Annotated in this window: 195 protein-coding genes, 4 tRNA genes and 1 riboswitch; of the genes, 81 read left to right on the top strand and 118 right to left on the bottom strand. The window is 67.8% G+C overall.

Annotation, left to right across the window (positions count from 1 at the left end; all coding sequences use genetic code 11):
- The first annotated feature begins 402 nt into the window (after window positions 1-402).
- On the top strand, window positions 403-1,737 hold the full coding sequence (gene tgt / locus WFH23_RS13625) for a tRNA guanosine(34) transglycosylase Tgt (protein ID WP_336662931.1): 1,335 nt from the start codon (window positions 403-405) through the stop codon (window positions 1,735-1,737).
- Between the two features lie 39 nt (window positions 1,738-1,776).
- On the opposite strand, the gene WFH23_RS13620 is transcribed toward tgt, so the two are convergent.
- The 4 genes from WFH23_RS13620 to WFH23_RS13605 are packed head-to-tail and all read right to left on the bottom strand — an operon-like array spanning window position 1,777 to window position 6,584.
- Window positions 1,777-2,763 (bottom strand): NAD(P)/FAD-dependent oxidoreductase, encoded by a 987-nt coding sequence (locus tag WFH23_RS13620; RefSeq protein ID WP_336662930.1) that lies wholly within the window; start codon window positions 2,761-2,763, stop codon window positions 1,777-1,779.
- 20 nt (window positions 2,764-2,783) lie between these two features.
- Window positions 2,784-4,304, bottom strand: coding sequence for a glutamate--tRNA ligase (gltX, locus tag WFH23_RS13615; protein ID WP_336662929.1), 1,521 nt, complete (start codon window positions 4,302-4,304; stop codon window positions 2,784-2,786).
- Window positions 4,305-4,314: 10 nt separating this feature from the next.
- Window positions 4,315-5,616 (bottom strand): MFS transporter, encoded by a 1,302-nt coding sequence (locus tag WFH23_RS13610; RefSeq protein WP_336662928.1) that lies wholly within the window; start codon window positions 5,614-5,616, stop codon window positions 4,315-4,317.
- An 8-nt stretch (window positions 5,617-5,624) separates the two neighbouring features.
- On the bottom strand, window positions 5,625-6,584 hold the full coding sequence (locus WFH23_RS13605; RefSeq protein ID WP_090150148.1) for a LysR family transcriptional regulator: 960 nt from the start codon (window positions 6,582-6,584) through the stop codon (window positions 5,625-5,627).
- Window positions 6,585-6,677: 93 nt separating this feature from the next.
- Here WFH23_RS13605 and WFH23_RS13600 point away from each other — a divergent pair, with 93 nt between their 5' ends.
- A complete protein-coding gene (locus tag WFH23_RS13600; RefSeq protein ID WP_211648540.1) occupies window positions 6,678-7,730 on the top strand; it encodes an aminotransferase class V-fold PLP-dependent enzyme in 1,053 nt (350 codons plus the stop codon).
- Window positions 7,731-7,763: 33 nt separating this feature from the next.
- Here the strand turns inward: WFH23_RS13600 and rlmN are convergent, their stop codons facing one another.
- The 12 genes from rlmN to WFH23_RS13540 all read right to left on the bottom strand — a co-directional run bounded on the left by rlmN (window position 7,764) and on the right by WFH23_RS13540 (window position 21,537).
- On the bottom strand, window positions 7,764-9,071 hold the full coding sequence (gene rlmN, locus WFH23_RS13595) for a 23S rRNA (adenine(2503)-C(2))-methyltransferase RlmN (protein ID WP_200331848.1): 1,308 nt from the start codon (window positions 9,069-9,071) through the stop codon (window positions 7,764-7,766).
- A gap of 48 nt (window positions 9,072-9,119) precedes the next feature.
- Window positions 9,120-9,557 carry a DUF779 domain-containing protein gene (locus tag WFH23_RS13590; protein ID WP_336662927.1) on the bottom strand — a complete coding sequence of 146 codons (438 nt, stop codon included), beginning with the start codon at window positions 9,555-9,557 and terminating at the stop codon, window positions 9,120-9,122.
- Window positions 9,558-9,583: 26 nt separating this feature from the next.
- Window positions 9,584-11,107, bottom strand: a complete 1,524-nt coding sequence (gene exaC, locus WFH23_RS13585; protein WP_090150152.1) for an acetaldehyde dehydrogenase ExaC — start codon at window positions 11,105-11,107, stop codon at window positions 9,584-9,586.
- 135 nt (window positions 11,108-11,242) lie between these two features.
- Window positions 11,243-12,637, bottom strand: a complete 1,395-nt coding sequence (locus tag WFH23_RS13580) for a transcriptional regulator (protein ID WP_336662926.1) — start codon at window positions 12,635-12,637, stop codon at window positions 11,243-11,245.
- A gap of 85 nt (window positions 12,638-12,722) precedes the next feature.
- On the bottom strand, window positions 12,723-13,823 hold the full coding sequence (locus tag WFH23_RS13575) for a carboxylate-amine ligase (protein ID WP_200331842.1): 1,101 nt from the start codon (window positions 13,821-13,823) through the stop codon (window positions 12,723-12,725).
- Between the two features lie 57 nt (window positions 13,824-13,880).
- Window positions 13,881-14,675: a fumarylacetoacetate hydrolase family protein gene (locus WFH23_RS13570; RefSeq protein ID WP_090149904.1), complete on the bottom strand. Its 795-nt coding sequence runs from the start codon at window positions 14,673-14,675 to the stop codon at window positions 13,881-13,883.
- A complete protein-coding gene (locus tag WFH23_RS13565; protein WP_090150155.1) occupies window positions 14,672-15,781 on the bottom strand; it encodes a branched-chain amino acid aminotransferase in 1,110 nt (369 codons plus the stop codon). Before WFH23_RS13565 ends, WFH23_RS13570 begins: the two co-directional genes overlap by 4 nt.
- A gap of 32 nt (window positions 15,782-15,813) precedes the next feature.
- Window positions 15,814-16,878 (bottom strand): 3-isopropylmalate dehydrogenase, encoded by a 1,065-nt coding sequence (locus tag WFH23_RS13560; RefSeq protein ID WP_336662925.1) that lies wholly within the window; start codon window positions 16,876-16,878, stop codon window positions 15,814-15,816.
- A gap of 126 nt (window positions 16,879-17,004) precedes the next feature.
- Window positions 17,005-17,077, bottom strand: a tRNA-Glu gene (locus tag WFH23_RS13555).
- Window positions 17,078-17,242: 165 nt separating this feature from the next.
- Window positions 17,243-18,409, bottom strand: a complete 1,167-nt coding sequence (locus WFH23_RS13550; protein ID WP_336662934.1) for an AI-2E family transporter — start codon at window positions 18,407-18,409, stop codon at window positions 17,243-17,245.
- A 67-nt stretch (window positions 18,410-18,476) separates the two neighbouring features.
- A complete protein-coding gene (thrC, locus tag WFH23_RS13545; protein WP_336662924.1) occupies window positions 18,477-19,907 on the bottom strand; it encodes a threonine synthase in 1,431 nt (476 codons plus the stop codon).
- 109 nt (window positions 19,908-20,016) lie between these two features.
- Window positions 20,017-21,537, bottom strand: coding sequence for a GuaB1 family IMP dehydrogenase-related protein (locus WFH23_RS13540; protein ID WP_336662923.1), 1,521 nt, complete (start codon window positions 21,535-21,537; stop codon window positions 20,017-20,019).
- Between the two features lie 198 nt (window positions 21,538-21,735).
- Between WFH23_RS13540 and WFH23_RS13535 the strand changes: the two genes are divergently transcribed.
- The gene (locus WFH23_RS13535; RefSeq protein WP_336662922.1) at window positions 21,736-22,728 is read left to right on the top strand and encodes a DUF4190 domain-containing protein; all 993 of its coding nucleotides are present in this window, start codon (window positions 21,736-21,738) and stop codon (window positions 22,726-22,728) included.
- A gap of 107 nt (window positions 22,729-22,835) precedes the next feature.
- Window positions 22,836-23,324: a large conductance mechanosensitive channel protein MscL gene (mscL, locus tag WFH23_RS13530; protein ID WP_336662921.1), complete on the top strand. Its 489-nt coding sequence runs from the start codon at window positions 22,836-22,838 to the stop codon at window positions 23,322-23,324.
- 46 nt (window positions 23,325-23,370) lie between these two features.
- Here the strand turns inward: mscL and WFH23_RS13525 are convergent, their stop codons facing one another.
- Both WFH23_RS13525 and WFH23_RS13520 read right to left on the bottom strand, forming a co-directional pair.
- Window positions 23,371-24,777: a dipeptidase gene (locus WFH23_RS13525; RefSeq protein WP_336662920.1), complete on the bottom strand. Its 1,407-nt coding sequence runs from the start codon at window positions 24,775-24,777 to the stop codon at window positions 23,371-23,373.
- 92 nt (window positions 24,778-24,869) lie between these two features.
- Entirely contained in the window at window positions 24,870-25,979 is a 1,110-nt protein-coding gene (locus WFH23_RS13520; RefSeq protein WP_090149923.1) for a YihY/virulence factor BrkB family protein, read from the bottom strand.
- A 162-nt stretch (window positions 25,980-26,141) separates the two neighbouring features.
- Here WFH23_RS13520 and WFH23_RS13515 point away from each other — a divergent pair, with 162 nt between their 5' ends.
- Entirely contained in the window at window positions 26,142-27,281 is a 1,140-nt protein-coding gene (locus tag WFH23_RS13515) for a DNA alkylation repair protein (RefSeq protein ID WP_176698342.1), read from the top strand.
- On the opposite strand, the gene WFH23_RS13510 is transcribed toward WFH23_RS13515, so the two are convergent.
- The 4 genes from WFH23_RS13510 to WFH23_RS13495 form a co-directional block, all read right to left on the bottom strand.
- Complete coding sequence (locus WFH23_RS13510; RefSeq protein WP_090149926.1) at window positions 27,245-27,757, bottom strand: mycothiol transferase; 513 nt, start codon at window positions 27,755-27,757, stop codon at window positions 27,245-27,247. The genes WFH23_RS13515 and WFH23_RS13510 overlap by 37 nt on opposite strands.
- 74 nt (window positions 27,758-27,831) lie before the next feature.
- Entirely contained in the window at window positions 27,832-28,029 is a 198-nt protein-coding gene (locus WFH23_RS13505; protein WP_336662917.1) for a hypothetical protein, read from the bottom strand.
- A gap of 93 nt (window positions 28,030-28,122) precedes the next feature.
- Window positions 28,123-28,626: a hypothetical protein gene (locus tag WFH23_RS13500; RefSeq protein ID WP_336662916.1), complete on the bottom strand. Its 504-nt coding sequence runs from the start codon at window positions 28,624-28,626 to the stop codon at window positions 28,123-28,125.
- 15 nt (window positions 28,627-28,641) lie between these two features.
- Complete coding sequence (locus WFH23_RS13495; protein ID WP_090149936.1) at window positions 28,642-29,058, bottom strand: DUF4383 domain-containing protein; 417 nt, start codon at window positions 29,056-29,058, stop codon at window positions 28,642-28,644.
- Between the two features lie 231 nt (window positions 29,059-29,289).
- Between WFH23_RS13495 and WFH23_RS13490 the strand changes: the two genes are divergently transcribed.
- The 3 genes from WFH23_RS13490 to WFH23_RS13480 are packed head-to-tail and all read left to right on the top strand — an operon-like array spanning window position 29,290 to window position 32,547.
- Complete coding sequence (locus WFH23_RS13490) at window positions 29,290-30,531, top strand: type III polyketide synthase (RefSeq protein WP_336662915.1); 1,242 nt, start codon at window positions 29,290-29,292, stop codon at window positions 30,529-30,531.
- 7 nt (window positions 30,532-30,538) lie between these two features.
- Window positions 30,539-31,312: a methyltransferase domain-containing protein gene (locus WFH23_RS13485; RefSeq protein WP_336662914.1), complete on the top strand. Its 774-nt coding sequence runs from the start codon at window positions 30,539-30,541 to the stop codon at window positions 31,310-31,312.
- Window positions 31,309-32,547 (top strand): FAD-dependent oxidoreductase, encoded by a 1,239-nt coding sequence (locus tag WFH23_RS13480; protein ID WP_336662913.1) that lies wholly within the window; start codon window positions 31,309-31,311, stop codon window positions 32,545-32,547. The genes WFH23_RS13485 and WFH23_RS13480 overlap by 4 nt, the downstream gene beginning before the upstream one ends.
- Here WFH23_RS13480 and WFH23_RS13475 read toward each other — a convergent pair.
- Genes WFH23_RS13475 through WFH23_RS13465 form a run of 3 tightly spaced genes read right to left on the bottom strand, consistent with a single transcriptional unit; the run spans window position 32,544 to window position 35,190 of the window.
- Window positions 32,544-33,290, bottom strand: coding sequence for an ABC transporter ATP-binding protein (locus tag WFH23_RS13475; protein WP_336662912.1), 747 nt, complete (start codon window positions 33,288-33,290; stop codon window positions 32,544-32,546). The genes WFH23_RS13480 and WFH23_RS13475 overlap by 4 nt on opposite strands.
- The gene (locus WFH23_RS13470) at window positions 33,287-34,123 is read right to left on the bottom strand and encodes an ABC transporter permease (protein WP_336662911.1); all 837 of its coding nucleotides are present in this window, start codon (window positions 34,121-34,123) and stop codon (window positions 33,287-33,289) included. The genes WFH23_RS13475 and WFH23_RS13470 overlap by 4 nt, the downstream gene beginning before the upstream one ends.
- An 8-nt stretch (window positions 34,124-34,131) precedes the next feature.
- The gene (locus WFH23_RS13465) at window positions 34,132-35,190 is read right to left on the bottom strand and encodes an ABC transporter substrate-binding protein (RefSeq protein WP_336662910.1); all 1,059 of its coding nucleotides are present in this window, start codon (window positions 35,188-35,190) and stop codon (window positions 34,132-34,134) included.
- A 30-nt stretch (window positions 35,191-35,220) separates the two neighbouring features.
- Window positions 35,221-35,330, bottom strand: a riboswitch (TPP riboswitch).
- Window positions 35,331-35,390: 60 nt separating this feature from the next.
- Between WFH23_RS13465 and WFH23_RS13460 the strand changes: the two genes are divergently transcribed.
- On the top strand, window positions 35,391-36,092 hold the full coding sequence (locus WFH23_RS13460) for a YkoF family thiamine/hydroxymethylpyrimidine-binding protein (protein WP_336662908.1): 702 nt from the start codon (window positions 35,391-35,393) through the stop codon (window positions 36,090-36,092).
- Window positions 36,089-37,396 (top strand): NtaA/DmoA family FMN-dependent monooxygenase, encoded by a 1,308-nt coding sequence (locus WFH23_RS13455; RefSeq protein ID WP_336662907.1) that lies wholly within the window; start codon window positions 36,089-36,091, stop codon window positions 37,394-37,396. Before WFH23_RS13460 ends, WFH23_RS13455 begins: the two co-directional genes overlap by 4 nt.
- A gap of 41 nt (window positions 37,397-37,437) precedes the next feature.
- On the opposite strand, the gene WFH23_RS13450 is transcribed toward WFH23_RS13455, so the two are convergent.
- The 9 genes from WFH23_RS13450 to WFH23_RS13410 form a co-directional block, all read right to left on the bottom strand.
- Complete coding sequence (locus WFH23_RS13450; RefSeq protein WP_336662906.1) at window positions 37,438-38,397, bottom strand: MurR/RpiR family transcriptional regulator; 960 nt, start codon at window positions 38,395-38,397, stop codon at window positions 37,438-37,440.
- Window positions 38,394-39,239: a phosphonate ABC transporter, permease protein PhnE gene (phnE, locus tag WFH23_RS13445; RefSeq protein ID WP_336662905.1), complete on the bottom strand. Its 846-nt coding sequence runs from the start codon at window positions 39,237-39,239 to the stop codon at window positions 38,394-38,396. The genes WFH23_RS13450 and phnE (WFH23_RS13445) overlap by 4 nt, the downstream gene beginning before the upstream one ends.
- The gene (gene phnE, locus WFH23_RS13440; protein WP_336662904.1) at window positions 39,236-40,045 is read right to left on the bottom strand and encodes a phosphonate ABC transporter, permease protein PhnE; all 810 of its coding nucleotides are present in this window, start codon (window positions 40,043-40,045) and stop codon (window positions 39,236-39,238) included. The genes phnE (WFH23_RS13445) and phnE (WFH23_RS13440) overlap by 4 nt, the downstream gene beginning before the upstream one ends.
- Window positions 40,042-40,878 (bottom strand): phosphonate ABC transporter ATP-binding protein, encoded by an 837-nt coding sequence (gene phnC, locus WFH23_RS13435; RefSeq protein WP_336662903.1) that lies wholly within the window; start codon window positions 40,876-40,878, stop codon window positions 40,042-40,044. Before phnC ends, phnE (WFH23_RS13440) begins: the two co-directional genes overlap by 4 nt.
- A 14-nt stretch (window positions 40,879-40,892) precedes the next feature.
- Window positions 40,893-41,906, bottom strand: coding sequence for a phosphate/phosphite/phosphonate ABC transporter substrate-binding protein (phnD, locus tag WFH23_RS13430; protein WP_336662902.1), 1,014 nt, complete (start codon window positions 41,904-41,906; stop codon window positions 40,893-40,895).
- 8 nt (window positions 41,907-41,914) lie between these two features.
- The gene (locus tag WFH23_RS13425) at window positions 41,915-42,622 is read right to left on the bottom strand and encodes an HAD family hydrolase (RefSeq protein ID WP_336662901.1); all 708 of its coding nucleotides are present in this window, start codon (window positions 42,620-42,622) and stop codon (window positions 41,915-41,917) included.
- Window positions 42,623-42,705: 83 nt separating this feature from the next.
- On the bottom strand, window positions 42,706-43,362 hold the full coding sequence (locus WFH23_RS13420) for an amino acid deaminase (RefSeq protein WP_336662899.1): 657 nt from the start codon (window positions 43,360-43,362) through the stop codon (window positions 42,706-42,708).
- A gap of 73 nt (window positions 43,363-43,435) precedes the next feature.
- Window positions 43,436-44,236 (bottom strand): glycerophosphodiester phosphodiesterase family protein, encoded by an 801-nt coding sequence (locus WFH23_RS13415; protein ID WP_336662898.1) that lies wholly within the window; start codon window positions 44,234-44,236, stop codon window positions 43,436-43,438.
- 37 nt (window positions 44,237-44,273) lie between these two features.
- Window positions 44,274-45,635: a cytochrome P450 gene (locus tag WFH23_RS13410; RefSeq protein ID WP_336662897.1), complete on the bottom strand. Its 1,362-nt coding sequence runs from the start codon at window positions 45,633-45,635 to the stop codon at window positions 44,274-44,276.
- A 134-nt stretch (window positions 45,636-45,769) separates the two neighbouring features.
- Here WFH23_RS13410 and WFH23_RS13405 point away from each other — a divergent pair, with 134 nt between their 5' ends.
- Window positions 45,770-46,744 carry a DUF4031 domain-containing protein gene (locus WFH23_RS13405; protein WP_336662896.1) on the top strand — a complete coding sequence of 325 codons (975 nt, stop codon included), beginning with the start codon at window positions 45,770-45,772 and terminating at the stop codon, window positions 46,742-46,744.
- Between the two features lie 99 nt (window positions 46,745-46,843).
- On the opposite strand, the gene WFH23_RS13400 is transcribed toward WFH23_RS13405, so the two are convergent.
- The 4 genes from WFH23_RS13400 to WFH23_RS13385 all read right to left on the bottom strand — a co-directional run bounded on the left by WFH23_RS13400 (window position 46,844) and on the right by WFH23_RS13385 (window position 51,992).
- A tRNA-Gln gene (locus WFH23_RS13400) sits at window positions 46,844-46,918 on the bottom strand.
- 139 nt (window positions 46,919-47,057) lie between these two features.
- Window positions 47,058-48,392, bottom strand: coding sequence for a diaminopimelate decarboxylase (gene lysA / locus WFH23_RS13395; protein WP_336662895.1), 1,335 nt, complete (start codon window positions 48,390-48,392; stop codon window positions 47,058-47,060).
- A 285-nt stretch (window positions 48,393-48,677) separates the two neighbouring features.
- The gene (locus tag WFH23_RS13390; protein ID WP_090149984.1) at window positions 48,678-50,198 is read right to left on the bottom strand and encodes an APC family permease; all 1,521 of its coding nucleotides are present in this window, start codon (window positions 50,196-50,198) and stop codon (window positions 48,678-48,680) included.
- Window positions 50,199-50,366: 168 nt separating this feature from the next.
- A complete protein-coding gene (locus tag WFH23_RS13385; protein ID WP_442918755.1) occupies window positions 50,367-51,992 on the bottom strand; it encodes an aminotransferase class I/II-fold pyridoxal phosphate-dependent enzyme in 1,626 nt (541 codons plus the stop codon).
- A 134-nt stretch (window positions 51,993-52,126) separates the two neighbouring features.
- Between WFH23_RS13385 and WFH23_RS13380 the strand changes: the two genes are divergently transcribed.
- The gene (locus tag WFH23_RS13380) at window positions 52,127-53,062 is read left to right on the top strand and encodes a LysR family transcriptional regulator (protein ID WP_090149987.1); all 936 of its coding nucleotides are present in this window, start codon (window positions 52,127-52,129) and stop codon (window positions 53,060-53,062) included.
- Window positions 53,063-53,310: 248 nt separating this feature from the next.
- Here WFH23_RS13380 and WFH23_RS13375 read toward each other — a convergent pair whose 3' ends face one another.
- Complete coding sequence (locus WFH23_RS13375; protein WP_336662894.1) at window positions 53,311-54,378, bottom strand: TerC family protein; 1,068 nt, start codon at window positions 54,376-54,378, stop codon at window positions 53,311-53,313.
- A 262-nt stretch (window positions 54,379-54,640) separates the two neighbouring features.
- Between WFH23_RS13375 and WFH23_RS13370 the strand changes: the two genes are divergently transcribed.
- Together WFH23_RS13370 and WFH23_RS13365 are read left to right on the top strand one after the other, a co-directional pair.
- A complete protein-coding gene (locus WFH23_RS13370; protein WP_336662893.1) occupies window positions 54,641-55,129 on the top strand; it encodes a MarR family winged helix-turn-helix transcriptional regulator in 489 nt (162 codons plus the stop codon).
- A complete protein-coding gene (locus tag WFH23_RS13365) occupies window positions 55,126-55,836 on the top strand; it encodes a hypothetical protein (protein WP_336662892.1) in 711 nt (236 codons plus the stop codon). Before WFH23_RS13370 ends, WFH23_RS13365 begins: the two co-directional genes overlap by 4 nt.
- A gap of 60 nt (window positions 55,837-55,896) precedes the next feature.
- Here the strand turns inward: WFH23_RS13365 and WFH23_RS13360 are convergent, their stop codons facing one another.
- The 5 genes from WFH23_RS13360 to WFH23_RS13340 all read right to left on the bottom strand — a co-directional run bounded on the left by WFH23_RS13360 (window position 55,897) and on the right by WFH23_RS13340 (window position 60,869).
- Window positions 55,897-57,477: a hypothetical protein gene (locus WFH23_RS13360; RefSeq protein WP_336662891.1), complete on the bottom strand. Its 1,581-nt coding sequence runs from the start codon at window positions 57,475-57,477 to the stop codon at window positions 55,897-55,899.
- On the bottom strand, window positions 57,474-58,103 hold the full coding sequence (locus WFH23_RS13355) for an ABC transporter ATP-binding protein (protein ID WP_336662890.1): 630 nt from the start codon (window positions 58,101-58,103) through the stop codon (window positions 57,474-57,476). The genes WFH23_RS13360 and WFH23_RS13355 overlap by 4 nt, the downstream gene beginning before the upstream one ends.
- Before the next feature lie 174 nt (window positions 58,104-58,277).
- The gene (locus tag WFH23_RS13350; protein ID WP_336662889.1) at window positions 58,278-59,237 is read right to left on the bottom strand and encodes a Ppx/GppA phosphatase family protein; all 960 of its coding nucleotides are present in this window, start codon (window positions 59,235-59,237) and stop codon (window positions 58,278-58,280) included.
- 22 nt (window positions 59,238-59,259) lie between these two features.
- A complete protein-coding gene (locus WFH23_RS13345; protein WP_211648589.1) occupies window positions 59,260-59,469 on the bottom strand; it encodes a hypothetical protein in 210 nt (69 codons plus the stop codon).
- Window positions 59,466-60,869 carry a glycosyltransferase family 2 protein gene (locus WFH23_RS13340; RefSeq protein ID WP_336662932.1) on the bottom strand — a complete coding sequence of 468 codons (1,404 nt, stop codon included), beginning with the start codon at window positions 60,867-60,869 and terminating at the stop codon, window positions 59,466-59,468. The genes WFH23_RS13345 and WFH23_RS13340 overlap by 4 nt, the downstream gene beginning before the upstream one ends.
- 178 nt (window positions 60,870-61,047) lie before the next feature.
- Between WFH23_RS13340 and WFH23_RS13335 the strand changes: the two genes are divergently transcribed.
- Window positions 61,048-61,437 carry a GntR family transcriptional regulator gene (locus tag WFH23_RS13335; RefSeq protein WP_090150013.1) on the top strand — a complete coding sequence of 130 codons (390 nt, stop codon included), beginning with the start codon at window positions 61,048-61,050 and terminating at the stop codon, window positions 61,435-61,437.
- Between the two features lie 39 nt (window positions 61,438-61,476).
- Here the strand turns inward: WFH23_RS13335 and WFH23_RS13330 are convergent, their stop codons facing one another.
- Window positions 61,477-63,846 carry a glycosyltransferase family 2 protein gene (locus tag WFH23_RS13330; protein WP_336662888.1) on the bottom strand — a complete coding sequence of 790 codons (2,370 nt, stop codon included), beginning with the start codon at window positions 63,844-63,846 and terminating at the stop codon, window positions 61,477-61,479.
- 289 nt (window positions 63,847-64,135) lie between these two features.
- Between WFH23_RS13330 and WFH23_RS13325 the strand changes: the two genes are divergently transcribed.
- Window positions 64,136-65,764 (top strand): chitinase, encoded by a 1,629-nt coding sequence (locus tag WFH23_RS13325; RefSeq protein ID WP_336662887.1) that lies wholly within the window; start codon window positions 64,136-64,138, stop codon window positions 65,762-65,764.
- 60 nt (window positions 65,765-65,824) lie between these two features.
- Here the strand turns inward: WFH23_RS13325 and WFH23_RS13320 are convergent, their stop codons facing one another.
- The 3 genes from WFH23_RS13320 to WFH23_RS13310 all read right to left on the bottom strand — a co-directional run bounded on the left by WFH23_RS13320 (window position 65,825) and on the right by WFH23_RS13310 (window position 71,818).
- A complete protein-coding gene (locus tag WFH23_RS13320; RefSeq protein ID WP_336662886.1) occupies window positions 65,825-68,416 on the bottom strand; it encodes a DEAD/DEAH box helicase in 2,592 nt (863 codons plus the stop codon).
- Window positions 68,413-69,846 (bottom strand): DUF2130 domain-containing protein, encoded by a 1,434-nt coding sequence (locus WFH23_RS13315; RefSeq protein ID WP_336662885.1) that lies wholly within the window; start codon window positions 69,844-69,846, stop codon window positions 68,413-68,415. Before WFH23_RS13315 ends, WFH23_RS13320 begins: the two co-directional genes overlap by 4 nt.
- 106 nt (window positions 69,847-69,952) lie before the next feature.
- Window positions 69,953-71,818, bottom strand: a complete 1,866-nt coding sequence (locus tag WFH23_RS13310) for an ABC transporter ATP-binding protein (protein ID WP_336662884.1) — start codon at window positions 71,816-71,818, stop codon at window positions 69,953-69,955.
- Between the two features lie 104 nt (window positions 71,819-71,922).
- On the opposite strand from WFH23_RS13310, the gene WFH23_RS13305 reads away from it, so the two are divergent.
- Window positions 71,923-73,008, top strand: a complete 1,086-nt coding sequence (locus tag WFH23_RS13305; protein WP_200331767.1) for an NADH:flavin oxidoreductase/NADH oxidase — start codon at window positions 71,923-71,925, stop codon at window positions 73,006-73,008.
- Between the two features lie 99 nt (window positions 73,009-73,107).
- On the opposite strand, the gene WFH23_RS13300 is transcribed toward WFH23_RS13305, so the two are convergent.
- Window positions 73,108-73,929, bottom strand: a complete 822-nt coding sequence (locus WFH23_RS13300) for an SDR family NAD(P)-dependent oxidoreductase (protein ID WP_336662883.1) — start codon at window positions 73,927-73,929, stop codon at window positions 73,108-73,110.
- Window positions 73,930-74,036: 107 nt separating this feature from the next.
- On the opposite strand from WFH23_RS13300, the gene WFH23_RS13295 reads away from it, so the two are divergent.
- From WFH23_RS13295 to WFH23_RS13285, 3 genes are read left to right on the top strand one after another with little or no spacing between them, the layout of a single operon-like run.
- Window positions 74,037-74,891 (top strand): hypothetical protein, encoded by an 855-nt coding sequence (locus WFH23_RS13295; protein ID WP_336662882.1) that lies wholly within the window; start codon window positions 74,037-74,039, stop codon window positions 74,889-74,891.
- On the top strand, window positions 74,888-76,081 hold the full coding sequence (locus WFH23_RS13290) for a winged helix DNA-binding domain-containing protein (RefSeq protein WP_336662881.1): 1,194 nt from the start codon (window positions 74,888-74,890) through the stop codon (window positions 76,079-76,081). The genes WFH23_RS13295 and WFH23_RS13290 overlap by 4 nt, the downstream gene beginning before the upstream one ends.
- A gap of 28 nt (window positions 76,082-76,109) precedes the next feature.
- Window positions 76,110-77,840: a cation:proton antiporter gene (locus WFH23_RS13285; protein ID WP_211648600.1), complete on the top strand. Its 1,731-nt coding sequence runs from the start codon at window positions 76,110-76,112 to the stop codon at window positions 77,838-77,840.
- 50 nt (window positions 77,841-77,890) lie between these two features.
- On the opposite strand, the gene WFH23_RS13280 is transcribed toward WFH23_RS13285, so the two are convergent.
- On the bottom strand, window positions 77,891-78,382 hold the full coding sequence (locus tag WFH23_RS13280; protein ID WP_336662880.1) for an Lrp/AsnC family transcriptional regulator: 492 nt from the start codon (window positions 78,380-78,382) through the stop codon (window positions 77,891-77,893).
- Window positions 78,383-78,569: 187 nt separating this feature from the next.
- Here WFH23_RS13280 and ald point away from each other — a divergent pair, with 187 nt between their 5' ends.
- Both ald and WFH23_RS13270 read left to right on the top strand, forming a co-directional pair.
- Entirely contained in the window at window positions 78,570-79,694 is a 1,125-nt protein-coding gene (gene ald / locus WFH23_RS13275; protein ID WP_336662879.1) for an alanine dehydrogenase, read from the top strand.
- Window positions 79,695-79,753: 59 nt separating this feature from the next.
- Window positions 79,754-80,212, top strand: coding sequence for a hypothetical protein (locus WFH23_RS13270; RefSeq protein WP_090150044.1), 459 nt, complete (start codon window positions 79,754-79,756; stop codon window positions 80,210-80,212).
- Window positions 80,213-80,236: 24 nt separating this feature from the next.
- Here the strand turns inward: WFH23_RS13270 and WFH23_RS13265 are convergent, their stop codons facing one another.
- The 3 genes from WFH23_RS13265 to WFH23_RS13255 form a co-directional block, all read right to left on the bottom strand.
- The gene (locus tag WFH23_RS13265; RefSeq protein WP_336662878.1) at window positions 80,237-81,499 is read right to left on the bottom strand and encodes a pyridoxal phosphate-dependent aminotransferase; all 1,263 of its coding nucleotides are present in this window, start codon (window positions 81,497-81,499) and stop codon (window positions 80,237-80,239) included.
- Window positions 81,493-85,176, bottom strand: a complete 3,684-nt coding sequence (locus tag WFH23_RS13260; RefSeq protein ID WP_336662877.1) for a TM0106 family RecB-like putative nuclease — start codon at window positions 85,174-85,176, stop codon at window positions 81,493-81,495. The genes WFH23_RS13265 and WFH23_RS13260 overlap by 7 nt, the downstream gene beginning before the upstream one ends.
- Window positions 85,177-85,301: 125 nt before the next feature.
- Window positions 85,302-86,603 carry an ATP-binding protein gene (locus WFH23_RS13255; RefSeq protein WP_090150052.1) on the bottom strand — a complete coding sequence of 434 codons (1,302 nt, stop codon included), beginning with the start codon at window positions 86,601-86,603 and terminating at the stop codon, window positions 85,302-85,304.
- Between the two features lie 343 nt (window positions 86,604-86,946).
- On the opposite strand from WFH23_RS13255, the gene WFH23_RS13250 reads away from it, so the two are divergent.
- From WFH23_RS13250 to WFH23_RS13240, 3 genes are all read left to right on the top strand, one after another.
- Window positions 86,947-88,563, top strand: a complete 1,617-nt coding sequence (locus tag WFH23_RS13250) for a DEAD/DEAH box helicase (RefSeq protein WP_336662875.1) — start codon at window positions 86,947-86,949, stop codon at window positions 88,561-88,563.
- Window positions 88,564-88,776: 213 nt separating this feature from the next.
- A complete protein-coding gene (locus WFH23_RS13245; protein ID WP_090150058.1) occupies window positions 88,777-90,000 on the top strand; it encodes an MFS transporter in 1,224 nt (407 codons plus the stop codon).
- 118 nt (window positions 90,001-90,118) lie between these two features.
- Window positions 90,119-91,066 carry a DUF4349 domain-containing protein gene (locus tag WFH23_RS13240; RefSeq protein ID WP_336662874.1) on the top strand — a complete coding sequence of 316 codons (948 nt, stop codon included), beginning with the start codon at window positions 90,119-90,121 and terminating at the stop codon, window positions 91,064-91,066.
- Here the strand turns inward: WFH23_RS13240 and WFH23_RS13235 are convergent.
- The 3 genes from WFH23_RS13235 to WFH23_RS13225 form a co-directional block, all read right to left on the bottom strand.
- Window positions 91,023-92,387 (bottom strand): flavin monoamine oxidase family protein, encoded by a 1,365-nt coding sequence (locus WFH23_RS13235; protein WP_336662873.1) that lies wholly within the window; start codon window positions 92,385-92,387, stop codon window positions 91,023-91,025. The genes WFH23_RS13240 and WFH23_RS13235 overlap by 44 nt on opposite strands.
- Window positions 92,339-92,773 carry a hypothetical protein gene (locus WFH23_RS13230; protein WP_336662872.1) on the bottom strand — a complete coding sequence of 145 codons (435 nt, stop codon included), beginning with the start codon at window positions 92,771-92,773 and terminating at the stop codon, window positions 92,339-92,341. The genes WFH23_RS13235 and WFH23_RS13230 overlap by 49 nt, the downstream gene beginning before the upstream one ends.
- An 81-nt stretch (window positions 92,774-92,854) precedes the next feature.
- Window positions 92,855-94,375, bottom strand: a complete 1,521-nt coding sequence (locus WFH23_RS13225; protein WP_090150070.1) for an APC family permease — start codon at window positions 94,373-94,375, stop codon at window positions 92,855-92,857.
- A 255-nt stretch (window positions 94,376-94,630) separates the two neighbouring features.
- Between WFH23_RS13225 and WFH23_RS13220 the strand changes: the two genes are divergently transcribed.
- Complete coding sequence (locus WFH23_RS13220; protein ID WP_090150074.1) at window positions 94,631-95,989, top strand: NAD-dependent succinate-semialdehyde dehydrogenase; 1,359 nt, start codon at window positions 94,631-94,633, stop codon at window positions 95,987-95,989.
- 202 nt (window positions 95,990-96,191) lie between these two features.
- The gene (locus tag WFH23_RS13215) at window positions 96,192-97,646 is read left to right on the top strand and encodes an APC family permease (protein ID WP_336662871.1); all 1,455 of its coding nucleotides are present in this window, start codon (window positions 96,192-96,194) and stop codon (window positions 97,644-97,646) included.
- On the opposite strand, the gene WFH23_RS13210 is transcribed toward WFH23_RS13215, so the two are convergent.
- Entirely contained in the window at window positions 97,637-99,544 is a 1,908-nt protein-coding gene (locus WFH23_RS13210) for an FAD-dependent monooxygenase (RefSeq protein ID WP_336662870.1), read from the bottom strand. The genes WFH23_RS13215 and WFH23_RS13210 overlap by 10 nt on opposite strands.
- Window positions 99,545-99,687: 143 nt before the next feature.
- Here WFH23_RS13210 and WFH23_RS13205 point away from each other — a divergent pair, with 143 nt between their 5' ends.
- Window positions 99,688-100,404: an IclR family transcriptional regulator gene (locus WFH23_RS13205; RefSeq protein ID WP_090150084.1), complete on the top strand. Its 717-nt coding sequence runs from the start codon at window positions 99,688-99,690 to the stop codon at window positions 100,402-100,404.
- Window positions 100,405-100,564: 160 nt separating this feature from the next.
- On the top strand, window positions 100,565-102,406 hold the full coding sequence (locus WFH23_RS13200; RefSeq protein WP_336662869.1) for a thiamine pyrophosphate-binding protein: 1,842 nt from the start codon (window positions 100,565-100,567) through the stop codon (window positions 102,404-102,406).
- Between the two features lie 47 nt (window positions 102,407-102,453).
- Here the strand turns inward: WFH23_RS13200 and WFH23_RS13195 are convergent, their stop codons facing one another.
- From WFH23_RS13195 to WFH23_RS13160, 8 genes are all read right to left on the bottom strand, one after another.
- Window positions 102,454-104,127, bottom strand: coding sequence for an amidohydrolase (locus WFH23_RS13195; RefSeq protein ID WP_336662868.1), 1,674 nt, complete (start codon window positions 104,125-104,127; stop codon window positions 102,454-102,456).
- A gap of 58 nt (window positions 104,128-104,185) precedes the next feature.
- Window positions 104,186-104,668 carry a DUF3237 domain-containing protein gene (locus tag WFH23_RS13190; protein WP_090150093.1) on the bottom strand — a complete coding sequence of 161 codons (483 nt, stop codon included), beginning with the start codon at window positions 104,666-104,668 and terminating at the stop codon, window positions 104,186-104,188.
- Window positions 104,665-106,422: an ABC transporter ATP-binding protein gene (locus WFH23_RS13185; RefSeq protein ID WP_336662867.1), complete on the bottom strand. Its 1,758-nt coding sequence runs from the start codon at window positions 106,420-106,422 to the stop codon at window positions 104,665-104,667. Before WFH23_RS13185 ends, WFH23_RS13190 begins: the two co-directional genes overlap by 4 nt.
- Entirely contained in the window at window positions 106,419-107,282 is an 864-nt protein-coding gene (locus WFH23_RS13180; protein ID WP_336662866.1) for an ABC transporter permease, read from the bottom strand. Before WFH23_RS13180 ends, WFH23_RS13185 begins: the two co-directional genes overlap by 4 nt.
- Complete coding sequence (locus WFH23_RS13175; protein ID WP_090150101.1) at window positions 107,279-108,238, bottom strand: ABC transporter permease subunit; 960 nt, start codon at window positions 108,236-108,238, stop codon at window positions 107,279-107,281. Before WFH23_RS13175 ends, WFH23_RS13180 begins: the two co-directional genes overlap by 4 nt.
- A 27-nt stretch (window positions 108,239-108,265) precedes the next feature.
- A complete protein-coding gene (locus WFH23_RS13170; protein ID WP_336662865.1) occupies window positions 108,266-109,909 on the bottom strand; it encodes an ABC transporter substrate-binding protein in 1,644 nt (547 codons plus the stop codon).
- Window positions 109,910-109,983: 74 nt separating this feature from the next.
- Window positions 109,984-110,499, bottom strand: coding sequence for a DUF3237 domain-containing protein (locus WFH23_RS13165; RefSeq protein ID WP_200331719.1), 516 nt, complete (start codon window positions 110,497-110,499; stop codon window positions 109,984-109,986).
- A complete protein-coding gene (locus WFH23_RS13160; protein WP_336662864.1) occupies window positions 110,496-112,169 on the bottom strand; it encodes a CocE/NonD family hydrolase in 1,674 nt (557 codons plus the stop codon). Before WFH23_RS13160 ends, WFH23_RS13165 begins: the two co-directional genes overlap by 4 nt.
- Before the next feature lie 191 nt (window positions 112,170-112,360).
- On the opposite strand from WFH23_RS13160, the gene WFH23_RS13155 reads away from it, so the two are divergent.
- Entirely contained in the window at window positions 112,361-112,924 is a 564-nt protein-coding gene (locus WFH23_RS13155) for a TetR family transcriptional regulator (RefSeq protein WP_090150114.1), read from the top strand.
- A gap of 14 nt (window positions 112,925-112,938) precedes the next feature.
- Here WFH23_RS13155 and WFH23_RS13150 read toward each other — a convergent pair whose 3' ends face one another.
- The gene (locus WFH23_RS13150) at window positions 112,939-113,574 is read right to left on the bottom strand and encodes a TetR/AcrR family transcriptional regulator (RefSeq protein WP_336662863.1); all 636 of its coding nucleotides are present in this window, start codon (window positions 113,572-113,574) and stop codon (window positions 112,939-112,941) included.
- Window positions 113,575-113,691: 117 nt separating this feature from the next.
- Here WFH23_RS13150 and WFH23_RS13145 point away from each other — a divergent pair, with 117 nt between their 5' ends.
- From WFH23_RS13145 to WFH23_RS13110, 8 genes are all read left to right on the top strand, one after another.
- Window positions 113,692-114,693 (top strand): phosphotransferase enzyme family protein, encoded by a 1,002-nt coding sequence (locus WFH23_RS13145; RefSeq protein WP_336662862.1) that lies wholly within the window; start codon window positions 113,692-113,694, stop codon window positions 114,691-114,693.
- Between the two features lie 47 nt (window positions 114,694-114,740).
- Window positions 114,741-116,015: an aspartate aminotransferase family protein gene (locus tag WFH23_RS13140; RefSeq protein WP_336662861.1), complete on the top strand. Its 1,275-nt coding sequence runs from the start codon at window positions 114,741-114,743 to the stop codon at window positions 116,013-116,015.
- Between the two features lie 112 nt (window positions 116,016-116,127).
- Complete coding sequence (locus tag WFH23_RS13135) at window positions 116,128-117,090, top strand: helix-turn-helix domain-containing protein (protein WP_336662860.1); 963 nt, start codon at window positions 116,128-116,130, stop codon at window positions 117,088-117,090.
- Window positions 117,091-117,311: 221 nt separating this feature from the next.
- On the top strand, window positions 117,312-118,118 hold the full coding sequence (locus WFH23_RS13130; protein ID WP_090150195.1) for a MoaF C-terminal domain-containing protein: 807 nt from the start codon (window positions 117,312-117,314) through the stop codon (window positions 118,116-118,118).
- Window positions 118,119-118,193: 75 nt separating this feature from the next.
- Window positions 118,194-119,375, top strand: coding sequence for an ABC transporter substrate-binding protein (locus WFH23_RS13125; RefSeq protein ID WP_336662859.1), 1,182 nt, complete (start codon window positions 118,194-118,196; stop codon window positions 119,373-119,375).
- A 164-nt stretch (window positions 119,376-119,539) separates the two neighbouring features.
- Window positions 119,540-120,415 carry a branched-chain amino acid ABC transporter permease gene (locus WFH23_RS13120; protein WP_200331702.1) on the top strand — a complete coding sequence of 292 codons (876 nt, stop codon included), beginning with the start codon at window positions 119,540-119,542 and terminating at the stop codon, window positions 120,413-120,415.
- Window positions 120,402-122,171: a branched-chain amino acid ABC transporter ATP-binding protein/permease gene (locus WFH23_RS13115; protein ID WP_336662858.1), complete on the top strand. Its 1,770-nt coding sequence runs from the start codon at window positions 120,402-120,404 to the stop codon at window positions 122,169-122,171. The genes WFH23_RS13120 and WFH23_RS13115 overlap by 14 nt, the downstream gene beginning before the upstream one ends.
- Window positions 122,168-122,863 carry an ABC transporter ATP-binding protein gene (locus WFH23_RS13110; RefSeq protein ID WP_336662857.1) on the top strand — a complete coding sequence of 232 codons (696 nt, stop codon included), beginning with the start codon at window positions 122,168-122,170 and terminating at the stop codon, window positions 122,861-122,863. The genes WFH23_RS13115 and WFH23_RS13110 overlap by 4 nt, the downstream gene beginning before the upstream one ends.
- Window positions 122,864-122,926: 63 nt before the next feature.
- Here the strand turns inward: WFH23_RS13110 and WFH23_RS13105 are convergent, their stop codons facing one another.
- Complete coding sequence (locus WFH23_RS13105; protein WP_090150137.1) at window positions 122,927-123,754, bottom strand: SDR family oxidoreductase; 828 nt, start codon at window positions 123,752-123,754, stop codon at window positions 122,927-122,929.
- A 223-nt stretch (window positions 123,755-123,977) separates the two neighbouring features.
- On the opposite strand from WFH23_RS13105, the gene WFH23_RS13100 reads away from it, so the two are divergent.
- Window positions 123,978-125,636, top strand: a complete 1,659-nt coding sequence (locus WFH23_RS13100) for an amidohydrolase (protein ID WP_336662856.1) — start codon at window positions 123,978-123,980, stop codon at window positions 125,634-125,636.
- Window positions 125,637-125,655: 19 nt separating this feature from the next.
- Entirely contained in the window at window positions 125,656-125,961 is a 306-nt protein-coding gene (locus WFH23_RS13095; RefSeq protein ID WP_090150200.1) for an EthD family reductase, read from the top strand.
- A 57-nt stretch (window positions 125,962-126,018) separates the two neighbouring features.
- Here the strand turns inward: WFH23_RS13095 and WFH23_RS13090 are convergent, their stop codons facing one another.
- On the bottom strand, window positions 126,019-127,605 hold the full coding sequence (locus WFH23_RS13090) for a GMC family oxidoreductase (protein ID WP_336662855.1): 1,587 nt from the start codon (window positions 127,603-127,605) through the stop codon (window positions 126,019-126,021).
- A 189-nt stretch (window positions 127,606-127,794) separates the two neighbouring features.
- Between WFH23_RS13090 and WFH23_RS13085 the strand changes: the two genes are divergently transcribed.
- A complete protein-coding gene (locus WFH23_RS13085; protein ID WP_211648627.1) occupies window positions 127,795-129,207 on the top strand; it encodes an aldehyde dehydrogenase family protein in 1,413 nt (470 codons plus the stop codon).
- A gap of 105 nt (window positions 129,208-129,312) precedes the next feature.
- On the opposite strand, the gene WFH23_RS13080 is transcribed toward WFH23_RS13085, so the two are convergent.
- A complete protein-coding gene (locus tag WFH23_RS13080; protein WP_336662854.1) occupies window positions 129,313-131,439 on the bottom strand; it encodes a DEAD/DEAH box helicase in 2,127 nt (708 codons plus the stop codon).
- A 206-nt stretch (window positions 131,440-131,645) separates the two neighbouring features.
- Between WFH23_RS13080 and WFH23_RS13075 the strand changes: the two genes are divergently transcribed.
- From WFH23_RS13075 to WFH23_RS13045, 7 genes are all read left to right on the top strand, one after another.
- Window positions 131,646-132,431, top strand: a complete 786-nt coding sequence (locus WFH23_RS13075; protein WP_090150230.1) for a fumarylacetoacetate hydrolase family protein — start codon at window positions 131,646-131,648, stop codon at window positions 132,429-132,431.
- Window positions 132,416-133,222, top strand: coding sequence for an HpcH/HpaI aldolase family protein (locus WFH23_RS13070; protein WP_336662853.1), 807 nt, complete (start codon window positions 132,416-132,418; stop codon window positions 133,220-133,222). The genes WFH23_RS13075 and WFH23_RS13070 overlap by 16 nt, the downstream gene beginning before the upstream one ends.
- Before the next feature lie 100 nt (window positions 133,223-133,322).
- A complete protein-coding gene (locus WFH23_RS13065; RefSeq protein ID WP_336662852.1) occupies window positions 133,323-134,858 on the top strand; it encodes a fumarylacetoacetate hydrolase family protein in 1,536 nt (511 codons plus the stop codon).
- Between the two features lie 3 nt (window positions 134,859-134,861).
- The gene (locus WFH23_RS13060; RefSeq protein ID WP_336662851.1) at window positions 134,862-135,539 is read left to right on the top strand and encodes a GntR family transcriptional regulator; all 678 of its coding nucleotides are present in this window, start codon (window positions 134,862-134,864) and stop codon (window positions 135,537-135,539) included.
- A 25-nt stretch (window positions 135,540-135,564) separates the two neighbouring features.
- On the top strand, window positions 135,565-137,064 hold the full coding sequence (gene hpaE / locus WFH23_RS13055; RefSeq protein ID WP_090150241.1) for a 5-carboxymethyl-2-hydroxymuconate semialdehyde dehydrogenase: 1,500 nt from the start codon (window positions 135,565-135,567) through the stop codon (window positions 137,062-137,064).
- Between the two features lie 36 nt (window positions 137,065-137,100).
- Entirely contained in the window at window positions 137,101-138,243 is a 1,143-nt protein-coding gene (gene hpaD, locus WFH23_RS13050; protein WP_336662850.1) for a 3,4-dihydroxyphenylacetate 2,3-dioxygenase, read from the top strand.
- 230 nt (window positions 138,244-138,473) lie between these two features.
- Entirely contained in the window at window positions 138,474-140,021 is a 1,548-nt protein-coding gene (locus WFH23_RS13045; RefSeq protein WP_336662849.1) for an APC family permease, read from the top strand.
- Between the two features lie 73 nt (window positions 140,022-140,094).
- On the opposite strand, the gene WFH23_RS13040 is transcribed toward WFH23_RS13045, so the two are convergent.
- From WFH23_RS13040 to WFH23_RS13025, 4 genes are all read right to left on the bottom strand, one after another.
- Window positions 140,095-140,436 carry a YciI family protein gene (locus tag WFH23_RS13040; protein WP_336662848.1) on the bottom strand — a complete coding sequence of 114 codons (342 nt, stop codon included), beginning with the start codon at window positions 140,434-140,436 and terminating at the stop codon, window positions 140,095-140,097.
- A 224-nt stretch (window positions 140,437-140,660) separates the two neighbouring features.
- Window positions 140,661-141,638: a ribose-phosphate diphosphokinase gene (locus WFH23_RS13035; RefSeq protein WP_200331679.1), complete on the bottom strand. Its 978-nt coding sequence runs from the start codon at window positions 141,636-141,638 to the stop codon at window positions 140,661-140,663.
- A 45-nt stretch (window positions 141,639-141,683) separates the two neighbouring features.
- A complete protein-coding gene (gene glmU, locus WFH23_RS13030; protein ID WP_336662847.1) occupies window positions 141,684-143,114 on the bottom strand; it encodes a bifunctional UDP-N-acetylglucosamine diphosphorylase/glucosamine-1-phosphate N-acetyltransferase GlmU in 1,431 nt (476 codons plus the stop codon).
- A gap of 142 nt (window positions 143,115-143,256) precedes the next feature.
- Window positions 143,257-143,328: transfer RNA gene (locus WFH23_RS13025), tRNA-Gln, on the bottom strand.
- A gap of 100 nt (window positions 143,329-143,428) precedes the next feature.
- Between WFH23_RS13025 and WFH23_RS13020 the strand changes: the two genes are divergently transcribed.
- Window positions 143,429-143,971, top strand: coding sequence for a MarR family winged helix-turn-helix transcriptional regulator (locus WFH23_RS13020; protein WP_200331675.1), 543 nt, complete (start codon window positions 143,429-143,431; stop codon window positions 143,969-143,971).
- Window positions 143,972-143,994: 23 nt separating this feature from the next.
- Here the strand turns inward: WFH23_RS13020 and WFH23_RS13015 are convergent, their stop codons facing one another.
- Window positions 143,995-145,692, bottom strand: coding sequence for an amidase (locus WFH23_RS13015; RefSeq protein ID WP_336662846.1), 1,698 nt, complete (start codon window positions 145,690-145,692; stop codon window positions 143,995-143,997).
- 129 nt (window positions 145,693-145,821) lie between these two features.
- Here WFH23_RS13015 and WFH23_RS13010 point away from each other — a divergent pair, with 129 nt between their 5' ends.
- A complete protein-coding gene (locus tag WFH23_RS13010; protein WP_336662845.1) occupies window positions 145,822-146,385 on the top strand; it encodes a TetR/AcrR family transcriptional regulator in 564 nt (187 codons plus the stop codon).
- A 33-nt stretch (window positions 146,386-146,418) separates the two neighbouring features.
- On the opposite strand, the gene WFH23_RS13005 is transcribed toward WFH23_RS13010, so the two are convergent.
- Window positions 146,419-147,318 carry a LysR family transcriptional regulator gene (locus WFH23_RS13005; RefSeq protein ID WP_336662844.1) on the bottom strand — a complete coding sequence of 300 codons (900 nt, stop codon included), beginning with the start codon at window positions 147,316-147,318 and terminating at the stop codon, window positions 146,419-146,421.
- A 74-nt stretch (window positions 147,319-147,392) separates the two neighbouring features.
- Here WFH23_RS13005 and WFH23_RS13000 point away from each other — a divergent pair, with 74 nt between their 5' ends.
- From WFH23_RS13000 to WFH23_RS12985, 4 genes are all read left to right on the top strand, one after another.
- A complete protein-coding gene (locus WFH23_RS13000; protein ID WP_336662843.1) occupies window positions 147,393-148,907 on the top strand; it encodes an aminotransferase class I/II-fold pyridoxal phosphate-dependent enzyme in 1,515 nt (504 codons plus the stop codon).
- A gap of 67 nt (window positions 148,908-148,974) precedes the next feature.
- Window positions 148,975-150,447, top strand: a complete 1,473-nt coding sequence (locus tag WFH23_RS12995; RefSeq protein ID WP_336662842.1) for an amino acid permease — start codon at window positions 148,975-148,977, stop codon at window positions 150,445-150,447.
- Between the two features lie 130 nt (window positions 150,448-150,577).
- A complete protein-coding gene (locus WFH23_RS12990) occupies window positions 150,578-151,225 on the top strand; it encodes a GTP cyclohydrolase II (RefSeq protein ID WP_336662841.1) in 648 nt (215 codons plus the stop codon).
- The gene (locus tag WFH23_RS12985; RefSeq protein WP_336662840.1) at window positions 151,225-151,776 is read left to right on the top strand and encodes a MarR family winged helix-turn-helix transcriptional regulator; all 552 of its coding nucleotides are present in this window, start codon (window positions 151,225-151,227) and stop codon (window positions 151,774-151,776) included. The genes WFH23_RS12990 and WFH23_RS12985 overlap by 1 nt, the downstream gene beginning before the upstream one ends.
- A 43-nt stretch (window positions 151,777-151,819) precedes the next feature.
- On the opposite strand, the gene WFH23_RS12980 is transcribed toward WFH23_RS12985, so the two are convergent.
- Entirely contained in the window at window positions 151,820-153,043 is a 1,224-nt protein-coding gene (locus WFH23_RS12980; RefSeq protein WP_211648649.1) for an acyl-CoA dehydrogenase family protein, read from the bottom strand.
- Between the two features lie 171 nt (window positions 153,044-153,214).
- Between WFH23_RS12980 and WFH23_RS12975 the strand changes: the two genes are divergently transcribed.
- On the top strand, window positions 153,215-153,889 hold the full coding sequence (locus WFH23_RS12975) for a TetR/AcrR family transcriptional regulator (RefSeq protein WP_336662839.1): 675 nt from the start codon (window positions 153,215-153,217) through the stop codon (window positions 153,887-153,889).
- Between the two features lie 61 nt (window positions 153,890-153,950).
- Here WFH23_RS12975 and WFH23_RS12970 read toward each other — a convergent pair whose 3' ends face one another.
- From WFH23_RS12970 to WFH23_RS12945, 6 genes are all read right to left on the bottom strand, one after another.
- Window positions 153,951-155,285 (bottom strand): amidohydrolase, encoded by a 1,335-nt coding sequence (locus WFH23_RS12970; RefSeq protein WP_336662838.1) that lies wholly within the window; start codon window positions 155,283-155,285, stop codon window positions 153,951-153,953.
- A 1-nt stretch (window position 155,286) separates the two neighbouring features.
- On the bottom strand, window positions 155,287-155,934 hold the full coding sequence (locus tag WFH23_RS12965) for a VOC family protein (RefSeq protein WP_336662837.1): 648 nt from the start codon (window positions 155,932-155,934) through the stop codon (window positions 155,287-155,289).
- A 99-nt stretch (window positions 155,935-156,033) separates the two neighbouring features.
- On the bottom strand, window positions 156,034-156,660 hold the full coding sequence (locus WFH23_RS12960) for an MBL fold metallo-hydrolase (RefSeq protein WP_336662836.1): 627 nt from the start codon (window positions 156,658-156,660) through the stop codon (window positions 156,034-156,036).
- Window positions 156,660-157,745 carry an S-(hydroxymethyl)mycothiol dehydrogenase gene (locus tag WFH23_RS12955; RefSeq protein WP_336662835.1) on the bottom strand — a complete coding sequence of 362 codons (1,086 nt, stop codon included), beginning with the start codon at window positions 157,743-157,745 and terminating at the stop codon, window positions 156,660-156,662. The genes WFH23_RS12960 and WFH23_RS12955 overlap by 1 nt, the downstream gene beginning before the upstream one ends.
- Before the next feature lie 106 nt (window positions 157,746-157,851).
- Complete coding sequence (locus tag WFH23_RS12950) at window positions 157,852-159,135, bottom strand: ArgE/DapE family deacylase (RefSeq protein ID WP_336662834.1); 1,284 nt, start codon at window positions 159,133-159,135, stop codon at window positions 157,852-157,854.
- Between the two features lie 159 nt (window positions 159,136-159,294).
- Entirely contained in the window at window positions 159,295-160,392 is a 1,098-nt protein-coding gene (locus tag WFH23_RS12945) for a helix-turn-helix domain-containing protein (protein WP_336662833.1), read from the bottom strand.
- Between the two features lie 108 nt (window positions 160,393-160,500).
- Between WFH23_RS12945 and WFH23_RS12940 the strand changes: the two genes are divergently transcribed.
- Window positions 160,501-161,823 carry an aspartate aminotransferase family protein gene (locus tag WFH23_RS12940; RefSeq protein WP_336662831.1) on the top strand — a complete coding sequence of 441 codons (1,323 nt, stop codon included), beginning with the start codon at window positions 160,501-160,503 and terminating at the stop codon, window positions 161,821-161,823.
- A 15-nt stretch (window positions 161,824-161,838) separates the two neighbouring features.
- Here the strand turns inward: WFH23_RS12940 and WFH23_RS12935 are convergent, their stop codons facing one another.
- Together WFH23_RS12935 and WFH23_RS12930 are read right to left on the bottom strand one after the other, a co-directional pair.
- Window positions 161,839-162,879: a phosphotransferase gene (locus WFH23_RS12935; RefSeq protein ID WP_336662830.1), complete on the bottom strand. Its 1,041-nt coding sequence runs from the start codon at window positions 162,877-162,879 to the stop codon at window positions 161,839-161,841.
- 11 nt (window positions 162,880-162,890) lie between these two features.
- Entirely contained in the window at window positions 162,891-164,723 is a 1,833-nt protein-coding gene (locus WFH23_RS12930; protein ID WP_336662829.1) for an ABC-F family ATP-binding cassette domain-containing protein, read from the bottom strand.
- 113 nt (window positions 164,724-164,836) lie between these two features.
- Here WFH23_RS12930 and WFH23_RS12925 point away from each other — a divergent pair, with 113 nt between their 5' ends.
- Complete coding sequence (locus WFH23_RS12925) at window positions 164,837-166,702, top strand: lipase family protein (RefSeq protein ID WP_336662828.1); 1,866 nt, start codon at window positions 164,837-164,839, stop codon at window positions 166,700-166,702.
- 29 nt (window positions 166,703-166,731) lie between these two features.
- Here WFH23_RS12925 and WFH23_RS12920 read toward each other — a convergent pair whose 3' ends face one another.
- From WFH23_RS12920 to WFH23_RS12910, 3 genes are all read right to left on the bottom strand, one after another.
- Window positions 166,732-166,908 (bottom strand): hypothetical protein, encoded by a 177-nt coding sequence (locus tag WFH23_RS12920; protein ID WP_200331644.1) that lies wholly within the window; start codon window positions 166,906-166,908, stop codon window positions 166,732-166,734.
- A 28-nt stretch (window positions 166,909-166,936) separates the two neighbouring features.
- A complete protein-coding gene (locus WFH23_RS12915) occupies window positions 166,937-167,638 on the bottom strand; it encodes a DsbA family oxidoreductase (protein WP_090150346.1) in 702 nt (233 codons plus the stop codon).
- A gap of 77 nt (window positions 167,639-167,715) precedes the next feature.
- Window positions 167,716-168,642, bottom strand: coding sequence for a 4-(cytidine 5'-diphospho)-2-C-methyl-D-erythritol kinase (locus tag WFH23_RS12910; RefSeq protein ID WP_211648663.1), 927 nt, complete (start codon window positions 168,640-168,642; stop codon window positions 167,716-167,718).
- Window positions 168,643-168,811: 169 nt separating this feature from the next.
- On the opposite strand from WFH23_RS12910, the gene WFH23_RS12905 reads away from it, so the two are divergent.
- A complete protein-coding gene (locus WFH23_RS12905) occupies window positions 168,812-170,509 on the top strand; it encodes a DHA2 family efflux MFS transporter permease subunit (RefSeq protein WP_090150352.1) in 1,698 nt (565 codons plus the stop codon).
- Window positions 170,510-170,513: 4 nt separating this feature from the next.
- Complete coding sequence (locus WFH23_RS12900; RefSeq protein ID WP_211648666.1) at window positions 170,514-171,050, top strand: MarR family winged helix-turn-helix transcriptional regulator; 537 nt, start codon at window positions 170,514-170,516, stop codon at window positions 171,048-171,050.
- On the opposite strand, the gene rsmA is transcribed toward WFH23_RS12900, so the two are convergent.
- Genes rsmA through WFH23_RS12880 form a run of 4 tightly spaced genes read right to left on the bottom strand, consistent with a single transcriptional unit; the run spans window position 171,031 to window position 174,972 of the window.
- Window positions 171,031-171,942: a 16S rRNA (adenine(1518)-N(6)/adenine(1519)-N(6))-dimethyltransferase RsmA gene (gene rsmA / locus WFH23_RS12895; RefSeq protein WP_336662827.1), complete on the bottom strand. Its 912-nt coding sequence runs from the start codon at window positions 171,940-171,942 to the stop codon at window positions 171,031-171,033. The two genes, WFH23_RS12900 and rsmA, sit on opposite strands and share 20 nt — an antisense overlap.
- The gene (locus WFH23_RS12890) at window positions 171,939-172,856 is read right to left on the bottom strand and encodes a TatD family hydrolase (RefSeq protein WP_200331635.1); all 918 of its coding nucleotides are present in this window, start codon (window positions 172,854-172,856) and stop codon (window positions 171,939-171,941) included. Before WFH23_RS12890 ends, rsmA begins: the two co-directional genes overlap by 4 nt.
- Window positions 172,853-174,439, bottom strand: a complete 1,587-nt coding sequence (gene metG / locus WFH23_RS12885) for a methionine--tRNA ligase (protein WP_336662826.1) — start codon at window positions 174,437-174,439, stop codon at window positions 172,853-172,855. Before metG ends, WFH23_RS12890 begins: the two co-directional genes overlap by 4 nt.
- A gap of 56 nt (window positions 174,440-174,495) precedes the next feature.
- The gene (locus WFH23_RS12880; RefSeq protein WP_090150366.1) at window positions 174,496-174,972 is read right to left on the bottom strand and encodes an OsmC family protein; all 477 of its coding nucleotides are present in this window, start codon (window positions 174,970-174,972) and stop codon (window positions 174,496-174,498) included.
- Between the two features lie 49 nt (window positions 174,973-175,021).
- On the opposite strand from WFH23_RS12880, the gene WFH23_RS12875 reads away from it, so the two are divergent.
- Window positions 175,022-176,392: an aminotransferase class III-fold pyridoxal phosphate-dependent enzyme gene (locus WFH23_RS12875; RefSeq protein ID WP_336662825.1), complete on the top strand. Its 1,371-nt coding sequence runs from the start codon at window positions 175,022-175,024 to the stop codon at window positions 176,390-176,392.
- A 43-nt stretch (window positions 176,393-176,435) separates the two neighbouring features.
- On the opposite strand, the gene WFH23_RS12870 is transcribed toward WFH23_RS12875, so the two are convergent.
- From WFH23_RS12870 to prmC, 14 genes are all read right to left on the bottom strand, one after another.
- Window positions 176,436-177,437 carry a protein phosphatase 2C domain-containing protein gene (locus tag WFH23_RS12870; protein ID WP_090150372.1) on the bottom strand — a complete coding sequence of 334 codons (1,002 nt, stop codon included), beginning with the start codon at window positions 177,435-177,437 and terminating at the stop codon, window positions 176,436-176,438.
- A 30-nt stretch (window positions 177,438-177,467) separates the two neighbouring features.
- Complete coding sequence (locus WFH23_RS12865) at window positions 177,468-178,268, bottom strand: YaaA family protein (RefSeq protein WP_336662824.1); 801 nt, start codon at window positions 178,266-178,268, stop codon at window positions 177,468-177,470.
- Window positions 178,269-178,351: 83 nt separating this feature from the next.
- Window positions 178,352-178,609 (bottom strand): F0F1 ATP synthase subunit epsilon, encoded by a 258-nt coding sequence (locus tag WFH23_RS12860; protein ID WP_090150378.1) that lies wholly within the window; start codon window positions 178,607-178,609, stop codon window positions 178,352-178,354.
- A gap of 3 nt (window positions 178,610-178,612) precedes the next feature.
- Window positions 178,613-180,073, bottom strand: a complete 1,461-nt coding sequence (gene atpD / locus WFH23_RS12855; protein WP_090150382.1) for a F0F1 ATP synthase subunit beta — start codon at window positions 180,071-180,073, stop codon at window positions 178,613-178,615.
- 22 nt (window positions 180,074-180,095) lie between these two features.
- Window positions 180,096-180,986, bottom strand: a complete 891-nt coding sequence (locus tag WFH23_RS12850) for a F0F1 ATP synthase subunit gamma (protein ID WP_090150385.1) — start codon at window positions 180,984-180,986, stop codon at window positions 180,096-180,098.
- 79 nt (window positions 180,987-181,065) lie between these two features.
- Window positions 181,066-182,694 (bottom strand): F0F1 ATP synthase subunit alpha, encoded by a 1,629-nt coding sequence (gene atpA / locus WFH23_RS12845; protein WP_090150388.1) that lies wholly within the window; start codon window positions 182,692-182,694, stop codon window positions 181,066-181,068.
- A gap of 54 nt (window positions 182,695-182,748) precedes the next feature.
- The gene (locus tag WFH23_RS12840) at window positions 182,749-183,525 is read right to left on the bottom strand and encodes a F0F1 ATP synthase subunit delta (protein ID WP_336662823.1); all 777 of its coding nucleotides are present in this window, start codon (window positions 183,523-183,525) and stop codon (window positions 182,749-182,751) included.
- Complete coding sequence (locus WFH23_RS12835) at window positions 183,525-184,076, bottom strand: F0F1 ATP synthase subunit B (RefSeq protein ID WP_090150394.1); 552 nt, start codon at window positions 184,074-184,076, stop codon at window positions 183,525-183,527. Before WFH23_RS12835 ends, WFH23_RS12840 begins: the two co-directional genes overlap by 1 nt.
- Window positions 184,077-184,115: 39 nt before the next feature.
- Complete coding sequence (gene atpE, locus WFH23_RS12830; protein WP_010157574.1) at window positions 184,116-184,343, bottom strand: ATP synthase F0 subunit C; 228 nt, start codon at window positions 184,341-184,343, stop codon at window positions 184,116-184,118.
- Window positions 184,344-184,394: 51 nt separating this feature from the next.
- Entirely contained in the window at window positions 184,395-185,198 is an 804-nt protein-coding gene (gene atpB / locus WFH23_RS12825) for a F0F1 ATP synthase subunit A (RefSeq protein ID WP_090150397.1), read from the bottom strand.
- Between the two features lie 178 nt (window positions 185,199-185,376).
- The gene (locus WFH23_RS12820) at window positions 185,377-185,847 is read right to left on the bottom strand and encodes a 3-oxoacyl-ACP reductase (RefSeq protein WP_336662822.1); all 471 of its coding nucleotides are present in this window, start codon (window positions 185,845-185,847) and stop codon (window positions 185,377-185,379) included.
- Window positions 185,840-187,048 (bottom strand): MraY family glycosyltransferase, encoded by a 1,209-nt coding sequence (locus WFH23_RS12815; protein ID WP_336662821.1) that lies wholly within the window; start codon window positions 187,046-187,048, stop codon window positions 185,840-185,842. Before WFH23_RS12815 ends, WFH23_RS12820 begins: the two co-directional genes overlap by 8 nt.
- A 1-nt stretch (window position 187,049) precedes the next feature.
- Window positions 187,050-187,715, bottom strand: coding sequence for an L-threonylcarbamoyladenylate synthase (locus WFH23_RS12810; RefSeq protein ID WP_211648677.1), 666 nt, complete (start codon window positions 187,713-187,715; stop codon window positions 187,050-187,052).
- Between the two features lie 57 nt (window positions 187,716-187,772).
- Window positions 187,773-188,678, bottom strand: a complete 906-nt coding sequence (prmC, locus tag WFH23_RS12805) for a peptide chain release factor N(5)-glutamine methyltransferase (protein WP_336662820.1) — start codon at window positions 188,676-188,678, stop codon at window positions 187,773-187,775.
- Between the two features lie 189 nt (window positions 188,679-188,867).
- Here prmC and cysK point away from each other — a divergent pair, with 189 nt between their 5' ends.
- Window positions 188,868-189,803, top strand: a complete 936-nt coding sequence (gene cysK / locus WFH23_RS12800; RefSeq protein ID WP_090150411.1) for a cysteine synthase A — start codon at window positions 188,868-188,870, stop codon at window positions 189,801-189,803.
- Window positions 189,804-189,841: 38 nt separating this feature from the next.
- Entirely contained in the window at window positions 189,842-190,408 is a 567-nt protein-coding gene (gene cysE, locus WFH23_RS12795) for a serine O-acetyltransferase (RefSeq protein ID WP_090150415.1), read from the top strand.
- A gap of 16 nt (window positions 190,409-190,424) precedes the next feature.
- Here the strand turns inward: cysE and WFH23_RS12790 are convergent, their stop codons facing one another.
- The 9 genes from WFH23_RS12790 to WFH23_RS12750 form a co-directional block, all read right to left on the bottom strand.
- On the bottom strand, window positions 190,425-191,816 hold the full coding sequence (locus tag WFH23_RS12790) for an MFS transporter (protein ID WP_090150418.1): 1,392 nt from the start codon (window positions 191,814-191,816) through the stop codon (window positions 190,425-190,427).
- Between the two features lie 28 nt (window positions 191,817-191,844).
- Window positions 191,845-192,384 carry a GNAT family N-acetyltransferase gene (locus WFH23_RS12785; protein ID WP_336662819.1) on the bottom strand — a complete coding sequence of 180 codons (540 nt, stop codon included), beginning with the start codon at window positions 192,382-192,384 and terminating at the stop codon, window positions 191,845-191,847.
- 190 nt (window positions 192,385-192,574) lie between these two features.
- Window positions 192,575-193,651: a peptide chain release factor 1 gene (gene prfA, locus WFH23_RS12780; protein ID WP_090150424.1), complete on the bottom strand. Its 1,077-nt coding sequence runs from the start codon at window positions 193,649-193,651 to the stop codon at window positions 192,575-192,577.
- Between the two features lie 108 nt (window positions 193,652-193,759).
- Window positions 193,760-195,967: a hypothetical protein gene (locus WFH23_RS12775; protein WP_336662818.1), complete on the bottom strand. Its 2,208-nt coding sequence runs from the start codon at window positions 195,965-195,967 to the stop codon at window positions 193,760-193,762.
- Window positions 195,968-196,119: 152 nt separating this feature from the next.
- A complete protein-coding gene (gene thrB, locus WFH23_RS12770) occupies window positions 196,120-197,076 on the bottom strand; it encodes a homoserine kinase (protein ID WP_336662817.1) in 957 nt (318 codons plus the stop codon).
- Complete coding sequence (locus WFH23_RS12765; RefSeq protein WP_336662815.1) at window positions 197,073-198,392, bottom strand: homoserine dehydrogenase; 1,320 nt, start codon at window positions 198,390-198,392, stop codon at window positions 197,073-197,075. Before WFH23_RS12765 ends, thrB begins: the two co-directional genes overlap by 4 nt.
- A gap of 70 nt (window positions 198,393-198,462) precedes the next feature.
- A complete protein-coding gene (gene lysA / locus WFH23_RS12760; protein ID WP_336662814.1) occupies window positions 198,463-199,914 on the bottom strand; it encodes a diaminopimelate decarboxylase in 1,452 nt (483 codons plus the stop codon).
- Between the two features lie 252 nt (window positions 199,915-200,166).
- Entirely contained in the window at window positions 200,167-201,591 is a 1,425-nt protein-coding gene (locus WFH23_RS12755; protein ID WP_090150438.1) for an APC family permease, read from the bottom strand.
- Between the two features lie 44 nt (window positions 201,592-201,635).
- The gene (locus tag WFH23_RS12750; protein WP_090150441.1) at window positions 201,636-202,739 is read right to left on the bottom strand and encodes an alcohol dehydrogenase catalytic domain-containing protein; all 1,104 of its coding nucleotides are present in this window, start codon (window positions 202,737-202,739) and stop codon (window positions 201,636-201,638) included.
- A 162-nt stretch (window positions 202,740-202,901) separates the two neighbouring features.
- On the opposite strand from WFH23_RS12750, the gene WFH23_RS12745 reads away from it, so the two are divergent.
- The gene (locus WFH23_RS12745; RefSeq protein WP_336662813.1) at window positions 202,902-204,338 is read left to right on the top strand and encodes a PucR family transcriptional regulator; all 1,437 of its coding nucleotides are present in this window, start codon (window positions 202,902-202,904) and stop codon (window positions 204,336-204,338) included.
- Window position 204,339: 1 nt separating this feature from the next.
- Here WFH23_RS12745 and WFH23_RS12740 read toward each other — a convergent pair whose 3' ends face one another.
- Together WFH23_RS12740 and argS are read right to left on the bottom strand one after the other, a co-directional pair.
- On the bottom strand, window positions 204,340-205,107 hold the full coding sequence (locus WFH23_RS12740; protein ID WP_090150447.1) for an LmeA family phospholipid-binding protein: 768 nt from the start codon (window positions 205,105-205,107) through the stop codon (window positions 204,340-204,342).
- Window positions 205,108-205,120: 13 nt separating this feature from the next.
- The gene (gene argS / locus WFH23_RS12735) at window positions 205,121-206,791 is read right to left on the bottom strand and encodes an arginine--tRNA ligase (protein ID WP_336662812.1); all 1,671 of its coding nucleotides are present in this window, start codon (window positions 206,789-206,791) and stop codon (window positions 205,121-205,123) included.
- A gap of 98 nt (window positions 206,792-206,889) precedes the next feature.
- Here argS and WFH23_RS12730 point away from each other — a divergent pair.
- From WFH23_RS12730 to WFH23_RS12685, 10 genes are all read left to right on the top strand, one after another.
- A tRNA-Arg gene (locus tag WFH23_RS12730) sits at window positions 206,890-206,962 on the top strand.
- A gap of 173 nt (window positions 206,963-207,135) precedes the next feature.
- Window positions 207,136-207,999, top strand: a complete 864-nt coding sequence (locus tag WFH23_RS12725) for a type IV secretory system conjugative DNA transfer family protein (protein ID WP_336662811.1) — start codon at window positions 207,136-207,138, stop codon at window positions 207,997-207,999.
- 755 nt (window positions 208,000-208,754) lie between these two features.
- The gene (locus tag WFH23_RS12720) at window positions 208,755-210,854 is read left to right on the top strand and encodes an MMPL family transporter (protein WP_336662810.1); all 2,100 of its coding nucleotides are present in this window, start codon (window positions 208,755-208,757) and stop codon (window positions 210,852-210,854) included.
- Window positions 210,820-212,109 carry a sensor histidine kinase gene (locus tag WFH23_RS12715; protein WP_336662809.1) on the top strand — a complete coding sequence of 430 codons (1,290 nt, stop codon included), beginning with the start codon at window positions 210,820-210,822 and terminating at the stop codon, window positions 212,107-212,109. Before WFH23_RS12720 ends, WFH23_RS12715 begins: the two co-directional genes overlap by 35 nt.
- The gene (locus WFH23_RS12710) at window positions 212,106-212,723 is read left to right on the top strand and encodes a response regulator transcription factor (protein WP_336662808.1); all 618 of its coding nucleotides are present in this window, start codon (window positions 212,106-212,108) and stop codon (window positions 212,721-212,723) included. The genes WFH23_RS12715 and WFH23_RS12710 overlap by 4 nt, the downstream gene beginning before the upstream one ends.
- 41 nt (window positions 212,724-212,764) lie before the next feature.
- The gene (locus WFH23_RS12705; RefSeq protein ID WP_336662807.1) at window positions 212,765-213,208 is read left to right on the top strand and encodes a DUF2871 domain-containing protein; all 444 of its coding nucleotides are present in this window, start codon (window positions 212,765-212,767) and stop codon (window positions 213,206-213,208) included.
- Between the two features lie 2 nt (window positions 213,209-213,210).
- Window positions 213,211-213,396, top strand: a complete 186-nt coding sequence (locus WFH23_RS14130) for a hypothetical protein (protein WP_442918752.1) — start codon at window positions 213,211-213,213, stop codon at window positions 213,394-213,396.
- Between the two features lie 224 nt (window positions 213,397-213,620).
- Window positions 213,621-214,034, top strand: a complete 414-nt coding sequence (locus WFH23_RS12695; RefSeq protein WP_336662806.1) for a DUF3817 domain-containing protein — start codon at window positions 213,621-213,623, stop codon at window positions 214,032-214,034.
- A gap of 896 nt (window positions 214,035-214,930) precedes the next feature.
- Window positions 214,931-215,731, top strand: a complete 801-nt coding sequence (locus tag WFH23_RS12690) for a hypothetical protein (protein WP_336662805.1) — start codon at window positions 214,931-214,933, stop codon at window positions 215,729-215,731.
- Between the two features lie 375 nt (window positions 215,732-216,106).
- Window positions 216,107-217,504, top strand: coding sequence for a hypothetical protein (locus WFH23_RS12685; protein WP_336662804.1), 1,398 nt, complete (start codon window positions 216,107-216,109; stop codon window positions 217,502-217,504).
- Between the two features lie 114 nt (window positions 217,505-217,618).
- On the opposite strand, the gene WFH23_RS12680 is transcribed toward WFH23_RS12685, so the two are convergent.
- Complete coding sequence (locus WFH23_RS12680; protein ID WP_336662803.1) at window positions 217,619-219,142, bottom strand: P-loop ATPase, Sll1717 family; 1,524 nt, start codon at window positions 219,140-219,142, stop codon at window positions 217,619-217,621.
- 243 nt (window positions 219,143-219,385) lie between these two features.
- Between WFH23_RS12680 and WFH23_RS12675 the strand changes: the two genes are divergently transcribed.
- Window positions 219,386-220,732: a Fic family protein gene (locus tag WFH23_RS12675; protein ID WP_336662802.1), complete on the top strand. Its 1,347-nt coding sequence runs from the start codon at window positions 219,386-219,388 to the stop codon at window positions 220,730-220,732.
- A gap of 3 nt (window positions 220,733-220,735) precedes the next feature.
- On the opposite strand, the gene WFH23_RS12670 is transcribed toward WFH23_RS12675, so the two are convergent.
- Window positions 220,736-221,086, bottom strand: a complete 351-nt coding sequence (locus WFH23_RS12670) for a hypothetical protein (protein WP_336662801.1) — start codon at window positions 221,084-221,086, stop codon at window positions 220,736-220,738.
- A 448-nt stretch (window positions 221,087-221,534) separates the two neighbouring features.
- On the opposite strand from WFH23_RS12670, the gene WFH23_RS12665 reads away from it, so the two are divergent.
- The 7 genes from WFH23_RS12665 (at window position 221,535) to WFH23_RS12635 (ending at window position 228,837) form a co-directional block, all read left to right on the top strand.
- Window positions 221,535-222,887, top strand: coding sequence for a hypothetical protein (locus tag WFH23_RS12665; RefSeq protein WP_336662800.1), 1,353 nt, complete (start codon window positions 221,535-221,537; stop codon window positions 222,885-222,887).
- A 37-nt stretch (window positions 222,888-222,924) separates the two neighbouring features.
- The gene (locus WFH23_RS12660; protein WP_336662799.1) at window positions 222,925-223,554 is read left to right on the top strand and encodes an alternate-type signal peptide domain-containing protein; all 630 of its coding nucleotides are present in this window, start codon (window positions 222,925-222,927) and stop codon (window positions 223,552-223,554) included.
- Window positions 223,555-223,686: 132 nt separating this feature from the next.
- Window positions 223,687-224,199: a signal peptidase I gene (locus WFH23_RS12655; RefSeq protein WP_336662798.1), complete on the top strand. Its 513-nt coding sequence runs from the start codon at window positions 223,687-223,689 to the stop codon at window positions 224,197-224,199.
- A complete protein-coding gene (locus WFH23_RS12650; RefSeq protein WP_336662797.1) occupies window positions 224,196-224,789 on the top strand; it encodes a hypothetical protein in 594 nt (197 codons plus the stop codon). The genes WFH23_RS12655 and WFH23_RS12650 overlap by 4 nt, the downstream gene beginning before the upstream one ends.
- Window positions 224,786-225,502, top strand: coding sequence for a hypothetical protein (locus WFH23_RS12645; RefSeq protein WP_336662796.1), 717 nt, complete (start codon window positions 224,786-224,788; stop codon window positions 225,500-225,502). The genes WFH23_RS12650 and WFH23_RS12645 overlap by 4 nt, the downstream gene beginning before the upstream one ends.
- Window positions 225,499-226,197: a hypothetical protein gene (locus tag WFH23_RS12640; RefSeq protein ID WP_336662794.1), complete on the top strand. Its 699-nt coding sequence runs from the start codon at window positions 225,499-225,501 to the stop codon at window positions 226,195-226,197. Before WFH23_RS12645 ends, WFH23_RS12640 begins: the two co-directional genes overlap by 4 nt.
- A 60-nt stretch (window positions 226,198-226,257) precedes the next feature.
- Window positions 226,258-228,837, top strand: a complete 2,580-nt coding sequence (locus tag WFH23_RS12635) for a LuxR C-terminal-related transcriptional regulator (RefSeq protein ID WP_336662793.1) — start codon at window positions 226,258-226,260, stop codon at window positions 228,835-228,837.
- Window positions 228,838-229,363 lie beyond the last annotated feature (526 nt).

The raw sequence follows: 229,363 nt of genomic DNA, 5'->3' as shown, positions 1-229,363 counted from the left end.
GATTATAAATTAAATTGGCATATGACAATTTAAGTGCACACTATTGAGTTCTCAAAGACCAGACACCACCCGTCACACCCAACCAAGGGAAGCTCCGAACAGCAACCTGTCTAACTTACCACAAGAACGTGGCGAGAAGCGCATGTAAATGAGCCGGACCGTTTCAGTCCGGCTGCGTCGCGCTGACAAGGGAATACATTACGGCCCCCGACCCCCGACCAGCAACACCACGCAGCATCCCGGGCGTGTCCCCGCATGAATCCGCCAATTCACCCACACGACACCCCACCGACATCCCAGCCGGCACCGGGTCGACCCACGTCAGAGATGGCCGAAACGCGCCCGTTTTCGCCTCGCAGCCCACGATCCCGGGCGCGTCGCGGGAGGTGCTTAGATGGACGGGTGAACGCACCCACCGCATCAGCGACTCCCCCCTCTCCCGCAGACTTCGGCTTCACCGTCGATCAGCAGCTCGAATCCGGCGGGGCGGTCGGTTCCGGAGGCGAACCGCTCGGACGGAGCGGGACGATCCGCACCCCGCACGGGGAGATCCAGACCCCCGCATTCATCCCCGTCGGCACCAAGGCCACAGTGAAGTCGCTGCTGCCAGCGACCGTGAGCGAACTCGGCGGCCAGGCCGTTCTTGCGAACGCGTACCACCTCTTCTTGCAGCCGGGAAGCGACCTCGTCGACGAAGCGGGCGGCCTCGGCCGATTCATGAACTGGGACGGGCCGACCTTCACCGACTCCGGAGGATTCCAGGTGATGTCGCTCGGCGTCGGATTCAAGAAGGTGATATCGATGGCGGAGTCCGCCCACTCCGGCGCCGAGGTGATTGCGAAGAACAAGGAGCGTCTCGCGCACGTCGACGAGGACGGTGTCACCTTCAAGTCGTTCTTGAACGGCGACAAGCATCGCTTCACGCCGGAGGTCTCGATGCGCATCCAACACGAACTCGGCGCCGACATCATGTTCGCGTTCGACGAGTGCACCACACTGCTGAACACCCGGGAGTACCAGGAGGACTCGGTGGAGCGCACGGAGCGGTGGGCCGTGCGGTGCCTCGACGAGCACGCGCGCCAGACCGCATCGCGAACGCACCGCCCCTACCAGGCTCTCTTCGGAGTCGTGCAGGGGGCGCAGTACGAGGACCTGCGACGGCGCGCGGCGAACGGGTTGGCTCATCTTCGCGGGTCGGAGGCCACCGAGCAGGAGTTCGACGGATTCGGCATCGGCGGAGCTCTGGAGAAGCGGGATCTCGGCACCATCGTCGGCTGGGTCTCCGATGAACTTCCCGATTCCAAGCCGCGGCATCTGCTCGGCATCTCAGAACCCGATGACCTGTTCGCCGCCATCGCTGCGGGCGCTGACACCTTCGACTGCGTCGCCCCCTCCCGGCAGGCGCGAGGCGGTTCCATGTACTCGCCGACGGGACGCATCAACGCCAAGTCCGCAGGCCAGCGACGCAGGTTCGAGCCGCTCGACGCGGAATGCGACTGCTACACCTGCCAGAACTACACGGCGGCGTACCTGCATCATCTCTTCAAGGCGAAGGAGATGCTCGGTTCGACGCTCGCGACGATCCACAACGAGCGTTACATCGTGCGCCTGGTCGATCGCATTCGTAGGAGCATCGTCGACGGCACGTTCGCGGAATTGCGCGAAGAAGTGCTCGGCCGCCAGTACGGCATGGAGTTCGCTCGCGACGCCGCAGCCCGCGTCGCTGCGGCGGGGTGATATCACCCGCTGCACCCAAGCCTGAGACCGCCGCCCGGGCTAGTCGTCGACGAGCCCCACTCCGAGAGCACCGCGAATCATATCGAGATTCAGCTTTGCGGCGACGCGTGCGCCATTGCCCGCCGCGATGACGAGTTGCTGCGGCCCGGGCGGCACGATGTCGCCGACGCCGTACACGCCGCGGATCGAGGTCTCACCGCGTTCATCGACCTCCACGAGACCCCAGTGATCACGAGCGATGGGCAGATCGCCGAGGAACTCCACCGGCGCGTGCCAGCGCGGCCGCACGAAGCCGCCGACTCGCGCGATCACCTCTCCATCCGCGAGGCGCACCCCGGTCATCTCAGCACGCTCGCCGACGATGTCATCGATCGGACGCCGTTCCACACGGATGCCGATGCGCTCGAGCTGCGCTTCCTGCTCGGGACGCACGGTGTCGGCGCCGTTCGTGAAGACGATGAGATCCGAGCTGAAGCGGCTGATGAGCAGGGCCCGCGAGAAGACGTCGCTGGTCTCGCCGATCAGCACCAGCGGCTTATCGGTCTTCTCGAACCCGTCGCACTCGACGCAGCTGTGCAACGCGGTGCCGTAGTACGCGCGGATCATCGGCAGTGCCGGCAGCTCTTCGGTCAACCCGGCGGCGATGAGGACGCGACGAGCCGTGTACTCGACATCCGCCGCGCCGCGAATGCCGGTCCCCCGCACCGAGAAGCCGATGCCGTCGGGAAACCCCGCCGCGCGCGCCTCGTCGGGAGCGAGCGGGATCACCTCGCGAGTGATCGCCTGGGCGTACATCGCTGACGGGTAGCGTTCGAACTCCTCGCGGCCGAGGCGCCGGAGCTCGAGTGGAGACACTCCGTCGCGCGTCAGGAACCCGTGGGATTGCAGGGTCGCGGAGTGGCGCGGACGGTTGCTATCGAGGATCGCGATGCGTCGGTTCGCACGCACGAGCTGCAGTCCGGCGGACAACCCGGCCGGTCCGCCGCCGATGATCGCAACGCCGATCGGCGCCTCGCTGCTCCTCATGCGCTGCCACCCCCTCGACGTCAGCCCGCGAGGTGCTGTTCCAGGCGCCGCAGACGCGCGAGCGACTCCTCGCGGCCGAGCAGCTCGAAGGACTCGAAGAGAGGAGGCGACACGCGTCGGCCGGAGGCAGCCACGCGGAGCGGTCCGAAGGCGAGGCGGGGCTTGATCCCGAGCCCATCGACGAGCGCGGATTGCAGCGCCTCCTGAATGCCTGCCGTCTCCCACGCGTCGGCGGGGAGCGCATCGAGCGCCGCAATGCCCGCGGCGAGCACCTGCGGTGCGTCGTCCTTCAACGAGGCGAGCGCGTCGTCTTCGTAGTGCAGCTGCTCAGACGTGGTGAAGAGGAAGCCGAGCATGCCGACGACCTCGGAGAGCACGGTGACGCGGCTCTGCACCAGCGGCACCGCGCGGGCAATCACCGCGAGCTGCTCCTCCGTTGGTTCGATCTGCAGGGCTCCCCCCGCGATGAGGTACGGCAGGATCCGCTTCCCGAAATCCTCTTCCGACAGCAGCCGGATGTGATCGGCGTTGATCGCGTCGGCCTTCTTCTGATCGAAGCGGGCCGGGTTCGGGTTCACGTTCGCGACGTCGAACGCCGCGACCATCTCGTCGCTCGAGAACACGTCGCGATCCGGAGCAAGCGACCATCCGAGGAGCGACAGATAGTTGAGCAGGCCCTCCGGAATGAACCCGCGCGACCGGTGGTGCAGCAGGTTGGATTCGGGGTCGCGCTTCGACAGCTTCTTGTTCCCCTCGCCCAGCACGTACGGCAGATGACCGAACTGCGGGATCGCCTGCGCGATACCGAGCTCGACGAGCGCGTGGTACAGCGCGATCTGGCGAGGCGTGGACGACAGGAGGTCTTCTCCTCGCAGTACGTGCGTGATCCCCATCAGCGCGTCGTCGACGGGGTTCACGAGCGTGTACAGCGGCGCGCCGTTCGGCCGAACCACCACGAAGTCGATCGTCGATCCGGCGGGGAACGTGATATCGCCGCGCACGAGGTCCGTGAACGACAGGTCGGTGTCGGGCACTCGGAATCGCAGCGCCGGCTCGCGACCCTCCGCCCGGAACGCGGCGCGCTGCTCATCGCTGAGGTCGCGATCGAAATTGTCATAGCCCAGCTGCTTCGGCCGCCCGGCCGCGATGTTGCGCGCATCGATCTCTTCAGCGGTCGAGAAGCTCTCGTAGAGGTACCCGCCCTCGATCAGCTGCGCGATGACGCGCTGATAGATCTCGCCGCGCTCGGACTGGCGGTACGGACCGTGCGGGCCGCCGACATCGATGCCTTCGTCCCAGTCGAGCCCGAGCCACCGCAGCGAATCGATGATCTGGCTGTAGCTCTCCTCGCTGTCGCGGGCCGCGTCCGTGTCCTCGATGCGGAAGATGAACGTGCCCCCGGTGTGCCGGGCGTACGCCCAGTTGAACAGTGCGGTGCGCACCATTCCGACGTGGGGGGTGCCGGTGGGCGACGGGCAGAACCGAACGCGAACGTCGGCTCCGGTCGCGGTGGAAAACTGGGGGCTCTCGGTGTGTGACATCACCGTCATTCTAGCGTCGAGCGAGCACCCGAAGTCGAAGGCTCACGGCGATCCCGAGCACGATGAGCACTCCCGCAACGCTCGACAGCATCGGAAATCCGCCGACCGCGAAGAGCACCCCTGAGGCCGCACCGAAGACGGCTCCCGCCGCGTTCATCGCGGTATCCGACTGCCCCTGCCGCGCCGGCCGCTCCACTTCGGGAGTCAGCGCGGTGACCAGTGTCGCACCGGCGACCGTGACCATGCACCAGCCGAGCCCGAGCAGCACCAGCGAGGTCTGCACGACCACGACCGAACCGCCTCCGAACGCCGTCCCTGCGGCGGCCGCTGCGAGCACCGCGTAGCCCGTGAGCACCACCGGGATCGGGCCGAAGCGGCCCGCCGCGATTCCCGCGAGCGGGGAGAGCGCGTACATGCCGGCGATGTGGATGCTGATCGTGATGCCGACGAGCTCGATGCTGCCGCCGTGGTGCGTGAGGTGCAGCGGGGTCATCGCCATGATGCCGACCATGACCGCGTGGCCGAGGGCGACGAGCGCGATCGCGAGGAACTGCGGAGCGCGACCGACACGCATCGCCGTCGTCGGGGCCGGCGATGCCGAGGCTGGCTCGTCCGGTTCGCCGCCGAGCGCCGCAGTGGCGTGGTCGCCTGCGGTCTTCGCGATCCCGCGCGCCTCCAGCAGCGGATCCGGCCGCAGGCCGAACCAGACGACCAGGCCGGCGCACAGCTGAGCCGCGATCGTGAACACGAAGATGCCGGAGAGCGCGTGCAGACCGAGCGCGTCGCCGAGGGTCTCTCCCGGTCCGATGAGATTCGGTCCGATCACCGCCCCGATGGTGATCGACCACACGACGAGCGAGAGATCGCGCGCACGATGCGCGGGAGTCGCGAGGTCGGTCGCCGCGAAGCGGGCCTGCAGCTGCACGGCGGCGGCGATGCCGAGTGCGGCGAGACCGACGAAGAGCAGGATAGGAATCTCGACGAGTGCTGCTCCGATGACGAGGAGGGCTCCCCCGACGGCGAGCAGATTGCCGGTCGTCAGAGCGACTCGTCGTCCCCGACGAGCGGCGAGCCGTGCGAGCGGAATCCCTGCGACCGCGGCCCCCACCGCGTTCATCGTCGAACCGAATCCCGACAGCGCGGGGTTTCCGGTGACATCGGCGATGAGCAGGGCGCCGGCCGACAACGACGCTCCGATGCCGAGGCCCCCGAGCACCGTCGCGAGCGCGAGCACCGCGACCGAACGGCGCTGCAGAGCGCGCACGCCGTCTCCGGTCCGCGAATCCGGGGTCACCGGCTGTGCGTGAGGCATCTCGATCCCTACGCCGCGTGCGGGACGGTCTCGAGGTGCCACGCACTGCCGTCGACCGAGGCGAGGAGGCGCTTCGCGAGTCGCACCTGGGGGCTCTCGTTCGCCGTCGCCATCGATACCAGTCCGATGGTGCGATAGCGGGGCGGGTCGAGAGGCAGTGCGCAGGCGTCGTCGGGGAGGCTCCGCGCAGCTGCGAGCGCGAGTCCCGGTACAAGTGCGACGGCTCCGCCGGCCGCCGCCATCGCCAGCATGGCTGGCACGTTGTCGGTCTCCTGGATGATGTCGGGTTCGAAGCCGGCGTCGCCAGCCGCCGCGAGCAGATGTCCGCGGCATTTCTCGCATCCCGCGATCCAGTGCTCGGTCGAGAAGTCGCCGAGTTTCGCCGTGCGCTCCCCTGCGGCCCGCTCGTCCGAGACGACGAGGTGCACCTCTTCTCGCCACAGCGGCAGGAACGCGCTTCCGGCGGGCAGCTCGGCCGCGCCCTCGTAATCGAAGATGAGCGCGCAGTCGACCTCCCCGTCGCGCAGCATCGCCGTTGCGGCGGGCGGCTCGGCCTCGCGGTACTGGAGTGCGACGTCCGGCGCTTCCATCGCGAGCCGCCGCATCAGCATCGGGACCAGCGTGGCGCTGGCGCTCGGGAAGCCGACGAGCCGCAGGGTTCCGGCGCGCTCACCGCGCAGGTCATCGATCGCGGCCAGCGCGGCATCGATCTCGCTGACGACGGTGCGCCCGTGATCGGCGAGGATCTGCCCGGCCGTCGTCAGCCGGATGCCTCGCCCGCTGCGCTCGATGAGCGGAACGGCGAGCCGGGTCTCGACTCGCTTGATGCGCTGACTCACGGCCGGTTGGCTCAGCCCCAGTGACGCGGCAGCAGCAGTGAGCGAACCGGTCGTGGCGAGCGCGTGCAGGATGCGGAGCTCGGTCGAATCAATCGAGGCGAGCGGATCGGCGGTGCGCATCGAAGTCATGGTGGCAGTGTACACCCACACATAACCAGACGCGAGGCAAAGCATAAGAATGATTCTGTTTCATTATGACTCACGGGCTCCTACGCTGGCAGCATGAACGCACAGACCACGCTTCTCGAGCTGCAGCGGCAGTACCCCTCGGTGCCCGGCTATCTCTCGGCCTGCACGGCGGGGCTGCCTGCGACCACCACCACCGCCGCGCTGCAGACCTTCATCGACGAGTGGTCGACGGGTCGCATGGACGCGCATCGGATCAGCGCTCAGGTCGAGCAGTGCCGAAGCCTCTACGCGGGGCTCGTCGGCGTCGCGCCCGAGCGCGTCGCTGTCGGCACCCAGATCTCCCAGTTCGCGTCGGTCGTGGCGACCGCGGTTCCTGACGGGGGCGAGGTGCTCTGCGTGGCCGGCGATTTCTCCTCGCTGACCCACCCGTTCGAACAGGCCGGCCGCAACGTGCGCGTGAGGTACGTCGAGCTCGAGCACCTCGCCGATGCGGTTCGCCCTGGCACGTCCCTCGTCGCCTGGTCGCACGTGCAGTCGGCATCGGGCGCAGTATCGGATCATCGAGCGATCCTCGCCGCGGCGGAGGCTGCCGGGGCGCTCACCTGCGTCGACCTGACGCAGGCCGTCGGCTGGCTCCCGGTGGATGCTGGCGACTTCGACATCACCATCTGCCACGCCTACAAGTGGCTCAGCGCGCCCAGAGGCTCAGCGTTCATGACCGTTCGCGCGGGTCTCGACGATGCCCTCGTGCCGATCGCGGCCGGGTGGTATTCGGCCGATGACCCCTGGAGTTCCTGCTACGCCGGGCACACTCCGCTCGCAGCGGGTGCCGGGCGCTTCGACCTCTCCCCCGCCTGGCCCGTCATTCCCGGTACCGTCGCCGCGCTCGAGACCATCGCGAGCATCGACACGGGTGCCCTGCACGAGCACGCGCTCGGTCTTGCGAACGCCGCCCGATCGGGTCTCGGGCTCGAACCGGGAGATTCGGCCATCGTCACCTGGAGCGACATCGAGGGCGTCGACCTGGCGTCGCTGACGCGCGCCGGAATCGTCGCCTCGGGACGCGCTGGCAACGCGCGCGTCGCGTTCCACGTGTGGAACACCCCTGACGACGTGGCCGGACTCATCGAGGCGCTCAGGCGCTGAACCGGAGCGGTGGACCGTCGCTCGAGCTGCGGGTCAGCCCGCTGCGGCGAAGGCCTCGGCCTCGGCCACGTCTTGCTCGGTGGCCACCAGCTGCCCGCATGCGCCGTCGATCTCTTTGCCACGGGTATCGCGGAGCGTCGTGGGGATGCCGGCGGCGTTCAGGCGGTCGACGAATTCGCGGGTCACCTCCCGCGTCGATGAGGTCCAGATCGAGCCCGGTGTCGGGTTCAGCGGAATCGGGTTCACGTGCACCCACCCGCGACCGCGCTCGTTGAGCTTGTCGGCGAGCAGATCGGCGCGCCAGCCGTGATCGTTCATGTCCTTGATGAGGGCGTACTCGATGGAGACGCGGCGACCCGTCGTCTCGTAGTAGTGGTAGGCCGCGTCGAGCACCTCTTCGACCTTCCACCGGCTGTTGACCGGGATGAGCTCGTCGCGCAGCTGATCGTCGGGCGCGTGCAGCGACAGCGCGAAGGTGATCGGAATGTTCTCGGCGGCCAGCTTGCGGATCGCCGGGGCGAGCCCCACGGTCGAGACGGTGATACCTCGCGCCGACATGCCAAGGCCCTCCGGCGACGGTGCGATCATGCGATGCACCGCGTTCATCACGCGCTTGTAGTTCGCGAGGGGCTCGCCCATGCCCATGAAGACGATGTTGTTCACGCGCTCCGGCTCCGCGCCCTGAGCGACGCGACGGGCGCCCCCCAGGCCGCCTTCGGCGATGACGCGATTGGCCTGCACGATCTGGTCGAGGATCTCGGCGGTCGACATGTTCCGGGTCAGCCCCGCCTGCCCCGTGGCGCAGAAGGGGCAGTTCATGCCGCACCCGCATTGGCTCGAGACGCAGAGCGTGATTCGGCCGGGGTATCGCATGAGCACGGACTCGACGAGCGCGCCGTCGAACAGCCGCCACAAGAACTTGATGGTGTCGCCGTCGTCGGTCACCAGGCGCTTCACCTCGGTGAGCAACGGCGGGAAGAACGCCGCGGCGAGTTCCTCGCGGCGGTCTTTCGGAAGATCCGTCATCTGCTCCGGATCGGTCGTCCGGTGCTCGAAGTAGTGCTTGGAGAGCTGCTTCGCGCGGAACTTCGGCACGCCCAGCTCGACGACCTTCGCCTCCCGCTCCTCGAGCGTGAGGTCAGCCAGGTGGGTGGCCGGCTGCTTCACGCGCGGCGACGCGAACTGCAGTGTCGGGCGACCGTCGGGATCCGCGATCTGCTTCCAGCCCTCGGCCTTCGGGCGCACCTGCGGGCGAGCCGCAGCGTCGGCCGAGCGAGGCCGGGTTTTGCGCAGCGGCGTGCTCTCGGGAGCGCGGTCATGGTTGAGCTTGTTGGGATCCACACGTCTATTGTCGCAGGTCGCAGGCGCGACCCCCTCCGAGAGCGCCGATCAGAGCAACCGCGACCGGATGAGAAAGCGCAGACCCTCCGGAGCTTCGAGCGAGAAGCCGCTGCCGCGGCCGGCGACCGCGTCGACCGTGAGATGGGTGTGCGCCCACACCCCGAACTGCTCCCGCGACATCCAGAAGCCGATCTCCCTGGTCGCCCCCGCGGGGCCGGGCGCCGAGCCGCTCTCACCGAGCGACGGCAGCTCGAGGGTGCCGAGCAGGACGTCTTGTCCGCCGGTGCGGAACTCGCCCAGCGGATAGCACATCGGCGCGCTGCCGTCGCAGCAGCCACCCGATTGATGGAACATGAGCGGGCCGTGCATCGCCCACAACCGCTCGATGAGCTCGATCGCCACCGGCGTGAATGCCAGACGGCTCTCGGTCTCTCCGGCCACCTCTGGTCTCGCCGCCCGAGGCGCGACTGCGTCCGACCCGCTCATGATCCTGTCTCCTTGCCTTCGTCGGGTTAGAAGAATCCGTCGGCGCTCTCGCGGTAGCTCACGAGCAGGTTCTTCGTCTGCTGGTAGTGGTCGAGCATCATCAGGTGATTCTCCCGCCCGATGCCGCTCGATTTGTACCCGCCGAACGCCGCGTGCGCGGGGTACGCGTGATAGTTGTTCACCCATACCCGGCCCGCTTCGATCGCCCGCCCAGCCCGGTACGCGGTTGCGCCGTCGCGACTCCACACCCCCGCGCCCAACCCGTAGAGGGTGTCGTTCGCGATGCGAATCGCGTCGTCGAAGTCGGTGAAGGTCGTGGCCGAGACGACCGGGCCGAAGATCTCCTCCTGGAAGATGCGCATGGAGTTGTCGCCCCGGAAGATGGTGGGCTGAATGTAGAACCCGTCCGCGAACTCGCCCCCGAGGTCTTCGACGCCACCGCCGGTGAGCACCTGCGCGCCTTCCTGCCGCCCGATGTCGAGATACGACTTGATCTTCTCGAACTGGTCGTTCGACGCCTGCGCGCCGACCATGGTGTCGGTGTCGAGCGGGTTCCCGCGGGTGATGCGCTCGGTGCGCTCCACGACTGCGTCGAGGAAGTCCCCCGCGATGGACTCCTGGATCAGTGCGCGCGATGGGCAGGTGCATACCTCTCCCTGGTTGAGCGCGAACATCGCGAACCCCTCCTGCGCCTTGTCCCAGTAGCCGTCGTCCGCGCGCATGACGTCGTCGAAGAAGATGTTGGGGCTCTTCCCCCCGAGCTCCAGCGTCACGGGAATGATGTTCTCGGAGGCGTACTGCATGATCAGTCGGCCCGTCGTCGTCTCGCCCGTGAATGCGATCTTCCTGATCCGGGGATTGGAGGCGAGAGGCTTGCCCGCTTCCGCGCCGAACCCGTTGACGATGTTGACGACGCCGGGCGGGAGCAGGTCTCCGATGAGTTCGAAGAGGAACAGAATGGAGGCCGGCGTCTGCTCCGCGGGCTTCAGCACGACCGCGTTGCCGGCTGCGAGCGCCGGTGCGAGCTTCCAGGTCGCCATCAGGATCGGGAAGTTCCAGGGGATGATCTGTCCGACGACGCCGAGCGGCTCGTGGAAATGGTAGGCGACGAGGTCTGCATCGATCTGGGAGAGTCCGCCTTCCTGGGCACGGATGGCGCCGGCGAAGTACCGGAAGTGATCGATCGCCAGAGGAATATCGGCGTTCAGCGTCTCGCGCACGGCTTTGCCGTTGTCCCACGTCTCGGCGACGGCGATGGCCTCGAGATTCTCCTCGATTCGATCGGCGATCTTGTTCAGGATCACTGCGCGTTCCGCCGGACTGGTCAGCCCCCACGCGGGTGCGGCGGCATGGGCGGCGTCGAGCGCTGCCTCGATGTCTTCCGCGGTGCCGCGCGCGACTTCGCAGAATGCTCGGCCCGTGATCGGTGTGACGTTCTCGAAGTACTGCCCCCGCACCGGGGCGACCCATTCTCCGCCGATGTAGTGCTCGTATCGCGGTGCGAAGGTCACCAGTGCGTCGGGGTGGCCGGGTGCTGCATAGACGGTCATGTGCATCTCCTCTGACATCGTTGTCCGGGTCGGTCCGCTAGTGCAGTGCGGATGCTCGACGGTAGAACGGTCGAGGTTGCACGGAGGTTGCACCTCCCGCGTCGCGGGTGCGCGCCGCGGATGCTGGTGCCCCGGTCAGCTCGTGTCGCGGGCGAGATGCTCCAGTCTCGCCACCACGCGTGCCCGCTTCGGAGACAGCGCCGGCAGCACTTGCAGCAGCGTCTCCCAGACCTGCACGTCGTCGCTCGCCCAGCTCTGCGCGTAGGCGAACAGCGGGTCCGGGCCCGCCCACTGGAGCATCGCCTCGCGCAGCGTCGCGTCGACGGACGCCCGGAGCTGCTCGGCGATCGGCGCTCTGGAGGTCGGCAGCACCGGCCCCTCGTACGCCGCGAGCGCGAGGCGGTGGGCGCCCCGCCCAATTGCCTCGAGCGTCTCGTGCGCGTCGATCCGGATCCCGGGTACGAGCCGATACGGCTTCGAGCTGAGGTCGAGCTCCACGCAGTGCCGTTCCAACCACCTGCGCAGCCGCACCATCTCGGGGCGCAGCGTCCGCTCAGACCCCTGAGCTCCGTAGACCGCCTCCGCCAGCGCCCGCGCCGAGAGCCCCTGCGGGGCCGCGGCGAGGGCGAGGAGGATCTCGGCGTGCCTCCCGCTCACGGGCTCCGCGCCTCCGAGATGCTCGAGCAACGCGGGCTCACGACCGAGCACGACAAGACGTGGCAGGGACTGCGGTGCGCCGCGCGTCGCGCCAGTTGCCGCACGTGAGCGGGAAGGCGCCGCTGACGAGCGATTCCGAGCACCGCGATCCAGCTCGATTCGCCGGCGGAGCGCCACGAGCTGCAATTCTGCTTCGACCGCGGCGAGTGTCGCTTCCATGAGTGGCATGAGATGCGGCGACGCGGCGCCATCGCCGCCGGAGACGTCGATCACACCGATGATGGCGCCGCTTCCCGGGTCGTGCACCGGCGCTGCCGTGCAGCTCCACGGATGCACTGCTCGAGAGTAGTGCTCGGCGCCGAGCACCTGTATCGCGTGGTCCAGCGCGAGCGCGCTGCCGGGAGCGCTCGTGCCCACGGCCTGCTCCGACCAGTCCATTCCAGCACGGAACCCCATCTCCTCCGCCTGGCTGCGCAAGGTCCGATCACCGTCGACCCACAGCAGGCGCCCGGACGCATCCCCCACGGCGACGATGAAGCCCGATTCGCTCGCCTCATCGAGCAGCAACCGGCTCACCACGGGGAGCACACTCCCGATCGGATGCGTCGCACGCATCTCCGTCAGCTGCGCCTCAGACAGGGACGGACGTTGCGGGATACCGTCGGGGTCGATGGTCAACCGGCGGGATCGCAGCCAGGATTCGAGCACTACCGTGCGCACGGCAGACGCTTGGGCGAAGCGATCACGGAGCTCCGGATCACCGACGGGCTGCGGCGAGCGGTCGTCCACGAACCGCTCGTGCGCCCGCTCCAGCAGCTTTCGTCGCTCGAGCACGGATTCGCCCCGTCGGAGCGCATGCCATCCGTTCGTCATCCCGACCCCTTCCTCGCGGTCTCGGATGCCTTGAGCGTACCCGACCGACGTCGGAGGCCGCACGGCCGTGGGCTGCCCCGGTGCGCTACCGTTCCCGGTGTCCGGCCCGGTAGAGCTCGAGCAGACCGGGCATGCCAGCAGCCCGCCAGCGATCCACCTGCACCTGCGCCGGCCCACCATCGGCTCTCCGGCGGTCGAGGAACGCTCGCACAGTATCGAGGTCTCCCGCGTGGGTCAGCTCATCCGACACGTATTCCAGGAGTCGATCGATGGCGTCGAAGGCAGGCGTCGGATTCCCCGTCACGGGATCCACGAGTTCGCTCCTCAGGCCGTTCCGGGCCGCGAGCCAATGCGCGCCCCGCACGACATCCCGCTGCCACCGCGGCGACTCGACCCCCATGGCGGAGTCGCGCAGCGCCCGAGCGACGAGTGCGCGGAAGAGCACGCCGTAGGCGACCGCATCGCGCGGGTCGAGCTGCGCGTCGGCGAGACGCGCTTCGATGGTCGGATACTTCTCGGAGAGTCGGATCGACCAGTTCACGAGTCCGCCGTCGAGCAGGGCGCCCGAACGCACCAGGTCGGCCACGACGCCGTCGTACTCTGCGGCATTCTCGAACCGCGGCGGGTATCCAGCTGTCGCCCACTGCTGCATCGACATGTACCGCCAGTCGGCGTAACCTGTTTCCTCACCCACCCACAGCGGGGAGTTCGCCGTCAGAGCGACGAGCAGCGGGGACCACGGCGCGATGCTGGCGATGGCCGCGACGCCCGCCTCTCGCGACGGCACCTCGACGTGCACGTGGGTTCCCGTGGAGTAGTAGCGCGTGACCATGCCTCGCATGGCCTCCTCGATGTCGGCGTAGCGCTGCTTCGCAACCCGGCTGCCCAGGCGATCGCCGCCGAGCGGCGGCAATCCGGTCCCGGCGAGCACCACTCCCAGTTGGTCCCCTGCTCCGGCCGCGGCGGACCGGAATGCGCTGAGAGCCTCATACGCCTCGTCGGCGCGCACGCAGATGGGAGTCGCCGTCTCCAGCTGACTGTGGAAGTACTCGTGCTCCGCCAGGTGCCCCGGGATCGCCGCGATGATCTCGTCCACGCGGTCGGAGGGCAGGCCGGTCGCCGAGTCGAGCAGCAGGTACTCTTCCTCGATGCCGAAGCGCGGCGAGGCGGGGAGGGAATCGGGCATATCAGCACCTGCTCCTTCGTCGGGAAACACCAGTGTGGCACAGCCCTCAGCCGGGACTCACACGACCCGGTTGCGCAGGATCCCGATGCCCTCGATCTCGACCTCGACGACATCGCCGGCTTCGAGTCGCCCGACCCCGGCCGGCGTGCCGGTGAGGATCACGTCTCCGGGCAGCAGCGTGAACGCCTCCGATGCGTAGGAGACGATGCGGGCGAGCGAATGGATGAGCTGAGCCGTACTGCCGTCCTGCCGCACCTCGCCGTTCACCCGGGTCATGACGCGCGCGTCGGCGAGATCAGGATCGGTCTCGATCACCGGTCCCAGCGGGCAGAAGGTGTCGAAGCCCTTCCCTCGTGCCCATTGCCCGTCCTTGATCTGGATATCGCGCGCCGTGACATCGTTCGCGCAGGTGAATCCGAAGACGTACTGCAACGCCTCGTCCTCCGGCACGTTCTTCGCCATCGCACCGATCACGACCGCGAGCTCTCCCTCGTGCTCGACGCGGTCGGAGACCGCGGGCCGCACGATCGCGTCGCCGGGGCCGATGATCGAGGTGTTGGGCTTCAAGAACAGCAGGGGCTCCGCTGGCGCGCCGCCATCGATGCCCGTCACGCCCTGCATCTCTGCGACGTGATCGGCGTAGTTCTTGCCGACGCAGACGATCTTCGAACGCGGAATGACGGGGGCGAGCAGCTGCACGTCTGCGAACGCGAAGCGTCGCCCGGTCGTCGCGTAGCCCGCCACCATCGGGTCGCCGGTGAGCTCGACGAGCTCGATGTCCGCCCCCGCCTCCGCCTGATCGAGCACGCCGAAGGCGATCTCGCCGTCGACCTGGAAACGCGCGACCTTCATCGAGCCACCTCCGAACCCGCCGGAACCATCACGTGCAACCAGCCGTGCCGATCCTCGCCCGCGCCGAACTGGATGCCGGTGAGCTCCTCCCGCAACGACATCGTCAGCGGGCCGGGCGCGCTGCTGCCGAAGTCGATCTCGAGATCGGTTCCCTTGAGGCGCTGGATCGGCGTGATGACAGCGGCGGTGCCGCACGCGAACGCCTCCGTGATCGTGCCCTGCGAGACGCCTTCGCGCCACTCGGACACGGTCACCTCGCGCTCCTCGACCGCGTGCCCCCGATCCCTCGCCAGCTGGATCAGGCTCCGCCGGGTGATGCCGTCGAGAATGTTGCCGTTCAGCTGCGGCGTCACGAGCGTGCCGTCGGAGCGCACCAGGAAGAGGTTCATGCCGCCGAGCTCGTCGATCGTGTCGTCCGTCGAAGAATCGGTGAAGAGCACCTGCTGGCAGCCGTTCTCGGCCGCCACCTGCTGCGGCAGGAGCGAAGCCGCGTAATTGCCGCCGCACTTCGCAGCACCCGTGCCGCCCCGACCGGCTCGCGAGTGCTCCTCGGAGAGCCAGATGGACACCGGCTTGACGCCTCCGGTGAAATAGGGGCCAGCGGGGCTCGCGATGATCAGGAAGCGCGCGCGCTCGGCGGCGCGCACCCCCAGGAAGCTCTCGTCGGCGATCAGGAACGGTCGCAAGTACAGGCTCTGATCATCGCCACTCGGCACCCAGTCGGCGTCGGCGGCGACGAGCTCCTGAATCGCGGCGACGAACAGGTCCTCGGGGATCTCGGGCAGCGCGAGGCGGCGTGCGGATTCATTGAGCCGGCGCGCGTTCGCGTCCGGACGGAACGTGACGATCGAGCCGTCGGGGCGGCGGTACGCCTTCAGGCCCTCGAAGATCTCCTGCCCGTAGTGGAGTACCGAAGACGCCGGGTCCATCGGGATCGGCCCGTACGGCACGACTTCCGCGTCGTGCCAGCCGGCTTCCTTCGTCCACACGATGGAGATCATGTGATCGGTGAAGTGGTTGCCGAAGCCGGGATCGCGGAGGATCGCGTCGCGCTCGGTGTCGGAGAGGCGCTCTGCCTCGGTGTGGGTGAACTGCAAGTCGGTCATCAACATTCTCTCTCGCGTGGTGGAGTGCGCGGTCAGGCTCCGCGCGGCATCAGCTGGGCGATCACGGCGTCGCCGATCGCACCCGTGCTCCTCGTCGCGGCGCCGCGCGAGGCGAGGTCGGCTCGGACAGCGGAACGCAGGCGTTCGCCGTCGGAGACGAGTCCCAGGTGATCGAGCATGAGACCGGCGGAGAGGATCGCCGCGGTCGGATCGGCCACATGCTTCCCCGCGATGTCGGGAGCGGAGCCGTGCACGGGTTCGAACATGCTCGGGAACGTGCCGTCGGGATTGATGTTGCCTGAGGCCGCGAGCCCGATGCCGCCTCCGATCGCGCCGGCCAGGTCGGTGAGGATGTCTCCGAACAGGTTGTCGGTGACGATCACATCGAAGCGCGACGGATCCTGCACCATGAAGATGGTGGCGGCGTCGACGTGCATGTAGTCGACGGCGATCTCCGGGTACTCCGCGGCGACCGTCTGCACGATGCGCTGCCAGGTCGCGCCCGCGTGCACGAGCACATTCGTCTTGTGCACCCAGGTGAGCTTCTTGCGTTGACGGGTGAGTGCGGTCTCAAAGGCGTAGCGGACCACGCGTTCGATGCCGTACGCCGTGTTCACCGACACCTCGGTGGCGACCTCGGCGTGCGTGCCGGGCCGGAGGCGCCCGCCGTTGCCCGCGTACGGCCCCTCGGTGCCCTCGCGCACCACGACGAAGTCGACGTCGCCCGGCTCGGCGAGCGAGGAGACGACCCCGGGAAACAGGGTGCACGGGCGCACGTTGGCGTAGTGCTCGAAGTCGAAGCGGAGCTTCAGCAGGAGACCTCGCTCGATGTTCGCGTGCTGCAGTCGCGGGTCGCCGGGCACTCCGCCTACGGCGCCGAAGAGAATCGCGTCGTGCCCGGCGATCGCCGCCTGCTCGGACTCTGGAAACGTCTCCCCCGTCTCGAGGAAACGCTGCGCGCCGAGGGCGAACTCGGTGCGGTCGAGCACCACATCGCCGCCTTCCAGCACGGCGTCGAGCACACGATTCGCCTGCTCGATGACCTCGGGTCCGATCCCGTCGCCCGGAATGACGGCGAGCTTGATGATACGGGTCACGTGACGCTCCTTCGTATGCTGGACAACCCTTCCAGCATACTGCGGCCGATACTCGCCTCGTCGCGCGTCGGGAGCGGGCCCGAAAACGCCAGAAGCCCCACCCGAAGGTGAGGCTTCTGCATTCGGTGACCCCAGCGGGATTCGAACCCGCGTTACCGCCGTGAGAGGGCAGCGTACTAGGCCGCTATACGATGGGGCCGAATGGCGTTACCCGCTTCCCGGGCTTCCCCGGCTGCGCTGGCAACTCATATATATAAACACATCAGCGCACCGCAAGCCAAATCGGGCCGCGCAGCCCGGGTGTGTCCCGCGTGATTCTGCGCTCCTGGGCAGCCATCGCGCGGGACCCTCCCGGGCGGGCGACTCAGAAGTCCGCGGTTCGGTGGGGCCGCGCCCACTTCGCAGGAGTGTTCGCGCCGTCCCATACCTGGATGACTCCCCAGGCCACAGCGGCGATCGGCACAGCGAGCACCGCGCCGAGGATGCCGCTCAGAACGGTACCGATCGTCAATGCGAGCAGGATCACGAGCGAGTGCAGCTTGAGCGCGCGCCCCATGAGCACCGGCTGCAAGAAGTTGCCCTCGAGTTGGTTGACGAGGATCACCACGCCGACGACGATGAGCGCGTTGACGAGTCCGTTGGACACGAGCGCGACGAGCGCGGCGAGAATGCCGGCTACCGTCGCGCCGACGATCGGGATGAACGCGAGCACGAACACGAGCACGGCGAGGGGCAGGGCGAGCGGCACCTGCAGGATCACGAGGCCGAGACCGATGCCGATGGCGTCCACCGCTGCGACGCCAGCGGTGCCGCGAACGTACGAGCCGAGCGTCGCCACGGTCTTCGCTCCGGCGCGCTCCGCCCGGCGGAGCGACTCGCCCTGGAACGGACGCAACAGGAAGCGCCAGATGGTCGGGCCGTCCTTGAGGAAGAAGAAGAGCACGACGACCATGAGCACGAGCCCCGTGATGAAGCTCGTCAGCGCACCGACGCCGGCGAGCGCCCCCGACCCGAACTGCGCGCTCGTGATGAAGTCGAGGATCTGATCGCCCCACTCGTGCAGCTGCGAGTCATCGGCCAGGAACGGCAGGGTGCGAGACCACTCGACCACCTGCTCGAACCCGTCCTGCGCCTGGGACGAGAGATCATCCCACTGGTCCCGCACGGCCCAGACGATCAACCAACCGATTCCGGAGAGGATCACGACGATGCCGAGGAGCACGATGACTGCAGAGAGCGCGGCCGGCACATTGCGGCGACGCAGCCAACTCGTGACGGGAGAGAACGTGCTCGCGAAGATCAGCGCCAGCAGGATCGGGATCACGACGGTGGTGAGGGAGCGCATGCCCCAGATGATCGCGGCGGTCAGGATCAGGACGATGATCACCTGGAGCGACCGCGTGGCGGTCAGCCCGAAGCCGTCGCTCCACGCTGAGCGCGTGCTTCTCGGCCGCTCCGATCTTCCATCGATGCCGAGCTCGATCCGCGTGAGTCGCTCATCGATCTCGCGCTTGGCGCCCCATCCGAACATTCGCACTCCCCTATCGTTCGATCACCACTCTTCGGGCCGCCGCGGCGGCGGCGGCTGCTTCTGCTGCCTACCGATGCACGGCGTGAGCCGAGATGAACGCTCGCAGCTCATCGGCGTCGTCCGCCATCTCGGTGACGCGCTGCGCCCGCTCCAGCAGGCCGGCGAGCTGCTCGGGAATCCCGAGCTGGACGCCCGTCGCTTCGAACACGATGTCCGGGAACTTCTCGGGCTTCGCGGTCTCCAGCACGAGCATCGGCACTCCGGGCTCCACGTACTCGCGGGCGACCTTCACGCCATCCGCGGTGTGCGGGTCGATCAGGATGCCGCTGCGCTCGTGCACGGAACGGATGGTCGCCACGCGATCCGCGTGCGTGCTCGAGCCGCTGCGCAGACCGTACTCCGCCTCGAAGCGCACCAGTTCGGCGGTGAGATCGATGCGCCCGGTCTCATCGAGCTCGCGCCAGGCCTCGCCGAGTCGCTCGGAGTCGCATCCGACGAGGTCGTAGACGAACCGCTCGAGGTTGGACGCCTTCGAGATGTCCATGGACGGGCTGGACGTCGCATGCGTCTCGGCCGCAGTGCGCGGCGCGTAGACGCCGGTGCGGAAGAAATGATCGAGCACATTGTTCTCGTTCGCGGCCAGCACCAGTTTGCGCAGCGGCAGCCCCATCGTCTTCGCGAGATGTCCGGAGAGAATGTTGCCGAAGTTGCCCGACGGAACGGTCACCGACACCTCGTAGCCGGCGCGCTCGTCCGCTGGCACGCCGTCGCTCGCGCGGAGCCACGCCCAGAAGTAGTAGACGATCTGAGCGCTGATGCGGCCCAGGTTGATCGAGTTCACGGTGCCGAGGTGATGGGCGCGTTTGAACTCGAGATCGCTCGAGAGGGACTTCACGAGGTTCTGGCAGTCGTCGAAGACGCCTGCGACCGCGATGTTGTGGATGTTCTCGTCTTCGAGTGAGTACATCTGCGCGCGCTGGAACGCGCTCATCCGACCCTGCGGGGAGAGCATGAACACCGCGATGCCGTCTTTGCCGCGCAACGCGTACTCGGCCGCAGAACCCGTGTCTCCCGAGGTCGCTCCGAGAATGTTGAGCGCGCGATCGCTGCGGGCGAGCACGTACTCGAGCGCCTGCCCGAGGAACTGCATGGCCATGTCTTTGAAGGCGAGGGTCGGCCCCTCCGACAGCCCGACGAGCGTGATCTCATCGTCGATCGGGGTGAGCGGAACGATCTCCGCCGTGACGAAGAGTTCCGAACTGTACGCGTCCCGGCACATGCGATCCAGGTCGTCACGGGGAATATCCGTGGCGAACCGGCTCAGCACCTCCGCGGCGAGCTCGGGATAGCTGAACGACCGCCACGACTCGATCTCATCGGCCGTCACCCGGGGCAGCGTCTCCGGCACCACGAGTCCGCCGTCGGTCGCGAGCCCTTCGAGCAGGATCGCGCTGTAGGGGGCCGGCTCCATGCCGCCACGGGTCGAGATGTACTTCACCGATGCTCCTTACGGTCGTAGATGCACCAGTCTATGGGGAGCACCCTCTCGCGAAGCGGCCGATGGACGGAATCGAGGATGAAATCGACTGCCGCTCGAACGCGCTCGGCTACCAGGAGACGGGCAGCGCCTTGCCCTCCTCGTATCCCGCGGCCGACTGCAGTCCGACGCGCGCCCGGTCGTGGAAGGCGGCAACGCTCTCCGCTCCCGCGTAGGTGAACGACGACCGCACCCCCGACGTGATCATGTCGATCAGATCCTCGACACCCGGTCGCTGCGGATCGAGATAGATCTTCGACGACGAGATGCCCTCGGCGAAGAGCTGCTTGCGAGCGAGATCGAACGCGTCGAGCCCCCCGAACCGACCCTGCACGGCTTTCGCGGAGGCCATGCCCCACGACTCCTTGTACTGCCGCCCATCGGCATCCGCCAGGAGTTCTCCCGGCGACTCCGCGGTGCCCGCGAACCAGGAGCCGATCATCACCGACGACGCTCCCGCCGCGAGCGCGAGGGCGACGTCCCGCGGATACCGCACGCCGCCGTCTGCCCAGACATGTGCGCCGAGTTCGCGCGCCGCATGCGCGGTTTCGAGCACCGCCGAGAACTGCGGGCGCCCCACTGCGGTCATCATGCGGGTCGTGCACATCGCCCCGGGCCCGACTCCCACCTTCAGGATCGAGGCGCCCGCCGAGACGAGATCCTGCACCCCCTCCGCAGTCACGACGTTTCCCGCGACGATCGGCACTCCGAGATCGAGCCGGGCCACCGACTCGAGCGCGCGGAGCATCCCGCCCTGATGGCCGTGCGCGGTATCGACCACGAGCACATCGGCACCCGACTCGGCGAGGGCGCGCGCCTTCGCGGCGACGTCCCCGTTGATGCCGACGGCTGCCGCCACGGCGAGCCGTCCCTGCACGTCGAGCGCCGGCCGGTAGATCGACGCGCGAAGCGCGGAGCGCCGCGAGAGCGTCCCGAGCAGCATGCCGTCGCGGACGACGCACACGGCGTCGGCCGAGCCGCCGGGGTTGGCTCGCAGCGCGGCGTCGACCGCGTCGAACGCGGCGCGAGCATCTCCGAGATCGGATTCCTCGATCACGACGGTCTGCGCGTGGAGGAGATCGCCGAGCCGCGCATCCGACGGGACCGATGAGAGCCGATGCGCCCCGAGCGTTCCGCGCACCGCGGCGATCGGCACCAGCGAAGGGGGCGCATCGGAGTTCGTCGCCGTCGCGCGCGAACTCGACCGCTCATCATCGGCCACCACCACGAGTTGACCGTCGGCGTTCGGAATCCAGCGGAGCGCGTCGGCGGCCGTGGCATCGGGTGGAAGCACGATCGCGCCGTCGACCGCGACGGGTTCGTGCTTCACGCGCCGAATGGCCTCTGAGGTCGCCTCCGGCGACAGGTCCTGCGGGAGCACCGCCAATCCCCCGCGGCGCGCGAGCACTGCCGCCAACCGCGGGCCGGTCACCGAGTTCATGTTCGCCGCGACGAGCGGGATCGTCGCCGGCGTGCCATCGTCGGGCGCAAGAGCCACGTCGAGCCGGCTGCGCACCTCCGAATGCCGCGGCACCAGGAAGACATCTGAATACGTGAGATCGACTGTGGGGGTCGCGCCGAGGAACTCCATGCGTCCAACGCTAAGCCATCCAGCCTCCTGGACGCTGGTGATTGCAGACACCGAGCGAAATCGGACGGCGTACGCGGTTCGCGCATAGGATGGCATGGTGCGACGGGGACCCGTGTCGCACCACCGGGGTCGCGCTCGTCGTCGGGCGACGCGAATCGGCCCGGGGAAGCCGATCCAGCTGAAGGAGCCAGACCGCTCATGTCCGACCCGAATCTTCCGAACGGCGAGCAGCCGAAGCAGCCCACCACGCCGCTGCAGCCGCCGTCCGTGTCCGAGCCGGAGCTCACCTCTCAGCTCCCCTCCGATTTCCAGCCAGGGCCCGCGGTGCCTCCGCCTGCGACGACGCCGCTGCCCGCGGGCGCATCGGTGCCTCCCCCGCCGGGTGCGACGCCTCCGCCTCCCGGCGTGACGCCGCCAGCTCCGCAGCAGCCCGGCGCTTCGCAGCCCGGCGCTTCCCAGCCGGGCCAAGCGCCCTACGGCGGCGTCCCACCGCAGGGCCCGCAGTCGCCCCAGGGCGGGTACGGCTCAGGCGGCTTCCCTCCGGCGGCGCCGAAGGGCCTCGCCATCGCGTCGCTCATCATCGGTATCGCCAGCCTCGTCTTCTTCTGGGCGTGGTTCATCGGAATCCTCGGCGGCATCGCCGCCGTGATCCTCGGTATTCTCGCGCTGAGGAAGCGCCAGTCGAAGGGCATGTCGCTCACGGGCGTCATCACCGGCGGCGTCGCCGTCCTCGCGGGCATCGGGGCACTGATCTTCTCCCTGTTCATTCTCGGTTCCGTGATGAACGCCACCGGTGCGGCCGTCGACGACTACGAGCAGATGACGGAAGAGCTCGAGACCGCTTCTCCCGCTCCGAGCGAGAGCGAGCTCGACGGCGCAGCGGAAGGTGCCGCCGAGGGCGCCGCCGATGCAGCGGCTGATAGCTCGAGCGGCACCGGTGAGGACGTCGGTGAACGCTCCGCAGAATTCTGCGATGCGCTGACCGCGTTCTCGACGCTCGGCGCCTCCGGAGAGCTGACGCCGGAGGTGCTCGACTCCCTGAAGCCGCTCGCCGATATCTCGAGCCCGAATCAGTCGGTCTACGAGCGCTTCTACGAGTACGCCAAGGACCCGACGAGCGTGGACGACAGCAGCACCCTGATCAGCGACTACTTCGACGCCGTCACCGACGACGCGATGGCCTGCGTCTGACACGTCTCGACCTTCGGGGCCCGGTGCGGATTGTTTCGCACCGGGCCCCGACTCGTGTGCGGGAACCGCTAACGTGGAACCGCAGTCGTGACTAGGGAGGGGAACACATGTTGAGTGGATTCAAAGCGTTCATTCTGCGAGGAAACGTGATCGAGCTCGCGGTCGCCGTCGTCATCGGCGCCGCGTTCAACACCGTCGTGCAGCGAGTCGTCGATTCGCTGATCAACCCGATCATCGGGCAGGCGTTCGATGCCGACTCGCTCGACGGCGCGTTGATCGTCGGGTTGCCGCGGGGCGGAGAGATCGCGTTCGGCGCCGTCATCGGAGCGATCATCAACTTCGTGATCGTCGCCGCGGTCGTCTACTTCGTGTTCGTCCTGCCGATGAACAAGCTCCGCCCGAAGGTCGCCGAGGCCCCGACCGGACCGAGCGACGTCGACCTGCTCGGTGAGATCCGCGATCTCCTCAAAGCTCAAGCAACACAGGAGCCCGGCTCATCGCAGACCGCTCCGGAGGGACCAGCGGCTCAGCCGGTCTCTCGCGCGGCGGATATCACTGCGGCCGACGATACGAACGGCCCCGCGCACAAGCATTGACGCAGCGTCGCGCGACGGCTGACGCCCATCGCGCGACGCCGATGGGTCAGGCGATGCGCTGATCGAGACGAGCGAGGAACAGCGCCTCCGACAGCAGCGATTTGCGGAACGATTCGAGGTGCAGCGACTCGTTCGGACTGTGCGCGCGCCCGTCGGGGTCCTCGACGCCCGTGACCAGGATCTGCGCTTCCGGAAACTCGTCCACGAGCTCCGCGATGAACGGGATCGATCCGCCGACGCCGATATCCACCGGGTCGCGCTCCCAGGCGTCGGCCATCGCCCGACGCACCTCGGAAACGGCCCAGCCGCTCGTGTCGACCTGGAACGCCTGCCCCAGGCCAGGGTCTTCGAAGGTCAGATGCGCGCCGAACGGCGCGCGATCCTGCAAGTGCTGCACGAGGGCCGCATACGCGGCATTCGGGTCCTGCCCCGGAGAGATGCGCGCGCTGATGCGCACACGAACGCTGGGTATGAGCGTGTTCGAAGCGTTCGCGACGTCGGGAGCATCGAGGCCCGTGATCGAGATCGACGGCTGAGCCCAGAGCCGCGAGAGGATCGCGCCGCGACCCACCGGACTCACCCCGTCGAGCAGTCCCGTCTCGGACCGCAGCCGCGCCTCATCGTAGTCGGGCACGTCGAGGTCCGCCGCCCCGAGCCCGTCGACGGCGACGGCGCCGTCCGCGTCCCACAGTGTGTCCAGCAGGCGCACGGCCGCGAGCATGGCGTCGGGTACCGCCCCTCCGAACATGCCGGAGTGGGAGGCGCGGTCGAGCGTCTGGATGCGCACGTTGAACGCCACAGCGCCGCGCAGCGCCACCGTCAACGCCGGCGTCTCCTCATCCCAATTGCTCGAATCGGCGACGATGATGGCGTCCGCCGCGAGCATGTCGCGGTTCTCCCGGAGGAAGTTGCCGAAGGACTGCGACGCCCACTCCTCCTCACCCTCGATGAAGAGCGCGATGCCCAGGTCGAGAACGCGCTTCTCCGATTCGGCCGCCGCGGCCAGCGCACGAATGGCCCCGATGTGCGCCATGACGCCCGCCTTGTCGTCGGCGGCCCCGCGTCCGTACAGCCGCCCGTCGCGCAACGTCGGCTCGAAGGGCGGCGACAGCCAGTCTTCGTCCTTCCCGGGAGGCTGCACGTCGTGGTGGGCGTACAGCAGCACCGTCGGTCGCCCGTTGCGTGCCGCACGACGAGCCACCACGGCGGGCTGCCCCAGATCGGTCCCGCCCTCGACGGGGGCGCGACGCACATCGACGACATCGAAGACGCCGGTCTCGCGGAGCAGTTCCGCGATCTCCTCGGCGCTCGCGGCGACGTGCGCCGGGTCGAAGGCGGGCCACGACACCGACGGAATGCGCACGAGCCGTTGCAGGTCGTCGAGCGTGCGCTCGTGCCCCGTCCGTGCCGAGGCGCGAACGGCCTCCTCGAAGTGGTGCTGCTGGTCGGTCACGTGCGCCTGCCTTCCGTCATCGCGAAGCCTCATGCGCCCGTCGGTGCGGGCGATCACTTCACCCTATCTCTCGAGCCGCGGACGGCGACCTGCTACTGCCCCGGCCGCGACGCTCGCTCCGCCGTTGCTCCTGCGTGCGGCTCCCCCGTCGCATCGACAACCCCTTTCGCGCGTTCGCTCCGCTCAGCCTCCTGCGCGGCGCGCAACTCGCGCGTCGCAGCGTGGACGAGTTCCTCGGCCCGAAGTCGCCGGCGCTGCACCAGCGTTTCGGCGCCGAACTTCTCGCGCAGTCGGTCTTTGGATTCCGCTGTTGCAGTGATGATGACGCTGCAGGCGATGAGAATCACCTGGGACGAGAGGTTGATCCAGAGCAGCAGCGCGATCAGCGTCGCGAACGACGCGAGCAACGGGTTCGCGGTGGCTCCCCGCACGAAGAGGCCCGAGAGCTCCTGCAGCACGACGAGCCCGACGCCGCCGACGACGGCTCCGCCCCACAGCGCCTTCGCCGGCGCTCGCACGCCGGAGAGCACGCGGAACACCAGTGCGATGGCGACGGTATCGATCACGAAGACGACGAGGATGCCGAAGACGCGGGTCGCCCACTCCGTGAACGACCCGTTTCCCATTCCCAGCCATGTGAGCAGTGACGAGATGCCGAAGGAGCCCACCACGCTCACGACGGCGGCCGCGGCGAGCAGCCCTCCGAACAGCACGGCTACCAGCAGGTTGCGCAGGATCACCCACAGCACGAACACGTCGTCGTGCACTTCGTCTGCGAGCGTCCGCAACGCGATGCGAAGACTCCCGATCGCGCTGATCGCCGCACCGAGCAGGCCGAGCAGGGAGATCACTCCGACGATGGAGAATCCGGGAGCGGCGAACGTGCTCGGATCGACGATGTCGCCGATGCCGGGGATCACTCGATCGAGTGTCTCGGTGAGCGTCGCCATCGCCTCCGGGTTGGAGCTCAACCAGAGCGCTGCCACGGAGAACCCGAGCGAAATGCCGGCGAAGACGCTGAACAGCGCCCGGTATGTGAGGCTGTCGGCGAGCATGGAGCCGCGATGCTCGCCGTACCTCAGGAATGCGCGAACCAGTCTCATGCGCAGGGCCCCGGCGATCAATCGGGGCACCAACCCTCGGTCGGCCGCCGGCGCTGCGACCGCAGCGCTCTGGGACGGGTCTCGGTCGTGCGCGCTCATGGTGCTCCTCTCGGCGCCCCGCTCGAGGCAACATCTCGACGCTAATGGGCTGACGGGCGCCACGGCAACTGGCTTACTCCGGTCCTGCGGGGTGCCGTACACTCCATGCGGAGCGCGATTCCTTCTGCGCGCCCCTGCAGCCTGGACGAGCGGAGCGCCTCGATGTCGATGACCGATGAGCTGCTCGGTCGGGATCGCGCGGAAGCGCTCGCCAGATTGCTGCTCAATGCGAACCCGGCTGCCGACGGCGACGCACTGCGGGGCGCAGCAGCCTCGCTCGCCGGCCGCGGCCTCAGCGAGCGAGCGCGTCTGCTCGCCGGCGCCGTGCGCGAGGACCACGGCACCGCTCCGGCTCGACTGAACGCGATCGTCCGCGCGGCGCAGCAGGACCCCGAGTTCTCGGGCTGGATGCTCTGGCCAGTCGGCCTCGCCGTCGCCTGGAGCGCACTCGAGGCGGGGGCGCCTGAGGCGTTCGACGACGCCCTCGCCCTGCTGCGTGAGCTGACACCCCGCATGACGTCGGAGTTCGCGATTCGCCCGCTGCTCCGGCACGATCTCCCCCGGGCGCTCGCGCAGATGCAGGGATGGACCGGCGACCCCGACTGGCACGTCCGCCGTCTCGCCTCCGAGGGCAGCCGACCGCTCCTGCCCTGGGCAGAGCGCATCCCGGCACTCATCGCCGATCCCCTTCCCACACGAGGCGTCATCGATGCGCTCTCCGACGACCCAGAGGAAGCGGTGCGCCGATCGGTGGCGAACCATGTGAATGACCACAGCCGGCACCATCCCGGATTCGTCGTGGAGTGCGTCGCCGGGTGGCGGGCCGCCGGCGGTGCACATGTCGACCGCACCTCGCGACACGCGCTCCGCACGCTCGTGAAGCGAGGTGACGCGGATGCGCTCGCACTGCTCGGATACGGGCTCGCGCGGCTCGACGTCACCCCGCTCGCGCTCTCCCGCCCGCGCGTGATGATCGGCGACGAGGTGCAGTTCTCGGCGACGATCACCAACCGCGGCTCCGACGCCGCGCGCATCATGATCGACTATGTGCTCGCGTTTCCCGATGCCCGCGGACGCGAGCGCACGAAGGTGTTCAAGCTCGCCCGCCGCGAACTGGCGCCCGGCGAGGCGGCGCGCGTGTCAGCCGCGCAGTCCTTCCGCCCGATCTCGACGCGCAGATACTACCCGGGACCCGCCTCCCTCGCCCTGCAGATCAACGGCGTCGTGCACCGTCGCACCGAGTTCGCGCTGGGCGAGCCGGCGCCTCACTCGAACGCGCCGCTCCCGAGGCCGACGACGTAGGATGCCTGCCCCACGTGTTCCAGGGCGTCTGCCGAGATGCTCACGAGTCGTGAAGCACGGGTCACCGGCGGATCCCAGGCTTCATCGATGACGTCGTCGAGCGCGGGGTCATCGAGCGACATCAGATAGGCCACCTGCGCCTCCACCGCGGCGCGCAGGTGCTCGAGCAGCAGCGCCGCATCTCCGGAGACGATGCTCCTCGCCTCCTCCGCGCTGTGGCCGTATCCGATGCTCGACGCAGCTGGGCCCAGGTCGAATCGCCGGTCGAACCCCTGAGCCGTCCAGATCGGCTCCTCGCCCGAGAGGCTCGCGACTTGCTCGTCGATCTCGCGCGCCGCATGCCACAGCAACCACGCAACGGAGTTGTCGTGGTGCGGGTGCGCGTTCAGCAGTTCTGGTACGAGCTGTGGACGCAGCGCCTCGGCGGCGTCCAGCGGGCGCCGAGCCAGGTCGACGAGAGCTTCCGTTGCGCGCATGGTGAATCCTCCGTGATCGTTCTTCCGCAGTCCGGCAGGGATGGGCGAGGCCTCTGAGGCCTCGGCTCAGCCAGTCAGAGGCGCGTCGGGTCGCCGGGGTCGCCCGGCTCGGGCGCGGCACTCGGGTTCGGGTTCGCCGCGGCGCGGCGCTTGCGCACCGCCGCGAAGATCATGAGCGCGGCCGCGATGACGATGATGATCGCGGCTCCGATCACCCACGGGAGCACGCTCTGCCCGCCGGTGTTCGCGAGTGCATCCAGGTTGAGCAGCATCAGACTCTCCTTCCGACCTCGTGGAGCACGAGGCTCTCCGCTTCCACCCTACGACGTGCAGCGATCGCTCGGGGCGATCCGAGCGGCGCCCGTTCAGTGGCCGGCGTGGGATGTGCCGTGCGGGACGGCGAATTCGCCGGCCTCGCTCGCAGCGAGCGCGGGCGTCGCGATCGCAGCGACGAGCATCGCCTCGACCACCAGCACGAGTGCGAAGACCCCCGCCCGACGCTGCCGAGACTCCGGCGCCGGCTCCCCCGCAGCAGCTCCGCGCTGAGCGCGCTGGCCGCGCAACTCGATCACGGCGGCAATGGCGATCGACCAGTGGAACACGAACAGCGCGAGAAACGGAATCAACGCGAGCGGTCCCGTCAGCAGCAGGAATCCCGCCCCCACGAGGCCGATCGCGCCGCCCGCCACCGCGGTGCGAGGCAGCACGAGCCGCCCCGCTCGCAGAACGGCGAACGACCATGCGAGTTCGAGGGCCCCGATGATACCGACGGGAACGGCGACGCCCGGTGACGCCCCGGCGGCCGTCGCGAACAGCACGAGGCCGGCCCCGAGCGAAGCCAGGGCCGGCCACATTGCTCTGATCATCATCAGAACGCGCGCATGTTAGATCGCCGGACGCGTCGCGGGCTCGACGTGCTTGTCGGCCGCGATGGCGACGACGAGCAGCACGAGCGCGCTGCCGAGGTGGAGGATGTGGTCGGCGGTGTTCAGCGCCAGGATGTTCGCAGCGGTATCGGCGATGAAGAAGCCGACGATGCCGAGCAGGAGGTACACGGCACCCACGGTGCCGTTGACGCCCTTCGCAGCGCGAACGTTCGCGAGGCCGGCGAGCAGCAGGGCCGCACCGATCAAGAGGTGGGCGATGTTGTGCAGCGGGTTCACCTCGAAGATACCGAGGAGCAGACCGCCCTCGGTCGCGACAAAGCCCACTCCACCGGTGACGGCGAAGCCGAGCAGGCCGACCAGGACGTAGACCGCGCCGAAGATCACTCCGAGAATGCGATTAGGTGAGTTCTTCACGACGTTCTCCTTCTATATTCATTGGAGGTGACGATGTCGGCACAGCGCATGTCACCGGGTTGTCTTAGTGTGAGTGCTTCGGAGCCCTCCCACTAGGTGGTTGCGCCTGGGAGACGATATGCAGTAAGTTCCCAGCTTTCTGAGTCGGGGCGTGCGACCACGCGGTCTCGGAATGCCGCGATCCCTGTCAAGCCCCGAGTGCCGCGCTGGCAGCACCACTAGGTTTGCCTCATGGTCACGCAGATCCTCGCCATCGGTACCGCAGTCCCGTCCGCGCGCTTGGCACAGGCGCGCACCCGAGATTTCTTCGCCGCCCAGCCCGGAGTCGACCGGCTCACCGCCAGACTCATCGGAGCGGCGTTCGATCAGTCGGCGATCGACACCCGATATTCCGTCATCGGCAGTCTCGACTCCGACAACGGCCCGTCTGCGAACTCGGACGTGTTCATGGAGGATCACGAGCTTCTCCGCTCCCCCTCGACCGGCGAACGGAATCTGGTGTACCGGCGAGAAGCGCCGCCCCTCTCCGCAGCCGCGGCCCGGGACGCCCTCGAACGAGCCGGTCTCTCGGCGGCCGACGTGACGCACGTCGTCACCGCGTCGTGCACCGGATTCTTCGCGCCGGGCCCCGATTACCTGCTCGTGCGCGAGCTCGGCATCCCGACGAGCGCCGAGCGCACCAATATCGGATTCATGGGATGCGCCGCAGCGTTCCCCGCGCTGCGCGCCGCCACGCGGATCGCCGACGCGCAGCCGGGATCCGTCGTCCTCGTCGTCTGCACCGAACTCTGCTCGCTCCACATCCGCTCCTCCAACGATCCCGAGCAGATCGTCGCCTCCGCGGTGTTCGGCGATGGATCGGGGGCGGCGATCGTGGCCTCCGATCCGATGGCGGCACGACGCTCGACGCCCGTGCTCGACGTCGGGGCATTCTCGACCGCGCTCACCTCTGAGGGCGAGGAGGACATGGACTGGACGATCGGAGACCAGGGATTCGAAATGCGATTGACCGCCAACGTCCCGCGCATCATCGGGCGGGAGATTGCGTCTGTGGTGGGACCGATGCTCGGTCGCGACGCCACGGGAGCCGTCTCCGGCATCGACGCGTGGGCCGTGCATCCCGGAGGGCGGAGCGTGCTCGACCGGGTGCAGAGCGGCCTCGATCTCCCGGACGACGCGATGCTCCCGTCCCGCGAGGTGCTCCGGGAGTACGGCAATATGTCGAGCGCGACGATCCTGTTCATTCTGCAGCGCATCCTCGCCGACGATTCGCTCGCCGACGGTGCGACCGTGGCGGGGCTGTGCTTCGGCCCGGGCTTGACCGTGGAAACGGCGCGGTTCACCCGCGTCGCCGCGCGCACTGAGCAGGCCCAGACCATCCCTGAAGCCGATGTGACGGGTGCCACGGGAATCCCCGTCGGCGCTGCGGCGAGCGCCCCGGCGACCAATACGGCATCGCGCAACGCGGTCTGATCCGGCCGTGGCTGTCACGATGGAGCGCAGGACGTTCGTTTCGCTCGCCGAGCGAGACACCCGGCTGACGGAGATCATGGACGATCCCTCGTGCGACGCGGGCCGGCTGCGCCGCACGCTGCAGGGGTTCGACGCGGTCAATCGCGCTGTCTCGTCATGGGGCCGGGTCTACCGCACCCACATCCGTCCCGCGCTCGAGGCTGCGTCGCGCTCGACGAGCGGATCCGCGCCTCATCTGCGGATACTGGACGTGGGATGCGGCGGCGGAGATGTGCTGCGGCGGATCGTTCGGATGGCCGCCCGCGACGGGTACGCAGTGCAGGGAGTCGGGATCGACCCCGATCCGCGCGCCATCGCGGTGGCGAGAAACGCGCGGCGTGTTCCCGGGGTCGAATACCGCGAGTGCTTCTCTTCGGAACTGGTGGCCGCGGGTGAGGGATTCGACGTCGTGGTCTCGAACCATCTCCTCCATCACCTGTCCGAACCCGAGTTCCGCGGGCTGCTCGCCGATTCCGAGGCTCTCGCTTCAAGGCTCGCCGTGCATTCCGATATCGCTCGCGGTCGACTCGCCTACGCTGCATTCGCCGTGGGCGCGGTGCCGGTGAGCGCCGGCACCCTCCTGCGCGTCGACGGGCTTCGGAGTATCCGTCGCAGCTACACCAGAAGCGAGCTGTCGCACGTGCTGCCGCCGCGGTGGCGGGCGGAGCAGGTCAACCGGTTCCGGCTCCTCGCGGTGCACCGCCCCGATCAGGAGGGCGTCGAGCTGCGGGGCGAGCGGTGAGCGTCACCGCCTGCGATGTCCTGGTGGTCGGTGCCGGGCCGAGTGGTTCGCTCGTCGCCTCCGAACTGCATCGTCTGGGGGTCGAGGTCGTCGTGCTCGAGCAGCGCGCCGATGCGTCGCCCGGTTCTCGCGCGATCGGCGTTCATCCTCCGGTGCTCGCCGCGCTGGAGGCGGGCGGTGCGACGGAGCGCATTCTCGCAGAGGCTGTGCGGATTCCCCGCGGTATCGCCGTCGCCGCCGGTCGCACGGTCGGCGAGGTGCGCTTCGACCGCCGCCCATCGCGCTTCCCGTTCGTCGCCTCCGTCCCCCAGGCGGTCACCGAGGCTGCGGTGGCCGCGTACGGGCCGATTCCGGTGCGTGGCGTGCGCGTCGTGGGCGTGCACCCCACGCCGGAGGGGGTGCACGTGCACGCGTTGGACGCTGACGGAGCATCGCGCACCTGGTTCGCCCGCACCCTGATCGTGGCTGCTGGTGCATCCGGGCGGCGTCTGCTGAGCGGGTTGTTCACCGGGCGTTCGCGGGCCTATCCCGACAGGTATCTCATGACCGATCTGAGCGCTGCTCCCGGGCAGCCGGAGGGCACGGCGGTGATCACCCTCGGCGCGTGCGGCGTCGCGGAGTCGTTTCCTCTGCCTGGCGGCCGACGCCGCCTGGTGGCGAGGATCGCGTCGGATCCGGAGCATCCGAACGCCGAGCGCGCGGCAGGCGACGGCGAACGACTCGCCGAGGCGATCGCGACGCGCATGCTGGCCCCCGCTCTCGCAGCGCACGTGAGCGAGGCGAGCCGTTTCAGCATCCGCCGCGTCCTGCTCGATCGCATGGTGTTCGCCGGTTCCGTCATCGCGATCGGTGATGCCGCGCATGAGGTGAGCCCGATCGGCGGCCAGGGCATGAACCTGGGGCTCCTCGATGCCGCGACGCTCGCTCCGGTGCTCGCACAGGCTCGCCGCGGCCCTCACCGCGACCGGCAACGGCGCACGGCGCCGGATGGTGACGGTTCCCACCGCGCCGCGCTCGCGCGGTGGGAGCGCGGCAGACTCGCCTCCGCGCGAACTGCGGCCCGGCTCGCCGCGTTCAACACGTCATTGGGCCGACCGTGGCCGAGGCGACTCGCATCGGTCTCCGCCGCCGCACTCGATGCAGCGCTGCGCACTCCGCTCGCCGGACTGCCCGAGCGAGCGTACGCGATGGGGTTCGATCGTGCGGCCCGCGGCGCGGCTGACCGGCTGCCCTAGCCCGCCGACCGCAGCAGTGCGTGCAGCTCCGCTTCGAGCGGCGGCACCCTCGGATCGGTCAGCATTCCGGTGGCGCGCGGAATCTCTCGGGAGACCGCCACCTCCCCGGCCAGGGCACCGGGGGTTCTGGGAAGCACGAGCACGCGATCGGCCAGGCGCACGGCTTCGCGAATATCGTGCGTGATGCACACGATCGTCCACCCGGAATCTCGCCACATCTCGAGCAGCCAGCGTTGCAGATCGTCGCGGGTGATGGCGTCGAGTGCGCCGAACGGCTCGTCGAGCAGCAGGATCGGTTGCTCCTGCACGACGGCTCGGAGGAACGAAACGCGCTGGCGCATTCCGCCGGAGAGCTGCCGCGGGTATCGGAACTCGGTACCCGCGAGACCGAACGGCTCGAGGAGCTCACGTGCGCGACGCCGCGCTTCCCGTCTGCTCACGCCCTGCACTTCGAGCCCGATGGCCGCGTTCTCGACGACTCTCCGCCACGGCAGCAGCGCATCGCGCTGCGGCATGTAGGCGAATGGCCGACGCCGCTGCGGCAGCGGCGCACCCGCGAAGCGGATCTCCCCGGAGTCGGGATGCAACGCGCCGGTGAGGAGCGACAGCAGCGTCGACTTCCCGCTCCCGCTCGCGCCGATGATCGCGACGATCTCGCCGTCGTCGACGTCGAAGGAGACGTCTTCGAGTACGACCTGATCGGCGAAGCACTTGCCGACGCCGCGGACCTCGAGCAGCGTCACGATCGCGTCCCCCGGTGCGTGCGATCCCGTCCCTGTTCGATGCGCAGCCACGGCGCCACCACGCGCTCGGCGAGTACGACGATGCCGAACAGGCACAGGGTGAGCAGCGTGCTGACGCCGACTGCGGCGAGCACCAGGTCGGTGCGGAAGACGTTCTTCGCCGACTGCATGTAGACGCCGAGGCCGGCGACGGCTCCCGCGTACTCGGCGAAGATCGCGCCGACCACCGCATAGGTGATCGAGATGCGCAACGCCGAGAAGAACGAAGCCGTCGACGCCGGGAGCCTGACCAGGCGGAACACCGTCGCCCGCGACGCACCCATCGATGCGAGCAGGCGTTCGGCCTCCGGGTCCGCCTCCGCGAACCCGCGCAGCAGCCCGACCACCATCGGGAAGAATGTGACGAAAGCGACGAGCAGGATCTTCGGGAGCAGGCCGAAGCCGAACCAGAGCACCACGAGCGGTGCGAGCGCGATGAGCGGCAGGGTCTGGCTCACGACGAGCAGTGGGAGCAGAGCGCTGCGCAGGATCCGCGAGAAGTCGAGCACGGTCGCCGTCACCCAGGCGACCGATACCGACAGGGCGAATCCCGCGACGGTCGCGATCAGCGTCGGGATCGCGTGCCGCAGGAGCGCGGTGCGCTCGGCGGCACCGGCGCTCACCACGCGCGTCGGAGCTGGCAGCATCTCCGCGGGCACGAGGCCCGCAGCGGCCACTCCCTGCCACGCGGCGAGCAGCAGCAGGAACGCGATCGTCGGCGCCGCGATGAGGGCGAGTCGTTCTGACCACGAACCGCCGGTTGCGAAGAGCCCCCGTCGGACACTGCGCATCATGCGGGTGTTCACCCCAGGTACGCGTCGGTGGCGTACTCGCTCCAGTCGGGTTGCTCCGTGAGCGGCCGCCCCTCCGCGTCGGTCAGGAATCCGCCGTCGAAGAGAAACGCGCCGAACGCGTCCCACGCCTCGGGGTCGATCGCGCCGATCTCGCGTTCGGGAGAGGTGAGGTAGTCCTCGGCGAGCAGCCGGGCGCTGGCATGGACGAGCTCGTCGGCCGCGCCGAGGGTGTCGGGGTTCGCCGCGATGAGCAGTTCGGCCGCAGCGTCGGGCTGTTCGGCCGCGTACGCGTAGCCGCGGGCGACCGCCTGCACGAACGCGCGGGACTCCTCCGGGTGCGCTTCGAGATATGCCTCGCTCGACACGATGCCGGTGGACTGCTGCTCCGGCACCCCGAAGTCCTGATACCCGAATTCGCGGTACGGGTGGCCGTCGAGCTCTGCCTGCAGATTCTCCCACGTCGCGACCGACAGCGTGAAGTCGATGCGGCCCTGCGAGAGCGCCTCGTAGGCGCCCGTGTCGAGCACCACCTCCTCGAACGACCCCTCGCCGCCGTCGCCCTCGATCGTGGCGCGCGCGAGGGCGCTGTAGAGCGGTGAGCCGAAGCCGCCGAACGTCATGCCGTCGAGATCGGCGGGGCGGTCGACGTCAGCACGATCCGCCAGAGTGACCAGACGCCCCGAGTCCCGCTGCGTGACGCGATACACCGACACGAGGTCGAGCCCGGCGGTGCGCGCCACCTGAACGGTCGACTGGCCGCCGATCCCGAAATCGGCTTCGCCGGCGGAGACCAGCTGGGTCGCCGGGGTCGAGCCGTACGGCAGTATCTCGACGTCGAGTCCCGCCTCGTCGAAGTACCCGAGCTCGTCGGCGACGTACACGCCGATGTGGTTCGTGTTCGGCGCCCAGTCGAGGGCGAAGGTGACCCGGGTGCTGCCGGCGTTCTCCCCGGCGCTCGCGCCGTTCGGCGCCGCCGCGGTGCTCGCGCAGCCGACGAGTGCGATCGCAGCCGTCGACAGCAGCGCGGCCGCGCGGGTCAGGGTGCGGGTATGGGTGTGATGGCGCATGAATGCGTGCCCTTCCGTTTCGTTCGGGCACGGGTTCGTAGAGTGTCTCCCTGCGCTGGCATGATCCAGATCAGGTTCGACGGTCGAAAGCTGTGGACTTTCCTCTCAGCCCGGCCTACCGGACTCCCGTGTGAGGTTCACCCTAGCAACATCCCGCCACCCGCTCCACGACGCACGCGATCGTCGCCTAGGGTTGGGGCGTGACTTCAGCGACGCATCCGACGCCCACTCCCGAGCAGTACGGCGTTGGAGCGCGCTTCACGCTCTCGGTCTACGACTCGGACTACGTGCGCATCATCCTGGGGGCACTCGGCTCGGCCGACACCACCGGCCTCACCATCGAGACGAATGACATCTCCACGTTCGTGACCGGCGGCGAGCAGCGCGTGCTCGCCTACGTGCAGAGCGTCGTCGCCGCGGCCGCGCGAAGCGGCGCGCATCTGTCCGCCGCGATCCTGCTCTCCCGCGGCTGCCCGGGAGAACTGCAGTGCGCGCTTCCGCCCGGCGTGCACGCGCTCGCCGCCGCTCCGATCGCGCTCCCCGAGAGCGGCGTTCGCGCTCGGGCGCACTGGTCGCTGTATCCGCTGCTCGACGCAGGATCCGCATCGCCTGCGGCGGTCGCGAGTGCCGCAGCGCCCGCCGCCCCAGTCGACCACATGACGCCGATCTATGCCGCGATCGATCAGGCGAAGGCGTCGGGGGTCTACTCGGGCTCCGATCACTACGCGACCCGGCTCGACGGAGACCTCTCCGCGGTGCTCGAGACGGCCGCGAACGCCTGGATCGGAGTCGGCGCGCAGGTGCAGCACGTGGTGACGCACCTCACCGTCTCCATCAACAGCCCGTCGGTGGTCGGCACCGCCGCGCCTCCGGCGACCGAGCCCGAGTCGCGCGCCTCATGAAGCGGGGCATGCACCTCGTCGGCATGGTGAATCCGCCCACGAGCCAGTACGCCGAGAACTGGCGCAATCCGCTCAGCCGCGCCGACTGGTTGAGCGGGTCGTTCACGGCGGATCTCGGACGCACACTCGAGCGCGGCTGCTTCGACATGATCTTCTTCGCGGACGCGCTCGCGGTGCCGGAGGACGGCGCCGGCGACTACGCCACGACCCTCCGCACCGCCGGGAAGGGGGCGATCTACCTCGACCCGATCGCCAAGGCGGCGCTCGTCGCCGGGGTGACGTCGCGCATCGGCATCGGCGCGACCGTGTCGACGAGCTTCGTGCCCGCGTACGCCATCGCCCGTCAGCTGCTCTCCGTCGACCACCTGTCTGGCGGACGAGCCGCATGGAATATCGTGACGTCGACGACCGATGCCGAGGCGCGCAATCTCGGTCATGCAGGCATCGCGGCGCCCGGCCAGCGCTACGACCACGCCGACGAAGTCGTGCAGACCGTCGTCGAGCTGTGGCAATCGTGGGAGCCCGATGCGCTCGTGCACGACCAGACGGCAGGCGTCTTCGCCGACCCGTCGCGCGTGCATCGGGTCGGCGAAGGGCTCTCGCGTGGTCCGCTCACCCTGCCGCAGAGCCAGCAGGGCCACCCGGTGCTGATGCAGGCCGGCTCCTCGACCCGCGGCAGGGCCTTCGCGGCGCGCTGGGCCGAGGTCGTCTTCGCGATCGGCGACTCCCCCGAGGCCATGCGGGAGCTGCGCACCGAGATCCGCGACCGGGCCCGCGTCGATCACGGTCGTGATCCCGATGCCATTCGCGTGCTGCAGGGCGTGCAACCGATCGTGGGGTGGACCGACGCGGAGGCTGACGCGAAGCTCGCCGCGCTGGTCGCGCAGATCGACCTGCCGAGCGCGCTCGCGAAGCTCGAGCGGCTGCTGCACGCCGAGTCCCTCGACCCCGCGGCTCCCGCGACTGAGATACTCGCCGCGCACCGCGGCGCCACCGGCAGCGCCGGGTTCGAAGACATGCTGGCAGCGGTGAGCGAGCGGCGTCGCTTGACGGTCGCCGAGCTCGCGATCGAGCAGGCCCTCAACCAGCTGCACCCGCAGCTGGTGGGGTCGCCCGCGACGATCGCCGACGAGCTGCAGCACCTCTTCGAGAGCGAGGCCGCCGACGGTTTCATCATCATGCCAGCCCTCTACCATTCGTCGTTCGAGGATTTCGTGAACGGCGTGGTTCCCGAGCTGCAGCGACGCGGCGTCTTCCGCAGCGCCTACACGGGCTCGACGCTGCGCGAGCATCTCGTCGGCTGAGAGCTGCGCGGCCGCCCTCGCCCGCCGGTCGGGCGCTTCGCCTACTCCTCCAGCGCGTCGGCGAGCACGGTGAGCACTGCGGAGCGCGCGTCGCGGCCGCGGTCGCCGCGCATCTCGACGAATGCGTCGACGAGATGCTCGGTCAGCAGCATCAGCGCCGCACGCGAGGTGTGGATGAGCTCGTCGTGGAAGCTCCCGCCCACGGGCGGCACCACCAGCGTGACATCCGACAGCTTCTCGACAGCTGATCGCGCGAATGATGTGATCGCGATGACTCGCGCGCCGCTCAAGCGCGCGGCCCCCATCACGTCAAGGGTCGCCCGGTTCGCTCCCGAGCCGGAGAACACCGCGCACACCGACCCGGCCCCGAGCTGCCGAGCGGCGATCTGCTGCGCCATCGGATCTGCGAACTGCTCCACAGAGCGCCCGGCCGAGTTGAGCCGCATGGCGAAGTCGAGGCCGATCGGGCTCGACAGGCCGTTGGCGACGACGAGCAGCCGGTCGGCCGAGTCGAGCGCCTGCACGAACGCGTCCACCGCTTCCGGCGTGAGCGCCGCCATCGAGTCATCGAGACGGGCGGCGAGCTGCGCGATCCTCACCCGCAGTGCGCCGAGGATCGTGGGGTCGATCGCATCGCCACGAGCGCCGCTTCCCGCTCTTCCTGCGGCGCCACCCGCGCCACCCGCGCCTGCCGCCCCCGTCGTGCCCCGGCCCGCCGCAGTCCCGGCGACCGCAGCGCCCTCGAGGGCGAGCTCCTGCACGAGGGCGACGCGCAGCTGCGGGTACCCGTCGTAGCCGAGGGACTGGGCCGCGCGAATCACCGTGGTGCGCCCCACCCCGACCCGCTCGGCGAGCGCCTGCGCCGTGCACTCGACCGCGCGCTCCCGGTCGGCCGCGATGGCTTCGACGACGCGGCGCTCGGTGCGCTGCAGCGCGGGAGCGAGCGAGGCGATGCGCGCACTCGGCCGGGCGTCGGGTGAACCCTGCCACGTGGTGGTCATCTGCTTCCGTTCATGATGCGGCGACGAATGGTTCCCGAGACGGCGTCCATGAGCATCGTCGCCGCGATGACGACGATGAGCAGCATGCCGACGGTGTCCCACTGCCGGTAGTTCGTGTAGTTCGACAGCATACTTCCGATACCGCCGGCGCCCACGAGTCCGAGTACCGCGGAGGTGCGGATGTTGATCTCGAATCGATACAGCGCGAACGAGAGGAGCGCGGGGGCGACGGCCGGCCAGATCGCCCACCTGGTCACGTCCGCGGTAGTGCCGCCCGCTGCGCGCACGGCCTCGACCGCACCCTCCTGCGCTGACTCGACGGTCTCGTACACCCATTTGCCCTGGGTGCCGATCCCCGCGATCGCGAGTGCGAGCGCTCCCGTCAGCGGCGTCAACCCGGTGACGGTGAGCAGCACGAGCGCGATGATCACCTCGGGAACGGCGCGCAGCACCGCGAAGATGCCGCGCAGCAGCGCTCGCACCCAAAGCGGCCCGACGCCGTTCGCGGCGAGCATCCCGAGCGGAATCGACACGGCGACGCAGAGCATGGCGCCGATCCACGCCATCGAGATCGACCGCCACGTCTCGAACAGCGCGCGCGGCAGCTTCTCCCAGTTCGGAGCCTCGAACATCAGCCGGAGATAGTGGGCGACCTGGCCGGGAACCGACGGAAGGTCGCTCCACGAGATCTGCAGCGTGCCTGCCGCCGCAAGCACGACGAGCGCCGCCGCGATCGCCCACGCCGTCGCCGCGACGCGCGAAGGCCGCGGCGGAAGGTCGCGCGAGCCCGGCAGGGGCGCAGTGGGTGCGCCTGGCACCGGGGCGTTCAGCATCACGGTCATACGAGCCTCCGGCGCAGCAGATTGGAGAGGACCTCGATGGCGATGACCACGACGAGGATCTCGAGGATGATGACGGAGACATCGGAGTAGGCGTAGAACCCCCGCCGCTCATCGAGCAGACGCCCGATGCCGCCCGCGCCAACGATGCCGAGAATCGCCGATACGCGCACGTTGAGTTCGAGCGCGTAGAGCCATTGATTCGCGAACAGCGGCCAGGCCTGCGGCAGTGCCGTCGCCCGGTTGATCTGGAACTGCGTGCCTCCAGCAGCACGCCCCGCCTCCATGTAGCGGTGATCGGCGGCATCGATCGCCTCGGAGACCAGCTTCACCACGATGCCGATGTTGAAGAGGAAGAGCGTGATGACGCCCGGCAGTGCGCCGACGCCCACCATCGCCACGAGCACGGTGGCGAACACCAGGTCGGGCACGGCGCGGTTCACATTGTTGAGCGTGCGCACGACGCCCCGAGTGACGCGATTCGGGTTCGTCGGAGCCGCTGCCCACAGCGTGAGCGGGATCGAGCACAGCGCCGCGGCGGCCGCGCCGACGAGCGCCATCTGCAGCGTCTCGAGCAGCGGCGCCAGGGTGCGCGGCACGAAGGCGAAGTTCGGTTGCGCGAGCTGCACGAGCTTCGTCACGCCGTTGCGCCAGTGCTTCGCGATCGCCGCGAGATCGAGCTCGATGCCGCCGATCGCCGGCAGGCAGGTCGCGATCGTGAACGCCGCGATGGCGGAGACGATCAGCACCGTGCGCAGGGTGTGCCGCGGTTTCGACGGCACCTCGAGTTCGCGCAGAATCGCGGTCACGCCCGTTCTCCGAGGCGATCGCGCGGCTGGATCGGACGCCCGTAGATCTGCTCGAAGTCGGCGTCGGTCGCAGCGGCGGCTGATCCGTCGTACACGACGCGGCCGTCGCGCAAACCGATCATGCGGTTCGTGTACTGCCGCGCGAGGTCCATGAGGTGGATGTTCACGAGCACGGTGAGACCGCGCTCCGCGTTGATGCGCTCCAGGTCGGCCATCACCGCGTGCGCCGTGGGCGGGTCGAGGCTCGCGACCGGCTCGTCGGCGAGCATCACGCTCGGCTCCTGCGACAGTGCGCGGGCGATCGCGACGCGTTGTTTCTGGCCGCCGGAGAGCGCACCGGCGCGGTGCCACACCTTGTCGAGGATGCCGACGGAGTCGAGCGCGCGCAGCGCGATCTCGCGATCCTCAGCGCTTGGAATGCCGAGCAGCGTGCGGTACGCCGGGGAGTGCGCGAAGCGGCCGACCAGGGTGTTGCGGTAGACGCTCGCCCGCTCCGCGAGGTTGAACGCCTGGAAGATCATTCCGATGTGCCCGCGTGCCTCCCGGAGCCCGCGACCCCGCAGCTCTGAGATGCGGTGCGGGCCGACCGTGACGCTTCCCTCGGTGGCGCCGACGAGACCGTTGATGGTGCGGATGAGGGTGGACTTACCGGATCCGGAGAGCCCGACGATCGACACCATCTCGCCGGGCTCGATGCTCAGCGAGACATCGCGCAGAGCACGTGTGCCGGTGGGATAGGTGACCGAGACGCGGTCGAGGGCGATGCGCCACGAGGCGGCGTCCGGCGTGCACCGGCCGCTCGCCCCGCGGCGCTCATCGAGTGAGTGTGACATGTACTTGGTTCTGGTCAGTTGGAGAACTCGCCCAGGATCTCGCCGTAGCGCGCGATCTCGTCTTCGGCGGTCTCGGTGGTCCATCCCGAAAGTCCGACGAGGTCGAACATCACGGCCTCGGCTTCCTCAGAGGAGTCGGCGTACTCGGCCATCAATTCGGTGAGCTGCTCGACGAGATCGGCGGGCAGCGACGGGGCGACCGCGACGCCGCCGTTCGGAATCATCTCGGTGTAGGCGAACGCCGTGACCTTCTCCGCCACATCGGGGGCCTCGGCCGTCACGGTCGTGCGAGCATCCCAGTAGCCGAAGCTCACCTCGGCGTCGCCGTTCGCGACCGCGAGCACGGCGTTGTTGTTGCCCTCCACCGGCACCTGCTCGATGTCGGCGTCGGTGTCGATGCCGGCGTCGCGCATGGCGACGACCGGGTACTGGTAGCCGGCGGGCGAGGTCGCCGCCTGCAGTGCGACCCGGGTGCCCTCGTCGATCTTCTCGAGCGCGTCGATGCCGGCCGGGCCGGCACCCATCGCGTCTGCGCCGGCCGCTTCGGTGCCGTTGCAGTACGACAGCTCGATGTCGCTCGCGGCGTAGGTCGCCATCACCGGCTCGGCGTCGCAGTACTTGTCGGGATTGTTCGTGTACGCGACCGCGGCGTACGAGGTCGCGCCGAAGCGCACGTCGCGCAGCACCAGCTCGGCGTCGTACTGCTCGATGGCGTTGTACAGGGATCCCGCATCGGTGATGACGACCTGCGCCTGGTCGGCGCCGAGCGCTTCGACGGTCGCGGCGTAATCACTCGCGACGACGCCCTCGACCTCGATGCCCAACCCGTCGGAGAGATACGTCGTCAGTGGATCGAGTGCCTCGGCGAGGTCTTCGCCCTCGACCGACGGCACCAATGAGAGCGTGATGGAGTCGGGCCAGGCCTGCGCTTCGTCGGCTGACGACGCCGCCGAGTCGGTGGCGCTGCAACCGGCGAGACCGAGCGCGGCGACGGTGAGAGCGCCTACTGCGAGAACGGATGAACGCATGAGTGGGGTTACCTTTCGATACCGGATCCCGCGCCGAGCGGCGCGGACGTGCTGGATGCCGCAGACGCGGCCCAGGTGTGAAGGTCGGGGACGAGGTCGGCGAGCGAGCGCCCGCGCATCGTCACCGAAACTGGAGCGGTCGCTGCAGTCGCACCGACGAGAGCCGTGTCGGCGCCGAGAGCGGCCGCCGGCGCGAGGTCGAACTCGAAGATGTCGCCGATCGCGAGCACCGGTCCCTCGGCGATCAGCCGCTTGATGAGCCGCGCGAGGCCGACCGGCTTGCCGACGGTGTAGTGCAGTTCGTCGAAGCGATCCCGCACCCCCCAGGCGTCGAGCACGGCGGCGACGCCGGTCTCCGGCGCGTTCGTCGCGAGCACGAGACGGGCGGTTCGGCCCAGCCGCTCGAGCGCCGAGTCGAGGTCGGCGATCGTGTCGACGACGGCGAGGCCGCTGCCGAGACGTGTGCGGCTGCGCTCGTAGGCCGCGGCGCGATCGCCGTCGCTCGCGCCCGCTGCCTCGGCGAGAGATCCGACGATGTCGTATCCATCCCGATACGAGCTCGCGCCCGCGTCATAACGCGCGAGCTCGGCGTCGACGCGCTCGATGAAGCCCGGCTCGACTGCGGCGCCATCGGCCACGCACGCCGCGTACGCGCGGACGGGCCCGTGACCGATGGCCAGGGTGCCATCGAAGTCGAAGACGATGCTCGGTGCCATGCGCACTCCCTTACGATTTGGACGATGCATCCAAAGTTAGAGTGCGAAATGGACGAAATGTCTATCGCGGGATGAACACCGGGTTACGAGTCGGCGACCGCATTCCAACGCGGTGCGGGATACGCCTCGAATTCCGCGATGAGCTCCTGCCGGTCGCCTTCGTAGGGGAACGCGGTGATGAGCCGAAGGGGCTCGTCGACGTGGGTGACCGACGCCGCCGCGATCCCGTAGACGAGCGCCGCCGGACCGTCCGCCCCCGCACGCTCCACGAGCACGACACGGCTCAGACGCTCGCCGATCAGCGCCTCGCCGACAGGAGACCCCGCGATCGGGTGCCGCAGCGGAGGGAGCGCGGCCTCAGTGACGCGTTGGAGCGGCGTCGACTCGGGGTCGCGGAGCGGTGATCCGCGCCTCAGGTGAAACGCATCGTCGGAGCGACCGAGAGCCCTGGCCAGCTCGCCGTCCTGCCACCGCGCTCGCTTGAACCCGAACGGGGTCGCCACTTCGGAGAACCAGTAGCCGTAGACGTGGACCAAGCCAGCATGCCCCACCGGGAACTCGGCGTGCAGGCCCGCCGCCGCGTGCAGGGCGTCGAAGAGCGCACGACCGAACGAGGCCGTGTTCGTGTGCTCGTCGATCACGCTCGACGATCCCCACTCGGCGAGACGCCCGGCAGCCGCATCGTCGCGGACGCAGTCGAGCACGAAGGCGAGGTCAGGGGCAGGGTGCGGAGCGTTCACCCCACGACTATCGCATGCTCCCACGACGGCGGCGATCCCGCTCCGCAGCGGCGATCCTGCTCCGCACAGGCGATCACCGCGACCGGAGTGCGGCCACCGCGACGTCCGTGCGGTCCGTGACGACGCCGTCGACCCCCATCTCGAGCAGTTCTCGCATCCGCTGACCGTCGTTGACGGTCCACACATGCACTTCGACGCCGTGCGCGCGGGCTGCGGCGATGAGGCGCGGGGTGAGCACTCGGAACCGGCCGTGACGCTCCGGAATCTGCAGAGCGTCGAGTCCCGCGAAGGCTCGCTCGATCACACGCGGGGCTCCGCTGCCGACGGCGAGCAGCACACGCACCAGCGCACGCTTCCCCGGGGAGGTCGCTGGCAGCGTCGCCCGAGGTTCAGCCGCTGCGGCGGCGAGCGCTGCCCGGCGATAGGCGTCGGAGAAGCTCGTCACCAGCACCCGCGCTCCATGCGGGGCGACAGCTCTGCCGAGCGGTGCGGCGACCGCCCTCGATTTGACGTCGATGTTCCAGTGCGCCCGCGGAAACTCGGTGAGTGCCCGCTCGAGCGTCAGCAGCCCGCCGCGCGCGGCGAAGATCGCGTCGAGCTCGGCGAGATCGACCTGGGCGATGGCCCGTGAATCGTTCGCGACTCGCGTGAGGTCAGCATCGTGAGCGAGCACCACCACGCCGTCGCGCGTCAGGCGGCAGTCCGTCTCCAAGCAGTCGGCCCCTGCGGCGAGCGCAGCCGTGAAGGCGGCACGCGTGTTCTCCGCGACGCCGATGGCCGCGAGCTCCGAAGACACGAACCCTCGGTGCGCGATGATCCGCGGCCGCGCCCGGCCTGCGAGGTACGGGTGCTGCGTTGACTCATCAGTCGACATGCGATCACAGTAGCGGCTTTCCCGCGCTCGCCTGCGCTCAGTGGAACGGGCACTTCGCAGCGGCCGCCGCCGCGCGCACCTTGCCTCCCGAGGCCGGCTTCGTCGGCAGACGGCGTCGGTTCACCTCGAGGCCCTCGTCGAGTATGCGCACACGCGGGTCGCTCAGTGCCGCGGCCGCAGCAGCGAGCCCTGCAATGGCGAGCTTCTCCCCGGGGCAGCGGTGGCCCGTCGCGACACCCGCACCGCCGTGCGGGATGAAGGTGTCGATCGCCTCGTAGTCGTCGACCCCCAGGAATCGCGAGGGATCGAAGGCACCGGCCCGCTCCCACGAGCGGTCGTCGGTGTTCGTTCCGAGGATGTCGAGGACGACGCGCCCGCCCTTCGGCACCACTTCTCCGTCGACCTCGATGTCCGTCGTCGCCCAGCCGGGCAGCACCGGCACGAAGGGAGCAGTGCGGCGCACCTCCTGCGCGAAGGCGACGGCGACCGGGTCATCGACGAGGGCGCCGCCGCGCTCCTCCACCGACGCGGCGATGCGATCGCGCCACTCGGGCCGGTCGTGGAGTTCTTTCGCGGCGAACGCGACGAAGCGGGCGACGGCGACCATTGGACGGATGCAGTTCTGCAGCTCGATGCCGGCGAGATTCGCGGGGAGCAGCAGGTCGTTCTCGTCCCGGTGCCACGCCCAGGCGCGCAGCGCCGATCCTTCCGGAGCGTCGAGCTCGCCCCCGCGCACCGCCTCGATGAGCTTGCGCGCATGACGGTCGGACCACGCGCGATTCGCGGCTGCGAGCGGAAAGCTCGGCGAGTACGGCGCCCCGAAGCCGTCCACGATCTGCGCCATCCGCGCCGACCAGCGGGTGAGCGCCTCATCGGTGCCCGGCAGCCCGGCCCAGTGCATGATGGCGCGTCCGAGAGCCCCGGCTGCCGCGTCGTACGCGGACCGATCGCCGCCCGCGATCCACTCGTCTCGCTCGGCGCGCCACTCGCGTTCGAGCAGCGGCTTCAGCGCCTCGACCGCCGCGTCTTCGTACGCGACGTCGACGAAGGTCGCTTTCCGGTGACGGTGCTCTGTGCCGTCGAGGCTGTGCACTGATCCGTGGCCGAACAGCGTCTCCTGCACGAATGCCGGCATCGCCCCGTGGCGAGCAATGCGGTCGTTGTCGTAGAACGTCGCAACGCCTTCGGCTCCGCGTACGAGCAGCGCCTGCCGCCCCAGCAGCCGCATGGGTACCGCTCGCGCTCCCGCTCGGGTGCGGTCCCAGATCGTCGCACCGAAGCCGTACCCGCGGGTCATGAGCTTCGGTGCGTCGTCCTGCACCAGTTTCGCGATCCCGACGCGCGCCTTTCGCGCCGAGCGAGAGAGGGGGTCGGTGAGTACGGAAGGTGAAGTCGCCATGGAACCCATGGTCGCAGCGCCCGGGCTGAGCGGCCAGGGGGCGGCGTGCGGAAACCCGTTGTGGTAGGCGGTGAGCGTCGCTTCTGCCGACGCGGCTCCTCCGTGCACCGGTATGGGAGCGGTACGCTGAACGAATGGCGATCCTCATCGACCCGCCGGCTTGGCCCGCGCACGGCACCCTCTGGAGCCACCTCGTCTCGGATACGAGCACCGATGAACTGCACGCGTTCGCGCGGTTGCTCGGGTTTCCGCGTCGAAGCTTCGATCTCGACCATTACGACGTCGCCGCCGCGAATTTCGATCGTGCCGTGGCGCTCGGAGCACTGCCCGTGACGGGCCGCGAGGTGGTGCTTCGACTGCGCGAGAGCGGGTTGCGAGTGCGCCAGGTGGATCGCGATGCGGTCACTCCCCTGCGCCGCCGGCAGTACCTCCACGAGCAGTGGGGCGTGCTGGGCGTGCAGCTCGGGGTCGCGAGCACCGCCGTCGATGCGTGGCGGAAACTCGGTGACGATCTGCTCGTGCGGTGGAACGAGCCGCACCGCAGGTACCACGACGAGCGCCACCTCGAAGATGTGCTGCTCGCTCTCGACCATCTGGAGACTCGCGGGGAACGCGTCTCCCCCGCGACGCTGCTGGCGGCCTGGTTCCACGACGCGGTGTACACGGGAGCCACCGGTGATGATGAGCGCGGCTCTGCATCGCTCGCCGTCTTGGCGCTTGCAGCGCTCGGTCTCGGCGCCCGCCTCATCGACGAGGTGTGCGCGAGCATCCTCGCGACCACTCCCGGCGACGGCGACCGCGAGGGCGACGGCGACGGCGACGAACGATGCGGCCAGCCGGAGACGCGGCCCGCCACCCCGGTCGCGCACCTGCTCGATGCGGATCTCTGGATCTTCGCATCGTCTCCGTCTCGCTATGCGGAGTACGCAGCGGCCGTGCGCTCGGAGTACGCGCACGTTCCCGACGCGGACTTCGCGGCAGAACGCGCCCGCATTCTCGAGGCGTACCTCGATCGGCCGTCGGTGTACGTCACCGCCGCCGCGCGCCATCTGTGGGAATCGCGTGCGCGTGCCAACGTCGCTGCAGAGGTCGCGCGCCTCCGGAGTTAGAACGGATACCGCGACTGCATCGGCTGTATCGGCGGTACCGGCGGGCGATTCGTCTCCGGGCGACACGCAAAAACCCCCGGCAGAGACCGGGGGTTGCACTGGCTGGGATACCAGGACTCGAACCTAGAATGACGGTACCAGAAACCGTAGTGTTGCCAATTACACCATATCCCAAAGCGGAAATCCGCGGCCCTGGAGGAGCGCGGCACCGAGAGTTAACTCTACCCCGGAACGCCCGCGAACTCAAAACGAGGCGGTGACGTGCGCGGCCCGCGCGCGTCGCCGCCTCGATTCGACAGCGGTTCGCCGCGGACTACCCCTCGAGCGCCGGCGCGTGCAGCGCCAGCAGTTCTTCGTACGTCTCGCGCCGAGCCACCAGGCGGGCGGCGCCGTCGCGCACGAACACGATCGCGGGCTTGAGCGCACCGTTGTAGTTGTTCGCGAGGGTGTACCCGTACGCACCGGTCGTCGCAACGACGGCGAGGTCGCCGACGCGAGCCTCGGGCAAGGGTGCACGATCGACGAGCAGGTCGCCCGATTCGCACTGGCGACCGACGAGCTGCGACGTCTCCGTCCAGGGATCGAGCGCTCGGTTGCCGAGCAGCGCTTCGAAGCGCTGGCCGGTGAGGGCGGCATCCATCTGGTCGGCGAGGCCTCCGTCGACGGCGACGAACGTGCGACCGGTGCGCTTCACCGTGGTGACGCGGTACAGCGTGACACCGGCGCGCGCCACGATGGCGCGTCCGGGTTCGATCATGATGCGGGCACCGGACGGCAGGTGCGCGCGAGCCGCCGCCACGATCGTGTCGAGGTATGCGTCGACCGACGGCGCGACCTCGTCGTAGGTGTATTTGACGCCGAGCCCGCCGCCCACATCGTAGACGTCGAACTCGCCGGCCGTCGAGATCTTCGCAACGGCCTCGCCGAACTGCTCGACGTCGAGGATCTGCGAGCCGATGTGCAGGTGCACGCCCTCGAATTCGAGGAGGGGGTGCGCGCGCATGCGTTCGATGGCCGCGAGCGCCTGGTCCATCGGGAGTCCGAACTTGGAGTCGGCCCCACCCGTCGCCTGGGAGGCGTGGGTCTTCGCCTCGACGCCCGGAATCACGCGCAGGAGGAGCTTCTGGGGCTTCGTGAGCAGGCGCTCGAGTCGATCGAGCTCGTCGGTGTTGTCGACGATGATCGTGTCGACTCCGGCGTCGATGGCCATGCGCAGCTCGGCGTCCGTCTTCGCATTGCCGTGGAAGTGCAGCTTCGACGGAGACACTCCGGCTGCGAGTGCGAGGCGCAGCTCTCCCCCGCCGGCGATGTCGACCGACAGCCCCTCTTCAGCAGCGACCCGGTACATGCCGACGGCCGGGAACGACTTCGACGCGAACAGCACCTCCGAAGCGGGCCACCGCGCATTGAGGCCGTCGATGAAGCGCCGGATCTGTCGGCGCAATCCGGCCTCGTCGTAGACGTACAGCGGCGTACCGTACTGCTCGGCGAGCTCGGTCACGGGCACTCCGCCGAGGTGCAGCACGCCAGCTTCGTCGACGGCGGATTCCTCTGGCAGGATCGACCAGAGCTCACCGAGCCGGTTCCCCTCAGGGGTGGGCTGCGAGAGGACGGGGGTCGACGTGGAAACGCGAGGTACTGCGGTCATCTGGGTACTCCAAAGATCAGGTCGGGATTCGACCGGTGGGCGCTGAGGCGCGCTGAGTCGCCTCGAAACAGTGGGATTGGGCACGGCGCTGATCGCGCTACACGTACCCCGTCCACGCCTGCAAACGGCCGACCGGCGGCGAGGCCGATCGGCCGCGCTTCGCGACTCGCATCCGCTCCTCCTGCATACGCTCCATCTTGTCTGGCGCCCCGTGCACGGTCAACTCGCGCCGAACGTCGCCCCACCGGCACGAGGCAGCGAAGCCGCGGGCCGGCCGGTGAGCGGCTACTTGTGCGGCGCCACGCGATCCTCGGACTCCTCGAGCTCCCCGCCGTCGTACAGCTCCCCTTCAGAGGAACCGAGCCGGTAGCGCCCGGGCCCGACGAGCACGATCATGCCCGTATCGATGCGACGCCCGAGCACCGAGTTCTTGCGGCCGGTGAAGTAGTACCAGACGAGCACGAGCGCGGTCCAGATGGCGAACACGATGATCGTGATCGGGCGCAGATCCTTGATGATCCAGAGGCAGCCGATGATCGACAGAATCGGGATGACGGGATACAGCGGCACCTTGAACTTGCGCTCCAGATCCGGTTCGCGATGGCGCAGCACCATGACCGCGATCGATACGACGGTGAAGGCGGCCAGTGTTCCGATCGACGTCATCTCGGCCAGGAAGTTGATCGGCAGCACACCGGCGAGGATCGCGACGATGACCGACACGATGATGGTGTTGGCGATCGGGGTACCGGTGCGCGGGTTGACCCTGCTGAAGATCTTCGGCGCCATGCCGTCGCGCGACATGGTGAAGAGGATGCGCGTCTGGCCGTAGAGCACGACCAGCGTCACGCTGAAGATCGAGATGACGGCGCCCGCGGCGACCACTGTGCCCGGCCACGAGGCTCCGACGATGTTCTCGAGGATCGCCGAGAGTCCGGCACTCTGGCCGTCGAAATCCTCGGTCGCCTGCGCACCGAGCGCGGTCACGGCGACGAGCACGTAGACGGTCGTCACCAGGATCAGTGCCGTGATCAACGCGATCGGCAGGTTGCGGCGCGGGTTCTTCGCCTCATCGCCGGCGGTGGCGACGGCGTCGAGGCCCACGAACGAGAAGAAGATGATGCCGGCGCCGGTCATGATGCCGCCGAGCCCGAACGGCGCGAAGTTGGCGAAGTGGTCGATGTTCCAGCCCGTGATGCCGACCGCGACGAAGAAGAGCAGCACTGCGATCTTGATGACGACCATCACCGTGTTGGTGACGACGGAATGGGTGGTGCCGCGAATGAGCAGCAGGCAGCAGAGCGCGATGAGGATCACCGCAGGCAGATTGATGATGCCGCCCTCTTCAGGCGCGTACAGCAGCTCGGGCGGGAACTGGAATCCGAAGAGATTGTTCACCAGCTGGTTCACGTACTGCGACCAGCCGACCGCGACAGCGGCGGTCGAGACGCCGTATTCGAGAAGCAGGCAGGCGGCGACGCCCATCGCCGGCAGCTCGCCGAGCGTGCTGTAGGCATAGGAGTAGGAGGATCCGGAGACCGGCACGGAGCTCGCGAGTTCCGCGTAGCACAGTACCGAGAGGCCCGCGACGAGCCCGGCGATGATGAACGACCAGATGACCGCCGGCCCCGCGATCGGCACGGCCTCGGAGAGAATGAAGAAGATGCCGGTGCCGATGGTGCCGCCGACGCCGATCATGGTGAGCGGAACGAGCCCGATGCTGCGCTTCAGCTGACTCCCGCTCTCACCCCCGTCGCGTGGAACGGGCTTGACTCGGAAGAGCTGCTGCCGCAGAGAGCTTGCCATACGTGTCTTCTCCAGACTTCGTTGTCACTGGGCCCCGAGGGCCCGGTCATTCGTCCCTCGGTGCTCGCGCAGTGAGGGTTCCTGGTCTTCCAGGAGATGCTCGGATCTCGAGCAATCCGCGGCGGTGGGCCGCGAAGTCAGAGCGGCGCCGTCGCAGGCGCCGCGGGGTCAGCCGCCGGCCAGTACTCGGAACCGATCGACCGCCGGGTCGATCGCGCCGCGCACGTAGCCGGTCGGAGAAGCCGCGACCGCCTGCAGAAAGGCTACCGCTTCCTCGGTGATCTCTTCGCCGGGCATCACGTTGGGGATCCCGGGCGGGTACGCGGCGAGCGTGTCAGCCGAGACACGGCCCACAGCCTCGGTCGCGCTCACCACTTCGGTCGCGCCGAAGAATCCGTCGCGCGGGCTGACGCGGTACGCGCCCGGTGCCGGCAGGCTCGGGAAGTCGTGGGCGTCGCCGGCAGCGGCCCGCTCGCGGTCGGCTTCGGGCGACTCGACGCTCGCCACGATCGCGGCGTACACGGCAGCGAAGTCATGCGACTTGCCCGCGCCGATCACGGCCACGATCGACGTTGCCGTCGACATCTCGAAGTACATGTCGTGGTGCTCGACGAGGTGCTGCCGCAACCAGTGCCCGCCGACGCCCGCTCCGCTCACGTCGATCGGCACGCGCAGCAGGTCGGTATCCACGATGTCGTCGAACCGGTCGAAGGTGTCGCTCACCACGGCGAACCGGGGGTCTTCGCGAAGGATCTCGCGGAAGCGGCGCGCTCCCGCGACCGAGCGCCCGATCGACTCCTCGCCCGTCGCGAGTGCGTGCCGGGCGATGTCGAGCGATCCGCGCAGCAGCGCGCTGGTCGACGTCGAAGCGGTCATGCTGAAGGCTCGTTCGATGAGCGGCTCGAGGCGATCCGCGAACGGACCGTCGCCCAGGTGCAGCATCGCCGACTGCGTCAATGAGCCCGCGAGCTTGTGCGTGCTCGAGATGACGACGTCGGCGCCGAGGCGTGCGGGCGATTCGGGAAGCTCTGGGTGGAATCCGAAGTGCGGGCCCCAGGCGCCGTCGACGATGAGCGGAGCGTTGTGGGCGTGCGCGACCCGCGCCAGACCCTGCACGTCTGAGACGGACCCGAAGTAGCTCGGCGAGATGACGTAGACCGCGTGGGCGGGGTTCCCAGCCTGTTCGGCTTCGACCAGCGCCGCTTCGAGCGCCGCGGGCGAGACGCCGTGCGCCATGCCGTGCTCCGCATCGACGTTGGGCATCACGTAGCTCGGCGTGATGCCGGCGAGCAGGATGCCGTCGCTGAAGCTGGAGTGCGCGCTGCGCTGCGCGAGGATGCGGTCGCCCAGACCGCGGGCCGCGAGTGCGATCGTGCGATTCGCCTGCGACGCGCCGTTCGTCAGGAACCAGGTGCGCTTCGCGCCCCAGGCGTCGGCGGCGAGCTCCAGGGCTCGGTCCAGGGGTGTCTGCTCCTGGCCGCGCGCGAGCAGGTCAACGCCGTCCATGAGCATGGGGATGTCGAGTCGGAGCGCGCGCTCGCCCAGGAAGCCGGCGAGTCGTCCGCTGAGATCGTCTTCCGTTCCTCCGTGCCCGGGCACCATGAGCTGCACCGAGCCTCGATCTGCGTACGCTTCGAGCGCGTCGGCGTAGGGCGCGGCGCTGTGATCCAGCCGGAAGCGCGGCGTCGGCTGCTGCTCAGCCGCTGCGCGCTGCTCCGACGGCATGATCGAGGCCCCGGCTCCCGAGAGCTCGGAGGGCGCGATCGTCTGTGCGGGAACATCGGTGTGCAGCATGGTTGCCATCATGACCGGGACCGGACGTGTGCGGAACCCCCGTCTCCCCTGTGATGCCACATACGTCGTATGTGAGAGGATCACTCGTGTGCCCGAGAGCACCACATGAGATAAGTGACTGGAGCAGTGCAGCGATGATCGATCTCCGACAGTTACAGGCGCTCCGCGCGGTGCAGCGCGAGGGATCCGTCACCCGCGCCGGGCGCGCGCTCGGCTGGAGCCAGCCGACGGTCGACTACCACCTGCGCAACCTGGAGCGGCTCGTCGGCTCCCCCGTGCTCGAGCGCTCCAAGCGCGGTTCGACGCCGACACCCGTCGGAGTGCTGATACTCGATCGGGGCCAGGAGATCCTCACCCTCACCGATCGCGCGCTGCGCGATGCGCGCGATCTCGCCCAGATGGGACGGGCGCGCCTGAAGTTCGGCACGTTTCCCACCGCTGCGGCGAAGCTACTGCCATCAGTCGTGTCCCAAGTCGCCGACCTCGGCATCGAGATCGACGCGGTACTCGAAGAGGTGGGTCCGCTCGTCGCGCACGTCAACGATCGCACTCTCGACGCCGCGCTGCTGTACTCGGTGCCCGGATACGAGGTGCCGCTGCGACCCGACATCGTGACCACCGAGGTGCTGCGCGATCCGCTGCTCCTCGCGCTCCCGGAGGATCATCCGCTCGCCGACCGCGCCTCGATCGACCGCGAAGCGCTCATGTCACTGCACGGTGAGCGCTGGCTGCTCGGCACGAGTCTGCACGACCCGATGGACTCGGTGCTCGTCGATGCGTTCGCCGCTGAGGGGCGCGCCCTCGAAGTCGCAATTCGAACCGATGACTTCCAGGTGATGCTCGGGATGATCGCCGCCGGCATGGTGATCGGGCTCGTCGCGAAACTCGCAGCCGGCCCCACGCACCCGGGCGTCGTGCTCCGCCCGATCGACGACCCGGCATTCGCGAGATCCGTGCTCCTGGCGGCCCCGCCTGAGGGGACCGGCGAGCAGCCGACGACGGCCGTGCGCCAGCTCGCCGTCGCGATCCGGCACGCGGTGGCGCTCAGCGAGCACCCAGCCGCCGGGTAGGGCCTGCGGCCTGCCGCGGCCCGCCCCCGCACGCTCGCGCCCCCCACCGCCTCCGTCTGCGCGAAAGCGCACTTCGGCACCCGCGCACCCTGGAAGCGAGCCGAAACCGCGCTTTCGCGGCTCGAATTCCGGCTACGCGGAGGAACAGCAGTGCCCCCTCGGTCGAAACCTCGAGGGCACTGCGCGCTTCAGGCTCAGCTTGCGTGGTCAGCGCGCGCGTTCACGCCGGCACTCAAGCACGAGCGGAGCTACTGCTCGTCAGCTGATCGCTGGCGCGCGGCGCGCGCATCGGCGATGTCGGATCCCGGGTCGGCTGCCCGGTCCCGTCGATCCTCGATGCGCTCGGCGGCCTTGCGGTCGCCTCGCGTCTTGCGAAGACTCAGGATGGTGGCGACGGCGATGGTCGCCGCGATGAAGAGCAGTGAGAACCAGATCGGAATCTCGGGCACCCAGAGCAAGGGCTCGCCGCCGTTGATGAACGGGAGCTCGTTGACGTGCAGCGCGTGGAAGACGAGCTTCACGCCGATGAAGGCGAGAATGACTGCGAGTCCCTGCGAGAGGTAGACGAGACGTTCGAGCAAGCCGCCGATCAAGAAGAACAGCTGGCGCAGCCCCATGAGCGCGAACGCGTTCGCGGTGAACACGATGTACGCCTCATTCGTGAGGCCGTAGATCGCGGGGATCGAGTCGACCGCGAAGATGAGGTCGATGAACCCGATCGCGACGATCGTGAGGAACATCGGAGTGAAGAAGCGCTTGCCGTCGATCTTGGCGGTGAGCTTGTCCTCGTGATACTCGTCGGTGACCGGGAGCACGCGGCGGACGAACTTGATGAACCGCCCGTTCGCCGGGTCGGCGTCGTGGTTCGCGAACGCCTGACGGTAGGCGAGGAAGAGCAGGAGCGCGCCGAAGACGTAGAAGATCCAGCTGAGGTTCTCGATGAGCGTCGCACCCACCGCGATGAAGGCGCCGCGCAGGATCAGCGCGATGATGATGCCGACCATCAGCACCTTCTGCTGGTACTTCTTCGGCACCGCGAACGCGCTCATCACGAGCAGGAAGACGAACAGGTTGTCGATCGACAGCGCCTTCTCCGTGAGGTAGCCCGCGAAGTACTCCGCTCCGAAGTTCCAGCCCGACGTGAAACCGATGCCGACGCCGAAGAGGAGCGCGAGGCCGATGTAGAACGCCGACCAGCGCGCAGACTCGCCGATGGTCGGCTCGTGCGGCTTGCGCACGTGCGCGAAGAACTCGTAGACGAAGAACGCGATCGTGACGAGGATCGTGATGATCCAGATCATGGGGGTGACCTGCATGGGGGCTCCTAGGGGTCGGTGGAGGACACCAAGGTCTCTTCCACCCCGATCGTGTCACGGATTCCGTGAGTTCGAGGCCAATAGCCCGAAGTACATCGATGCACTCGTATTGACGGGACTACTGCGGATGGGAATACTCCCCCTGCATCACCCACCTTACCGAACCCGCAGTGGAAATCGCACACATCGCGAACGTTGCGCAAGAGCCTGCACTGAAACAGCCTCATAGTGAAGGGAGGTAACAATGATGTAGAGTACCGATATGTCCCAGCCCGCCAGTTCACCGATGGCGACTCCGCCCCCCACTGTGCTCGATCGCGTGCTCGCCATCGGCCAGCTCCTGCAACGCGACATGGAGCGGAGTTTCGCCGGCACCGGTCTCACCACCTCGCGGACGCACCTCCTCTGGGTGCTGCACCACGCCGGCCCGTCGACGCAGCGCGACCTCGCCGCTGCGCTGGAGGTGAGCCCGAGGAACGTGACGGGCCTCGTCGACGCACTCGAATCGACCGGGTACGTCTCCAGAGAACCGCATCCCTCCGATCGCCGAGCGACCCTGGTGACGCTCACCGGCATCGGCAGAGGAGCGATGGAGCGAATGGCGGATCAGCACGCGGATCTCTCACGCGCACTCGTCGCAGATCTCGCACCCGATCATGCGGATGCGCTCCTCCGAGGGCTCGAGCACGTGGAAGGCGTCCTCGCGCGTCTCATCGCCGACGCCTCCCCCGAGGTGACGGAGGCGACGTGACACAGCCAGAAGATTCGACACCGGCGACGCCCCCACGATCCGACGCACGATCGTCCAATCGCCTGCGCACACGTCTCGCACGGCTCGCCCGGCAGGCCTGGCGCTGGGAGGTCGGAGTCTGGAGCAGCCTGTGGCGCTTCGCGGCGCGACGGCCGCGCGCCCCGAAGGGCGGGGTCGCGTTCGCGTATCACGCTCCGATTCGCTCGATCCTCGTCATCTTCATCGTGCTCTCGGCAGTGGAGATCCCGATCCTCGATCTCATCGCCCGCCCCTGGCCGGTGATTCGCATCACGCTGCTCGCAGCGGGCATCTGGGGACTCATGTGGATGATCGGCCTGCTCCTCGGGTTCATCACGCGCCCGCACACCGTCGCCCCCGGCGGGATCCGCGTGCAGGAGGGGCCGCAGCTCGGTCTCGAGCTGCGTTGGAGCGATATTCACTCCGTGGCCATCGTCGCCGATGTTGCGCACCCTCCGCCGAAGCCGCCCAGATTCACGAACAGCGACCGCGGCCGGATCCTCCATCTGCGCGTGCAGAACGAGACGAACCTCGAGATCGTGCTCAAGCACCCAGTCGAGGTGCGACTCCCGGATGCGACCGAAACGGCACGGATCGTGCGCTTCTGGGCTGACGAACCGCGCGCCATGCTCGAAGCGGCACGGCCCCACCTCGAAGGCACATCCGCATCACATGCAGCACAGTCCTAGCCGGTGCGCCAGCGCGGGCGCTCCAGCCGAGCGCTCATGCTCGTTCCCGACCCCAAGACCTCAGCCCGCGACCGTTCGCCGGCCTCTCCAGCGCGCAGCGCAGACGGCGGCCAGCAGGGAGCACGCGGCGATGCACCACGCCGGCGCGATCAACGCGAGCGGCGCCGTCGCACCGACCAGTGCGACGAGCACCACGCCGTCGATCGACCAGACGAAGCGCACCGCACCGCTCAGGTCGCCCTCCGGGGTGGGAATCGGAGCGAGCAGCCGCAGCGGCAGCGGACCTTTCAGCGCGTTGCTCGCCCGCGCAAGCACGGCGCACATTCCGACGATGGCGGAGCCGAGCACCGCGGCGAGCGGCGGCGCTCCGAGCAGGAATGCTGAGATGGAGGCCGCGATCACGCCGATCATCAGCACGGCGAGCACCGGGAAAACGGTGTGCAGTGCGAGCAGGTGGGCGTCGCCGACACCGTAGACGGGGAGATCGGTGGAGACAGCCGCGGCGTGACGAACGCCGTCGGTGAACGGACCGAGCGCGCCGAAGGCGAGCACTGCGGCGAGGGCGCTGAGTACCCCGAACCCGAACCCGGGCTCCGTCGCGCTGCTCGCGAGCGTCACTGCGACGCTGGCAGCGGCGACGCCGACCGCGCCCCCGGTCAGTCGTCCCGGCGTCCGCGCGGCACCGAGTACGTCGCGGATCAGGAATGTCCGTGCGAGTGCGACTCCGCGTCTCCCGCGTGGGCCCGCGCGCACCGCACGAACACGCCTTCCGGCCCAGGGGCTGCCGCGGTAGGTCGACAGCGCGGCGTTGAAATCCATGCCGTACGCGTGCACCGCGGAGGCCGCCCATCTCGCGGCCTGCGACTCGAGCACCTGAGTGTCCAGTCGCGCGAAGAGCGTCGGAGCGATCGACATGAGCACGAGGGCGAGCGCGCAGAGCAGGGTGAGCGGCACGAGCCAGGACGCGCCGACGGAGAGCTCCCCCGCGGAAAGCGCCGCCTCGCGCCAGAGCGCGGCGACCCATCCCCACGGCGTGAAAGGAGTCAGCGAGGGAAACGCGATCGTGATGCCCGTGAGGATCGCCAGAGCTCCGGACGAAGCTCTGGCCACCCGCGGTACCGCTTGCCCGGTGAGCCAGGCCAGCGTCGCGATGACGCCGACGCAGGCGCCGATGCACGCACCCAGAGAGGCGACCGCGAACAGGTCGAGGAGCGTCACTCCGCGCGCCACGCCGAGCAGCGTTCCGAGCGCTGCGCCGACCATCGCGGTCGTCGCAGTGAGCGCGGCACCCGCCCGCACGACGCTGCCGCCGAATGCCGAAATGCGCGACAGCTCGCTGCGCGCAAAGGTGTACGTGAGCAGAGGCGGACGCAGTGCCGGGCCGCGGAGACCGCCGAAGAGCAGCGCGAAGACCCACAGGCCGGCGACGCAGAGCCCGCCGACCAGCGGAGCCTCCGGCGCCACGAGCGCGTGCAGCACGTGCGGCTGCGAGACAGCACCCCAGAGCGCGCGCACCGCGGGGGCGACGAACGCGATCGCGACCATCACGCCGAGGTAACCGGCGTAGCGCCGGTCGCTGGGCGAACGAGCGTGCGAGGCGTTCCAGATGGCGAGGGCGGCGCGAGCCGGGCGGTATCTCATGCGGCGCCCTGCAGCCAGAGGGTACGGCCCCCGATGCCGGCTTCGAGCACGTCGCTGTGCGTCGCCACCACGACCGCAGCACCAGACTCGCGGCGCCGGTTGACGGCGCCGACAACCAGTCCGATGCGATCGACGTCCAGCCGCTGCTCGGGTTCGTCGAGCACGAGTGCATCAGACGGGCGGGCGAGCACGAGGGCGAGCCCGAAGAGCTGCGTCTGCCCCGACGAGAGTTCGTGCGGGAACCGTGTGGCGAGGGGGCTCAAGTCGAGCTCATCGAGCACGCGGCAGGTCAGCCGCTCGGCGTCCCGGCCCGACGCGGACCACGTCGTCGCGACGAGCAGCACATGATCGCGCACCGTGAGGTCGGGCGCGAGCGGCGGCATCCCGATCATGGCCGCGACGCTGCGCCGAGTGCGCGGGTCGCGGGACGCGGCGTCGCGCCCGTCGACGCTCACTGTGCCGCTCGACGGCGACCTCAGGCCTGCGACCAGTCGGAGCAGCGTCGACTTCCCCGATCCGTTCGCTCCGCGCACGACCACGGCGTCACCGCCCGCCGCTGCGAACGAGGTGGGACTCAGCAGCGTCACCTCACGCTCCCGAACCTCGGCATCCTGAACGACGATCATGCGTCCATCTTCGCAAACGCGGGCCCGAGTCGGATCTCTCGAACGGTTCTGCGCGGCACGTCGAACGAAAGCGCAGTTCGGCATGCGGGTCGGCGCACGATGGACCTCGACTGCGCTCTCGACGCACGACGGGCCGAGACTCCGGCGAGACACCTCGTCCGGCGACTCACCGGTTCAGGCCTCGGAGCGCACCGGCTCGGCGCCGCGGCCGTCGAGCGCGTCGATGTATCGCAGCACGATCCCCTCGCGCAGCGCCCACGGCGAGATCGTGAGCGTCTCGACTTCGAACACCTTCATCGCGGTGCGCAGCACCACGGCACCGGCCATGATCTGGTAGCCGCGCTCCGGAGTGATTCCAGGCAGGTACTCGCGCACCGCGCCGGGCATCTCGCGCAGGGAGGGCTCCCATTCGCGCAGGCCGACATAGTGCAACTGCGCGAGGTCTCCCGTCACCGGATCGGAGGGACCCCCGACGAGCCGGGCGAGTGAGCGGATCGTCTTCGACGTGCCGACCACGCGCTTGGGGCGAGGACGGTTGGCGAAGAGCTCGTCGCGCACCCTTGTGAACTCGGCTCGAGCGTGGGCGCGCAAGCGGGAGACCGCTTCGCGCGAGGGCGGATCCTCGGCGAGGAAGTTGATGGTGGATCGCCCGGCACCGAGCGGCAGCGACACCTGCACATCGGGGTACTCATCGGCGCCCTGAGCGATCTCGAAGGAACCGCCGCCGATGTCGAACAGCAGCACTTCTCCAGCTGACCAGCCCAGCCACCGACGCACCGCCAGCATGGTGATACGCGCCTCGTCCTCCCCCGACAGCACGTGCAGCACGATGCCCGTCTCGCGGGTGACGCGCGCCAGCACGTCCTCGCCGTTCGCCGCTTCGCGGATCGCGCTCGTCGCCGTCGAGATCAGGTCGTCGACGCCGATCTCCCGCGCGATCTCGGCGCATTCACGAATCGCTTCGACGATCCGCACCACGCCTTCCTCGGCGATGGCGCCGTCGGCGTCGAGGTAGCGCATGAGCCGCAGCACCGAGCGCTGCGAGTGGAACGGCACAGGGCTCGCGCCCGGATGGGCGTCGACGACGAGCAGGTGGACGGTGTTTGATCCGACGTCGATCACTCCAAGACGCATGGGGCGATTCTAGTGGGATCGGTCAGTCGGCCGCCTCCGGATAGATGCTGCGCGTCTCGGCCCGGCGATTGCGGCCGCTGCTCTTGCCACCGAACCTGATGATCGGAACGAGTTTCGAGACGCCGAGCACCACATAGATGAGCGTGTTGATCGCGACGACGGTGGCGAACACTCCGAACCAGTCGGAGTAGAGAATCTCCTCGGGGAACAATAGGCCTGTGCGGTGCATCAATGCGACTCCTGTTCGATCATGCTCGCCGTTCGCCCGGTGCCGTGCTCGACGTGCTTCCAGGTCGGTATCCGCCCGAGGGAGATCTCGAACACTCCCTTCAGGAAGGCGAGGTTCAAGAAGCAGTCGTAGACGAGCTCGGGGAAGATGAGTACCGCGAGCGCACGCGCGCGCCATCCGCCCCGCCAGACGGTGACCACGCGTTCGACGGCGAACACGAGGCCGATGCCGAGCCAAAACGGGAACCACACCCAGGAGTCCATCGCGGTGAGCATCAGGAACATCAATCCGAAGTAGGCGAAAAGCGCGAACACGCCGTACCCGATTGCGATCTGCTGCGCCCAGTACCTGACTGTCTGCGGCGTCACCCCGTACGCGCCCAGGTTCTCGAGCGCCCCGCGCTGCCACCGCAGCCGCTGCGCCCACAGCATGCGCCAGGTCGGCATGAGCTCCGTCGTCACCTGGCATTCGGCGGGAGAGACCATGAGGCCGCCGAGCGACTTGATGGCGATGGTGAGCTCATTGTCCTCGGTCAGCGCGAACGTATCGTACACCTCGCCGAGATTTCCAGGGATGGACGACCCGCGCGCGTTCGCGACCTCCCGCAGCGCGATCGAGCGGAACGCGGTTCCCGTTCCGGTGAGCACGAACACGCGCCCCTCGCGGCGTTCGATCTCACGCTGATATCTGAAGTACTCGTTGCGCTGGAACTGCCCCAGTACTCCGTGCCCGGCTTCGCCTTGGAAGAGTCCGCCGACGGCCATGAGGGCCCGGTCTGCGGTGAATCGCTGCACCGCAGTCGCGATGAACTGCGTGCTCAGCTGCGTATCGGCGTCCATGACGAGCACCGTGTCGTTGTCCCCCATCTGCGGGAGCTCCCGGGCGAGCACCTGGTTGAGCGCCCCGCCTTTCTTATGGACGTTCGCCGTCGTCTCGAACACTTCTGCGCCGAGACGACGGGCGACCGCCGCGGTCCCGTCCGTGCAGTTGTCGGCCACGACGATCACGCGGTCCGGCAGACGGTGCTGCTGCTGGAGGGAGGCGAGGGTCGCCGGCAGCGAGGCTTCCTCGTTATGGGCCGGGATCACGACCGTCACCGTGATCTCGCCGGCGAAGACGCCTCTCGACCGCGCCATGATAGCCTTGGGGGCGAGCGAGCGCTTCGCCACTTCGAGTGGCGTGCGGCGATAACGTCGCGACACCGCTCGCTCGGTGAAGACCACGATGAGCACGAAGGCCACCGCGGTCGCGAGGGCGATTGCCAGGACTCTCGGCGGGGGCAGCTCAGCGTTGTACATCACCGTCCACGCGCCGGCGAGCGTCAACCGCTCGGGCTGCCAGATCGATTCGGGGTGCGAAAGATCGACGCCCCACACGAGCACCGCCACCCCGGCCAGCACCATCACGATCACGAGCAGTCCGACACACCGCTGGAAAAACCCCCGCACTACGGCCCCCTTCGCCTCGCGCGACGGCCAGACCCCGCGGCCGCCGCATCGCGTCCAGTTGTACGTCCAGTCTAGGGTGCCCGAGAGAGGTTTCGTGCGGCGCGGATATGCCTGGCGCGGATACGCTGTCCGTATGAGTGATCCCGCATTCGACCTCTTCGCCATCGACGCCGGATCACCCGAACCGCCGTACCGCCAGCTGCATGACGGGGTCCTCCGAGCGATCTCCAACGGACGCCTGGCGCCCGGCGCGAAGCTCCCGACCGTTCGCGGGCTGGCGGCGCATCTCGGGCTCGCAGCGAACACCGTCGCCTCCGCGTACCGCGCCCTCGAGTCGACGGGTGTCATCGAGGGACGCGGGCGGGCGGGGACCTTCGTTTCGCTGGGCGATGACCCCGTCGATGCGGCGGCGCGCGGGGTCGCGCTCGACGCCGTCGATCGACTGCGCGGTCTCGGCATCACCGGCGACCGCGCCGTGCGGCTGCTCACCGATGCTGCGCGAGGCGACGCCGTCGCCGAGTGACGCAGCCCTTCCATCCCGGCGACCGCTGGGCGCGGGCCGCTACTGACCCGCTCGTTTCGCCGCGGAGTTCTGCTCCGCAGCCGGAGCGATCACCGCGGTGACATCGGTCTGGGTGCTCGGCGCGGCGAGGGTGACCTCGTTCACCGTGCCCCGCGATCCGCTGCCCGTGCTGAGCTCGGACACGGCCGTCACCTCCTTGCGCACGCCCCCGAGGCGACGGCGGCGGTCGCTCGTGCGCACCAGATCGCGGCGCAGGCGCCGATCGCCGTGGTACAGAATCGCCTGCCAGTTGACTTCGGCATCGGGATCGACGAGGCTCTTCCGCTTCGTCTTCGGCGGTTTCGGCGCGACATACAGCCAGCCGACCACGCCGAGCACCGCGTCCACGATCGCCGCTCGCACGCCGATGTAGGAGACGGCGGCCCAGGTCGCCATGACGGCGTTGAAGCCGGCGAAGATGAAGTTGCCCCAATTGCCGAGGTTGAAGTCGCGGTAGGCCGTGAGCACCGAGAACGCGATGATGACGAATGGCAGGATCACGTAGATCGCGGGCGATGCCGTGCGGCCGGTGACCTTCGGGGTGCGCGCGAAGGGAATCTTCTCCCCGGTGACCCCCTGCTGCATCGATTTCAGCACACCCGCGAGATTCACGGGCAACAGCACGAGGTTGAAGCCGTAGATGCGGAAGATGTCGCTGAGGCGATGCCCGCTCGCACGCAGATCGAGCGCCTGCGAGATGAAGTACGGCAGCGCCGCGGCGACCACCAGGGGGCTGAGGAGTCGCGAATCGAACGGGAAGAAGAGCAGGAAGATGAGGCCGAAGCTCGCCCACGCGAGCGATGACATGTAGTTCGTGCGCAGCAGCTTCTCCGTGAGACGCACTCGTGCCGGGGTGCCCTTGCGGATACGGATCATCTCGACCAGTTTCGGCATGATCAGCAGACCGCCGTTCGCCCAGCGACGGCGCTGCACGATGAGTGAGCCGAAGTCGGGCGGGGTCGCACTGTAGCTGAGTCGCTCCGGGTAGTTCTCGAGTGACCACCCGTGGGCGCCGAGGTCGATGCTCGACTCAGTATCCTCGATGACGGTGCGGTCTTGCACGTACGTGGTGATCTCGAAGCCGCCAACGGTCTCTGTGACCGCGATGTCGGCGAGGGCCTCCTTGCGGATCACCGCGTTGGCGCCCACCCAGAAGGTCGCATTGAAGTACGTCAGCCCCTGGTGCTGGATGTGCTGCAGGTCCGTAGTCGCACCGGCGATGCGCTCGATGCGCGTCGGGGCGCCCCGGAAGGAGGAGTACGGCGTCTGCGTCACGGCGACCCGCTCGTTCTCGGGCTGCTCCAGCAAGTACACGAGGCGCACGCAGTAGTCGCGGAGCAGTTGCGAGTCGGCATCGAGCGTGAGTAGGTAACGACTGTCGGGCACAACCAGATCGGGCGTCGACTCGTCGCGGTCCCTCAGCGGTTCGAGCAACCGCACACCCGTCTCATCGGAGACGCGGTAGCGCCCGCCCATCAGCGAGATGTACGAGTTCAGGTTCATCGCCTTGTTCGGCTCCTGAGACAGCGACGCGTACTTCTTGCGCTCGAAGGAGCTCATGTCTGCGCTGAAGATCCAGACGAGCCGCCGGTACAGCTGCTCGAGGCGCCCTCGGTCCGGCGATCCCCCCTGCTCGTGGGCGGCATTCAGCGCGAGTCGCGTGAGACGCAGATCGTTGGAGAGGCCGAGCAGCACCTGCTCCGCGAAGAACTCGGCCATGTGGTCTTCGATTTTCTCGGCTGCTGCGAATTCGTCGAGCCACGTCGCCGCGGCCGCGTACGCGTCGGCTGCGCGCTTCGCGTCCTCGGGGCCGGGAGTCTCGGGCGTCAGCTCCTGGAACACCCGCATCGCTTCCCGCGACTGCCGGAGCGGGGTCTCGAGCGCTTCGGCGATCTCGCCGAGCAACCCGCGGGTGTGATTCAGGCGATCGAGCGCCTCCCCTTCCAAGCCGGTGTCCTTATCGTCGATGAGCAGGACGACGCGCACCGAGGGGAACTCCTGCAGGGCCGCTGACCAGAGCGTGTACCGCACCACCTCCGGCTCCTCGTCGTAGCTCGGGATCAGGACCGTGACGTCGGCATCCGACTCGGCGAAGTGCTCGTCGATCAGAGCGCGTTCGACGCGGCGGTGCTCGCGGAAGCGCACGAGTGCGCCGTAGCGGGCGGTGAGGTACATGAGTGCCGAGAAGGTGAGCGCGGTGACCGTGAGGCCGTAGATCCAGGTCTGCACGTGGAAGATGAACGATTCGGTCGGGCCTTCGATGACCATCCGCACGATCGTCGTGATCATGTAGATGAACCATGCGAGCACCGTGATGACGATGGCCGCTCGCGCCCAGATGACGGCCCCGCCGCTCGGGCGCGAATGCATGATCGCCAGCGGTTCGGAGCGGCGCTCCGCGCCCCATTGCCGGCGCCGTGACGACGCCGTTGTTTCCTCAGCCACCCAAACCCCCGTTTGCCTGTGCCCGCATCTCGATCCACCCGCAGATGCGTGCTGCACTCGGGGGTCGCTTCGCGGGTGAATCCTCCCAGGGAACCCGAAATACGCGGTTCTCCACGGGACAGCGTGTTAGCGCTCGTATAGCATAGCTGATGGCAAGATTCGATTCAGGCGGTATCCCAGACCCACCGGGCGAGGGCACGGGCGAGGGGCTGTCATGGCGAAGTGGTATCCGGGCAGAAAACTGTCTCTGGCGCGTCTCAGTATTGTGCTGGTGGTGATCGCCGGACTCGTGGGCGGCGGCGTGTACGCCTGGTCTCGGGTGCAAGACGTGCAGGTCGCGTCGGAACGCACGCCGTGGTTCGACGCATATGTCGACGTCACCGCGACGCCGATGTTCCCGTTCGAGTCGCCGGGTGAAGACGGGCAGAAAAATGTCGTGCTCTCCTTCATCGTCGCAGCGCCCGACGACGAGTGCAGCCCGTCGTGGGGCGGCTACTACGACATGGATGAAGCTGAGAGCTCCCTCGACCTCGACCGCAAACTGCAGCGCCTCCGCAATCTGGGCGGGTCGGCCATGGTCTCCTTCGGCGGTCAGGCGAACCACGACATCGCCTACGCCTGCGAAGATCAGGACAAACTCGTGAATGGGTACACGAGCGTCGTCGACCGTTACGATCTCGCGAGCATCGACATGGACATCGAGGGCGCATTCCTGGCTGACGAAGCCGGGGTCGCACGGCAGGCCGAGGCGATCCGTGCGGTTCAGGATGACCGGGAGAAGGGCCTCGACGTGTGGCTGACCCTTCCGGTCGCACCCGATGGGCTCACCTTCGAGGGATTGCAGGCGATTCGAACGTATCTCAAGGCAGGCGTGGATCTCGCGGGCGTCAATGTGATGACCATGAACTACAACTCGGAGACCGAGAAGGCGTTCTACCCCGCCGTCGAGAGCAGTCTCGAGGCGACGCACTCGCAATTGCGCTCGCTCTACCAAGAGATCAACGCCCCGATCGGTGCGGCGACCGCGTGGAGCCGGGTCGCGGCGACGCCGATGATCGGGCAGAACGACACCCGGAAGGACATTTTCACGATCGCTGACGCGGAGAAGCTCTCGGCGTTCGCCGACGAACGCGGGATGGCGCGCATGTCGATGTGGTCGCTGAACCGCGATCAGGAGTGCTCCGCGAACTGGCCGGACCCGAAGCAGGTCTCCGATTCGTGCAGCGGCATCGTGCAGGAGAAGGGCGACTTCTCGAAGATTCTGCGTGAGCAGCGCGCCGGCGCGATCTCGCAGGTCGCCGAAGCCGTTGAGAGCGACGGACCGGTGGAGCCCGTCGAGGACGATCCGGATACGAGCCCGTACCCGATCTGGAGCGAGACCACCGCGTACCCGGCAGAGACGAAAGTCGTGTGGCACCGCAACGTCTACGAGGCGAAGTGGTGGACGGAGGGCGATCAGCCCGACCTGGCGGCGGAGAACGGTTCGCAGCCGTGGCGTTTGCTCGGCCCCGTGCTTCCGGGTGAGAAGCCGATCGAGCGTCCGAAGCTGCCTGCTGGTGCGTACCCGAGTTGGGATGCTGCGAAGGAGTATCGACGAGGCGAACGCGTCGTCTTCGAGGGTGACGGATTCGAGGCGAAGTGGTATTCCCGGGGCGACAGCCCCGATGCGGCGCTCGTCCAACCGCAGGATTCGCCGTGGCGCGCGCTGACGGATGCTGAGATCGCGGAGGTCACCGGCTCATCGAACGAGGCATCGACCGGGGCGAACGGTTCCGGCGCCGCCGTGCAGGCCGATGCTTCGAGCGATGCGGCGGGCGACGGAGCTGGCGACGACGGCCCGTAGACCAGTAGAACAGGAACGCGAGGCGGGGTCGGGGCATGGCGCTCCGACCCGCCTCGATCTTCATCCGGCGAACGGGCCGACGCGCTCGACGCGCACGACGGGTTCGCCCTCTGCTTCGGATTCGGCGAGGTCGACAGAGCCTTCGATGGCCCAGTCGTGGTCGCCGTTCGGGTCGAGCAGCACTTGCCTGAAGCGCCAGAACCCTTCGGGTGCGCTGCTCCGGTCGAGTTCAAGCAGGGACGCCGCGCGCGCATCGGCGTCGACGCGGATGTCGTCGTACTCGTCGTAATAGCCGGCGAGGGCGTCGCGCCATTTCTGCTCGCCGAAGCCGCGAGCCGCGTCGAGTTCGGCCAGTTCGTCGTAGCGCTCGAAGGCGGCCGCCTGGACGCGCCTGAAGAGTGCGTTGCGCAACATGACGAGGAATGCGCGCTGGTTGGTGAGCACCGATCGTGTCGGCGGAGCGAGCGCGACGGCTGCTTCCGCTCCGTCGACATCGAGGCCGAGCAGGGCCCGCGCCCTGCGGTGCGCGTCCGGGTCGGGGTTCGAGAGCGCTTCCCACTCGTCGATGAGGCTGGAGTCGACCTGTCTCACGAGTTCGCCGAGCCAGTCGATGAGTTCCTCGAGCTCGGGGCTCTTCGCCTGCTCTGGCACGGTGCGTTCGATGGCGCGGAAGGCGTCGCTCAGGTACCGCAGCACTCCGCCCTCCGCCCGGCCGAGCTGATAGAACGAGACGAGATCGCGGAACCCGAAGGCGCGCTCGATCATGTCTCGGACGACGGACTTGGGGCGGAGCGCGAAGTCGCGCGCCCACGGCACCTCCTTCAGGTACTCGGTGAAGGCTTCGTCGAGCAGTTCTTTGAGCGGTTGAGGGTGCGTGACCGCCTCGAGCAGTTCCATCCGCTCGTCGTACTCGATGCCCTCCGCCTTCATCGCCGCGACGGCCTCTCCGCGAGCCTTGTGCTCCTGCGCGCGGATGATGGCCCGAGGGTCTTCAAGAGTCGCCTCGATGATCGAGATCACATCGAGGGCGTAGGTCTCGGACTCGGGATCGAGGAGTTCGATCGCTGCGAGCGCGAACGGCGAGAGCGGCTGGTTCAACGCGAAGTTCGACTGCAGATCGACGGTGAGTCGCAGCAGGCGCTGACCCCGTTCATCGACGTGGACTTCGACGATGCCGCCTTGTCGCAGCGTACGGAAGATCGCAATCGCGGTGCGCGCATGGGCGTACTGCGCGGGGCGGGGTTCGTGGCTGTCGAAGACGAGCGTGCGCATCGTCTGGAGCGCGTCTCCCTCGCGGGCTTCTCCGCGCCCGATGACGCCGAGCACCATCGAGTGCGTCACCCGCATGCGGCTAACCAGTGGCTCCGGCTGGGAGCCGACGAGCTTCTCGAGGGTGCTTTCGCTCCAGGCGATGAACCCCTGCGGCGGTGATTTCTTCTTCGCCGGCTTGGCCTTCTTCCCGCCCGTCGCCTTCGCTGCCGCTTTCGCGGCTGATTTCGCGTTCTCGACCTCGTGCTCCGGGGCGAGCGCGACCACGTCGCCCTCGGTGTCGAATCCAGCGCGCCCGGCTCGTCCGGCGATCTGATGGAACTCTCGAGCGGAGAGTCGTCGCATCTTCTCACCGTCGAATTTGGTGAGCGCGGTGATGACGACGGTGCGAATCGGCACGTTGATGCCGACCCCGAGCGTGTCGGTACCGCAGATCACACGGAGCAGACCGCGCTGAGCGAGTTGCTCGACGAGCCTTCGGTAGCGGGGCAGCATGCCAGCGTGGTGCACGCCGATACCCGAGCGCACGAGGCGTGACAGGGTCGAGCCAAACCCCGTGGAGAAACGGAAATCTCCGATGGCGGCCGCGATCTCGTCGCGACCGGCACGATCGACGATGCGGATGCTCGACAGTGCTTGCGCCTGTTCGACGGCGTGGGACTGGTTGAAGTGCACGAGGTATGCGGGCGTCTCGCGATCCTCGATCAACTGCTCGACGACCTCGTGGGCGGGCGCGACCTCGTAGGAGAACGTGAGCGGAACCGGCCGCTCGACGCCCGTGACCAGCGCAGTGTCGCGCTGGGTACGTCGCGAGAGGTCGTCAGCGAGTTCGGAGACATCGCCGAGCGTGGCCGACATCAGGAGGAACTGGGCGTCGTTCATCAGCAACAACGGCACCTGCCATGCCCAGCCTCGTTCCGGTTCTGCGTAGAAGTGGAACTCGTCCATCACCACCTGCGTGATGCCGCCCGCACTGCGATCGCGGATGGCGAGGTTGGCGAGGATCTCTGCTGTGCAGCAGAGGATCGGTGCATCCGGGTTGATGGACGTGTCACCCGTCACCATGCCGACGCGATCCGCGCCGAACACGTCGACCAGATCGAAGAACTTCTCACTGACGAGCGCTTTGATCGGCGCCGTGTACACCGTGCGGCGCCCTTCTGCGAGCGCGATGAAGTGCGCTCCGATCGCGACCAGCGATTTTCCGGTGCCCGTCGGTGTCGCGAGAATGACGTTGCTGCCGAGGGCGATGCCGAGCACCGCTTCCTCCTGCGCCGGGTAGAGACGGAGTGCGCGCTCCTCCCACGCCCACTCCTCGAACGCGGCGAATGCCTCGTCCGACTCGTCGAAGTGCGTGGAGTCGAGAATCGTTCCCAGATTCATGTGCGTGCGCTCCTGTCGGCGTCTGCCCCCGCTGTCGCGTCTCCGCGCTCCAGCTCGGAGAACTTCGTCTGCATCGTCGGGTTGCCGCGCGTCAGCTTCTTGATGGTGACCCCCTGGGCCTTGTCGTTGGCGAGGCGCAGGTTGTTCTCGGATTTCAGTAGATTGTCTTTCACCTTCTGCATCTCGGCGATCGACGTATCGATTCGTTTGATCGCTTCCTGGAACTGGCGCGATGCCAGGTCGTAGTTGCGGCCGAAGGCGTCTTTGAAGCTGTCGAGTTCGCTCTCGAAATGCGTGATGTCGATGTTCTGCGACTTCACCTGCTCGAGCTCGGCCTTGTACTTCAGTGAATTGAGTGCCGCGTTCCGCAGCAGAGTGATCAACGGGATGAAGAACTGCGGCCGAATCACGTACATCTTGGGGTAGCGATGGGAGACGTCGACGATGCCGCCGTTGTACAGTTCGCTCTCGGGCTCGAGCAGCGACACGAGCACCGCGTACTCGCATCCCTTCTCGCGCCGGTCCTTGTCGAGCTCCTTCAAGAAATCCTCATTGCGGTGCTTGGTCGCGGTGCCATCCGATTCGTTCTTCATCTCGAACATGATCGAGACGATCTCGATGTCACTGAGATCGAGATCTCTGAAGATGTAGTCGCCCTTGCTCCCGGTGCGCGCGTCGTTGTCCTTCTCGAAGTACGCGTTGGGGAACGCCGTGGCTCTGATCTGGTTGAAGGTCACTTCGCAGTGCTGCTCGAGGGTCTCCCCCACCATCTTCGTCGAGAGCCGCGCCTTGAAGTCCTTCAGCCGTTCGATCTCGCCGTCGCGGTCCCTGAGCTGCAACTCGTGATACTCCTTCAGTGAACGCTCCGCGAGCTGCTTCTCGAGGGCAGCGCGTTCCAGGTTGTTCTTCAGCTCGTCGCGTTCTCGAGCGACGACACTCACCGCCTCGGAGAGCTCCAGCTTCTGACTGAGCTCCATCGAAGCGAGCTTCGCCCGCGCACTCTGCAGTTCCCGCTCCTGTGCGGCGATCCGCTGCTCCGCCTCAGCCGCGAGCTTCGCTTCGGCGAGCTCGATCGCGGTCCGCTGCTCGCGCTTCGCCTGGTCGAGCTCGCCGGCAAGCGCGTCGCGATCCTTCTCGACCGCGCTGAGGGCCTCGGCCACCGCGAGCTTCTGCGCCGTGGCGCTCGCCTCGATCCGCGCCTGCAGCTGCTGGATCTCCGCTGCTTTCGCCGCCTCGGCCTGCTGCAACCGACCCGCAGCCGCGGCCTCGGCCAGCTGCACCGCCTGCTGCTTGTCGTGCTCCGCCAGTGCCAGACGTTCGTGCAGCTGCGCCTCGAACTCGCTGTCTCGCACCTGCTTCACGATGTCGGCGTACCCGGCTTCGTCGACGGTGAACGCCTTGCGGCAGTGCGGGCACATGATCTCGTGCACGGGAGCCTCCTTCACGAACTCACGAGCGGTCGCCGGGCGGTCGGTGACACACGACAAGACTGTCATAGACCCCGGACATCGGCGGCGACGCGCTCTCGCTCGGGCCTCACCCCACGACGTCGAGTTCGCGGAGCCGCTTGCGGTCGGAAGACGAGGGCGACGCCTGCAGGGCGAGCAGCTCCGAATAGATGCCTCCGGAGGCTGCGAGTTCCGCCGGCGTGCCGATCTCATCGATGCGTCCGTCGCGCAGCGTGAAGATCCGATCGACCTCCGCGATCGTCGACAGTCGGTGGGCGATGACGAGGGTGGTGCGACCCACCATGAGGTCTTCGAGCCCCGCCTGCACCATCCGCTCCGATTTCGTATCGAGGGCCGAAGTCGCCTCATCGAGCACGAGGATCGGGGCGTCCTTCAGCATGGCACGCGCGACCGCGATGCGCTGTTTCTGCCCGCCGGACAGCTTCACGCCCCGCTCGCCGATCACCGTGTCGTAGCCCTGCGGGAACTTGCGCACGAACACGTCGACGGCCGCACGGCGCGCCGCTTCGTCGATCTCCTCCCGCGTCGCCTCCGGTCGACCGTACGCGATGTTCTCCGCGATGGTGCCAGAGAACAGCGCCGGCTCCTGGAACACGACTCCGATGTTCCGTCGCAACGACTCGAGATCTGCTCCGGATCCCTCGACCGAGATCGACCCGGAGCGCACGCCGTAGAGTCCCATGATCAGGTTCGTCAGTGTGGTCTTCCCGCCGCCCGATTCCCCGACGAACGCCACCCGCTCCCCCGGGGCCACATCGAACGTCACATCCGAGAGCACGTTCGCATCGTCGTCGTAGCCGAAGTGCACACCGCGGAACGAGATCGCAGCGGCCGGTGCCTGCTCCGGCTCGGCGCCCGGCGCTACCGCCGAGCGGGAGCCGCTGGCGTCGCGATCGGCGTTCACGGGCCGGGTCCCCCCGCCGTCGACGTCGCGAGGGTCGAGATCCATGACCTCGAAGTACGACTTCGATCCCGCGATCGCCCGCTGCGCGGTGTCGACGACCCAGCTGAGACTCGTGACGGGCTGCCGCGCCATCGACATGAGCTGCACCAGCATCACCATCTCGCCGAGTGTGAAGAAGCCGAGCACCGTGCGCACGAAGATGATCGTGTACAACCCGAAGAAGATCGCGTGCAGCACGCCTTGACGGAGTGCGTCCATGCGATGCCAGTGCTTCGACTGCTCGGCGGTGAGCGACTCGGTCGACCGGAAGCGGCTGCTGAACGCGTTGAGCTCGCGGCGCTCGCTCACGAACGACTTGACCACGCGCATCTGGCCGACGACCTCGGCGAAACGACCGGAAGCGACATCGACATGATCGTTCTTGTCGCCCTCGAGACGCTGCCAGCGGCGGCTCGTGAGCGCGGTGAGCCACAGGTAGACCGGGTAGGCGATCGCCAGCAGCACGGCCAGCGGCCAGTAGTACCACGCACTGATTGCGAGCACCGCGATGGTGGTGAGGATGAGCGTCACGAACATGTTCGAGAACGACTTCATGAAGTTCGTGATCTCGGAGATCGACCGGTTCAGGCGCGCCACGATCGTGCCGGTCAGCTCATTGTCGTAGTAGCGCTGCGGCAGCGAGAGCAACTGCTCGAAATACCGCGTCGACAGAATCGTTCGCATCTTCGCGCTCATCACGTCGCCCCAGTAGCCGCCGACGTTGCCCACTCCCGCTTCGATCAGGCTGACCGTGAGCAAGGCCACCGCGAGAAGGATCACCGTGATGATCGTCGACCGCGTCGCGCCGGGGGCCGCACCGCCATCGCTCGCCCCCGCGCTGAGCGCCTCCGAGATGACGTCCGTCGCCCGGCCCGTGATGAACGGGACCGCCAGGCCCGCCGCGGTCACGATCGCGGCGGCGATCATGATGCCGGCGTAGTACGGCGCGAGTGATCGCGTGAATTTCAGTATGCGGATCAGCACGGTCACGTCGTGAGCGCCTCCTTCAATGGTGTCGGAAGGTGCAACGTACCATCCGCCGTTCTTCTTCCCCGCATCGCGATTGTCGGAGGCCGGGAGTAGGCTCACTGGCTATGGCAGATCCCCTCCTCTTCCGCTCGTTCACCCTCCGCAATCTTGAGATCCGCAATCGACTCTGGGTGGCGCCGATGTGCCAGTACTCGGTCGAGTCCGAAGACGGGATCGTCGGCGATTGGCATCTGCAGCATCTCGGCAGTTTCGCTCGCGGCGGAGCCGGTCTCGTGTTCATGGAGGCGACCGCGGTGACGCCTGAGGGACGCATCAGTCCGCGCTGCCCGGGCATCTGGGACGACGCGCAGCTCCCGCCCCTCTCCCGCATCGTCGACGCAGTGCACGCCCATGGGGCGAAGATCGGCATCCAGCTCGCGCATGCTGGCCGCAAGGGATCGACGTATCCATCGCTCCCCGGCTTCGCCGATGGCTCGGTTCCGATCGCGGAGGGCGGCTGGGAGACCGTCGCGCCTTCGGCGCTCGCGTTCGGTGACTTCGCTGAGCCTCGCGCACTCGACACGGCCGACATCGCAGATCTGGTGCAGTCGTTCGTCGATGCAGCGCGCCGCGCAGTCCAGGCCGGCTTCGACGTGGTCGAGATCCATGCCGCTCACGGCTATCTCATCCACGAGTTCCTCTCGCCCTTCTCCAACGAACGCGCCGATGAGTACGGCGGTGATCTTGCAGGGCGTGCGCGGTTGCTCCGTGAGATCGTGCGCGCGGTTCGCGCAGCGCACCCCGAGCTGCCGATGGTGGTGCGCGTCTCGGCCACCGAGTGGCTCGACGGCGGGTTCGACGGCGCAGAGGCGGCCCGCGTGACGGGGTGGCTCGCGGAAGACGGTGCCGATCTGGTCGACACCTCGACGGCCGGCAATACACCAGGCGCCCCGATTCCGGTCGGCCCGTCCTACCAGGTGCCGCTCGCAGCGCAGCTGCGGGAGACCGGAGCGCTCCCCATCAGCGCGGTCGGGCTCATCACGAGCGCCGAGCAGGCGGAGGGCATCCTCGCCACCGGTCAGGCCGACATCATCTCCCTCGGTCGTCCGCTGCTCGCCAACCCGCATCTGCCGATCAGCTGGGCGCACGAACTGCGCGCCCCCGTTGCGGAGGAGCTCGTACCACCGCAGTACGCTCGGGCTCGCTTCTGAGCGTTGCGGCGCGGCGCGCGGGTCAGAATCGCGATCGGTTGCCTGACCCCCGCTGCGGCGTCGGCACGTGCGTTGCGTGCGGCCGGAGAACTGGTCGCCCTACACGAGCGCTGCGGACTGCTCCCACAACTCGCGCGCGAGCTCGGGATCGTGCACCTCCGGGCTCACCTTCGCGGCGATCGCGCGAGACTCGTAATAGGCCCCTGGCTCGAACGTTGAACGCGGCTCGCCTTCAGCGAGCCACACGAGCTGATCGGCGCCCTTCTCCGCGCTGATCGTGAACAGCCGCTTCAAGGGGCTGTGATAGATAAGCCGCATGATGTGCGTCGTGTCGCTCGCGAAGCTGCTCGCGACCACGCCGGGATGAAATGCGACGGCAGAGATTCCCTGACCGCCGTACCTGCGCTGCAATTCGATGGTGAAAAGGATGTTGGCGAGCTTGCCATTGCCGTAGGCGCGCTGCGGCGCATACTGCTTCGCGTTCTGCAGATCGGTGATGTCGAAACGACTGAAGGCGCGGGCGGCGAGGCTTGCCGTCTGAATCACCGTCGCGCCCCCCGCGACCAGGGCGGGCATCAGCAGATTCGTCAGCAGGAACGGCGCGAGATGATTGACCTGAAACGTCTGCTCGTACCCGTCGACCGTGAGCGCGCGCTCCCCCATGATGCCTCCCGCGTTGTTCGCCAGGACGTCGATGCTGCGGTACTCCGCGAGCAGGTCCGCCGCGAGCGCGCGCACCTGCGAGAGATCGGCGAAGTCGGCCAGGAAATACCGTGCAGCGAGTTCTTCGGCAATCGCACGGGTCTTCTCGGCCGAGCGCCCGACGAGCACGATCGTGTGCCCGTCACGGTGCAGCTGACGCGCCGCAGCCGCCCCGATACCATCGCTCGCACCGGTGATGATGATGGTCTTGGTGGCCATGGATGCTCCGCTCAGTCGCACCGGGCGGCGGGCCGTCGCACGGGTGACTCCAGGCTAGCGAGCGAAGATATGCCTTCGCTCTCGATTGGAACTGGGAGCATATGGACGTGCATCCGAACCTTCCGGCGGCCCGCGTGCACCGAGATGCACCGGCCCACCTCGTCGATCCTCGCCTCGTCGCGCTCCTCTGCCTCGCGCATCTGATCTGCCTCACGGGGTTCTTTGCGATGAAGACGGCAGCCGAAAGCTGGGGGACGTACCCCGACCTGCTGTTCGCTGGAATTCGCGTCGTTCTCGTCGCTGGAGCGGGATGGTCAGCAGCAGTTCTTGCTCATCGCTTGCCGCCGCCCGCCCGTGACGGACTGCTGGTCGTGACCGTCAGCCTTTTCGGACTGACCGGGTTTTCGGAGCTCGGTCCCCTCTTCTCCATCTCTCCGCTCGACTCGATATGGTTGCTCGTCATGCCAGCGGCCTACGTCGCCGTCCTGGTGTTCCCCGCCGTGTTCGCTGCAATGGCCGCGTTCTTGATCGGGCCCGACGAAACGGGGTCGAGTACCGCGCGACGGATCATGACAGCGGTTGCCGCCGGCGTGCTGTGCGTCGCTGCTGTATTCGCCGGAATTACGAGGATCCTGGGCTCCGCTGCCCAGCCCGATGACGACACATGGCTGCTCGCGAGCGCCGCGGTGGGGTGTGTCGCTGCACTCGTACTCCTATCCGGTCTCCTCGGAGGTCGGCAGCCTTACTCTCTCACAGTCGCGATGCGGCTGTGCGCCGCGGTTGTTTGTGCATCGGCATTGCACATCTCCGTCTTCACCGCGGCGCAGCTCGTCTATGCGGATGCGGTCGGTATCGGTGGCGCACTGATCGGGCTGCTTTCGGTGCGTGTCTTCGCAGTCAGTACCTTCGTGTTGCTCGTCCTCGCGCTCATGTCGGCGGTGCGACCTACACTGAGGCCATGACCGAGACCCTCTCCCCGACCGATGTGCTTCGCGTGCGCGTGCATGCGCTCGGTCTGACAGCGACGAGCTGGACCCGCGGCGAACCAGAAGCGCCGGGTGCGGAGCGCATCGCCGGTGTGGCGCGGCGCATGCTCGCCGTGCAGGGGCAGGACTGGCGGTCAGCTCGGTGGGCGCTCGGGGTGCGGGCGCCCGGCTCGGCGATCGCCGATGTCGAGGCGGCCTTCGCCGAACGACGCATCGTGCGGTCGTGGCCGATGCGCGGCACCGTGCACGTCGTCGCGGCCGAAGACATCGGGTGGATGCAGGGAGCCACCAACCACCGAGTGCTCGCCGGCGCCCCGAAACGCCGCGCCTTCCTCGGCATGAGCGACGCCGTGCTCGAGCGGCTCGTCGAGGTCTCCCTCGTCGCCCTCGACGCCGCTGGCACCGCTGGTCTTGAGCGCGACGCACTCGCAGAAGCGTGGACCGAAGCGGGTATCGACTGGCAGAGCAATTGGCGCTATCACGTGATCTGGTGGATCTGCCAGAACGGAATGGCGACGTTCGGCCCGATCGGCCCGTCTGGTGAACCGCTTCTCGTGAGAGCAGAGCACTGGATCACCGCGCCGCGACAGTACTCGGGCGATGATGCACTGCGCGAGCTCGCGGTGCGCTACGCCAGGTGCCGGGGCCCGTTCCGCGTCAACGACTTCGCCTGGTGGACGGGGCTCACCGTCGCGGAGGCCCGCGTGGGCCTGGCCGCAGCACGCGATGCCGGGGAGCTGGCAGAGGCTCGCGCACGTGATGCGTCGGGAGACCCGGTGTCGGGTGCCGCCGGCAGACTCTGGGTCGATCCTGAATCGCTCGGCTCTGCCGTCTCGGAAGCGCGGCTGCCCGAGTGGACGCTGCTCGCGGCGTTCGACGAGCATCTGCTCGGGTACACGGATCGCACCGCTCAGCTCGATCAGCAGCACTTCGACCGCATCGTTCCGGGGCGCAACGGCATGTTCCTCCCTACCGTGCTGCGAAAGGGCCGGGTGGTGGCCACCTGGAAGCGCCTTCGGACGAAAACCGGAGGGCTCGAGATCGCGTCGTTTCCCGATACGGACATCGATGCGCTCGCGCTCGCGCCGCTCAGTCGAGACTGGGCCGACTTCCACGGCGTCGAGACCGGCGGCATCTCCGTCGTGCAGCCCGCCGACGCAGGGTGATGCGAAGCGCCCTCGGTAGAATCGGTCCATGGAAATCGGCCTGATCGCAGTCGCCGCAGTGGTCGTGCTCGTCGGGACGTCGATCCTCGGCAGCAAGATCGGCGTCGCGGCGCCGCTCCTCCTCGTCATCGTCGGCATCGGAGCGGGGTACCTCCCGTTCATCCCGAGAATCGAGATCGACCCGGAGATCATTCTCATCGGGGTGCTCCCCCCGCTGCTCTACTCGGCGGCCGTGAATGTTCCCCTCATCGATTTCCGAAGAAACCTCCGCCCCGTCATCGGACTCTCGGTGCTCCTCGTCATCATCTCCGCGGTGACGATCGGATTCGCGCTCCACTGGTTCGTTCCCGCCATCCCCCTGCCGGCTGCGGTGGCTCTCGGAGCGGTGATCAGCCCGACGGATGCGGTTGCGGCGACGTCGATCGGCAAGCGCCTCGGCATGCCGGAGCGCCTGGTGTCGATTCTCGAGGGCGAGAGCCTCGTGAACGACGCCACTTCTCTCGTACTCCTGAAGACGGCGCTCGCGGCCGTGGCGGGCAGCTTCGTCTTCTGGGACGCGGCCGGCTCCTTCGGGTTCTCGGTCGTCGCGGCCATCGTGATCGGCATCGTGATCGGCATGGTCACGGTGTGGATCCGCGCACGGCTGCGGAACCCCGTCTACGACACGATCATCTCATTCGTCGTTCCCTTCGTCGCGTTCATGCCCGCGGAGGCGCTCGGAGCCTCCGGTGTGCTGGCCGTGGTCGTCACCGGCCTGTACACCGGGCATCACGCGGCGAAACGGTTCTCCGCGACCGCCCGGATGAACGAGCGCCTCAACTGGCGCACGGTGCAATTCGGCTTGGAGAACGGTGTCTTCCTCATCATGGGTCTGCAACTGCACACCCTGCTCGACGAGGTCAATGAGACGGAGCTGCAACTCGAGCACATCGCGCTCGTCGCACTCGGCCTCGTCGCGATCCTCATCCTGCTTCGCGGGCTGTTCATGGTGCCGCTCATCTGGACGATGCGCGGCGACAAAGGGCGGTATCAGCAGCGAAGCGACGGGTTCTCGCGCATTCTCACGCGGGCTCGTCGCGCCGACACGACGGAGCGGCGCCTCCGCAAACTCGAATTGCTCGAACAACGATCGCGCGCCGACCTCGCTCACGAGCAAGAGCAGCAGCTTGGCTGGCGGGACGGCGTACTCCTGTCGTGGAGCGGTATGCGCGGCGTCGTCACCCTCGCAGCCGCCCAGTCGATCTCGACCGATGTGCCGTATCGCCCGCAGCTCATTCTGATCGCGTTCGCCGTCGCCGTCGTGACGCTCCTCCTGCACGGGCTCACGCTGCCGCTCTTCATCTCGAAGCTCTGGCCGGACGGAGCGAACGGCTCGCGCACCGCCGAGCTGCAGTCGCTCGGCCGCGATCTGCTCGACGCCGCCAACGCGGCGCTCGCGGATGAGATCGAGATCGATGCGGAAGCCGATGATGGAAGGATCGTGCCCGACGACGACCTCGTGAGGCGTGTGCGCGCGACCGCGAAGAGCACGATCGCTCCCCTCGCATTTCCCCTCGCCGCCACCGGGTCGACGCCGGCCCAAGCCCAGGAGTCGCAGGCCGCCTGCTACCGTCGGCTCGCACGCACCGTGCTCGATGCGCAGCGCGACGCGCTGCTCGAGGAGCGCGCGATCGGCCGCTACAGTTCGCAGGCGCTTCGGGCGGCGGAACTCGCGCTCGACGCGCAGGAGACGAGAACCAGTCCACCTCCAGCCCACTGACGAGCGCCCCGCTGACGTGCCGTACGGCCCAGGATGGCCCGGCGCCCGCGTTATCCCTGCATGCGCACCGGGTTCTGATGATGGCTGAAGACGATGCTCGTACGCGTCGAGGAGATCGCCGGATGCGCCGAGAGATGCTCGACCACGAAGTCGCGCACGTGATCGGAGTCCCGCACGGCGAGATGGATGATGAAGTCTTCGACACCGCCGAGGAAGAACAGCTGCATCACCTCGGGCAGCCCGCGCAGTTCCTCGCTGAGCTCGGTGATGCGTTGGCGCGCCCCAGAACGCACCGTGACACTCACGAGCACCTCGAGGTCGAGGCCGATCGCGCGCGGATCGACCGAGGCGGTGAAACCGGTGATGATCTTTCGGCCCACCAGGCTGCGCACGCGAGCGATGCAGGTCGAAGCGGCGACGCCCACGCGATCCGCCAGCTCGGCGTTCGTGATTCGCCCGTTGGCCTGCAGTTCCTCGACGATCTTGCGATCCACATCGTCGAGATCTGCACTTTCGCGCAGAATCTTCGAACTCTCGACCATCTCACGCCGCCTTTCACTCATTTCCCGACCACTTCTCCGACGTGAGCCGAAGAGTATTCAGAGCAACTGCATCTCTGACGAATATACTGCACACTGTAGTGGTTCGACCGCAACGGATCGCGCCGCACGAGGCCGGTCAGCGAGTCGGCATCGCATCAGTACATCGCAGATCCCATTGGAGCTTCTCATGCGCGTCGGTATTCCCACCGAAATCAAGAACAACGAGAACCGCGTCGCTATCACGCAGGCCGGCGTCGTCGAGCTCACCCGCCGCGGGCACGAGGTGCTCGTACAGGCCGGTGCAGGCATCGGCTCGGCCATCACCGACGACGAGTACGCCGCCGCCGGCGCGCAGATCGTCGAAGGCGCCGAGGACGTGTGGGCGAAGTCCGACATGATCCTCAAGGTCAAGGAGCCCATCGCTGCCGAGTACGACAAGCTGCGCAAGGGCCAGGTGCTCTTCACCTACCTGCACCTCGCCGCTGACAAGACGCTGACCGAGAAGGTTCTCGAGTCTGGCACCACTGCCATCGCGTACGAGACGGTTCAGGCCGGCCGCGCCCTGCCCCTCCTGGCCCCCATGTCCGAGGTCGCCGGTCGCCTCTCGGCTCAGGTCGGCGCCTACTCGCTCATGAAGGCCAACGGCGGGCGCGGAGTCCTGCTCGGCGGCGTGACCGCCACGCGTCGCGGCAAGGTCGTCGTCATCGGCGGCGGCGCTGCCGGCGAGCAGGCCGCTCGCATCGCGTTCGGCATGGGCGCAGAGGTCACCGTGATCGACATCTCGATCCCCCGCCTCAAGCAGCTCGAAGACGAGTTCGGCGGCCGCATCCAGACCCGCACCTCGAACGCGCACAACATCACCGAGTCGCTCAAGGACGCCGATCTCGTCATCGGCTCCGTGCTGATCCCGGGCGAGAAGGCGCCGAAGCTCGTCACCGACGAGATGGTCGCGCAGATGAAGCCGGGCTCCGTGCTCGTCGACATCGCGATCGACCAGGGCGGCTGCTTCGAGAACTCGCGTCCCACGACGCACGACGATCCCACCTTCCAGGTGCACAACTCGATCTACTACTGCGTGGCGAACATGCCGGGTGCCGTGCCCGAGACCTCGACCGCTGCGCTCACCAACGCCACGCTCCCCTACGTCGTCGCACTCGCCGACAAGGGCTGGGTCTCCGCGCTGCAGTCGGACGAGTCCCTCGCCAAGGGCCTGAACGCCCACGACGGTGTGCTGACCTTCAAGGGTGTCGCTGACGCGTTCCCCGAGCTCGCGTACTCGAGCATCGACGAGGTGCTCGCGGCGAACGCGTAACTCGTGCCCGCGCGCTTCGCGGTGCACCGAGCTGCTGCGAAGCGCGTACCCTGGAACTCATGGATTTGAAGTTCTCATTCGGAGGGGCGTCTCCCGATCATCATCACGATGACGGGGGCGCCCCTTCGGGCATTCCGCTCCCCTTCACGACTGTGACGCCGGGTTCGACCAGCGCTGATCTCGAAGCGGCGGTGCGCCGCGATGGGGCGCTCGTCGTGGGCGAGGTCGTGACCGGCGACGGGGTCACATATGCACGCGCCGAGGTGCCCCTGCACGGCGAGCAGCAGGACCCCGCCGTCCTCGGCAAAGCGGCGCGCTCTGCGCTTGCCCGCGCGGTCGCAACACTCGAAGGCCCGCTCGCCGAGTCGGTGCGCACGGTCGTATTCTCGCTGGGCGCGGACTCCCGGAGTGCCGTTCAGTGGCTCGGGATCGCGGATCTCGGCGCGCCCGCCGTCGACGAGGCCCTGCAGCGCCGCATCGGAATCGCCGCAGGCACTCCGATCCGCATCGACGGGTAGGGCGACGGTTTCGTCGCTGCCGCGTCAGCCCTGGAATCGGATGATGCGGTCGAGCGCCTCCGCCACGGCTGGTTCTCCGGCCGCATAGGAGAGGCGCACAGCTCGCGACCCGTCTACGGGGTCGAAGTCGACGCCCGGTACGACCGCGACGTCAGCGTCCGCGAGCAGGCGCCGTGCGTACTCAACCGAATCCGTGAAGCGCTCGAGCTGCGGCCCGAGCTCGGAGTAGTAGTAGAACGCGCCGTCCGAGGGGGCGGCGACGCCCCAGCCGAGCGAGCTTTCAGCGTCGAGAATCAGCTGGCGTGCCCGGGCGAACCCCGCCACAATGGCGTCGCGCTCGGCATACGTCTCGGGCGAGAAGGCGGAGAGCGCGAGTTCTTGCGCCGGGGCCGGCGGTGAGAGGGCGAAGTTCGAGGCGAGTGCTTCGAATGGACCGACGAGCGCGTCCGAAAGGATCGCCCAGCCGAGACGCCACCCCGTCATGCCCCAGTACTTCGAGAACGAGTTGACGACGATCGCCTCGGCGTCGAGCTCGCGAGCGGTCACGCCGCGATGGTCCGCTCCGTCGCCCGCGAATGTGATGCCGTGATAGATCTCGTCGCTCACGAGGCGCACGCCGCGCAGCGAGCACCAGGCGACCAGTGCCGTGAGCGCCGCGCGGTCGAGCATGGTGCCCGTCGGATTGGCCGGGGACGCGATCACGAGCCCCGCGAGGTCGCCGTGCTCCGCGACTGCCGCGTCGAGCAGCGCGGGTGTCGGCTGGTAGCGACTCTCGGGCCCGGTGGGGATCTCGACGACGTGCACGCCGAGCGCGGTGAGAATGTTGCGGTACGCCGGGTACCCGGGGCTCGCGAGGGCGACCCGGTCACCGGGATCGAACGCTGCGAGGAATGCGAGCTGGAAGGCTCCGGATGAGCCGGTGGTGATCGCAACGGTGGCTGGATCGATCTCGACGTCGTACCACTCCCGGTAGTGCCCTGCGACGGCTTCGCGGAGTGGGGCAGTGCCGAGGGGCCCGGTGTAGCCCGCCGGCTTCAGCGTGCCCGGAATGGCTCGCGCGCTCGGCTCTCCAGCGCAGAGCGAGACGACGTCGTGGCCACCGGCTCGGCGCCGCGCGATTTCGTCGGTGATCCGCATGACTTCGAACGCCGGAATGCTCGACCTTCGCGAGACACCGGGCCGCACCGCGACGGACCGCGGTGCTGTCTGCTCGCCGGCTGCGGATCCTGACCGCGGCGGCAGCGGCGTGGACGGCGGCGTCTTGAGGGGTCCTCCAGGATTCACCATGACTCCACGTTAGCGGGGTGGGCTCGTTCCACAAGGCGCAGATAGCCGGAGAGCGCAGCGACTCCCTCGGCGCTCGTCGGCAGGCCGTCTCCGAGCCGGTCGGAGGAGATGATGTGGGCGGCCCACTGCGCTCGGCTGATCGCCACGTTCAGTCGGTTTCTCATGAGGAGGAATTCGAGACCACGAGGAACGTCGGCGGCGCTGGACGCGGCGAGGGTCACGATGGCGATCACCGCCTCCTGACCCTGGAACTTGTCGACGGTGCCGACCCGGACCTCGCCGAGGCCCGCACGGTGCAGCTCGCGCGACACGCATTCGACCTGCGCATTGTAGGGCGCGACTACGATCAGGTCGGCAGGGGTGAGCGCTCGATCGACGTCGCCGACGGTGCGCAGCGTTCCCTGCAGCGAACGACGAACGACTTCGACGACCCGTTGCGCCTCCGCTTCGGAGTGCGTCGAATTGCCGCTGTGCTGCACCGCGTGCCAGTGCACGCCCGCTGCGCCGACGCCGATCACCTCGCGTTCTGAAGCGCTCGCATGCGCGTGCAGGCGGCCCTCGTATGCCAGCTCGGAGACCACTGCCGCGAGCTCGGGTCTCATGCGCCTGGTCTCTGCGAGGAAGTAGCCGAGGTGCTCGGGGATCGTCTCGTGCTCGCCGAGCAGCCACCCCAGCGCCGAGGTGTCGACCGGCTCGGGGTGCGATCCTTGCGAGACCTGGGGCAGCTGCTGCGGGTCTCCGAGCAGCAGCACGCGGCGAGCGGCGACCGAGGCGGCGATCGTCGGGGCCAGCGAGAACTGGCCGGCCTCGTCGACGACGAGCAGGTCGAGCTCTTGCCGCGCCACTCGTTCAGCGTTGCTGAAGTCCCATGCGGTGCCTCCGATGACAGCGCCGCGCTCGGCGCGTCGATGCCCCGCGAGAAATGAAGCCTGCCCACCGCTGCGGAGCACTGTGTACGGCGCTGCGGCGACATCTGCGGGGTCCGCCCCTCGCTGGGCCGCCTTCCCGACCAGGGCCGGGGCCAGTCCGGCTCGCACGACGCCCGTGAGTACGTTCTCGACGACCCGATGCGATTGGGCGACGACGCCGATGGTCCACTGGTGTCGCTCGACCAGCTGCCGGATGACGCGGGCGGCGAGATAGGTCTTTCCCGTTCCCGGCGGACCCTGCACGGCGAGCGCTGACCGATCGAGCTGCAGCAGGGAGGCGATGACGGCTCCGATTCGGCGCGCGTCGACATCGCCACCCGCTGCCTCGAGCGCCTGCCCGGACCCGGGCGAGACGAGCGCCGTTCCCCCGCTGAGACGCGGCGGTACTCTGCGCAGCAGGTCGACCGCCGGATCGGCGGGAAACGATCCGCGATCCAGCGACCGGGCGAGCGCGGCACCCCACTCTTCGATCGCGCTCTTCTGGGCGCCAGCACGCGGCGGCGGCCCGGGCGTCAGCGCCACCGGGAGGACTGCATAGTGCTCGACCTTCGCCGGCAGGGTCTCTTGCACCGTCGCGCCGTCGTCGCGGGCTTCGAGGATGCTCACCTGCCTCGCGCCGCGGGAGCCCGGCGCGGCGCCGTACTGCGGGAAGGGCGATGGGTGCGCGTACAGGGCGAACGCGTCGCCGTTCTCCCGAAACCGCGATCCAGGGGCGGCTTCCCCGGCGAGGCGCATGTGCCGCCGCTCGGCGCGCGCTCGCGGCGGCACATGCCAGTCCGCCTCGACGCGGCTCGAACTCGGATCCACGACGAGCACGTCGCGCGTATCCGCCCAGTCTTCGATGGGATCGACCATTCGGGCGAAGTGGGCCCACCAGAACGATTTCTGCTCGCGCTCGTGATAGTCGATGGCGCTCGCTGCGAGGGCGGCTGCGGCTCGGTCGGCTGGCCGATCGTGCTCGGCGAACGCAGTGGCGTGTTCTGCGAGTTCGGCGCCGATGCGGCTCAGCTCGAGCTGCGGCCGGCTCTCGGACAACGCGGGCTCAGGAACATACGGTGCGACGCCGTGCTCCTCGGCGAGCCGCAGCAGCCAGTCGCGCAGCCGCAGCGTCGAGACGCAGTCGTAACGGTTGTAGTCGCCGATCGCATCCATGCGCCGCTGGCCCTCGAGGCGGATCGCCGGGTCTTCGGAGCTGAGCTGAGCGCTCGCCTCGGCATACTCGGTCACCGACTGCGCGCCGCTCGTCACGCCCGCTTCGTCGCGCAGTTCGTCGCCCATGTAGAGCGGTTCGAGCTTTTTGATCGAGTACGATCGCGTGCCGACGCGAAGTGCCGCGCGCACGATCGGATACAGGTCGACGAGCACGTGCTCGCGGAGCAGCGCGTCGACCTCCGCTTCTCCGACGCCGTGGCGGGCGGCGATGGAGGCGAGGTGCGTGCGCTCGTATGCGGCGTAGTGGTAGATCTTCATGCCGGGGTACCGCTGCCTGCGCTCCGCTACGCACGCGAGAAACGCTTCGAGGGCGCGTCGCTCTGCCATGAGATCGTGCGCCCAGATGGCGGTGAATCGCTCGTCAGTATCGACCATTCCGAAGAGATAGTCGATGCCCCAGTGCGCGGTGTCATCGGGGCCAGGAGCTCGAAACAACGGGTCGCCCTCGAAATCGAAGAAGAGGTCGCCGGGGTTCGGCTCGGGGATCGCCGCGAGCGCGCCCGGCTGCGCGACGAGAAACGGCGGCGCGGATCCTTCGCCGGCAGCCAGTGCCCGCACCTGCAGCTGCGCCTGCTCCGCGAGCCGGAGCAGCACGGGACCAGCGACGCCCGGCACCTGCACGGTCTCCGAGTGCACCGGATCGAGAGCCTCCGCGACGCGGTCGACGGTGTCGAGCCCCGCGGCGACGAGCGCATCTCGTTGCGTGGCGCGGATGCCGGCGATGATCAGCGGGTCGCGGGTGCGCTCCACTTCGGGGGTGCAGACCTCGCATCGCCCGCAGGCGACGATGCCCGAGGCGCCCCAGGCGATCGGCTCGGCGTGCGAGCGATCGCCGTCGAGGCCGGCTGCGCTGAACCGTGCGGTGAGCAGGGCGTGCATGCGAGCCCGACGTGCGCGAAACACGGGAGCGATGTCGGAGATGCGGTGTCTCGATTCGGCGCCGTCTCCCAAGATGAGCACCGCCGTCTCGGCAACGGCCACACCGACGCGCTCGAGCTGCTCGGCGTAGGCCGCGAGCTGCATGAGCGCCGTCACCTTCGCTCGGCGCGCGAGCTTCGTGTCTTGCACCTCGTACCGGCCGTCGGGAAGGCGGCGCAAGAAGTCGGCGAATCCGACGAACCCGATTTCGGGCTCGCCACCTCGCGCCGGGCGCTGCTCGGGGTCGAAGAATGTCGCCTGAAAGACGACCTCGGCGCCGCCCGCGAGCGCTCGCACGGTCTCGAAGGCGACCGCCCCGAGGTCACTCGCCGACATCGATTCGGGTCGCGGCACTGAGACCACTCCCCCGGCAGAGCCGCTGGTGCCCGCACCGAGCCGGTCGATGTAACCCGCCAGCACGCGCTCCTCGTGCGCGTCGCCGAGACGTGCAGCGCGCTGCAGCATCGGGTCGTCGTCGGGCGGCACCGCCACATCGCGACCGAGTTTCGCGTCGAATCGGCGCAGAAAGGCGAACTCGCAGCGGCTCGCCGCAGTGAGGTCGCTCGCGCTGGTGACGACGCGATGCCCGGCACCGGCCGGCCGATCCTGCACGAACATGCGCGCTCCCTTCATCGACGCCGCGATGGGTGCCGGCTCGATGGCCTGCGCGGCGGCTGCCTCCGACGCTACCGCGTGCGTCCGACATCGAGTGCTGGCAGCGCTGCGCCAGAGAGAATCGACGGCTACAGGCGGGCCAGCGCCTCGATGTCCTCGAGAAAGGCCTCCTGCTGCTCCGTCGAGACGGTGGCGCGCGTCACGGAGAGCGCCGCGGTGTAATCGTCGGTCGAGAGATGCGTGGGCGATGTCGCGGACGCGGCGGAGCGAGCCGCGTCCTCCCCGCCCCTGAGCACTCGCGCCAGCGCATCCTGGGAGGCGCGACGCGCGGCGTACTCGATATCGGCGGGCGTGAGCCCTTCGCTCACCCGAACGAGCTGAGCGAAGTCGATCGCGGGCGACACGCTGGTCGGCACGTACCGGCGCCAGATCGCCTCTCGGGCCTCGGCGTCCGGCAGTCCGATGGGCAGCACGTAGTCGAACCGGCCGTGCCTGAGAAAGGCCGCGTCCAGCGCGCGCACGAAGTTCGTCGCGCACACCAGCAGCATGCCCTCCCGGTCGCGGAAGTCCGCGACGACCTTGAGCAACTCATTGGTGACACCCTGCGTCGGCGTCGGCGGGTCGCTGCGCTGCGACGCGATCTCCTCGACCTCGTCGATGAACACCACGCCGTGCTCCAACTCCGCGATCTGCTCGAAGACGGCCCGGAGCGAGGAAGCCATACTCGTGACGCCGTCCCCGAGACGCGACGGGAAGACCTCGATGAACGGCCAGTCGAGCCGCGATGCCACGGCCTTCGCGAAGGTCGTCTTCCCCGTGCCGGGCGGCCCGAACAGCATCACCGCGTGCGGCGGCACCACACCGTACCGGTCGGCGAGATCGGGCTGCGCGAGCGGCGCCACGAGGCGCTCCTCGAGCAGCTGCTTCTCGTGCCGCATCCCGGCGACCTGCTCCCACAAGTGGCGGGGCAGGATCCGACCGCCCAGATCCTTCAACAACTCGAGCTCGCGTCGCTGCACGGGCATCTGCCGCTCCAAGTAGCGCAGGTTGTGCTGCAACTGGAATCCGTTCGAGGTGAGCAGGTCGATACGACTGCTCTCCGGCGTCAGCACCGAGAGCGTGCCGAGCCCGAGCGGCGCCATCTTCCGTTCGAGCGCGTCGAGCAGCGCGCCAGAGGTATTGTCGCTGCGCGCATCCTCATCGACCCCGAAGAACACGATCCACCCCTGCGCGTGGGCCGCCCGACCGACCGCGGCGGCCACCACGTGATCATCGCGGACCGCGACCACCGCATGGTCCTCGCGACACGAGGCGGTGACCTCGGCGAGCGAGTACACCGGCTGCTCCGATGTGGAGTGCGCCTCCCACCACAAGCGGACGACCGCGTCGAGGTCGTCGTCGTGGAATTCGCGTATCGTGATCCGTCCCATGGCCACATGCTGGCAGAGTGCGGGCCGCCTCCGACACTCATCCCGTCACAAAACGTACGAAAGAACGCTCGATCTTTCACACGGGAGAAAACGCCGCGGCCGTGCACGGCTCTCAGCCAGACCCGCTAAGCTGGTCGTTGCGAGTCGGCCGAGCCGGCTCGTGCGTCGCTGATTCTCAGCAGGCGGCGGTCGAGACTTCGACCCGCCAGACCTCGGACTCTCTGCGGCGAACGGATGCGCAACCGCGCACTCGCCGACTTAGCCGCGACGCCGCGCGTTACGCCTGCCAGAGCCATGCGCTCGAGGTACGACGACGGCTCGCGCTTGTGCATGAAAGGTCCCCGTGACCGAACAGACCACCGCCCCAACGCCTTCCTTCCTGGATCTCGGGGTTCCCGCACCCATTGCAGACGCCCTCGCCAAGAACGGCAAGGACGCACCCTTCCCGATCCAGCGCGACACGCTTCCCGACACGCTCGCCGGGCGCGACGTGCTCGGCCGCGGCCGCACCGGCTCGGGCAAGACGATCGCGTTCGGCATCCCCCTGGTGGCGAACCTCGCCGAGGATGCGGCCAAGAAGCGCCGCCCGAGTCGCCCGCGCGCGATCGTGCTCGCCCCGACCCGCGAGCTCGTCACCCAGATCGCCGAGACGCTGAAGATGCTCGCCGACCCGATGGGCGTCAAGGTCACGACCATCTTCGGCGGCGTGCCGCAGCGCCGCCAGGAAGTCGCCCTCGAAGGCGGCATCGACATCGTCGTCGCCGCACCGGGTCGCCTCGACGACCTCATGAAGCAGCGTCTCGTCGATCTCAGCTCGGTTGAGATCACGGTGCTCGACGAGGCCGACCACATGGCCGACATGGGCTTCCTGCCCGTCGTCACGCGCATTCTGAACGCGACGCCGAAGCAGGGACAGCGTCTCCTCTTCAGCGCGACCCTCGACAACGGCGTGGACAACGTGGTGAAGAAGTACCTCCACGACCCGATCCGGCACTCCGTCGATTCCGCCGAGTCACCGGTTCCGCAGCTCACGCACCACGTCTTCGAGGTCGCGGGCAAGGATCAGAAGGATGCGCTCATCGAAGCGCTGGCGTCGGGCACCGCTCGCCGCATCTTCTTCACCCGGATGAAGCATCAGGCCAAGAAGCTCGCGAAGCAGCTCACCACCGCCGGCATCCCCGCGGTCGAACTGCAGGGAAACCTGTCCCAGAACGCGCGCGACCGCAACCTCGCCGAGTTCGTGAGCGGCGAAGCCCGGGTTCTCGTGGCGACCGACGTCGCAGCGCGCGGCGTGCACGTCGACGGCGTCGATCTCGTCGTGCACATCGACCCGCCCGTCGAGCACAAGGCGTACCTGCACCGCTCGGGTCGTACGGCCCGCGCAGGCAACGAGGGCGATGTCGTCACGCTGGTGCTGCCGGAGCAGCGCGGCGAGATGCGTCAGATCATGCGTGCAGCCAAGATTCACGTCACGCCCCGTACCGTGAACCCGAGCGCGGCGAACATCGATCCTGAGGTGCTCTCGCTCATCGGCGAGATCGCGCCCCGCGTCGACCCCCGCGAGACCGAGCGCAAGCGCGCGGCGGCGCAGACGGCACAGCAGCGCGCCGCCGGCCACAGCCCGGCGGGCGAAGGATCGAGCACGGGAGCGAACGCGAAGCGCAAGCGCTCGCGCGGCGGTCGCGGTCGCAGTGCCGGATCGGCGAGCGCCGGTCAGGGTCAGTCGGGTGACGGCCAGCAGCGACGGTCTTCGGGCCAGGGCTCCGGCGCTCAGGGCGGCGGCGGACAGCGCCGCGGCGGACAGGGCGGCGGTCAGGGCGGACAGAGCCAGCAGGGCGAGCGCGGGCAGTCGCGCGGCCAGGGCGCTGGCGCCGGATCCGACGGCGGGCGTCGTCGATCGGGTCGTCGCGCCCAGAGCTCGGGTGGCACGGTCTACTCGACGAGCAGCACCAGCCGCTGACCGAAGCGGATCTCCAGCACTGCCGGGCGGAGCGATCATCGAGACGCTCCGCCCGGCAGTGCTGTCTCGTCTGCCGAACATGCAGCGGCGGGAAGGGGCGTGTCTCGTCGAGCGCCGCGGACACCTCGGATTCGCTCGCTCTTCATCGAAACGACGCGCGAATCAGTGGCCTGAGCACTCGAATATCGCCGATACCACGCGTATACTCGTCTGATGGGCTTGTATCGTGATCTGGGGAGCAATCCCGGCGTCTTCCGCGTGCTCGGGTCGCAGCTCATGGCGCGCTTCCCCTTCGGGATGCTGTCGATCATCGTGCTGCTCCACATTCAGCTCGCCTACGGTGACTACACCTCCGCGGGCATCGTGCTCGCGTCGCAGAGCGTCGGCCAGGCCGTCTCCGGTCCGCTGAGCAGCCGGCTCATGGGCAAGTGGGGCATGCGCCCCGTGCTCACCGTGACATCGATCGCGTGCTCGGTGCTGCTCGTGGTCATCGCCGTCGTGCATCTCCCCCTGCCCATCGTCACGGGAATCGCCCTGCTGGTCGGACTGACGACGCCGCCGATCACGCCCGCCGTGCGCACGATGTACCCGAAACTCGTGCCGGGCAAGCAGTTGCAGGCGCTGTTCTCGCTCGACGCAGCCGCGCAGGAGATCATCTGGGTGATCGGCCCGGTCGTCGCCGTTTTCGTCACCTCGCAGTTCAGCACCGCTGCCGGCCTCTGCGTTGCAGCGGGCTTCATGCTGCTCGGCGGCGCCTGGTTCATCTCGAGCCCGGCGCTCGGGCAAGTCAAGCTTCCGCCCTCGAAGCGCGGGCTGGGCGCCGTGCTGCGGTACCCGACGGTGGTCATCGGCACTGTCGTCAGCTTCTTCTTCGTCGCTTCGTTCGCAGCGATCGAGGCGGGCATCGTCGCCGCATTCGTCGGGCCGAACGGCGGGCACGGCAGCATCGAATCGGGCATCGTGCTCGCGATCTTCGCCGGAGGCTCGCTCGTGGGCGGTCTGCTCATCGGGCACCGCGAGATGCGGCCCTGGTCGCCGGCGCTCCGCATCCTCCTCGTGCTCGCGGGAACCTCCGCGTGCCTGCTCAGCCTGAACATCTGGTGGCTGAGCGCCGTCCTGTTCATCGGCGGTCTCGGAACTGCGCCCACCTTCGCCGCGATCTCGAACATCGTCAGCTCCACCGTCCGCTTCTCCGAAACCGCCGAAGCCTACGGATGGATCGGCACCGGCACCCTCGTCGGTGTGGCAACCGGATCGGCCTTCGCCGGCATCGCGATCGACATCGCGGGCGCACACGGTGCCATCGCCGTCTCAGCTGGGCTGCTCGTCATCTGCGCGATCATCGCCGTCTCGACCCTGCGTTGGATGCCCGATCTCAAGGGCCGCTCGATCGAGCCCCCGGCAGAGACCGGAACGCTCTCCATTCCGCTTCCGTAGCATCGCGCCCTGGCTGAGCGGGAAACACGGCGACGCAACTACTGCACCCCGCTCGTTTCGATGCAGCACCTCATCGTTCGCAGCCGCGAACGAGCCCGCCGCGGCTTACGATGAAGCCATGCATCCCAGACGCTTGTCGGCCCGACGCCCGCGCCGCACGTACGCCGCGCTCCTGACGGCCGCGCTGCTGCTCATCCCGCTCTCCGCGTGCACGGGTGCTGAGCCCGCCGACTCAGGTGCCCCTTCCTCAGGCGCCGCTCCCGCACCCCGTTCTGCATCGTCGGAACCAGGGGTTGCCAGCGATGAGGCATCCGGGCAGGATGTCTCGACCGAACGCTCCGTGATCCGCACGGGCGAGCTGCTGATCGAGGTCTCCGACCCCTCCGGGGCGATGGATCGCGTGCGTGCCATTGTGACCGACCTCGATGGCACGATCGAGTCGGAGCATGTGCAACGTTCAGGCGACGGGGCGAACGCCGAGGCGAGCATGACGGTGCGCGTTCCCTCCCAGCGACTCGATGACGCGTTCTCCGAACTCGCGGGGGTCGGGTCGGTCGTCTCGCAGAGCCGTTCGGCCGTCGACGTCACCGCCGAGCGCGTCGACCTGCAGGCGCGCGTCGAGGCACTCGAACGGTCAGTGCAGCGTCTCACCGATCTCATGAGCGGGGCTGCGACGACCGGCGAGCTCATCGAGGCCGAGTCCGCGCTCGCCGAGCGGCAGCAGGAACTCGATGGATTGCGCGCCCAACTCGAGGTGCTCGAGGGCCAGGTCGACGAGGCGACCGTCACCGTGACGCTGAGCGCGCCGAGTGCGCTTCCGGGTGGCGGGCCGGCCAACTTCTGGGAGGGGCTCCTCACCGGTTTCGCATCGATGGGGGCGGCGGCATCGGGCGCACTCGTACTGCTCGGGGTGCTCCTGCCGTGGCTCCTCCTGGGTGCACTGGGAGCGGGGGCCGCGTGGTTCGCAGTGAGGCGAACTCGACGGCGGCGCACGCGGCTCACCGCTGAACCGGCCTCCGAAACTAGGAGGCGGTCGTCGTCGGGGCCTCCGGAGCCAGAGCCGTGAAGTCGAGCGCCCGGCCGAGGATGCGCTCAGCGGCCCGGTGCCCGGAGTAGAGCGCGGCGGTGACGGTCGCGGGATCCTCCGTCCACGTCGCTTCGCCGGCCAGGTGCAGCACGCCGCCGGATCCTTCTGCTCCGCCGATCGGCGTGGCGAGCACATCGTGGTGCTCGGTGCGGGAACCCGGCGTCATGAAAGCGTATGAACCGCGCGAGTAGGGGTCGTCTCGCCACCGCGAGACGCGGACGGTTTCGGGGTCGGTCACGGCGACGCCGTAGATCTCGCGGAGCGAGGCGAGCACCGAGGACGCGATCTCGTCGTCGTTCCACTCACGAGTCGCCTGAGCGCTGGGGCCCGCGGCGAAGGTGAGCAGGGTCGGCACCCCGTGCAGCTCGGTGAGGTCGTACCAGGAGTGCCACCACAGCGCGGCAGGTCCCTGCCTGCGGATGGCGTAGACGTCCTCATCCCAGAAGCGCTCGGAGAACCGCAGGAAGATCTTCTCGAAGTCATTCATCTCGAATCCGGCGAGGGCCTTCGCCACCGGCTCTGGCAGCGCGGGATCGATGACGAAGTCCTCCGATGCGAGCACGCCGACGGGTACCGTCACCACGACGTGATCCGCAGCGAACTCACCGTGCCCGGTCACCACGGACGCACCCGCGTCCGACCATTCGACGCGCCGCACCACGTGCTCCAGGCGCACGTCGAGATCCTCGGAGAGCCCGCGTGCGAGCGCGTCGTATCCGCCGGGAAACACCACCTCATCGCCCTCGACCTGGTCGTCGTCGAGGCCGTGCGCGTCCAGGCGCTCGGCGGCGACGCCGTACTGCTCCTCCGAGCGGTGACGCAGGAACTCGCGCACGCGGGCCGCTCGTTCCGCATCCCAGTCGAGCTCAGCGAGAGCGCGATCGATGGCGTCGGCGTATGCTGACCCATCCGGGGCTGCGTCGATCATCGCGGCCAGCATCGTGTCTGCGGCGCGCAGATCGTCGGCGAACCTCGCAGCAGTCTCGGCGTCGAGCCGCGACCCCTCCGGTCCGTAGGTGGCGATCGGGCGACCGTCGGGCTGATAGCTGCCGACGGTGAACTCGATCGCGTGCATGTTCCAGGCGCGGGTCAGTGTGTAGAGCGCATTGTCATCGACCCCATGGATCCAAGAGGCTCCGATATCCGTGATCACGCCGTCCGCGTGCTCGCTCCAGGTGCGTCCGCCCACCCGATCGCGCGCTTCGAGCACGACCACTCGCTGGCCGTGCCTCGCGAGGAATCGCGCTGCCGTCAGACCCGATACTCCAGCTCCGACGACGATCGTGTCGAAACGCTCCATGGTGACCTCCCGCGGCCCGCCCGGAGGCTCCGGTCGCCCCACCCCTGCGCGCCGTTCTCAGCGTAGCGGAGAGCCGTCGTCGAGCGCTCGGGATCGTCGGCGCCGAGTACCGCGGAGAGGGCGTCGAGCTGCGCGCACAGCGCTCGCTCGCGCTGCACGTGCACCGCACGACGACGGAGCCACGGCGCGAGCAGACGCGTCACTGCCGGCATCATGATGAGGCACATGACCGGCGCGACGACGGTGACGACGATCGCGGAGCGTGCGGGCAGCGATACGCCGCCCCACCACGGCAGCATCGTGATCACCCACGAGGTCGCGACGTTGACCGGGTACATGCCGATCCAGATCGACAGGACCTTCTTCCACTGCAGACGCTCACCCATGGCTGTATTCCACGCTATCCGCGTTACGACGTCGTCACGAGCGTCGCGCAGCTTCGTGACGACGTCGTAACGGATCCGGTGCTATTCGTCCGGAACGAGGATCGGCGTCTCCCGATTCAGGCTCTCGCCGCGGAAGAACGGCTTCGCCGCGGGTCGCAGCGACCAGATGCCCATCAGCACGAATCCGAGCAAAAGGGCCCCGACGCCGATGACGAAGGCGCCGCCGATACCGAAGATGACGGTGTAGCTGTAGTCGACGCTGATCATGTCGATGCACGACTGCACGAAGGCGTACGCGAGCATCAGCCCGCCGAGGACGGGCAGGATGCCGCGCATCCAGAGGTTGCGCGCGCTGTCTCGGAGGGTGTCGCGGAAGTACCAGGCGCACGCGAACGACGTGATGGCGTAGTAGAGCGCGACCGCGAGACCCATCGACGTGAGCGAATCAGCGAGCATGTCTTCGGAGAGGATGGACATGCCGACGTAGTACACGATGGCTGCAGCGCCCATGACGGTGGTCGAGAACCACGGCGTCTTGAACTTCGGATGGAGATCCGCGAACTTCGCCGGCAGCGCCCGGTAGACGGCCATCGAGAGGGTGCCTCGAGCCGTGGGAAGGATCGTGGTCTGGGTCGACGACGCCGCCGAGAGCATGACGCCGAGCAGCAGGAACCAGCCCCACGGCCCGAAGAGGGCGCCGCCGAGCACGGTGAAGACATCGTCGAGGTTCGCCTCGTTCGTGAGACCGAAGCCGGTGTCGCCGAACCCGGCGAACATCATGACGGCGACGGAGATGCCGACGTAGAGCACGATGAGCACGACGATCGTCGAGATCGCCGCGCGGCCCGGCGTCTTACGGGGGTTCTTGGTCTCCTCGTTCAGCGCGAGGCACGTGTCCCAGCCCCAGTAGATGAAGAGTGCGAGCAGCACGGCCTCCATGAACCCCGACCAGGAGGTGAGTTCGGCCGGGTTGAACCACTGCCAGTCGAACGCGACGGATCCGGCGTTGCTGCCGTCGAGCGAGTGCACGAGGGCGAGCACGCCGAAGAGCAGCATGGCGACGATCTGGATGGTCATGAGCACCATCTGCAGCTTCTCGCCGATCTGCACGCCGATCGTGCTGATGAAGGTCATGAGCGCCATGAAGACCACCGAAGTCGCCACCACGATGACCCGGTTGTCGGCGAATTCCTCGTTCCCGAGCAGCAACCAGAAGTACTTGCCGGTGATCTCGCCGACGTTGGCGAGCACCATGACGGCGGAGACCGCCACGGCCCAGCCGCCGATCCATCCGGTGACCGGCCCGAACGCCTTGGCGCCCCAGACGAAGGTCGTGCCGCAGTCCGGCATCTCGCGATTGAGCTCTTGATAGGCGAACGCGGCGAAGACCATCGGGATGCAGGCCACGACGAACACGAGCGGGGCTTGCGCGCCGACGGCGAGAATCACGTATCCGAGCGTCGCCGCCAGCGAGTAGAGCGGCGCGGTCGAGGCGAGTCCGATGATCGTCGAACCGACGACTCCGAGCGCGTTCTGGTTCAGGCCTTTGCCGACGTGGATGTGCCCGGTGTCGGTGGCGTTGCTGAGCGTGTGTTTCGCCAAAGCGAATCCTCCTCTATGAGGTCGGGGGTGCGACAGCGATCATCCTATAGGTGCGGCGGCCCGTTGAGACGGATCGCGCCTCGGGTCGCGAGCGCAACGGAATCCGCAGCTCCGCCGCCGATCCACTTCCGAAATCGTCGGCGAGTACCCGGTGAATTCGCATGATTCGATCCTCTCGGGCGGTAGTGCTCACGACCGCCGATGTGGGAGACTGGGCGTGCACAACACCGACGATCACTAAGGAGTGAGTCACCTATGAGCACGTTCGCCGTCATCAATCCGGCTACGGGCGAGACAGTCGCCGAGTACCCCGACGCGACCACCGAGGAGATCGAAGCCTCGCTCGCGTCGGCGCAGGAGACGTACCAGAACTGGTCGCGCAAGACCACCGTCGCCGAGCGCGCAGCGCTCGCCCATCGCGCAGCGGAGCTGTTCGAGGAGCGCAAGGAGGAGCTCGGCGCGATCATCAACCGCGAGATGGGCAAGCCCCTCGATCAGTCGATCGGCGAGGCCGAGTTCTCGGGCGCCATCAGCGCCGCGTTCGCCGCCAACGCCGAGAAGTGGCTCGCCGATGAGCAGCTCGAGGTCGAGGACGGGCTGAAGAGCTTCTTCCGCTTCCAGGGCACGGGCGTGATCCTCGGCATCATGCCGTGGAACTACCCCTACTACCAGGTCGCGCGCTTCGCCGTGCCGAACCTCATTCTCGGCAACACCGTCATTCTGAAGCACGCTGCGCAGTGCCCCGAGTCGGCACTCGCGCTCGAGCAGCTCTTCCTCGACGCCGGGTTCCCCAAGGGCGCCTACGTCAACGTCTTCGCGACGCACGAGCAGATCGAGGACATCATCGCCGACGATCGCATTCAGGGCGTCTCGCTGACCGGCTCGGAGCGCGCAGGCGCGATCGTGGCCGAGCAGGCCGGGCGCGCGCTGAAGAAGTGCGTGCTCGAGCTGGGCGGCTCCGATGTGTTCCTGGTGCTCGACACGGATGATCTCGATCACGCGGTCGAGCACGCGGTCGGCGGGCGCATGGAGAACACGGGTCAGGCGTGCAACGGCTCGAAGCGCATCGTCGTCATCGATTCGCTGTTCGACGAGTTCGCCGAGAAGTACAAGGCGGCCATCGCCGGCCAGTCCTACGAGGCCGGCGACTTCGGTCCGCTCTCCTCGGCGGGCGCGACGAAGACGCTCACCTCGCAGGTGCAGGGCGCGATCGAGCAGGGCGCTGAGGTGCTCGTCGGCGACAACACGCCCGATGGCAACCTCTACACCCCGTCGATCCTCACCAACATCACCCCGTCGATGGACGTGTACAGCCAGGAGCTGTTCGGCCCGGTTGCGCAGCTCTACAAGGTCTCGAGCGACCAGGAGGCGATCGATCTCGCCAACTCCTCGCCGTACGGCCTGGGTTCCGTCATCATCTGCGACGACCTCGAGCGCGCCGAGCAGGTGGGCAACCAGCTCGACGTCGGCATGGTCTTCATCGGCGGCGCCGGCCTCGAGGGCGCGGATGTGCCCTTCGGCGGCGTGAAGAAGTCGGGCTACGGCCGCGAACTCGGCAAGGTGGGCATGCTCGAATTCGCGAACAAGAAGCTCTTCCGCTTCGCCGCGAAGTAACTCGCGTTCGACGTACTGAGGCCCCGGAATCCAGCTGGATTCCGGGGCCTCAGTACGTGCCCGCGCCACTCGATCGCGCCCAGCACCCGCGCGATCGATCCTGCGCGGTACAGTAGGCGCACATCGTTCCCCGGGGCGCGGGCGCCGGCGGACGACTGCACGTCATCACGACCACGACGCACGACGCACGACGGGAATCATCATGGCGCAGTTGAACACTGAAGCCGTCGCTTCGATCGGCGACGATCCGAGAGAGCACGGCACCGGCCTCAAACGGGTCATCGGACCGAAGCTGCTCCTGCTCCTCATCATCGGCGACATCATCGGCGCCGGCATCTTCGCCATCACCGGCCGAGTCGCCGGTCAGGTGGGGGGCGTCGCCTGGCTCCCGTTCCTCCTCGCCTTCGTGATCGCGACGCTCACAGCGTTCTCGTACCTCGAACTCGTCACGAAGTACCCGCAGGCCGCGGGCGCTGCCCTCTACGCGCACAAGGCGTTCCGAGTGCACTTCGTCACCTTCATCATCGCCTTCGCGGTGGCGTCCTCAGGAATCACGAGCGCGGCGACATCGGCCACCCTGGTGGGCAAGAACCTCCTCATCGGCATGGGGCAGTTCTTCGATGGCGTACCGCAAGACGCCACGGCGACGATGTTCGCGGCGATCGCCATCATCCTCGTACTCGCGCTCATCAACCTGCGGGGCGTCGGCGAGAGCGTGAAGTTCAATCTCGTGCTCACGCTGGTGACCATCGCGATCATGGCGGTGATCATCCTCATCGGGATCATCGCGATCGTGCAGGGCAGCGGCGACGTCTCGCGTCTCGTCGTCTTCGAGACCCCCGGGGACCGCGGCGCGTTCGCAGCTGTGACGATGGCGACCGCGATCGCGTTCTTCGCAATGGTCGGATTCGAGGATTCGGTGAACCTCGTCGAGGAGTGCAAGGATCCCCAGCGCGACTTCCCCAGGATCATGCTGACGGGCCTCGGCATCTGCGCGATCGTCTACATGCTCGTGGCGGTGACCGTCATCATGGTCATCCCGCCAGGAGACCTGCTCAACCCGAAGAACCCCGACGCCGGCATCCTCCTCGACGTGGTCCGCATCGGGGCGCCGGGCATTCCCGTCGACGCCATCTTCCCGTTCCTCACCGTGTTCGCAGTGGTCAACACCGCACTCATCAACATGCTCATGGCGAGTCGCCTGCTCTACGGCATGGCGAAGCAGGACGTACTGCCGAAGGTGCTCAGCAAGGTGCTGCCGAAGCGACGCTCGCCCTGGGTCGCGATCCTCTTCAGCACCCTGCTCGCCGTGGGCTTGGTCGTCTACGTGAACCTGAACTCGGATGACGGCATCGTCGGCGCACTCGGCGGCACCACCGGTCTCCTGCTGCTCTGCGTCTTCGCCGTCGTCAACATCGCACTCCTCGTGCTGCGTCGTGAACCGAGGGTCGAGGGCGGCTTCCGCGCGCCGACAGTGATCCCGATCCTCGGCGCCGCGCTGTCGCTCTTCCTGGTCGGCCCCTGGGCGAGGAGTGTCGAGGACTGGATCCAGTACGAGATCGCCGGTCTGCTCCTCGCGATCGGCGTGGGGCTCTGGGTGCTGACCTGGGCGGGTACCACCATCAGCCGGAGGCGGAAGCTGGCTCGTCAGAGCTGAGGCAGGAACGTCCCGCTCAAGAACTCCGCGAGCTCGTCCGTCGCGGTGAGCGGCAGCACCGTCGAGACGTATTGATCGGGTCGCACGACGACGATGGCCCCGTCACGGCTGACGCCCCGTGCCGCGAAGATGTCGTCATCGGGATGGGCGGCGTAGATCTTCTCGTAGTCCGTCAGCCCGAACGGACCGGACGCGGGCAGGAACAGTCGTGAGACCCGCGCGATATCGACCTCGTGGTGATGCTGCTGGAAGACCGCTTTCACATCGAACACGGAGTCGAGGTCCGCGCCCTTCGGGGTGAAGCGCGCGAGCGGCGACTCGGCTGCTTCGAGCATCCACTTCGCCCACTCGTCGAGCCTCGTGCCGTCGACGTCGGCGAATGCGTAGATGCGGAAGCGCCCATCCGCCCGGTGATGATGACCGAGGTGCACGTCGACCGCGTCGGCCACCCGCGTGGTGAGCACCGACTTGAAACGCTTGCCGATCGCGAACCCGCTCGCGAGCTCCTGATGCGCATCGGTCCCGACGAGGATCGAGTCGGTGTACTGGGTCATGAAGCCTGCGGGGAACTCGGCGGTCTGCACGTAGAACTCGGCCACCTCGTCGGGGGACGCGAACTCCTCCGGCTTCTTCGCCATCAGGGTCGACCACTGGTGATCGAAGTCGATGAGATTCTTCGACGTCACCCAGCGCTCGTCCGAGTAGGTCTTGAGCAGCGACTCCGGGCTGCGCCCCTCGAGCACGTACCCGAGCTTCCACCCGAGATTCCAGCCGTCCTGCATCGAGACGTTCATGCCCTGCCCGGCCTTCGCGCTGTGCGTGTGGCACGCATCGCCCATCAGGAAGACGCGTCCCTTGCCGTCGGGCGAAGTCGCAGCGTCGTCGAACCGGTCGGTGAGGCGGTGCGCCACTTCGTACACGCTGTGCCACGGCACGTCGCGCACGTCGAGCGTGTACGGATGGAGGATCGCGTTCGCCCTGGCGATGATCTCGTCGAGCGACGTGCCGCGCACCTTGCCGGCGTCGTGCTCATCGGTCTCTCCGAGGTCGACGTAGATGCGCGCCAGGTGGTTGCCCTCGCGCGGGATGTGGAGAATGCTGCCGGCTGCCGAATGGATGATGCACTTCTTGCGGAAGTCGGGGAAGTCGGTCACGGCGAGCACGTCCATGACGCCCCAGGCGTGCAGCGACGAGGATCCGGCGAGTGACCCGCCGATCGAGCGCCGCACCGAGGAGCGGGCGCCGTCCGCGCCGACGACGTACTTCGCGTGGACCACTAGGGTCTCCCCCTCGTCGTCGCCCTCCTTCGCGGCGTTGATTCCCGCGCCGGTGAACCCGGAGATCTTCCGGAGCGTCACGGTGACGGGATAGTCGCCGTCTCCCGTCACCTCGAGGTCGACGAACTCGTACCCGTAGTCGATGTCGCCTCGGGCGGGCGCGCGCCGCGCGTACTCCGCGAAGTAATCGATCACCCGGGCCTGGTTGACGATGAGGTGCGGGAACTCGCTGATGCCCTTCGGATCGTCGGGCGTGATGGAGCTGCGCACGATGTTCCCGGGATTCTCGGGATCCGGACTCCAGAAGTCGGTCTCAGTGATGCGATACGCCTCCTGGATGATCTGCTGGGCGAAGCCGAATGCCTGGAACGTCTCGACGCTGCGCGCTTGGATGCCATCGGCCTGACCGAGCACGAGCCGTCCGTCGCGGCGCTCGACGACGCGCGTCACGACGTTCGGGAACTGGGCCAGCTGGGCCGCCGTGACGATGCCGGCGGGGCCGGAGCCGACGATCAGCACATCGATCTGCTCGGGCAGGTCGACGGGACGGTCGACGCCGACGCCAGCGGCCGGAAGGATGCGCGGATCGGTCGAGACGTACCCGTGGTGATGGAACTGCACTGTTTCTCCTCACTCGCCGCAGCCAGCGCCGCGGTGCATGTTCACTAAGTGAACACTCAGTCTGAATACTGCACACATAGAATATGTGCGTCTCCGCTCATGCGCAATACGTGACCGCCGGAGAATCCGACAGAATAGGAGTCATGACCTCCGCGAGCGAAGCCGGAACGACCGCCGGCTCCCAGACTCTGTCGCGCGGCCTGCGCGCGCTCGAACTTCTCGCCGAGGCGGAATCCCCGATGTCGATCGCCGACCTCGCCGCAGGTCTCGAGGTGCACCGCTCGAATGCCTACCGGATCCTGCGCACCCTCGAGCAGCACCGCTTCGTGGCGCGCGACGAGGCCGGCCTGATCCGCCTCGGCCCGAAACTCACCGTGCTCGCCCGCGGCGTGGCCCCGGCGCTGCACACCGCCGCCATGCCGGTGATCACCGAGCTCGCCTACGAGCTCGGCATGACCACGTTCGTCACGGTGCTCGACGCGGACGAGGTGGTGACCCTCGTGACCGCCGAACCGTCGAACGTCGCCGCCACCATCGCCCGAAACCCGGGTGTGCGGCACCCGCTGCATCGCGGCGCCCCCGGCCACGCCATCGAATCGTCGCTCACCCGCGCTGAGCGGAAAGCGTACCTCGGCGACCCCGAGATGAGCCGGGCCGGCAGCGAGGCGCGACGCAAGGGCTACGCGCTCAGCCGCGCAGAGGTCATCGACGACGTCACCGGCATCGCCGTGCCGCTGCGCATCGCCGGCGAGCCCCCTGCAGCGATCGCCGTCGTGCATTTCAAGGTCCCCGAGACGATCGGCGAGGTCGTCGACGCCCTGCAGGAAGCGGCAGAGCGGATCGCGCAGAGCTACCGGTGAGCGGGAGCGCTCACTAAGATGAAGAGGTCCAGCTCGGTCGGGTTTCCGCCGGCCCTGCCGGGGAAGGCGCTCGAAAAAGGGGCGCTGCTGCCGGAGCGATGCCGCCCGGCGAGACATACACGGTTCCCTGTATTTCGAGTACCCTCCCGAAGGACCTGTCATGTCTCACACCACCCTGGTGCGCGCACTCGCGACCGCACTCGCCCCCCACTCCCGCCTGATGTTCGGCTTGATGGGCAACGGCAACGCCCACCTCATCGAACAGCTCGGCGAACTCGGCCTCAAGTACGTCGCCGTGCGCCACGAAGCCGGCACGGTCGCCGCCGCTGACGCGTACACGCGCGTCAGCGGGGAGCTGGCCATCGCCACCACCACGTACGGCGCCGGTTTCACGAATGCGCTCACCGCGCTCGCCGAGGCGGCTCAGGCTCGCACGCCGATGCTCGTCGTCGTCGGAGATGCACCGAGCACCGGGCCGCGCCCGTGGGATGTGGATCAGGAGATGCTGGCGGCGGCCCTCGGCATCCGCACGCACACGCTCTCGGTGACCAACATCGCGCGGACGGTGGAACGCGCAGTGACCTACGCGCTGCGCGTTCGGCGCCCGGTCGTGCTCGCCATCCCCTACGATCTCGTCGGTGTGGAGGTCGCCGGCGCGGTCGATTCCAGTGCGGCATCCGCGCCTGGAGCGGAAGCGCAGGGCATCGACCTCGCCGATCCCGCGGTGCTCGCCGCCCTATCCGCTTCCGTGTCCGGGGCGGAGCCGTCTGCGCAGAGCACCGGCTCCCTGGCTTCGGCGCCCGCCACTCCCTCGCCCGCCCCGGCTCCCGTCTCCCGTCCCGCAGACCATCAGATCGAACTCGCGGTGGTCGCCCTCCTCGAAGCCGAGCGCCCCCTCGTCATCGCGGGCCACGGCGCGCACGTGTCGGGAGCCTCAGCCGAGCTCGGGAGCATGGCGTCGGCGCTCGGGGCACTGACCTCCACGACGGCGCTCGGCCGAGGCATCTTCCCCGAAACGGCGTTCGACCTCGGCGTCACTGGCGGTTTCGGCCAGCAGCGGGCCATGAGCGTCGTCGAGACGGCAGACGTCGTGCTCGTCGTCGGAGCGAGCCTGAACCAGTTCACCATGCGGTTCGGCGATCTGTTCGGCGCCGGCACCACCGTGATTCGCGTCGATGCCGAGCAGGTCGCCCCTCCGAGGACGAATCGTCCCATCTCGCACCAGCTGCTGCAGGGCGATGCCCGCGACATCCTGGACCGGTTGCTCGCGGGAATCGCGGCGGTGCGCGACGTTTCGGGGAGCTCGGCGGGCGGCTGGCGCACGACGGTCGCGGGGCTCGAACCGGGAGGCGCACTGCGCGAGCGCAGCACCGGTGTCGTCGACGGTGTGTGCGCAGACGGAAGGCTCGATCCTCGCGCCGTCGCCGCGCGCATCGGCGCACTGCTGCCGGCGGAGCGTCACGTGACCACCGACGGCGGTCACTTCCTCGGCTGGGCGAACATGTACTGGCCGGTCGCCGCTCCGGAGCGCATGATCATGGTCGGCACCGCCTATCAGACCATCGGCCTCGGCTTCTCGACGGTCGCGGGCGTCGCTGCGGCGGTCCCCGGCACGACGACCGTGCTCAGCACCGGCGACGGCGGAGGACTCATGGCCCTCGCCGATCTCGAAACCGCGATCCGCACCGCGTCCAGCTGCATCATCGTGGTGTGGAACGACGGCGCGTACGGAGCGGAGGTGCATCTCTACGGCGAGCTGGGCCTCGATCAGGAACCGATGCTGATCCCCGACGTGGACTTCGCGGGTGTCGCCTCCGCGCTCGGCGCGACAGGGGTGCGCGTGCGCACGCTGGCGGACCTCGACGCTCTGCGCACGTGGACCGAAGCGGGCGCCTATGGAACGATCCTGCTCGACTGCCGCGTCTCGCGCAGCGTCGTCGCCGAGTATCAGCGGGAGATTCAGCGCGTGAACGGCATCGACGTTCCGGCTGAGACCGAATAGGTCGGACGCCGGACGCACGGGGGCCGACCGCGGCCCCCGTGCGTCGACTACGGCGCGAGCGCGAAGACGACCTCGCCGGCTACCACCGTGAGGGCGGTGCGGGTCGCGATCACGGCCTCCATCGGCCCGGTGAACGGATCGCACGTCGCCACGGCGATGTCGGCGCGCTCGCCAACGCGGATGCGTCCGGGAGCGTCGAGCACCAGGGACGCGGAACCGCTCGTGTACGCCGCGAGGCTCTCCGCAAGGGTCAGGGCCTGAGCCGCGTCGAGCACGTCCGGGCTCCCGCCAGTCGCAGCAGGGGCATCGGGTGGGGCCGGGAGCGACCGGTTGACCGCGACGTGCATTGCGAGCCAGGGGTCCGGGGGCGATACCGGCCAGTCGGAACCCATCGCCAGATCCGCTCCCCCGTCGGCGAGGGAGCGGAACGGGTACCCGCGGCGCATGCGCTCCTCGCCGATCATCGGCACCACGTACGGGTCGGGTGCGGCCCAGAGCGCTTGCATGTTCGCGGTAAGCCCGAGCGGGCCGAATCGGCTCGCGTCGTCGGGGTGGATCATCGACAGGTGCGCGACGTGATGCCTCGGCCCGCTCCCGTTCGCGGCGCGCGCCGCTTCCACCGCGTCGAGGGCGACCCGGATGCCTCGGTCCCCCATGATGTGGAGATGCAGGGCGAACCCCGCGGCATCGAGCTGCTCCACGAACGCATGCACCGCGGCTTCGCTGAAGTGCAGCTCGCCCGCACCGGTGTCGCCCGTGCCATCGCCGTGGGAGCAGTACGGTTCGAGCAGTGCTGCGGTGCCCCCGTGGGGCACCCCGTCGATCATCGCTTTGGCGGTCGACGTGGCGAAGCCGGCCGCAGCGTTCTCGGCGCGCAGGCGCACGAAGCGCTCGACGAGGGCGGGCACATCCGCCTCCTCGAGTCCGGGCGCGATCCAGAGGGCGCCGGAGACACGGCTGGGCAGGGTTCCGTCGTGAATCACGCGCCGGTAGGCCGCGGTGCAATCGGCCTTGCCGTTGTACTCCCCGAGGATGGCCTCGTGCCAGCCCGTGATGCCGAGGGACCACAGGTACTGCTGCGCGTCGAGGAGCCCGGCGGCGATTTCGTCGTCCGTGGCCGGGGGGATCACGCGGCCGACGAGTTCGGCGGCCGTCTCGTTCAGGTACCCCGTCGGCTCGCCATCGCCGTCGACCGCGATGCGCCCGTTTGCGGGTTGCGGGGTGTTGCGCGTGACCCCGGCGAGTGCCAGCGCTCGTGAGTTCGCCCAGAGCGTGTGATGGCCGGCATCTGAGAGCGCGACCGGACGGTCCGCGACGATCTCGTCGAGGAGGTGCCGCGTCGGGTGCGGGAAGATCTCGTGGCTCCAGCCGCCCCCGGTGATCCAGGAATCGGGATCGGCTCCGGCTGCGTCGGCCCCCTCGACGGCCGCGCGTATGAGCGCGAAGGTCTCGTCCGCATTCCGCGCGCTCGACAAGTCGCAGCTCAGCCGCTCGACACCTGCGAATGCGGCGTGCACGTGCGCGTCGACGAACCCCGGAGTGATCAGGCCGCCTCGCGCATCCACGACGCGGGTGCCTGGCCCGCGCAGGGCGAGAACGCTGGCATCGTCACCGACGGCGACGATGCGGTCGCCCCGCACCGCGAGTGCGGTGCGGTCGGTTCGCACTCGGCCATCGAAGATGCGGCCCGATACCAGGCAGAGGTCGGCGAAGTCGGTCATATCATCTCGTCTCTGATCGGCACGCCGCGGGGTGCGGCCTGCGGGGGTTCATGGCGGCTCAGATGAGTCGGAACACGCGGATCACCACGTGCCCGGGTTCTGGCCGCGCGTATCCGATGAACTGCGATGACGTCAGCCATTCGAGTTCGGGGTGCTCGGTGTGGAACACGAACGCGGTGCGGTAGTAGAGGTCGCGCTCGTCGAGGTCCTCGCCCGATTCGAGTCGCGCCAAGCCGGCCTCGTCCGTGCGCCAGATGCCGCGGTTCACGACGTCGACGGCCGCGGTAGCGCCGCCGTCGAGCTCAGCTTCGATGATGTACCGGGCATCGAGGCGCACCGTGAGCCCGTGCCCGGTCCACCAGTCGCCGCCGCCCGGAAGGATCGCGCCGCGCAGCCGGGGCCCGGCGAAGCTGCCGCCCGAGATCGGCGCGAAGTGCAGGCCCTCCCCTGGGGCGGAGCCGCCGATCGGAACGGCGTCGTCGACGGCGACGCGCAATTCGAAGCAGTACTCGAAGTCGGGGCTGAGGAGTGCGGAGGTCATGAACGGCCTTTCGATTCGAAGCGCGCGCCGGTCGATGCCGGTGCGGCGATGGGTCCGGTGATGGTCGGGAGTGCTGACGTGCGTCCGAGCCTACGACGCCGCGGCGTCCATCCTTCGCGAGGGATGGAGTCGAGCAGCAGCCGAGTGTACTCGGCGCGCGGCGCGTCCAGAAGCTCACCGGTCGGCCCCGCTTCCTCGACGCGCCCCGAGCGCATCACCACGACACTGTCGCAGAGCCTGCGGATCACGGTGAGATCGTGCGTGATCATGAGCAGCGCGACGCCGGTCTCTCGACGGATCGTGTCGAGCAGCGTCAGTATCTCGACCTGCGTCGTGACGTCGAGTGCGGATACCGCTTCATCGAGCACGAGAATCTCGGGGTCTGCGGCGAGCGCGCGTGCGATGGCGACGCGTTGCCGCTGCCCTCCGGAGAGGGACCGGGGCCTGACGTCGAGGAGCGCGGGTTCGAGCCTCGCCTGGTCGACCAGCTCGCCGATGCGCGCAGCGATCTCCGATTGCGGCGCGCGCTTCCGGTGCACGCGGATCGCCTCGGCGAGGCACTGGCGAACGGTCTGCCTGCGATCGAGTGATTGGTAGGGATCCTGGAAGACCATCTGCACCGTCTTCGCTCGAGATCGACGTTCGGCGCCGCCGCGGGCCGGCCGACTCCAGTCGGCTCCGCCGACCGTTACCGCGCCGGCGTCAGCGTGCTCCAGGCCGCAGATGATGCGCGCGGTCGTCGATTTGCCCGACCCTGATTCGCCGACGATTCCGAGGCAGCCTCCCGGGGCGAGTTCGAAGGCGACATCGTCGACGGCGACGAATTCCTCTCGAGCTCCCCCCGTCGCACTGCGCACGCGAAACGTCTTCCGCAGTCCCGTCACCGACAGGATCGGAGCCGCGCGTTCCTCGCGCACCGCCGACTCGTCCGCCCGCAGCCCGTCGGGATCGGTGGTCTCGTTCGCGGAAGGAGGCGACGGCGTGTCGCCGAGCGAGGCCGACATGAGCACGCGGGTGTAGTCCTCTCGCGCGTCGCGACGCATGGTCGCGGCATCGAGCGTCTCGACCGTTCGGCCCCGCTGCATCACCGCGACTCGATCGCACACGGCTCCCGCGAGGGCGAGATCGTGCGTGATGAACAGGAGTGACAGCTGCCGTTCGCGGCGCAGGTCGCCGATCAGGGCCATGACTTCCTCCTGCGTGGTGACGTCGAGGGCCGTCGTGATCTCGTCGGCGAGCAGGATCTCCGGATCCATCGCGAGCGTCGCCGCGATCATGACGCGTTGCAGCAGCCCGCCCGACAGCTCTGCTGGGTACTGCTTGAGCCGCCGACCGGCGTCGGTGATGCCGACTTCGTCGAGCAGCTCCCTTGCGCGGCGTGTCGCCGCTTCGGGGGGCACGCCGTCCACGGTGATCTGGGCTTCGGTGAGGAAGTCGCCGATGGTGCGCAGCGGGTTGAGGTGGGCGCGCGGCGTCTGGAAGATCATGCCGACGCGCCTCGCCCGCAGGTCTCGGAGCACGGCCGGCGGCGTCGCAGAGATGTCGTGGCCCAGGAGGCGGATCGTTCCGCCAGTGGTGAAATGCCCGGGAAGCAGGCCTGCGACGGCCCGCACCGAGAGCGTCTTCCCCGATCCGGATTCGCCGACGAGTCCGACGGCCTCGCCTGCGCTGATGGTCAGCGTGCAGTCGTGCACGAGCGTGCGGTCGGCGGTCGCGATGGAGAGCGCGTCGAGTTCGAGTACGGGAGCGGTCATCGTTCCTTCTCCTCTGCCCAGGTGGTGATTCGTGCGCCGATGACGCTGACGGAGAGTACGGTGACGACGACGAAGACCGCCGGGTAGAGCGCCTGCTCCGGGGCTCCCGCGAGGATGCCGGCTTGCCCGCCGGCGATCATGGAGCCCCAATCGGCGGCCGGAGGCTGCTCGCCGAGCCCGAGGAATGAGATCGCCGCGAGGTCGAGCATCGCGTAGCCGAAACCGACCGCCACCTGCGCGGCGATCACCGGGATCAGCGCGGGAACGAGGTGCCGGAAGCAGATGGCCGCGGCGGAGACGCCCTGTACTCGCAAGGCGGCGATGTAGGGCTTGCCGAGTTCTCGGGACGCCGCGGTCTGGGTCAGCCGAGCCACCACGGGAATGTACGCGATGGACAGCGCGATGACGGGCGCCAGGACTCCTTTGCCGAACATCGCCACGGCGAGCACGGCGAGCACCAGGCCGGGGATCGCGAAGATCACGTCGACGATGCGTGCGATGACGCCCCGCACCGCTCCTCCGAACCACGCGGCGATGATGGCGAGCGCCGAGCCGAGCACGGTCGAGAGCGCGACCACCGCGATGGGCGCGATGACGCTCGTTCGGGCTCCCGCCAGTACCCGGGAGAGGATGTCACGACCCACGTCGTCGGTGCCGAACGGGTGGGCGAGCGAACCGATACCGTTGACGTCGCCGGTGTAGAGTTCGGCGGGATCGTACGGTGCGATCCACGGACCGGCCAGCGCGGCGAGCGCGACCAAGCCGAAGACGACGAGCGCGCTCCTGAAGAGCCAGTCCTTGCGCGCGACCCGGGTGATGGCTTGCGGGGATCTGCCCCCCGCGAGTTGTGCGACGCTCATGCTGCCCTCCCGGCATTGATGCTGTCGGGGTCGATGAGTGCGCTCACGATGTCGGCGACGGCGTTGAGCACGACGAAGATCGTCACGAGCAGCAATGAGACCAGCTGCACGACGGGAAGATCTTTGCGAGCAGCGGCCTCGGTGAGAAGGGAGCCGATGCCCCCGAGCCCGAAGGCCTGCTCCGCGATCGCCGAGGCCGCGAACAGACCGGCGACGGTCGTGCCCGAGATCGCGAGGATCTGCGGTGCCGCGTTGCGGAACACGTGGACGCGGAAGATGCGGCCGCGTGGGATGCCCCGCACGCGCGCGGTCTCGACGTGCTCCGAGTGGATCTGGGCCACCAGCGAGCTGCGCGTGACTCGGCTGATGTACGCGATGAACAGCACCGCGAGGGAGCAGGCGGGCAGGGTCAGGTGCCAGAGACGATCGAGGCCCCCTGATCCTTCGCCGTACACCGGGAACCAGCCCAGCGTCTTCGCGAAGATCCAGATGAGCAGGATCGCGACCACGAACGTCGGAAGCGCCATGCCCAGTGCGGTGAGCAGCCCGACCGCCCGGTCGATCCGAGGGCCCCTGGTCGCGGCGAGAATGCCCGAGCCGACGCCCGCGATGAGAATGATGACGACGGTGAGCAGCACGAGTTGCAGCGTCACTCCGAACCGAGGAGCCACCAGGTTCATCACGTCGGTCTTGTAGACGAAGGATCGCCCGAAGTCGCCCGAGAAGACCCCTCCGAGCCATTGCAGGTAGCGCGACCAGATCGGATCGTCGAGGTGGTACTCGGCGCGGATCTGCACGATGAGCTCCGGCGTGGGCTTCGCGCCGCCGGCGAGCGCGGCGATGGGGTCGCCTGGCGTCAGGAGCAACGCGGCGTAGATCACGACGCTCGCCAGGAAGAGCGTCAGCAGCAATCCGCCGAGCCGGCCAACGAGGGTGCGTATGAGGAGAGAGTTCACGTCGGTCCTTCCGCGCAGCTCCGCCGACTACTGCCCGCCGAGGTGCAGCGCCCAGGGGCTGCTGTACACCGCGACCGAAGTGGTGATGCCGGTGAGATCGTCGTTCACGTAGCTCAACTGGTAGGCGCCCGCGAGGGTGATCTGGAGCATGTCGGGCGCGAAGATCTCCTGCGCCGCGACGAACTCCTCGGCCGCGGTCTGCTCGTCAGCCGCCGTGCGCGCCGCCTGCATGTGCGCGGTGACCTCTTCGTTGGCGTAGCCGCTCCAGTTGAACACGCCGCCGAGTTCCTCCGGCAGCATGAACAGCGACGGGTAGCCGAGCACTCCGGGGGTTTCGAGGTAGCCCTGGGTCGCGACGAAGTCGATTCCCTCACGAGCGGCCGGGTCGTAGAACATCGCCCCGAAGTCGGAGGCCTGCATCTCGTTGATCTCGATGTCGACGCCGATCTGCTTCGCGGCGCTCTGCACGATCTGCGCCGTGTTCTTGAACTCCGTCGCGCCTGCCGGCACGGCCAGCACCAGCGGCGCACTCAGGTCTTCGCCGCTCTCGTCGACGAGCTTCTTCGCCGCGTCGAGGTCGACATCCGGAGCGGGGAGCGCGTCGTACCCGGCCTGATACACGTCTGCGGTCGCGAGCTCGTGGAACGTGAACGGCGGCACGATCGTGCTCTGCGGTTCGCCGAACCCGTTCAGCACGGTGTCGATGTACTGCTCCCGGTCGATCGACAGGCTCAGCGCGCGTCGGATCGCTGGATTGGCCGCGGGCCCCTCCGACGTTGCGGGCCCGAAGCTGTAGGACGCCGTCGACGGCCCGACGATCAGACTGCCAGCCCCGTCGCCCTCGAAGGCGGCACGGGAGCTCGGCGACACGTTCAGGGCGCCGTCGATCTCGCCCTGCGTGAGCGCGGTGGCGAGCGTCGATGCGTCGGAGACGAATACGTAGGTGAGCGTCGAGACGAGCGGCGCACCGTTCCAGTAGTCGGGGTTGGCCGTCGTGACGATCTCGCCGCCGGGCGTCCACCCCCCGTCTGCGAGCTCGTAGGGGCCGGTGCACATCAGTCCGCCGTCGGACGTGCCGAGATCGGCTCCGGCTTCAGCGCCGAACGCGGCGCTCATCACTGCTCCTCCGCCACCGGCGAGCGCGTCGCGGAATGTGGAGTCGGGCGCGTTGAAGGTGACCGTGACCTCGCGATCCCCCGTCGCCTCGATGCCGCTGACGAGCGCGAAGGCCGCGAACCACTGCGACTCGGGCGAGCGATTGCGCTCGAGGCTGTAGACGACGTCTGCCGCGGTGAGCGGCGTGCCGTCCCAGAACGTCACATCGTCGCGCAGTTCGATGACGAAGGTGGTCGGATCGGTCCACTCGGCTCGCGTCGCGACTCCGGGCTCGACCGAGAAGTCCGGCTGCAGTGCGAGCAGGTTGTCGCACAGGTTCGGAATGATGAGATTCGCTGAGGAGGCCGGATCCAGGGTGGCCGGCTCGCCCTCGACGATCGACCAGGTCACTTCGTCGACCGGCGACGTGGCCGCCGGGGTGGACGCGACGAGATCCGCTGTCGCGACGCTGGCGCGGGTGTCGCCGGACGAGCCGTCGCGCGGAGCGCACGCGGTCAGCGCGAGCAGCGCCACGGCGCCGATCGCGGCGCCTGAGATCACACGGGAACGAAACATGGTGGGTCCTTTCGATGGCGCGGCCCTGATCGTCGGTGATCCGGCCGCGGGTGTGCTGAGGAGAGCGGTGCGGTCTAGCGAACGACGAACACGCGGATGCAGACCTGCCCGGCGTCGTCGCGAGCGAGCCCGATGAACTGGTGTTCCGCGAGCCAGCGGTGTGCGGGAGCGTCCGTCTGAAACACCGGGGCGGTGCGGAAGTAGAGCCCGGCCGTCGTCTCCGGCAGGTCTTCCCCGGCCTCCATGCGCGCGATCAGGTCGGGAGTCGCTCTGAAGTACCCGCGGTTCAGCACGTCGATGACCGAGCCGTCGTCGGCGCGGATCAGGTAGCGCGCCTCGAGCTGGGCGGTGGCGGATCGCCCCACGGCCCAGTCCCCGCCGCCCGGCAGCACCTCTCCGGTGAACTCTGGCCCGTGCACGCTGCCTCCGGTCACCGGTGTGAAGCTCAGTTGCTCGTCGGCGCCGCGCCCGATGTGAAGATCGGGTCCGATCGTCGCCCGGATCTCGAAGACGAATTCGAGCCGGGGAGCCGGCAGCGCCGCCAGCTCTTCCGCCGGTGTGATGCGTGAAGCGGGAGGTGAGGTGCTCATGCGAATGCTCCTTGCAGTACGGGGAGGTCGAGCGCGAGTGCGTCGGCTCCCCCGATGATCAGTGTCTGCGTGTTCGGCTCGGTCTCGAGACCGTCCGTCCACGGATCGCGGCCGGTGCCCGGCTGCGGGAGGAACTCGGGGTAGTCGCTGCTCGATACGTGCACCCGAAGCCGGTGGCCCGCCCGCAATCGATAGCCGATCTGACCGAGATCGATGTCGAGCGTCTCGGCCTCGGTCGCATCGAGCAGCTGCTGCTGACCGCGCGCGAAGCGCACCGCGGTGCCGTCTGGAGCGACATCGAGCAGGCGCACGAAGCAGTCCATGACCGGCCCCGTCGAACGCACGCGTACGCGGGTGCGCACCTGCCCGGCGAGATCGATGTCCTCCGTCTGCTGTGGGCCGGTGAAGACGATCACGTCTCCGCGCTCGCCGAGCGGTGCCTCATCCGGCAGATGCAGCAGATATGAGAAGGCGTCGGGAGCGGTCGAGGGCACGAGGTCCTGCGGATCGTGCACCCACGTGCGCTCGCGGCTCGCGGCGGGGCGCTCGGGCGAGAGCCCGCCCTCGGCGGTCGCGTAGCGTGTGACGGTTCGCGATGCTGCAGGAGGCCAGACGGGATCGATCCGCTCCTCATCGGTTCCCGCCAGCTGCCAGACGACTCGCGGGATGTCGGCGACGGTGCCGGAGCCTCGCACGAACACCTCGAAGAACTCCAATGCGGGATCGAGCGTGCGCGGCAGGATGGCTCGGATCTGCTGCTCGGTGCGATCGGCCACGCGGTCGCCCTCGGCCTCGATGAGCTGGTAGCTCTCATGATCGATCGCCTCGATGCGGAGGTAGTGGTGCGCTTCCCACGCCGGGTGCTGCTGCATCTCTGCGACGTCCTCCCAGGAGAGCGGAGCGCAGTTGTCCCACCACCCGATCGTGTGCAGCACTGGCACCGAGCGCCCCGCGAACGCGCTGCCGTTCGGGAATCGAGGCAGGGTCACCGGGTGCGGCACCCATTGGTCGTAGGAGCGCGACCGGGTGCCCGCCCACTGCTGGAAGGCCTCCGCTTGCGCCTCGAAATCGCGACGCGACCAGTCGGGCTCCCAGAGGAAGGTGTCGTTGCCGTGGAAGTGCGTGAGGGGGTACAGATTCGTGATGCCCATCTCGACGGCTCGCACGCGGGCGCCGGGGTCGCGGTGCACCGGTTCGCCCAGGCCGGTCCCCGTGACGCGCGGGGCGATCGCCTTCAGAGCGGGGTGCCCGCTCGCGGCCGCGGCCCACTGCGTGTACCCGTAATAGCTGTCGCCCCACATGGCGACGCGACCGTTCGACCACGGCTGCGCGATGATCCAGTCGAGTGTGTCCTCGCCGTCGCGCACCTCGTTGACGAAGAGCTGGGCCACCCCTTCGGAGCGGAACTTGCCGCGAACGTCTTGGGCGACGACGCGGTAGCCGTGCTGCAGCAGGTACTCCGCGACGAGCGGGATGAAGGTGTACTCGCCGCTCTTGTCGTATGGCAGGCGGATGAGGATCGTGTCGCCCGGCGAGTCGTCTCTCGTGCCGTCGGCAGCGGACGGCAGATACACGTCTGTGGCGAGGTGCACGCCGTCGCGGGTGCGCACGCGCTGCTCTCGAGCGAGTTCGCTCACGGGCGCCGCGCCCAGGCGGTAGTAGTCGGCCATGTCACTCCTTTGAGACGGGGTCGAAATCTGCTCTCGCACGAGCGAATTCGAGTTGCGGCGGGTGCCGGTGAGAACAATGTACGAGCGAGCCCAGTAAATAGTCAAGTCTGACTAGACAATTTTTACCTCCGTGAAATACTCGTTAGTCTTCGGGGATACGACTCGCCCCGTCCCCCGGAGAGGAACCCCGCATGGCACGCCCCTCAGTCGCCGACGCCCGCCGCGAGCAGATCATCGAAGCGACCCTCACGACGATGGCGCACCACGGAATCAGCGGCACCACGCTCGATCGCATCGCCGACGCCGCCGGCATGTCCCGCGGGCACGTACGCCATTTCGTCGGCAATCGGGATCGCCTGCTGCTCGACGCCGCACGCGCCTTCTACGTCGCGCCGGCCGTCATCCCGCCAGAGGTCGACTCCCTCGAGCCCGCCCTCGACTACCTCTTCGGCGAGGAGTTCGCGAGCTCGAGCTCCGACAACGCGATCGTGCTCGCCTTCGTCGAGCTCGCCCGATCATCGGAGGACATCGCAGCGGTGCTCGCCGAGGCCTACGGGTCCGCCCGGGAGCGACTGCTCGCCTTCATCGCCGCCGCGTACCCCGGTTCCACCCCCGCGCAGCACGAGGTCGCCGCACAGGGGGTGATCTCCACCGCACTCGGCAATGTCTTCATCGGCGATTTCGACCGAGAGCCCAAGCGCACAGCGCGCTCCCGCAAAGCGGTCGACGCACTGCTCAGCTCACTGCGGGGGTGAGCGAGGGGCGAGGGTCAGCCGGCGGCCAGGCCGTCGATGAGGCGCGTGAACGCGGCGAAGTACGTCGTCGACCCCGACGGTGTCGACGCGATGCCGATCGCCGATTCCCGGAGGGCGCCGACGAGCAGCACCGCCATCGCCCGCGCGTCGACCTCCGCGCTGACGGCTCCGCCGCGCTGCGCCGCGAGGAGGGTGTCGCCGATCATCGCCGCACTCGCACCCGAGCCAATGCCGCGCTCGGCCCCATCGACGACGAGCGTCGGTCCGGACACGTTGTAGAAGTGCCCGAGCCGCGCATCGGCGGCGAGATCGAACATGGCGCTCGCGTGCGCCAAGAGGCTCTCCCGCCAGTCGTTCGCAGCGGCGGCGGCGGCGCGCGTCCGCTCCACGAGCTCGCGCCCCAGCCTGGCGTAGGCATCGCGGAGCAGCGCGTCCCTCCCGCCGGGATAATGCGCGTACACGGTTCCCCTGGAGATGCCCGACACCTCTGACACCCGCTCGATCGTAGCGTCGGGGAGGCCGCCCTCGGCGATGATCTCGAGTACCGCATCGACGAGCTCGTGGCGGGTGCGCTCCTGTCTCCGCTCGCGAAGGCTGCGGCGATCAGGCGACTGCTCAGGGGCGTTCGAGGCGGATGATGCTGTGCTCACGGAGACCAGTCTACAAAGGCGCCGGCGAGTCTTGTGGACGCAGCGTTCAGTTTCTATACTCGGAGTACAGATTGCGGTGGTCCGTCGATTCCGGCCCGCCCGGACGAGAGGACCCCGATGACCACCGTGACGCTCGAGATCGCCGAGGGCCTCGCCCGCGAAGCCATCACCGTCTGGGGTTTCGACGCCGCCACGCACCTGGAGCTCTTGAAGAACCGTGAGAACTTCGTCTACCGATTCGACGCCGATCATCGGCCGTACGTGGTGCGCGTGCACCGGCAGGGCTACCACTCCGACGCGGAGCTCGGGTGCGAACTCGACTTCGTCCGCGCATTGCACGCTGAAGGCGTCGCGGTGCCCGAGTTCATCGCCGCGCCAGACGGGAGCGGCTTCGTCGTGGTCGGCGCCGAGAGCGCAGTGGGGCCGCATCAGGTCGACGTGCAGCGCCTGATCCCGAACCGGGGCATGTTCGGCGACGAGCGCACCGCGGTCGCCGGCACCGCAGATCTCGAGCCCTCCGATTTCACCGCACTGGGACGCCTGATCGGGGAGCTCCACGCCGCAACCGAGCGCTCCGGCTACGCGATGGCCGTGTCTCGCGACGACTGGGACCTCGAGGGCCTGATCGGCAGCGAACCGGCCTGGGGCGATCCTCTCGGGCTCACCGAGCTGGTGGGAGACGAGCGCGCGACCGTCTCTCGCGCGATCGAACGCGTACGCGAGCAGATCACCGCCTACGGCACCCCTCCGCATCGATTCGGCCCGATCCACGCCGACCTCACCCCCGAGAACGTGCTGCGGACGGAGACTGGTCTCGTGGTCATCGACTTCGACGACTTCGCGGCCGGCTGGCACCTGTTCGACCTCGCCACCGCGCTCTACTTCTTCACGCCGCACCCGCGCGCCGCCGACTACCGTTCCGCGCTGTTCGCCGGCTACGAGGCCGTGCGTCCACTCGACGAGGCCGACCACGAGGTGTTCCCGGCGATCCTCCTCGCTCGCGGACTCACTTACCTCGGCTGGTCGGCGGATCGTCGCGGCGAACCGACTGCCGAATGGCACGCGCGCACCGTGCTGCCGCACGTGGTGCGGCTCGCCGAGGACCTCATCGCCGATTGACGGCCGCACCCGCATCGCCTCCGCCGCTCACACACAGACAGGAACTCATGTCCTCCACCGCAGACCTGCTCGCCCGCCGCAATCGCACCATCGGCCCCTACTCCCCGCTCTTCTACCGCGAACCGCTCCAATTCGTCGCCGCCAAGGGCGTCTGGTTCACCGAGGCCTCGGGCGACCGGTACCTCGACGGCTACAACAACGTGCCGCACGTCGGCCACGCGAACGAGCGGGTGGTCCGCGCGCTCGCGGATCAAGCCGCGACGCTCAACGTGCACACCCGGTACCTCAACGACCGCGTGATCGACTACTCCGAGCGTCTGCTCGCAACCTTCGCCGACGACCTGGACCGCGTCTTCTTCGGCAACTCGGGTTCGGAGGCGAACGAACTCGCACTGCGCATCTCGCGCCAGCTCACCGGCGCAACCGGAGTCATCGTCTCCGATTACAGCTACCACGGCACGACCATCGCGCTCGCCGAGATGACGACGGGCCTGGAGACTCGCGAGCCGCTCGGAGCCCACGTGCGCGCGATCCGCATTCCCGACCTCGATCGGGATTCCCGGCCGGAGGCCGATGTGCTCGCCGCGACCCTGAGCGAAGTGGACGCAGCGATCGCATCGCTGCAGGAGGCGGGGTTCGGAGTCGCGGCGTGCCTCTTCGATCCGCTCTTCTCGACGGAGGGCATGCCCCGCGTGCCCGAGGGTCTCCTGCCCGAGATCGCATCGCGCGTGCGCGTCGCCGGCGGACTCGTCATCGCGGACGAGGTGCAGAGCGGATTCGGCCGCACCGGATCCCACATGTGGGGCCACGAGCTCGCGGCCCTCTCCCCCGATCTCGTCACGATGGGAAAGCCGATGGGCAACGGCCACCCCATGTCGGCCGTGGTCACGAGCGAGCCGGTACTCGACGCCTTCGGCTCGCGCAACGAGTTCTTCAACACCTTCGCCGGCAACCCGGTCTCGGCCGCGGTGGGCGAGGCCGTGCTGCTCGAAATGGAGGAGCACGGGATGATGGCGAGGGCCCGATCCCTCGGTCGCACCGCACGCGCCCACTTGGACGGTGTGGCTGACAGCTACGACTTCGTGCGAGCCGCGAAGGGCACGGGCATGTTCCTCGGTCTCGACTTCGCGGTCGACGGAGCGCCGGCACCCGAACTGGCGGCGCGGGTCGTCGAGGAGATGAAGGCGCGCAAGGTGCTGATCTCGCGGATCGGCCGGGACCAGAGCGTTCTGAAGGTGCGCCCACCGCTCGCGTTCGGTGAAGCGGAGCTCCCGATCCTCCTCGACGCCTTGGACGCATCGCTCGCGAGCGTTCGAGCCTGAAGGTGTATCCTCTCGAAGTGACACGCCGTGAGCGGTGCGCATCGCAGTGACCCCTCCGGTGCGGGTGCGCAGACCCGAGCACGAACGTCAGAGATGCCGAAGGGATCCTGGAATGAACACTGCAATGACGCAGAGCGAAGCCCTTGCGAACGCCCAGCGCACCCGTGCCGACGACCTCGGAGCGTTCCGTCAGATGGTCGCGTCGTCCTTCGTGCCACTGCGCGTGTCCACGGAGTACGCCGGGCGCTTCTCCGCACGGATGGTGTCGGCCGACGCCGATGACGTGGTCTTCACGGAAGTCGTCGCACGCCCGCACCTCGTCGAGCGCACGCCGGAGACCATCGCTGATGGCGGAAGCGGCTACTACAAGGTGAGCCTGCTGCTGTCTGGGAGCAGCATTCTCGTGCAGGACGGGCGCGAGGTCGTCATGCGCCCCGGAGACCTCTCCGTCTACGACACGTCGCGCCCGTACTCGCTGCTCTTCGGCGAGGAGTTCCGGAACCTCATCATGATGTTCCCGAAGGATCGCGTCGACCTCCCCATCCCGTTCACGGAGCAGCTCACAGCGGTGTCGCTGGGACGCGAGCACAGCGGTCTCGCGCCTGTCGTCACAGCGTTCCTCTCGCAGTTCCCCGCGCAGCTCGCGAACCTCGACGGGCGCGTGCGCGCCAAGCTCGCGCACACGAGTCTCGATCTCATGGGAACCCTGTTCTCGAGCATTCTCGACGCCGACCCAGCGCAGCGCGATCCGCATCAGCTCCTGCTGCAGAAGATCACGGCGTACATTGAGTCGCATCTCGGCGACACCGCTCTCTCCCCCAGCATCATCGCCGCCGCGCACTACATCTCGACGCGACACCTCCATTCCCTCTTCCGCGAAGCCGACACCACGGTGTCGACCTGGATACGCGAGCGTCGACTCGAACGGTGCCGTGCCGATCTGCTGGATCCGGTGCTGCAGGATCGGACCGTCTCGACCATCGCCGCGCGCTGGGGCTTCACCGACGCCGCGCATTTCAGCCGCGTGTTCAAGGCGGCGTTCAACGCCTCGCCCAGCGAGCTGCGACGCGCCTAGCCCGGACTCCCGGCTGGTTCGAGGCCGTTTCGTGACCGTTGTTGTCGCGCAGCGAACGACGGTTGACTGAGACAGACGAGCCGCCTGCAGCCGCCTCCGCACGCCCCTGACGCTGCGTACAGTGAATGCCACCTGACGGGCGACGAAGCCCGGTGGCATCCGCCCTCGGCGTTGCTGACCGCCTCTTCGACGCTCTCCGCGCACGAAGGAGTGACGGCACCATGACCACGCACGACATCACCGCAGCAGACCCGAACGAGTGGCGCAGCTACGACGAGTTCGCCGCCGGCATCGACGCCTTCCGGCTTCCGAATGCCAGCCTCGCGGGCACGGCGCTCGCCCTGACACTCGATGACGGATCCTCGCTTCGCCTGTCCTTCGGCACCGAGCAGGTGACGTGGTGGGCCGACGGTTCGCTCCCCGGCGGCGACGAGCACCGCGACCCGTACGACGCGGTGCGGGTGCGCTCCGACACCGTGTTCGTGAACCTCCCCCTCGAATCACTCGAGCGGGAATCACTCACGGTGATCTTCTCCGAATCGACGCATCGGGCGCTCGTGGTGCGCTCCACCATCGGTTCGGAGGATCACGCCGGAGAGCCGCGCGTGGGCCAGACCTTCTGGGCGGCGGTCACGGACGGCGGCGAGCCGTCGGGCGAAGCACCCGGGCCCTCACGCGATCTGATCGGAAAGCGCAACCTGTACCGCTACAGCCCGCACCACCTGTACGAGCACGTCTACATCTCCAGCGAGCGGTACGCGTGGCAGTGCGTCGAAGGGGTGCAGCGCGGGCACGGAGACATGGATCTCTCGACCGTGTGGAAGTTCTCCGACGGCCTCTACCTCTTCTGCTTCCGCGAGTTCCGGATCGCGGTCGCCAGCGTGTGGCTGCACGATCTCGGATATCAGTTGCGCACGACGGGCGTCTTCCTCGGGCTCACGGGCACCGGCGACGCCGAGCACTCCCGAGCCGGCGGCCACATCTACCCCATCGGGTCCGTCGCGTATCCCGATGTCCAGCCGGTCTGAGCGCTCTGCAGAGCAGACGCCAGCCCCCCCCCCCCACGCACTTCCCGCATCACGATCCATTCGAGAGGACATGACATGAAGAGACGCATCACCGGTGTCGCCGCCATCGCGGCGGCATCCGCTCTCGCGCTCTCCGGCTGCGCCGGAGGCGGAGGAGACGGGGGCGAAGGCGCCCCGATCAAGCTCGGATCCGTCAACACGCTCAGCGGCGCCGCGACCTTCCCCGAGGCGAGCGCCGCGGCGCAGGCGGTCTTCGATCGCGTCAACGCCGATGGCGGCATCGACGGGCGCATGATCGAGTACAACACCGTCGACGACAAGGGAGATCCGGCGTCTGCGACCGCCGCCGCACGCGAACTCGTCGGCAGTGACGAGGTCGTGGCGCTCGTCGGCGGCGCGTCGCTCATCGAGTGCGAGGTGAACCAGGACTACTACGCGCAGGAGAGCGTCCTGTCCATGCCCGGCATCGGCGTCGACACCGGCTGCTTCAACTCCCCGAATATCGCGCCTGCGAATCTCGGTCCGTTCAACGACATGACGCTCACGTTGCTCAACGGCTCGGAGAACCTCGGTCTCGACGACATCTGCGTGCTCCTCGAGATCGCGGGTTCGACGAAGCCCTCGTATCTCGCCGGGGTGGAGAAGTGGACCGAGATCACCGGCAAGGAGCCCCTGCTCGTCGACGACAGCCTGCCGTACGGCGGCTCGGACTACACGCCCTACATCGTGAAGGCGAAGAATGCCGGTTGCTCGGCGATCGCGGTGAACGGCATCGAGCCCGATGCGATCGGCCAGGTCAAGGCCGCGCAGGCCCAGGGCTGGGACGACGTCACCTTCCTGTTCCTGACCAGCGTGTACAGCGAGAACTTCGCGTCGGCGCTCGATTGGACGGGCAAGGGCGTGCACGTGCCCGCCGAGTTCTACCCGTTCACGGAGGACAGCGAGATCAACGCCGACTGGAAGTCGCTGATGGAGGAGAACGACATCGCACTCACCTCGTTCAGCCAGGGCGGGTATCTCGCCGCGATGAACTTCGTCGAGGTGCTCTCGAACATGGACGGCGAGTTCACGCGCGAGTCCGTTTCCGCGGCGCTCCACGACATGGAGCCCATCGAGAACCCGATGGTCGCCTTCCCGTACCAGTTCGACCAGATCGCGGAGCAGGAGTACACGCCCGGCGGGTGGCCGGTCGTACTCGAATCAGGCACCCGCGCCTGGGAGAAGTCGGCCGACGACTGGCTGCTCCCGGCGAACTGACGACCGGCCGGTCCCCGAACGGCGGACCGGCCGGCGCACACCACGGGAGTCCGGCGCGAGCCCGCTCGTGCGCCGGGCTCCCGATCCACCATTCCGAATGCACTTCGGCGAAGGAGCCACATGCGTCACCCCACTCTCGACACTTCATGCGCCGGGGTCGGCGCATGAACAGCGGCGCGCTCGTGCAGGGCGCCCTGGCCGGACTTGCGTCCGGTGGACTCTACGCCGTGCTCGCGGTCACCCTCACGCTCATGAGCCGCCTGGTTCGCGTCGTCAACTTCGCACAGGCCGCGACCGGCATGTTCGCCGCGTTCTCGGCGGTGTGGTTCGCCACCGAGCTCGGCCTCCCGGTCTGGGCGGCGACGCTCGTCGGCATCCTGGTCGGCGCAGCGTTGAACGGCGCGATCGGCTGGATCGCCGCGACCTGGCTCTCGGAGGCGACCGTCACCCTCCGCTCTGCGATGACCGTCGCTCCGCTCCTCATGCTGATCTCACTGTCGTTCATCATCTTCGGCAACAAGCCGCAGCCGTTCGAGCCGATCCTCTCCGGTCCGGCGTTCACCGTTGCAGGCGTCGTCGTCAGCTGGGTCACGATCGTGATGGTCGTCATCGCCGTGGTCGTCGCTGCCGGCTGCGCGCTGCTCCTCACCCGCACCACGATCGGCACGCAACTCCGAGCACTCTCTGAGCGACCGACGACGGCCGAGCTCATCGGCATCGCGGCGAAACCGCTTTCGATCGGCGTCTGGGCGGTGACGGGGGCGATCTCCGCCGTCACCATCCTCGTGATCGCACCCTCCCAGTCGAACGATGCCATCAGCCTGTCGATGCTGATCATCCCCGCCTCCGCCGCCGCCCTGCTCGGAGGCTTCCGACGCCTCGACTTCGCAGTCGCGGGCGGGTTGCTCCTCGGCATCATCTCCGGCATCGTCGCGCAGGTCCCAGCCGTGTCGTTCGTCCGCAATTTCATCCCGTTCCTGTTCATCGTCGTGCTGCTCCTGTGGTCGCAGCGGAAGGAGGTGTGGGATGTGGCTCGCTAACCACCGCTTCCGCGTGATCCTGCCCATCGTCGTCGCGGTCGCAGGCGTCGGCGTCGCCTGGGCGCTCAGCGTCGGTCTCTCCGGGTACTACGTGTTCCTCGGCATCAGTGCACTCACCGCGATCATCGCCGTGCTCGGCCTCGGCGTCGTCACCGGATCGGCCGGAATCATCGCACTGTCGCAGCTCACATTCGCCGCGATCGGCGCGTGGGTCGTCGCCTGGCTGAACACCCTCGACGCCCCGGGCGGATTCATCGTGTGGCTCATCGCGGGCGGAGCCGCCGGCGCCGTCGCCGGCATCGTGATCGGCCTCCCGGCGCTGCGACTGCGCGGTGTCAACCTCGCCGTCGTCACCCTCGGCTTCGCGGCCGCATTCGATGTGATGCTGGTGCAGATCCAGTTTCCCGGTGCATCTGACGGCATCGCCGTCGCCCGCCCGAACGGGTTCACGAGCGATCGCGAGTACTTCTTCTTCGCCGCCGTCGTCATGGTGATCTGCGCGCTCATCGTGTCCGCGCTGCAGCGCAGCCGCATGGGGAGCGGCTGGAAGGCGGTGGCGTTCTCAGAGCGAGGCACCGCCGCGGTCGGCCAGAGCGTGTCTGCAGCGAAGCTCTCAGCATTCGCCGTGAGTGCCGCACTGGCCGGTATCTCCGGCGGGTTGCTCGCAGGGCAGGTCCAGCTGCCGTTCGCCTCGAGCTTCGCCCCACTCCAGTCGTTGGCGCTCTACATCCTCGCGGTGATGAGCGGTGCCTACCTCATCGATATGGCCATCTTCGGCGGCATCCTCTGGGTCGTGGTCCCCGAGCTGCTGAAGAAATGGGGCGTGCCGCAGGACTGGGGGTTCGTCGTATTCGGACTCCTCGGCATCCAGGCCCTCACGAGCGGCTCGAATCTCGGCGAGGGGATTCGCGGGCTGCTCCGCCGTCGTTCGGCCGCACGAGGAGCAGCACGCGACTCCGAGCATGCAAGCGTCACGGAGGTCGGAACGAGCGTGCTCGACGTGTTCGCCGTCCCCGAAGCCGCCCAGCCGATCCCCGCGGATGCTCCTCCGGTGCTCGAGGTCTCGGGCCTCGGCGTGCAGTTCGGCGCACTGAAAGCGCTCGACGACGTCGCCGTCACCGTGCGCCAGCGATCCATCATGGGCCTCATCGGTCCGAACGGTGCGGGGAAGTCGACGTTCGTCGACGCGGTCAGCGGCTTCCTTCCCCAGCACGCGGGGCTCACCCTCCTCGACGGGGCCGACATCAGCCGGTTGTCGCCCACGCAGCGCGCCCGGCGCGGTCTCCGCCGCACGTTCCAGCAGGATCGCGTTCCCCCGCAGCTGACGGTCGAGGCGTACGTGCGTTTCGTGGGACGCCGCCGACTGGATCACGACGAGCTTGCCGATGCGCTCGCCTTTCTCGGATGCCCCTCCCCCGAAACGCCCCTCACCACCGTGGACGTCGGCACGCGGCGCCTCGTCGAGGTCGCCGCCGCGGTGCTGGCGGGGCCGCGCGTGCTGATCCTCGATGAACCCGCGGCGGGCCTCTCGCACGACGAGCATGTGCAGTTCGGGCAACGACTCACACGGATCCCCTCGCGGTTCGACACCGCGATCGTGTTGATCGAGCACGACCTCGATCTGGTGCGCTCCGTCTGCACGGAACTCACCGTACTCGACTTCGGGCGCGTGATCGCGCAGGGCCCGACTGCCGAGGTGCTCGACACCCCCGACGTCATAGCCGCCTATATGGGAGATGCGGAGATCAGCTCATGACCGAACTGCGACTTTCCGGAGTGACCGTGAGCCGCGGCGCCGGCCCGGTCGTCTCCGATGTCGACCTCGTGGTGCGCTCGGGAGAAATCCTCGCGCTCGTCGGCCCGAACGGTGCCGGCAAGTCGAGCCTCCTCGAATCCGTCTCCGGCGTGATTCCGCACTCGGCCGGAGACGTCGCACTCGACGGGAGCTCGATCGCGAAGCGCAGCAGGGTGCAGCGAGCGCGGGCGGGCATCGCGCACATCGAGCAGGGGCGGGCGATCTTCCCCTCACTGACGGTGCGCGAGAACATCCTCCTCACGGCGAAGACGGAAACAGCGCTCGCAGAGGTGCTGCAGTCGTTCCCCGAGCTCGAGAAGCGCATCGACGCGCAGTCCGTGCTGCTCTCCGGCGGCGAGCAGCAGATGGTGGTGCTGGCTCGCGCCTTCGCCGCGAAGCCGCGATTCCTGCTCATCGACGAGATGTCGCTCGGTTTGGCGCCGGTCGTCTTCATGCGGCTGCTCCCCGTGATCCAGCAGATCGCCGAATCCGGTGTCGGTGTGCTGCTCGTCGAGCAGTTCACCCACCTCGCACTGGGCATCGCGGATGAGGCGATGGTCATCGCCAGTGGTCGCGTCAGCCACGCACAGGGGCCAGCGGCAACGCTCGAGCAGGATCCGCGGCTCCTGCGCGCCGCGTACCTGGGGGGCTGACCGACGGACGGGCCGGTCGCGCGCAATGCGCTCCCGGCCCGACCCGCGGCTCCAGCGCGGCTACTACATTCCGGCGTGCTCGAACGCGACAGTCGGCAGATCGACGATGTGCGCGCCCCCGTCGGCGACCAGCACGGATCCGGTCATGTACGACGACTCTTCAGAACCCAGGAATCGCACGATCGACGCGATCTCGGACGGTTCGGCGGCCCGTCCGAGCGGCACGTCGCGCGTGACCGCCGCGTAGCCTGCGTCACGATCCGCGATCTGCGCGGCATGGGCGGCGAACTCGTCCATCTCGGCATCGGCCATGGGTGTGCGCACCCAGCCGGGGCACACGGCGTTCACCCGAATGCCGACCCGCCCGTAATCGCGCGCCAGGCTGCGCGTCAATCCGATCAGCGCGTGCTTGCCGACGGTGTAGCCGGCGACCGACGGGCCGGCGAAGAGGCCCGCGAGCGACGAGACGACGACGATCTCGCTCCCGCCGCGCCGCGCCGCGCTCTCGGTCAGCGCCGGCAGCGCCTCGCGCGCCATCACGAACGCTGTGGTGAGATTCGCCGTGAGCGCAGCGTTCCAGTCCGCGTCACTCGTCTCGCCCACGGAGGCGAAGCCGTGGCCCCCCGCATTGGCGACGAGCACATCGATGCGGCCGAAACGCTCGAGGATCCGCGCGATCGCTGCGCTGGCCGAGACTCGGTCGGCGGCGTCGGCCACCACTGCGAGCGCTCCGGTGGCAGCGGCGACCTCTGCGAGCGGTTCGGCGCGTCGCCCGACCACCGCCACCGCCGCTCCCTCGTCCGCGTAGCGCTTCGCGATCGCAGCTCCGATGCCGGTGCCTCCGCCCGTGATCACGATGACGCGCTGCGATGCTGGTGCCTGGTCGCTCATATGGGGTCTCCCTGTCGCCGATGAGTGCTGGGCGGCGGAGGATCCGCTGCCCGTTTCCGACCATCCTGCTGCGGCATCGTGACCGCCGGGGCGATCGATCCCGCACCGTCAAGAGCGCCGCACGCTGGGTCAACGGCGTGAGGGCGACGGCTGCGATACTGACGGCAGACCGCCCGATGCCCCCGGCTTGCGGGCCCAGCACGCTCACGAAACGGAGTCGCCGATGACCCTGTCGCCCCCCGATCTCATTCTCACCGGAGGCCGCGTCTACACCGTGGATCCCGAGCAGGCGTGGGCCGAGGCCATCGCGGTCGCGGGCGGTCGCTTGGTCGCGGTCGGCGACTCGGACGATCTGCTTCCGCTGGCGGGCCCTGACACCGAGATCCGCGATCTCGCTGGGGCGTTCGTGATGCCCGGGCTGGTCGATGTGCACAATCACCACTTCCTCGCGGGAAAAGAGGAGCTCTTCGAATTGCGCGTTCCCATCGGCGCGAGTCTCGACGGCATTCTGGAAGCCGTTGCCGCGCACGCGGCAACGCTGCCCGACGGAGCCTGGATCGTCGGTGGACCGTGGGCGAGCGATCGTCTCGGCGACGTGAACACGGCGGCGGCGCTGGAGCGTCTCGATGCAGCGGCCGGCGGCCGCCCCGTCATGCTCTCCGACGACTCGCATCACAACCGATGGGCATCGTCTCGCGCGCTCGAACTCGCGGGGGTGGAGCCCAGCTCAGCAGGCGTGCTCACCGACCCGAACGCGGGCGATCGGGCGACCGGCGTGCTACTCGAGGCTGCCGGGCTCCCCGTGGCGCGAGCGCACGCCGCTGCGGGCGCTCTCACCGCCGAGCAGGAGCGAGCTGCGGCTCAGCGCGGAGTGGAGATCCTCAACTCGTACGGCGTCACCGCATTTCAGGACGCTGGCGTCTCCACCCATATCCTCGAGGCGCTCCGCTCGCTCGACGCATCCGGCGACCTCGACGCCTGGGTCGTGAGCTCCCTGCTCATCAACGATGAGATCTTCGGCTTCGCCGAAGTGGGAGACGACCTCGTCTTCGGCGGCGAGCGCTTCCGCACCGAGCACCACCGCCCGGACTTCGTCAAGATCTTCCTCGACGGCGTACCGCCGACCCGCACGGGCGCGTTCCTCGAGCCGTACTTGCCCGACGATGCGCACGGCGATCACTTCCACGGGGAAACCCTCCTCGACCCGGCCGAGCTCACCGACTGGCTGCGCCGGGTCGCTCGAGCGGGGCTCTCCGCGAAGATCCACTGCACCGGCGACGCCTCGGTGCACGAGGTGCTCAATGCCGTCGAAGTGCTGCGCGACGAGGGAATCACCGAGCCGCGGTATCAGATCGCGCACGGCCAGTTCGTGCATCCCGACGACATCCCGCGGTTTGCGGCACTCCGGGTGTCCGCCGACATCTCACCGTTCATCTGGGTTCCCGGCCCCATCGTGGAGGCGATTCGCGAGGTGCTCCCCCGCGACCGCGCCGATCGCATCCAACCGAATCGTGCGCTCATCGATGCGGGAGCGGTCGTCGCCGGCGGATCGGACTGGCCGGTCTCCCCGTCTCCGAACGCGTGGGAGGGGATCCACGGCCTCGTCACCCGCGAGGATCCGAGCGGCGCGTACCCCGGTGCCCTCTGGCCCGAGCAGGCGATCTCGCTCGCGGAGGCGATCGCCGCCTTCACGATCAACGGGGCGGAGGCGATGGGGCTCGCGCACGAGACCGGCTCGCTGACCCCGGGCAAGTCCGCTGACTTCGTCCTGCTGGATCGCGACCCGTTCGCGCATGACGCGCGCTCGCTCGTGCAGACCACCGTGACCGAGACATGGTTCGCCGGCCGTCGGGTCTACGAGCACCGGCCCGCAGCAGCGTGACCGCGGACTGGAGCAGATGATGACGCACCGACTACTCGTGCTGTACCCCGAACCGGCCGATCGAGCCGAATTCGAACGCTACTACCGCGACGTCCACCTGCCGCTCTGTGCGCAGCTGCCCGGCGTGCTCAGCATCGACTTCTCGCTGGCGATCCCCGAATCGCCGTATTTCGCGGTCTTCGAAGCGACCTTCGCCGACGCCGACGCCCTGCGGGCCGCGCTCGAATCGCCCGAGGGGCAGACCGTCGCCGCCGACGTGCCCCGGTACGCGACCGGCGGCGCGACCGTGATCACCTTCGCAGCAGAGCCGTTCCCGTTGGAGTGAGCTGATCACGGGTTTGTGCCACCCCTCCTACTGCAATCGGTACCGCAACTAGCTGACTCAGCGCTCTCCGCTCAGCAGGAACCGCGCACCGAGTTCGCCGATCAGCACGGCCGGCGCGTTGGTGTTGCCGGTCGTCACCCGCGGCATGATTGACGCGTCGATCACGCGCAGCCCGTCGACGCCGTGCACTGCGAGTCGGGGGGAGACGACGGCGAGTTCGTCCACCCCCATCTTGCAGGTGCCGACCTGGTGGTGATACGTCGCGACCGTGTCGCGCACGTAGTCGACGAGGTCGTCCCCATCTCCGATCTCCGGCCCGGGATAGACCTCCGTGGCGCCCCACTCCCCCGCCAGAGCCTGCTGCCGGCCGATGCGTCGGCACTGCTGCACCGAGGCGACGAGTGAGGCGACGTCATCGTCGTGGGAGAGAGCGCCCAGGTCGATGATCACCGGGTCTTCGGGGTCGGGCCCCGACAGCGCGAGCGAACCGCGGGACTTCGGGGTGACGAGCCCTGCCATGAACGTGAACCCGTCGGCGGAGCGCGGTTCGAGGAAGTCTCCGTACATGGGTACTGAGAAATTGATCGGCTGCGTGTCGGGCCGGTCGAGCTCGGCACGGCTCTTCCAGAAGATATGGGTCTGCGTGACCGATCGGCCGGCCTCCGGGGGTCCGACGGGCTGCTCGGTTTCGAAGATCACGGGCGCGAGGTAATGATCGTGCAGGTTCTTCCCGACTCCGGGGAGGTCTACGCGCGCCTCGATGCCGACCTCGGCCAACTCGTCGGCGGGCCCGATTCCGGAGCGCAGCAGCACGCGCGGCGAGTCCAGCGCGCCCGCCGCGAGCACCACTTCGTCTGCGTGCAACTCGCGCAGCTCGCCGCCCTGCGAGAAGCGGACCCCGGTGACACGGGGCCGCGCCGCCCGATCCCCGGTCGCATCGGCGCCGTCGTCCGCGAAGAGCAACTCGTGGACGTGGCATCCCACTTCGACGTTCACGCGATCCCGCACCGGCTTGAGATACGCCATGTACGTGTTGAACCGTCTTCCGTCGCGCACGGTGATCTGCTGCTGCGACACCCCGTCGAGCGAGGCCCCGTTGTAGTCGGGATTGTGCGGGAGCCCTTCCTGCACCGACGCGTCGATGATGGCCTGCTGGATCGGCGCGAGCGCATACGCGTCGGTCACGTCGAGCAGCCCGTCGGTGCCGCGCAGCCCGTCGGAGCCGTCACCTGCGCCATGGAAGTTCTCGATCGCGCGATAGACCGGCAGCACGTCCTCCCAGGCCCATCCGTCGTTCCCGAGCGACGCCCAGTGATCGAAGTCGAGCGGTGAGCAGCGCACCCAGATCATCGCGTTGAGCGAGTGCGACCCGCCGAGCACCTTGCCGCGCGGCAGATGCAGGCGATGACCGTTCGCCCCGGGCTGCGGCACCGTGTAGTAGTTCCAATCGTCGGCGCTGTGCCAGAGCTCGCCCATCCGCATGGGGTCGTGGATCGCTGGATTCCCGTCTTCCCCGCCCGCTTCGAGCACGGTGACCGAGACACCGGCGTCTGCGAGACGGCGCGCCACTACGGACCCGGCGGAGCCGGCTCCCACCACGATGACGCTGCGAGGCGGTGCGCCTCCAGTAGACCGAGCCGACATCGTTCACTCCTCTCACGGCGCGGCGGCGTTGCCGCACCGACGATTCGAGCGTTCCAGCCCTGGGGCGCGGCGTCGAGCTTGAGCGCGACGGTGTGCCGCGATCGTCAACGGCACTGCTTCGCCAGACAAGCAGCGGCCCCCGCCCCCGCATACCCTGGAGCCACTGACCGGACTCGAAGTGGAGGATCCATGAACACCTACGACAGCCTGCTTGCTGCCATCACACCTGCTGGCGGCGAGACGCGCGAGGTCTTCGACCCGGCGACGGGAGAACGCATCGGCACCGCTCCCGTTGAGGGGCTCGACGACCTGCATGCGGCGATCGATCGCGCGGAAGCGGCGCAACCCGCTTGGGCCGCGCTCCCCGATGCGGAGCGCCAGGCGACCCTGCACCGTGCCGCCGACGCCATCGAAGCCTCTTCCGAGGCGCTCGCCGAGCTGCTCTCGCGGGAACAGGGCAAGCCGCTCAACGGCCCGAATGCCCGGTTCGAGGTCGGCGGCTGCGTTGCGTGGACGCGCGCCGCTGCGGATACGCCGCTCCCCGTCGAGGTCATCATCGACGACGAGTCCGGCTATGCCGAGATGCACTACCGGCCGCTCGGTGTCGTCGGCGCCATCTCCCCCTGGAACTGGCCGATGATGATCTCGATCTGGCAGATCGCCCCGTCGCTGCGCATGGGCAACACGGTGGTCATCAAGCCTGCCGAGACGACGTCGCTCTCGGTGCTCGCACTGGTCGCGGTCATGAATCAGGTCCTGCCGGAGGGCGTGCTGAATATTGTGGCCGGCCCCGGGCGCACCGTGGGCGACGCGCTCACGCGGAGCCCGAAGATCAGCAAGATCATGTTCACCGGCTCGACCCCGGTGGGCAAGCGGATCATCGAAGCCTCCGCTGCGAATGTCGCGCGCCTCACGCTCGAGCTCGGCGGCAACGACGCGGGCATCGTGCTGCCCGACGTGGATCCCGCTGCCATCGCAGAAGATCTCTTCTGGGGGGCCTTCATCAACACGGGCCAGACGTGCGCCGCACTGAAGCGGCTCTACGTGCACGACTCCGTCTACGACGCGGTGGTGGACGAGCTCGCGAAGTTCGCGGCGAACGTGCCCATGGGCGTCGGGCTCGACGAGCAGAACGTGCTCGGCCCGCTGCAGAACCGTGCGCAGTTCGACGAAGTCGACCGCCTGGTCGAGTCGGCGAAGGCGTCGGGGGCTCGGGTCGTGCTCGGCGGGGAGCCGGATCGCGACGCGGTCGGCAACTTCTATCCGACCACGCTCGTCGCGGACATCGATCCGCACAACGACCTGGTCGTGGAGGAGCAGTTCGGCCCGGCCCTTCCCATCATCCGATACTCAGATCTCGACGAGGTCGTGAAGCTGGCGAATGAGCTCGAGTTCGGTCTGGGTTCATCGGTGTGGTCGTCGGATCGCGCACGGGCGCTCGAGGTCGCCGCACGCATGCAGGCCGGCACCACGTGGATCAACTCGCACGGCGGGCTGCATCCCATGATCCCGTTCGGTGGTGCGAAGCAGTCGGGGTACGGGCGCGAGTTCGGCGTCGCCGGCCTGAAGGCCGTCGCCGAGCCGCACGTCATCAGCGGCTGAGGCCGGCGGCGCCCCCGGTCACAGCACAGCACCCCTGCCGCTCCGGCGCACGCGCAGAACGCGTGTGCAGTGGAGCGGCAGGGGTGCTGTCGTCAGGTTTCTCAGTTACCAGCGCGGCTTGCGCTTGCCGTCGGCGCGACCTGCGCCGCCGTCACGGTTTCCACCGTACCCGCCATCGCGTCCGCCGCGATCGTCACGGCTGCCACCGTAGCCGCCGCCCGAGCGTCCGCCGCGATCATCGCGGTTTCCGCCGTAGCCGCCACTGGAACGGCCGCCCCGGTCGTCACGGCTTCCGCCGTACCCGCCATCGCGTCCGCCGCGATCGTCACGGCTGCCACCGTAGCCGCCGCCCGAGCGTCCGCCGCGATCATCGCGGTTTCCGCCGTAGCCGCCACCGGAACGGCCACCCCGGTCATCGCGGTCGTAGCCGCCGCGCGCGTCGCGGTCGTACCCGCCGCGTCCGCCGCGATCATCGCGACCTCCACGACCGCCGCGGTCGTCGAACCCCTTGCCGCGCGGGCCCGGGCCGTTGTCTTCGCGGAGCTGGATCGACTTGCCGCCGATCTGCGTGTCTTCGAGACGCGCGACCGTTTCTGCGGAGAGCTTGGCCGGGAGCTCGACGAGCGAGAAGTCGTCGCGCACCTGGATGCGTCCGAAGTCATCGCGGGTCAGCCCGCCCTCGTTCGCGATCGCTCCGATGATCTGGCCGGGCTGCACGTTCTGGCGGCGCCCGACCTCGATGCGGTACATGCGCAGGTCGTCGCGGCGCTCGCGCGGTCCGCGATCCTCACGGCCGGGACGGTCGCCTCGGCCGCTCCCCGAATCCTCGAGGAACTTCGCGGCCTGCTTGCGGTCGCGCTCGAACTTGCGGTCATCGTCTTCGGTCAGCAGCAGCGGGGTCTTCCCCTGAGCGACGACCGCGAGCGCAGCTGCGACGTCGGTCTCCGGTACGTCGTGGTGGCGCACGTAGTGGGAGATGATGTCGCGGAAGGCATCGATTCGGCGGGTTTCGCCGAGAGCCGACGTGATCGCGTCGTCGAACCGAGACAGGCGCGTTGCGTTCACCTCGTCGATCTGCGGCAACGGCATCTGCGTGAGCGGCTGCTTGGTCGCCTTCTCGATCGCCTTCAGCAGGCGCTGTTCCCGAGGGGTGACGAAGCTGATCGCATCGCCGGTGCGACCGGCGCGGCCGGTGCGGCCGATGCGGTGCACGTACGACTCGGTGTCGATCGGCAGATCGTAGTTGATGACGTGGCTGATGCGCTCGACGTCGAGGCCGCGAGCGGCGACGTCGGTGGCGACGAGGATGTCGAGCTTGCCGTCCTTCAACGCCTGCACCGTGCGTTCGCGCTGCGCCTGCTGGATGTCGCCGTTGATGGCGGCGGCGGAGTAGCCGCGAGCGCGCAGCTTCTCGGCGACCTGCTCGGAGTCACCTCGCGTGCGGGTGAAGACGATCATGCCGTCGAAGTCCTCGACCTCGAGAATGCGGGTCAGCGCGTCGAGCTTCTGCGTGTACGAGACGACGTTGTAGCGCTGCGTGATGCTGGAGCTCGTCTGCGTCTTGCCCTGGATCTTGATCTCGCGGGGGTCGTTCAGGTACTGCTGCGAGATGCGACGGATGGCGGCGGGCATGGTCGCCGAGAAGAGGGCGACCTGCTTCTCCTTCGGGGTGTCGGCGAGAATCGTCTCGACGTCCTCTGCGAAGCCCATCTTGAGCATCTCGTCGGCCTCGTCGAGCACGAGGTACTTGATCTGCGTCAGGTCGAGCGAACCGCGCTTGAGGTGATCCATGATGCGGCCGGGGGTGCCGACGACGATGTCCACGCCGCGACGCAGCGCGGAGAGCTGCTGACCGTAGGCCTGGCCGCCGTAGACGGGGAGGAGGTGGACTTCGGGCAGGTGCGTGGCGTAGCTCTCGAACGCCTCGCAGACCTGGAGCGCGAGTTCACGAGTAGGTGCGAGTACGAGGGCCTGGGGAACGCCCTGGCCGGGGGTGATACGGGAGAGGATCGGAAGTGCGAAGGCAGCGGTCTTGCCGGTGCCGGTCTGCGCGAGGCCGACCACGTCTGCTCCCTCGAGGAGCGTGGGGATCGTGGCGGCTTGGATTGCAGAGGGCGTTTCGTATCCCACATCCGTCACTGCGCGGAGAACCTCGGGCGCAAGGCCCAGGTCGGCGAAGGTCGTGCGCTCGCCCTCGGATTCGGTGGGGGCGGCGTTTTCGGAAGAGGTCATCATACTATTCTACCGCGTTTCCTCGTCGCTGGAGTGACGCCGTCATATCGACACGCAACGGGCGCCGAACCGCCACCGTCGATTCACCCGATTCGCACCGGCGCTCACCGCTGCACCCCACCGCGGCCCGGCCCCGCCGGGAACCCTGGCGCGCGCACCGGAAGATCGTATACGATTTACACCACACGCCAGACAACGGAGGTCACGTGCTCGAGCAGACGCAGATTGCAGCCATTGCAGACGAACTGGTGCAGGCGGACAAGGATCGCGCGATCCTCCCCCGACTGACCACCCGGTACCCCGACATGGTGATCGAGGACTCGTACGCCATTCAGAAGGAGTGGTCGGATCGGCGCATCGCCGCCGGGGCCCGCCTCGTCGGCCGAAAGATCGGCCTCACCTCGAAGGTGATGCAGGTCGCCACCGGCATCAGCGAGCCCGACTACGGAGTCATCCACGACGACATGGTGCACGAGTCAGGGGCCGCCATCGAGTTCGACAGGTTCTCGAACGTGCGCATCGAAGTGGAACTCGCATTCGTACTCGCGAAACCCCTCACGGGGCCGAACGTCAACCTGTTCGATGTGCTCGACGCGACGGCCTACGTGGTGCCCGCGCTTGAGATCCTCAACTCCCATCTCGAACTCGAGGGCCGCACCATCGTCGATACGATCAGCGACAACGCCGCCATGGGCGCCATGGTGCTCGGCGGTCGTCCGGTGAAGGTCGACGAGGTCGACCTCACCTGGGCGAAAGCACTGCTCTACCGCAACGAGACGATCGAGGATTCCGGGGTCGCGGGTGCCGTACTCGGGCACCCGGCACTCGGGGTGGCCTGGCTTGCGAACAAACTCGCGCAGCACGGCCAGACGCTCGACGCGGGCGAGATCATTCTCGCTGGGTCGTTCACCAAGCCCATGTGGGTCGAGCGCGGGGACACCGTGCACGCCGACTACCACGAGCTGGGGTCGGTGACATGCCGCTTCATCTGAGTCTCCCCGAGACGCTCCGCGACCGACTCGCCGCATCGGACCGCGCCCTGATCGGCCTCTGGGCGTCGGCGAGCAGCGCGGTGACGGCCGAGATCGTCGCCGGCAGCGGTTGCGACTGGGTGCTCCTCGACGCGGAGCACTCCCCCAACGGGCTCGAGTCGGTGCTCGCACAGCTGCATGCGATGTCGGCGTATCCGGTCGCACCGCTCGTGCGCGTCCCGTACGGCGACACGGTGACGATCAAGCAGTTCCTCGACCTCGGCGTGCAGAACCTGCTCGTTCCGATGGTGGACTCGGCGGCACAGGCCGAGGAGATCGTTCGCGCCGTGCGCTACCCGCCGCGCGGGGTGCGCGGCGTCGGGTCGGCTCTCGCCCGCTCCGCGAGGTGGAACCGCGTCGATGACTATCTGCAGCACGCAGACGAGACGATCAGCCTCACCGTTCAGATCGAATCCGCCGCGGCGGTCGCCGACGCAGACCGGATTCTCGCGGTCGACGGCGTGGGTGCGATCTTCATCGGCCCGTCGGACCTCGCAGCTTCCATGGGCCTGCTCGGACAGCAGAATCATCCCGATGTGGTCGAGGCGGTGCTCGGCACGATCCGACGGGCGATCGCGGCGGGCAAGCCGGCCGGCGTCAACGCCTTCGTGCCCGAAGACGCCGAGCGGTACGTCGAGGCCGGCGCATCGTTCGTCGCCGTCGGAGCCGACGTCGCCATCCTCGCGCGACAGACGGAGGCACTCGTCGCGCGCTTCAAAGGCGATGACGAGTCGAAGCGCGCCTCCTACTGAATGGAGAGCGCCGCTCGCAGGCCCCGGCGGGGGCTCCGCCCCTTGGCAAGCCGGCGAAAATCGTATACGATTTCAGATATAACCGAGAAGTGAGGTCACGATGACATTCGGAATCGCAGAACTGGGCATCCACACGCCCGGAAAAATCATCGCCGTGCACCTCAACTACCCGTCGCGGATCGCACAGCGCGGCCGCACGCCGAAGCACCCGTCGTACTTCCTGAAGCCGGCGTCGTCACTGGCACCGACCGGCGGCACCGTCGAACGCCCGGCCGGCACCGAGCTGCTCGCGTTCGAGGGCGAGATCGCGCTCGTCATCGGTGCGCCGGCACGCCGCGTCTCTCCCGAAGACGGCTGGAAGCACGTCGCCGCCGTCACCGCTGCGAACGATCTCGGTCTCTACGATCTGCGCTCGGCCGACAAGGGCTCGAACCTGCGCAACAAGGGCGGCGACGGCTACACCCCGATCGGCCCGCGCGCCATTCCGACTGAAGGAATCAGTGCGGACGCCTGGCGCGTGCGCACCTGGGTCAACGGCGAGCTCGTGCAGGACGACTCGAGCGCAACCCTGGTGTTCCCGTTCGGGCAGCTCGTCGCCGATCTCTCCCAGCACCTGACGCTCGAAACCGGTGACGTGATCCTGACCGGCACGCCCGCTGGCTCCTCGGTCGTCGTGCCCGGCGACGTCGTCGAGGTCGAAGTCGATGCCCCGAATGCTCCCGGCGCTCCGAGCACCGGCCGGCTCGTCACCACGGTGACCCAGGGCACGACCCCGTTCGGAGACTTCGGCTCGCAGCCTCAGGTCGACGACTTGCAGCGCATCGAAGCCTGGGGCAGCGAGGAGGAGCACGCTGCAGCCGTCGAGGCCGGACGAGCGACACCGCTCTCCGCTCCGCTCGAGAGCGAAGGCGAGGCGTCCAGGCCGGAGTCGCCTCTCACCGACGACATTCGCGCCCAGCTCGACGGCGTCGCCGTGGCCACCGTTTCGGCCGCCCTGCGCAAGCGCGGGTACGTCGACGTCTTCATCGACGGAGTGCACCCGAACCACGAGGGCGACACGATCCTCGGCACCGCGAAGACCCTCCGCTTCATCCCGTTCCGCCCCGACCTCTTCGCAGCGCACGGGGGCGGGTTCAATGCCCAGAAGCGCGCGTTCGACACGGTCAATCCGGGTGAGGTGCTGGTCGTCGAGGCTCGCGGCGTGCCCGAGACCGGCACCGTCGGCGATGTGCTCGCACTGCGCGCGCAGGTGCGCGGGGCGGCCGGAATCGTCACCGACGGCGGGGTGCGCGACTTCGCGGCGGTGCAGCAGTTCGACATCCCCGTTTTCTCGCAGGGCGCTCACCCGAGCGTGCTCGGCCGGAGGCATGTGCCCTGGGAGGTCGATGTGACCATCGGCTGCGGCGGCGCGGCGGTGCAGCCGGGAGACATCATCATGGGCGACCGAGACGGTGTCATCGTGATTCCGCCGGCCCTGATCGCCGAGGTCGCGGCCGAGGCCGCTGCCCAGGAGGAGGCCGACGCCTGGGTGGCCGAGCAGGTCGCCGCCGGCGCCCCGGTCGATGGGCTGTTCCCCATGAACGCCGAGTGGCGCGCGAAGTACGAAGCCGCGCGCGCCCAGAAGGCGGAGCGCTGACCCATGGGAGTCGAATCGAAGTCGGAGCAGGCGTACCGGCTGATCCGCGCGCGCATCGACAGCGGTCAGTACGTGCCCGGGTACCGACTGGTGCTCGCACCGATCGCCGCCGAGCTGGAGATGTCAGTGGTGCCCGTACGTGAGGCGATCAGGCGCCTGGAAGCGGAGCAGCTCGTCACCTTCGAGCGCAACGTGGGGGCGCAAGTCGCACTCATCAAGGAGACGGAGTACCTGCACACCATGCAGACACTCGCACTCGTCGAAGGATCGGCGACCGGTCTCGCCGCTCCCGACATCACCGCGGACCAGATCGCGCGCGCTCGCGCCATCAACGACCGCATGCGCGAGTCGCTGTCGGGGGCGTTCGATCCCCAGCGATTCACCGCGCTCAATCTCGAGTTCCACAGCGTGCTCTTCGAGGCGTGCCCCAACCCCCACATCCTCGACCTCGTCCACCGCGGCTGGAACCGCATGAACGTACTGCGCAACTCGTCGTTCAGCTTCGTTCCCGCCCGCGCAACGGAATCCGTCGACGAGCACGAGCAGCTCCTGCGCCTCATCGAGCGACGAGCGGAACCACTCGAGATCGAACTCGCAGCGCGCGCTCACCGCACGGCGACGCTGGACGCCGTGCTCGCGTACACCGAAGAACATCACCACCAGCAGCACCCCGCGGCCTGACCGCGGCCCACTTGGAGGAAATCGCATGACGCACCAGAAGCCCGCAGGGCTCCCAGACCGCATCCGCCATTTCATCGACGGCGAATTCGTCGACTCGGTGGGAGGCGAGACGTTCGACGTGCTCGATCCCGTCACCAACGAGAACTACATTCAGGCCGCCGCCGGCCAGCAGGCCGATGTCGACCGTGCCGTCGCCGCGGCGAAGCGCGCGTTCCAGGAGGGCCCCTGGCCGAAGCTCCTGCCCCGCGAGCGCTCGCGCGTTCTGCACAAGATCGCCGACATCGTGGAATCCCGCGACGCGCAGCTCGCCGAGCTCGAGAGCTTCGACTCCGGTCTGCCGATCACGCAGGCGAAAGGCCAGGCGCGCCGCGCTGCCGAGAACTTCCGCTTCTTCGCCGACCTCATCGTCGCTCAGCACGACGACACCTTCAAGGTGCCCGGCCGCCAGATCAACTACGTGAACCGCAAGCCGATCGGCGTCGCCGGACTCATCACGCCGTGGAACACCCCGTTCATGCTCGAATCCTGGAAGCTGGGCCCCGCGCTCGCGACGGGGAACACCGTGGTCCTCAAGCCCGCCGAGTTCACGCCTCTCTCCGCATCGCTCTGGGCGGAGATCTTCCGCGAAGCCGGAGTGCCCGACGGCGTCTTCAACCTCGTCAACGGCCTCGGCGAGGAGGCCGGCGATGCGCTGGTCAAGCACCCCGACGTCCCGCTCATCTCCTTCACCGGAGAGAGCAGCACGGGATCGCTGATCTTCGGCAACGCAGCCCCCTTCCTCAAGGGCCTCTCCATGGAGCTCGGCGGGAAGAGCCCAGCGGTCGTCTTCGCCGACGCCGATCTCGAAGCCGCGCTCGACGCCACGGTGTTCGGCGTCTTCAGCCTGAACGGCGAGCGCTGCACCGCTGGCAGCCGGATCCTCGTCCAGCGGGATATCTACGACGAGTTCGTGGAGCGCTACGCCGAGCGCGCCAAGAACGTGGTCGTCGGCCTGCCGTCCGACCCCGCGACCGAGGTCGGGGCGCTCGTCCACCCCGAGCACTACGACAAGGTGATGAGCTACGTCGAGATCGGCAAGGGCGAGGCCCGGCTCGTCGCCGGAGGCGGGCGCCCCGAGGGATTCCCCACCGGCAATTACGTCGCGCCGACGGTGTTCGCCGACGTCTCCCCCGACGCGCGGATCTTCCAGGAGGAGATCTTCGGGCCCGTCGTCGCGATCACGCCGTTCGACACCGACGAGGAGGCGCTCGAGCTCGCGAACAACACGAAGTACGGTCTCGCCGCGTACATCTGGACCTCGAACCTGAAGCGCGCGCACAACTTCTCGCAGTCGGTGGACGCGGGAATGGTGTGGCTCAACTCGAACAACGTCCGCGACCTGCGCACCCCGTTCGGCGGCGTGAAGGCCTCGGGTCTCGGGCACGAGGGCGGCTACCGCTCCATCGATTTCTACACCGATCAGCAGGCAGTGCACATCACGCTCAACGAAGCGCACTCGCCCAAATTCGGCGTCGTCGCTCCGTAACCGGCCGGTCGTCAGGGAATCGCAAGGAGGCACACCATGGCAAAACTGAATGAAGAAGACAAGCAGTCCGCGGGATTCTGGGTGACGAAGGAGGCTCCGATCATCTCGGACGATCCGATCGCCGCCCCGACGTCACCCGCACCCGACGTCCTGCGCTGCGCGTACATGGAGCTCATCGTCACCGACCTCGCCGCATCGCGGGAATTCTACGTCGATGTTCTCGGGCTCTACGTGACGACCGAGGATGACGAGGCGATCTACCTCCGTTCCACCGAGGAGTTCATCCACCACAACCTCGTGCTGCGCAAGGGACCGGTCGCCGCGGTCGCCGCGTTCTCCTACCGCGTGCGCACTCCTGAGGATCTGGACCTGGCCGTCGCCTTCTACGAGGAGCTCGGCTGCGAGGTGCGTCGCAACCCGAACGGCTTCGTACGAGGCATCGGCGACTCGGTGCGCGTGGTGGATCCGCTCGGGTTCCCCTACGAGTTCTTCCATCAGACCGAGCACACGGAGCGCATGTCCTGGCGCTACGACCTGCACGTGCCGGGCGAGCTCGTGAGACTCGACCACTTTAACCAGATCACGCCCGATGTGCCGCGCGCGGTGGGATTCATGCAGAATCTCGGCTTCCGCGTCACCGAGGACATCCAGGACAACGAGGGCACCGTGTACGCGGCATGGATGCGCCGCAAGCCGACGGTGCACGACACGGCGATGACGGGCGGTGACGGGCCGCGCATGCACCACGTCTGCTTCGCGACCCACGAGAAGCACAACATCCTGGCGATCTGCGACAAGCTCGGCGCGCTGCGCAAGTCGGACAGCATCGAGCGCGGCCCGGGCCGCCACGGCGTCTCGAACGCGTTCTACCTCTACCTGCGCGACCCCGACGGCCACCGGGTCGAGGTGTACACCCAGGACTACTACACCGGAGATCCCGACAACCCCGTCGTCACCTGGGATGTGCACGACAATCAGCGCCGGGATTGGTGGGGGAACCCGGTCGTGCCGTCGTGGTACACCGACGGGTCGCTCGTGCTCGATCTCGACGGCAATCCGCAGCCGGTCGTCGCGCGTACCGACAGCTCCGAGATGGCCGTGACCATCGGCGCCGACGGGTTCTCGTACACCCGCGACAGTGAGGGCGAGAAGGGCTTCAAGCTCGGCAACACCCTCTGAGTACTGATGCAGGATCCGGGCCGGGGCGCAGTGCGCCTCGGCCCGTCGCCGTTCCCGCTCCCGCACACCTCACCGACTATCCATCTGGACAGCCTTGCGCGCATGTCCAGGTCCCCTGCGCTCCACGCATAGCCCCTCTCGCCCCGCGCTTCTTAGACTCGTCAGCGCAGCGGGCTGTCGTACCTCGCCCCGCACCGGCAACGCCGCCATTTGTGAGAGGAAGTACCCCGATGAGCGCACCGAGCACCGCGCCCCGGTCCGAGACCACCGCCGCCGAGCACGACCCAGGCCTGAGCCGCCGCACACTCGGCGTCCCCGCGATCACCCTCATGATCATCGCCGCCTCCGCGCCGCTCACCGTCATCGCCGGCGGCGTCACGACCTCGTTCGCGGTCACCGAGTCGCTCGGAGTGCCGCTCGGATTCCTGCTGATCGCCGTGATTCTCACCGTCTTCGCCGTGGGGTACACCGCCATGGGACGCCACATCACCAACGCCGGCGCCTTCTACGCGTACATCTCTCAGGGTCTCGCGCGCCCGCTCGGTGTCGGCGCCTCCCTCATCGCGCTCGTCTCGTACAACGCCATGCAGGTCGGCATCTACGGCATCTTCGGGTTCCAGCTCTCCATGTTCCTCGAGGCGAAGTTCGGCTTCGCGTCGCCCTGGTGGCTGTGGATCCTGCTCTGCATCGTGGTCGTCGGCGTACTCGGCGTGAACCGCGTCGATCTCTCCGCGAAGGTGCTCGGCGTGCTCGTCGGGCTCGAGTTCCTCGTCGTCATCCTCTTCGACATCGTCTCGTTCGGGGCTGCCCCGGAGGGCGCCTCCGCAGCCGCGCTCGACCCCACCGCGCTCTTCGGTCCGGCGCTCGGCATCATCCTGGTCTTCGGCGTCGCCGCCTTCATGGGATTCGAGGGCGCGGCGATCTACGGTGAAGAGGCGAAGGATCCGAAGCGCACCGTGCCCCGCGCGACCTACGCGGCGATCGCCATCATCGGCATCTTCTACGCGTTCAGCGCGTGGGCCTTCTCGGTGGGCATCGGCCCCTCGGCGATCGTCGGCTCTTCCCAGGAGTTCGGCCCCGACCTCATGTTCGTGTTCATGACGGATCAGACCGGAGTGATCGTCTCCGACATCATGACGCTCCTCTTTTTGACCAGCCTCTTCGCCTCGCTGCAGGCCTTCCACAATGCGGTCGCCCGCTACTTCTTCTCACTCGGCCGCGAAGGGGTGCTGCCCGCCTGGTTCGCACGCACCTCGCGAGTCGGCGCACCCTGGGCCGGATCCGTCGCGCAGACCGTCATCGCCGTCATCGTCGTCATCGCGTTCGTCCTCGGCGGCGAGGTCTTCGGAGGAGCCGCAGGACTCGGCGACTCCGCGTTTCTCTTCCCCGTGCTCACCATGTTCACGTGGCTCACGAACACGGGCGCCATGGGCCTCGTGCTCCTCATGGCGATCACCGCCATCGCGGTGATTGGCTACTTCGCCCGTGATCGGCGCGGGCTCAGCATCTGGGTCACCGTCATCGCGCCAGCGGTGTCAGGCGCAGCGCTGCTGTGGGTCTTCATCATGATCCTGCAGAACTTCCCGCTGATGCTCGGTCAGACCGAGCCCGATGCGACGACGTTCCTCCTGCCCGGCATCGTCTTCTCCGCCGCCATCATCGGGATCGTCTGGGCGCTCGTCATGCGCTCGCGTTCGCCGCAGCAGTACGCGCAGATCGGCCACGGCACCGAGCCGGGCGCGTACGGCACGAAGCTCGTGGACGTCGTACCGGAATAGGCCAACCCACTACCGGCGCACCGACCCCCTACCGGCGCTCCGGTAGGGGGTCGGTGCGCCGGTGGGCGCCGTCTCAGCTCTCCGCGTCGTCGCCGAACTGGCGGACCTCCTGCGGGCATCGGCACGCCTGAGCGAAACGCGCCGCCCATTCGAGCGCGACCTCGCGAGACGGAGCCTCAATCACGGTGAACCCTCCGGTGAGGGGGCGGGTCTCGGGGGAGGCCCCCGGCAGCACGGTTCCGTCTGCGTCGACGCTCACAGGCGCGACCGCTTCATCGAGGCCTCCGCCGAACACCCACACACCGGCCGATTTGGCCTCACGCACGACCGCGTGAGAGTCGGCGACGACCTGCGGGAACTCAGCGTCTGACACCACCATCGCGTCGCTCGGAAACGAGATCAAGTACTTGGACATGGCGGCCTCCTCCGTGCAGTGATGCGCCCATTCCACCACTCCGCGCACGAAAACGCGATGCGTTGTGCCAAGCCGCGCCCCTCGCTGCGCTCCGTGGGCTGGCGCTACGCGCCACCGCGGCCGGCCACAACGCGATGCGTTGTGCCAAGCCGCGCCCCTCGCTCCGCTCCGTGGGCCGGCGCTGTAGCGCCACCGCGGCCGACCGAAAACGCGATGCGTTTTCGCTAGGCCGCGCCCTCAAACATGGAGGTGACGGAGCCGTCCTCGAAGACCTCGTGAATCGCCTTCGCGAGGAGCGGCGCGATCGATAGCACCGTCAGCTTGTCGAAGCGCTTCTCGGCAGGCACCGGAAGCGTGTCGGTCACGACGACCTGGTCGATGAACTCCTGCGACAGGTGCTCGATCGCGCGTCCGGAGAAGATGGCGTGGGTGCAGGCGATCGTCACACCGCGAGCGCCATTCGCCTTCAGCGCCTCGGCTGCCTTCGCGATCGTGCCCCCCGTGTCGATCATGTCGTCGACGACCACGCACCAGCGATCCTTCACGGTACCGACGATCTCGTGCACCGATACCTGGTTCGGCACCAGCGGATCGCGCCGCTTGTGAATGATCGCGAGGGGCGCATCGAGCTTGTCGCTCCACACGTCGGCGACACGCACGCGCCCCATGTCAGGAGAGACGACCGTCAGATCGTCGCGGGCGATCGTCTTGCGGAAGTGCTCGAGCAGCACGGGCATCGCGAAGAGGTGGTCGACAGGGCCGTCGAAGAAACCCTGAATCTGCGGTGCGTGGAGGTCGACCGACATGATGCGGTCGGCTCCGGCTGCCTTGAAGAGATCGGCGACGAGGCGGGCGGAGATCGGCTCACGACCGCGCCCCTTCTTGTCTTGACGCGAATACGGGTAGAAGGGCGCCACAACGGTGATGCGCTTCGCCGAGGCTCGCTTCAGCGCGTCGACCATGATGAGCTGCTCCATGAGCCACTCGTTGATGGGGAACGTGTGCGACTGCAGCACGAATGCGTCCGACCCGCGCACGCTCTCATCGAAGCGCGCGTAGAGCTCCCCGTTCGCGAAGGTGCGCGAATCAGTCGGCACGAGTTCGGCCCCGAGCTCCGCGGCGACCTGCTCGGCGAGCTCGGGGTACGCCCGGCCCGTGATCAGGACGAGCTTCTTCTGCCCGGCCATCTCGATTGTGCTCATCCCTGCGTGCTCCTCATCGGTGCTGACATACCCAACAAACCTCGGTTACTTCTCCTGCTCCGCAGCACGCTGCGCCGCATCAGCGGTGCTCGTGCCGGGACGATTCTGCGCGACCCATCCCTCGATGTTGCGCTGAGGGGAGACGTTCATCGCCAACGAACCGGCCGGAACGTTCTTGCGCACGACCGTGCCGGCCGCCGTGTACGTGCCGTCCTCAATGGTAACGGGTGCGATCAGCACATTCTTCGAGCCGACCCGCACACCATCGCCCACCACGGTCTGGTGCTTCTGCACGCCGTCGTAGTTCGCGAAGATGCTGCCGGCGCCGATGTTGCTGTCGGTGCCGATCGTCGCATCGCCGACATAGCTGAGGTGAGGCACCTTGCTGCCATCGCCGATCTTCGCGTTCTTAGTCTCGACGAACGCTCCGATCTTTCCGCCTGCACCGAGTTCCGTGCCGGGGCGGATGTACGAGAAAGGCCCCACGGTCACGCCGGCCGAGAAGACCGCGAGCGTTGCCTCACTGCGGCGAATGCGGGCGTCCGGGCCCACTTCGCAGTCGACGAGCGTCGAGTCCGGTCCGATGACGGCGCCCGTGGCGATCGATGTCGCACCCTGCAGAAAGGTCCCGGGGAGGATCTCAACGTCGGGTTCGATGGAGACGTCGGCGTCGATCCAGGTCGTCGTCGGATCCTGAATCGTCACGCCCGCCCGCTGATGCGCGCGCACGATACGCGCGTTGAGCTCGCGCCCCGCCTCAGCGAGTTGCGCTCGATCGTTCACGCCGGCGATCGTCCAGGGATCATCGGTCGCCACGGCCTCGACGTCTCCGCCCGTGACGAGGATGCGGGCCGCCGCATCGGTGAGGTACTTCTCACCCTGCGCGTTGTTCGTATCGATGCTCGCAAGCGCGGTCTGCAGCGACCGACGCGAGAAGACGTAGATGCCGCCGTTGATCTCGGTGATCCGACGCTGATCGTCGTCGGCGTCCTTCTCCTCGACGATGCCCAGCACCGCGCCGTTGTCGTCGCGCAGGATCCGCCCCAAGCCGGTCGGGTTGTCGAACACGGCGGAGAGGAGCGTCATCGCGCGACCGCCGCCGAGGTGACCCTTGACGAGCCCCTCGAGCGTCGGGGTGTCGATGAGTGGGGCGTCGCCCGAGAGCACGACGACCGAGCCATCGAAGTCATCGGGGAGTGCGGCGAGCGCCTGCTCCACGGCGCGGCCCGTGCCCGGCACCTCATCCTGATCGACGATCACCGTGTCAGGCGCGTGCTCGAGGATGGCTGCCGAGACGCGATCCCGCTCGTGGCGCACCACGGCCACCACCTGCGTGGGATTGAGTCCAGCTGCGGCGTCGAGAACGTGCGCGATCAGCGAGCGCCCCCCGATGCGGTGCAGCACCTTCGGCAACGCCGACTTCATGCGGGTTCCCTGACCCGCTGCGAGAATGACGACTGCGAGGTGCTCTGCCATGGTGTCCTTTCTTCGGCGACGACCCGAAGCGATGCTCCGTTCCATCGCTCCCCACACACAGAGTAGCTGCGCTACCCCGATATTGACGGCGCTCGTAAGCGCCGCGCGGAGCGACGACCCGAAGCGATGCTTCGTTCCATCGCTCCGCCCCCAGGACTCGAACCTGGACCTAACAGCTCCAAAGGCTGTCGTGCTGCCATTACACCAAGGCGGACCGCGCCGATTTCGGCACGCGTACTAGTCTGCCACGGCTCCACTCCCCATCGCACCACGCCAGGTCGCGAACAACGCCTCCCTGGCTCGATAATGGAGGGATGAAGCACGAAGACGAGGTCGACCGGATCATTGCGGACTGGGAATCAGCGCGCCCGGATCTCGATTTCGCTCCGCTCGCGATCTTCTCCCGCATGTGGCGCGTGACGAAGCACATCGACCGCGCCCGCGCGCAGGCATTCGAGCGTTCAGGCCTCATGTCGTGGGAGTTCGACGTACTCGCCGCGCTGCGGCGCAGCGGCGAACCGTTCCGTCAGAGCCCCAAACTGCTCGGGCAGCAGACGATGGTGTCGAGCGGCACCATGACGAACCGCATCGATCGCATGGCGGAGCGCGATCTCGTGCGTCGCCTCACCGACCCGAACGACGGCCGCGGAGTGCTCGTCGAGATGATGCCCAGGGGCCTCACGCTCGTCGACGCCGCGATCACACGCCTCACCGACTCCGAGGAGCGCCTGCTGAGCGGCATCCCGAAATCCGAGCGAGACCGTCTCGGCGTACTGCTGCGACGGCTCGCCCTGAGCGTGGACCGGTACGTCCCGCTCTCCGAGCCCCTCGGCGAGGCCGAGAGCGACGTCGTCTGAGCTGACGCCCCGCGCGACCGGCGCTACCCGAGGCGGTCCTCGGGAAGCGCCGGTGTCGACGCGGGCGCGACCCGGAGTGAGCCGCTGCCGCCCGCTTCGAACGCCGCCGCGTACCTGAGCAGTTCTGGATCCGAATACGCTCGCCCGGCGAACGTGATGCCGACCGGCATCCCGATGTCGTCCATCATGCCCATCGCCGTCGTCACCGTCGGAATGCCGAGGTGCCGCAGCGCGTAGTTGCCGTTCGAGAAGAAGACGCCGTTCGCCCATGCGCGATCCGCCGCCGTCTGATCGACATCGGCGTTCCACGCGCCCACGTCGGCGTTCGCCGGGAAGACCACGCCGTCGAAGTGGTGGTCGCGGAGCCACGACTCGAAGAGCTGCTCGCGGAGGCGAACGAGAGCGCGCAATCCGTCGGCGAAATCGGCCCGGTCTCGAGGATCGGAGATTCCCGTCTGCGCCATCGTCACCGTGGCGCGGTACCGGTTCTCGTAGTCTTCGACCTCTTCGTATCGATCGGGAAGCGCGCCGGGTGGCTGGGGGAAGATCGTGTCGGGGTCGACGGCGCCGAGGTTCGGGATGTTCGGATCGCCATTGGCTCTCAGGAAGTCGTCCCACCCGAATGCGAGGAAGTGGTTGAACTCCGTGTCCATCCAGCCCTCGGGCAGCACGCCGAGCGCTCCGACGTTCTCCTGGCCCGGCCGGTCGCCCTCGTACTGCTCGATGAGGGGGAAATCGGTGACCACGATCTCGGCGCCGAGCGCTTCGAGCCGCTCGCGGGCCTCTGCGAAACGCGCGAGCACGGACGGGCGCACCTCGATCGGAAAGCGGGGATCCTCGCCGAGATACATCGCCGGCACCGCGAAGCGCTTGCCGCGCAGCGCTTCGCGGTCGTTCAAGTCGAGGTAGCTCGCCGGCCGGTGCTCACTCGCGCTCGGCAGGTCGACGACCTGCTGGTTGCGCCAGAAGTCGCCGCGAGTGTTGGCATCGTCGCGCACGAGCACGTCGAGCAGGCGCAGCATGTCGGGCATGGAGCGCGTGTGCGGCACGACGACGTCTCTCGCCGGGAAGAGCGGCCAGTTGCCCCGGATGCTGAGCACGCCCCATGAGGGGGTGTACGCGCAGAGACCGTTATTCGATGCTGGGCTGCGGCCCGATGAGACGGTCTCCTCCCCCATGCCGAACACGGCGAGGTTCGCTGCGGTCGACACTCCGGAGCCGTTCGAGGATCCTGAGGCGTACGCCGCTGCGAGGTACTCCGGGTTGTAGGGGCTCTCGGCCCTCCCGTAGACGCCGCGCTGCATCCCGCCGTCCGCCATCGGAGGCATGTTGGTCTTGCCGACCAGCACCGCTCCGGCTTCCCGCAGCTGGGCCACGGTGAAGGCGTCCCACTGGGCGATGAGGTGCTCGAACGCCGGCGACCCGGCTGCGACGCTGAGCCCCTCGACCATGTACGAGTCCTTGACCGTGAACGGCACCCCTTCGAGCGGGCGTGCGAGCCCCTCGCGCCAGCGACGGTCCGACTCCGCGGCGTCGCGCAACGCATTCGGATTGGCCACGACGATCGAGTTCAGTCCCTCTGACCCGCGATCGTAGGCCTCGATGCGGGCCAGGTAGCGCTCGGTGAGCCAGGTGCTCGTGATCTCGCCGCGCGAGAGCGCGTCGAGCACGTCCGAGATCGATGCCTCGATGAGTTCGAAGGGGGTCGTCGCTTCGTCCATGAACATCCTCGTTTCCGTCCGCAATGCGGAGCTCGCGCTTGTCGGCGCCGCATGCAGCGCCTATCCTGAAAACAGTTTCAGTTGCCGCGGCGCCCCTGTCAAGTGGACGCGCGATCCGAGGGAGTCGACGTGACGAACGACGCGCGCGAGCGCATCCTCACCGCGTGCGAGCAGACGATCGCCCGCGCAGGGATTCGCGGCTTCCGCATGCAGGACGTCGCGAGCACCGCGGGGGTCTCGATCGGCCTGCTGGCCTACCATTTCGGCGACCGAGACGGATTGCTGCAGGCGGCCCTCGACCACGTCACGGAACGCGCAGCGGATCGCGCTACCCACTCCGCTGATGCGACGACCGCCGCGACGCGTCTCGCGGCCCTGCTCTGCTCGGAGTTCGGCCGGGATCCCGAGATCCGCGCCGGCTCCATCGCCTGGAACGAATTGCGGGCGCTCGCGGTGTTCGAACCGGCCCAGGCAGCCGCCGTGGCCCGTTCGACGGCTGCCTGGCAGCGCACGGTGCACGAGCTCATCGTCGAAGCGGTGCAGGATCGCGGAGGCGATCTCGACCCTGCCGCGGCAGCGCTGATCCTCACCGCCCTCGTCGAGGGGCTCTCCGGCCGGTGGCTCACCGGTCAGGTCACGGCGGAGGAGGCTCAGGTCTCCGTGCGCGAGGCGATCCGGGGGCTGGGACTCTGACGCCCCGGGAAGCCGAGAGCGCGATTCGTGCGGCTAGCGCCGTGCGGCGGTGAGCCGCTCGAGGATCTCCCCCAACCACCCGACTGCCGCCGGCATCGGCCCGCGCCGCGTGACGAAGGAGACACGTCGCTCCCCCAGGTCCTGCTTCGCGGGTCGCAGCACGACGTCGAAGTCGGCGTCGACGGCCGCCCGGGTCGTGAGGGCGCAGCCCAGCCCCTCGGCGACGAGTCCGTGGATCATGTACAGGTCGTCCGTGCGCATCAGCTCGCGCATGGGCACGCCGAGCGATTGGTAGACGCGTCGCAGCACCCGGTCGGAGGCTTCATCGTCGCTGCGGCTGCACACCCAGGCGACCTCGGCGAGATCAGCGAAGTCGAGCGCGTCGAGTTCCGCGAGCGGGCTGCGCTTCGCCACGAGCACGCGGTACGGCTCGGAGAACAGCGAGCGCTGCACCAGGTCGGTGCCGACGAATCCCGGCTCGGTCGATACGTGGTAGATGAGCCCGGCATGCACCTCACCCGCACGCACGAGGCCGACGACCTCCGTGGGCTCCGCTTCGATCACCTCGACCCGCACCGAGCTGCGCTGCCGCAGTTCGGCGATCGCCGCGGGGATGAGGCGCGACCCGGTCGACGAGAACGTGCCGACCCTGATGGTCACCGCGCCCGCGTCACGCAATTCGTGCACGGCGCGCTCGGCGCGCTCGATGCGGGTGAGCACCGGGGCGACCTCGCCCGCGAAGAGTTCGCCGAGCTCGGTCAGCCGCGCACCGTTCCGGTCCCGCACGACGAGATCCGCTCCGAGATGCGCCTCGAGCGCGCGCAGGTGGTGCGTCACTGTCGGCACGCCGTACCGAAGTGCATCAGCGGCGCGCGTCAGGCTCCCGTGCTGGCTCACGGCGAGGAGCACTCGGAACTGCTGCAGGGTGATCATCTGATACAGACTATGTCACGCAGTGCGAATACTTGATATTCCGCAGGGGTGCCGCGTTGCCTATGGTGAGGGGCGTGCTCGATACTCTCCGCCGCGTTGACGCGGCCCCCACCGCCGCTGCCGCCCGCCAGCAGGAGACGCCGTACGTCGACGCGCTCCGCTCCCTCGCCCAGCAGGACTGGCAGCGTCTGCACGTGCCAGCGCACCACGGGGTCGTGGAGAACGCCCCCGGTGTCGCAGCGCTCGTCGGCGCCGATGCCATGCGCATCGATTTCCCGGTGCTCTTCAGCGGTGTCGATCAGGAGACCTGGCACCTCACGACCCCTGGCCGCGTCACCCCCCTGATGCGCGCTCAGCAGCTCGCCGCCGAGGCATGGGGAGCCAGCCGCACGTGGTTCGTCACGAACGGCGCATCCGGGGGCAACCATGTGGCGACGACGGTGGCGCGCGGCCTGGGCGTCGAGGTCGTCATGCAGCGGAGCGTGCACTCGAGCGTCATCGACGGCGCGACGCACGTCGGACTCGACCCGCACTTCGTGCAGGGTTCCGTCGACGCCGGGCTCGGCGCCTCGCACGGCGTCACCGCGTCCCAGGTCGCCGAGGCGCTCGCGGAGCACCCGGAGAGCGCATCGGTGTACATCGTGTCGCCGAGCTATTTCGGTGCCGTCGCCGACATCTCCGCCATCGCTCGCGTCGCGCACGACCACGGCGTCCCGCTCATCGTCGATGAGGCGTGGGGGTCCCACTTCGGCATGCACCCCGATCTGCCGGCCAATGCCGCGCGCCTCGGTGCCGACCTCGTGATCTCCAGCACGCACAAAGCGGCGGGATCGCTCACGCAATCCGCGATGCTCCACCTCGGCCACGGTCCGCACGCGCAGGCGCTCGAATCGCTCGTCGATCGCGTGGTCCGCTCCTTCCAGTCGACGTCGAGCAGCGCGCTCCTGCTCGCCTCGCTCGACGAGGCGCGCATGCACATCGCCACACGCCCCGATCTCGTCGGACGCGCGATCGACTCCGCGCAAGCGATCCGCGCGGCCGTGCGCGCCGATCGCCGCTACCGCGATGCGACGCCGGACGTGCTTGCACGACCGGACGCCATCGCGAACGATCCGCTCAAGATCGCCATCGACACCCGCGGCGCCGGGATCACGGGCGGGGATGCGCAGCACCTGCTGTTGCGCGACCACCGCGTCTACTGCGAACTCTCCACCCCCTCAGCGCTGCTCGCACTCGTCGGAGCGACGTCTGCCATCGACGTCGACCGCTTCCTCACCGCGCTGCAAGCGCTTCCCGAGGCCGATGCTGAGCCGGAGCGGCCCATCGCCCTCCCGTCGCAGTGCGAGCGCGCCATGGGTCTGGGCGAAGCCTTCTTCAGCGGCGTCGAGGTCGTCTCGGCGACGGATGCCGTCGGCCGCGTCTCCGCAGATGCGCTCGCGGCGTATCCGCCCGGTGTGCCGAACGTGCTCCCAGGGGAGGTACTCTCTGCTGAGGTCGTTTCCTTCTTGCGCGCCACCTCGGCCAGCCCGGCCGGGTACGTGCGCGGCGCGGCCGATCCCGCGCTCGACACGTTCCGCGTCGTAGCCTGACGGCGATCCAGACCGCTTCCACCCCACCGCATCGAGGATCTCAATGCGGACTGCACACAGGAGTGTCATGACCAGCACCGAAACAGCATCTTCGCAGCATCCAGACGAGGTCCCCCCTGAAGCGCCCGACGGCGGCATGCAGCGCGGCCTGAAGAACCGTCACCTGCAGCTCATCGCCATCGGCGGCTCGATCGGCACCGGGCTCTTCCTCGGTTCGGGCAAACTCATCAGCGTCTCAGGCCCCGCGATCATCTTCGTGTACCTGGTGATCGGGTTCTTCGTCTTCTTCATCATGCGCGCTCTCGGCGAGCTGCTGCTCTCGAACCTGCACTACAAGACCTTCGGCGACATCGCGAAGGACATGCTCGGCCCGTGGGCCGGGTTCTTCGTCTCCTGGAACTACTGGTTCTCCTGGGTGATCGCGTGCGTCGCCGACATCGTCGCGATCACCGCGTACGTGCAGTGGTTCAATCCGAACGTCCCCGCGTGGGTGCCGGCGTTGATCACCGCCGCGGTGCTGACGCTGCTGAATCTGCAACCGGTGAAGTTCTTCGGCGAGACCGAGTTCTGGTTCGCGATCATCAAGATCGTCGCGATTCTCGGGCTCATCGTCGTCGGCATCATTCTCATGGCGACGCAGTTCCAGTCCCCCGACGGCACGACGGCTTCGATCACGAATCTCTGGACGCACGGCGGAATGTTCCCCATGGGCATCAGCGGCTTCGTGCTCGGGTTCCAGATGGGCATCTTCTCGTTCATCGGCGTCGAGCTGGTGGGCACGGCCGCTGCGGAGACCCAGAATCCGCGGAAGACGCTCCCCAAGGCGATCAACTCGATCGTCATTCGCATTCTGATCTTCTACATCGGTGCGCTTGCCGTGATCATGGCGGTCACGCCGTGGGACGAGATCGCGCCTGACAAGAGCCCCTTCGTCGCGACCCTCGCCACCGCCGGATTCGGCCTCGCAGCGGTGGTGATCCAGCTGGTCGTGCTCACCTCGGCCGCCTCGAGTGCCAACTCAGGGCTCTACTCCGGCACGCGAATGCTGTTCGGCCTCGCGAAGGACGGGCACGCACCGTCCAAATTCGCGATGACCGACAGTCGAGGGGTGCCGAAGCGCTCGGTCTTCTTCACCTGCGTCTTCCTCTTCGCGGCGATCCCGCTGCTGTTCGCGGGCGACGGCGTCATCGCGGCCTTCACCTTCGTCTCATCGATGTGCGCGACCCTGATTCTGTTCACATGGGGCTCCATCGTCGTGAGCTACATCGTGTACCGGAAGCGGTACCCGGAGCGGCACGCCTCCTCCGGGTTCAAGATGCCGTTCTCGCGCATCGCGCCGTGGCTCGTGCTCGCGTTCTTCGTCTTCATCGCGGGCACGCTCCTGTACGGCGACGACACCCGGCCCTCGATCCTGGCGGCGCCCGCGTGGTTCGCGATCCTCGCAGTGCTGTGGCAGCTGCGGAAGCGCCGCTTGATTCGCGATGGCCGCCCGCTCACGGGCGCCATTCCGACGGTGCCGCACCCGCTCGACGACGAGTAGGTCGCCGGCGCGGCTCCTGCGCCGCGCGCCTGCGAATGCCCGGGAATAGGACCCCGGCATTCGCGTTGCATCCCACATGGTTGAAATTTCACGCACTCGCGAGGGTGATCGAGCCTCATCCGCTGCGACGGTGCGGACCCAGGTGCGCATCCCCCTCCGGTTTCCCGACGGCTACACCGCAGCAGCCGACGTGTTCACCTTCGACGGGCTCGTCGACGGGAAGGAGCACCTCCTCCTCGCCCTCGGAGAGTGGCAGGGCGCCCTCCCGACGGGTGACGCCGGGCCCGTCAGCGGACCGGCCAGCGCGCCGCCGGCACCGCTCGTGCGATTGCACAGCGAGTGCCTCACCGGTGACGTCTTCGGCTCGGAGCGCTGCGACTGCGGCCCGCAGCTCCGCGAAGCCGTCGAACGCATCGCGGCCGAAGGCGGCTTCCTGCTCTACCTGCGGCAGGAAGGGCGAGGGATCGGGCTCTACGCGAAGCTCGACGCGTACGCGCTGCAAGACGCCGGCCTCGACACCTACGCTGCGAACGTCGCGCTGGGCCGCGGGGAGGATGAGCGCGACTACACGGCCGCTGCCCAGATGCTGAGCGCAGTCGCCGCTGAGCGAATCCGGCTGTTGAGCAACAATCCCGATAAGGCCGAGCAGCTCGGCGCCCTCGGCATCGAGGTCGTCGATCGTGTGGCGACGTCGGTGCACCTCTCCGGCTTCAACCGGAAGTACCTCGAATCCAAGCGCGACCACACGGCGCATACGATCGATCTCTCGGCAGCGTGATGGAGCCGGAGCCGGAAGAACCGGCGGCGAGCGCGGTGGCGACGCCGAAGGATGCGACGGGCCGGGGAGCCGAGCGCGACGATGCTCGACCCGCTCCCGACCGCCGCCTCGGCGACGACGAGATGCGCACCTGGCTCCCCGCCATCAGATTCGCCCAGCTCCTCCCCCAAGCGCTCGACCGAACGTTGCGCGACGGCGCGGGGATCAACCACGCCCATTACGCGATTCTCGTCATGCTCGCCCGTCCGGGAGACGAGCAACCGCCGATGTCCGAGATCGCCCGCCTCGCAGGGCTGAGCCGATCGCGTCTGAGTCACGCCATCGACGCGCTCGTCGCGCGCGGCTGGGTCGCGCGCTCCGCATGCGGCGGCGACGGCCGCACGCGCACGGCGCGGCTCACCGACGACGGTCTCGCCGCGCTTCGCGCCTCCGCTCCCGCCCATGTCGCGCAGATTCGCGAGCTCGTACTCGCCCCGCTCGACACCGCGGAGCGGGAGCATCTCGCCGTGATCCTCGGCAAGCTGCTCCCGGGTATCGAGGCCTCCGTCTAGCTCGCGGCCGCCGCTGAACGTCAGCGCCGCTCGAGGACTGAACTCAGGCGAATGCGGAGATTCCCGTGATGTCGCGACCGATGATGAGCGCCTGCACCGTCTCCGTGCCCTCGTACGTGTGCAGGGCTTCGATGTCGGCGAAGTGGCGAGCGACCCGATTCTCGAGCAGAATGCCGTTGCCGCCGAGCAGGTCGCGAGCGTTCCGCGCCAGATCCCGCGCCGTGCGCGTGGCGGTGTACTTGCCGAGCGAGGCGCCGGGCCCCGACAGCTCACCCCGCTCCTCCGCGCGCGTGAGCTGCATGAGGAGGGACTGCAACGAGGTCACGCCGCTCAGCATCTCGGTGAGCCGGGACTGGACGATCTGCGAGGCGGCGAGCGGCCTTCCGAACTGCACGCGTTGCTTCGCGTAGTGCACGGCCGACTCGTAGACGGCGACGGCGTGCCCGAGCGCGGACCAGGCGACGCCGAGGCGCGTCGCCTGCAGCACGCGTGCCGTGTCCTTGAAGCTGTTCGCGCCCGGCATCCTCGCGCTCGCCGGCACCCGCACACCGTCGAGCTCGATGTGCGCCTGCCAGATTGCGCGCAACGAGACTTTCCCCTCGATCGTCGTCGCCCGATATCCTTCCGCGTCTTGCGGCACCAGGAAGCCCTGCACCTGACCGTCATCGCCTCGGGCCCAGACCACCGACACCTGACCGACGCTGCCCGACCCGATCCACTTCTTGTGCCCCGTGATGACGTACTCGTCTCCGTCCGCTTCGGCGCTCGTCTCCAAGCTGACGGAGTCCGAACCGTGCGTCGGCTCGGTGAGTGCGAACGCTCCGAGCTCGGTGCCCCTCGCGAGCGGTTCGAACCAACGATCGCGCTGCGCTTCGGAGCCGCAGTACGCGATCGAGCGCAGCGCGAGACCGCCCTGCACGCCGACGATCGTCGCGATCGACCCGTCTCCGCGCGCGAGCTCCATCATGGTGAGGCTCGCGGCCAGCAGGCTCTGCTCCGGATAACCCGGAACGTCGATGCCGTCGCGCATGAGGTCGAGTTCGCCGAGGCGAAGCGCGAGATCGAGCGGATACTCGGCCCGATCCCAGATGCCTGCGATGACGGGCCGCACCTCATCCTGCACGAACGCGCGAGCCCGATCCCGGTATGCGAGATCCTCGCTCGAGACGCCGCGGAAGACTCCGGCGACATCGGGATCGAGTGGTTCCCAGAGCGCATATTCGGGCTCCGCGGTCCCCTGGCTGACGACCGGCTTCGAGTTCGGCATGGGTTCCTCCCTGCGACGGCGCGCGCCGACGCGTTCGCCGTCGAGCATGCCTGACACTCGGTGTCAAGTCAAGTCCATTCCCCACGGCGAAGCCCCGACCGGCCCGCGCTCGTAACGCCTTCACGAGTGGAACTCGGTTTCACCGGCTCACCGGTGTGCTAGTTTCTTGGCATGCCACCGCACGGAGCCGGAATGACGCCGGAGAGCTCGACCGCGGCGATCCGCCACCTCGCGGAACGCGGCTACGAAGCGACGACGGCTGAAGCTCTCGCCGCAGCGGTCGGGATGAGCCGGAGCACGTTCTTCCGACGCTTCGGCAGCAAAGACGACGTCATCTTCGCCGACCACGATCACGCGCTCGCCCGTCTCGAGGCCGCCCTCGAGGACACGACCCTCACCCCCGCGGACGCTCTCGTCTCTGCGACAGCCGATGTGCTGCGACTCCTGCTCCGCGATCCAGAGGCCGCACGGCTGCGGTTCGAACTCATGCGCCTCACGCCCGCTCTCCGCGACCGAGAGCTCGTCATCACCCACCGCTATGAACGCGTGTTCACCCGCTACATCCGCGAGGTGCAGCAGCCGGGTGCGCCTGCCTGGGTGGCGTCGACCCTCGGCGCCTCGCTCGTTGCGGCCCACAACGCCGCACTGCGCGCGTGGTTGCGCGGCCGCACCACGGACGCCGCGGCCGCGCTGACCGAGGATCTGCGCGAGCTCACATCGCTCTACCTGCGCTGGTTCACGGCCGATCACGACAGCAGCGAGCGCCGTGTCCTGGTGGCGGTCTACGACGCCACCGGTTCCCCCGATTCCGTACTGACAGCAGTCTCCGAGCAGCTGCGCCGCTAGACCCCCGCGCTTTCGGTGCCGCTCAGCCGCGCGCGCGGCAGCAGCGTCACGACTCCCGGAGTCACGACTCCCAGCGATACCGCCCGCCGCGCGCCGCGAACTCAGCATCGACGGCGGCCCGCAGCGCCCCATCGGCGAGGTAGTCGATCGCCACTGCACCGAGTCCTGCGGCCGCATCGGTCATCGCGGCGAACGCGGATGGCTGCACGGTCTGGTCGGCGAACGCGGCGTGGTGGGGGTGCACCGTCTCCGGACCGCCGATCCCGATCGACGGATGGATGGCGGGGATGAACTGCGTCACGTTTCCCATGTCGGTCGACGGCCCGGCCTGCGCGGCGACCGCGGGTGACGGCGGCGTCTCTCGTCCTCGCTCACCGAGCGCTCCGGCCCAGCGGCGCATCAGCTCGACGCTCGGCTCCAGCGGCAGATACGGCGGTACGGGGTCGACTTCGATCTCCGCGGTCGTGCCGGTGGCGAGCGCTGCCCCGCGCAGCGCATCGACCACGCGGTTCGTGAGCACCCGCAACGTATCGATCTCGCCGGATCTCACGTAGAAGAGCGCTGAGGCCTGCTCCGGCACGACGTTCGGTGCGGCACCGCCGTCGGTGATGATGCCGTGCACGCGGTCGATGGGGAGGATGTGCTGCCGCAGCTGGGCCACCGACTGGTATGCGGATACGACGGCGTCGAGCGCGTTGATTCCGAGCCATGGCTCCCCAGCGGCATGGGCAGCGCGGCCCCGGTACGTCACCGCGATACGGCGCACGCCCGTGGTGCGCTCACCCCAGATCGGGGAGGCCTTCGCACCCGCCGCCGGATGCACCATCGCCGCGGCATGAATCTCATCGAACCCGCCGGCTCGCAGAATGTGCTCTTTGCCGCCGCCGTTCTCCTCCGCCGGAGTCCCGATGAGCGAGAGGGTCGCGCCGAGTTCACGCACGATCGGAGCGGCGCCGAGAAACGCGCCGACGGCGATGCCCGCGATCAGGTTGTGCCCGCAGGCGTGACCGATCCCGGGGAGCGCGTCGTACTCGGCGAGTATCGCGAAGTGCGGCCCGTTCCCGGTGCCCACTTGCGCCCGGAGGGCCGTTTCGAGGCCGTACGCCCCCACTTCGGGCTCGACGCCGTGCTGGATGAGCACAGCGGCGAGCTCCCGCACCGAGCCGTGCTCTGCGAAGCCGATCTCGGGGGCTTCGTAGAGGCGGGTTGCGAGCGTCTCGAGCGCAGGCCTCAGATCGTCGACGGATCGCCCCAGCTTCGTGTGAGCGTCTGCTCCGGCTCCGGCGAACCGCGACGGCTCGTCGCCCGGGGGCGTCTGCGGGGTTCTCGAACGTCGCTGGTACTCGAGGTACACCTCTTGCGCATGGTTCGCGCCACCGCTGCGGGGGGCGGGCATGTCAGCAGGTCACGAGCGCGCCGTCGGCGCGCTGCAGCTCGAGTCGATACCCCGGGCGAGGTCCGGTGATGGTCTCGGCGGCACCGTCGCCCAGGCCGAGCGCCGCGAGCGCAGTGTCGACCGCCAGAGGGTCCGGCTCCTCACGGACGAAGGAGACGAGTTCGATCGTCGGCAGCTCTCCCGTTCCGGGCTGCGCCGTCGTTCCCCAATCGATCAGGAATGGCACGTCGAGGCGGTGCATCGCCGCTCCGGTGAGGCGCCATTCGAGCAGCTCTCCCGCGGGGGTGCGCCGGGAGAGCTCCCAGACGTCACCGGGATCGAACCCGCTCGCCCGGGCAGCGGCGACCGTCGCGTCGATGTCGTGCGGGTGCACGGCGTAGGCCTGCACGCGAGGCTCGTCGAGAGTGTCGATCGCGAACGTCGTCGGGAGCGCAGCGATCTCGCGATCCGGATCAGGGCCGATGAGTTCGATGTACTGCGGGCCTCGCTGCTCTCCCACCGTGAGCGCAACGAGGGCATTCGCGGTGCCGGTGGGGTGCGCCCCTCCGCGTTCGGCGGTGACCCCCGTCCGGTCAGCGAACCACTCGATGAGTGCGTCGAGATCGGGGCCGGCGATGACGATGTGGTCGAGAAGACGCGGGATGCTCATGTCGAGAGTTCATCACACCGCGGCCGCGCGCGTGACGTCCGCCGTCATACGACGTCACGCGCGCGGCATCGCGAGTCCGCGGATCTGCTCGCCGTGCTGTTAGTGCCCGCGCGCGATCCACTCGTCGACGTGCGGGGCCTCATCGCCGATCGTCGTCGTGTCTCCGTGTCCGGTGTGCACCACGGTCTCAGCCGGAAGGGTGAGCAGCTTTCCGCGGATCGACTCGATGATCAACGGGAAATCACTGAAGGAGCGACCGGTCGCACCGGGTCCGCCCTGGAACAAGGTGTCCCCGGTGAACACCGCGTCGAGCTGGGGCGCGGTGAACGAGGTCGAGCCGGGCGAGTGCCCGGGCGTGTGCAGCGCCGTCAGCTCGACGCCCGCCACCGAGAACACATCGCCGTCCGCGATCTCCGCATCGGGGGCCGAGTCGTACACGGTCTCCCACAGCATTGCGTCGGCTGGATGCAGGTGCAACGGCGCCTGGAGTCGATCGGCCGTCTCGCGTGCCGCACGGATGTGGTCGTCGTGCCCGTGGGTGAGCAGGATCGCGACGGTGCGGCGCTCGCCGACGGCTTCCGCCACCGCTTCGGCGCTGTGAGCGGGATCGATGACGATCACTTCGGAGTCGTCGCCGACGATCCAGACGTTGTTGTCGACGTCCCACGTGCCGCCGTCCAGCGAGAACGTGCCGCTCGTGACCAGTCGTTCGATACGCGCGGCCATCAGAGCACCACCACCGAGCGCAGCACGGTGCCCTCGTGCATCCGGTCGAATGCGGCCTCGACGTCGCCCAGGCCGATGCGCTCGGTCACGAACCCTTCGAGATCGAGACGCCCGAGCTTGTACTGATCGATGAGCATCGAGAAATCTCGGCTCGGCAGGCAGTCGCCGTACCACGACGACTTCAGCGATCCGCCCCGCCCGAAGACGTCGAGCAGCGGCAGTTCCAGCTGCATCTCGGGCGTCGGTACGCCGACGAGTACGACGCGGCCAGCGAGATCGCGAGCGTAGAACGCCTGCGTGTACGTCTCAGGGCGGCCCACAGCATCGATCACCACGTCGGCGCCGAACCCCTCCGTCAGCGCGCGAATCGCTTCGACCGGATCCTCGGAGCGCGAATTCACGGTGTGCGTCGCCCCGAAGCGCTTCGCCTGCTCGAGCTTCGCGTCGTCGATGTCAACGGCGATGATCGTGGTCGCTCCCGCCAGCTGCGCGCCGGCGATCGCCGCAGTGCCCACGCCGCCGCAGCCGATGACCGCGACCGACTCGCCGCGCTGCACGCCGCCGGTGTTGATCGCCGCACCGATGCCCGCCATGACGCCGCAGCCGAGCAGTCCGACTGCGGCGGCATCCGATTCCTCGTCGATCTTCGTGCACTGGCCGGCGGCGACGAGGGTCTTCTCGATGAACGCTCCGATGCCGAGTGCTGGTGAGAGCTCCGTGCCGTCCTCGAGCGTCATCTTCTGCTTCGCGTTGTGCGTGTCGAAGCAGTACTGCGGCTGCCCCTTCGCGCAGGCGCGGCACTGCCCGCAGACCGCGCGCCAGTTGAGGATCACGCGATCCCCCACTGCGACCTCGGTCACGCCCTCGCCGACAGCCGCGACGCGACCCGTCGCCTCGTGGCCGAGGAGGAACGGGAACTCGTCGTTGATGCCGCCCAGCTTGTAGTGCAGGTCGGTGTGGCAGACGCCGCTCGTGAGAATGTCGACGACGGCCTCACCCGGGCCCGGGTCCGGCACGATCACCGTTTCGATGGTGACCGGGGCGTTCTTCTCTCGAACGACAACGCCTTGCACTCGATACGCCATGGGGTTCCTTTCACGGATCTCTGCAGCTTGCGCGCCCGCGCGCTCGGTGCACGTGCGGGCTCTGCATCCAGGCTATCGAGTACCGTCGACACGCGCCCCTCCCGGCTCAATCGATTTCTTCGACCCCGCACCATTCGGCGATGAAGAGCGCCATCGACTGCGTGCAACGGCGAATCGACTCGATGCTGACGCGCTCGTCGAACCCGTGGATGTTCTCGGATACCGGCCCGTACACGAGCGTCGGCGTGTTGCCGTAGTTCACGAACACGCGACCATCGAGGTAGCCCGGCGTGGTGAAACTGGTGAGCTCGCGCCCGAACGCGGCCCGGTGCGTCCGCTCGAGCACCGCCTCGGCGTCGCTGCCCGGTTCGAGCACGTAGCCCTCAGCGTAGAACCCGTCGGGCGTCACCTCGACGTCGAACGGGCGGCGATCCTCGGCGCCCGACGCGGCCGCACGCACGCACTGCTCGACCGCGGCGTGCGCATCCGCGGCGGCCATGCCGGGGTACAGCGCCACGCGAAGCCTCAGTTCGCACCACGCCGGAACGCTCGACGGCCAGTCTCCGCCTCGGATGCCGCCGATGTTGAAGTTGATCGGGTGATCGAGATCCTCGAAGTACCGGTGCTGTGACTGCTCGGCATTCCATTCCTGCTCCAGCCCGCGAAGCGCCTCGATCACCTCGTAGGCCGCGTCGATGGCGTTGAAGCCGTTCGCCATCTCACGCGGATGGGTCGGCTCGCCGCTCACCCGAATGGTGCACCACAGGACGCCGACGTTCGCGCGGACGAGCGCGTCCTCCTCGGGTTCCGAGATGATGACGGCGTCGGCTTCGTAGCCGCGCAGCAGTGCGGCGAGCGAACCGTTGCCGGTGCACTCCTCCTCGACGACCGATTGCAGGTGCACGCGGGCGGTCGGCGCCAGGCCGGCGCGGCGCAGCGCATCGAACGCGAACAGATTCGCGATGAGCCCGGCCTTCATGTCACCGGCGCCGCGACCGTACATCCATCCGTCGCGCACCTCGGCGTCCCACGGCGAGCGCGACCACTGCGCTTCCGGCCCCTCCGGCACGACGTCGATGTGACCGTTCAGAATCAGCGATCGGCCAGCCTCTCGCGCCGGCGTGTAGGTTCCGACCACGTTCGTCATCCCCGAGTAGTCGACGGTGGACGGCCCGTACCCGGGATGCGATTCGAGTTCGGGCGAACCGATCGTCCAGCGGTCGATGTCGAGGCCGAGCGCGGCCATGCGCCCCTCGATGAGGTCTTGCGCGGCTTCCTCGTCCGCGCGCAACGATGGCGCGGAGACCAGGTCGGCGGTCGCGCGCACCTGCTCGTCGAATGCGGCGTCGACGGCGTCGAGGATGCGCTGGGTCTGCGTGGTCGAGATCATGGGGCCTCCGGGTCCGGTGTGCTCGCCGGCGGCGCGCAGGTCACCGGCCGCGGGTCATTCCGCATGCTCCGAGGCTATGGCCAGAAGCGCCGCCGATCCGTGTCGGATCGCCTCCGCTTGCCGTCGCTTCGTGTGCATTCGGACACCCGTCTCACCCCCTCAGAGGTCGAGGATCACCATCGCGATCGCGGCATCGCGCGGCACGGTGACGTCGAGGCCGCTGAGGTCCTGGAAGACGCGCAACCGCTTGAGCACGGTGTTGCGGTGGAAGAAGAGCTCCTCAGCCGTGCGCTGCATCGAACCCGTGCGGATGAACGCGCGCAGCGTCACCGCGAGGCGCTCCCGCTCTGCATCGGGAAGCGCGTCGAAGGCTCCGGTCAGTTCGTGCATGAATCCGTCGACCCGCTCGAGCATCGTCTCGCGAGCGATCGAGGCGAAGCCGTCGCGCAGTCGGAAGACCGCTCCGTCGTCAGCGCGCTCGGCGAGGTCGATCGCGATGGTCGCCGCTCGCCCGACGCGGTCGAGACCGCCCACGCGCGAGAGGTAGCCGCCGCAGAGGGCAGGATCGGCGTCGACCCAGTCGATGGGCCCGCGTCGTGGACGCAGCAGTACGGTCGTGCCCCCGTCGTCGACGTACTGGCCGCCGCTCTCGAGCACCTCCCGCGCCAACCGGTCCCCGTCGCGCGTCGTGGCGAGCATCTCGTATTCGACCGACGATGAGAGTCGCAGCAGGTGCGCGATCGCCACCAGTTCGTCGCCGTCGGCCTGCCCGGAGAACAGTCTCGATCGCGCCCGTTCCTTCGCCGTTCGCCGCTGCTGCGTCATCGAGTCCGATTCCTCGAGGAACGAGCGCTGCACCTCCGTCGCGTAGCGTTCGACGACGTCGAGCACGAGCTCGCCGTGGGCCAGCAGCGCGTCGGTGAGGTCGGGCTGGGCCGCCCGTTCGAGCCCTCGCCAGAGCACTCGGAAGTTGATGCGCACCGCTTCCATGAAGCGCTCGACGCGCACCCCCTGCCGCGCGCGGCGTCGCCCGAGCGCCTCGGCGAAGTCCGACGGCGCCTCCGCCCCGGCCTCAGCGGCGAGGCGCGAGGCGAACAGCGCGAACGCGTTCCGCGCGGTGCGCTCGATATCCTCTGCCGCGACCGCGTCGCCGACGTACCCCTCGTGCGTGCTCAGCTCCATCAAGAAGTCGTCGAGCAGCCTCGGCGTGTCCGCGCGCACGCGATCGATGAGCTGGAGCCAACGCGGATCGTGCATGACTCCATTGTGCGGCAGAGTGGTGCGCTGCGGAGTACTGGATCGTTCACGGGCGCGGGATACAGTGGGGCGGGGGCCGCTGCCGGACGGCCGGCGAGGAGGGACACGATGAGCGTCGCACGCGAAATGCACATGGCCAACAGCTTCGACCCGGGACGCGCGGCCGATCTCTCGCCAGCGGACGCGCAGCTCATCGCGCGGCGAACCCGCGCGATGGGCGCCGCCTACCGGCTCTTCTACGACCGGCCGGTGCACTTCGTGCGTGGCGAGGGCGTGTGGCTCTACGACGCCGAGGGCGACGCGTTCCTCGACGCGTACAACAATGTGCCGGTGGTCGGTCACGCGAACCCGATCGTGCAGCAGCGCGTGGCTGCCCAGCTCGGCAGAGTCAACACGCACACCCGCTATCTGGGCGACGAGGTCGTCGCCTATGCCGAACGCGTCACCGGGCTCCTGGGGCACGGTCTCGAGCAGGCCGTCTTCGTCTGCACCGGCAGCGAGGCCGTCGACCTCGCGCTGCGCGTCGCCCGGCACGTGACGGGCCGCCGGGGCATCATCGCGACGGCGCACGCCTATCACGGCACGACCGCGGCGGCGGCGGCCATCTCACCGAGCCTCGGCCCGAACAATCCGATACCCAACGATGTCGAACTCATCGCAGCGCCCGATCTCGCCCGGGAGTCCCCCGACCGGGCTGCGGCCGCGCTCGCCGTGCGCGTGCGCGAGGCGGCGGATGCGCTGCGATCGCGCGGCCACGAGCCTGCCGGGCTCATCGTCGACTCGATTCTCTCGAGCGACGGACTGCAGGGAACGGCGCCCGGATTGCTGCGCGGCGCGGCGACGGAGATCCGCGCGCAGGGCGGCCTCTACATCGCGGACGAGGTGCAGACCGGGTTCGGGCGCACCGGCGCCTGGTGGGGCTTTCCGCAGCACGAGGTCACACCCGACCTCGTCGTCGCCGGCAAGCCCATGGGCAACGGCCTGCCCATCGCCGCACTCTTCTCCCGCCCCGAGCTCCTCGACCGCTTCGGCGCCGACATGCGGTTCTTCAACACGTTCGGCGGCAATCACGTGAGCGTCGCCGCTGGCCAGGCCGTGCTCGACGAGATCACCGAGCGAGACCTGATCGCGCGTGCGGCGACGCTCGGCGCACGCATGCTCTCAGAGCTGCGAGGGATCGCTCTGGCCAATGACAGCATCGGCGCCGTGCGCGGCTCCGGCTTGTTCTTCGCGCTCGAGGTGGTGGACGACGAGGGCGTGGCGGATCCGACTCTCGCAGCCGCCGTGGTCAATCGCATGCGCGCTGATCGCGTGCTCATCAGCGCATCGGGGCCGCAGGCCAACGTGCTCAAGATTCGGCCTCCGCTCGTCTTCGGCGACGAGCACGCCCCTCGGCTGCTGGAGTCGCTCGCGGGCGCGCTCTCGCGCTAGTCCGCCCCGTCCGTCTCAGCGCTCCGGGAGGGGCTCTGCGGCGAAGCGCGCTGCGGCCTCCGCGGGTGCGACGCGGAGCAGCTGCTCGAGCGCCGGCCAGGTGGCGGCCATGCGCGCCTCGGCGTAGGCGCGGTTGCCCTCACGGCCCCGGTGCGTCCACGTGCTCGCGTTCACCGCGAGTCGGGCGACGGCGAGCGGGTACAGCACCTCGATCTCCTCAGCCGTGAGCGAGCAGTGCGCGACGTAGCCCGACACGACATCGGCGAAGGCCGCGAACGCGTCGCCTTGGCGCAGCGCCGCATAGGCCGCCGCAACGGCGAGCTCGGCGATCCGCACGGTCGCGACGGCATCGTTGAAGTCGACGATGCCCATGATGCTGACGGCGCCGTCCTGACGCCGCTCCGCGAGCAGATTGAAGTCGTGGAGGTCCTGGTGCACGACGGCTCGCGGGAGCGTCGAGAGCTTCGGCTCGATGACGTCGAATCGGCGGAGGACTTCCTCCAGCAGCGCCCGTCGTGCCGGGTCGATGACCGCATCCCAGGTGCTTCTGATCGAATCGCCCGCGCGGTCAGCCATCCAGTGGTGCAGATTCTGGCCGTCGTGTCGTTCCGCGAGCGAGTGAAGACTGCGCGGAACCTCGGCGGCGAGCGCTCCGAGACTCCGGCGATATGCCGCGTCGGTGCCGCCGAGTTCGGCGACGCTGGTGCCGGCGACCCAGCTCGTCACCCGCGCACGAAGCGCGCGGCCGTCCCTTGCGACGAACGGCTTCGCGACCGACCCGTCTGCAGCGCGCTGCAAGACCGGGGTCGCGACCGGGAGGGGGCGCTCCTCGAGCTGTTCGAGCACGGCGTTCTGCCACGCGAAGGTCGCCTCGTCGAGAGGCGTGGGTGAGAGGCGCACGAATCGGGCGCCCCCGTCCGCAAGGGTCGCTCGATAATTGATGTCGAGTTCGCCGCCGAGCCGCTGCCAGTGCACCGCCTCGACGTCGAAGTGCTCATCGAGCACTGCGGCGAGCGCGCGCTCGTCAGCGGCCGTGAGCGGATCGAGAACGTGCATCGAGGAGCCGCCTACTCCAGCGCGCCCGACAGCTCCAGCCACCGTTCCTCGAGGGCCGCGACCTCGTCTTCGATCGCGGTGATCTTCGTCATCTCGGCGTTGAGCTTCGTGTAGTCGCCCTGATCCATCGCCGCGAGGCCGGTGCGCGCCTGCGCGGCATCGCGCTGCAACCGCTCCATCTTGCGCTCGACGGCCGACAACTCCTTCTCTGCGGCACGCCGCTCCGCGCCCCCGAGCGCCGGCTTGCGTGCGGCTCCGGCCGCCTGCGACGCGGTGCTCCCCGTCGATTGCGATGCCGATCCGGACGACGACGCCGCCGACCCCGACTGCTCCCGACTGCGCAGTTCGAGGTACTGGTCGACACCGCCCGGCAGGTGCCGAAGGTGCCGGTCGAGAATGGCGTACTGCTGATCGGTGACGCGCTCCAGGAAGTACCGGTCGTGCGACACCACGATGAGGGTGCCCGGCCAGGAGTCGAGCAGATCCTCCATGGCGGCCAGCATGTCGGTGTCGAGGTCGTTCGTCGGCTCGTCGAGGATCAGCACGTTGGGCTGGTTGAGCAGGATCAGCAGGAGCTGCAGTCGGCGCTTCTGCCCACCGGAGAGATCCTTCACGGGCGTCGACAGCTGCGCGCTCGTGAAGCCCATGCGCTCGAGCAGCTGACCCGGCGTGAGATCCTGTGCCTTCGATCCGCTGCCGACGGTGAAGCTCGTGCGCAGGCCGTCGATCACCTTGCGCACCGGATCCTGGAGATGCTCCTCGAGCTCGTCGAGACGCTGGGTGAGGGTCGCCACCTGCACGGTCTTGCCGCGCTTGACGCGCCCGGACGTCGGCTCGACGGTGCCGGAGATCAGGCCGAGCAGCGTCGATTTGCCCGCTCCGTTCACGCCGAGTATTCCCGTGCGCTCACCCGGGGCGAGCAACCAGTCGACGTCCTCGATGATCACCCTGCCGTCGTAGGCGACTCCCGCTTCGACGAGGTTGACGACCTCTTTCCCGAGACGGGCGACGGCCATCGACTGCAGCGACACGCGGTCCCGGATCTCGGGAACGTCTGCGATCAGCTCGTTCGCCGCGTCGATGCGGAACTTGGGCTTCGACGTGCGAGCAGGCGCACCGCGGCGCAGCCAGGCGAGCTCCTTGCGCGCGAGATTCTGCCGCTTCTGCTCGATGGTCGCCGCCTGCCGGTCCCGCTCGACGCGCTGCAGGATGTACGCGGCGTACCCGCCCTCGAACGGTTCGACGATGCGATCGTGCACCTCCCAGGTCATATTGCAGACCTCATCGAGGAACCACCGATCGTGCGTGACGACGAGCAGGGCGCCCTGGCCCTTCGGCCAGCGGCGCTGCAGGTGATTCGCGAGCCAGGCGATGCCCTCGACGTCGAGGTGGTTCGTCGGCTCGTCGAGGAAGACGATGTCGTACTGCTGCACGAGCAGCCGCGCGAGCGCCACCCGTCGGCGCTGACCGCCGGAGAGCGCGTCGAGCGGAGCCTCCCAGTCGAGGTCCGAGATGAGGCCGGCGATCACCTCGCGCGCTTGCGGGTCGCTCGCCCACTCGTACTCCTCGCGGTCGCCGACGACCGTACGGCCCACCGTCTGGCCCGCCTCGAACACGTCGGCTTGATCGAGCACGCCGATCGTCGTCCCGCCGCGCAGCGTCACTTTGCCGCCGTCGGGCTCGCGCCGACCGGCCAGCATCATCAGCAGGCTCGACTTGCCGTCGCCATTGCGCCCGACAATGCCGATGCGGTCCCCTTCGGCCACGCCGAGCGTGACCGAGTCGAACACGGTCTTGGTCGGTACTTCGAGGTGCAGGGCCTCGGCTCCCAGTAAATGCGCCATATGTTTCCCAGCGTAGTCGTGCCGCAGGAGTCTCACTACACTGGCGATGTCGCGGTCGCGCGATGGATCGAGTCAGACCCGCTCCTCGCGGATCCAGCCAGGGAAGGCCACCGGTGACATCCAGGTTCTCACGCACCGCGTCGCAAGTGCTGTTCGGTGCTGCTGCCGTCGCGCTGGGAGCGGCGCTGATCTTCGCTCCCGTCACCGTGCACGGCATCGCGATCATCACGGGGCTCGGGCTCATCAGCGTCGGGGCGGGGTCGTTCTTCCGCCCCTCGCCCGCGGTCGGAGGACCCGAGGGCGCGCCGCGGATCCCTTCGCTCACGCGACTGGTCGGCGGTGCGCTCGTCGCGCTCGGCGCGCTGATGGCGCTCTGGCCCGACGCGGGTGCGCCCTGGCTCGCGTTCCTCGTCGGCGCCGCGCTCGTCGTGCACGGCGCGCTCGCGCTGTGGAACGCGATCACCGGCCGCGATGGGTGGCACGCCGACGCCCGCGCCGCGTCGGCGATCATGGGTGCGGCGACGATCGTGCTCGGCGTCGTCGCCTTCTCCTGGCCGGTGCTGACGCTGACAGTCTTCAGGCTCGGACTCGCACTGTGGCTGGTCGCGGTCGGCCTGCACGCCATCTGGGATGCAGTGGTGCGGCTGCGATCCGCCCGAGTCGGAGGTGCGCTCGAGGTCGGCGCGCCGGTTCGCGATGCATCATCCCGCACCGGTGCGCGGCCCTCGCGACTGCGTCGATGGGCCAGAACCGTGGGCGCCGTCGCGTCGCTCGCAGCCGCCGCGCTGCTCGCCTGGGGCAGCGGCACCGTGCTCGGAGGGTCGCCGATGCCCCAGCCTGGCGCGTTCTACTCGCCGCCTGCGGACGTACCGGGCGCCCCGGGTCAGCTGCTGCGCTCCGAGCCGCTCGACTCCGGGGTGCCCGAGGGCGCGCGAGCCTGGAAGATCCTGTACACGACCACGCACCCCGACGGCACGCCCGCCGTCTCGAGCGGCACCGTGCTCGCCCCGGTCGAGCCGACGAAACGTCCGCTGCCCCTGCTCAGCATCGCTCACGGTACGACGGGCGTCGTAGCGCAGTGCGCGCCCTCCATGAGTGCCGCGCCGTTCTCGGACGGAGCCGGTACCGCTCTCGCCGAGATGGTCGCGCAGCACGGCTGGGTCGCCGTCACGTCCGACTACGTCGGGCTCGGCACCCGCGGCGTGCACCCCTACCTCGTCGGAGACGCGGAGGCCCGGAATGTGCTCGACGCCTCGCGAGCCGTGCAGCAGCTCGACGCCGTCACGACGACCACGGAGACGGTCGTCTGGGGACATTCGCAGGGCGGGCAGGGCGCGCTCTGGACCGGGCAGATCGCCGAGGACTACGCGCCGGAGCTCACCGTGCGCGGGGTCGCGGCCTTCGCGCCGGCAGCCGACCTGTTCGGGCTCGCCGAGGTCGACAAGAACGACGCCGCCGGCAAGACCGTCTCCGCGTACATCGCGACGACATGGGCGCGGCTGTACCCCGACCTCGATCTGAAATCGCAGCTCACGCCGGGATCACAGGGCCCGGTCGAGCACATCCGCTCTCTGTGCTTCAACGGCAGCGACGTGCTCGCGGCGATCCTGCGGGGGTCGCAGATCCCGAATCAGATCTTCCCCGACCGCCTGCTGAACGGCGAGTTCGGCGATCGCCTGAAGGCGCAGACGCCTGTCGGCCCGTTCCCCGCCCCGGTACTCGTCGCCCAGGGTCGGGCGGATCCGCTCGTCCGCCCGGAGATGCAGCGCGACTGGGTCGAGGCGCGTTGCACGGACGGCGTCGACATCGACTACCGCACGTTCCCCGGCCTCAGTCACAACACCCTGGTGGCGGCGGACTCGCCGCTCACTCCGCAGATCGTGCAGTGGACGCTCGACCGCTGGGAAGGCAAGCCGGCGACCCCGAACTGCGACGACCTTCCGGCCTCGACGCCCGATGCGGAGCAGACGCCCGGGTAGCAGGCCTCAGAAGCCCGCGCCTCATCGCTCTAGGCCGCGCAGCACGACCCGCCGCAGCAAGATCCGCCCGACTCGCTGTCGCCCAGCAGGTTCAGGATCTCTCGCGTCTCGGCGTCGGCGAACGATGCGGCGCCTTCGAGGCCCGTCTCCGATCCGACCGACGGTGCGTCTCCTGCGGTGGTCTCGGTGCGGTGCTGTTCAGTCATCTTGTGCTCCTTCTGAATGTGGACGAGTCTAGACCGTGCCGGCCGGCGCATCGCCACGCTGGAACCCGAGCACCTGGTCGAAGACGTTCGCGAACGCCTCTGCTGATTGCGCGCCCGAGACCCCGTACTGCCCGTCGAGCAGGAAGAACGGAACGCCGGTGATGCCGAGCTGCCGCGCGCGCACGATGTCGCGCTGCACCGCCTCGCCGTACGCCTCGTCATCGAGCGCTGCCCGCACCTCATCGGCGTCGAGCCCCGCCTCGGCGCCGAGCCGCGCGAGCGCATCGGCGTCGGACATGTTCTCGCCCTCCGCGAAGTACGCGCGGAACAGACGCTCCTGCACCTCCGCCTGCACGCCGCGATCCCGTGCGAGGTGCAGTACTCGGTGGGCGCGCTGCGTGTTCGCGTGCTTGACGTCTGGGAACCGGAACTCGACATCCTCGGTGGCGCCGAGCTCGGTCATTTGCCCGAGCATCTGCTCGACCTGCGCTGCAGGCATGCCCTTGTGCCGCACCAGGAAGTCGATCTCGCTGCCGGAGAAGTCCAACGGGGTGTCGGGCGCGAGTTCGAAGCTGTGGCTCTCGACCTCGACTGCGACGCCGGGGTGCTGCTCGCGGAACGCGCGCACCGCGGCATCGAAGCGGTGCTTGCCGAGATAGCACCAGGGGCAGGCGATGTCGGACCAGATATCGACGCGGATCGTCTCGCCCGCTGGCAGTGTTTCATTCACACACGGTGCAGCGCCGAGCGGGTCGCGCGTATTCCCGGGGAGGATCAGCAGGATGTCGAGCGTCGCGGCGATCCCGCTCAGATGACGCGCGCGCCGGGCACGGGCCCCGACACGATGAGCGCCCGGAAGCCGCGCCGGCCGAGCACCGCACGCACTTCGGCCGCCTCCTGCGGCGTGCCGACGAGGAACGCGATGGTCGGGCCGGATCCGGACACGATTCCCGCCAGGGCGCCCCGCGACTCCCCCAGTTCGAGGATCTCGGTGAGCTCAGGGGCGAGCTTGAGCGCCGCGACCTGCAGATCGTTGTGCATCGCGTCCGCGAGGGAGTCGGCATCGCCGACGCGCACCGCCTGCAGCACAGCCGTCTCCACTTTCACGAGATCGGGTTGCGGGCCGAGTGCGCTGGCGTGACGGTCGCGGTGCTCGTCGAGCGTCCGGTACACGACCGGCGTGCTGAGTCCCGAGTCGGAGAGCGCGAGCACCCAGTGGAAGTCGCCCTTCGCGAGGGCCGGACTGAGTTCATCGCCTCGTCCGGTGCCGACGGCGGTGCCGCCTTCGAGCGCGAACGGCACGTCCGCTCCCAGTTCAGCGGCGAGCGGGAGGAGGCCTGCGCGGCCGAGGCCCGTGCCCCACAGTTCGTCGCAGGCGACGAGCGTGGCAGCCGCATCGGCGGAGCCGCCGCCCATGCCGCCGGCGATGGGCACGCGCTTGAGCACGGTGAGCGCGACGCCGCCCGCGTATCCCGTGCGCTGCGCCAAGAGCTTCGCCGCCGCGATCGCGAGATTCGAATCGTCTCGCGGGAGCCCGGAGGCGTCGACGGGGCCGACGAACTGGATCGAGAAGTCGTCGGCGGCGACGGCGGTGACCTCTTCGAAGAGCGACACGGCCTGGTAGAGCGAGGCCACGTCGTGGTACCCGTCGTGCTGCAGCGCGCCCACGCGGAAGAACACGTTGATCTTCCCTGGCGCGCGCACCGTGACCGGGCCCCCTCGGCTCCTACCCATGGTCCTACGCTAGCGCAAGCGCGGGCGCCGATCGGACGTGCGTGTCACACTCGTTCGTTAGTTGACAACGGTCAACCAAGTGGTATGGTTGATCTTCGTCAACTGTTGACTTGCATCAACCGATGCTCTCACGCTCACAGCACTCCGCAGCACACAGAATCAGGAACCAATGTCTCTCCCCGCATCCGCACCCACGGAACCGCCGAAGATGACGCATCGCCAGGTCCTCGAGGCGCTCTCAGGGCTCCTCCTCGGCATGTTCGTCTCCATGCTGGCCTCGACCGTCGTGTCGAGCTCGCTGCCCGTCATCATCCACGACCTCAAGGGCGATCAGGCCGCGTACACCTGGGTCGTCACCGCGACACTGCTCACCACCGCGATCTCGACGCCGATCTGGGGCAAGCTCTCCGATCTCTTCAATCGCAAGCTCCTGTTCCAACTCGCGATCGGCATCTTCGTGCTCGCGACGGCCGCGGCCGGGTTCTCGCAGGACCCCGGCACGATGATCGCCTTCCGCGCGGTGCAGGGCATCGGCGCTGGCGGACTCGCAGCCCTCAGCCAGGTCATCATGGCCGACATCATCAGCCCGCGCGAGCGCGGACGCTACATGGGCCTCTTCGGGGCCGTCATGGCGCTCTCGACCGTCGGCGGTCCGCTGCTCGGCGGCGTCATCACCGATTCGATCAACTGGCGATGGAACTTCTTCGTCGCACTGCCGTTCGCCGTCGCAGCGCTGTTCATCGTACAGAAGACCCTGCACCTGCCCAAGCGTCCGCGCAAGCGCACCAGCATCGACTACTTCGGCATCGTGCTCCTCTCCGTGTCGGTATCGCTGCTGCTCATCTGGGTGACCAATGCCGGGCGCGACTACGACTGGTGGAGCCTGACGACCATCCTGATGGTCGGCGGCGCCCTCGTCGCCGCGACGCTGTTCATCATCGTCGAACTGCGCTCCAAAGAACCCCTCGTGCCGTTGACGCTCTTCCGCAGCCGCACGTTCACGCTCGCCGTCGTCGCCTCGATCGCCACCGGCATCGCCATGTTCGGGTCGTCCGTGTTCCTGAGCCAGTACATGCAGCTCTCGCGCGGGGCCACCCCGACGCAGGCGGGCGTCATGACGATCCCCATGATCGCCGGCCTCCTGCTCGCCTCGATCGGCGTCGGCGGTCTCATCACGAAGTACGGCAAGTGGAAGCCGTACCTGATCGTCGGGGCCGTGCTGCTGATCGCCGGCTCGACGATGCTCTCGACCATCCATTACGACACGAACTTCGCTCTGGTTTCCCTGTACATGTTCCTGCTCGGCGCCGGCGTCGGCATGACGATGCAGAACCTGGTGCTCGTCGTGCAGAACACCGCGGATCCCGCGCAGATCGGCGTATCCAGTTCGGGTGTCACGTTCTTCCGCAGTCTCGGTGGCACGATCGGCGTCTCAGTGATGGGTGCAGCGCTGGCGGCCCGCGTGAGCGACCTCATGGGATCGGAATCCATCCTTCGCAAGATGGCCACCGCGGTCCAGTCGCTCGGCGAAGAGGGCATCGCCGTCGCGCAGCAGCTGAAGTCGGGGGCTCTGCCAGAGGTCTCGACGATGCCGCACGCGATCAGGATCATCGTCGAAGACGTCTACGCGCAGGGCATCTCGCACTCCTTCCTCATCGCCGTGCCGTTCGCGGTGCTCAGCCTCATCGCGATCATCTTCCTGCCGAACACCCCGCTCACGAGCATGACGAACAGCGAGCGTGCGCACGCATCTGAGGCGGACTTCGCCACAGTGTCGACCTCGGAGGGCATGGGGGTGCTGACCGCGACCGGTGGCATCCCCGTGGTCGAGGACGACGACGCTCCGAACCGGCCGTCGGAGAAGTAGCGACATGTCGTCATCCACGCGTCCGGCTTCCGCGGCTCCCGCTGCGCCCTCCTCGGCTTCCGAGCACGAGGACCGCAGTGGGAGCCCCGCGGGCGACCCGCGCACGCAGGCCTTCGAGGCGCTCGAGCGGGAGTTCGAGCTCATCTTCACTCAGTTTCGCCGGTCGGCGATGGCGAATGCGTCGCAGGTGAGCGAGGGGATGCTTCCCGGCGCCTACAAGGTGCTGACGACGATCTCCCGGGTCGGGAGTGCGACGCTCTCCGAACTCACCGAGATACTGCTCACCGACAAGGGGCAGATGAGCCGCACGATCCGCGATCTCGACGAGCGAGGCCTCATCGACCGCGCGCCGGATCCGAGCGACGGCCGGTCGATCCGCATTTCAGTGAGCGAGTTCGGGACGCAGCGTCTCGCGATGACTCGGGGCGAGAAGGAGCACGAGCTCCGCGACGCGATGGGACGTTGGACCGTCAGCGACATCGTGCGGTTCACCGAGCTCCTGCACGCTCTCTCGCTCGGCCTTACTCCCCGGACTCCGTAGCACTGGCTGACGCGCGGGCGATCGCGAGAAACTCGTCGATCGCGAGTTCCTCCGCCCGCGCTGCGGGGTTCGACCCTGCTGCCGTGATCACGCCCACGGTGCGATCGAACCCTCCCAGCACCGGCTGCAGGGCTTGACGCAGCATCTTCCGGCGCTGCGCGAATGCCGCGTTGACGAGCTCGAAGGTCAGACGCCGCTCGGCCTCGGTGCCGCGAGGCTCGTCTCGACGCTCGTATCCCACGAGCACGGAGTCGACGCCGGGCACGGGCCAGAAGATCTTGCGGCTCACGGTGCCGGCGATGCGCCACGGACCGTACCAGGCCGCTTTCGCGCTCGGCGATCCGTACTCCTTCGATCCGGGCTGCGCGGCGATGCGGTACCCCACTTCGGCCTGCACCATCACGAGGCCGCCGCGCAGGTCGGGGAGCAATTCGAGCAGATGCATCAGGATCGGCACCGACACGTTGTACGGAAGATTCGCCACGAGCTTCGTGGGCGTCGCGTCGGCCGCGAAATCCTCGGCGGTGACGTCGAGCGCATCACTGCGCACCACACTCAGACGCGGGCGCTCCGCATCCGCGAAGACCTCCGGCTGCATCGCAGCCACCGTCGCCGGGAGCTCGGCGGCGAGCCGGTGATCGATCTCCACAGCGGTGACGCCCGCGCCGGTTTCGGTCAGTCCGAGCGTCAGAGAACCGAGCCCGGGTCCGATCTCCACCACGCGCTCCCCCCGCTGCACACCGGCGAGCCGCACGATCTTGCGCACCGTGTTCGGGTCGATGACGAAGTTCTGCCCGAGCTTCTTCGTCGGCGACACGCCGAGTCGCTCGGCGAGCTCGCGCACCTGCGCCGGACCGAGCAGCGCAGGCGCTTCGCGGTTCTCGTCGCTCACGAAGTCGCCTCAGCTGATTCGAGCTGCCACGATCCGTACACGCGTTCAGTATTGGCGGCGATGAGCGCGCACACCTCATCGAGGGGGCGCTCGAGGGTCTCCGCCAGACGCCGCACCGTGTAGGGCAGCAGGTACGGCGCGTTCGGCCGCCCGCGATAGGGTTCCGGCGTCAAGAACGGGGCGTCGGTCTCCATCAGCAGGAGCTCTGGCTTCGCGACGGCGATCGCCTCGCGGAGCACCGGCGCGTTCTTGAAGGTCGAGGGTCCGGCCACCGACACGTACCAGCCGTGGTCGTTGCAGATCTTCGCGAGGCGCGCATCGCCCGAGAAGCAGTGGAACACCGTGCGCTCGGGTGCGCCCACGCGGATCAGGGTGGCCACGACCTCGTCGTGGGCATCGCGATCGTGGATCTGCAACGCGATGCCGTTCGCCTTGGCGATTTCGATGTGCGCCTCGAACGATTCGATCTGCGCGTCCCGCCCGTCCTCGCCCGTTCTGAAGAAGTCGAGCCCGGTCTCGCCGATCGCGCGCACGCGAGGCTGAGCTGCGAGCCGGGCGATCTCGGAGAGCTGCTCGTGCAGCAGCCCCAGCTCAGCGACACGCGGCGCCTCGTTCGGGTGGAGTGCGACCGCGGCCAGCACGCGCGCGTCGCTCGCCGCCAGTTGCGCGCTCCACCGGCTCGTCTCGAGATCCGTTCCGACCTGCACGACTCCCTGCACGCCGACTGCAGCGGCACGCGCCAGCGACTCGAGCGGGTCGAGCTGATCCACACCGTCCTCGAACTCGAGGTGCGTGTGGTTGTCGTATACGGGCAGCGGCAGGGGCTCCGGAGCCGCAGGCCGCGTGAGGTCCCGCCCGTCCGACTTGCGTTTGCGGAGCCCGCCCTCGGGAACCGCTGCAGCAGCCTGACTCACTTGCCCGTCTCGTCGGCTTCGATCCGCGGGAACAGCACCGTGAGCGGCTGCTGCTCGGTGCCCGGCGCAAGCTTGCCCCAGACGGCCGCATCGCGGAGCGGCTGCTCGTCGAGTGCGCCGAGCGCGGACTCGGCGCCGAGCGCTGCCCACAGCTTGTAGGTCGCGAGCGGCACCACCGGAGCGAGGAGCTCGGCGAGCACGCGCAGCCCTTCGGTCGCCGTGTAGAGCACGGTGCCGAGACGCGCGCGCTGCCCCGGATCCTTCGCGAGCACCCAGGGCTCCTGCTCGGTGATGTACCCGTTCAGCGCGTCGACGAGCTCCCAGATCGCGGCGATCGCCTCGTGGATCGCGAACGCATCCATGCGCTCGTCGGCTCGCGCTGCCGCCGATGCCGCGAGTTCGCGAATCGCCTCGTCCGCAGGCGCTTCGTCGGCCGCCTCCGGCACTCGGGACTCGAAGTACTTCGCGTTCATCGCGAGTACCCGGCTCGCGAGGTTGCCGAAACCGTTCGCGAGTTCGGCCTGGTAGCGTGCCGCGAGATCCTCCCAGCTGAACGAACCGTCGTGCCCGAAGGAGATCGCTCGCATGAAGTAGTAGCGGAACGCGTCCGAGCCGAACGTATCGGTGATCTCGTTCGGCGCGATGCCGGTGAGCTTCGACTTCGACATCTTCTCGCCGCCCACGAGGAGCCAGCCGTGGGCGAAGACGTGGTTGGGCACCTCGAGCCCTGCTGCCATGAGCATCGCCGGCCAGATCACCGCGTGGAAACGCAGGATGTCTTTGCCGACGAGATGGTTCGCCGGCCACCGGCGCGCGAACTCCTCATCGTCCTGGCCGTAGCCGATGGCTGTGACGTAGTTCAGCAGCGCGTCGAACCAGACGTAGGTGACGTGCGATGCGTCCCACGGGATCGGAATGCCCCAGTCGAACGAGGTGCGGGAGATCGAGAGATCCTCGAGTCCCTGCTGCACGAACGCGATGACCTCGTTTCGCGCGCTGGCCGGTTGCACGAAGTCGGGCCGCTCCTCGTAGAGCGCGAGCAGACGATCCTGGAAGGCGCTCATCTTGAAGAAGTAGTTCTTCTCCTGCAGCAGCTCCAGGGGCTTGGAGTGGATGGCGCAGACCTTCTGACCCGCGAACTCACCGGTGCCGTCGACGATCTCGCTCTTGGGCTTGAACTCCTCGCACCCGACGCAGTAGAGCGCTTCGAACTCGCCCGCGTAGACGTGGCCGTCGTCATGCAGCTTCTGCAGGAACTTCGCGACGCCGGCCTCGTGGCGCGCGTCGGTCGTGCGGATGAAGTCGTCGTTGGAGATGTCGATCAGATCGAGCAGGGGCTTCCAGGCCGACTCGACCAGACGGTCCGCCCACTCCTTCGGTGCGACGCCGTTCGCAGTCGCGGTGCGCAGGATCTTCTGACCGTGCTCGTCCGTGCCCGTGAGGAACCAGGTGTCGTCCCCGGCCTGGCGGTGCCAGCGAGCGAGCACATCGGCGGCCACTTCGGTGTAGGCGTGCCCGATGTGCGGGGCGTCATTGACGTAGAAGATGGGGGTCGTCAAGTAGAACGAGGAGGGGTTGGCCATGGGTTCCATTGTATTGGGAACCGGGAGCTGAGCTGGTCGCGCGACGTCGCCCGGCCTCACTCCCCCGCGGCGACCACGATCTCCGGCTCGTGCCGCACCGGGAAGTTCACCGAGTTCGCGATGAAGCACGCTGCGAACGCGTCTGCGTGCGCCGCCCGCGCCGCGTCGACCATGCCGGACGCGGCAACGGTGACGCGCGGACGCAGGATGACCTCTTCAAAGGCTCCGCCGATCCCCTGCTGCCGCATCACTCCGGTCGCGGCGTCGCTGTACGCGACGACGACGACCCCGGCGCGCACGGCCATGTGCAGGTAGGAGAGCATATGGCACTGAGCGAGCGCGGTGACGAGGAGCTCCTCCGGGTTCCACCGGTCGCGGTCGCCGTGAAAGGTGGGATCCGCCGAGCCCTCGAGCGGAGCCTTCCCTTCGGCGTGGATCAGCAGCTCGCGCCCGTACGCGCGATACCCGCTCGTGCCGGTGCCGCGGTTGCCCGTCCACTCGACACCGACGCGGTACTCGTGCAGATCCTTCATGACCCCACTCTAAACGGTGTCGCAGTGCCCCGAGAGTAGGATCGAGACCATGAGTTCAGCGACCAGCGCCGTAGCCGTCAGCACCGAATCTTCAGTTCCTCAAGAGCGTCTCGTACGCACCGAGATCCCCGGGCCCCGCTCGAAGGAGATCCACGAGCGGCGACGCGCAGTCGTGCCTCCCGGCGTGCACAGCGTGCTCCCCGTGTACATCGAGCGCGCGCACGACTCGATCCTCATCGATGTCGACGGCAATCAGATCATCGACGTCTGCGGCGGCATCGGCGTCACCACGATCGGGCACACTGATGATCGCGTCGTCGCGGCGGCGACCGCCCAGCTGCAGAACGTCACCCACACGCTCTTCACGATGACCCCGTACGAACCCTACGTGCAGGTCGCCGAGCATCTCGCGAAACACGTACCGGGGTCGACGGCGAGCGCTCCGTACAAGACACTGCTCATGAATTCGGGGGCCGAAGCAGTCGAGAACGGCGTCAAGATCGCACGGAAGTTCACGGGACGGCCGGGGGTCGCCGTGCTCGAGCACGCCTACCACGGTCGCACGCTCCTCACGAGCAGCATGAATCACAAGGCTGCGCCGTACGCGCTCGGGTACGGCCCGCGAGTCGGCGACATCTACAAGGCGCCGAACTCCTACCCGTTGCACGACGGACTCACCGGCGCAGAGGCCGCCTCGCGCACGATCGCCTACCTCGAGAAGCAGGCCGGGGCATCCGACCTCGCATGCCTCGTGGTCGAGCCGGTCCAGGGTGAAGGCGGCTTCATCGTGCCAGCCGACGGCTTCCTCCCGGCGCTCGCCGAGTGGTGCCGCGCCAACGGCATCGTCTTCATCGCCGATGAGGTGCAGGCGGGGATGGCGCGCACCGGCACGGTCTTCTCGATCGAGCAGTTCGGCGTCGTGCCCGACATCGTGCTCTCGGCCAAGGGCATCGCCGGAGGCCTGCCGCTCGCGGGGATCACGGGCCGGGCCGACATCATGGACCAGTCGCAGCCGGGCGGACTCGGAGGAACCTTCGGCGGCAATCCGGTGTCGTGCGCGGCCGCCGTGGCCGTCTTCGAGCAGATCGAATCGCTCGGCCTGCTCGGCGAGGCCCGACGCATCGAGTCCTCCTTCGGGGCCGGCCTGCGCGAGCTTCAGGAACGCTTCCCCGCGATCGCCGAGGTGCGCGGCATGGGGGCGATGCTCGCCATCGAGGTGACGAAGCCCGGCACGCTCGAACCCGACGCCGATCTCGTCGCTCGAGTCATCGACGCGGCCGCGCAACGGGGGGTGCTGCTGCTGAGCAGCGGCGTGCACAATCAGGCGATTCGCTTCCTGCCCTCGTTGAAGATGAGTGACGCACTCATCGCCGACGTCATGTCCGTGCTGCAGGAGTCGTTCTCGGTCGCGAGCTCGTAGGGGCTCGCGGCGGCGCGCCTCGGCGAGCGCTGGGCCGCAGCGCTCAGCGTTCTTCCGGGCGGGGCGTGCTCGGCGCATCGGGGAGGATCACGGGCTCGACGTCGTCGCAGTCCTCCTCGTCCTGGCCATCCCGGCTCGGCGTGTGCACCGGAGCCGATGTCACTGCCGCCGCAGCGCGGCTCCGGTCGCCCTCGGAGCACACGCTCTCCGTGTGGTCCGAGAGATCGATGCCGGATCCCTCGATGCTTCCGGTGTCGACGACATCTCCGACCGCGTGCACATCGATGACGACGACGGTCACATTGTCGCGACCCGCGTTCTCGAGCGCGTGCCGCACGAGCGAGCGGGCGGCGGCCTCCGCAGTGACCTCCGTCGCGAGGAAGTGCTGGATGCCGACATCGGTCAGCTCCTTGGTCAAGCCATCGGAGCAGATGAGCAGCCGCTGACCCGCGATGAGCGCCAGCGACGTGTAATCGGGAATGGGTGCCTCGTTGAACCCGACGGCGCGCGTGATGACGTTGGCGTGCGGGTGCACCTCCGCCTCTTCCTCGGTGATCGCGCCGGTATCGATGAGGTGCTGCACGACCGAGTGATCCACGGTGATCTGGCTCAGCGCACCCTTGAAGTACTGGTAGACGCGGGAGTCGCCGATGTTGAAGACCTTCCACGTCGGCTCGGGATCCGTGCCGAGCACGACTCCGGTCACCGTCGTGCCTGCTCCGAGCTCCGTGTCGCCGGCGTCGAGCTCGATGTCGTCGACGGCGTCGCCGAGCGTCTCGTCGATGTCCTGCTCGCTCACCAGGTCTTTGCCGCCGAGTTCGGCGAGACGTCGAACGACCGCTGCCGAGGCGATCTCGCCGGCGGAGTGACCGCCCATCCCGTCCGCGATCGCGAACACCGGCGGGGCCGTCACGTAGCTGTCCTGATTGTTCTCTCGACGGCGCCCGACGTCCGTCATCGCGAACCACGAGAGTTCGAGCTCGAGATCGCCTCCGGCACGATAGTTCAGCCGTCGCCGAACTCCGTTCTCTCCGCGAGCCGTCACAGCTTCCCTCTCATAGACACCCGAGCCATATTACCCTGCATCCGCTTGCCGCGATGCGGTCATGCCCGGAGCACCGAGCTGCGTGACGAGCGTGAGGGTCCGCTCGTCGGGGTCGGCGTGCAACTCGAGCCCTGCCGACGCGCCCCAGCTGAGGAGCGCGTCCATATCTGAAACGGCGGCCTGGTCGCTCGCGAGGCGCCGCACCAGATCGCCTTTCGCCGCCTTGTTGAAGTGGTTCAGGGCGCGTACCTCGCCGTCCGCGCTGCGCTGCGCGACATGCACGAACCATCCGATACCGTCCGGGAGCGGGGCGAGAGCTGCGTAATCCTGTGAGCGGAGATCGAGCACCAGGCCGGGGGCGTCATCCCACGAGATGGCAGCGTGTGCGCCGCTCCACAGGCGTTTCAGCGGCATGGCGAGTTCCGGCAGACGCGAGCTCGCGGAGAGTCTGTACGCGGGGATCTCATCCCCCGCACCGATCAGGCCGAAGAGCGCGGACTGCACAGCGACGTGATCGTCGAGCCACTTCCGGGACGCCGTATCGAGCGTGGCGACATCGAGGGCGTCGTACAGCACTCCCGTGTACCGCTCGATCGCCGGCAGCACGCCGCTCTCACCCAGTCGGCGGTTGTGCGCGAGCTCGGCGCGGTTCTTCACCCCGAGCTTCAGCGCTTTCGCTGCCGCCGCTTCGTCGCTGCTCAGCGATTCGAGCGCTTCGCGCACGCGTCGTCGGAACTCGGCGAGCTCGTCAGCGAATCGGAGCCGTGCCGGGTCGAACGCGCCGGCGCCGCCGGGCCGCTTCGTCTCGGACGGCGGAAGCAGGAGGAACATGCGTACCTTTCGTGCGCTGCACGAACGAACGGCCGATCAGTGCCCCGTGGAGGGCATGACCGGCCGTTCGCTGGTGTTGGGGACTACGCTACGGTGGCGCGTCCCGCGACAATGGTGATGGTGTCGTGGTCGACCGAGAGGAACCCGCCCTCCGCCTCGACCGCGACTTTCTCGCCGCCAGCGGTGGTCACGCGCACCTCGCCCTTCGCCAGAAGCGCGAGCAGTGGCTCGTGGCCGCTGAGGATACCGATCTCGCCTTCGACCGTCTTCGCGATGACCTGGGAGGCTTCACCCGCCCAGACCTGACGCTCGGCCGAGACGACGCTCACGTTCAGCGCCATCGTTTAGGCCAGATCCTTCTGCATCTTCGCCCAGTTCTCCTCGACATCGTTGATGCCGCCGACGTTGAAGAACGCCTGCTCTGCAACGTGGTCGAACTCGCCCTTGGCGATGGCATCGAACGACTCGATGGTCTCCTTGAGCGGAACCGTCGAGCCCTCGACACCGGTGAACTTCTTCGCCATGTAGGTGTTCTGCGAGAGGAACTGCTGGATGCGACGTGCGCGCGACACGGTGATCTTGTCTTCCTCGGAGAGCTCGTCGACACCCAGGATCGCGATGATCTCCTGGAGTTCCTTGTTCTTCTGCAGGATGGCCTTGACCGTGGTGGCGACGCGGTAGTGATCCTCGCCCAAGTAGCGGGGGTCGAGGATGCGCGAGGTCGACGTCAGCGGATCGATCGCCGGGTAGAGACCCTTCGATGCGATCTCGCGCGACAGCTCGGTCGTCGCGTCGAGGTGCGCGAAGGTCGTCGCCGGAGCCGGGTCGGTGTAATCGTCGGCGGGGACGTAGATCGCCTGCAGCGAGGTGATCGAGTGACCGCGCGTCGAGGTGATGCGCTCCTGGAGCACACCCATCTCGTCTGCGAGGTTCGGCTGGTAGCCCACAGCGGAGGGCATACGGCCGAGCAGCGTCGAGACCTCGGAACCGGCCTGGGTGAAGCGGAAGATGTTGTCGATGAACAGCAGCACGTCCTGCTTCTGCACATCGCGGAAGTACTCCGCCATGGTCAGCGCCGAGAGGGCGACGCGAAGACGCGTTCCCGGCGGCTCGTCCATCTGGCCGAACACGAGCGCGGTCTTGTCGAAGACGCCCGCTTCTTCCATCTCGTGGATGAGGTCGTTGCCCTCACGGGTGCGCTCGCCGACGCCGGCGAACACCGACACACCGCCGTGATCCTGCGCGACGCGCTGAATCATCTCCTGGATGAGGACGGTCTTGCCGACACCCGCGCCGCCGAACAGGCCGATCTTTCCACCCTGCACGTAGGGCGTGAGGAGGTCGATCGACTTGATGCCGGTCTCGAAGAGCTCGGTCTTCGACTCGAGCTGGTCGAACGCCGGCGGGGTGCGATGGATGCCCCAGCGCTCGGTGATCTCGATGGTCTCACCCTCGGGGAGGTTGAGCACGTTGCCCGAGACGTCGAACACCTTGCCCTTGGTGATGTCGCCGACGGGCACGCTGATGGGGCCTGCCGTGTCGAACACTTCCTGGCCACGGACGAGACCGTCGGTGGGCTTCAGAGCGATGGCGCGGACGAGGTTGTCTCCGAGGTGCTGTGCGACCTCGAGAACGAGCTTCGAGGACGCGGTGCCGTCACCGAAGTCGACGCTCGTCTCGAGAGCGTTGTAAACGGCGGGAATCGCATCGTGGGGGAACTCGATGTCGACGACGGGCCCGGTGACTCGAGCGATCCGCCCGACAACCTTGGTGGCCTCAGTCGCCACTGCGGCGGTTTCGGTCATGATTCTCTCTCTTCGTGCTGTTTTAACCGGACAGCGCGTCAGCGCCGCCCACGATCTCGGAAATCTGCTGGGTGATCTCCGCCTGGCGCGCGTTGTTCGCGAGGCGGGTGTAATCCCGGATCAGCGTGTCGGCGTTATCACTTGCGGACTTCATCGCCTTCTGCGTCGCAGCATGCTTCGCTGCGGCCGATTCGAGCATCGCGTTGTACACGCGCGACTCGATGTAGGCGGGAAGCAGGCGGTCGAGCACGGTGTCTGCATCCGGCTCGAACTCGTACAAGGCTTCCGGTGCATCGGTTGCCTCGGCCACGCCCTCGACGATCTGCAGGGGCAGCAGGCGGTGCACCTGCGGCACCTGGCTGACCATGCTGATGAGGCGGTTGTAGACGAGGTGGATCTCTTGCGCTCCGCCTTCAGCAGCGGGGCGCCCGAAGATCTCGAGCAGCGCTTCAGCGACTTCGCTGCCGGTCTCGAACGTCGGGTTCTCGGTGTCGCCCGTCCAGACGCGCTCGGAGGCGCGACGGCGGAACGAGAAGTACCCCTGGGCCTTGCGGCCGATCAGGTAGTACACGACGTCCTTGCCCTCGCTGCGGAGCAGCTCGCTCAGCTCCTCGGCTTCGCGCAGCACCTGCGAGTTGAAGGCGCCTGCGAGGCCGCGGTCCGAAGTGAAGATGACGACCGCTGCGCGCTCGACCTTCTCAGCCTCGGTGAGCAGCGGATGGTCGGAATTCGAGTGCGTGGCGACGGCAGAAACCGCGCGTGTGATCGCGGTCGTGTACGGCGTCGAAGCTTCGACGCGCGCCTTCGCCTTCTGGATGCGAGATGCCGCGATCAGCTCCATCGCACGGGTGATCTTCTTGGTCGTCTGGGCAGAACGAATTTTCTGCCGGTAGACCCGAAGTTGCGCTCCCATGTCTCTCCTGTAGTGGTTGGGGCTGGCTGGTGATCAAGGTTCGGGGTGGGCGGGGACGATCGTCCCCGCCCACTGATCCCTACTTCTTGTTGACGACCAGCTGCTCCTGCTGGATCTCGGCTTCGTCGATCGCGTCGAACTGCTCGGCCAGGCTCTGACCGCTCGACGTGCGGAACTCGCTCGTGAACTTGCCGATCTGGCTTTCGAGCTCGGCGACGGTTTCGTCGGCGAGGACGTTCGTCGTGCGGAGCGTGCCCAGCACCTCGGAGTTGCGTCCGAGGTAGTCGAGGAACTCGCGCTCGAAGCGGAGGATGTCCTCCACCGGAACGTCATCCATGAAGCCCTTGGTACCCGCCCAGATCGACACGGTCTGCTCTTCGACCGGGTACGGGGTGTACTGGGGCTGCTTGAGGAGCTCGGTGAGGCGCGCACCGCGGGCGAGCTGCCTGCGGCTGGTCGGATCGAGGTCCGACGCGAACATCGCGAACGCCTCGAGCGCACGGTACTGAGCGAGCTCGAGCTTCAACGTACCCGAGACCTTCTTGATCGACTTCACCTGAGCGTCGCCGCCCACGCGCGACACCGAGATGCCGACGTCGACCGCGGGCCGCTGGTTCGAGTTGAACAGGTCGGACTGCAGGAAGATCTGGCCGTCGGTGATCGAGATCACGTTGGTCGGGATGTAGGCCGAGACGTCGTTGGCCTTCGTCTCGATGATCGGCAGACCGGTCATCGAACCCGCGCCCAGCTCGTCGGAGAGCTTCGCGCACCGCTCCAGCAGACGGGAGTGGAGGTAGAAGACGTCACCCGGGTATGCCTCGCGCCCCGGCGGACGACGCAGCAGCAGCGATACCGCGCGGTAGGCCTCAGCCTGCTTCGACAGATCGTCGAAGATGATGAGGACGTGCTTGCTCGCGTACATCCAGTGCTGGCCGATGGCCGAGCCGGTGTAGGGGGCGAGGTACTTGTAGCCAGCGGGATCCGAAGCCGGGGATGCCACGATGGTCGTGTACTCCATCGCTCCGGCGTCTTCGAGCGCGCCCTTCACCGAAGCGATGGTCGAGCCCTTCTGACCGATCGCGACGTAGATGCAACGCACCTGCTTCGAGATGTCGCCCGATTCCCAGTTCGCCTTCTGGTTGATGATCGTGTCGATCGCGAGGGCGGTCTTGCCGGTCTGACGGTCGCCGATGATGAGCTGGCGCTGGCCACGGCCGACGGGGATCATGGCGTCGATCGCCTTGATGCCGGTCTGCAGAGGCTCGTGCACCGACTTGCGCTGCATGACGCCGGGAGCCTGGAGCTCGAGGGCGCGACGGCCTTCGATTCCGGTGATCTCGCCGAGTCCGTCGATGGGCTTGCCGAGCGGGTCGACCACGCGGCCGAGGTAGCCCTCGCCAACGGGAACGGAGAGCACCTCGCCGGTGCGGGTGACCTGCTGGCCCTCTTCGATGCCGGTGAACTCACCGAGCACCACCACACCGATCTCGTTCTCTTCCAGGTTCTGCGCGAGACCCAGGGTGCCGTCCGCGAAGCGAATCAGTTCGTTCGCCATCACGCCCGGGAGTCCCTCGACGTGCGCGATGCCGTCAGCGGCGTCGACGACCGTGCCGACCTCGGTCTTGCCAGCCTCGGTGGGCTCGTACGACGCTGCGAAGTCCTTCAGCGCGTTACGGATCTCATCCGGGCTGATTGAGAGTTCTGCCATTTCGTTTCCTCTGTCTGTTCCGGAAGCGCAGCCCCCGGGGGTGAAAAGTTGTCGCTATGCAGCGAGCTGCTGTCGGAGATCGGCGAGCCGCGCGCGAACGCTTCCGTCGATCACGTCATCGGCGATCTGCACCCGGATTCCACCGACCAGAGTCGGGTCGACCACGGTCGTGATGCGCACGGGGCGCCCCGCCGACTGCTCGAGTGCGCGTGCCAGACGCTGCTGCTGCTCCGCCGTGAGCGGCGTCGCAACGGTGACCGTTGCGAGCTCGCTGCCGGCCTCATCCGCCGCGAGGCGTGCTGCCTGACGCAGCGTGGCGTCGAGACGCCGACCGCGCGGGCTTGCGACGAGATGCGAGAGGACGGTCAGGGCCGAAGCCGATGTCTTCCCCTGGAAGAGGCGCTGCACGAGGGCGAGCTTGCCGGCAGGGTCTGCCAGCTTGCTGCCGAGGCTGAGTTGCAGTTCATGGTTGCGATCGATCACATCGACCGCAGCGAGGAGCTCATCGGAGAGCGCAGGGTTCACGGCGCCTTCCGCACGAATGCCGAGCTCTTCGACGCCCGAGACGAACTCGGCGACATTCGACCACCGGGCCTGAACGGCAGCGGTGAGTACTGAGCGCGCGCCAGCGGAGAGACCGCTGAAGAGTCGCTCGACCAGCTGCGACTTCGCCTCGGCCGGAGCCGAAGCATCGCCGAGCGCCGCTGCGAGCGCGGGGCTCTCAGCAACCCGGCTCGCCGCTTGCAGCAGCTCACCGCCGGCGTTCGTGTCGAGACCGGACCCGAGCGCGGTTCGCGCCTGGGCCAGTGCTTCGCGTGACGCGCTTCCCATTACTGAGCCGCCTTCTCGGATGCTTCGAGGTCGGCCAGGAAGCGATCGACGAGCGCCGAAGCCTTCTGGTCGTCGGTGAGCGTCTCGCCGACCACGCTCGAGGCGAGGTCGATGGCGAGCGAGCCCACGTCCTTGCGGAGCGAGACGACAGCGCTCTGGCGCTCGGCCTCGATCTGCGCCTGCGCGGCGTGGGTGATGCGTGCCTGCTCGGTCACCGCATCCTCCTTCGCCTTTGCGACGATCTTGTTCGCGTCGAGACGAGCCGACTCGCGGATCTCGCCGGCCTCCTGCCGAGCGCTCGCGAGCTGGGCGGTGTATTCCTGGAGTGCGGCCTCGGCCTTCGCCTGAGCCTCGTCGGCTTTGGCGATGTTGCCTTCGATCGCCTCTGCGCGAGCATCGAGCATCGTCTGCATCTTGGGAAGGAAGACCTTCCAGAATGCGACGAGGATGATGGCGAAGACGACCGCAGACCACACGATGTCGTACGTTGCGGGGAAGAGCGGATTGAGGTTCGCGCCCTCCTCCGCTGCAACGAAGACTGCGTTATTCATCGAGCCTCCCTTTCGAGACTAGGGAAAGGTGAAAGCGGCTTACGCAGCGAAGATGAACGGCGTCGCGATCGCGATGAACGCGAGCGCCTCGGTGAACGCGATACCGATCCACATGAGGACCTGGAGGCGGCCGGCGAGCTCGGGCTGGCGGGCGACACCCTCGATGGTCTTGCCGACGACGATACCCACGCCGATGGCGGGTCCGATGGCAGCGAGGCCGTAACCGACGGTTGCGATGTTGCCCGAGATTTCAGCGAGAACAGACACGGTATGTGTTTCCTTCCGTATGTGAGTGCGGCGGTTGCCGAACCCGATTGGTTAGTGCTCTTCAGCCAGCGCGAGCTGGATGTAGACGGCGGTGAGAAGTGCGAAGACGTAGGCCTGCAGAACGGCCACGAGGATCTCGAAGAGCGTGAACGCCGCACCGAATGCGAACGTGCCGACGCCGAAGAGCTTGAAGAAGCCCTCGCCCGAGAAGAGGAAGAACTGCGTCGCTGCGAAGAGCAGGACCAGGAGCAGGTGGCCTACGAGCATGTTCATCAGCAGTCGGAGCGTGAGCGTGACCGGACGGATGATGAACGTCGAGACGAACTCGATCGGCGTCACGATGATGTAGATGGCCTTCGGCACGCCTGACGGGAAGAGCGCGTTCTTGAAGAAGTTGCCCGGGCTCTTCTTGATGCCCGCGTAGATGAAGGTCACGTACGAGACCGCCGCGAGCGTCAGCGGGAAGCCGATGACCGAGCTGGCCGCGATGTTCAACCCTGGGACGATGCCCGTGATGTTGAACGCCAGAACCGTGAAGAAGATGGCGGTAAGGATGGGAAGGAAGCGGCGTCCGTCTTTCTTTCCGAGCAGGTCCTCAGCGATGTTGACGCGCACGAAATCGAGCGCCATCTCTGCAAGGGACTGCCCGCGCGTCGGGATGACACGCATCCGGCGAGTGCCGAGCCAGAAGAGGAGCAGCAGTACGACCATCATGAGGACACGGATCAGCATGATCCGGTTCATCGCGAACGGCGTACCTTCGAAGAGCACGATGTCGGGGAAGAACTCGGCCATCGTCGGCGCGTGGAATTCACCCTCTTCGGCCGCGAAAAGTACGGGGGCCACGAGGTGCATAGCGTTAGCGAACAGCGCCATTCTCCTGACTTCGGTGCGGCATCAGCCAGCACGGTGTCGAACGGTGGTCGTGCCCCCGGGGCGGCGGTGGCACAGCGCAACCAGCCCAGCAGGGAACATACTTGAGTGTATCAACCTTTCCGCTCCAGAAGAAACTCGGAACGGTGTGATCACAGGTTCAGGATCGCCGGGTATCCGAGATGATCGGGATGCGCGAGCGCGAGATGACCACGACGTCGAGCACCAGCGAGGCGATGACGCTCGCGATCACGCCGAAGAACATGACCCGCGTATCGAGCCACTCGGCGTCGCGCAGCAGGACGACGGCGACGATGAAGACGATGAATTTGAAGACCCAGCTTCCGAGCACGATGCCGAAGAAGGCCGTGATGTAGAAGTCGCGCTCGATGAATCGATTCGCGAACGCGATGCTGCCCACCGTCATCATCAGGAAGAGGCCGCCCAGCGCGGTTCCGATGACTCCGCCCCAGAGGCCCGGCTGACCGGACGCGAGGTACCCGATCACCGCGAAGACCACGATCAGGGCCGCGGTGACGACCAGGCCCCACCGCAGCGCGCGCAGCAGCACGGGCTGGGAGGACGGCATCGGCCGAGGGTCGGTCTCGTTCGGCTGCGCGAGATCACTCACTCTGGGATCCTTTCGGCGGCGCCTGCTCGGCGAGCTGATCGACGCCGGCGGCGTCGGCTCGGGTGGGCCGTCGCGTCAACGGTACCAAGCCCTTCCGTGCCGCAGCTGCACGGACGCGACGGGCCGGGTACATCAGGAGCGCGAACGTCGCCGCTCCCCCGATGCCCAGCACGACCGCAGGCAGTACGAAGCTCTGAGTCGTGAAGACGAGCAGCACCGCGACCGAGAGCACTGCCGTGCCCGCGTAGAAGATGCAGACCGCTTGGAGCGGCGAGTGGCCCATGTCCAGCAGGCGATGGTGCAGATGGAGTCGGTCCGCCGTGAACGGGCTCTTCCCCGCGCGCAGCCGTCGTGCGACCGCGAGCGAGAAGTCGGCGAGCGGCAGGGCCAGCACGGCGATCGGAAGGATGATCGGGATGTAGCTCGCGAGCACGAGCTTCTGATCGAGGGAGGCCGGATTCAGCTGCCCGGTCACCGACACGGTCGACGTCGCCATCAGCAGCCCGACGAGCAGCGCTCCCGTGTCCCCCATGAACATCCGCGCGCGGTGCCAGTTGAACGGCAGGAATCCGACGCAGATGCCGACGATGACGATGGCGATGAGGCTCGCGAGGATGACCGAGTCGACGCGCCCGATCTGGTCGTTGAGCAGACGCGTGTAGATGAAGAATAGCGAGTTCGCGATGATCGCGACACCCGCGACCAGGCCGTCGAGGCCGTCGACGAAGTTGACGGCGTTCATCACCAGCGTCATCAAGAACACGGTGAGGAGGAAGTTCACCACCGGGGAGCCGATGATCAGCGTGTCCCCGAACGGCAGGGAGACGATCTGGATGCCGCTCCACGCGAGAATGCCGGACGCGACGAGCTGCGCGGCGAGCTTGATCATCCAGTCGAGGTCGAGCAGGTCGTCGAGCACGCCGACCACGGCGATGATGCCGCAGGCACCGAGCAAGGCCCACATCTGGTTGCGCTGGGCGAAGAGGGACGCGAACTCGTGCTGGGTGCTCGCGACCGCGAAGGCTGCGACGATCCCGAGGAACATCGCGACCCCGCCGAGTCGTGGCGTCGGGGCGGTGTGCACATCGCGGGCGCGCACTTCCGGCGTCCAATGGAAGCGGCGGCTCAGCCGAAGCACTCCCCAGGAGGCGACCGCAGTGACGAGAGCCGCGACCGCGACGACCGTCACGTAGGCAAGCACGCTACTCCCCGAACACGACCTGCGGCAGCAGTTCCGCGATCAGATCGCGGGAGACGCCGCCTTCGCGCAGGATGCGGATCTCGCCGCCGTCCTCGGTCAGGCGCGTGGCATCGACGATCGTCGACGCGACGCCGTCGCCGGCCGCCGGGCCAGCGTCCAGGTAGACCGAAACGGAGTCCCCGAGCATCTCCTGCGCTTCGGCCGCCGTGCGCGCCGCCGGCCGACCGGTCAGATTGGCCGAGGAGACGGCGAGGGGCCCGGTTTCACGGAGCAACTCGAGCGCGAGCGGCTGATGCGGGATGCGGAGCGCGACGGTGCCCCCGGTCTCGCCGAGATCCCAGCTGAGGAGCGGGTTGGCTTGCGTGATGATCGTGAGCGCGCCCGGCCAGAACGCGTCGGCCAGGGCGCGAACGGGGGCGACGACCTCAGCGGCGAGGGCCGCGAGCGTATCCGTGTTCGGAATCAGCACCGGTGGCGGAGACTGCCGGTCGCGACCCTTCGCGTCGAGCAGGCGCTGCACCGCATCGGGGTTGAAGGCATCGGCGGCGACGCCGTAGACCGTGTCGGTCGGAACGACGACGAGTTCACCCCGGCCAATCGCCTGCCGTGCGGTGCGCGTACCGGCGAGCAGTTGCGAACTATCGGAGCAATCGAAGAACTCGGCCATAGCTCGCCAGTCTACTCCTGTCGCGCACGGGACCGACTGGATCGCCCGCCCGGCCTCTCATCGCAGGGCGGTCGTCGCCCGGTCCCGCCCGGTGAGATCCGGATGGGTCGCGGCTGCGCGCCAGCCGTCCGCGGTCAACAGCTCCCGGATCGCGCGCCCTTGCGACTCCGCGTGCTCGATCACGAGGGTTCCCCCGGAGACGACGAGTGCGCGCGCCGACCGACTGATGCTCCGAACGATGTCGAGGCCGTCCTCTCCCCCGTACAGCGCGAGCTGCGGATCGTGATCCCGCACTTCCGGATCGCGGGGCACCATGCCGCTCGGCACGTATGGAGGATTCGACACCAGTACGTGCACGCGCCCCGCGAGCGGCGCGAGGTCGGCGATCTCCTCCAGAGCGGTCGCGTCCCCCTGCACCAGCGACACGCGACCGTCGCCCCACTCTGCGACGTTCCGCTCCGCCCAGGCGAAGGCCTCGCGACTCATCTCGACCGCCCAGATGCGGGCCCTCGGGACTTCGTGCGCCATCGCCAGGGCGAGCGCGCCGCTCCCCGTGCAGAGGTCGACGGCGATCGGCTCGGGATCCGGGACCAGCTGCAGCGCATTGATCGCGAGCTGGGCGACGACCTCCGTTTCGGGGCGCGGCACGAAGACTCCAGGACCGACCGCGAGCTCGATGGATCGGAACGGCGCGCGGCCGGTCAGGTGCTGCAGCGGGACCCGCCGAGCGCGCTCCTCCGTGAGTTCCACCGCCGCTGCCGCGTCAGCAGGCGTGATCTCTGCCCGCATCACGGCCAGCGCCTGCACCCGGCCGCGCGACTCGCCGAGCACGTGCCCGAGGATGAGCTCGGCATCGGCCGACGGATCCTCGATTCCCCCGGCGAGCATCCGCTGCCGCATCGCGTCCAGCAGCACATCGACCCGTGCGGTCGCCGTCGGGGCAGCGCCCTGTTCGTCAAGCATGACTCCACCCTCCCACATCGGTCGCGAGCCGTCGTGCGGCGCACGTTCGACGCCATCTGGCGCTCGGCGTCACACTGCGACTTGCTGCATAACGTCTGCGAACGCGAGGGATAACCGATCGATATAGTTTGAGGAGGCCTCGCCGCCCCAGCGGCCCGCAACGATTCGACCCCAGGAGGATGCAGCACCATGGCACGGACCTACGACAACATCACGCAGGCGTTCGGCAACACGCCCCTCGTCCGACTGAACCGCGTTACTGAGAATGCGGGCGCCGAGGTGTTCGCGAAGCTCGAGTTCTACAACCCGGCCGGCTCGGTGAAGGATCGCATCGGCATCGCCATCATCGACGCCGCAGAGCAGTCGGGCGATCTGCAGCCCGGCGGCACCATCGTCGAAGGCACGAGCGGCAACACCGGGATCGCACTCGCCTTCGTCGGCGCGGCCCGCGGCTACCGCGTGATCCTGACCATGCCGGAGACCATGAGCATCGAGCGCCGCAAGATGCTGCGCGCCTACGGCGCCGAGATCGTGCTCACCGAGGGCCCCCTCGGCATGAAGGGCGCCGTCGCGAAGGCCGAGGAGATCGCGTCGAACACGCCGGGCGCTGTGCTCGCGAAGCAGTTCGCGAACCCCGCGAACCCGGCAGTCCATCGCGCCACCACGGGGCCGGAGGTCTGGAACGACACCGATGGCTCGGTCGACATCTTCATCGCGGGAATCGGCACCGGGGGCACCATCACCGGCGCCGGCGGGTACCTGAAGGAGCAGAACCCGAACGTGCAGGTCATCGCCGTCGAGCCGATCGACTCGCCGCTGCTCACCGAGGGCAACGCTGGTCCCCACAAGATCCAGGGACTCGGCGCGAACTTCGTTCCCCCGATCCTCGACCGCGAGGTCTACGACGAGGTCATCGACGTCACGCTCGCCGATTCCATCGCGAAGGCGCGCGCGCTCGCAACGGACGAGGGCATTCTCGCCGGCATCTCCGGCGGCTCCGCCGTCTGGGCCGCCACCGAGGTCGCCAAGCGCCCCGAGAACGCCGGCAAGAAGATCGTCGTCGTCGTCCCTGATTTCGGTGAACGCTACTTCTCGACGGTGCTCTTCGAGGACCTCGATGCCTGAGGCTGCAGGAATCTGACGACGCAGACACCCCCTACGAGATGAGCGTGTTCTCCCGCATTCGTGAAGACATCTCCGCCGCCCGCGCGCACGATCCAGCAGCGCGCAGTGCGGCGGAGGTGTTCTTCGTGTATTCAGGCCTCCATGCCGTCTGGTGGCATCGCGTGTCGCACGCGCTGTGGCGGCGCGGCATGCGGTTCGTGCCGCGCGCCATCTCCCAGGTATCCCGATTCTGCTCCGGTATCGAGATCCACCCCGGGGCCACGATCGGCCGCCGACTGTTCATCGACCACGGCATGGGAGTCGTCATCGGCGAGACCGCCGTCATCGGCGACGACGTGCTCATCTACCACGGCGTCACCCTCGGAGGCACCGGGCATGACCGCGGCAAGCGGCACCCGACCGTGGGCAACCGGGTCATCATCGGCGCCGGGGCGAAACTGCTCGGCGACATCGAGATCCAGCACGACAGCGCGATCGGCTCGAACGCCGTGGTCGTGCGGTCGGCACCGCCGTGGACCACGCTCACCGGGATCCCCGCGCAGGGGCGACCGCGGCGAGGTGCCCCGATCGAGCAGCCGGACATGGCCGACTTCTACGTGATCTGAGCGGGACGCGACGCCATCAGCGCAGCGTGCGTCCGTTCTCGTCCATCCAGCGCTTCGTGCGCCGCTGCTCCACGATGATCATGACGATGCCCAGCGCCCAGAACGGGATCTGCACGGCGAACGCCACCTGGAAGGCGTGGAGCGAGTAGTTCTCGGGCGATCCGGCGCCCTGCACGTCGAGCACCAGACCGATGAGCAGGATCACGAGCAGCGACGCCGTGAACCCGCCCGTGTTCACGAGCCCCGTGCCGAACCCCGCGTAGCTCCGAGGCGTGTGCGACCGGGCCACCTCGAACGCGATCATCGAAGCCGGTCCCCCGAGCGGCAGGATCAGCAGGAGCACCAGTACGAGACCGAGCGGCGGCGTGCCTGGCCAGACGATCACCGATGTCCAGACGAGCGCGATCGCGACGGTGATGCCGAGATTGAACCAGACGCGGCGCTCGATGAAGCGAGAGCTCAACGGGCCGAGCACCACGCTCGCCACCATCGAAGAGATGACGGTGAGGCTGAGCAGACCGCGCGCGTCCGCCTCATCGAGCCCGAGGCCGCCGACGAGGAACGGGGTTCCCCAGAGCAGCAGAAACACGTTCGCTGCGAACGGCGAGGCGAAGTGCACCCAGTACGCGAGCCTGACGCCGGGCAGTCGAAGCAGCCGCCGCGCGCGGTTCCAGAACCCCAGTCCGCGCACCCGAACCTCGGAGATCACGGGGATCATCTCAGTCGCGGGCGGCTGCACCGCGGCCATCGCGGCCGTGCGCGTGTCGGCGAACGACCGCGCATTCTCGGTCGTGCGACCCCGCCTCCCCGTGACCCGCTCGAGCAGTGTCTCCTGGCCGGGCGCATCTCGCAGCACGACGACGCCGAGAATCACGACCAGCAACCCGACGGCGGCGAGGCCGAGGAACCCGCCCATCCAACCGGCGGTTCCGACGAGCACGGCGAGCGGCACGACCGAGACGAGCTGACCCGACTGCCCGATGAGGCCGGTGGCCTGGCTGATGGTCGGCAGTTGCCGCAATGAGAACCATTCGGGCAGCATGCGCATGACGCTGATGAACGTGCAGGCGTCACCGGCGCCCACGAGCACGCGCGCGACGATGGCGAGCGACACCTCGGGTACGGTCGCCATGGCCGCCTGTCCGACGATCATCAGCACGCCCCCGATGAGGATCATCGCGCGCGGCCCGATGCGATCGAGCAGCACTCCCACCGGGATCTGCAGGCCGGCGTACACCAGCAACTGGATCACCGGAAACGAGGCCAGCGTCGTCGCATCGATGCCGAAGTGTTCCTGCGCCGCCGGGCCGAGGGCGGAGAGCGACGAGCGGTTGATGATCGCTATCGCGTAGGCGAGCGCCGCGGTTCCCCAGACGACCCAGGGAAGGATCGGACGGGCAGCGCGCATAGTGCCATGCTACCGCCGCGGGCAGAGCTCAAGCGCGCGACGGGAGCGGCGGGCCGTCGGGAAAGTCGGATCGCGTGAGGTCGAGCAGCAGCGCGTCTTCGAGCGCCCCACCGGGTCGCACCTGGTAATCGCGGAGCACGCCGACGCGCTGGAACCCCAGGCGCTCGTAGCTGCGGATCGCACCCGGGTTGTTCACGTTCGGGTCCAGAGTCACGCGCGTGATCCCCTCCGCGAACTCGGAGCGGATGGCGAGCGCCAGCGCCTCCTCGCCGATGCGCCGCCCGCGAAACACGGTGCCGATGAACAGGTGCATCACCGTCGTCGGATACTCGGGATCTTCCCCGCGCAGCACGAACATCGCCCCCGCGGTTTGCCCCTCCACCTCGATGATGCGCGCGACGTCCGGGGCGTCGATGAACTCGGCGCGCACGCGCTGCGGGCTGTAGCCCACCCACCAGAGCGAGACCTCCGGCTCGTCGAGAATCGCGACGAGCGGGTCGAGATCGGCCGGGCCGGGGGCGCGGAGAGTGACCAGGGGACCGACGAGCGGCAGCACGGCATCTGACATGGGTTCAGCGTACCGGCCTCCTGCCCTTCCCCGGGCCTGTGGTGCGCGATTTCTCCAGGGTGCAGGGTCGCGGTTCGGGTTGCGGGGTCGCGGTTCGGCGCGTGGCCCGGGGCGCTTCGGTGAGAGGCAGGGCCAGGTCCAGAACCAGAACCAGGCCCACGGCCAGGGCCTGGGCCTGGGCCTGGCGCGCCTACTCCTGTCCGAGGTCGGCCAGGCGCGCCTCCTCATCGGCACGGATGCACGACTCGATGACGGCGTCGAGCGCGCCGTTCATCACGTGGTCGAGGTTGTAGGCCTTGTATCCGGTGCGATGGTCGGCGATGCGGTTCTCGGGGAAGTTGTACGTGCGGATGCGCTCCGACCGATCCATCGTGCGGATCTGGCTCGACCGGTGCGCGCTGGCCTCTGCCGCGGCCTCCTCCTGCTGACGCGCGAGCAGTCGCGCTCGCAGCACGCGCATCGCGGCCTCGCGGTTCTGCAACTGGCTCTTCTCGTTCTGCATCGCCACGACGATGCCCGTCGGGAGGTGCGTGATGCGCACGGCCGAATCGGTCGTGTTCACCGACTGACCGCCGGGGCCCGACGACCGGTACACGTCGATCTTGAGATCGTTCTGGTTGATCCCGACCTCCTCCGGCTCGTCCACTTCGGGGTACACGAGCACACCGGTCGTCGACGTATGGATGCGCCCCTGCGATTCGGTCACGGGAACGCGCTGCACGCGGTGCACGCCTCCCTCGTACTTGAGGTGCGCCCAGGCGCCCTGCGATGGATCCGCCGCGTTCGCCTTGATGGCGATCTGCACGTTCTTGTACCCGCCGAGGTCGCTCTCGTCGGCCTCGATCATCTCCGTCTTCCAGCCCTTGGACTCCGCGTAGTGCATGTACATGCGCAGCAGGTCGGCGCCGAAGAGGGCCGACTCGGCGCCGCCTTCGCCGCCCTTGATCTCGAGGATGACGTCTCTGGCGTCGTCGGGGTCGCGCGGAATGAGCAGGCGCCGCACGCGCTCCTGAGCCTCCGCCAGGCTGGCCTCGAGTTCCGGGACCTCCTCGGCGAACGCCTCATCTTCTTTCGCGAGCTCGCGGGCCGCCTCGAGGTCGTCGCCCACCTGCTGCCAGTGCTCGTGAGCCGATTTGATCTTGCTGAGTTCGGCGTATCGCCGGTTGACCTTCTTCGCACGCGACGCGTCTGCGTGCAGTGCGGGATCCGCGAGTTCTTCCTGCAGCCGCGCGTGCTCCGCGATCAGCCCTTCGACCTGTTCGAACATGTATCTTCCTAACGTCTCGCGGCTGCGATGGTGTCGCCGCCCCCAATCTAGCGCCGCATCCGGCGACGACTGAGCCCGCCCCGGATCACCGGGGCGGGCTCGTGCGTACTAGGCCAGACCGCCCGAACGCTGCACCTCTGCGAGAAGCGCGGCGTTCGACGCCGTCGCGCTCAGGCGCTCGTGGAGTCGGTCCTCCGCGCCGTCGGAACCGAGATCCGCACGAAGCGTTGCCAGCGCCGCCGTCTCATCAGCACCGAGTACCGACTCGGGGTTGCGCGTACGCGACGCGGCGAGCTTGACGACCGGAGGAAGGCCGGCGGCCGACTTCGCGAATCGCACCTCGCTGTTGACGACTGCGCGCACCTCGCGCAGCAGCAGCTTGTCGGCTGCGAGGCCGGTCTTCGAGTGCACCGTCGCGAGCACGGTGAGCGAGCCGCCGTTCTCCACGTTGCGAGCCGAGGCGAGCAGACGCTTGATCTGGGCGAGCGCGAGCTCGTCGATCTCGTCGAGGGCCGGGCGGCTCTGCGCGTGCTGGGCCTGAGCGTAGGCACGCGCGAATCGGTTCAACGAGTCGACGAGTACGACGACGTCGTGGCCGAGCTCGACGAGCCGCTTCGCGCGATCGATCGCGAGTTCGGCGATGATCGCCTGATCCTCGGCGCCGCGGTCGAAGCTCGCGGCGACGACCTCACCGCGCACCGATCGCTGCAGCCGGGTGATCTCCTCCGGCTGCGCATTCGCGAGCAGCAGCACGAGGTGCGCATCGGGTCGGTTCGTGCTGATCGCCTCGGCGAGCTCGCCGAGCACCGCGGTGCCGTCGGAGTGCGCGGGAAGCACGAGCGCTGCGCGCTGACCCAGGCCGGTCGGTGCCACGAGGTCGATGGCACGACCGAGCACGCCCTGCTGCGTCGTCTCGAAGCGCAGCCGCTCTTCGGGGTAGATGGCCGTGAGGTCGGCGATGTCGACGCGCTCCTCCGGCTGCTCATCGACCGGTCGACCGTTGACGGTATCGATCTTCACGATCGCGTTGTACTTCTGACGGCTCGCGCTGTCGTTGTCACGGGGTTGACGGATCGCTCCGACCACCGCGTCGCCGCGTCGCAGGCCGTACTTCTTGACCTGCCCGAGCGACACGTAGACATCGCTCGTGCCGGGGAGGTAACCGCTCGTGCGCACGAACGCGTAGTTGTCGAGCACGTCGAGAATGCCCGCGATCGGCAGCAGCACGTCGTCTTCGGTGATCTCCGGCTCGAGGTCGTCGCCCTGACCGCGACGCTTGCGGTCGCGCTGCCGGGTGCGGCTCGACCGGCTCGAGTTGTCGCCGTTCTTCGCGTCGCCGTTCTTCTGGCCGTTCTGCGGCCCGTTGCCGCTCTGGCCGGAACCGCGCTGCTTGCCCTCGTCGTCGGAGGAGGCGGCAGCATCGGTCTGCTCGTTCGACTCCGCGTTCTCGTTCTTCTGGCCTCGACCACGGCCGCGGCGGTTGCGACCCGAGCGCTCACCATCGGAGTTCTCCGACTTCTCGCCGCGATCCGAAGCGCGATCCAACTGCTCGCCGCGATCCGACTTCTCGCCGCGATCCGACTGCTCCGAGGCATCGGCCTGCTGGCCGTTGCTCTGAGCGGCATCGGCGTTCGACGCGGCGCCCTCGAGCGATTCCGGCGTGCCGGTCTCCCCCGTGCCCGTCTCTGCTGCAGCGGTCTGGGCCGCGGCCGTCGCTGACGAGGCCCGGCGGCTGCGCGTGCGCTTGGCAGGAGCCTCCTGAGCCGGAGCTTCGGCTGCCGTATCGGTCGACTGCGCCGGAGCCGCGTCAGTCGCGGCAGCGGCGGCATCGACGGAGGCATTCGCGTCTGCAGATGCAGCGGTCGCAGGCTCGGCGGGCGCTTCAGCCTTCTTGCGGCTGCGCGTCGCGCGCTTCTTCGGAGCAGCAGCTGGCTGCTCATCCGGCGCGCTCGATGCATCGCCCGCCTCGGTGCTCGAGGATGCAGTCGTTGCCGTGGCATCCGACTCGGCTGCCGGATCCTGCGCCGTCGCATCGGCGGGCGCATCGACCTTCTTCCGGCTGCGCGTCGCGCGCTTCTTCGGCGCAGCGGCGGCGGGTGCTTCCGCTGCGTCAGGGGCCGGCGCCTCAGCAGCCGGCGCTTCAGCAGCCGGAGCCTCAGCAGCAGGCGCTGCTGCAGCAGGCGCCTCAGCAGCCGGAGCGGCCTCGGGAGCGGCAGCCCCAGCGGCGGCGCTCACGCGACGAGAAGCACGGCGACGCGTCGGCGCGGCGGCTTCCTCGGGTGCGGGAGTGGTGTTGTCTTCAACGTTGGATTCCACGTTCTTCCTTTCGGAACGCCGACGGGACTGCACGCGCAAGTGGGCGCGCATTCCCGCGGTAGTGCACATGTGTGCTTCGGGATCACCGTGCGATGTGTTCACGGTGCGATAACGACCCACGGTTCCGCATGAGCGGACATCGACGGGCGAGGCTAGAGCGCCGCTCCCGCAGGGGTCGTTTCAACTGTAGCACCCTTGGTATCGACGGCCAGGGTGAGCACGCGCCAATCCGGGTGATGGGCAGCCACGAAATCCGCTGCCTGCATGCGATCCAACGGCCCGTTCGAGAGCACGAGCACCGACGGGCCGGCACCGGAGACCACTGCTGCATGCCCCGCTGAGCGCAGCTCGCCGATGAGGTCGCGCGTGGCCGGCATGGCGGCACCGCGATAGTTCTGATGCAGCCGGTCCTCGGTCGCCTCGAGCAGGAGTTCGGGGCTCTGCGTGAGTGCGGCGATGAGCAGCGCCGACCGAGAGACGTTGAAGACGGCGTCCTCATGCGGCACCTGCTTCGGCTGCAGGCTTCGGGCGAGCTCGGTCGACATGGTGAAGCTCGGCACGAGCACGAGCGGCGCCACGCCGCGGTGCACCATCAACCGTTTGAAGCGCGGGCCCTGCTCCGTCGTCCACGCGATGGTCAGTCCGCCGAACAGCGCGGGTGCGACATTGTCGGGGTGCCCCTCGAGTTCGGTCGCGAATGCGAGCAGCTGCTCCTCGGTGAGCGCGACAGGAGCTTCGGGGTCGCTCTGCAGCAGGCCGGCGGCGATCATCACGCCGGCGACGATGGCCGATCCGGAGGATCCCATGCCGCGCCCGTGCGGAATGCGGTTCGTGGCGGCGACGTCGATGCCGGGCATGCGGCGTCCGAGTTGCGCGAAGACGTGGGCGGCGGAACGGACCACGAGGTTCGTCTCATCGGTGGGAACCTCGCCGGCTCCGACGCCCCTGACCTCGACGGTCGCGCCGGGCGCGTCGCGCACGACGACCGTCAGCTCGTCTCCGTACGCGAGCGCGATGCCGAGCGTGTCGAATCCGGGGCCCAGGTTCGCGCTCGTCGCGGGCACGCGCACCTTGACGGTGCGACCGATCCCGCTGCCGGTCGCGCTCACGCCTGACCCTCAAGGCGCAGCACGCTCGTCACGGCGGTGACGACCTCGGCGGCCCGCAGGGCTTCGACCGTCGCAGCGAGATCGGCTTCGCGCGCGCGGTGCGTGCCGATGACCAGAGCCGCGCTCGGCTCGTCGCCTGCCTCGCCTCGAGCGACGGTCTGCTCGACGCTCGCGGCAGATACTCCCCGCTCGGCGAGGATGCCCGCGATGCTCGCGAGCACGCCTGGCTGGTCGCGCACTTCGAGCATGATCTGGTAAGCCGTCATCACTTCGCCGACGGGAAGGATCGGCAGCTCGGCATGCAGCGACCCCGGAATGCCCGGGCCGCCGACGACGTGCCTGCGCGCTGCGGAGACGAGGTCTCCGAGCACCGCCGAAGCGGTTTCCGCTCCGCCGGCTCCGGCGCCGTAGAACATCAATTCGCCGGCGGCCTCCGCCTCGACGAACACGGCGTTCTTGCCCTCGTGCACCGCTGCGAGCGGGTGGTCGCGGCGGATCAGCGCGGGGTAGACGCGCGCCGAGACTCCGTCGGTGCCGTCAGCGGCCTGCAACCGCTCGGCGATCGCGAGGAGCTTGATGACGTACCCAGCGCTCTTCGCCGCTTCGATCTGCTCCGCCGTGATCTGCGTGATGCCCTCTCGGTGCACCGCGTCGACGGGCACCTCGGTGTGGAAGGCGATGCTCGCGAGGATGGTCGCTTTCTGCGCGGCGTCGTAGCCCTCGACGTCGAGGGTCGGATCGGCTTCGAGGAAGCCCAGTTCGCTCGCCACCCGCGATGCGTCTTCGGCGCTGTCGCCGAATCGGTCCATGCGGTCGAGGATGTAATTGGTCGAGCCGTTCACGATCCCGAGCACGCGGGTGATGTGGTCACCGGCCAGGCTTTCGCGCAGAGGGCGCAGGATCGGGATCGCCGCGGCGACGGCCGCCTCGTACGAGAGCTGTGCGCCGACCTGTTCCGCCGCTTCCGAGAGCTCGGGACCGTGCGCCGCGATGAGCGCCTTGTTCGCGGTGACGACGTCGGCGCCGCCCTGCAGTGCCTGCGTGATCAGCGTGCGGGCCGGTTCGATGCCGCCCATGAGCTCGATGACGATATCGGAGCCCTGGACGAGACGTTCGGCGTCGGTCGTGAACAGCTCCCTCGGCAGCTCGACATCGCGCGGCGCGTCGACGTTGCGGACCGCGATGCCTGCGAGCGTCAGACGCGCCCCGATGCGCGCGGCCAGCTCGTCTCCGTGTTCCAGGATCAGCCGGGCCACCTGTGCGCCGACCGAGCCGCAGCCGAGCAACCCGATGCGGAGGTCACGATAACCATTCATGTTCGTCTCCTTGATAGTGCGTCGTGTTCGATCCGCCGAGAACGGCGGGAGAATTCTGGGCCGGCGATCCTCAGCCGGCGTTCGCCGGGGCCACCGGCGCCGGAATCACGGACTTCGCGAGCAACTCGTCCTCGGTTTCGCCCCGCACGATGACGCGCGAGGAGCCGTTCGACACGGCGATGACCGGCGGTCGCGGCACGTAGTTGTAGTTGCTGGAGAGGGACCAGCAGTAGGCTCCGGTGACCGCGACGGCGAGCGTGTCGCCTGCGCGCACATCGCCCGGGATCACGTCGCGCTGCACGACGATGTCGCCCGACTCGCAGTGCTTGCCCACCACCCGTACGAGCGCCGGGTCGGCGTCGCTCTCGCGGTTCGCGATGCGGACCTGGTAATCGGCGCCGTACAGGGCGGGTCTGGCGTTGTCGCTCATGCCGCCGTCGACGCTCACGTACAGGCGTTCGGCGAACCCCAGGTCGGCTGGGTCGGCCGCCGCATCGGAGCCGGCGAGCAGCACGGGCTTCGTGGTTCCCACCGTGTAGAGGGTGACCCCGGCCTGCCCGATGACGGCGCGACCCGGTTCGAACGCGAGTTGCGGAACCGATACGCCGGCTTCAGCGCAGGTCTCCGCGACGATGTCGGCGAGCTGTCGTGCGATGGCAGCGACCTCGGGAGCCTGCTCAGCCTGCGCCGATGTATAGGCGATGCCGAAACCGCCGCCGAGGTTCAGCTCGGGAATCGGTCGGCCGGCGATCCGCTCGAGCTCCGGGTACACGCCCACCAGGCGCCTGGCGGACTCGCGGAAACCGTCGGTCGCGAAGATCTGGGAACCGATGTGGCAGTGGAGCCCCACGAACTCGAGGCTGTCATGAGCGAGGATCGCCTCGACCAGTCGCGGCGCCTCGCTGAGCGGCTGACCGAACTTCTGATCTTCGTGAGACGTCGCGAGGAAGTCGTGCGTCGATGCGTGCACGCCGCTATTGACGCGCAGCCGCACGCGCTGGCGGCGATCCGCCGCCGCTGCCGCACGCGCGATGCGCTCGGTCTCGACCTCGCTATCGATGATGATCGTGCCGACGCCCGCCTCGACCGCACGCGCGATCTCGCGTTCCGATTTGTTGTTGCCGTGGAAGCCGATGCGCGCCGGGTCCACTCCGGCGGCGAGCGCGACGGCGAGCTCTCCCCCGCTCGCGACGTCGATCGCGAGGCCCTCTTCGGCCATCCACTGCGCCACCTCGACGCACAGGAACGCCTTGCCCGCGTAGTACACGGTCGCACTCGTTCCGATGCGCTCAGCCTCGGATTCGAGGGCGACTCGGACCTCGCTGGCCCGATCGCGGGCGGCCGCCTCGTCGATCACGTACAGCGGCGAGCCGTACTGCTCGACGAGCTCGGTCGCGCGCGCACCGCCGAGCTGCAACTCTCGGCACTCGCTCCCGCGACGCGCAGACGGGGGGAAGACGCGCGGGTCGATGCTGTTCGGGTCGGCGGCTGGTGTCGCACCAGCGGGGTTCACCTGTGCCATCGTCGCTCCTGGGTTCGGTCTGCCTCGGGTCGGTCTGCCTGGTGTCCGTCGTGCTCGCGGGCCGCGAACGGGCAGCCGATGGCGAGCGGACCCGGATTGGCCCCTGAAGCCGTGCGCACGGAGACCCTGTCTCTGAACGAACCCGTCCAGCTTACCCGGTGGTCCGCTCGCCTTCGGAATGTGACGAGGCCGAGCGCGACCCCTCAGAATGAAGGATCACGCCCGGCCTCGTCATCTGGGATGCTCAGCCGATCAGCCGACGCCCTCGAGCATGTCGGTGTGCGTGTTCCCGATCCGCTGCAGCACCTCGGGGCGCTTCGCGCGCAGCCACCAGAAGCGGATGAACGCGAGCAGCATCGTCGCAGCGAACAGATATGGCAGCACGTTGATCGGGAACGCCGGGATCGGCCACACGTTCGCGAAGAACACGTACGCCATGGCGACGACGGCGACGACCGCCGTCACCGTGATCATTCCGCTCCGCATTCCGCGGCGACGGGTGTAGACGACGCCCGCGACGGCGACGAGCGCGTACGCCACCATGTAGCCGTAGGTCGCATAGGTGTCGACCCACACCACGATGTCCATCGGATGGGTGCCCGAGATGAGCAGAATGACGTCGAGCGCGATCGCCGCGGGGCCCGCGATCAGCAGGACGCGGTGCGGGGTGAGATGCGTCTCGTGGGTGCGGCCGAACCGCTCGGCGACGACGCCCTCCTTCCCCATCACGTACAGGATGCGGCCGACGACGTTCAGCGGCGCGACGACGACCGCGAAGAACGATGCCGCGACGCCGAACACGAGCACGGGTGCGAACCAGACGGGCATTCCGATGCGATCGTTGATCGCCTGCAACGGGCTGGCGACCTCACCGAGCTCGTCGCCGAGGACGGCGATCTGGGTGTACGCCGCGAACACGTAGAGCACGCCGACGGCGACGGCGCTCCACATGATGGCACGGGGAATGGCGGTGTGCGGATTGCGCGCCTCGCGCCCGAGCGCATCGGCGGAGGAGAAGCCGACGAACCCCAGAATGCCGAGCACCATGCCGGCTGCGACGCCCTGGAACGGCACGCCCTCGAACGAGAACTGCGTCGGATCCCACGCCTCGGGACCGAGCCAGACGAGCGCGGCGATGAGCAGCACCAGAATGATGAAGACCGAGAGCAGTTCGAGCACGAGAGAGATGCGTGCCGAGATGCGAATGCCGCGGATCGTGAAGAACGTCGCGAGGCCGCCGATCACGACGGCGAGCGCGACGAGCCAGACGGTGCCGGTCGCGGGAACGCCGAACAGCTGGAGCAGGTCGGAGGCGTACGAGACCGCGCCGCCGAGCGAACCGGCGGCGATGCCCCAGGATCCGATGAGCAGGGCGACGCCGGCTGCGAAGGCGCCAGTGGGCCCGAGCCCCTTCGCCACGTACGTGTAGAGCGAGCCGGCGGAAGCGTGCTGGCGGGCGAACATCGACACGATGTAGCCCACGCACAGTATGACGATGGTGGCGAGCAGGAATGCGAAGATCGTGCCGCTGCCGGCTCCGAGGAAGATGGAGGCGGCGGTGAACGCGATGACGGCGCTCGGGGCGATGCTGGCGATGGCTTGTGCCGCCAGTTCGGGCCCAGACATCACCCCTTCTCGAAGGCCGGCGTCGGCCTTCCGTGCTGCGGTTTGGGTCATGAGTACTCTCCTATGAGTGCGTGGTGCGAAGGGTGAACAGGTGCTTACGGAATGAGCAGTGTGCGCAGCACGCCGCCGGTCTCGAGGTCGTCGAGCGCCTCGGCCGCTTCGGCCAGGGGGCGACGGCCCGAGATCAGCGGATCGAGCTTCAGCTGGCCGTCCATGTACCGGTCGACGAGTGCCGGGATGTCGATCGAGGGGCGCACCGACCCGTAGTTCGAACCGAGGATGCGCTGATCGGCTTCGGCGAGCACGAGCGGCTCGAACGAGGCTTTCGCACCGGTCGGCGGCAGTCCGACGATCACGGCGGCGCCGCCGAGGCCGAGCATGCGGATCGCCTGCTCAGTCGTCGAGGTGCGGCCGATCGCGTCGAACACGTAGTCGGCGCCGTCCGGAAGGAGCTCGAAGAGCTGCTCAACGGCGTCGCGCTGTGATCCGTCGATGCGGTCCGTTGCACCGAATTGCAGGGCCATCGCGGTCTTCTCTGGAACGATGTCGATCGCGATGATCCGTTCTGCCCCCGCCAGTTTCGCACCCTGCACGACGTTCAGGCCGACGCCTCCGCACCCGATGACGGCGACGGTCGCGCCCGGCTCGACGCCAGCGGTGTTGAGCACCGCGCCCACACCGGTGGCGACCGCGCACCCGACGACCGCGATGACGTCGAGCGGCGCGTCGTCGCGCACCTTGATGGCTCCGGAGACGGGCACGACGACCTCTTCGGCGAACGAGGAGACGCTCAGGTAGTGGCGCAGAGGCTCGCCGTCCTCGGTGCGGCTGAGGCGGGAGGTGCCGTCGAACAGCGACCCGTGCGCGTTGTTGATCTCGACCACCTTCTGGCAGCGGGCCTCATGCCCCTGCAGGCAGTACCGGCACTCTCCGCACGGCGGCACCCAGCTGAGCACGACGTGGTCTCCCACGGCGAGCGATGTAACGCCCTCTCCGAGCTCGACGACGGTGCCAGCGCCCTCATGCCCCATGACCATCGGCGCGGGCGCATCCCATTCACCGCGCTTCACATGGAGATCGGAATGGCACACGCCTGCGGCGGCGATCTTCACGCGGACCTCGCCCTGCTTGGGGGCGTCCAGGGTGACTTCGGTGACCTCTGCGCGGGTCTCGGGGTTACGGAACACGACAGCCTGCATGCTGCACTCCTTCGTTCGTTCGCTTCGTCGGATCGCCGGGGCGCGGTGCACAGGTTCGACCACGCCGGCGACGTAAGGATGCTACGGACCCGATCGGGTGCCTGTCATCGCACCAGGTGTCGATTTCGAGATCGCGTCATCGACACTTGGTACGCTCCTCCTGTGGCTCTTGATCTCTCCGCCGTCAGGCGCGCCGTCGGCGGCACCTGCGTGACGGCCCGTCTGCCGGAGCGCACCCCCGTCGACGGCGTCGCCCATGTCGAGGCGTTGGTCGTGATCGGCAATCCCGATTACGCGACACTCGTGACGGGTGACCGCGAGGTCCTCCTCACCGCTCTCACGACACCGGGTCCGGCCTCGAACGCGCTGCCGGGCGCGGTGTTCGTCTCACCGGAGGACGACGCCGAGCTCCGGTCGGCCCTCGCTCGTCACGGCATGACGGCGGTCCTCGGGACCCGCCTCTCCGGCACCGCACTGCACAGCAGCCTGCTCGCGCTCATCGCGGATGACCGCGCTGCAGCCGACCGTCTCGTGACGGCGGGAATGAACGTACTCACGCAGGTCGCCCGGCGTGGCGGCGTGACCGCGGTCATCGCCGAACTCGCGCGCCGCATCGACGGGTGGGCGGTGCTCCTCGATGCGCACGGCCAGGTCATCGCGAGTGCCGGAGCCGGAAGACTCCACGTGTCGGACGCGGCGGCGTTCGCGCTCGGGCGCCCCGTACGCGTGCGTCACGACGGGCTGCAACTGCACCGCGTGGGTTCGGAGCAGGATCTCGCAGGATCGCTCGTGATCGCGACCCGTTCGAGCCGAACGAGCCACGCACGCGATCTCTCGTCGCTCGCAGCGGCGCTCTTCGATCTGCTGTTGCGCAGTCACGATCCCACGCTGACCGAGCACCTGGGCCGCGGCGCGCTCATCGACATCCTCGTCGACGGCGGCCAGCGGGCCGAGGCGCTGCTCCATCGATGGGGCGTGCACGAGCGCACGCTCACAGCGTTCGAGGTGGGTACGCGAACGCGCACGATCGACCTCGAGCGACTGCTCCGCCGCTGGTTCGACGAGCTGGGCGCCGAGCACGTGTTCGCAGCCGACCACGGGCACATACGCGGGTTCGTGCGCGATGATCTCGCGGCCGGACTCCTCGACCGAGTTCGTTCGTTCAGCCCGGTGGCGGGAATGCGCGTGCACATCGGCGTCGGAGACCCCGCTCCGGTTGGCGCGCTGTCGCGCACCGCGACGCAAGCTCATCAAGCGCTCGATGCCGCGCTCGAAGACGGCCGGCCCGGGGTGAGATACGCCGAACTGCCATCCGTCGAACTCGTCCTCTCCGCACTCGGAGCCGCAGCACAGGGGCAGCTCGCCGGGCTCCTCGAACCGCTCGTCCAGCCCTCGGGCGAGAGCGGCGATCTCGCCCGCACCCTCCGCGTATTCCTCGCAGAGAACGGCGCCCACCGCGCCAGCGCTGCACGTCTCGGCATTCACCGACAGACACTGGTCGCGCGCATTCGGCGCGTCGAGGCTCTCACCGGCCTCGCGCTCGAACGCGCCGACGATCGCGCCGTCGCGTGGCTCGCGCTGCGCGAATACGGGCTATGACTCAGCCGCAGGTGCCCTTCTCCCGCTGATCGGGATCCGACAGGATGCCGGGCGCGAGGTCCGCTCGTATCGTCACCGTTCCCGTGCTCGAGAGCACGATATCGGTCAGCGTGACTCCGGCTGGGAGTTGGTCGGCGATGCAGACGGTCTGCGGCTGCAGAATCGGGTCGAGCAGTGTTCCCGTCGCCTGCGCGAGTTGCTCCGCCGAGAAATCGAATCCCGCCGCTTGCAGCCCGAGCGGGTTGATCTCGACCGCACCGTCGACGGCCTCAACGCTCAATCTCGCGGAGAGATTGACCTGCTGCCCGAATGCTTCGAGCGCGCGCCCGACGACGAGTTCGCCGTCGCGCACCTCGCCCGACTGAGCGACCCCCTGAGTGACGGTCTCGATGACCGGTCCGAGCTGCTCCTTGTCGAGGCGAAGCTCGACCACCCCATCCGAGATCTCACCCGAAGTCGGGTTGAACGGCACCAGATCTGCGTGCAGCGCGGCATCGGCCTGCACCCCTTCGACGAGCGGGGCGTCCGGCACGTCGACGGTCACATCGCCCACTCCGCCGCGGAACGCGTTGAGCAGGGCGGATCCCCCCAGCGCCACGTCGACCGGATGGTCGTCGGTGAGGTCCAGCTGCGAGCGCACTGCGCCGGCGACCACTCCCGGAATGATCAGCCGGAGCGCCAGCTCGGCCGCACCTGCGAGCAGCCCGACGACGACGATCACGATGATCAGCTTGGTCCACCAGCGGGACCCGTTCCGCTCCGCACTCACGACGGCTCCTGGGTCAGAGCCGCTCGGGCGCAGAGACGCCCAAGAGGTCGAGGCCGTTGCGGAGCACCTGGCCGGCGGCATCGTTCAGCCACAGACGGGTGCGGTGCAGATCTTCGACCGGCTCGTCTCCGAGCGGGATCACGCGGCAGTTGTCGTACCAGCGGTGGTAGGCGGCGGCGAGCTCTTCGAGGTAGCGGGCGACGCGATGCGGTTCGCGCAGCTCCGCGGCACCGGCGACGATGCCCGGGTACTGCTGCAGTTTGCCGAGCAGGTCGGTCTCGGTCGCGTGCGTCAGGAGCTCCGGCGCGAAGGCGCTCCGGTCGATGCCCGCCGCTTCGGCGTTGCGATCGACGGCGCACGTGCGCGCATGGGCGTACTGCACGTAGAACACGGGGTTGTCGTTCGTGCGGCTCCGCACCTTCTCGCCGTCGAGCGACAGTGGCGAATCAGCCGGGTATCGCGCGAGCCAGTAGCGCAGGGCGTCGGAGCCGAGCCACTCGAGCAGGTCGTCGAGCTCGATGATGTTGCCGGCCCGCTTCGAGAGCCGGGCTCCGTCGAGGTTGACCAGCTGACCGATGAGCACCGAGATGTCGGTCTCGATGTTATCGCCAGCCGCACCCGCGATCGCGGTCAAACGACCGATGTACCCGTGGTGATCTGCGCCGAGCAGATAGATCTTCTCGCCGAACCCGCGGTCCATCTTCGACAGGTAGTAGGCGGCGTCCGCGGCGAAGTACGTGTAGATCCCGTTGCCGCGCGTGAAGACTCGGTCCTTGTCATCGCCGAAGGCGGTCGTGCGCACCCAGATCGCATCGTCTTCCTCGAAGACGTACCCCTGCTCGCGCAGCCGGTCGACGGCGGAGGAGATCGGGCTCGGCGATCCGTCAGGCCCGTCCTCGTGCAGCGACCGCTCCGAGAAGAAGACGTCGAAGTGCACGTTGAAGCGCTCGAGCGAATCCTTGATCTCCGCGAGCTGAATCTGGTAGGCGGCCTCCTGCACTTCCTCGAGAGCGCGCGCGCGATCGCTCGTGGCGAGCTCCACGATGTGCGGCAGCTGCTCGCGCACCTTGCGCCCGAGCTCCTGGATGTAGGCGCCGGGGTACGCGTCTTCCGGGGCCGGCTCGCCGAGCACCGAAGCGAAGACGGAACGCCCGAACTTGTTCATCTGCGATCCGGCATCGTTGATGTAGTACTCGCTCGTCACTCGTGCACCGGCCGCGCGCAGCACGCGAGCGGTCGAATCGCCGAGTGCCGCCCACCGGGTATGGCCCATATGGAGGGGGCCGGTCGGATTCGCCGAGACGAACTCGAGATTGATGTTCTGACCCGCGAGGGTATCGGTGCGGCCGTAGTTCTCGCCCTGCTCGACGACGCGGCGAGCCGTCTCGCCCGCGCTCGCCGCGTCCAGCGTGAGGTTGATGAAACCGGGGCCTGCGACCTCGGCCTTCGCGATGCCGTCGATCTCGAGGGCGCGCCCCACGATCTCCTCAGCGAGCTCGCGCGGGTTCGCCCCAACGCGCTTCGCAAACTTCATCGCGACGTTCGACGCCCAGTCTCCGTGGTCCCGATTCTTCGGTCGCTCCACCTGCGTGTCTTGCACCGTGACCGAGATGTCGGAACCGCGAGCGGCGACGAGGTCGGCGAGAATATCAGCGAGAGCTTGGGAGAGTTCTTGAGGCGTCACAGAGATCGATTCTACTCGGCGCACCGAGGTGCCCGGTCCACGGCACCGGTGCGAAGCGGCCCGATAATTGCGCTAGGCTGGTGGGGTTGCACATGCTCGCCTCCGTAGCTCAGGGGATAGAGCGCCGGTTTCCGGTACCGTAGGTCGGGGGTTCGATTCCCTCCGGGGGCACTGCAACACTGGCTTCCATCGCATCAGCGGTGGGAGCCTTTTTCATGCTCCGGAGATGTTCGGGGCGTCGATCGTCGTCGGTCTCACCGATCAGGTAACCGACTGTCGTATCTCAGGCAGCGGCGATCTGGGGGTGGGTGATGTCCCCCACGATGGCTCAAGAGGCGGCACGCATGATCCGAGAGCATCCCGAGGGGATGCCCGAGCACGCCGACCATCTCGAATACGTGCTGGGGATGCCTGCCGAGCAGCGCGCCACGAGCTGGGGAGTGCTCCCTACGGTGCTCGCGTTCATGGGTTCGCGTGCGGCGCGCTGGTGGATGAAACCCGACGAAGAGGAGACGGTCGACCTGGTCGATTTCATCCTGCGCCGCGGCTCGGTTTTCATCGTGGGCGACAAGATGGCGACACCGGAGTACACCCGCATGAATGACGGCCTGCTGGCCGAGTTCGACTACATCACTAAGGGGCTCGCCGCAGCCTCCCCTGGTTCTCGCCTCGACCCTCCGGTGACGTACGTGCTCGACGAGGCGGGCAACATCGAGTACCAGGGCATGTACGAGATCATCACCGCTGGTGGGGGGTACGGGCGCGTGGTCGTGGCCGCATTCCAGTCGAAGAACCAGCTCGAGCAGTTCGGTGACAACCAAGTCGGGGCGACGCTCTGGGATGCGGCGCCGACGAAGATCATCCTCCCTGGCGGCGGCGACACGAAAGCGCTCGAGGAGATCTCGAACCTGATCGGCGATGTGTGGGTGGAGCGGCAGTCGCAGACGCTCGGAAGCGGCGACCCGTCCGCGCAGTACAGTACCGAGCAACGGGTCGCATTCTCGAAGAAAGAGATCCGCGAGATGGATCTCGACTACGCGTTCGTGTTCTACCGAAACCTCTCCCCCGTCGTGATCCGTACGGAGCCGTTCTCCGAGCATCCCCGGTTCGCAGAGTGCATCCGCGATGCCGAGCAGGTCGACGCGTCATTCCGGGAAAACTCGAGGTACACGGAGTATCTGAAGGAGCGTGCGTTGGCTGATGCGTGAGCTGAGTCCGTGGGCGCGGAAGTCGCAGGGTCGGAGCGCGCATCGCGCGTTCTACGCCGATTACATCACGTCCGCGGCATGGTACCGGCGACGGGAGAAGTGGGTACGGGACGAGGAGACCCGTATTGCCCCGGCGCAGGTCATGTGCCGGGGCGGGTGCGGGAAGGCGTGGCGAGTGGACCGTGATGATCTGCATCACTGCGACTACGGCCGCCTCGGAAATGAGGCGCATGAGGATCTCTGGGCGATGTGCCGGACCTGTCACACGCAGCTGCACGACCTGCTCGAATCGTCGCGCTCCTGGAGTAGGCTGCCGACGCGGCAAGCAAATCGGCAGGCGATCGCGGTTCTCACACACCGCGGCGCCGCAGTGTCGCTTCGCGCCTTGGGCAGGTACCTCTGACCCGGTGAAGTTGTGCCTGGTGCTTCTGCGGGCTCCGACTTATGCTACGCTCGCGGCGCCATCTACGGGGTGAGGTGGACGGTTCAACACTTTCCGACCACAGAATGGAGATTCACAATGCCTGCGGCCGCAGCGAATCTCCTCCTTGCCGGGCACGAGCTATGGGCTGCGTTGAATCGCTCGCGCATGGAGGTCGCCTATGGCGCCTCCCGAGCAAACAGAATGTAACCTCGACTACCCGCTGAGAGGGGCAGCACTGGAAAGTGCCGGCTCTTTATCATCCAAAAGGTTGAGATTCAGTTCAATATTGCTTGCGATGCCGCACAAGGAACTTCCTGGTGGAGTTGATGGCATGGCAGTTTCTCGTACGCGTAGACCCCTCTCCGACCGGCTGACCTCGCGCGGTGGCGCGTGGATCTCGCTCGGCCTCGTCTTGTTGATCATGATCGCTTTTTTCGGCGTATTCGGGTCGGCGAAAGCGCCGACGCTAAACGATCAGGCACCTGCCGGTGCGGAGTCCACGCGCGCGAGTGAGTTGATGGCTAAGTTCCCGAACGCGGACCGTCAGTCCGTGCTCGTCGTCGCGGCCCGCGATGACGGCGCGAAGTTCTCCGAGGGCGAGGTCGAGGATCTCAAGAATCTCCTCCCAGTACTCGACGCCAACGCCGATGTCGACGCGGAGTCGACCGGGCCAATGGTGAGCGATGATTGGAAGGCCGCAGTCCTGATCACACCGATCAAAGTCGGTGAGACGAACACGGACACGGCGGCGGTGATCAAAGAACTGCGCAAGGATATTGTCGACCATACGCCGGTAGGCATGTCGCTGCTGGTGACTGGCGGGCCGGCGTTCGGCGCGGATGTGGCGGCCGCGTTCGAGGGCGCTGACTTCACGCTGCTGCTCGTGACGATCCTGATCGTCGCGATCCTCCTCATCGTCACCTACCGGTCGCCAGTGCTATGGCTGATCCCGCTCGTCGCGGTCGGGCTCGCGGACGGGCTCGCGGGCCGCCTGACCGTCGCGGCAGGCGCGGCATGGAACCTGCAGTTCGACGCGGGCATCATCAGCGTGCTCGTGTTCGGCGCAGGCACCAACTACGCGCTGCTGCTGATCTCCCGTTACCGAGAGGAGCTCCAGTCGACGCAGAACCACCGGCAAGCGCTCAGCACGGCATGGCGGAAGACAGTTCCTGCGATCCTGGCGTCGAACGTGACGGTCGTGCTCGCCTTGCTGACGCTCGTGCTCGCGGTGATCCCCGGCACGCACGGGCTCGGGATTTCATCCGCAATCGGGCTGCTGATCGCTCTCGCCTCGGTCCTGTTCTTGCTGCCGCCGCTGCTGGCGGTGTGCGGTCGGAAGGTGTTCTGGCCGTTCGTGCCCAATCCGGGCGACACCCGCAAGCAGGGTGGCGCGTGGCGGAAGATCGCGACGAGTGTCGTGAAGCGTCCGGTGGCGAGTCTCCTTGCCGGGGTCGCGCTGCTCGCGGTGATGGGAACCGGCTTGTTCGGGACCTCGGTCGGGCTCGATCAGATCGAGAAGTTTCGGGTGCAGTCCGAGTCTGCGGCGGGGCTGGAGGTTCTGTCGGATCATTTCCCGCCTGGTGAGGCGCAGCCGATCTACATCGTCGCGAACAGCGCGGAGGCCGACGCCGTGGTTACGGCGACGAACGACGTGGAGGGTGTGGTTCGCGCCCACCCGGTCGGCGTCACGGACGATACGGCGCTCACGAAGATCATGGTGACCAGCGAATACGCACCGAGCACCGAGCAGAGCCTCACCCAGATTCGGGAACTGCGCGTCGCGGTGCACGAAGTACCGGGAGCGGATGCAGTCGTGGGTGGCGCGGTCGCAACCGATCTCGATGCACGCGCTGGGAGTCAGGGGGACCTGTGGCTGATCGCACCGCTCGTACTCGCGGTGAGCTTCCTCGTGCTCCTGATCCTGCTGCGCTCGTTTGTCGCCCCGGTGCTGTTGCTCCTGGTGAATCTTGCCAGCGCGGTCGCCGCGATCGGTGCCGGTGCGTGGCTGAGCCGGGTGCTGTTCGGTCAGCACGCGCTCGATCTGCAGGTGCCGCTGCTGGCATTCTTGTTCCTCGTCGCCCTCGGCATTGACTACACGATCTTCCTTGTGCATCGCGCCCGCTCCGAGGCTGCGGTTCGAGGGACGCGGGAGGGGATGGTTGAAGCGGTCGCACATACCGGCGGCGTGATCACGAGCGCGGGCATCGTTCTCGCGGCTGTGTTCGCAGCTCTCGGCGTGCTGCCGCTGGTCACCCTCGGGCAGCTCGGCCTGATCGTCGGGGTGGGGGTGATCGTCGACACTCTGGTGGTGCGAACGGTGCTCGTGCCGGCGATCTTCGCACTCGTCGGCGACCGCATCTGGTGGCCCGGGAAACCGGGCCAGGGAGAATTGACGCATGAACCTCGTGAACGCGTCACTGACGCGTACTGACCCGATGGGAGCGGCCGGTCCCACCATGCGGGCGATGGAGATCGGCCAGCACCTCATCGCCGCCGTCCTCACCTTGATTGGAGTGATCCGCGCAATCGGCGACGGCACGCCGGTCCCAGCTGCAGTCGTCGCGGGGCTCGCGATCCTCGCCTGGCACACGGCCGGCACGATCCTGCCGTCCCGCGCTCGCTCCCGGCAGATCGTCGTGTGGTGGCTCGTGGGGTTCGCATTGATCTGGGTCGCGTCCGTCGCGGTGTCGGCGGAGTTCGTGTGGATCGCATTTTTGCTCTGGTTGCTCGCCGGGCACTTGCTTCCCGTCCCGTGGGGGTTGCTGTTCTCCGGGCTGGTGCTCGCGGTGGTGATCGTCGCCCCGGTCTTGCATCACGGCACCACGAGCTACGCGAACGTGTTCGGGCCGCTCATCGGCGGGATCTTCGCGTTCGGGATTTCCCGCGGCTACCTCCAACTCCTCCGGGATGCGGCCGAACGCGAGCGCTTGCTGGCCTCCCTCACGAGAGCGCAGCGGGAAATGGCCGATCTTCAAGATGAACTCGCCCTCGTCCAACGCGAATCGGGCGCGGTCGCCGAGCGCACCCGCATCTCCCGCGATATCCACGACACCATCGCGCAGGCGCTCTCCTCAATCCGGCTCCTCGCCCACGCCGGCGCAAACCGCACAGAGGATGTTGACGCTGCAAGGACCCTCGAACAGGTCGAGACACTCGCCGGCGACAGCCTCGCCGATGTTCGGCGCATCGTAGCCGCACTCGCGCCTGCCGAGCTCGAGGACAACGCTCTCGCGGCGGCGCTCCGCCGTATGCTCGACCGCGCAGAGGACGAAACAGGCCTCCGCACCGAGTTGCACGTCGATGAAGCACTCCCCGCCCTCTCCACCGAGGTTGAGGTCGCACTGCTCCGTACCGCACAGTCCGCGCTCGCGAACGTGCGCCTGCACGCTGACGCCAGCCGGGTAGTGATGAGCCTGATCGATTCGGGCTCCACGGTGCGACTCGACCTCATCGACGATGGTGCCGGGTTCGACGTCCACGCATGGGAACAGGGCATGGAACCCGGACCGGAGGCGTCGAGCTACGGGCTCAGATTCATGCGCGCCCGGCTCCGTGAACTCGGCGGCGGCCTCGACATCGAAAGTTCCCCAGGGGAAGGCACCGCAATCTCGGTGCACCTCCCGATCCACCACATCACCACGACGCAGGCTTCCGGCAGTGAGCCGACCGCAGAGGAGACGCCATGACCACGACTGTACTGCTCGTCGACGACCACCCCGTCGTCCGCAGCGGGCTCCGCGCCGTCCTTGACACCGACACGGTGCAAGTTGTCGGCGAAGCCGCCACCGGTGAAGAAGCCCTCACCCTCGCCGCCCACCTCCACCCCGACGTGGTGCTGTGCGACCTCCGCCTCGGCGCCGGCATCGACGGCGTACAGACCACCGCCGCACTTCGCGCCCTCGACCCGGCCCCTGCCGTGCTCATCCTCACCACCTTCGACCGCGACGCCGAGGTCCTCGGCGCAATCGAGGCGGGCGCCGCGGGCTACCTCCTCAAAGACGTCGCACCCGAAGTGATCATCGAAGGCATCCACCGCGCTGCCAAAGGTGACATGTTCCTCGCCCCCGACCTCGCAGGCCGAATTCTGCAGAGCATGCGGAACCCGCTGCCGCGCCTCACCGACCGGGAGCTCGAGGTGCTGCGCCTGATGTCAACGGGCGCGGCGAACAAGGACATCGCCCGCACCCTGTTCGTCACCGAGGCGACCGTGAAGAGCCACATCGCGCACATCTTCACCAAGCTCGACGTCGACAGCCGCTCCCGCGCGATCCACCTCGCCCAGGAAACCGGCCTCATCTAACTCCGCAGATATCATCCTCTGCTCGAAAGGAATCACCACTCATGAAAAAGCTCCTTAATACCGCGTTCACCTACATGCTGGTAGGCGTCGCCTCGGGCCTGTTTTACCGTGAGTTCACGAAACTCAACGACTTCCCCGAGGGGCAGTTCACGCAGCTCGGTCTCGCCCACACGCACCTGCTGACCCTCGGGTTCATCGTGCTGCTGATCGTGCTCGTCATCGAGAAGGTCTTCGCGATCTCCCGCAGTCCGAAGCTGTTCGCCTGGTTCTTCTGGCTCTACAACGCCGGGGTGATCATCACCTCCACCATGCTCATCTGGCACGGCAGCCTCACCGTCCTCGGCCAGGAATCGAACGCGATGATCGCGGGAATCGCGGGTCTGGGGCACATCGCGATCACGGCGGGCATGATCGTCTTCTTCGTCGCCCTCCGCCGTGCCGTCACCGGCCGCACGCCCGCACCCGCCGAAGCCGCAGCGGCCTGAACATGACTGCCGCACCGACCGTTCAGGAGAGCGCACCGACCCGCCGGGAATGGCTCGGCCTCGCCGTCCTGTTCGTTGGGCTCGGGCTCATCGTGCTCGACGGCACGAGCATCGGTGTGGCGCTGCCGACCATCATCGGCGACTTGCATCTCGACCTCACAGACGCGCAATGGGTGAACAGCCTCTAGGCTGTGCAGCTCGCCGCCCTTCTCCTCTCCACGGGGAATCTCGCGGACCGGTGGGGGCGCAAACGGCTCTTCCCCGCCCGCCTCATCGTGTTCGTCGCAGGCAGCCTGCCCGCGGCCGCCGCGTCGACCGCGGGCGTGCTCGGATTCATCGGGGCCCTACGACTTCGGCGAGAATCGGCATCGACTTCCCCCAACTCGTCCGCACAGGAAAAGGAACGGCGTTCATGACTACGACAGAGCAACCCAGGATCGTCAGTCCCCGCTTGCTCTTCCGGAGCTTCGCGGTCGCCGAGATGTTCACCTGGGCCGGCCTCATCACCGCGCTCATTCTCCGCACGTTCGATGTCGCCAACCTAGTCCCGATCGCCGGAGGCATCCACGGATTCGTGTTCCTGTGCTACTCCGCAACCACGATCTTCGTCTGGGTGAACCAGGGATGGCGACTTCGACTCGGCCTCACGGGGCTGCTGCTGGCGATCGTGCCATTCGCGACGGTGCCGTTCGAGATCGTCGTCGATGCAAAGGGCTGCTGGCCGGCGATTGGCGGCTCGCGCCCGGACGTGAGGAACCGCACGGGCTCATCGAACAGGTCCAGGCCTGGGTGCTGCGGAATGTGCTTCTCTCGATCATCCTGCTGATGCTTCTCGTCACCGTACTGTTCATCACCCTGCTGTGGATCGGATCGCCGGTGCCCCGCGGATGAGATCCTATCGCGGCGTCGATAGGGTCTATAGCGGCCCTGCTGCCTAGAAATGCGGCCAAGAGTCACGAAAGCCGCAACGCAGTTGACCGATGAATCTCTGCCCAACTTGCTATGCGCGCGCAGGGCATCGTTCAAATCAGACGAACGATCTGAAGCTCGCCTATTTAGGGAGTGGAGATCCTTCGTGATCCACTTCAAGGCGAACATTGGTGAGCAGCGCGATGCGCGGCATTCCGAGAAGGCATAAGCAGGCCCTGGGTAAGCCGACATGGGCACCATGTCGGCGGAGGTGGGGGAGGCGTCACCGTTTGCGGATCGGCGCACGGGCGCAGGCCGTGCGTGAGCTGCGTTCGTGAGCGATCCGTTCGAAGCGTCGGGACCGGTGGCGTGCGTTCTACGCGAGCTACATTTCGTCTGCGGCATGGTTTCGCAGGCGCGAGGGTGGGAACGGGAAGAGCAAACCCGCGCGGGAAACGCGACGATCTCGTGTTTCGTCGGGTGCGGGGCGCGGTGGCGGATCCGGCAGGACGATCTGCATCACTGCAGCTGCGACCGGCTCGGAGACGAAGCCCACGAAGATCTGTGGCCGATGTGCCGGCCCTGCCACGACCGTCTGCACGAACTGATGGAGTCCACGAGAACGTGGCGGCGGCTCCCCCGACGCCTCGCTAACGATCGCGCCTTGACGATCATGACGGCCGAGGGAGCGCGAGGACACGCACCGACAAGCTTGCGCGACTACCTTTAACGTCCCACCGTCACTGCGCTGAGCCACGGTTCTTTCGGACGAGGCGGACGAAGAGGTCGCCCGCCCGGACACGAAGGAGGACCATGATGGCCGAAATGGTGCGCGTGATCGTTGGAAGCAAGCCGCCGAAGTTCTTTCCCGCCGATGAGAACCGGAAGCAGGCGTTGTTCGTCGACGTCGCAGAAAACCGGCAACGGTTCGACCGAGAACAGCAGCGCTACGTCGACCTCGAACCGCGCTGGTACGAGGCAAAGTTCGAGGGCCGCGACGCGGAACTCATGCGCGACCAGTTCCAGCAAGGTGACGCCCTGATCCTGGTTGGGGACACCGAGAAGCGAGTGCGGGAGACTGCCGACGGGAACGTGTACAAGTCGACGAGATTCTATGTGCAGTCGTTCGGTATCGACCCGCGACTGACGACGTCCACGATCGACCGGTCCCGCAGGCAGCACCGAACCCAGGAAGCAGCGCAGACCGTGGAGCAAGGTCCAGCCGCTGATGCGGAGGCAGACCCTGCCCAGCTCACTTCCGCTCGCACAGAGGTGGAGCGGCGCCTCCATGAAGTCGTGAACGGCCGCTACATCGACGGTGCGACCGCGCAGACCGTGATGGATGCGTGGAACGATCCGAAGGTTCCGGCTCCCGAGCTCGGAGCGTCGACCGTGAGCGCGTTGCGGGCGGTGGGCGCGAACGAAGAGGTCGTGGGATACGTCTCGAGCGTTGCTGACGAATACGCCGGCACCGGTCGCGCACTGACCTGGAATGAAGCCGCGGCCGCCGCACAGGCACCACAGGCCCCTGCGCCCACCCAGGATGACTGGGCGGTGGTGAATCAGGTGCGACACGAGATTGCTGAGCCTGCTCCCCTCTCCCCGAGCATGTAACTCGCACACTCACACACGGACGGGACTGGTGCTGCGGTGCCAGTCCCGTACCTGTGTGCGCGTCGGAGCCCTTCTCCCTCACGGGGAGACAAATTCGCGCAGAGTGAAGGACAACAATTATGGCGTCAAAAGCAATCAGTGCAGCGATCGACAACGGAGTTGTGGCGGCGAGTGAACGGCTGCAACGGTACGGGATAATGCCCAGCCTTGGGAACGTCGACCTGCAGGTCGAGATCTCGGATCTCTCTCAGGAGCAGCGCACCGCGCTCGTCGACGAGGGCCTGACCGCGACCGTTCGAAGCCGTCGTGCGCTCGCGGAGCACGCAACTGAGGCGGGAGTCCCGGGTCGAGGTACTCGCAGCTGTCACGACCGACTTGCACGCGAACCCGTGGGATCGAAGCATCCTGAGAACGGATGTCGAGCAGGAAGTCGATGCGGAACTCAGCCGCACCCTTGGAATCCCAGTTCAAGACGCCGTTCACGAGCGCGACGACCCGCAGTTTCGAAGCGTGCGTGCGGCAGCAGGCGCGATCGCGTCACGCCACGCGTTTCTGGAAGCAGCAGCGGCAGAGCGACGCGTTGCTGCTCGACAGCGTGAGCACGAGGCGCCCGGAAGGAAACGAGACATCGAAGCTGAGGTGCGCGTATTTCCTACGGCGCTCGCGGACCTGAACGAGCGACTGGACGATCTCGTGGAGCTCGCCTACATCGACACTGACGCTGCGTCGAAAGTGCATTCGGTCTGGCACGACCCCAAGCTTCTGGTGTCCGAAATCGCCGGTGAGTCGGCTCTCGCGTTGCGAGAAATCGGAGCACACGAGGCAGTGGTGCGGTACGTGGCGAACGCTGCAGAGTCACATTTCGGGGACGCGAAACGAATGACGTGGTCCGAATTCGTGAACGATCGAGAGGGCGATCGTTCTCAGCTCCCAGAGCAGACGGTTCAGACCGCTGAGCTCGACACACGTGATCAAAGGGTCGACCCGAACCGGAGCGTGTCGTCAGACTGGGAGGTGCGTGCAATGAGGTCACCGCAGGCGAAGCTCATTCGAAGCGCCGAGAGACGAGGAAACATCCCCGCTGACGCCGCCCGCAAGATGCTCTCCCACCCGGCGATGCGAGTGTTCGAGCATGCGCACGGACGGGGAGTGAAGCTTCCAGAATCACAGCTGCAGTTGAAGCAGGGCGTCAGGAAGGGTACTTTCGGGAACCTTCCGAAATGCGCAGAGGAGATTTTGCTTGCAGACGCACTGATCATCGCGCAGCCGAAGCTCGTCGCAGCCGGACTTGATCTTGGACGGGTTGAAAGCATCCTGGCTGATCTCAACGAGGCGATCGATTCGGATCTTGATCAATATCGTGCCCCACAACCTGAGCCGGACACCTTCAGCCTGGACGCCAATCGGTCTGTCACGGAGCGTGTGGCGGACACGCTTGAGCACCTCGAATTCACGCAGCGGACGACCGAGTTACGGCAAGCCGGCCGCATCGATCACGGCACAGAGTCAACGCTGCTGAGTATGGCCGAGACCTCGAACGATCTTGATGAATTCAAGACTCGCCTGCAAGCCGGCGGCCGTGAGCTCATGGGTGCGACGGAGTACCGGTATCTCGAGTCTGCGTTGCTGACGCCTGAGGGTCGGCGCCCGGAGACGTGGCAGGAATCAGCGGCGTACGTTCGGGCATATGGCACCGACCAGTCATCGTCGTCGCAACAGTTGGAGGCGATGCAGCACGAGCAGCACATGAGTTCTGCGCCCACGTACAGCTGAGCGAGATGACAGAGGGGGCCGCGTCTTCGGGCGCGACCCCTTCCGTCGTACTGAAAACTGCGCGAGTTCGGGCTTCGCACAAGAATCGTTCTTCAGCTTCGTCAGAACTAAGTGTCAATCCTCGTCGGCCGAGCTATCCAAACCTCCTGAAGCAAGAAAAGCTTTGCCGTTAGTGATTCCAAGGCCATTTCGGTAGAGCATTGGCACTCTGAAGGAGTGACTCAACTGTTCCAGGAATCCGAGCCCTATCAACTTTTCGGTAAGAGTTTCCGATTCCGGCCCAAGAATGTCTCGGAGCGTGCTCGCATTGTGCTCGGCTTTACCGTTCCGAAAGCGCTTGATCAGGTCGGCACTTTCCCCCGCTTCGGCCAGCAGTGTATCTTCCAGCCGTTCCTTACTCAGTTCCTTCAGCGCTTGCTTGAGCGCGTCGCCAGTAATGAGCGGGCTTCCTTTCTCAAATACACGGGGTGCACCTGATTCGCGTCGCTGTTGCGCCTCAATAGCCTTGGCCACAAGGTCGACCAAGTTTCGTGGAGACTTGACGTTGTTTCCGTCACGTATCCGGGTCAACATCCAGTCCCAGGTACTCGGACGTCGACTACCCTGATCCACTTGCTTCGGGAATACTACGGCGAACACAGTATCTGCGTCTGCGCCCTCGAGATCCGCAAGTTCAACGAACTCGTCGGATTCCATGAGTCGCCGATACAGCATCGTGTAAAGGTCCGCGTGTTCCCAAATGATGGACATTTTGCGGGCATTTACATGCGTAAGGTTTACGAAGCCACCCTCGACGATTCGGCCAAACAGGTCTTTGCGCACGAACATTTTCAACTTCAGATGAGCCAAATCTTGCATGTCCAAGTACGCCCTGAAAAGCGCGCGGAGTGCAGGTCTTTCAACTTGGGGATGAGCCTGAAACGCCTCGTCGAGGCGGTCGAGCACAAGCCACACCTTGAAACCTGTCTCAGCCAAGCAGGTATCGAGCAATCGGAGCGCCTCGGCGTGACGGATCACCTTGTCTGGTTTCTCTTCCTTGTCCCGCTTCCCACTGAAAGCGACTTTGCCTGAGAAGATCGGGATTCCTTCGGGGGTGACCGTAGCGCTGCCCTCCACCGATTCAGGTCGAAGTGCGGTCATCAACTGCGCGAAGAGCGATTGAGGCGCCTGATCGGTATTGCGCAAGCCTGCTTGACCCAAGAGCTCCTCAAGCCGGGCAAGATTGCCCGGGCGGGCATCACCAAATAGCTCAAGTATCCAATTGCCTGCCACGGATAGAAAGAAAGCTTTCCAGACGCCGACGTACTGCTCTTCATCTAACGTTCCGGCTTCGATGATTCTCTGAAAAGCGGGCTCACCTGCAGGGTTGAATGCAGGGATGACTTCAACGTCGCCGAGTTCCGCGTAACCCGTAAATCGCTCCTTCAGGATCTTGTAAAGGGCACTCTTACCTGTCCCTTTATCTCCGGCAATCGTGTCACGTTTATCTTGAATCAGCGACGAAAAAGTGTCGGTCTCGACGAAGTAGTTTGCCAAAGCAACATCGTGCTCGGCGACGGGGGAACCCAGTTCAATCATGCTCAGAACGGAGGATACTGTGCGTGCGCGCTCACCAGAAATGACTTCATCATTCAGCATCGGAGGGGAAGTGTCGCGCGGCACGCGGCTATAGCTCTGTACCTGAATAGCCTCGCAGTTCGTAAACACCCCTGCGCGAAGTGATTGCGGCGAAGGCTGCGAAGAAGAAGGGCGGCTGGCATTCCGGCCGGCACGGCAGGTAACCCGTCTGCTCTCGTAAAGTTGCATCAACACGCGTTCGATGAAACGTTAAGCGCGTAAAGTTGCATTAACCGGTGCAGCGGGCAACTTTAAGGGGTCACAATGGGCGAATACGTCGAGCGCCAATGGGCGCCGTCCTCAACGTTCGGCCTGTCCCGGCGAGAACAGACCGGCGGCAAGTACCTCGCGTTCGTACCCGGCGTCCTGGGAGCACAGGGGCCGCCGATCAGTGCGAGCACGTTCTCGGTTGTCGCCGACGCGCAGAGCACGGTGTCGCGTGCGGACGGCATCATCGGTGAGTCCGGGCTGTACCTCAATCACCTGCTGCTGCGATCTGAGAGCATCGCATCCTCCCTCATCGAGGGTCATGTCATCTCCGCGAAGAAGCTCGCCCTTGCAGACGTGCTCGGCCGTGGGAAAGAGAACGCCGTCGCGGTCCTGCAGAATCTTCGCGCGATGGAATACGCGATTGACGTCGTCGCAGAAAAATGGGACATCGAGCTTGAAGATCTGGTGCAGCTGCAGCAGACGATCACGCCGGATCTTGAGCGTGGCTTCCGTACGCAACAGAACTGGATCGGTGGGGGCTACTCCCCGATCACCGCATCGTTCGTGCCGCCGCCCGAGTCCAAGGTGGTGCCACTGTTGGAAGATCTGCTCACGTATGTGAATCAGAGCGAACATCCTCCGCTACTGAAGGCCGCGATCGCTCATGCTCAGTTCGAGACGATCCACCCGTTCATCGACGGGAACGGGCGTACCGGGCGTGCGCTCATCCACGCGGTCCTGAAGCGGGACGGTATCACCGATCGCGCCGTGCTCCCGATCAGCACGGTCTTCTCGACAGCGAAGGATCACTACATTGCGGGGCTCACGGCGTTCCGTGAAGAACCTCCGAACGTGGACCTCTGGGTGCAGGAGTTCTGCCAGTCGGCCGTGCGGGCTGCGGGAAACGTCGTGCTGCTGAAGGAGCGGGCGGACGAGTTGGACGAGCTACTCCGGGATCGCCATCATGCGTGGCGTTCCGGGCAGGGTATCCCCGCAGCGCCGCGCGTCGATGCGACAGTGGAACGGGTACGGCGAGATCTTGCATCCCAGCCCGTACTCACAGTTGCCGCGACGGCTGAGCGATACGGGGTGTCCCGGCCCGCCGCGGAGCGCGCCCTGACGGAGCTTGCAGACGCCGGGGTGCTGAGCGTCAGCAAGAACCACCGCGGAGTGAGAGCCGCATTCGTCTCCGACGAGCACTTGCACCTGGTGACGCTGGCCGAGCGCAGCAACAAAGCAGGCGGCTGGGACACCGCGGACGAGGCGACCGCTTCACGGTTGGCCCTGCCCAAGTCCACGCTGCGGTGGCCGCCCGGCGACCCCATGTTTCACACCCAGACCCGAAACGGGGGCTACGGATACCCGGGGCCGCCGCAGTCCCCGTCGGGTCCGCGTTACTAGCGCTCAGTAGCCCATGACAGGCGCACTCGGCAGCACGTCCGGGCCTTGCTTGGCGGGCATGTAGCTTCCCTCAGTCCGAGGCGCAGGGGTGACTCTGAGCGCCGCTGCGGCGATCTGGCGATCGCGTTCCCGGTTGCGTGCGTGGGCGTAATCGCGGCCGAGCGGTTCGTCGGTATCGCCGCCGTACAGGTCGCGGAAGCAGGCGACGGTGACGGCGCGCCTGCGCCGTTCTGTTTGCGCGCCCGGGAGCTGCTCACGGAGAGCTCCTAGCCACGGTTCGTTGTCGGCGATCGCGCGGTCGATGACGAGTTCGGCACGGAACCACGGTGCGAGTTCACGAGCTTTCACGGCCACGCGAACAGGGTGAAAAATCCCGCAAACGCAGCACGATGCACCTGATTGACGGCCGCTATCCACTGAAAATGCCGGGGCGACGATCGCGGATGCGTCTGCTGACGGACTATGGATATGCACCTGATGCGGTGCGAGCGTTCTGAAGCTCGTGCCGCCTACCCCGTCATCGGGAGTGTGTGTCTCCGGGAACTTACTCGCAGCGGTGGTTTCCGGGCATCAGGTTCATTGTCCATATAGCGGGGGTACCAGAATGCGCGTTCTTCGACGTGTTGCACCAGTCACAGGTTTTGCGGCACTCATTGCCGTCGTGGCGTCTGGGCTTGTCACCTCCCCGGCTGCCGCAATGGATCGTCCGCCTGCTGAGCGTTTCGATGTCCAAACAAGCACCGTGCAACTCCCGGATGTGTCGAGCACGACGCCGTATGTCTCGTTCACTGTTCCCGCCTGTGTGACCGAGATCGCCTACGTGATCGATGGCGCCGCGGGTGGGGCAAGCCGAAAATCAGGCACCCCACAACGTGCGGAAGGCGGAGTAGGCGCGGTGCGCTCTGGCACCCTCAATGTCACCGCCGGTGAGCAGCTTCGCCTCTACCCCGCCCAGCAGGGCATCTCCGCCCTGGCGACTTCCGATACAGGAGACGCAGGTGGCGGAGGTGCTATTGGTTTTCGTAGCGGTGGCGGTGGCACCGGCCAGGACGATGGTTGGCTCAATCGCCAGAATCCGGGCGGGGGTGGCGGCGCGAGTTCCGCCATCTCTCTCGGCACGACTCCCCTCGTTGTCGCCGCTGGTGGTGGTGGCGCGGGCGGATCGGCCTGGAATTCAGCAACAAACACGGCACGCGGCGGTGCGGGCGACATGCCGGGGTCCGCTGGTGTGAGCCATGCCGGCAGCGGCGGCCTGCTCAATGCCGTCGCCTCGGGCGCGGGCGGGAAAGCGACCGAACCGTTCGGCAACGGCGGTGGCGGGGGTGGCGGCGGCGCCGGGTACATCGGCGGCGGCGGCGGCGGCAAGGGAACGAGTCTCGCCAGCCAGGGCGGCGGCGGCGGAGCCGGGGGAACCAGCTACGTTGATGCATCCCGCATCGGCGCAAGCGACGTTGCAGATTTTGGTCTCACCCCCGGTGATCTGGCACCTACCGGAAATGGTGCCGTGAAGATTGCGTGGTTCGACTGCGCGAGCGTGCTCTCACTCAACGGCACCGCTACGACGAGCGCGGGAACGACTCTCCCGGCCAGCGGATGGGAGCACACAGTGACTACTGCAGCCTCCCTTCATCCCGGAAGCAATCTCACCTTGGATGATGCAGGACGCTCCGATGTGACCCTGCGCGGATTCGCAGACGCGAGCGCTTCGATACCTGTCACGGTTTCACAAGTTCCCCGCGAGGGATGGATCTTGCGCAACTGGACCGAAACTGCAACTGATACGCCGGTCGCGACCTGCACAAAGAACGGCGACCCGGACACTCAGATCCCGATCGCTCCCGTCGACAGTCACTCATTCCGCCTCGACATCCCAGCGGATTCCTGGGTGAGCTGCGACTTCGACAGCGTTGAAGCTGCCCCTGACATGACGGTCCGCCCAGATAGCACGAACCTGCTCAACGGAGAGTTGCACCCGCAGTCGGTGAAATCGGGTACCGACGTCGAGTTCGGGTACACGGTGAACAACACCGGCAATGTGCCGCTGAACCTGACGGCCACAGACCCCAAGACTCCCAGCCTCACGTGCGCAAGCAGCACGCTCCTTCCAGAGGCTGAGACCCGTTGCGCTGGCATCACATCGATCACCCGCGACTAACCCCCCCCCCCCCCTACCCCTCCCGAAAGGAAACAGCATGACTTCGACTACTACTCCCACCACCCGCAATCGCCGCATCACAGGCGTCCTCGCCATCGGAGCGGGAGCTGCGCTCTTGCTCGGTGGCTCCACCTTCGCTCTCTGGTCGGCCAACGCCAACGTGGCCGGCGGCACTGTCACCGCAGGTAACCTCGAGGTCTCGGTTGCCGATGGCAGCTGGAATGATGTCTCCGCCGAGCACACCACCCCGGTCGCAATTCCCGCTCTGGCTGACTTCCGCATCATCCCTGGCGATGTGCTTGAAGGCACTTTCCCGGTCGACGTTGCCGCTCTCGGTGACAACTTCGCTGCAGACCTCACGGTCGGTTTCACCTCTCCTTCCGGAGCGCTCCTCGCTGACCTCGAAGGCGTGACCGTGACATATTCCATCCTCGACGCTGATGGCAACGTGGTCGGCGCCGGAGACACCGTGAGTGTCCTGTCGGAAGATAGCGTCGTCGTCGATCCGGCCGCCATCGTCGTGGACAACCTCCTGGACGGGTCAGCACCAGAACTGACCGCCGTCGTCACTGCAACGTTCGATGCCGACACCCCGGACCAGGTGCGCACCGCCACCGAAGCGCTCCTGGGTGACCTGGATGTGACCGTTTCGCAAAAGCGCGCCTGACACGGCAGGGACCTGGAGTGCGCTGAGCAAGCAAGCACTCCAGGTCCCAACGCTCGCCACGTTCCCTCACGCGAATTCACAGATCACGTCCTCGGCTCTGAGGCCACACCTCCCCAACTGTAAGGAACACTCATGAAGGCGAAGCTCCTCGCATTCCTCGGTTGGATGCTAATCGCGCTGGTCGTGATCGTCGCCCTCGCTATGGGGGTTCCGCGTTTGTTGGGTGGGACGACGCTGACAGTCGTCACCGGCTCGATGCAGCCGGCAATTAATCCAGGCGACGTTGTCGCTGTCATCCCGACCGACCCCGACGATCTGAACGACGGGGACGTCGTGACATTTCAGCCCGAGTCAGATGATCCAGCACTCATCACGCACCGGATCATCAGCATTGACAACACGCAGTCCGAGCCGACGTTCATCACTCGGGGAGATGCAAACACCGCCGATGATCCTGAGATTGTCGCTGACCAGATTCAAGGGCGTGTGATGTACACGATCCCGTACCTCGGATGGGCGACCACCCTGGCCGGACCTGCAATGCCGGTTCTGGTCGGTATTGCCGCGGTGCTACTTCTCGGTGTCGGCGCCTATGCCGCGTTCGCCCCTCCCCGCACGCCCCGAAGCAAGGAGACCACCCAGTGAAATACCGTGCACTCACGCTCACAGCTGTGGTCACCGCGCTCTGCGCAGGACTGACGATGGGCACCTTCGCTTCCTGGGTTGGCGCCGACACAACGCGCGTTGCCCCCATCACCGCTGGTGCGTTAACGCTCACGTCCGATCAGATCATGGGTGTTGATGGTCCGCTCTGGTTCGATACGTCCGTACCCGGCAGCCCCGTCGCGATCGACCCGAACACGTTCCTGGCTACGGCCGGCGACCAGGTCCGCATGGGGTACTATTTCACCCTCGAAGCCACTGGCGACAATCTGACACACCAACTCACCGTTCGATGGGACACTCCCCCCGCACTCACCGAGGATGTGGAGGCGACGTACACACTCACAGAAAACCCCGGCACGGCAGGGTCCATCGTGCACACCCTCCGGGCCCCGTTGGGATCACCCGTCACGCTGCCTTCGGCGCTATCGGGAGACCGGAAGTTCTTGCTCGATATCAATATCGACTACGCCGAAACGCGTGACGACCGCACACAGGCCGAGACCGCATTCACCGACATTGGGCAGGTCAGCATCTCTGCCGAACAGGTTCGCGAAGGAGATCACAGGTGATTGCAACCCACACGAAAGACATCACGCCGGGTATCCGTGGACGCATGATCCTGATCCTCCTGGGTGCAGCGCTCAGTGCGGTGCTGATCGCTGTCGCTGTCGCTGGTGCCACCTCAGCTCTATGGCGCACAGAACTGAGCACACACGCTGCCCTCCCTGACGCCGCCGTACTGTTCGACGTGAACGGAGAGAGCAGTTCCGCTTCTGACCCGACTGTCACCTACGCGATCGGGAGTGACGATATGCAAGCCCTGATGGACGACGGCAGCATCGCGATTCCCATTGAGGTCAAGTCGTTGTCACAAGGAAACCGGGGGTTGCGTTACACGGTCACTCCCCCGGCAACCACCGAAACTGACATCATGCACTGGGCGGACACCACGGTGTTCCCCGTCACGAGCGAAGGCAGCTGCACGGTCGACACAGACGTGCCGACCGACCCTCCCCTCACGTCGACCCCTGTGCCGGCCACCTATTCAGACACCACCACCCCGACGACCGAGTATTGGTGCTTGCACGCGAAACTCGGTCACCTTCCCGACGCCGGCAGGTACACGTCGACCGCCACGATCACGGGAACACACGCTTTGGGTGAGATCGTCAAAGAATCGCTTTGGGATCTCGAGGTGACGACAGCGTTCACCGTGGCGGACGAGCCCGAGCACGAAGTCGCATTCACCTATGAGACGTTCCGAGCTGGAGCTGAACAATGAACATCACCGCATTCACCTCCGCAGTTCTCCTGACCACCCTGACGTTCGGGGCGCCTGCTGCGGCCGTCGACGACCACCCGACAACTGCACCTGAGGTTGTCGAGATCGATGACGTCGGAATCCACCATGCACCGTTGCAGTGGTTCGCCGACGCTGTGATCGTTCCCGGCGACAGTGACGAGCGTACGATCCTCGTCGAGAACAACCGCAAGTACCGTACGACCGTTTCTGTCTCCCTCTCCGACGTGCAATTGCCGACTGATGAATCGTTTCTTCGCGACTTGCACCTTCGATGGGGAACCTCTGCGGAGAGTATGACCGATATCGTTGCCCCGCCACCACCGCTTGCCGAGAATGTCACGCTCGCGCCCGGGGAACGACTGCCGGTCATCCTCGGCTACGCCTACAGCGAGGAAGCCACACAGGTCCCGTACGGCACTCAGTCATTGCGGTTCACACTTACGATCTCAGCTACCGATCCTCGCCCCCAAACGGGGAGCGACACCGCACCTCGCGAACACGATCGAGGCCCTCTCGCGACAACGGGCGCCCAGCCCGGGCTCTGGTGCGCATGGGCCCTGCTTGCGCTTGTTGGAGGCGGATGGCTCGTCGCGGCTCGCCGAAAGCGCCGTGGGGACGAAGAAGCAGACGATCGACCCGTGATAGCCGAGCCTCATCACACGACGCTCCCGTAACTGCAGCGCAGTCTTATTGCCGCGCCGAAAAGGCGGGTGTACATTCAGGGGCACATCAACATGTCCATCGGTTCGGAGGGACACATGTTCGTTGGCAGAGAGCGCGACATTGCACTGGCGGTCTCGCTACTGCAAAACGGCAAGAACGTTGACATCATCGGCGGCAGAGGGAGTGGCCGCTCAAGTTTCCTTGACGCCTTGCACAATCGTTTAGAAGACCTCGATATTGTCGCTGTTCAGATACAAGGGATTGCGGCGTTGCATACGCAACCGCTCGCGGCGTTGGCCGTGGTTGGATTCCACCCCAACCCCGGTGGGCGCAACACCATTAGCGAACTCACGGCCGCACTGATCGCCAGCACCAAGAAGCGGGCGGCAGTGATCCTGGTCGATGACTGCGATCAACTCGACGACGCCTCCTGGGGTGTGATCAACGCTGTGCGGAGCGCACACGCTGTCCCTGTTGTGGTCAGTCGCGAGACGGACAGGACCACGCGCGGCACCCGTGTCACGGAGGACCCGTCCGCTGCTTCGAGCTACGTCATCGAGTTAGCACCCCTGGCGTTCGAACCTATCCAACGCATCGTGCATGACCGGCTTGGTGGCGCGAGCGACGTGGCGACCGTCGCGCGCATCTTCAGCAAGTCAGGCGGCAACGTGGGACTTGCCCTCAGCATCGTAGAAGTCGCGCTCCAAGAACAACGCATTATTCAAGGCGACGACGGACGCTGGGTGGCAGTCAAATCACTGTGGAGTCCCGCCCTGCGCGGCATCATTGATGCTCGCCTCGCCTCGTTGGCGCCCGAGGCTCTCGACACGGTCCACCTGTTGGCACTCGTAGGCGTCGCAGATGTGGAAGCTGCGCGCCTACTGTGCGAGTGGGACACTGTCGAGCAACTTGAAGATGCTGCGCTCGTGCAGTTCACCACCGAGCACGGCCGACAGTACGTGTCCATCACTCCCCCCATCATCGTTGACTACATACGCAACGACCCCCACACTGCACGCAATCTTCGACTGGTCGACATCATCCTCGAACGTCTCGGCGCAGACCACCCGTTGGCGGTCGCCGCAACCCTCGGCGACCGGGACGCGCTTGAAACAATGGCAAACAATGCCGTCTTCAGCCGACTGCTGCAAGAACGCGCCAGAAGCCACCGGTTGCTCGCAGAAGCGCGATGGAACGAACGACCCGAAGCGGCGGAAGCAGTCGAACTCGTGACCTTCCTCATGCAATCTGCAGCACCCCATGACACGATTCAGCGCATTTTCGAGCAGACCGACCTCACAAACGCCACGGAGCAGTCACTCACCCAATTGCGGATATTGCGTGCGCGATGGATTGCATATTCGCAAGGTGAGCTGACGGAAGCCCTGAAGTTGCTTGAGGTGCCCGCTGATGCGTCATCAGCAAGAGAAGCTCAGTACCTCGCAGCCGCCGTCATGATTCGCGCCAGCATTTCGCAGGTGCCCGATGACCTCATAACTCGGCTCGAGAGCATCCACGCAACCGCTTCCGAGAACCAACTTGCGGTCCTTGAAGCGCGACTCTATCTCGCTGTCATTCAAGGGCGCTTCGATGACTCTGAGAAGCTCTACCAAGAAATCGCAGTGCGAGATCCTGACGGTCGACGCCACATTTCCAGGGCTCTCTACGCCTACGCCCTGACCGGCAATGGCCGAGTAAGAGAGGCGCTTGAACTCGCAACGGCCGCCATGAACGATGCGCACAGCCGCCTCGATCTCGATGCTCTTCGCACATCTGGGTCAGCGGCCGCGCTTGCGCACATTTTCGTCGGAAACTTCGATGCAGTGGGCCGCATCCTGGACATCCTCCTCGCTGCCGGGGATTCGTTCACTTTGCCTCGGGGGTACATTGTCGCCGTACTGAACGTGGCGTCTATCGTTGCCCTCAGGCGAGGCGATGTTGAGCTTGCGGAGAAGTACGTGAACGAGATCAGCAGCATGGGTCACCCGGACGGCCCTCTTCCTGGGCAGGACGCGTGCTGGTCTCGCGCCCAATTGCTCGCCGCCAAGGGGAAGCCGGCGTTCGCTGCAGAAGCGATCTGGGCTTCGTCCGAGGCGCTCTGGGACCGTCGCGCATTTTTCTCCGCCTCCCTGGGCTACATTTCAAGCTTGGAGCTCGACCCGAACAAGAAACGGTTTGAGCACGCGCGAGCACGCATCGAAACCGTCGACGGCGAGTACATCCGCGCCGCCGAGGCTTACATCGGTGCGCTCGTCGCGTCCGACCCTGAGCGCATGCATCTCGCAGCTCACCGACTCCAAGCCAGTGGCCGCATCGCATACGCCATCGAAGCGTTCCGAAACGCTCGTCGCGTGTTTCTTGCGCAAGGGGACGTAACGAAAGCGGATAAAGCGCTCCATGATGAGCGCGAGCTGTTGCACAGTGGGTGGGGTCAGGCCTACGACTCTGCTCTGATCGCGAACGCTACCTACTCCCTGTCTGATCGCGAACGTCAGATAGCGCGCTATGTCGCAGAAGGATTCAGTAACTCGGAGATTGCGTCCGCCCTGGTCATCAGCGCACGTACTGTCGAGAGTCATTTGTATCGCGTGCTGCGCAAACTGAATCTCGTGCACCGGTCGGAACTGCAACCGTTCAAACACATGCTGTAACAGCCCCGCGCTGACGCAACACCATTCCTCCGGAATGCAAAAGCGTCGCCTTCTCTGCGGTATTCGCAGGGAAGGCGACGCTTTTCTGGTTGCTAGGCGCAGCGCTTCTACTTGAGGAGGTTATTCACCTCGACGGAATCGGCGCAGACCAAACATCGTTGCTCCGAGAATCGCCGCAACAATTGCTCCAGCGTAGATCCAGATTTGAGGGCTCTGGCCCGTCGCCGCCAGGGCAGCTCCATCACGGTCACTCTTGGGCAGAGGTTCTGAGTCGATCGACCTATTCGGGGTGACGGCCTCCTCCGGGACGCAGGAGTCTTCAGGGGTACCGGGCTCCGCCGGCGTTCCGGGAACCCCAGGGGTGCAAGGCTCCTCCGGCGTGACAGGCTCCTCCGGGACGCAGGGCTCTTCCGGAGTACCGGGCTCCGCCGGCGTTCCGGGAACCCCAGGGGTGCAAGGCTCCTCCGGCGTGACAGGCTCCTCCGGGACGCAGGGCTCTTCCGGAGTACCGGGCTCCGCCGGCGTT

Origin of the sequence: Leucobacter sp. USHLN154, assembly GCF_037145595.1 — a bacterium.
Taxonomy (GTDB): Bacteria; Actinomycetota; Actinomycetes; order Actinomycetales; family Microbacteriaceae; genus Leucobacter; species Leucobacter alluvii.
Note: the sequence above shows the minus strand (reverse complement) of the source record. Positions and strands in the feature narration are given on the sequence as shown.

Coding starts and splice junctions, on each gene's coding strand:
- WFH23_RS13620 (WP_336662930.1), bottom strand. CDS start 2,763: ATGAGGAGCAGCGAGGCGCCGATCGGCGTTGCGATCATCGGCGGCGGA.
- gltX (WP_336662929.1), bottom strand. CDS start 4,304: ATGTCACACACCGAGAGCCCCCAGTTTTCCACCGCGACCGGAGCCGAC.
- WFH23_RS13610 (WP_336662928.1), bottom strand. CDS start 5,616: ATGCCTCACGCACAGCCGGTGACCCCGGATTCGCGGACCGGAGACGGC.
- WFH23_RS13605 (WP_090150148.1), bottom strand. CDS start 6,584: ATGACTTCGATGCGCACCGCCGATCCGCTCGCCTCGATTGATTCGACC.
- WFH23_RS13600 (WP_211648540.1), top strand. CDS start 6,678: ATGAACGCACAGACCACGCTTCTCGAGCTGCAGCGGCAGTACCCCTCG.
- WFH23_RS13590 (WP_336662927.1), bottom strand. CDS start 9,557: ATGAGCGGGTCGGACGCAGTCGCGCCTCGGGCGGCGAGACCAGAGGTG.
- exaC (WP_090150152.1), bottom strand. CDS start 11,107: ATGACCGTCTATGCAGCACCCGGCCACCCCGACGCACTGGTGACCTTC.
- WFH23_RS13580 (WP_336662926.1), bottom strand. CDS start 12,637: ATGACGAACGGATGGCATGCGCTCCGACGGGGCGAATCCGTGCTCGAG.
- WFH23_RS13575 (WP_200331842.1), bottom strand. CDS start 13,823: ATGCCCGATTCCCTCCCCGCCTCGCCGCGCTTCGGCATCGAGGAAGAG.
- WFH23_RS13570 (WP_090149904.1), bottom strand. CDS start 14,675: ATGAAGGTCGCGCGTTTCCAGGTCGACGGCGAGATCGCCTTCGGCGTG.
- WFH23_RS13565 (WP_090150155.1), bottom strand. CDS start 15,781: ATGACCGACTTGCAGTTCACCCACACCGAGGCAGAGCGCCTCTCCGAC.
- WFH23_RS13550 (WP_336662934.1), bottom strand. CDS start 18,409: ATGTTCGGATGGGGCGCCAAGCGCGAGATCGATGAGCGACTCACGCGG.
- WFH23_RS13540 (WP_336662923.1), bottom strand. CDS start 21,537: ATGGAGTTCCTCGGCGCGACCCCCACAGTCGATCTCACGTATTCAGAT.
- WFH23_RS13535 (WP_336662922.1), top strand. CDS start 21,736: ATGTCCGACCCGAATCTTCCGAACGGCGAGCAGCCGAAGCAGCCCACC.
- mscL (WP_336662921.1), top strand. CDS start 22,836: ATGTTGAGTGGATTCAAAGCGTTCATTCTGCGAGGAAACGTGATCGAG.
- WFH23_RS13520 (WP_090149923.1), bottom strand. CDS start 25,979: ATGAGCGCGCACGACCGAGACCCGTCCCAGAGCGCTGCGGTCGCAGCG.
- WFH23_RS13515 (WP_176698342.1), top strand. CDS start 26,142: ATGTCGATGACCGATGAGCTGCTCGGTCGGGATCGCGCGGAAGCGCTC.
- WFH23_RS13510 (WP_090149926.1), bottom strand. CDS start 27,757: ATGCGCGCAACGGAAGCTCTCGTCGACCTGGCTCGGCGCCCGCTGGAC.
- WFH23_RS13505 (WP_336662917.1), bottom strand. CDS start 28,029: ATGCTGCTCAACCTGGATGCACTCGCGAACACCGGCGGGCAGAGCGTG.
- WFH23_RS13500 (WP_336662916.1), bottom strand. CDS start 28,626: ATGATGATCAGAGCAATGTGGCCGGCCCTGGCTTCGCTCGGGGCCGGC.
- WFH23_RS13490 (WP_336662915.1), top strand. CDS start 29,290: ATGGTCACGCAGATCCTCGCCATCGGTACCGCAGTCCCGTCCGCGCGC.
- WFH23_RS13470 (WP_336662911.1), bottom strand. CDS start 34,123: ATGATGCGCAGTGTCCGACGGGGGCTCTTCGCAACCGGCGGTTCGTGG.
- WFH23_RS13465 (WP_336662910.1), bottom strand. CDS start 35,190: ATGCGCCATCACACCCATACCCGCACCCTGACCCGCGCGGCCGCGCTG.
- WFH23_RS13455 (WP_336662907.1), top strand. CDS start 36,089: ATGAAGCGGGGCATGCACCTCGTCGGCATGGTGAATCCGCCCACGAGC.
- WFH23_RS13450 (WP_336662906.1), bottom strand. CDS start 38,397: ATGACCACCACGTGGCAGGGTTCACCCGACGCCCGGCCGAGTGCGCGC.
- phnE (WP_336662905.1), bottom strand. CDS start 39,239: ATGACCGTGATGCTGAACGCCCCGGTGCCAGGCGCACCCACTGCGCCC.
- phnC (WP_336662903.1), bottom strand. CDS start 40,878: ATGTCACACTCACTCGATGAGCGCCGCGGGGCGAGCGGCCGGTGCACG.
- phnD (WP_336662902.1), bottom strand. CDS start 41,906: ATGCGTTCATCCGTTCTCGCAGTAGGCGCTCTCACCGTCGCCGCGCTC.
- WFH23_RS13425 (WP_336662901.1), bottom strand. CDS start 42,622: ATGGCACCGAGCATCGTCTTCGACTTCGATGGCACCCTGGCCATCGGT.
- WFH23_RS13415 (WP_336662898.1), bottom strand. CDS start 44,236: ATGTCGACTGATGAGTCAACGCAGCACCCGTACCTCGCAGGCCGGGCG.
- WFH23_RS13410 (WP_336662897.1), bottom strand. CDS start 45,635: ATGGCGACTTCACCTTCCGTACTCACCGACCCCCTCTCTCGCTCGGCG.
- WFH23_RS13405 (WP_336662896.1), top strand. CDS start 45,770: ATGGCGATCCTCATCGACCCGCCGGCTTGGCCCGCGCACGGCACCCTC.
- lysA (WP_336662895.1), bottom strand. CDS start 48,392: ATGACCGCAGTACCTCGCGTTTCCACGTCGACCCCCGTCCTCTCGCAG.
- WFH23_RS13390 (WP_090149984.1), bottom strand. CDS start 50,198: ATGGCAAGCTCTCTGCGGCAGCAGCTCTTCCGAGTCAAGCCCGTTCCA.
- WFH23_RS13385 (WP_442918755.1), bottom strand. CDS start 51,992: ATGCTGCACACCGATGTTCCCGCACAGACGATCGCGCCCTCCGAGCTC.
- WFH23_RS13380 (WP_090149987.1), top strand. CDS start 52,127: ATGATCGATCTCCGACAGTTACAGGCGCTCCGCGCGGTGCAGCGCGAG.
- WFH23_RS13375 (WP_336662894.1), bottom strand. CDS start 54,378: ATGCAGGTCACCCCCATGATCTGGATCATCACGATCCTCGTCACGATC.
- WFH23_RS13370 (WP_336662893.1), top strand. CDS start 54,641: ATGTCCCAGCCCGCCAGTTCACCGATGGCGACTCCGCCCCCCACTGTG.
- WFH23_RS13360 (WP_336662891.1), bottom strand. CDS start 57,477: ATGAGATACCGCCCGGCTCGCGCCGCCCTCGCCATCTGGAACGCCTCG.
- WFH23_RS13355 (WP_336662890.1), bottom strand. CDS start 58,103: ATGATCGTCGTTCAGGATGCCGAGGTTCGGGAGCGTGAGGTGACGCTG.
- WFH23_RS13350 (WP_336662889.1), bottom strand. CDS start 59,237: ATGCGTCTTGGAGTGATCGACGTCGGATCAAACACCGTCCACCTGCTC.
- WFH23_RS13340 (WP_336662932.1), bottom strand. CDS start 60,869: ATGGTGCTGGCCGGGGTGGCGGTGCTCGTGTGGGGCGTCGATCTTTCG.
- WFH23_RS13335 (WP_090150013.1), top strand. CDS start 61,048: ATGAGTGATCCCGCATTCGACCTCTTCGCCATCGACGCCGGATCACCC.
- WFH23_RS13330 (WP_336662888.1), bottom strand. CDS start 63,846: ATGCATTCGCGCCCGAGCGGCGGGGCCGTCATCTGGGCGCGAGCGGCC.
- WFH23_RS13325 (WP_336662887.1), top strand. CDS start 64,136: ATGGCGAAGTGGTATCCGGGCAGAAAACTGTCTCTGGCGCGTCTCAGT.
- WFH23_RS13320 (WP_336662886.1), bottom strand. CDS start 68,416: ATGAATCTGGGAACGATTCTCGACTCCACGCACTTCGACGAGTCGGAC.
- WFH23_RS13305 (WP_200331767.1), top strand. CDS start 71,923: ATGGCAGATCCCCTCCTCTTCCGCTCGTTCACCCTCCGCAATCTTGAG.
- WFH23_RS13300 (WP_336662883.1), bottom strand. CDS start 73,929: ATGGCCACCAAGACCATCATCATCACCGGTGCGAGCGATGGTATCGGG.
- WFH23_RS13290 (WP_336662881.1), top strand. CDS start 74,888: ATGACCGAGACCCTCTCCCCGACCGATGTGCTTCGCGTGCGCGTGCAT.
- WFH23_RS13285 (WP_211648600.1), top strand. CDS start 76,110: ATGGAAATCGGCCTGATCGCAGTCGCCGCAGTGGTCGTGCTCGTCGGG.
- WFH23_RS13280 (WP_336662880.1), bottom strand. CDS start 78,382: ATGGTCGAGAGTTCGAAGATTCTGCGCGAAAGTGCAGATCTCGACGAT.
- ald (WP_336662879.1), top strand. CDS start 78,570: ATGCGCGTCGGTATTCCCACCGAAATCAAGAACAACGAGAACCGCGTC.
- WFH23_RS13270 (WP_090150044.1), top strand. CDS start 79,754: ATGGATTTGAAGTTCTCATTCGGAGGGGCGTCTCCCGATCATCATCAC.
- WFH23_RS13265 (WP_336662878.1), bottom strand. CDS start 81,499: ATGGTGAATCCTGGAGGACCCCTCAAGACGCCGCCGTCCACGCCGCTG.
- WFH23_RS13260 (WP_336662877.1), bottom strand. CDS start 85,176: ATGTTCGTGCAGGATCGGCCGGCCGGTGCCGGGCATCGCGTCGTCACC.
- WFH23_RS13255 (WP_090150052.1), bottom strand. CDS start 86,603: ATGGGACGGATCACGATACGCGAATTCCACGACGACGACCTCGACGCG.
- WFH23_RS13245 (WP_090150058.1), top strand. CDS start 88,777: ATGGGCTTGTATCGTGATCTGGGGAGCAATCCCGGCGTCTTCCGCGTG.
- WFH23_RS13240 (WP_336662874.1), top strand. CDS start 90,119: ATGCATCCCAGACGCTTGTCGGCCCGACGCCCGCGCCGCACGTACGCC.
- WFH23_RS13235 (WP_336662873.1), bottom strand. CDS start 92,387: ATGGAGCGTTTCGACACGATCGTCGTCGGAGCTGGAGTATCGGGTCTG.
- WFH23_RS13230 (WP_336662872.1), bottom strand. CDS start 92,773: ATGGGTGAGCGTCTGCAGTGGAAGAAGGTCCTGTCGATCTGGATCGGC.
- WFH23_RS13220 (WP_090150074.1), top strand. CDS start 94,631: ATGAGCACGTTCGCCGTCATCAATCCGGCTACGGGCGAGACAGTCGCC.
- WFH23_RS13215 (WP_336662871.1), top strand. CDS start 96,192: ATGGCGCAGTTGAACACTGAAGCCGTCGCTTCGATCGGCGACGATCCG.
- WFH23_RS13205 (WP_090150084.1), top strand. CDS start 99,688: ATGACCTCCGCGAGCGAAGCCGGAACGACCGCCGGCTCCCAGACTCTG.
- WFH23_RS13200 (WP_336662869.1), top strand. CDS start 100,565: ATGTCTCACACCACCCTGGTGCGCGCACTCGCGACCGCACTCGCCCCC.
- WFH23_RS13195 (WP_336662868.1), bottom strand. CDS start 104,127: ATGACCGACTTCGCCGACCTCTGCCTGGTATCGGGCCGCATCTTCGAT.
- WFH23_RS13190 (WP_090150093.1), bottom strand. CDS start 104,668: ATGACCTCCGCACTCCTCAGCCCCGACTTCGAGTACTGCTTCGAATTG.
- WFH23_RS13185 (WP_336662867.1), bottom strand. CDS start 106,422: ATGACCGCTCCCGTACTCGAACTCGACGCGCTCTCCATCGCGACCGCC.
- WFH23_RS13180 (WP_336662866.1), bottom strand. CDS start 107,282: ATGAGCGTCGCACAACTCGCGGGGGGCAGATCCCCGCAAGCCATCACC.
- WFH23_RS13170 (WP_336662865.1), bottom strand. CDS start 109,909: ATGTTTCGTTCCCGTGTGATCTCAGGCGCCGCGATCGGCGCCGTGGCG.
- WFH23_RS13165 (WP_200331719.1), bottom strand. CDS start 110,499: ATGAGCACCTCACCTCCCGCTTCACGCATCACACCGGCGGAAGAGCTG.
- WFH23_RS13160 (WP_336662864.1), bottom strand. CDS start 112,169: ATGGCCGACTACTACCGCCTGGGCGCGGCGCCCGTGAGCGAACTCGCT.
- WFH23_RS13155 (WP_090150114.1), top strand. CDS start 112,361: ATGGCACGCCCCTCAGTCGCCGACGCCCGCCGCGAGCAGATCATCGAA.
- WFH23_RS13145 (WP_336662862.1), top strand. CDS start 113,692: ATGACCACCGTGACGCTCGAGATCGCCGAGGGCCTCGCCCGCGAAGCC.
- WFH23_RS13140 (WP_336662861.1), top strand. CDS start 114,741: ATGTCCTCCACCGCAGACCTGCTCGCCCGCCGCAATCGCACCATCGGC.
- WFH23_RS13135 (WP_336662860.1), top strand. CDS start 116,128: ATGAACACTGCAATGACGCAGAGCGAAGCCCTTGCGAACGCCCAGCGC.
- WFH23_RS13130 (WP_090150195.1), top strand. CDS start 117,312: ATGACCACGCACGACATCACCGCAGCAGACCCGAACGAGTGGCGCAGC.
- WFH23_RS13125 (WP_336662859.1), top strand. CDS start 118,194: ATGAAGAGACGCATCACCGGTGTCGCCGCCATCGCGGCGGCATCCGCT.
- WFH23_RS13120 (WP_200331702.1), top strand. CDS start 119,540: ATGAACAGCGGCGCGCTCGTGCAGGGCGCCCTGGCCGGACTTGCGTCC.
- WFH23_RS13115 (WP_336662858.1), top strand. CDS start 120,402: ATGTGGCTCGCTAACCACCGCTTCCGCGTGATCCTGCCCATCGTCGTC.
- WFH23_RS13110 (WP_336662857.1), top strand. CDS start 122,168: ATGACCGAACTGCGACTTTCCGGAGTGACCGTGAGCCGCGGCGCCGGC.
- WFH23_RS13105 (WP_090150137.1), bottom strand. CDS start 123,754: ATGAGCGACCAGGCACCAGCATCGCAGCGCGTCATCGTGATCACGGGC.
- WFH23_RS13100 (WP_336662856.1), top strand. CDS start 123,978: ATGACCCTGTCGCCCCCCGATCTCATTCTCACCGGAGGCCGCGTCTAC.
- WFH23_RS13095 (WP_090150200.1), top strand. CDS start 125,656: ATGACGCACCGACTACTCGTGCTGTACCCCGAACCGGCCGATCGAGCC.
- WFH23_RS13090 (WP_336662855.1), bottom strand. CDS start 127,605: ATGTCGGCTCGGTCTACTGGAGGCGCACCGCCTCGCAGCGTCATCGTG.
- WFH23_RS13085 (WP_211648627.1), top strand. CDS start 127,795: ATGAACACCTACGACAGCCTGCTTGCTGCCATCACACCTGCTGGCGGC.
- WFH23_RS13080 (WP_336662854.1), bottom strand. CDS start 131,439: ATGACCTCTTCCGAAAACGCCGCCCCCACCGAATCCGAGGGCGAGCGC.
- WFH23_RS13070 (WP_336662853.1), top strand. CDS start 132,416: ATGCCGCTTCATCTGAGTCTCCCCGAGACGCTCCGCGACCGACTCGCC.
- WFH23_RS13065 (WP_336662852.1), top strand. CDS start 133,323: ATGACATTCGGAATCGCAGAACTGGGCATCCACACGCCCGGAAAAATC.
- WFH23_RS13060 (WP_336662851.1), top strand. CDS start 134,862: ATGGGAGTCGAATCGAAGTCGGAGCAGGCGTACCGGCTGATCCGCGCG.
- hpaE (WP_090150241.1), top strand. CDS start 135,565: ATGACGCACCAGAAGCCCGCAGGGCTCCCAGACCGCATCCGCCATTTC.
- hpaD (WP_336662850.1), top strand. CDS start 137,101: ATGGCAAAACTGAATGAAGAAGACAAGCAGTCCGCGGGATTCTGGGTG.
- WFH23_RS13045 (WP_336662849.1), top strand. CDS start 138,474: ATGAGCGCACCGAGCACCGCGCCCCGGTCCGAGACCACCGCCGCCGAG.
- WFH23_RS13040 (WP_336662848.1), bottom strand. CDS start 140,436: ATGTCCAAGTACTTGATCTCGTTTCCGAGCGACGCGATGGTGGTGTCA.
- WFH23_RS13035 (WP_200331679.1), bottom strand. CDS start 141,638: ATGAGCACAATCGAGATGGCCGGGCAGAAGAAGCTCGTCCTGATCACG.
- glmU (WP_336662847.1), bottom strand. CDS start 143,114: ATGGCAGAGCACCTCGCAGTCGTCATTCTCGCAGCGGGTCAGGGAACC.
- WFH23_RS13020 (WP_200331675.1), top strand. CDS start 143,429: ATGAAGCACGAAGACGAGGTCGACCGGATCATTGCGGACTGGGAATCA.
- WFH23_RS13015 (WP_336662846.1), bottom strand. CDS start 145,692: ATGGACGAAGCGACGACCCCCTTCGAACTCATCGAGGCATCGATCTCG.
- WFH23_RS13005 (WP_336662844.1), bottom strand. CDS start 147,318: ATGATCACCCTGCAGCAGTTCCGAGTGCTCCTCGCCGTGAGCCAGCAC.
- WFH23_RS12995 (WP_336662842.1), top strand. CDS start 148,975: ATGACCAGCACCGAAACAGCATCTTCGCAGCATCCAGACGAGGTCCCC.
- WFH23_RS12985 (WP_336662840.1), top strand. CDS start 151,225: ATGGAGCCGGAGCCGGAAGAACCGGCGGCGAGCGCGGTGGCGACGCCG.
- WFH23_RS12980 (WP_211648649.1), bottom strand. CDS start 153,043: ATGCCGAACTCGAAGCCGGTCGTCAGCCAGGGGACCGCGGAGCCCGAA.
- WFH23_RS12975 (WP_336662839.1), top strand. CDS start 153,215: ATGCCACCGCACGGAGCCGGAATGACGCCGGAGAGCTCGACCGCGGCG.
- WFH23_RS12970 (WP_336662838.1), bottom strand. CDS start 155,285: ATGCCCGCCCCCCGCAGCGGTGGCGCGAACCATGCGCAAGAGGTGTAC.
- WFH23_RS12965 (WP_336662837.1), bottom strand. CDS start 155,934: ATGAGCATCCCGCGTCTTCTCGACCACATCGTCATCGCCGGCCCCGAT.
- WFH23_RS12960 (WP_336662836.1), bottom strand. CDS start 156,660: ATGGCCGCGCGTATCGAACGACTGGTCACGAGCGGCACGTTCTCGCTG.
- WFH23_RS12955 (WP_336662835.1), bottom strand. CDS start 157,745: ATGGCGTATCGAGTGCAAGGCGTTGTCGTTCGAGAGAAGAACGCCCCG.
- WFH23_RS12950 (WP_336662834.1), bottom strand. CDS start 159,135: ATGATCTCGACCACGCAGACCCAGCGCATCCTCGACGCCGTCGACGCC.
- WFH23_RS12945 (WP_336662833.1), bottom strand. CDS start 160,392: ATGCACGATCCGCGTTGGCTCCAGCTCATCGATCGCGTGCGCGCGGAC.
- WFH23_RS12940 (WP_336662831.1), top strand. CDS start 160,501: ATGAGCGTCGCACGCGAAATGCACATGGCCAACAGCTTCGACCCGGGA.
- WFH23_RS12935 (WP_336662830.1), bottom strand. CDS start 162,879: ATGCACGTTCTCGATCCGCTCACGGCCGCTGACGAGCGCGCGCTCGCC.
- WFH23_RS12930 (WP_336662829.1), bottom strand. CDS start 164,723: ATGGCGCATTTACTGGGAGCCGAGGCCCTGCACCTCGAAGTACCGACC.
- WFH23_RS12920 (WP_200331644.1), bottom strand. CDS start 166,908: ATGACTGAACAGCACCGCACCGAGACCACCGCAGGAGACGCACCGTCG.
- WFH23_RS12910 (WP_211648663.1), bottom strand. CDS start 168,642: ATGGGTAGGAGCCGAGGGGGCCCGGTCACGGTGCGCGCGCCAGGGAAG.
- WFH23_RS12905 (WP_090150352.1), top strand. CDS start 168,812: ATGTCTCTCCCCGCATCCGCACCCACGGAACCGCCGAAGATGACGCAT.
- WFH23_RS12900 (WP_211648666.1), top strand. CDS start 170,514: ATGTCGTCATCCACGCGTCCGGCTTCCGCGGCTCCCGCTGCGCCCTCC.
- metG (WP_336662826.1), bottom strand. CDS start 174,439: ATGGCCAACCCCTCCTCGTTCTACTTGACGACCCCCATCTTCTACGTC.
- WFH23_RS12880 (WP_090150366.1), bottom strand. CDS start 174,972: ATGAAGGATCTGCACGAGTACCGCGTCGGTGTCGAGTGGACGGGCAAC.
- WFH23_RS12875 (WP_336662825.1), top strand. CDS start 175,022: ATGAGTTCAGCGACCAGCGCCGTAGCCGTCAGCACCGAATCTTCAGTT.
- WFH23_RS12865 (WP_336662824.1), bottom strand. CDS start 178,268: ATGTTCCTCCTGCTTCCGCCGTCCGAGACGAAGCGGCCCGGCGGCGCC.
- WFH23_RS12860 (WP_090150378.1), bottom strand. CDS start 178,609: ATGGCGCTGAACGTGAGCGTCGTCTCGGCCGAGCGTCAGGTCTGGGCG.
- atpD (WP_090150382.1), bottom strand. CDS start 180,073: ATGACCGAAACCGCCGCAGTGGCGACTGAGGCCACCAAGGTTGTCGGG.
- WFH23_RS12850 (WP_090150385.1), bottom strand. CDS start 180,986: ATGGGAGCGCAACTTCGGGTCTACCGGCAGAAAATTCGTTCTGCCCAG.
- atpA (WP_090150388.1), bottom strand. CDS start 182,694: ATGGCAGAACTCTCAATCAGCCCGGATGAGATCCGTAACGCGCTGAAG.
- WFH23_RS12840 (WP_336662823.1), bottom strand. CDS start 183,525: ATGGGAAGCGCGTCACGCGAAGCACTGGCCCAGGCGCGAACCGCGCTC.
- WFH23_RS12835 (WP_090150394.1), bottom strand. CDS start 184,076: ATGAATAACGCAGTCTTCGTTGCAGCGGAGGAGGGCGCGAACCTCAAT.
- atpB (WP_090150397.1), bottom strand. CDS start 185,198: ATGCACCTCGTGGCCCCCGTACTTTTCGCGGCCGAAGAGGGTGAATTC.
- WFH23_RS12810 (WP_211648677.1), bottom strand. CDS start 187,715: ATGGCCGAGTTCTTCGATTGCTCCGATAGTTCGCAACTGCTCGCCGGT.
- prmC (WP_336662820.1), bottom strand. CDS start 188,678: ATGCTTGACGAACAGGGCGCTGCCCCGACGGCGACCGCACGGGTCGAT.
- cysK (WP_090150411.1), top strand. CDS start 188,868: ATGGCACGGACCTACGACAACATCACGCAGGCGTTCGGCAACACGCCC.
- cysE (WP_090150415.1), top strand. CDS start 189,842: ATGAGCGTGTTCTCCCGCATTCGTGAAGACATCTCCGCCGCCCGCGCG.
- WFH23_RS12790 (WP_090150418.1), bottom strand. CDS start 191,816: ATGCGCGCTGCCCGTCCGATCCTTCCCTGGGTCGTCTGGGGAACCGCG.
- WFH23_RS12785 (WP_336662819.1), bottom strand. CDS start 192,384: ATGTCAGATGCCGTGCTGCCGCTCGTCGGTCCCCTGGTCACTCTCCGC.
- prfA (WP_090150424.1), bottom strand. CDS start 193,651: ATGTTCGAACAGGTCGAAGGGCTGATCGCGGAGCACGCGCGGCTGCAG.
- WFH23_RS12765 (WP_336662815.1), bottom strand. CDS start 198,392: ATGAATGGTTATCGTGACCTCCGCATCGGGTTGCTCGGCTGCGGCTCG.
- lysA (WP_336662814.1), bottom strand. CDS start 199,914: ATGGCACAGGTGAACCCCGCTGGTGCGACACCAGCCGCCGACCCGAAC.
- WFH23_RS12755 (WP_090150438.1), bottom strand. CDS start 201,591: ATGACCCAAACCGCAGCACGGAAGGCCGACGCCGGCCTTCGAGAAGGG.
- WFH23_RS12750 (WP_090150441.1), bottom strand. CDS start 202,739: ATGCAGGCTGTCGTGTTCCGTAACCCCGAGACCCGCGCAGAGGTCACC.
- WFH23_RS12725 (WP_336662811.1), top strand. CDS start 207,136: ATGATCCGAGAGCATCCCGAGGGGATGCCCGAGCACGCCGACCATCTC.
- WFH23_RS12720 (WP_336662810.1), top strand. CDS start 208,755: ATGGCAGTTTCTCGTACGCGTAGACCCCTCTCCGACCGGCTGACCTCG.
- WFH23_RS12715 (WP_336662809.1), top strand. CDS start 210,820: ATGAACCTCGTGAACGCGTCACTGACGCGTACTGACCCGATGGGAGCG.
- WFH23_RS12710 (WP_336662808.1), top strand. CDS start 212,106: ATGACCACGACTGTACTGCTCGTCGACGACCACCCCGTCGTCCGCAGC.
- WFH23_RS12705 (WP_336662807.1), top strand. CDS start 212,765: ATGAAAAAGCTCCTTAATACCGCGTTCACCTACATGCTGGTAGGCGTC.
- WFH23_RS14130 (WP_442918752.1), top strand. CDS start 213,211: ATGACTGCCGCACCGACCGTTCAGGAGAGCGCACCGACCCGCCGGGAA.
- WFH23_RS12695 (WP_336662806.1), top strand. CDS start 213,621: ATGACTACGACAGAGCAACCCAGGATCGTCAGTCCCCGCTTGCTCTTC.
- WFH23_RS12690 (WP_336662805.1), top strand. CDS start 214,931: ATGATGGCCGAAATGGTGCGCGTGATCGTTGGAAGCAAGCCGCCGAAG.
- WFH23_RS12680 (WP_336662803.1), bottom strand. CDS start 219,142: ATGCTGAATGATGAAGTCATTTCTGGTGAGCGCGCACGCACAGTATCC.
- WFH23_RS12675 (WP_336662802.1), top strand. CDS start 219,386: ATGGGCGAATACGTCGAGCGCCAATGGGCGCCGTCCTCAACGTTCGGC.
- WFH23_RS12660 (WP_336662799.1), top strand. CDS start 222,925: ATGACTTCGACTACTACTCCCACCACCCGCAATCGCCGCATCACAGGC.
- WFH23_RS12655 (WP_336662798.1), top strand. CDS start 223,687: ATGAAGGCGAAGCTCCTCGCATTCCTCGGTTGGATGCTAATCGCGCTG.
- WFH23_RS12640 (WP_336662794.1), top strand. CDS start 225,499: ATGAACATCACCGCATTCACCTCCGCAGTTCTCCTGACCACCCTGACG.
- WFH23_RS12635 (WP_336662793.1), top strand. CDS start 226,258: ATGTCCATCGGTTCGGAGGGACACATGTTCGTTGGCAGAGAGCGCGAC.